General features: G+C 56.7%; 214 protein-coding genes, 5 tRNA genes, 1 other RNA gene and 1 pseudogene (1 of these 221 cut by a window edge). 84 read left to right on the top strand and 137 right to left on the bottom strand.

Features of this window, described 5'->3' with window-relative positions:
• The 5 genes from pncC to mltB all read right to left on the bottom strand — a co-directional run.
• Positions 1-394, bottom strand: partial view of a nicotinamide-nucleotide amidase gene (pncC, locus tag UTM25_RS14240; RefSeq protein ID WP_194401184.1) — the 5' portion only. Its footprint begins 104 nt before the window's first position; only the first 394 of its 498 coding nucleotides appear in the window; it begins with the start codon at positions 392-394; its stop codon lies off the left edge, out of view.
• Between the two features lie 129 nt (positions 395-523).
• The gene (locus UTM25_RS14235) at positions 524-1,402 is read right to left on the bottom strand and encodes a metal ABC transporter substrate-binding protein (RefSeq protein WP_194401185.1); all 879 of its coding nucleotides are present in this window, start codon (positions 1,400-1,402) and stop codon (positions 524-526) included.
• A gap of 14 nt (positions 1,403-1,416) precedes the next feature.
• A complete protein-coding gene (locus UTM25_RS14230; protein WP_194401186.1) occupies positions 1,417-2,265 on the bottom strand; it encodes a metal ABC transporter permease in 849 nt (282 codons plus the stop codon).
• Positions 2,262-2,915, bottom strand: a complete 654-nt coding sequence (locus UTM25_RS14225; protein WP_194401187.1) for a metal ABC transporter ATP-binding protein — start codon at positions 2,913-2,915, stop codon at positions 2,262-2,264. Before UTM25_RS14225 ends, UTM25_RS14230 begins: the two co-directional genes overlap by 4 nt.
• Before the next feature lie 313 nt (positions 2,916-3,228).
• Entirely contained in the window at positions 3,229-4,329 is a 1,101-nt protein-coding gene (gene mltB, locus UTM25_RS14220) for a lytic murein transglycosylase B (protein WP_194401188.1), read from the bottom strand.
• A 253-nt stretch (positions 4,330-4,582) separates the two neighbouring features.
• Here mltB and srlA point away from each other — a divergent pair, with 253 nt between their 5' ends.
• The 7 genes from srlA to gutQ all read left to right on the top strand — a co-directional run bounded on the left by srlA (position 4,583) and on the right by gutQ (position 9,495).
• On the top strand, positions 4,583-5,146 hold the full coding sequence (gene srlA / locus UTM25_RS14215) for a PTS glucitol/sorbitol transporter subunit IIC (protein ID WP_025757117.1): 564 nt from the start codon (positions 4,583-4,585) through the stop codon (positions 5,144-5,146).
• Complete coding sequence (locus tag UTM25_RS14210; protein ID WP_194401189.1) at positions 5,143-6,102, top strand: PTS glucitol/sorbitol transporter subunit IIB; 960 nt, start codon at positions 5,143-5,145, stop codon at positions 6,100-6,102. The genes srlA and UTM25_RS14210 overlap by 4 nt, the downstream gene beginning before the upstream one ends.
• Before the next feature lie 12 nt (positions 6,103-6,114).
• Positions 6,115-6,477, top strand: coding sequence for a PTS glucitol/sorbitol transporter subunit IIA (srlB, locus tag UTM25_RS14205; protein ID WP_023308951.1), 363 nt, complete (start codon positions 6,115-6,117; stop codon positions 6,475-6,477).
• Between the two features lie 15 nt (positions 6,478-6,492).
• Positions 6,493-7,272 (top strand): sorbitol-6-phosphate dehydrogenase, encoded by a 780-nt coding sequence (srlD, locus tag UTM25_RS14200; protein WP_023294411.1) that lies wholly within the window; start codon positions 6,493-6,495, stop codon positions 7,270-7,272.
• A 68-nt stretch (positions 7,273-7,340) separates the two neighbouring features.
• The gene (gene gutM / locus UTM25_RS14195) at positions 7,341-7,700 is read left to right on the top strand and encodes a transcriptional regulator GutM (protein WP_194401190.1); all 360 of its coding nucleotides are present in this window, start codon (positions 7,341-7,343) and stop codon (positions 7,698-7,700) included.
• 63 nt (positions 7,701-7,763) lie between these two features.
• A complete protein-coding gene (gene srlR / locus UTM25_RS14190; protein WP_194401191.1) occupies positions 7,764-8,537 on the top strand; it encodes a glucitol operon DNA-binding transcriptional repressor SrlR in 774 nt (257 codons plus the stop codon).
• Entirely contained in the window at positions 8,530-9,495 is a 966-nt protein-coding gene (gene gutQ / locus UTM25_RS14185; RefSeq protein WP_047743952.1) for an arabinose-5-phosphate isomerase GutQ, read from the top strand. Before srlR ends, gutQ begins: the two co-directional genes overlap by 8 nt.
• Here gutQ and norR read toward each other — a convergent pair.
• On the bottom strand, positions 9,492-11,006 hold the full coding sequence (gene norR, locus UTM25_RS14180; RefSeq protein ID WP_194401192.1) for a nitric oxide reductase transcriptional regulator NorR: 1,515 nt from the start codon (positions 11,004-11,006) through the stop codon (positions 9,492-9,494). The two genes, gutQ and norR, sit on opposite strands and share 4 nt — an antisense overlap.
• A gap of 186 nt (positions 11,007-11,192) precedes the next feature.
• Between norR and norV the strand changes: the two genes are divergently transcribed.
• Together norV and norW are read left to right on the top strand one after the other, a co-directional pair.
• Entirely contained in the window at positions 11,193-12,638 is a 1,446-nt protein-coding gene (norV, locus tag UTM25_RS14175; protein WP_194401193.1) for an anaerobic nitric oxide reductase flavorubredoxin, read from the top strand.
• Positions 12,635-13,768, top strand: coding sequence for an NADH:flavorubredoxin reductase NorW (gene norW / locus UTM25_RS14170; protein ID WP_194401194.1), 1,134 nt, complete (start codon positions 12,635-12,637; stop codon positions 13,766-13,768). The genes norV and norW overlap by 4 nt, the downstream gene beginning before the upstream one ends.
• A 451-nt stretch (positions 13,769-14,219) precedes the next feature.
• Here norW and UTM25_RS14165 read toward each other — a convergent pair whose 3' ends face one another.
• The 4 genes from UTM25_RS14165 to UTM25_RS14150 form a co-directional block, all read right to left on the bottom strand.
• Positions 14,220-15,242 carry a HoxN/HupN/NixA family nickel/cobalt transporter gene (locus UTM25_RS14165; RefSeq protein ID WP_194401195.1) on the bottom strand — a complete coding sequence of 341 codons (1,023 nt, stop codon included), beginning with the start codon at positions 15,240-15,242 and terminating at the stop codon, positions 14,220-14,222.
• Position 15,243: 1 nt separating this feature from the next.
• A complete protein-coding gene (gene hypF, locus UTM25_RS14160) occupies positions 15,244-17,460 on the bottom strand; it encodes a carbamoyltransferase HypF (RefSeq protein ID WP_194401196.1) in 2,217 nt (738 codons plus the stop codon).
• 5 nt (positions 17,461-17,465) lie between these two features.
• Entirely contained in the window at positions 17,466-18,011 is a 546-nt protein-coding gene (gene hydN / locus UTM25_RS14155; protein ID WP_023308960.1) for an electron transport protein HydN, read from the bottom strand.
• Between the two features lie 134 nt (positions 18,012-18,145).
• Entirely contained in the window at positions 18,146-19,159 is a 1,014-nt protein-coding gene (locus tag UTM25_RS14150) for a LacI family DNA-binding transcriptional regulator (protein ID WP_045888102.1), read from the bottom strand.
• A gap of 214 nt (positions 19,160-19,373) precedes the next feature.
• Between UTM25_RS14150 and ascF the strand changes: the two genes are divergently transcribed.
• Both ascF and UTM25_RS14140 read left to right on the top strand, forming a co-directional pair.
• Entirely contained in the window at positions 19,374-20,825 is a 1,452-nt protein-coding gene (gene ascF, locus UTM25_RS14145) for a PTS cellobiose/arbutin/salicin transporter subunit IIBC (RefSeq protein ID WP_194401197.1), read from the top strand.
• Positions 20,826-20,843: 18 nt separating this feature from the next.
• Positions 20,844-22,268 carry a 6-phospho-beta-glucosidase gene (locus UTM25_RS14140; RefSeq protein WP_054830370.1) on the top strand — a complete coding sequence of 475 codons (1,425 nt, stop codon included), beginning with the start codon at positions 20,844-20,846 and terminating at the stop codon, positions 22,266-22,268.
• 58 nt (positions 22,269-22,326) lie between these two features.
• Here the strand turns inward: UTM25_RS14140 and hycI are convergent, their stop codons facing one another.
• The 9 genes from hycI to hycA form a co-directional block, all read right to left on the bottom strand.
• Complete coding sequence (gene hycI, locus UTM25_RS14135) at positions 22,327-22,782, bottom strand: hydrogenase maturation peptidase HycI (RefSeq protein ID WP_045404203.1); 456 nt, start codon at positions 22,780-22,782, stop codon at positions 22,327-22,329.
• Complete coding sequence (locus UTM25_RS14130) at positions 22,775-23,185, bottom strand: formate hydrogenlyase maturation HycH family protein (RefSeq protein WP_109844679.1); 411 nt, start codon at positions 23,183-23,185, stop codon at positions 22,775-22,777. The genes hycI and UTM25_RS14130 overlap by 8 nt, the downstream gene beginning before the upstream one ends.
• Positions 23,182-23,949, bottom strand: coding sequence for an NADH-quinone oxidoreductase subunit B family protein (locus UTM25_RS14125; RefSeq protein WP_033146382.1), 768 nt, complete (start codon positions 23,947-23,949; stop codon positions 23,182-23,184). The genes UTM25_RS14130 and UTM25_RS14125 overlap by 4 nt, the downstream gene beginning before the upstream one ends.
• Positions 23,949-24,491, bottom strand: coding sequence for a formate hydrogenlyase complex iron-sulfur subunit (locus UTM25_RS14120; protein WP_194401198.1), 543 nt, complete (start codon positions 24,489-24,491; stop codon positions 23,949-23,951). The genes UTM25_RS14125 and UTM25_RS14120 overlap by 1 nt, the downstream gene beginning before the upstream one ends.
• A 9-nt stretch (positions 24,492-24,500) precedes the next feature.
• The gene (locus UTM25_RS14115) at positions 24,501-26,210 is read right to left on the bottom strand and encodes an NADH-quinone oxidoreductase subunit C (protein ID WP_194401199.1); all 1,710 of its coding nucleotides are present in this window, start codon (positions 26,208-26,210) and stop codon (positions 24,501-24,503) included.
• A gap of 15 nt (positions 26,211-26,225) precedes the next feature.
• On the bottom strand, positions 26,226-27,149 hold the full coding sequence (locus UTM25_RS14110) for a respiratory chain complex I subunit 1 family protein (RefSeq protein ID WP_194401200.1): 924 nt from the start codon (positions 27,147-27,149) through the stop codon (positions 26,226-26,228).
• Position 27,150: 1 nt separating this feature from the next.
• Complete coding sequence (gene hycC / locus UTM25_RS14105) at positions 27,151-28,965, bottom strand: formate hydrogenlyase subunit 3 (RefSeq protein ID WP_194401201.1); 1,815 nt, start codon at positions 28,963-28,965, stop codon at positions 27,151-27,153.
• Positions 28,962-29,570, bottom strand: a complete 609-nt coding sequence (locus tag UTM25_RS14100) for a 4Fe-4S binding protein (protein ID WP_194401202.1) — start codon at positions 29,568-29,570, stop codon at positions 28,962-28,964. Before UTM25_RS14100 ends, hycC begins: the two co-directional genes overlap by 4 nt.
• Before the next feature lie 70 nt (positions 29,571-29,640).
• Positions 29,641-30,105, bottom strand: coding sequence for a formate hydrogenlyase regulator HycA (gene hycA / locus UTM25_RS14095; RefSeq protein WP_023333209.1), 465 nt, complete (start codon positions 30,103-30,105; stop codon positions 29,641-29,643).
• A 211-nt stretch (positions 30,106-30,316) separates the two neighbouring features.
• Here hycA and hypA point away from each other — a divergent pair, with 211 nt between their 5' ends.
• The 6 genes from hypA (at position 30,317) to flhA (ending at position 36,064) form a co-directional block, all read left to right on the top strand.
• Positions 30,317-30,667 (top strand): hydrogenase maturation nickel metallochaperone HypA, encoded by a 351-nt coding sequence (gene hypA, locus UTM25_RS14090; RefSeq protein ID WP_029739533.1) that lies wholly within the window; start codon positions 30,317-30,319, stop codon positions 30,665-30,667.
• A 3-nt stretch (positions 30,668-30,670) separates the two neighbouring features.
• Positions 30,671-31,534, top strand: coding sequence for a hydrogenase nickel incorporation protein HypB (hypB, locus tag UTM25_RS14085; RefSeq protein ID WP_194401203.1), 864 nt, complete (start codon positions 30,671-30,673; stop codon positions 31,532-31,534).
• Entirely contained in the window at positions 31,525-31,797 is a 273-nt protein-coding gene (locus tag UTM25_RS14080; protein ID WP_194401204.1) for a HypC/HybG/HupF family hydrogenase formation chaperone, read from the top strand. Before hypB ends, UTM25_RS14080 begins: the two co-directional genes overlap by 10 nt.
• Positions 31,798-31,799: 2 nt before the next feature.
• On the top strand, positions 31,800-32,921 hold the full coding sequence (gene hypD / locus UTM25_RS14075; protein WP_194401205.1) for a hydrogenase formation protein HypD: 1,122 nt from the start codon (positions 31,800-31,802) through the stop codon (positions 32,919-32,921).
• Positions 32,918-33,928, top strand: coding sequence for a hydrogenase expression/formation protein HypE (hypE, locus tag UTM25_RS14070; RefSeq protein ID WP_194401206.1), 1,011 nt, complete (start codon positions 32,918-32,920; stop codon positions 33,926-33,928). Before hypD ends, hypE begins: the two co-directional genes overlap by 4 nt.
• Positions 33,929-33,991: 63 nt before the next feature.
• Positions 33,992-36,064: a formate hydrogenlyase transcriptional activator FlhA gene (flhA, locus tag UTM25_RS14065; RefSeq protein ID WP_194401207.1), complete on the top strand. Its 2,073-nt coding sequence runs from the start codon at positions 33,992-33,994 to the stop codon at positions 36,062-36,064.
• On the opposite strand, the gene UTM25_RS14060 is transcribed toward flhA, so the two are convergent.
• Positions 36,061-36,456, bottom strand: coding sequence for a nitrous oxide-stimulated promoter family protein (locus tag UTM25_RS14060; RefSeq protein ID WP_194401208.1), 396 nt, complete (start codon positions 36,454-36,456; stop codon positions 36,061-36,063). The two genes, flhA and UTM25_RS14060, sit on opposite strands and share 4 nt — an antisense overlap.
• Before the next feature lie 175 nt (positions 36,457-36,631).
• Here UTM25_RS14060 and UTM25_RS14055 point away from each other — a divergent pair, with 175 nt between their 5' ends.
• Positions 36,632-36,862, top strand: a complete 231-nt coding sequence (locus UTM25_RS14055; protein ID WP_023308980.1) for a SymE family type I addiction module toxin — start codon at positions 36,632-36,634, stop codon at positions 36,860-36,862.
• A 113-nt stretch (positions 36,863-36,975) separates the two neighbouring features.
• The gene (gene mutS / locus UTM25_RS14050) at positions 36,976-39,537 is read left to right on the top strand and encodes a DNA mismatch repair protein MutS (protein ID WP_194401209.1); all 2,562 of its coding nucleotides are present in this window, start codon (positions 36,976-36,978) and stop codon (positions 39,535-39,537) included.
• Between the two features lie 139 nt (positions 39,538-39,676).
• On the opposite strand, the gene UTM25_RS14045 is transcribed toward mutS, so the two are convergent.
• Genes UTM25_RS14045 through UTM25_RS14035 form a run of 3 tightly spaced genes read right to left on the bottom strand, consistent with a single transcriptional unit; the run spans position 39,677 to position 41,928 of the window.
• Positions 39,677-39,898 carry a non-oxidative hydroxyarylic acid decarboxylases subunit D gene (locus UTM25_RS14045; RefSeq protein WP_194401210.1) on the bottom strand — a complete coding sequence of 74 codons (222 nt, stop codon included), beginning with the start codon at positions 39,896-39,898 and terminating at the stop codon, positions 39,677-39,679.
• A gap of 10 nt (positions 39,899-39,908) precedes the next feature.
• Positions 39,909-41,336: a non-oxidative hydroxyarylic acid decarboxylases subunit C gene (locus UTM25_RS14040; RefSeq protein WP_023308982.1), complete on the bottom strand. Its 1,428-nt coding sequence runs from the start codon at positions 41,334-41,336 to the stop codon at positions 39,909-39,911.
• Entirely contained in the window at positions 41,326-41,928 is a 603-nt protein-coding gene (locus UTM25_RS14035) for a non-oxidative hydroxyarylic acid decarboxylases subunit B (protein ID WP_023308983.1), read from the bottom strand. Before UTM25_RS14035 ends, UTM25_RS14040 begins: the two co-directional genes overlap by 11 nt.
• A 172-nt stretch (positions 41,929-42,100) precedes the next feature.
• Here UTM25_RS14035 and UTM25_RS14030 point away from each other — a divergent pair, with 172 nt between their 5' ends.
• The gene (locus tag UTM25_RS14030; RefSeq protein ID WP_023308984.1) at positions 42,101-42,508 is read left to right on the top strand and encodes a MarR family winged helix-turn-helix transcriptional regulator; all 408 of its coding nucleotides are present in this window, start codon (positions 42,101-42,103) and stop codon (positions 42,506-42,508) included.
• Here the strand turns inward: UTM25_RS14030 and UTM25_RS14025 are convergent.
• Positions 42,505-43,392, bottom strand: coding sequence for a LysR family transcriptional regulator (locus UTM25_RS14025; RefSeq protein ID WP_194401255.1), 888 nt, complete (start codon positions 43,390-43,392; stop codon positions 42,505-42,507). The genes UTM25_RS14030 and UTM25_RS14025 overlap by 4 nt on opposite strands.
• Positions 43,393-43,500: 108 nt before the next feature.
• On the opposite strand from UTM25_RS14025, the gene UTM25_RS14020 reads away from it, so the two are divergent.
• Both UTM25_RS14020 and UTM25_RS14015 read left to right on the top strand, forming a co-directional pair.
• Positions 43,501-44,703 carry an MFS transporter gene (locus UTM25_RS14020; RefSeq protein WP_194401211.1) on the top strand — a complete coding sequence of 401 codons (1,203 nt, stop codon included), beginning with the start codon at positions 43,501-43,503 and terminating at the stop codon, positions 44,701-44,703.
• Positions 44,700-45,077 carry a DUF4440 domain-containing protein gene (locus UTM25_RS14015; RefSeq protein WP_194401212.1) on the top strand — a complete coding sequence of 126 codons (378 nt, stop codon included), beginning with the start codon at positions 44,700-44,702 and terminating at the stop codon, positions 45,075-45,077. Before UTM25_RS14020 ends, UTM25_RS14015 begins: the two co-directional genes overlap by 4 nt.
• A gap of 52 nt (positions 45,078-45,129) precedes the next feature.
• On the opposite strand, the gene rpoS is transcribed toward UTM25_RS14015, so the two are convergent.
• The 13 genes from rpoS to cysG form a co-directional block, all read right to left on the bottom strand.
• The gene (rpoS, locus tag UTM25_RS14010; RefSeq protein ID WP_008499600.1) at positions 45,130-46,122 is read right to left on the bottom strand and encodes an RNA polymerase sigma factor RpoS; all 993 of its coding nucleotides are present in this window, start codon (positions 46,120-46,122) and stop codon (positions 45,130-45,132) included.
• A gap of 59 nt (positions 46,123-46,181) precedes the next feature.
• Positions 46,182-47,306, bottom strand: coding sequence for a murein hydrolase activator NlpD (gene nlpD / locus UTM25_RS14005; RefSeq protein ID WP_194401213.1), 1,125 nt, complete (start codon positions 47,304-47,306; stop codon positions 46,182-46,184).
• Between the two features lie 116 nt (positions 47,307-47,422).
• Entirely contained in the window at positions 47,423-48,049 is a 627-nt protein-coding gene (locus UTM25_RS14000; RefSeq protein ID WP_023308989.1) for a protein-L-isoaspartate(D-aspartate) O-methyltransferase, read from the bottom strand.
• A complete protein-coding gene (gene surE, locus UTM25_RS13995) occupies positions 48,043-48,804 on the bottom strand; it encodes a 5'/3'-nucleotidase SurE (RefSeq protein ID WP_023308990.1) in 762 nt (253 codons plus the stop codon). Before surE ends, UTM25_RS14000 begins: the two co-directional genes overlap by 7 nt.
• Positions 48,785-49,834: a tRNA pseudouridine(13) synthase TruD gene (truD, locus tag UTM25_RS13990; protein WP_047059981.1), complete on the bottom strand. Its 1,050-nt coding sequence runs from the start codon at positions 49,832-49,834 to the stop codon at positions 48,785-48,787. Before truD ends, surE begins: the two co-directional genes overlap by 20 nt.
• A complete protein-coding gene (gene ispF, locus UTM25_RS13985) occupies positions 49,831-50,310 on the bottom strand; it encodes a 2-C-methyl-D-erythritol 2,4-cyclodiphosphate synthase (RefSeq protein ID WP_008499607.1) in 480 nt (159 codons plus the stop codon). The genes truD and ispF overlap by 4 nt, the downstream gene beginning before the upstream one ends.
• On the bottom strand, positions 50,310-51,020 hold the full coding sequence (ispD, locus tag UTM25_RS13980) for a 2-C-methyl-D-erythritol 4-phosphate cytidylyltransferase (protein ID WP_047059983.1): 711 nt from the start codon (positions 51,018-51,020) through the stop codon (positions 50,310-50,312). The genes ispF and ispD overlap by 1 nt, the downstream gene beginning before the upstream one ends.
• A 19-nt stretch (positions 51,021-51,039) precedes the next feature.
• Positions 51,040-51,351: a cell division protein FtsB gene (gene ftsB / locus UTM25_RS13975; RefSeq protein WP_008499609.1), complete on the bottom strand. Its 312-nt coding sequence runs from the start codon at positions 51,349-51,351 to the stop codon at positions 51,040-51,042.
• A gap of 166 nt (positions 51,352-51,517) precedes the next feature.
• A complete protein-coding gene (locus UTM25_RS13970; protein ID WP_008499610.1) occupies positions 51,518-51,844 on the bottom strand; it encodes a DUF3561 family protein in 327 nt (108 codons plus the stop codon).
• A gap of 58 nt (positions 51,845-51,902) precedes the next feature.
• Positions 51,903-52,508 (bottom strand): adenylyl-sulfate kinase, encoded by a 606-nt coding sequence (gene cysC / locus UTM25_RS13965; RefSeq protein ID WP_010434543.1) that lies wholly within the window; start codon positions 52,506-52,508, stop codon positions 51,903-51,905.
• The gene (gene cysN, locus UTM25_RS13960) at positions 52,508-53,932 is read right to left on the bottom strand and encodes a sulfate adenylyltransferase subunit CysN (RefSeq protein ID WP_194401214.1); all 1,425 of its coding nucleotides are present in this window, start codon (positions 53,930-53,932) and stop codon (positions 52,508-52,510) included. The genes cysC and cysN overlap by 1 nt, the downstream gene beginning before the upstream one ends.
• Positions 53,933-53,941: 9 nt before the next feature.
• Positions 53,942-54,850: a sulfate adenylyltransferase subunit CysD gene (gene cysD, locus UTM25_RS13955; RefSeq protein WP_010434549.1), complete on the bottom strand. Its 909-nt coding sequence runs from the start codon at positions 54,848-54,850 to the stop codon at positions 53,942-53,944.
• 9 nt (positions 54,851-54,859) lie between these two features.
• Entirely contained in the window at positions 54,860-56,218 is a 1,359-nt protein-coding gene (gene cysG, locus UTM25_RS13950) for a siroheme synthase CysG (protein ID WP_023308997.1), read from the bottom strand.
• Positions 56,219-56,455: 237 nt separating this feature from the next.
• Here cysG and UTM25_RS13945 point away from each other — a divergent pair, with 237 nt between their 5' ends.
• Positions 56,456-57,499, top strand: a complete 1,044-nt coding sequence (locus tag UTM25_RS13945; protein ID WP_194401215.1) for an aminopeptidase — start codon at positions 56,456-56,458, stop codon at positions 57,497-57,499.
• A gap of 104 nt (positions 57,500-57,603) precedes the next feature.
• On the opposite strand, the gene cysH is transcribed toward UTM25_RS13945, so the two are convergent.
• From cysH to cysJ, 3 genes are read right to left on the bottom strand one after another with little or no spacing between them, the layout of a single operon-like run.
• Positions 57,604-58,338, bottom strand: a complete 735-nt coding sequence (gene cysH / locus UTM25_RS13940) for a phosphoadenosine phosphosulfate reductase (RefSeq protein WP_194401216.1) — start codon at positions 58,336-58,338, stop codon at positions 57,604-57,606.
• 15 nt (positions 58,339-58,353) lie between these two features.
• Positions 58,354-60,066, bottom strand: a complete 1,713-nt coding sequence (gene cysI / locus UTM25_RS13935) for an assimilatory sulfite reductase (NADPH) hemoprotein subunit (RefSeq protein ID WP_320714897.1) — start codon at positions 60,064-60,066, stop codon at positions 58,354-58,356.
• Complete coding sequence (gene cysJ, locus UTM25_RS13930) at positions 60,066-61,871, bottom strand: NADPH-dependent assimilatory sulfite reductase flavoprotein subunit (protein ID WP_194401218.1); 1,806 nt, start codon at positions 61,869-61,871, stop codon at positions 60,066-60,068. The genes cysI and cysJ overlap by 1 nt, the downstream gene beginning before the upstream one ends.
• 306 nt (positions 61,872-62,177) lie before the next feature.
• Here cysJ and queD point away from each other — a divergent pair, with 306 nt between their 5' ends.
• Positions 62,178-62,540 carry a 6-carboxytetrahydropterin synthase QueD gene (queD, locus tag UTM25_RS13925; protein ID WP_023309002.1) on the top strand — a complete coding sequence of 121 codons (363 nt, stop codon included), beginning with the start codon at positions 62,178-62,180 and terminating at the stop codon, positions 62,538-62,540.
• A gap of 28 nt (positions 62,541-62,568) precedes the next feature.
• On the opposite strand, the gene queE is transcribed toward queD, so the two are convergent.
• The 3 genes and pseudogenes from queE to UTM25_RS13910 form a co-directional block, all read right to left on the bottom strand.
• Positions 62,569-63,240: a 7-carboxy-7-deazaguanine synthase QueE gene (gene queE, locus UTM25_RS13920; protein ID WP_023333236.1), complete on the bottom strand. Its 672-nt coding sequence runs from the start codon at positions 63,238-63,240 to the stop codon at positions 62,569-62,571.
• Between the two features lie 54 nt (positions 63,241-63,294).
• Complete coding sequence (locus UTM25_RS13915; protein ID WP_320714896.1) at positions 63,295-64,002, bottom strand: N-acetylmannosamine-6-phosphate 2-epimerase; 708 nt, start codon at positions 64,000-64,002, stop codon at positions 63,295-63,297.
• Positions 64,002-65,560: pseudogene (locus UTM25_RS13910) on the bottom strand (PTS transporter subunit EIIC). The gene UTM25_RS13915 and the pseudogene UTM25_RS13910 overlap by 1 nt, the downstream one beginning before the upstream one ends.
• 165 nt (positions 65,561-65,725) lie before the next feature.
• On the opposite strand from UTM25_RS13910, the gene UTM25_RS13905 reads away from it, so the two are divergent.
• Together UTM25_RS13905 and UTM25_RS13900 are read left to right on the top strand one after the other, a co-directional pair.
• Entirely contained in the window at positions 65,726-66,550 is an 825-nt protein-coding gene (locus tag UTM25_RS13905; protein ID WP_194401219.1) for a MurR/RpiR family transcriptional regulator, read from the top strand.
• A 358-nt stretch (positions 66,551-66,908) separates the two neighbouring features.
• Positions 66,909-68,018 (top strand): SDR family oxidoreductase, encoded by a 1,110-nt coding sequence (locus UTM25_RS13900; protein ID WP_126796356.1) that lies wholly within the window; start codon positions 66,909-66,911, stop codon positions 68,016-68,018.
• A 53-nt stretch (positions 68,019-68,071) separates the two neighbouring features.
• Here UTM25_RS13900 and eno read toward each other — a convergent pair whose 3' ends face one another.
• The 5 genes from eno to rlmD form a co-directional block, all read right to left on the bottom strand.
• Positions 68,072-69,370 carry a phosphopyruvate hydratase gene (gene eno, locus UTM25_RS13895; protein WP_023309012.1) on the bottom strand — a complete coding sequence of 433 codons (1,299 nt, stop codon included), beginning with the start codon at positions 69,368-69,370 and terminating at the stop codon, positions 68,072-68,074.
• Positions 69,371-69,452: 82 nt separating this feature from the next.
• Positions 69,453-71,090 (bottom strand): glutamine hydrolyzing CTP synthase, encoded by a 1,638-nt coding sequence (pyrG, locus tag UTM25_RS13890; protein WP_023309013.1) that lies wholly within the window; start codon positions 71,088-71,090, stop codon positions 69,453-69,455.
• Between the two features lie 223 nt (positions 71,091-71,313).
• Entirely contained in the window at positions 71,314-72,105 is a 792-nt protein-coding gene (mazG, locus tag UTM25_RS13885) for a nucleoside triphosphate pyrophosphohydrolase (RefSeq protein ID WP_109844650.1), read from the bottom strand.
• Between the two features lie 67 nt (positions 72,106-72,172).
• A complete protein-coding gene (gene relA / locus UTM25_RS13880) occupies positions 72,173-74,404 on the bottom strand; it encodes a GTP diphosphokinase (RefSeq protein ID WP_023309015.1) in 2,232 nt (743 codons plus the stop codon).
• A gap of 51 nt (positions 74,405-74,455) precedes the next feature.
• Complete coding sequence (gene rlmD, locus UTM25_RS13875) at positions 74,456-75,754, bottom strand: 23S rRNA (uracil(1939)-C(5))-methyltransferase RlmD (protein WP_194401220.1); 1,299 nt, start codon at positions 75,752-75,754, stop codon at positions 74,456-74,458.
• 57 nt (positions 75,755-75,811) lie between these two features.
• Here rlmD and barA point away from each other — a divergent pair, with 57 nt between their 5' ends.
• The gene (barA, locus tag UTM25_RS13870) at positions 75,812-78,571 is read left to right on the top strand and encodes a two-component sensor histidine kinase BarA (RefSeq protein WP_047059997.1); all 2,760 of its coding nucleotides are present in this window, start codon (positions 75,812-75,814) and stop codon (positions 78,569-78,571) included.
• A gap of 95 nt (positions 78,572-78,666) precedes the next feature.
• On the opposite strand, the gene UTM25_RS13865 is transcribed toward barA, so the two are convergent.
• From UTM25_RS13865 to syd, 8 genes are all read right to left on the bottom strand, one after another.
• Positions 78,667-79,806, bottom strand: a complete 1,140-nt coding sequence (locus UTM25_RS13865; RefSeq protein WP_194401221.1) for a glycerate kinase — start codon at positions 79,804-79,806, stop codon at positions 78,667-78,669.
• 77 nt (positions 79,807-79,883) lie between these two features.
• A complete protein-coding gene (gene gudD / locus UTM25_RS13860; protein ID WP_194401222.1) occupies positions 79,884-81,221 on the bottom strand; it encodes a glucarate dehydratase in 1,338 nt (445 codons plus the stop codon).
• Positions 81,222-81,236: 15 nt separating this feature from the next.
• On the bottom strand, positions 81,237-82,577 hold the full coding sequence (locus UTM25_RS13855; protein ID WP_194401256.1) for an enolase C-terminal domain-like protein: 1,341 nt from the start codon (positions 82,575-82,577) through the stop codon (positions 81,237-81,239).
• Positions 82,577-83,932, bottom strand: coding sequence for a galactarate/glucarate/glycerate transporter GudP (gudP, locus tag UTM25_RS13850; RefSeq protein WP_194401223.1), 1,356 nt, complete (start codon positions 83,930-83,932; stop codon positions 82,577-82,579). The genes UTM25_RS13855 and gudP overlap by 1 nt, the downstream gene beginning before the upstream one ends.
• Before the next feature lie 295 nt (positions 83,933-84,227).
• The gene (locus tag UTM25_RS13845) at positions 84,228-84,677 is read right to left on the bottom strand and encodes a flavodoxin (protein WP_029741558.1); all 450 of its coding nucleotides are present in this window, start codon (positions 84,675-84,677) and stop codon (positions 84,228-84,230) included.
• A 24-nt stretch (positions 84,678-84,701) separates the two neighbouring features.
• Entirely contained in the window at positions 84,702-85,478 is a 777-nt protein-coding gene (truC, locus tag UTM25_RS13840; protein ID WP_023309023.1) for a tRNA pseudouridine(65) synthase TruC, read from the bottom strand.
• Entirely contained in the window at positions 85,475-85,804 is a 330-nt protein-coding gene (locus tag UTM25_RS13835; protein ID WP_194401224.1) for a YqcC family protein, read from the bottom strand. Before UTM25_RS13835 ends, truC begins: the two co-directional genes overlap by 4 nt.
• 631 nt (positions 85,805-86,435) lie before the next feature.
• The gene (gene syd / locus UTM25_RS13830; RefSeq protein WP_194401225.1) at positions 86,436-86,981 is read right to left on the bottom strand and encodes a SecY-interacting protein; all 546 of its coding nucleotides are present in this window, start codon (positions 86,979-86,981) and stop codon (positions 86,436-86,438) included.
• A 69-nt stretch (positions 86,982-87,050) separates the two neighbouring features.
• Here syd and queF point away from each other — a divergent pair, with 69 nt between their 5' ends.
• From queF to xni, 5 genes are all read left to right on the top strand, one after another.
• Complete coding sequence (gene queF, locus UTM25_RS13825) at positions 87,051-87,893, top strand: NADPH-dependent 7-cyano-7-deazaguanine reductase QueF (protein ID WP_320714892.1); 843 nt, start codon at positions 87,051-87,053, stop codon at positions 87,891-87,893.
• 116 nt (positions 87,894-88,009) lie between these two features.
• Positions 88,010-89,374 carry a nucleotide 5'-monophosphate nucleosidase PpnN gene (gene ppnN, locus UTM25_RS13820; protein WP_023309027.1) on the top strand — a complete coding sequence of 455 codons (1,365 nt, stop codon included), beginning with the start codon at positions 88,010-88,012 and terminating at the stop codon, positions 89,372-89,374.
• A gap of 515 nt (positions 89,375-89,889) precedes the next feature.
• Positions 89,890-91,185 (top strand): HAAAP family serine/threonine permease, encoded by a 1,296-nt coding sequence (locus tag UTM25_RS13815; RefSeq protein WP_024909280.1) that lies wholly within the window; start codon positions 89,890-89,892, stop codon positions 91,183-91,185.
• A 65-nt stretch (positions 91,186-91,250) separates the two neighbouring features.
• On the top strand, positions 91,251-92,618 hold the full coding sequence (gene sdaB / locus UTM25_RS13810; RefSeq protein ID WP_045404159.1) for an L-serine ammonia-lyase II: 1,368 nt from the start codon (positions 91,251-91,253) through the stop codon (positions 92,616-92,618).
• 112 nt (positions 92,619-92,730) lie between these two features.
• Complete coding sequence (gene xni / locus UTM25_RS13805) at positions 92,731-93,486, top strand: flap endonuclease Xni (protein ID WP_021241892.1); 756 nt, start codon at positions 92,731-92,733, stop codon at positions 93,484-93,486.
• A gap of 62 nt (positions 93,487-93,548) precedes the next feature.
• Here xni and rlmM read toward each other — a convergent pair whose 3' ends face one another.
• The 4 genes from rlmM to UTM25_RS13785 all read right to left on the bottom strand — a co-directional run bounded on the left by rlmM (position 93,549) and on the right by UTM25_RS13785 (position 96,571).
• Positions 93,549-94,649: a 23S rRNA (cytidine(2498)-2'-O)-methyltransferase RlmM gene (rlmM, locus tag UTM25_RS13800; protein WP_194401227.1), complete on the bottom strand. Its 1,101-nt coding sequence runs from the start codon at positions 94,647-94,649 to the stop codon at positions 93,549-93,551.
• Positions 94,642-95,037, bottom strand: coding sequence for a DUF423 domain-containing protein (locus UTM25_RS13795; RefSeq protein ID WP_023309031.1), 396 nt, complete (start codon positions 95,035-95,037; stop codon positions 94,642-94,644). Before UTM25_RS13795 ends, rlmM begins: the two co-directional genes overlap by 8 nt.
• Positions 95,038-95,076: 39 nt before the next feature.
• Positions 95,077-95,994, bottom strand: a complete 918-nt coding sequence (gene gcvA / locus UTM25_RS13790; protein WP_023309032.1) for a glycine cleavage system transcriptional regulator GcvA — start codon at positions 95,992-95,994, stop codon at positions 95,077-95,079.
• A gap of 349 nt (positions 95,995-96,343) precedes the next feature.
• Entirely contained in the window at positions 96,344-96,571 is a 228-nt protein-coding gene (locus tag UTM25_RS13785; protein ID WP_008499648.1) for a YgdI/YgdR family lipoprotein, read from the bottom strand.
• Between the two features lie 192 nt (positions 96,572-96,763).
• Between UTM25_RS13785 and csdA the strand changes: the two genes are divergently transcribed.
• A complete protein-coding gene (csdA, locus tag UTM25_RS13780) occupies positions 96,764-97,969 on the top strand; it encodes a cysteine desulfurase CsdA (protein ID WP_194401228.1) in 1,206 nt (401 codons plus the stop codon).
• On the top strand, positions 97,969-98,415 hold the full coding sequence (gene csdE, locus UTM25_RS13775) for a cysteine desulfurase sulfur acceptor subunit CsdE (protein WP_194401229.1): 447 nt from the start codon (positions 97,969-97,971) through the stop codon (positions 98,413-98,415). The genes csdA and csdE overlap by 1 nt, the downstream gene beginning before the upstream one ends.
• Here the strand turns inward: csdE and tcdA are convergent.
• Entirely contained in the window at positions 98,406-99,212 is an 807-nt protein-coding gene (tcdA, locus tag UTM25_RS13770; protein WP_194401230.1) for a tRNA cyclic N6-threonylcarbamoyladenosine(37) synthase TcdA, read from the bottom strand. The genes csdE and tcdA overlap by 10 nt on opposite strands.
• A 75-nt stretch (positions 99,213-99,287) precedes the next feature.
• Entirely contained in the window at positions 99,288-100,385 is a 1,098-nt protein-coding gene (mltA, locus tag UTM25_RS13765) for a murein transglycosylase A (RefSeq protein ID WP_033146436.1), read from the bottom strand.
• A 208-nt stretch (positions 100,386-100,593) separates the two neighbouring features.
• Between mltA and UTM25_RS13760 the strand changes: the two genes are divergently transcribed.
• From UTM25_RS13760 to UTM25_RS13750, 3 genes are all read left to right on the top strand, one after another.
• Positions 100,594-100,670 (top strand) — tRNA-Met (locus UTM25_RS13760).
• 44 nt (positions 100,671-100,714) lie between these two features.
• Positions 100,715-100,791, top strand: a tRNA-Met gene (locus tag UTM25_RS13755).
• Positions 100,792-100,835: 44 nt separating this feature from the next.
• A tRNA-Met gene (locus tag UTM25_RS13750) sits at positions 100,836-100,912 on the top strand.
• An 88-nt stretch (positions 100,913-101,000) separates the two neighbouring features.
• Here UTM25_RS13750 and amiC read toward each other — a convergent pair.
• Entirely contained in the window at positions 101,001-102,254 is a 1,254-nt protein-coding gene (amiC, locus tag UTM25_RS13745) for an N-acetylmuramoyl-L-alanine amidase AmiC (protein WP_029740496.1), read from the bottom strand.
• 227 nt (positions 102,255-102,481) lie between these two features.
• On the opposite strand from amiC, the gene argA reads away from it, so the two are divergent.
• Positions 102,482-103,813, top strand: coding sequence for an amino-acid N-acetyltransferase (argA, locus tag UTM25_RS13740; RefSeq protein ID WP_023309037.1), 1,332 nt, complete (start codon positions 102,482-102,484; stop codon positions 103,811-103,813).
• Between the two features lie 54 nt (positions 103,814-103,867).
• On the opposite strand, the gene recD is transcribed toward argA, so the two are convergent.
• The 12 genes from recD to rppH all read right to left on the bottom strand — a co-directional run bounded on the left by recD (position 103,868) and on the right by rppH (position 122,184).
• The gene (gene recD / locus UTM25_RS13735) at positions 103,868-105,688 is read right to left on the bottom strand and encodes an exodeoxyribonuclease V subunit alpha (protein ID WP_194401231.1); all 1,821 of its coding nucleotides are present in this window, start codon (positions 105,686-105,688) and stop codon (positions 103,868-103,870) included.
• Entirely contained in the window at positions 105,685-109,227 is a 3,543-nt protein-coding gene (recB, locus tag UTM25_RS13730) for an exodeoxyribonuclease V subunit beta (protein ID WP_194401232.1), read from the bottom strand. Before recB ends, recD begins: the two co-directional genes overlap by 4 nt.
• On the bottom strand, positions 109,224-112,091 hold the full coding sequence (gene ptrA / locus UTM25_RS13725) for a pitrilysin (RefSeq protein WP_194401233.1): 2,868 nt from the start codon (positions 112,089-112,091) through the stop codon (positions 109,224-109,226). The genes recB and ptrA overlap by 4 nt, the downstream gene beginning before the upstream one ends.
• 140 nt (positions 112,092-112,231) lie before the next feature.
• Positions 112,232-115,606, bottom strand: a complete 3,375-nt coding sequence (gene recC, locus UTM25_RS13720) for an exodeoxyribonuclease V subunit gamma (RefSeq protein WP_194401234.1) — start codon at positions 115,604-115,606, stop codon at positions 112,232-112,234.
• 12 nt (positions 115,607-115,618) lie between these two features.
• The gene (locus tag UTM25_RS13715; RefSeq protein ID WP_023309042.1) at positions 115,619-115,942 is read right to left on the bottom strand and encodes a prepilin-type N-terminal cleavage/methylation domain-containing protein; all 324 of its coding nucleotides are present in this window, start codon (positions 115,940-115,942) and stop codon (positions 115,619-115,621) included.
• Positions 115,927-116,328, bottom strand: coding sequence for a DUF2509 family protein (locus UTM25_RS13710; RefSeq protein ID WP_194401235.1), 402 nt, complete (start codon positions 116,326-116,328; stop codon positions 115,927-115,929). The genes UTM25_RS13715 and UTM25_RS13710 overlap by 16 nt, the downstream gene beginning before the upstream one ends.
• Positions 116,325-116,885, bottom strand: coding sequence for a prepilin peptidase-dependent protein (locus tag UTM25_RS13705; RefSeq protein ID WP_194401236.1), 561 nt, complete (start codon positions 116,883-116,885; stop codon positions 116,325-116,327). Before UTM25_RS13705 ends, UTM25_RS13710 begins: the two co-directional genes overlap by 4 nt.
• The gene (locus UTM25_RS13700) at positions 116,876-117,340 is read right to left on the bottom strand and encodes a prepilin peptidase-dependent protein (protein WP_194401257.1); all 465 of its coding nucleotides are present in this window, start codon (positions 117,338-117,340) and stop codon (positions 116,876-116,878) included. Before UTM25_RS13700 ends, UTM25_RS13705 begins: the two co-directional genes overlap by 10 nt.
• A gap of 184 nt (positions 117,341-117,524) precedes the next feature.
• Positions 117,525-118,319, bottom strand: a complete 795-nt coding sequence (gene thyA / locus UTM25_RS13695) for a thymidylate synthase (protein WP_014885081.1) — start codon at positions 118,317-118,319, stop codon at positions 117,525-117,527.
• Positions 118,320-118,325: 6 nt separating this feature from the next.
• Positions 118,326-119,201, bottom strand: a complete 876-nt coding sequence (gene lgt / locus UTM25_RS13690; RefSeq protein ID WP_023309046.1) for a prolipoprotein diacylglyceryl transferase — start codon at positions 119,199-119,201, stop codon at positions 118,326-118,328.
• A gap of 193 nt (positions 119,202-119,394) precedes the next feature.
• Positions 119,395-121,641, bottom strand: coding sequence for a phosphoenolpyruvate--protein phosphotransferase (gene ptsP, locus UTM25_RS13685; RefSeq protein WP_023309047.1), 2,247 nt, complete (start codon positions 121,639-121,641; stop codon positions 119,395-119,397).
• A gap of 12 nt (positions 121,642-121,653) precedes the next feature.
• Positions 121,654-122,184 carry an RNA pyrophosphohydrolase gene (rppH, locus tag UTM25_RS13680; protein ID WP_013098553.1) on the bottom strand — a complete coding sequence of 177 codons (531 nt, stop codon included), beginning with the start codon at positions 122,182-122,184 and terminating at the stop codon, positions 121,654-121,656.
• A gap of 683 nt (positions 122,185-122,867) precedes the next feature.
• Between rppH and mutH the strand changes: the two genes are divergently transcribed.
• The 3 genes from mutH (at position 122,868) to UTM25_RS13665 (ending at position 125,079) form a co-directional block, all read left to right on the top strand.
• Positions 122,868-123,560, top strand: coding sequence for a DNA mismatch repair endonuclease MutH (mutH, locus tag UTM25_RS13675; RefSeq protein WP_194401237.1), 693 nt, complete (start codon positions 122,868-122,870; stop codon positions 123,558-123,560).
• Between the two features lie 128 nt (positions 123,561-123,688).
• A complete protein-coding gene (locus tag UTM25_RS13670) occupies positions 123,689-123,907 on the top strand; it encodes a YgdI/YgdR family lipoprotein (protein WP_008499668.1) in 219 nt (72 codons plus the stop codon).
• 131 nt (positions 123,908-124,038) lie between these two features.
• Positions 124,039-125,079 (top strand): NADP(H)-dependent aldo-keto reductase, encoded by a 1,041-nt coding sequence (locus UTM25_RS13665; protein ID WP_023309049.1) that lies wholly within the window; start codon positions 124,039-124,041, stop codon positions 125,077-125,079.
• A gap of 93 nt (positions 125,080-125,172) precedes the next feature.
• Here the strand turns inward: UTM25_RS13665 and lplT are convergent, their stop codons facing one another.
• Together lplT and aas are read right to left on the bottom strand one after the other, a co-directional pair.
• The gene (lplT, locus tag UTM25_RS13660; RefSeq protein ID WP_047060028.1) at positions 125,173-126,366 is read right to left on the bottom strand and encodes a lysophospholipid transporter LplT; all 1,194 of its coding nucleotides are present in this window, start codon (positions 126,364-126,366) and stop codon (positions 125,173-125,175) included.
• Positions 126,359-128,518, bottom strand: a complete 2,160-nt coding sequence (gene aas, locus UTM25_RS13655; protein WP_194401238.1) for a bifunctional acyl-ACP--phospholipid O-acyltransferase/long-chain-fatty-acid--ACP ligase — start codon at positions 128,516-128,518, stop codon at positions 126,359-126,361. Before aas ends, lplT begins: the two co-directional genes overlap by 8 nt.
• Before the next feature lie 425 nt (positions 128,519-128,943).
• On the opposite strand from aas, the gene galR reads away from it, so the two are divergent.
• Entirely contained in the window at positions 128,944-129,960 is a 1,017-nt protein-coding gene (gene galR, locus UTM25_RS13650; RefSeq protein WP_023309052.1) for an HTH-type transcriptional regulator GalR, read from the top strand.
• Here the strand turns inward: galR and UTM25_RS13645 are convergent.
• Positions 129,921-130,406: a GNAT family N-acetyltransferase gene (locus UTM25_RS13645; RefSeq protein ID WP_194401239.1), complete on the bottom strand. Its 486-nt coding sequence runs from the start codon at positions 130,404-130,406 to the stop codon at positions 129,921-129,923. The two genes, galR and UTM25_RS13645, sit on opposite strands and share 40 nt — an antisense overlap.
• Positions 130,407-130,625: 219 nt before the next feature.
• Between UTM25_RS13645 and UTM25_RS13640 the strand changes: the two genes are divergently transcribed.
• The gene (locus tag UTM25_RS13640; RefSeq protein WP_194401240.1) at positions 130,626-131,663 is read left to right on the top strand and encodes a LacI family DNA-binding transcriptional regulator; all 1,038 of its coding nucleotides are present in this window, start codon (positions 130,626-130,628) and stop codon (positions 131,661-131,663) included.
• Here UTM25_RS13640 and lysA read toward each other — a convergent pair.
• Positions 131,633-132,895, bottom strand: a complete 1,263-nt coding sequence (gene lysA, locus UTM25_RS13635; RefSeq protein ID WP_194401241.1) for a diaminopimelate decarboxylase — start codon at positions 132,893-132,895, stop codon at positions 131,633-131,635. The two genes, UTM25_RS13640 and lysA, sit on opposite strands and share 31 nt — an antisense overlap.
• A 121-nt stretch (positions 132,896-133,016) precedes the next feature.
• On the opposite strand from lysA, the gene UTM25_RS13630 reads away from it, so the two are divergent.
• Positions 133,017-133,943: a LysR family transcriptional regulator gene (locus UTM25_RS13630; protein WP_194401242.1), complete on the top strand. Its 927-nt coding sequence runs from the start codon at positions 133,017-133,019 to the stop codon at positions 133,941-133,943.
• Here UTM25_RS13630 and UTM25_RS13625 read toward each other — a convergent pair.
• The 7 genes from UTM25_RS13625 to UTM25_RS13595 form a co-directional block, all read right to left on the bottom strand.
• A complete protein-coding gene (locus tag UTM25_RS13625) occupies positions 133,938-134,630 on the bottom strand; it encodes an aspartate/glutamate racemase (RefSeq protein WP_063439911.1) in 693 nt (230 codons plus the stop codon). The genes UTM25_RS13630 and UTM25_RS13625 overlap by 6 nt on opposite strands.
• Before the next feature lie 88 nt (positions 134,631-134,718).
• Complete coding sequence (gene wzz(fepE), locus UTM25_RS13620) at positions 134,719-135,843, bottom strand: LPS O-antigen length regulator Wzz(fepE) (protein ID WP_194401243.1); 1,125 nt, start codon at positions 135,841-135,843, stop codon at positions 134,719-134,721.
• 203 nt (positions 135,844-136,046) lie between these two features.
• Positions 136,047-137,468: a sugar porter family MFS transporter gene (locus tag UTM25_RS13615; protein ID WP_194401244.1), complete on the bottom strand. Its 1,422-nt coding sequence runs from the start codon at positions 137,466-137,468 to the stop codon at positions 136,047-136,049.
• Between the two features lie 312 nt (positions 137,469-137,780).
• Complete coding sequence (gene kduD / locus UTM25_RS13610) at positions 137,781-138,542, bottom strand: 2-dehydro-3-deoxy-D-gluconate 5-dehydrogenase KduD (RefSeq protein WP_194401245.1); 762 nt, start codon at positions 138,540-138,542, stop codon at positions 137,781-137,783.
• Positions 138,543-138,605: 63 nt separating this feature from the next.
• Entirely contained in the window at positions 138,606-139,442 is an 837-nt protein-coding gene (gene kduI / locus UTM25_RS13605; protein WP_194401246.1) for a 5-dehydro-4-deoxy-D-glucuronate isomerase, read from the bottom strand.
• Positions 139,443-139,677: 235 nt separating this feature from the next.
• Positions 139,678-140,856 (bottom strand): acetyl-CoA C-acetyltransferase, encoded by a 1,179-nt coding sequence (locus tag UTM25_RS13600; RefSeq protein ID WP_126785823.1) that lies wholly within the window; start codon positions 140,854-140,856, stop codon positions 139,678-139,680.
• 93 nt (positions 140,857-140,949) lie between these two features.
• On the bottom strand, positions 140,950-141,816 hold the full coding sequence (locus UTM25_RS13595) for a LysR family transcriptional regulator (protein ID WP_194401247.1): 867 nt from the start codon (positions 141,814-141,816) through the stop codon (positions 140,950-140,952).
• Positions 141,817-141,921: 105 nt separating this feature from the next.
• Here UTM25_RS13595 and UTM25_RS13590 point away from each other — a divergent pair, with 105 nt between their 5' ends.
• Together UTM25_RS13590 and UTM25_RS13585 are read left to right on the top strand one after the other, a co-directional pair.
• On the top strand, positions 141,922-142,383 hold the full coding sequence (locus UTM25_RS13590; RefSeq protein ID WP_194401258.1) for a multidrug/biocide efflux PACE transporter: 462 nt from the start codon (positions 141,922-141,924) through the stop codon (positions 142,381-142,383).
• Positions 142,384-142,502: 119 nt separating this feature from the next.
• On the top strand, positions 142,503-143,732 hold the full coding sequence (locus tag UTM25_RS13585) for an amino acid permease (protein WP_194401248.1): 1,230 nt from the start codon (positions 142,503-142,505) through the stop codon (positions 143,730-143,732).
• A 36-nt stretch (positions 143,733-143,768) separates the two neighbouring features.
• Here UTM25_RS13585 and UTM25_RS13580 read toward each other — a convergent pair whose 3' ends face one another.
• Complete coding sequence (locus UTM25_RS13580; RefSeq protein ID WP_008499687.1) at positions 143,769-144,041, bottom strand: GNAT family N-acetyltransferase; 273 nt, start codon at positions 144,039-144,041, stop codon at positions 143,769-143,771.
• A 10-nt stretch (positions 144,042-144,051) separates the two neighbouring features.
• The gene (gene yjdI, locus UTM25_RS13575) at positions 144,052-144,282 is read right to left on the bottom strand and encodes a 4Fe-4S mono-cluster protein YjdI (RefSeq protein ID WP_008499689.1); all 231 of its coding nucleotides are present in this window, start codon (positions 144,280-144,282) and stop codon (positions 144,052-144,054) included.
• A gap of 176 nt (positions 144,283-144,458) precedes the next feature.
• Between yjdI and UTM25_RS13570 the strand changes: the two genes are divergently transcribed.
• From UTM25_RS13570 to UTM25_RS13550, 5 genes are all read left to right on the top strand, one after another.
• Positions 144,459-146,099, top strand: coding sequence for a sensor histidine kinase (locus tag UTM25_RS13570; RefSeq protein ID WP_194401249.1), 1,641 nt, complete (start codon positions 144,459-144,461; stop codon positions 146,097-146,099).
• Positions 146,083-146,778, top strand: a complete 696-nt coding sequence (locus tag UTM25_RS13565; protein ID WP_194401250.1) for a response regulator — start codon at positions 146,083-146,085, stop codon at positions 146,776-146,778. The genes UTM25_RS13570 and UTM25_RS13565 overlap by 17 nt, the downstream gene beginning before the upstream one ends.
• Positions 146,779-146,946: 168 nt before the next feature.
• Positions 146,947-148,035, top strand: a complete 1,089-nt coding sequence (locus UTM25_RS13560; RefSeq protein ID WP_194401251.1) for an ABC transporter substrate-binding protein — start codon at positions 146,947-146,949, stop codon at positions 148,033-148,035.
• A gap of 80 nt (positions 148,036-148,115) precedes the next feature.
• Positions 148,116-149,885, top strand: coding sequence for an ABC transporter permease (locus UTM25_RS13555; RefSeq protein ID WP_023309073.1), 1,770 nt, complete (start codon positions 148,116-148,118; stop codon positions 149,883-149,885).
• Entirely contained in the window at positions 149,878-150,948 is a 1,071-nt protein-coding gene (locus UTM25_RS13550; protein WP_194401252.1) for an ABC transporter ATP-binding protein, read from the top strand. The genes UTM25_RS13555 and UTM25_RS13550 overlap by 8 nt, the downstream gene beginning before the upstream one ends.
• 99 nt (positions 150,949-151,047) lie before the next feature.
• On the opposite strand, the gene UTM25_RS13545 is transcribed toward UTM25_RS13550, so the two are convergent.
• The 8 genes from UTM25_RS13545 to actS all read right to left on the bottom strand — a co-directional run bounded on the left by UTM25_RS13545 (position 151,048) and on the right by actS (position 156,713).
• Positions 151,048-151,404: a putative T6SS immunity periplasmic lipoprotein gene (locus tag UTM25_RS13545; RefSeq protein WP_194401253.1), complete on the bottom strand. Its 357-nt coding sequence runs from the start codon at positions 151,402-151,404 to the stop codon at positions 151,048-151,050.
• A gap of 2 nt (positions 151,405-151,406) precedes the next feature.
• Positions 151,407-151,949 (bottom strand): hypothetical protein, encoded by a 543-nt coding sequence (locus UTM25_RS13540; protein WP_023294875.1) that lies wholly within the window; start codon positions 151,947-151,949, stop codon positions 151,407-151,409.
• A 103-nt stretch (positions 151,950-152,052) separates the two neighbouring features.
• The gene (locus tag UTM25_RS13535) at positions 152,053-152,199 is read right to left on the bottom strand and encodes a hypothetical protein (RefSeq protein ID WP_023294874.1); all 147 of its coding nucleotides are present in this window, start codon (positions 152,197-152,199) and stop codon (positions 152,053-152,055) included.
• A gap of 138 nt (positions 152,200-152,337) precedes the next feature.
• Positions 152,338-152,718 (bottom strand): hypothetical protein, encoded by a 381-nt coding sequence (locus UTM25_RS13530; RefSeq protein ID WP_194401254.1) that lies wholly within the window; start codon positions 152,716-152,718, stop codon positions 152,338-152,340.
• A gap of 944 nt (positions 152,719-153,662) precedes the next feature.
• Positions 153,663-154,439: a hypothetical protein gene (locus tag UTM25_RS13525; protein ID WP_023294871.1), complete on the bottom strand. Its 777-nt coding sequence runs from the start codon at positions 154,437-154,439 to the stop codon at positions 153,663-153,665.
• A 120-nt stretch (positions 154,440-154,559) separates the two neighbouring features.
• Positions 154,560-155,285 carry an HNH endonuclease gene (locus tag UTM25_RS13520; RefSeq protein ID WP_194401862.1) on the bottom strand — a complete coding sequence of 242 codons (726 nt, stop codon included), beginning with the start codon at positions 155,283-155,285 and terminating at the stop codon, positions 154,560-154,562.
• A 530-nt stretch (positions 155,286-155,815) separates the two neighbouring features.
• Positions 155,816-155,889 (bottom strand) — tRNA-Gly (locus UTM25_RS13515).
• Positions 155,890-155,969: 80 nt separating this feature from the next.
• On the bottom strand, positions 155,970-156,713 hold the full coding sequence (gene actS / locus UTM25_RS13510) for an amidase activator ActS (RefSeq protein ID WP_058840909.1): 744 nt from the start codon (positions 156,711-156,713) through the stop codon (positions 155,970-155,972).
• A gap of 163 nt (positions 156,714-156,876) precedes the next feature.
• Between actS and idi the strand changes: the two genes are divergently transcribed.
• Complete coding sequence (gene idi, locus UTM25_RS13505) at positions 156,877-157,419, top strand: isopentenyl-diphosphate Delta-isomerase (RefSeq protein ID WP_023309093.1); 543 nt, start codon at positions 156,877-156,879, stop codon at positions 157,417-157,419.
• Between the two features lie 38 nt (positions 157,420-157,457).
• Here idi and lysS read toward each other — a convergent pair whose 3' ends face one another.
• From lysS to xerD, 5 genes are all read right to left on the bottom strand, one after another.
• A complete protein-coding gene (gene lysS / locus UTM25_RS13500) occupies positions 157,458-158,975 on the bottom strand; it encodes a lysine--tRNA ligase (RefSeq protein ID WP_194401863.1) in 1,518 nt (505 codons plus the stop codon).
• 9 nt (positions 158,976-158,984) lie between these two features.
• Positions 158,985-160,083, bottom strand: a protein-coding gene (prfB, locus tag UTM25_RS13495; protein ID WP_096151315.1) for a peptide chain release factor 2 whose coding sequence is annotated in 2 segments (ribosomal slippage) — positions 158,985-160,007 and positions 160,009-160,083 — 1,098 coding nt in all. Because the reading frame shifts where the segments join, the coding sequence is not laid out codon by codon here.
• 90 nt (positions 160,084-160,173) lie between these two features.
• On the bottom strand, positions 160,174-161,907 hold the full coding sequence (recJ, locus tag UTM25_RS13490; protein ID WP_194401864.1) for a single-stranded-DNA-specific exonuclease RecJ: 1,734 nt from the start codon (positions 161,905-161,907) through the stop codon (positions 160,174-160,176).
• A gap of 5 nt (positions 161,908-161,912) precedes the next feature.
• Complete coding sequence (gene dsbC, locus UTM25_RS13485; RefSeq protein ID WP_194401865.1) at positions 161,913-162,626, bottom strand: bifunctional protein-disulfide isomerase/oxidoreductase DsbC; 714 nt, start codon at positions 162,624-162,626, stop codon at positions 161,913-161,915.
• A gap of 28 nt (positions 162,627-162,654) precedes the next feature.
• Positions 162,655-163,551 (bottom strand): site-specific tyrosine recombinase XerD, encoded by an 897-nt coding sequence (gene xerD, locus UTM25_RS13480; RefSeq protein WP_023309098.1) that lies wholly within the window; start codon positions 163,549-163,551, stop codon positions 162,655-162,657.
• Between the two features lie 101 nt (positions 163,552-163,652).
• Between xerD and fldB the strand changes: the two genes are divergently transcribed.
• Complete coding sequence (gene fldB, locus UTM25_RS13475) at positions 163,653-164,174, top strand: flavodoxin FldB (protein ID WP_023333304.1); 522 nt, start codon at positions 163,653-163,655, stop codon at positions 164,172-164,174.
• Between the two features lie 6 nt (positions 164,175-164,180).
• On the opposite strand, the gene UTM25_RS13470 is transcribed toward fldB, so the two are convergent.
• Positions 164,181-164,591 (bottom strand): protein YgfX, encoded by a 411-nt coding sequence (locus tag UTM25_RS13470; protein ID WP_023333305.1) that lies wholly within the window; start codon positions 164,589-164,591, stop codon positions 164,181-164,183.
• Positions 164,572-164,838: an FAD assembly factor SdhE gene (gene sdhE / locus UTM25_RS13465; RefSeq protein ID WP_010435322.1), complete on the bottom strand. Its 267-nt coding sequence runs from the start codon at positions 164,836-164,838 to the stop codon at positions 164,572-164,574. The genes UTM25_RS13470 and sdhE overlap by 20 nt, the downstream gene beginning before the upstream one ends.
• A 294-nt stretch (positions 164,839-165,132) precedes the next feature.
• On the opposite strand from sdhE, the gene ygfZ reads away from it, so the two are divergent.
• Positions 165,133-166,113 carry a tRNA-modifying protein YgfZ gene (gene ygfZ / locus UTM25_RS13460; protein WP_194401866.1) on the top strand — a complete coding sequence of 327 codons (981 nt, stop codon included), beginning with the start codon at positions 165,133-165,135 and terminating at the stop codon, positions 166,111-166,113.
• Between the two features lie 84 nt (positions 166,114-166,197).
• On the opposite strand, the gene trhA is transcribed toward ygfZ, so the two are convergent.
• Positions 166,198-166,857, bottom strand: coding sequence for a PAQR family membrane homeostasis protein TrhA (gene trhA, locus UTM25_RS13455; protein WP_023333307.1), 660 nt, complete (start codon positions 166,855-166,857; stop codon positions 166,198-166,200).
• 265 nt (positions 166,858-167,122) lie between these two features.
• On the opposite strand from trhA, the gene UTM25_RS13450 reads away from it, so the two are divergent.
• Together UTM25_RS13450 and bglA are read left to right on the top strand one after the other, a co-directional pair.
• Positions 167,123-167,854 (top strand): MurR/RpiR family transcriptional regulator, encoded by a 732-nt coding sequence (locus UTM25_RS13450; protein WP_194401894.1) that lies wholly within the window; start codon positions 167,123-167,125, stop codon positions 167,852-167,854.
• 116 nt (positions 167,855-167,970) lie between these two features.
• Positions 167,971-169,404 carry a 6-phospho-beta-glucosidase BglA gene (gene bglA / locus UTM25_RS13445; protein WP_045355607.1) on the top strand — a complete coding sequence of 478 codons (1,434 nt, stop codon included), beginning with the start codon at positions 167,971-167,973 and terminating at the stop codon, positions 169,402-169,404.
• Positions 169,405-169,463: 59 nt separating this feature from the next.
• Here the strand turns inward: bglA and UTM25_RS13440 are convergent, their stop codons facing one another.
• The 8 genes from UTM25_RS13440 to UTM25_RS13405 form a co-directional block, all read right to left on the bottom strand.
• Positions 169,464-170,207 carry an SDR family oxidoreductase gene (locus UTM25_RS13440; RefSeq protein WP_194401868.1) on the bottom strand — a complete coding sequence of 248 codons (744 nt, stop codon included), beginning with the start codon at positions 170,205-170,207 and terminating at the stop codon, positions 169,464-169,466.
• A 70-nt stretch (positions 170,208-170,277) separates the two neighbouring features.
• Entirely contained in the window at positions 170,278-173,151 is a 2,874-nt protein-coding gene (gene gcvP, locus UTM25_RS13435) for an aminomethyl-transferring glycine dehydrogenase (protein ID WP_194401869.1), read from the bottom strand.
• 124 nt (positions 173,152-173,275) lie between these two features.
• The gene (gene gcvH / locus UTM25_RS13430; RefSeq protein ID WP_008499718.1) at positions 173,276-173,665 is read right to left on the bottom strand and encodes a glycine cleavage system protein GcvH; all 390 of its coding nucleotides are present in this window, start codon (positions 173,663-173,665) and stop codon (positions 173,276-173,278) included.
• A gap of 23 nt (positions 173,666-173,688) precedes the next feature.
• A complete protein-coding gene (gene gcvT, locus UTM25_RS13425) occupies positions 173,689-174,783 on the bottom strand; it encodes a glycine cleavage system aminomethyltransferase GcvT (RefSeq protein WP_029739208.1) in 1,095 nt (364 codons plus the stop codon).
• Positions 174,784-175,180: 397 nt separating this feature from the next.
• Entirely contained in the window at positions 175,181-176,383 is a 1,203-nt protein-coding gene (gene ubiI, locus UTM25_RS13420) for an FAD-dependent 2-octaprenylphenol hydroxylase (protein ID WP_194401870.1), read from the bottom strand.
• 12 nt (positions 176,384-176,395) lie between these two features.
• Positions 176,396-177,574 (bottom strand): 2-octaprenyl-6-methoxyphenyl hydroxylase, encoded by a 1,179-nt coding sequence (ubiH, locus tag UTM25_RS13415; protein WP_194401871.1) that lies wholly within the window; start codon positions 177,572-177,574, stop codon positions 176,396-176,398.
• Complete coding sequence (gene pepP / locus UTM25_RS13410; protein WP_194401895.1) at positions 177,571-178,884, bottom strand: Xaa-Pro aminopeptidase; 1,314 nt, start codon at positions 178,882-178,884, stop codon at positions 177,571-177,573. Before pepP ends, ubiH begins: the two co-directional genes overlap by 4 nt.
• A 31-nt stretch (positions 178,885-178,915) precedes the next feature.
• Positions 178,916-179,494 (bottom strand): YecA family protein, encoded by a 579-nt coding sequence (locus UTM25_RS13405; protein WP_023333316.1) that lies wholly within the window; start codon positions 179,492-179,494, stop codon positions 178,916-178,918.
• Between the two features lie 168 nt (positions 179,495-179,662).
• On the opposite strand from UTM25_RS13405, the gene zapA reads away from it, so the two are divergent.
• From zapA to UTM25_RS13390, 3 genes are all read left to right on the top strand, one after another.
• On the top strand, positions 179,663-179,992 hold the full coding sequence (gene zapA / locus UTM25_RS13400; RefSeq protein ID WP_006811891.1) for a cell division protein ZapA: 330 nt from the start codon (positions 179,663-179,665) through the stop codon (positions 179,990-179,992).
• Positions 179,993-180,033: 41 nt separating this feature from the next.
• A non-coding RNA gene (ssrS, locus tag UTM25_RS13395) (6S RNA) lies at positions 180,034-180,217 on the top strand.
• Between the two features lie 24 nt (positions 180,218-180,241).
• Positions 180,242-180,838: a 5-formyltetrahydrofolate cyclo-ligase gene (locus tag UTM25_RS13390; RefSeq protein ID WP_194401872.1), complete on the top strand. Its 597-nt coding sequence runs from the start codon at positions 180,242-180,244 to the stop codon at positions 180,836-180,838.
• 96 nt (positions 180,839-180,934) lie between these two features.
• Here the strand turns inward: UTM25_RS13390 and serA are convergent, their stop codons facing one another.
• Together serA and rpiA are read right to left on the bottom strand one after the other, a co-directional pair.
• Positions 180,935-182,167, bottom strand: a complete 1,233-nt coding sequence (serA, locus tag UTM25_RS13385; protein ID WP_023333318.1) for a phosphoglycerate dehydrogenase — start codon at positions 182,165-182,167, stop codon at positions 180,935-180,937.
• Between the two features lie 266 nt (positions 182,168-182,433).
• Positions 182,434-183,093 carry a ribose-5-phosphate isomerase RpiA gene (gene rpiA, locus UTM25_RS13380; RefSeq protein ID WP_194401873.1) on the bottom strand — a complete coding sequence of 220 codons (660 nt, stop codon included), beginning with the start codon at positions 183,091-183,093 and terminating at the stop codon, positions 182,434-182,436.
• A gap of 127 nt (positions 183,094-183,220) precedes the next feature.
• On the opposite strand from rpiA, the gene argP reads away from it, so the two are divergent.
• Positions 183,221-184,114, top strand: coding sequence for a DNA-binding transcriptional regulator ArgP (gene argP, locus UTM25_RS13375; RefSeq protein WP_008499727.1), 894 nt, complete (start codon positions 183,221-183,223; stop codon positions 184,112-184,114).
• Positions 184,115-184,162: 48 nt separating this feature from the next.
• Here the strand turns inward: argP and UTM25_RS13370 are convergent, their stop codons facing one another.
• The 7 genes from UTM25_RS13370 to tkt form a co-directional block, all read right to left on the bottom strand.
• Positions 184,163-184,903 (bottom strand): oxidative stress defense protein, encoded by a 741-nt coding sequence (locus tag UTM25_RS13370; RefSeq protein WP_194401874.1) that lies wholly within the window; start codon positions 184,901-184,903, stop codon positions 184,163-184,165.
• Positions 184,904-184,994: 91 nt separating this feature from the next.
• Positions 184,995-185,630: an arginine exporter ArgO gene (gene argO / locus UTM25_RS13365; RefSeq protein ID WP_029739215.1), complete on the bottom strand. Its 636-nt coding sequence runs from the start codon at positions 185,628-185,630 to the stop codon at positions 184,995-184,997.
• A gap of 145 nt (positions 185,631-185,775) precedes the next feature.
• Positions 185,776-186,630, bottom strand: coding sequence for a small-conductance mechanosensitive channel MscS (gene mscS, locus UTM25_RS13360; RefSeq protein WP_024906566.1), 855 nt, complete (start codon positions 186,628-186,630; stop codon positions 185,776-185,778).
• Positions 186,631-186,815: 185 nt separating this feature from the next.
• Positions 186,816-187,895 (bottom strand): class II fructose-bisphosphate aldolase, encoded by a 1,080-nt coding sequence (gene fbaA / locus UTM25_RS13355; protein WP_320714866.1) that lies wholly within the window; start codon positions 187,893-187,895, stop codon positions 186,816-186,818.
• A 92-nt stretch (positions 187,896-187,987) separates the two neighbouring features.
• A complete protein-coding gene (gene pgk, locus UTM25_RS13350; RefSeq protein ID WP_023333323.1) occupies positions 187,988-189,151 on the bottom strand; it encodes a phosphoglycerate kinase in 1,164 nt (387 codons plus the stop codon).
• A 49-nt stretch (positions 189,152-189,200) separates the two neighbouring features.
• Positions 189,201-190,220: an erythrose-4-phosphate dehydrogenase gene (gene epd, locus UTM25_RS13345; protein WP_032660071.1), complete on the bottom strand. Its 1,020-nt coding sequence runs from the start codon at positions 190,218-190,220 to the stop codon at positions 189,201-189,203.
• 341 nt (positions 190,221-190,561) lie between these two features.
• Positions 190,562-192,553 (bottom strand): transketolase, encoded by a 1,992-nt coding sequence (gene tkt / locus UTM25_RS13340; protein ID WP_194401875.1) that lies wholly within the window; start codon positions 192,551-192,553, stop codon positions 190,562-190,564.
• A gap of 272 nt (positions 192,554-192,825) precedes the next feature.
• Here tkt and UTM25_RS13335 point away from each other — a divergent pair, with 272 nt between their 5' ends.
• Together UTM25_RS13335 and UTM25_RS13330 are read left to right on the top strand one after the other, a co-directional pair.
• Positions 192,826-193,584 (top strand): M48 family metallopeptidase, encoded by a 759-nt coding sequence (locus UTM25_RS13335; RefSeq protein WP_021242066.1) that lies wholly within the window; start codon positions 192,826-192,828, stop codon positions 193,582-193,584.
• Between the two features lie 210 nt (positions 193,585-193,794).
• Positions 193,795-195,063 carry an OprD family outer membrane porin gene (locus tag UTM25_RS13330; protein WP_194401876.1) on the top strand — a complete coding sequence of 423 codons (1,269 nt, stop codon included), beginning with the start codon at positions 193,795-193,797 and terminating at the stop codon, positions 195,061-195,063.
• 52 nt (positions 195,064-195,115) lie between these two features.
• On the opposite strand, the gene speB is transcribed toward UTM25_RS13330, so the two are convergent.
• The 3 genes from speB to yqgB form a co-directional block, all read right to left on the bottom strand.
• A complete protein-coding gene (speB, locus tag UTM25_RS13325) occupies positions 195,116-196,036 on the bottom strand; it encodes an agmatinase (RefSeq protein WP_194401877.1) in 921 nt (306 codons plus the stop codon).
• A gap of 286 nt (positions 196,037-196,322) precedes the next feature.
• The gene (gene speA / locus UTM25_RS13320) at positions 196,323-198,299 is read right to left on the bottom strand and encodes a biosynthetic arginine decarboxylase (RefSeq protein ID WP_023309121.1); all 1,977 of its coding nucleotides are present in this window, start codon (positions 198,297-198,299) and stop codon (positions 196,323-196,325) included.
• Positions 198,300-198,307: 8 nt separating this feature from the next.
• Positions 198,308-198,439 (bottom strand): acid stress response protein YqgB, encoded by a 132-nt coding sequence (gene yqgB / locus UTM25_RS13315; RefSeq protein WP_127341063.1) that lies wholly within the window; start codon positions 198,437-198,439, stop codon positions 198,308-198,310.
• A 663-nt stretch (positions 198,440-199,102) separates the two neighbouring features.
• Here yqgB and metK point away from each other — a divergent pair.
• From metK to ruvX, 8 genes are all read left to right on the top strand, one after another.
• On the top strand, positions 199,103-200,257 hold the full coding sequence (metK, locus tag UTM25_RS13305; RefSeq protein ID WP_008499745.1) for a methionine adenosyltransferase: 1,155 nt from the start codon (positions 199,103-199,105) through the stop codon (positions 200,255-200,257).
• Between the two features lie 350 nt (positions 200,258-200,607).
• A complete protein-coding gene (galP, locus tag UTM25_RS13300; RefSeq protein ID WP_023309123.1) occupies positions 200,608-202,005 on the top strand; it encodes a galactose/proton symporter in 1,398 nt (465 codons plus the stop codon).
• A 58-nt stretch (positions 202,006-202,063) separates the two neighbouring features.
• Entirely contained in the window at positions 202,064-202,561 is a 498-nt protein-coding gene (locus UTM25_RS13295) for a SprT family zinc-dependent metalloprotease (RefSeq protein ID WP_194401878.1), read from the top strand.
• Positions 202,562-202,655: 94 nt separating this feature from the next.
• The gene (gene endA, locus UTM25_RS13290; RefSeq protein ID WP_023333343.1) at positions 202,656-203,363 is read left to right on the top strand and encodes a deoxyribonuclease I; all 708 of its coding nucleotides are present in this window, start codon (positions 202,656-202,658) and stop codon (positions 203,361-203,363) included.
• 51 nt (positions 203,364-203,414) lie between these two features.
• Positions 203,415-204,146, top strand: a complete 732-nt coding sequence (gene rsmE, locus UTM25_RS13285; protein WP_194401879.1) for a 16S rRNA (uracil(1498)-N(3))-methyltransferase — start codon at positions 203,415-203,417, stop codon at positions 204,144-204,146.
• A gap of 19 nt (positions 204,147-204,165) precedes the next feature.
• Positions 204,166-205,113 carry a glutathione synthase gene (gene gshB / locus UTM25_RS13280; RefSeq protein ID WP_029739222.1) on the top strand — a complete coding sequence of 316 codons (948 nt, stop codon included), beginning with the start codon at positions 204,166-204,168 and terminating at the stop codon, positions 205,111-205,113.
• An 87-nt stretch (positions 205,114-205,200) separates the two neighbouring features.
• Complete coding sequence (locus UTM25_RS13275; RefSeq protein WP_008499752.1) at positions 205,201-205,761, top strand: YqgE/AlgH family protein; 561 nt, start codon at positions 205,201-205,203, stop codon at positions 205,759-205,761.
• The gene (gene ruvX, locus UTM25_RS13270) at positions 205,761-206,177 is read left to right on the top strand and encodes a Holliday junction resolvase RuvX (RefSeq protein WP_021242076.1); all 417 of its coding nucleotides are present in this window, start codon (positions 205,761-205,763) and stop codon (positions 206,175-206,177) included. Before UTM25_RS13275 ends, ruvX begins: the two co-directional genes overlap by 1 nt.
• 10 nt (positions 206,178-206,187) lie before the next feature.
• Here ruvX and UTM25_RS13265 read toward each other — a convergent pair whose 3' ends face one another.
• A complete protein-coding gene (locus tag UTM25_RS13265; RefSeq protein ID WP_194401880.1) occupies positions 206,188-207,168 on the bottom strand; it encodes a type IV pilus twitching motility protein PilT in 981 nt (326 codons plus the stop codon).
• 17 nt (positions 207,169-207,185) lie between these two features.
• Here UTM25_RS13265 and UTM25_RS13260 point away from each other — a divergent pair, with 17 nt between their 5' ends.
• From UTM25_RS13260 to UTM25_RS13235, 6 genes are all read left to right on the top strand, one after another.
• Positions 207,186-207,887 (top strand): YggS family pyridoxal phosphate-dependent enzyme, encoded by a 702-nt coding sequence (locus UTM25_RS13260; protein ID WP_194401881.1) that lies wholly within the window; start codon positions 207,186-207,188, stop codon positions 207,885-207,887.
• 21 nt (positions 207,888-207,908) lie between these two features.
• Positions 207,909-208,475, top strand: a complete 567-nt coding sequence (locus UTM25_RS13255; protein WP_023309130.1) for a YggT family protein — start codon at positions 207,909-207,911, stop codon at positions 208,473-208,475.
• On the top strand, positions 208,472-208,768 hold the full coding sequence (gene yggU, locus UTM25_RS13250) for a DUF167 family protein YggU (RefSeq protein ID WP_194401882.1): 297 nt from the start codon (positions 208,472-208,474) through the stop codon (positions 208,766-208,768). The genes UTM25_RS13255 and yggU overlap by 4 nt, the downstream gene beginning before the upstream one ends.
• A gap of 3 nt (positions 208,769-208,771) precedes the next feature.
• The gene (locus tag UTM25_RS13245) at positions 208,772-209,365 is read left to right on the top strand and encodes an XTP/dITP diphosphatase (protein ID WP_048979374.1); all 594 of its coding nucleotides are present in this window, start codon (positions 208,772-208,774) and stop codon (positions 209,363-209,365) included.
• Entirely contained in the window at positions 209,358-210,500 is a 1,143-nt protein-coding gene (gene hemW, locus UTM25_RS13240; protein ID WP_194401883.1) for a radical SAM family heme chaperone HemW, read from the top strand. Before UTM25_RS13245 ends, hemW begins: the two co-directional genes overlap by 8 nt.
• Positions 210,501-210,563: 63 nt before the next feature.
• Positions 210,564-210,902 carry an endonuclease domain-containing protein gene (locus tag UTM25_RS13235; protein WP_320714860.1) on the top strand — a complete coding sequence of 113 codons (339 nt, stop codon included), beginning with the start codon at positions 210,564-210,566 and terminating at the stop codon, positions 210,900-210,902.
• A gap of 82 nt (positions 210,903-210,984) precedes the next feature.
• On the opposite strand, the gene UTM25_RS13230 is transcribed toward UTM25_RS13235, so the two are convergent.
• From UTM25_RS13230 to trmB, 3 genes are read right to left on the bottom strand one after another with little or no spacing between them, the layout of a single operon-like run.
• Entirely contained in the window at positions 210,985-211,701 is a 717-nt protein-coding gene (locus tag UTM25_RS13230) for a DUF2884 domain-containing protein (protein ID WP_058841913.1), read from the bottom strand.
• Between the two features lie 56 nt (positions 211,702-211,757).
• Positions 211,758-212,084: a YggL family protein gene (locus UTM25_RS13225; RefSeq protein ID WP_014885198.1), complete on the bottom strand. Its 327-nt coding sequence runs from the start codon at positions 212,082-212,084 to the stop codon at positions 211,758-211,760.
• Positions 212,084-212,803, bottom strand: a complete 720-nt coding sequence (gene trmB / locus UTM25_RS13220; protein ID WP_194401885.1) for a tRNA (guanosine(46)-N7)-methyltransferase TrmB — start codon at positions 212,801-212,803, stop codon at positions 212,084-212,086. The genes UTM25_RS13225 and trmB overlap by 1 nt, the downstream gene beginning before the upstream one ends.
• A gap of 144 nt (positions 212,804-212,947) precedes the next feature.
• Between trmB and mutY the strand changes: the two genes are divergently transcribed.
• The 4 genes from mutY (at position 212,948) to UTM25_RS13200 (ending at position 216,961) form a co-directional block, all read left to right on the top strand.
• Positions 212,948-214,000, top strand: coding sequence for an A/G-specific adenine glycosylase (gene mutY / locus UTM25_RS13215; protein WP_194401886.1), 1,053 nt, complete (start codon positions 212,948-212,950; stop codon positions 213,998-214,000).
• Between the two features lie 26 nt (positions 214,001-214,026).
• Entirely contained in the window at positions 214,027-214,299 is a 273-nt protein-coding gene (locus tag UTM25_RS13210) for an oxidative damage protection protein (RefSeq protein WP_023309138.1), read from the top strand.
• Positions 214,300-214,355: 56 nt separating this feature from the next.
• The gene (gene mltC, locus UTM25_RS13205; RefSeq protein WP_024906549.1) at positions 214,356-215,432 is read left to right on the top strand and encodes a membrane-bound lytic murein transglycosylase MltC; all 1,077 of its coding nucleotides are present in this window, start codon (positions 214,356-214,358) and stop codon (positions 215,430-215,432) included.
• Positions 215,433-215,704: 272 nt separating this feature from the next.
• Positions 215,705-216,961: a nucleoside permease gene (locus UTM25_RS13200; RefSeq protein WP_029740744.1), complete on the top strand. Its 1,257-nt coding sequence runs from the start codon at positions 215,705-215,707 to the stop codon at positions 216,959-216,961.
• A gap of 79 nt (positions 216,962-217,040) precedes the next feature.
• Here the strand turns inward: UTM25_RS13200 and citG are convergent, their stop codons facing one another.
• The 8 genes from citG to UTM25_RS13160 are packed head-to-tail and all read right to left on the bottom strand — an operon-like array spanning position 217,041 to position 224,349.
• The gene (gene citG / locus UTM25_RS13195) at positions 217,041-217,844 is read right to left on the bottom strand and encodes a triphosphoribosyl-dephospho-CoA synthase CitG (protein WP_194401887.1); all 804 of its coding nucleotides are present in this window, start codon (positions 217,842-217,844) and stop codon (positions 217,041-217,043) included.
• Positions 217,822-218,361, bottom strand: coding sequence for a citrate lyase holo-[acyl-carrier protein] synthase (gene citX, locus UTM25_RS13190; protein WP_194401888.1), 540 nt, complete (start codon positions 218,359-218,361; stop codon positions 217,822-217,824). The genes citG and citX overlap by 23 nt, the downstream gene beginning before the upstream one ends.
• Entirely contained in the window at positions 218,358-219,881 is a 1,524-nt protein-coding gene (gene citF / locus UTM25_RS13185; protein WP_194401889.1) for a citrate lyase subunit alpha, read from the bottom strand. Before citF ends, citX begins: the two co-directional genes overlap by 4 nt.
• 10 nt (positions 219,882-219,891) lie before the next feature.
• The gene (gene citE / locus UTM25_RS13180) at positions 219,892-220,767 is read right to left on the bottom strand and encodes a citrate (pro-3S)-lyase subunit beta (RefSeq protein WP_194401890.1); all 876 of its coding nucleotides are present in this window, start codon (positions 220,765-220,767) and stop codon (positions 219,892-219,894) included.
• Positions 220,764-221,057, bottom strand: coding sequence for a citrate lyase acyl carrier protein (gene citD / locus UTM25_RS13175; RefSeq protein WP_008499773.1), 294 nt, complete (start codon positions 221,055-221,057; stop codon positions 220,764-220,766). The genes citE and citD overlap by 4 nt, the downstream gene beginning before the upstream one ends.
• Before the next feature lie 16 nt (positions 221,058-221,073).
• Positions 221,074-222,096, bottom strand: coding sequence for a [citrate (pro-3S)-lyase] ligase (gene citC / locus UTM25_RS13170; protein ID WP_194401891.1), 1,023 nt, complete (start codon positions 222,094-222,096; stop codon positions 221,074-221,076).
• 10 nt (positions 222,097-222,106) lie between these two features.
• Entirely contained in the window at positions 222,107-222,970 is an 864-nt protein-coding gene (locus UTM25_RS13165; RefSeq protein ID WP_032660021.1) for a fumarylacetoacetate hydrolase family protein, read from the bottom strand.
• A 17-nt stretch (positions 222,971-222,987) separates the two neighbouring features.
• Positions 222,988-224,349, bottom strand: coding sequence for a 2-hydroxycarboxylate transporter family protein (locus tag UTM25_RS13160; protein WP_033146621.1), 1,362 nt, complete (start codon positions 224,347-224,349; stop codon positions 222,988-222,990).
• A gap of 345 nt (positions 224,350-224,694) precedes the next feature.
• Between UTM25_RS13160 and UTM25_RS13155 the strand changes: the two genes are divergently transcribed.
• Together UTM25_RS13155 and UTM25_RS13150 are read left to right on the top strand one after the other, a co-directional pair.
• Positions 224,695-226,320, top strand: a complete 1,626-nt coding sequence (locus tag UTM25_RS13155) for a sensor histidine kinase (protein ID WP_181593834.1) — start codon at positions 224,695-224,697, stop codon at positions 226,318-226,320.
• The gene (locus tag UTM25_RS13150) at positions 226,310-227,002 is read left to right on the top strand and encodes a response regulator (RefSeq protein ID WP_194401892.1); all 693 of its coding nucleotides are present in this window, start codon (positions 226,310-226,312) and stop codon (positions 227,000-227,002) included. Before UTM25_RS13155 ends, UTM25_RS13150 begins: the two co-directional genes overlap by 11 nt.
• A 46-nt stretch (positions 227,003-227,048) precedes the next feature.
• Here UTM25_RS13150 and UTM25_RS13145 read toward each other — a convergent pair whose 3' ends face one another.
• Complete coding sequence (locus UTM25_RS13145; RefSeq protein ID WP_194401893.1) at positions 227,049-229,184, bottom strand: ornithine decarboxylase; 2,136 nt, start codon at positions 229,182-229,184, stop codon at positions 227,049-227,051.
• Between the two features lie 181 nt (positions 229,185-229,365).
• On the opposite strand from UTM25_RS13145, the gene UTM25_RS13140 reads away from it, so the two are divergent.
• Together UTM25_RS13140 and UTM25_RS13135 are read left to right on the top strand one after the other, a co-directional pair.
• Complete coding sequence (locus UTM25_RS13140; RefSeq protein WP_032653359.1) at positions 229,366-230,079, top strand: DUF554 domain-containing protein; 714 nt, start codon at positions 229,366-229,368, stop codon at positions 230,077-230,079.
• Between the two features lie 95 nt (positions 230,080-230,174).
• Positions 230,175-230,250, top strand: a tRNA-Phe gene (locus tag UTM25_RS13135).
• Positions 230,251-230,686: the final 436 nt, after the last annotated feature.

Here is a 230,686-nt window from a genome sequence, read left to right as displayed (position 1 = left end):
TACCTTCCCCTTTGGAGGTGGCGAACCCAAACAAGACGGTGCCGACAGGCTTTACGTCGCTGCCGCCGTCCGGGCCCGCAATACCGCTAATGGAAATCGCGTAATCTGCCCGCGCCTCTTTGAGCGCGCCAATAGCCATCTCGATTACCACCGGTTCGCTGACCGCGCCATGCTGTTCAAGCGTGGATTCACGCACGCCAATCATCTGTGCTTTAGCTTCGTTACTGTAGGTCACAAAACCGCGTTCAAACCAGGCGGAACTGCCGGCAATATCGGTAATCGCTTTCGCCACCCAGCCGCCGGTGCAGGATTCCGCAGTGGTGATTGTCGCGCCACGCTGCTTCAGCGCAAGGCCAACGATCTCGCTAAGCTGCATCAATTCATGGTCAGTCATTCTCGCTCCAGGCATCAGAAAAACGTGCTGCACAAGATAGCACTTTCTCGTCAGATGTGGGGATGCACTTCAGGTTTTACGAGGGGGCTTCAGAAAAAAGCCGGTACGGACGCACCGGCGGTGGAAAGGTTATTTCATGCTCTCAGCGAGGGTGTTCACATTGTGGCGAAACGCCTTAACGTAGGTGTCAGCCACCCCACCTTTTGCCGACAGCGCTTCGGGGTAAAGCTCGCCCCCGGGCTGTGCGCCCGTCGCCGATGCAATCTGTTTCACCAGACGCGGATCGAGCTGATTTTCCATAAACCAGGTTTTCACGCCGTCGGCTTTAATCTGATTGATAATCTCGGCGACCTGCGCCGCGCTGGCTTCGCTCTCAGACGACAGCCCCTGCGGCGCCATAAACGTCACGCCGTAGGCGCGGCTGAAATAGCCGAACGCGTCATGGCTGGTCAGCACTTTACGCTTCGCCGGCGGGATCTGGCTAAAGCGCGTTTTGGCCCAGTTATCCAGCTGGCTGAGCTGCGCGATATACGTTTTGCCAGAGGCTTCCAGCGCGGCTTTGTCCTCAGGATCGGCTTTCACCAGCCCGTTCAGGATATTTTGTGCATAGAGCGCCCCGTTCGCCGCGCTGTTCCACGCGTGCGGATCGGTAACGGTCTTTCCATCTTCCTCAAGCGTGTGGGTTTTCACCCCGGTTGAGGCGACGACCAACTGCCCTTTGAACCCGGAGGCTTTTACCAGACGATCAAGCCAGCCTTCCAGCCCCAGGCCGTTAACCACCACCACATCAGCCCTGCTCAGCGCCGCGCTGTCTTTCGGCGACGGCTCGAAGGTATGCGGATCGCCGTCCGGCCCCACCAGCGTTGTCACCTTCACATGGTCACCGCCTACCTCCTGGGTGATGTCCCCCAGTATCGAAAAGCTCGTCACCACATTCAGCGTTTTCGCCATCACGCCGTGCGACATCATCCCCAGCGCGAGCGCCACTACAAATCCTGTACGTTTCATCGTTTCCCCTTGCGTTAAAAAAGCACGCGCAGCCTGCTGCGTGTGCCGAATAAAACAGAGATAAAGAACAGCGTGCTGGCGGTGAGCACGATGGACGGCCCGGCCGGTAAACTCATCGCCCAGGAGAGGCTCAATCCCAGCCATGCGCAGAAGATACCGCTGATACCCGCCATCAGGAGTAAGGCAGGTAACGTGCGCACCCAGCAGCGTGCCGCCACGGCCGGAAGCATCATCAGCCCGACGGCCATCAGCGTGCCGAGCACCTGAAAACCGGCTACCAGGTTAAGGACCAGCAGCGCCAGAAACAGTCCGTGCAGCAGCCCAGGCAGCCAGCGGGCGTTCACCTGTAGCCAGGCGGTATCAAAGGCTTCTGTGACCAGCCCGCGATAAAACAGCGCCAGCGTGATAAGGGTGAACATACACACGCCCGTGACAAACAGCGCGGCGTCGTTGTCCACGGCGAGGATGGAGCCAAACAGCAGATGCAGCAGATCGACATTCGACCCGCGCAGCGACACCAGCGTGACCCCCAGCGCCAGCGAGCCAAGATAAAACCCGGCAAAGCTGGCATCTTCTTTCAGCGGCGTGCGTCGACTGACCAGACCGGCCAGCAGCGCCACGGTAATTCCCGCTATAAAACCGCCAATACTCATCGCCAGCAGCGACATACCGCTGAGCAAATACCCCACGGCGACACCCGGCAAAATGGCGTGAGAAAGGGCATCGCCCATCAGGCTCATCCGACGCAGCTGAAGAAATACGCCGAGCGCGGTGGTGCTGACGGAGAGCGCCAGGCAAACCACCAGCGCGCGACGCATAAAGCCGTACTCAATAAACGGCTGAAAAAAGAGATGCCAGATCATGCCACCCTCACCCGCTCGGTTTTCCACTGGGGAATGTCAGCATCCAGCCGCAGCGTCTGCGGAAAATGGCGCGACACGCGCTCGCTGTCGTGCAGTACCGCGAGCAGCGTTTGCCCCTGCATATACATCTCCAGCATCAAATCCATCAGCACGCTGCAGGTGGCTTCATCGACCCCGGTAAAGGGTTCATCCAGCATCACCAGCGGCGCCTGCTGCACCAGGACGCGGGCAAACAGCATGCGCTGAAACTGACCGCCGGAGAGTTCATCAATGGTGGATAACGCCATGGACTCAAGCCCAACACGCTCAAGCGCGCTGGCAATGCGCCGCCGCGTTTCGCGACGAAACCCGGAAAAAAGCGAAATACCCGGCCAGAAGCCCATGCTTACCACGTCCTGTACGGTCAGCGGAAACTGCGCCTCCAGCGCGTGACGCTGTGCCAGCCAGCCGATGACCGGGCGCTTACTCTGCCATCGGAAGCCGCCGCTGACGGGAGGAATAAACCCCGCCAGCGTTTTCAGCAGCGTGGATTTCCCGCAGCCGTTAGCGCCGATAATGGCGGTCATGCTGCCGCGTTCAATGGTGCCCGAGAGGGGCCGCGTAACGGGCTGGCGTTCATAACCCGCGACCAGTTCGTTCATCACGATCATGGCAATGCCACCGCCCAGCGCACGGCCAGCCCGATAAAGACAACAAGCACCAGCGCCAGCAAAAGCCGAACCAGAGCAGACAGAGAAAAAAGGGACGTTGACATGTCGACACCGCATTAAATGTTATAACATAACAATAATGAAAGGCGGTTAAGATGTAAATGGCGGGTTTGAAAAGGGAGTGTGGCGAAATGTTTCTGAAGAATTTCCCTCTCCCGTGGGAGAGGGTCAGGGTGAGGGCATCAGGCCGCACCGTGCGTGCAGCCATGCCGGGTGGCGGCGTTGCCTTACCCGGCCTACCCGTCTGAGCAACTTACTGACTAAACGGTGACGCCGCCGGCACGCGGGCCTGAGACACCGCCAGCCCCAGCTGCCATACGGCCATCGCATAGTGAGTGCTGTGGTTATAGCGGGTGATGGCGTAGAAGTTCGGCAGACCGTACCAGTACTGATAGCCCGTACCGACATCCAGACGCAGCAGGCTTGCCTGTTGCGCGTTGCCCAGCGGCTGCGTTGGCGTTAGGCCTGCAGCTGCCAGCTGCGAAATGCTGTAGTTGGTTTTGAAGCCGTTTTCCAGCCCCGGCGCCTGACCGTTCGCCTGCACCGCCACCTGGCCGCCCGGCACCCAGCCGTGTGCTTTGAAGTAGTTCGCCACGCTGCCGATGGCATCCACCGGATCCCACAGGTTGATATGACCGTCCCCGTTAAAGTCGACGGCATATTGTTTATAGGAGGACGGCATAAACTGGCCGTAGCCCATCGCGCCGGCAAACGACCCTTTCAGATCGAGCGGATCGTCCTGCTCGCTGCGCGCCATCAGCAGGAAGGTTTCCAGCTCGGAAGAGAAATACTCCGCGCGGCGCGGGTAATTAAAGGAGAGCGTCGCCAGCGCGTCGAGGATGCGGGTTTTCCCCATCACGCGGCCCCAGCGGGTTTCCACGCCGATAATCCCGACGATGATTTCCGGCGGTACGCCGTACACCTGCCACGCGCGGTTGAGCGCATCTTCATACTGATTCCAGAACACTACGCCGTTTTGCACGTTGTCCGGGGTAATAAACTGTTTGCGATAGCGCAGCCACGCGCCGTTCGGCCCGCTCGGCACCTGGGCGGTTGGTGCCTGCCTGTCCATCAGGCGCAGCACGTAGTCCAGACGCTTGGCCTGAGACAAAATTTCGTGCAGCTGCTGTCTGTCAAAGCCGTGCTTGCTCACCATTTTATCGATGAACTGCTCGGCCGCCGGGTTATTCGCGAAGTCGCCGCCCATCTGCATCATATTGTGCTGCGGCTCCAGCAGGAATCCTCCGGAAGGCGCGCCCGCCGTTTGCTGAACGGCTTCAGTCTTAGGTTTGCTACTACAGGCAGACAGCAGAATAAGCGCAGGCAACAGCGCTGCATAACGACGCTTGAACATGAGACATCCATTTAACGGGTTCGATAAGAACCCAGTATGGTAAAGCATCCGCAACACCTCAAGGAAGCGGTACGCGCCTCCCCCACGCAAATCCGCGCTTTTTTCCACCGAAAATCATTCGCCCCACCAATAAACTTTCAAAATAATACATTTTTCTTTCATTGTGAGATCTAATTAACACTTTAAAACCTTTCAAAGTGATTATTATTAACCGCAGTCAGACAAAAACAAAAAAGCCCCACAGGAGAGAAGAATGATAGAAACCATCACCCACGGCGCCGAGTGGTTCATCGGGCTGTTTCAGAAAGGCGGAGAAGTGTTCACCGGCATGGTGACCGGGATCCTGCCCCTGCTGATCAGTCTGCTGGTGATCATGAACGCGCTCATTAACTTTATCGGCCAGCAGCGCATTGAACGCTTCGCCCAGCGCTGTGCCGGGAATCCGCTGTCCCGCTACCTGGTACTGCCGTTCATCGGCACCTTCGTGTTCTGCAACCCGATGACCTTAAGCCTCGGTCGCTTCATGCCGGAAAAGTACAAGCCGAGCTACTACGCCGCCGCCTCCTACAGCTGCCATTCCATGAACGGCCTGTTCCCGCACATCAACCCCGGCGAACTGTTTGTTTATCTCGGGATCGCCAGCGGCCTCACCACCCTTGGCCTGCCGCTCGGCCCGCTCGCGGTGAGCTACCTGCTGGTCGGTCTGGTCACCAACTTCTTCCGCGGCTGGGTGACCGATCTCACCACCGCCATTTTTGAGAAAAAAATGGGTATCCAGCTTGAACAGAAAGTCCAACTTTCAGGAGCCACAGCATGAACCGGATCCGCATTGAGAAAGGCACGGGCGGCTGGGGCGGCCCGCTGGAGTTCGACGCCACCGAAGGCAAAAAGATCGTCTACATCACCGCAGGGACGCGCCCGGCGATCGTCGACAGGCTGCGCGAGCTGACCGGCTGGAAAGCGGTCGACGGCTTCAAAGAAGGCGAACCGCCGGAAGCGGAAATCGGCGTGGCGGTGATCGACTGCGGCGGCACGCTGCGCTGCGGTATCTATCCGAAGCGCCGCATTCCGACGGTGAATATTCACGCCACCGGAAAATCCGGCCCGCTGGCGCAGTACATCCTTGAGGACATTTATGTCTCAGGCGTGAAGGAGGACAACATCACGCTGGTGAATGGCACTGCCCCGCCGCAAAAAGCGGCCCCGCGCGAGTACGACACCAGCAAGAAAATCACCGAGCAGAGCGACGGCCTGCTGGCGAAGGTCGGGATGGGCATGGGTTCCGCCGTGGCGGTGCTGTTCCAGTCCGGGCGCGACACCATCGACACGGTGCTGAAAACCATCCTGCCGTTTATGGCGTTCGTCTCGGCGCTGATCGGCATCATCATGGCGTCCGGCCTGGGGGACTGGATTGCCCACGGCCTCGCCCCGCTCGCCAGCCACCCGCTCGGGCTGGTGACGCTGGCACTGATCTGCTCCTTCCCGCTGCTGTCGCCGTTCCTTGGCCCGGGTGCGGTGATTGCCCAGGTCATCGGCGTGCTGATTGGCGTGCAGATCGGTCTGGGCAACATTCCCCCGCACCTCGCCCTGCCCGCCCTGTTTGCCATTAACGCTCAGGCAGCGTGCGACTTCATCCCCGTTGGGCTGTCGCTGGCGGAAGCGCGCCAGGACACCGTGCGCGTGGGCGTGCCGTCCGTGCTGGTCAGCCGTTTCCTGACGGGCGCACCAACGGTGCTGATTGCCTGGTTTGTCTCCGGCTTTATTTATCAATAAGAGGTTCCTGCGATGACCGTGATTTACCAGACCACCATTACCCGCATCGGCCAGAGCGCGGCTGACGCGCTGAGCGACCAGATGCTGATCACCTTCCGCGAAGGCGCCCCGGCGGATATCGAAGAGTTTTGTTTTATCCACTGCCACGGCGAGCTGAAGGGCGAGCTGAAGGCCGGGAGCCAGCTTGAGCTGGGCGAGGCGCGCTATGCCGTCACCGCCGTCGGCGACGTCGCCGAGCAAAACCTGCGCGAGCTGGGGCACATCACCCTGCGTTTCGACGGCCAGCCGCAGGCCGAATATCCCGGCACTGTTCACGTGGCGGGCCCGGTTCCGCAGGCTGTCACCCCAGGCTGCACGTTAAAATTTGTTGCGTAATTTAAGGAGAAACACATGAGTCAGGTTGCCGTTGTCATTGGTGGAGGACAAACCTTAGGCGAGTTCCTCTGCCGTGGGCTTGCCGCAGAGGGCTACCGCGTGGCGGTAGTGGACATTCAGAGTGAAAAAGCCGCCCGCGTGGCGGACACCATTAACACCGAGTTTGGCGAAGGGATGGCGTACGGGTTTGGTGCCGACGCCACCAGCGAGCAGAGCGTGATGGCGCTGGCCCGCGGCGTGGACGAGATTTTTGGGCGTACCGACCTGCTGGTCTACAGCGCGGGGATTGCGAAAGCGGCCTTTATCAGCGATTTCGAGCTGGGAGACTTTGACCGCTCGCTACAGGTGAATCTGGTGGGCTATTTCCTCTGCGCCCGCGAGTTTTCCCGTCTGATGATCCGCGACGGCATTCAGGGGCGCATCATTCAGATCAACTCCAAATCAGGGAAAGTGGGCAGTAAGCACAACTCCGGCTACAGCGCGGCGAAGTTTGGCGGCGTGGGGCTGACGCAGTCTCTGGCGCTGGATCTGGCCGAGTACGGCATTACCGTGCACTCCCTGATGCTGGGCAACCTGCTGAAATCGCCGATGTTCCAGTCCCTGCTGCCGCAGTATGCCACCAAGCTCGGCATCAAGGCTGAGGAAGTGGAGCAGTACTACATCGATAAAGTGCCGCTGAAGCGCGGGTGCGATTATCAGGACGTGCTGAACATGCTGCTGTTTTACGCCAGCCCGAAAGCCTCGTACTGCACCGGGCAGTCGATTAACGTCACCGGCGGGCAGGTGATGTTCTGATCGAGCGGTTTGTTCCCCCTCACCCTAACCCTCTCCCACCGGGAGAGGGAACAAAACAAGGAGTCAATATGGTAACCGCACTCATCACCGTCGCCGCCCTCGCCTGGATTTGCCAGATGGCGTTTGGCGGCTGGCAGATCCACCAGTTTAACCGCGCGTTTGACGCGCTGTGTCAGAAAGGTCGCGTCGGGGTCGGGCGTTCCGGCGGGCGCTTCAAACCGCGCGTGGTCGTCGCCGTTGCGCTGGATAAAAACAATCACGTCTGCGATTCCCTCATCATGCGCGGCATGACCGTCTTCGCCCGTCCGGCGAAAATCCAGGCAATCAACGGCATTTCGCTGCAGGAATTACGGCCTGATGTGATCTTTCCCCATGATCCACTCTGTCAGAATGCACTATCATTAGCGCTTAATCTGAAACATGGATAATTTCGTTGTGAAAGCTATAGGCTTGCGAAATTATCATTTCGCAACCTAAGGAACGAAGCGCCTATGAAACCTCGTCAGCGGCAGGCGGCCATTCTCGAACATCTGCAAAAGCAGGGAAAATGCTCGGTAGAGGATCTGGCCCACTACTTTGACACTACCGGCACGACAATACGCAAGGACCTGGTATTGCTCGAAAACTCTGGCGCCGTTATTCGAACCTACGGCGGCGTGGTGCTCAATAAGGACGAAACGGACCCGCCTATCGACCACAAAACGCTGATCAATACCCACCAGAAAGCGCTGATTGCCGAAGCCGCCGTCAAATTTATCCACGATGGCGATTCCATCATTCTGGATGCAGGCAGCACCGTCCTGCAGATGATCCCGCTGCTCAGCCGCTTTAACAACATCACGGTGATGACCAACAGCCTGCACATCGTCAACGCCCTGTCGGAGTTCGACAGCGAGCAGACCATCCTGATGCCCGGCGGCACCTTCCGCAAAAAATCGGCGTCGTTTCACGGCCAGCTGGCGGAGAATGCCTTCGACCACTTCAGCTTTGATAAACTGTTTATGGGCACCGACGGCATCGACCTGAACGCGGGCGTTACGACGTTCAACGAGGTTTTCAGCGTCAGTAAAGCCATGTGCAACGCCGCGCGGGAAGTGATTTTGATGGCAGACTCGTCGAAGTTTGGCCGCAAAAGCCCCAACATTGTCTGTAGCCTTGAAAGCGTTGATAAGCTGATTACCGACGCGGGTATCGACCCGGCGTTCCAAAAAGCGCTGGAAGAGAAAGGAATCGACGTGATCGTAACCGGAGAGAGAGATGAGTGATTTTCTGTTAGAAACGGGCCGCCAGACGCTGATGCTGGAACTGCAGGAAGCCAGCCGCCTGCCGGAACGTCTGGGCGAGGATTTTGTCCGCGCCGCCAACACCATTATCCACTGCGAAGGCAAAGTGATCGTGGCGGGCATCGGTAAATCCGGCCATATAGGCAAAAAGATTGCCGCGACCCTCGCGAGCACCGGCACCCCGGCGTTTTTTGTGCATCCGGCAGAGGCGCTGCACGGCGATCTGGGGATGATTGAAAGCCGCGACGTGATGCTGTTTATCTCCTACTCCGGTTCGGCCAAAGAGCTGGACCTGATTATTCCGCGCCTGCAGGAAAAATCGGTCGCCCTGCTGGCGATGACCGGCAAATCCCGCTCGCCGCTGGCGCTGGCCGCCAAGGCGACGCTGGATATTTCCGTTGAGCGTGAAGCCTGTCCGATGCACCTCGCCCCAACCTCCAGCACCGTTAACACCCTGATGATGGGCGACGCCCTGGCAATGGCGGTGATGCAGGCGCGCGGCTTTAACGAAGAAGATTTCGCCCGTTCACATCCGGCGGGCGCGCTCGGCGCACGCCTGCTCAACAAGGTTCACCACCTGATGCGCACCGACGATGCCATTCCGCAGGTCAAACTCGATACCAGCGTCATGGACGCGATGCTGGAACTCAGCCGCACCGGTCTGGGGCTGGTAGCGGTCTGCGATGACAGCGGGAGCGTTAAGGGCGTGTTCACCGACGGCGACCTGCGCCGCTGGCTGGTGGGCGGCGGCAGGCTGGAAACCAAAGTGTCGGACGCCATGACCAAAGGCGGGCTGACGCTGAACGCCGAGAGCCGCGCCATTGAAGCCAAAGAAGTGCTGATGAAGCGCAAAATCACCGCCGCACCGGTGGTGGATGATTCCGGCAGGCTGTGCGGCGCCATCAACCTGCAGGATTTCTATCAGGCCGGCATTATCTAACCCTTCAGTCCCAGACGCTTCGCCAGCCTGTGCAGGTTGGCGACGTCCATCTCCAGCGCCCGCGCGCACGCCGCCCAGCTGCGGTTATTCTGCTCCAGCGCGCGGGTAATCATCTGACGCTGAAACGCCTCAGTGGCTTCGCGCAGATTTTCATTCACCGTTTCTGGTAGAGCCTGGGCGATTGCCGGTGCGGTTTCATCCTGCAGCGCAAAATGCCGCGCGTGGATCACAACTTCGTCACCCGAAGGCGTCGCCCGCGCCAGCACCACCGCGCGGTGAATCGCGTGCTCCAGCTCGCGCACGTTCCCCGGCCAGCCGTAGCTGAGCAGATGCGACCTCGCACCCGGGCTCAGCACCACGCGGGCAAGCCCCATCCTGAGACGGCACAGCTCGCAGAAAAAGCCCGCCAGCAGCACCACGTCGTCCCCGCGCTCGCGCAGCGGTGGCACGGTAAGCGGGAACACGCTCAGGCGATGGAACAGGTCGGCGCGGAACTGCCCTGCCACCACCGCTTCACGCAGGTCGCGGTTCGTTGCCGCCAGCACGCGAACGTCCACTCTGTGGCTTCGGTCATCCCCCACGCGCTGGATGTCGCCGTACTGCAAAACGCGCAGCAGCTTGGCCTGCAGCGACAGGGAGAGCTCGCCGATTTCATCCAGAAACAGCGTGCCGTTATCGGCCATTTCGAACTTGCCGCTGCGGTTGCTGATGGCCCCGGTAAACGCCCCTTTAACGTGACCAAACAGCTCGCTTTCCGCCACGCTTTCCGGAAGCGCGGCGCAGTTGAGGTACACCAGCGGGTTCACCGCGCGCGGCGAGGCTTCGTGAATGGACTTCGCGACCAGCTCCTTGCCGGTGCCGGTTTCCCCGAAGATCAGCACGTTTAAATCTGAGGCGGCAACGATCTCAATCTCTTTTTTGAGCTGCGCCATGCCCGGAGAAAGGCCGATCATCTCCGTTTGCGTCACCTGCTCAAACGCCGCCGGGCTGCCGGGAAGAATGTTCTGGCTCTCCAGCTGTTCAATCAGCAGGGCATTGTTCAGCGCCCCGGCGGCCAGGGCGGCAATCAGGCGCAGCTCTTCGTCGCTAAAGGTGTCGAACTGGTCCGGCGACAGGCCGTCGAGGGTCAGTGCGCCAATCAGGTTTTGTCCGGCAAACAGCGGCAGGCCGATACAGGCATGCACCTTCAGGCTCTCCTGTCCGGGAATAAGCCCGTCGTACGGGTCGGGCAAGTCGCTGTCCGCCGGGAAGCGCACCACGTCACCCGCGCGGGCGATGGTTTCCAGACGCGGATGGCCCTCAAGGGTAAAACGCCGCCCGAGCACGTCCTTCGCCAGCCCGTCGATAGCCAGCGGAATAAACTGCCGCCCCTCGTAGCGCAGCAGCGCCGAGGCGTCGCACGCCAGCACGTGGCGCAGCGTGGAGATCAGCCGCTGAAAGCGGTCCTGATGGCCGATACCGGTCTGCAGCTCAATGGCGATCTTCGCCAGCACGTCTACGGAAAAGCTCATAGAGACCTCGCTGTCATTTTGACAATGCATGTTGTCATATTGACACTACTCTGGATAGTCATAATGACTACCCATTACGGATCATAAAAATATTAATTAAGTAAAATCAATAAATTAAAAACTGGCACGCAAATTGATATAGGCAAATCATCTTATTTGAAAATGCTGTATTACGTAGAGGTTGCTATGTCTATTCTGGTTAAAAATAACATTCATTGGGTCGGTCAACGTGACTGGGAAGTGCGCGATTTCCACGGGACGGAATACAAAACGCTGCGCGGCAGCAGCTACAACAGCTATCTCATCCGCGAAGGAAAAAACGTGCTGATCGATACGGTCGATCACAAGTTCAGCCGCGAGTTCGTGCAGAACCTGCGCAGTGAAATCGACCTGGACGCCATCGACTACATCATCATCAACCACGCGGAAGAAGATCACGCCGGTGCGCTGACCGAGCTGATGTCTTACATTCCGAACACGCCGATCTACTGCACCACCAACGCCATCGACTCGATCAACGGCCACCACCACCATCCGGAGTGGAATTTCCACACCGTTAAAACCGGCGACGCGCTGGATATCGGCAACGGCAAGCAGCTGATCTTCGTGGAAACGCCGATGCTGCACTGGCCGGACAGCATGATGACCTACATGACCGGCGACGCGGTGCTGTTCAGCAATGACGCCTTCGGCCAGCACTACTGCGACGAGCGCCTGTTCAACGACGAAGTGGACCAGACCGAACTCTTCGAGCAGTGCCAGCGCTACTACGCCAACATTCTGACCCCGTTCAGCCGCCTGGTGACGCCAAAAATCACCGAGATCCTCGGCTTCAACCTGCCGGTGGACATGATTGCCACCTCCCACGGCGTGGTATGGCGTGAAAATCCCATCCAGATTGTGGAGCTCTACCTGAAATGGGCGGCGGACTATCAGGAAGACCGCATCACTATTTTCTACGACACCATGTCCAACAACACCCGCATGATGGCGGACGCCATTGCCCAGGGCATCAACGAAGTGGACCCCAACGTGGCGGTGAAAATCTTCAACGTGGCGCGCAGCGATAAGAACGAGGTATTGACCAACGTCTTCCGCTCTAAGGGCGTGCTGGTGGGCACCTCCACCATGAACAACGTGATGATGCCGAAAATTGCCGGTCTGGTGGAAGAGATGACCGGCCTGCGTTTTCGCAACAAGCGCGCCAGCGCCTTTGGCTCCCACGGGTGGAGCGGCGGCGCGGTAGACCGTCTGTCTACGCGCCTGCAGGATGCGGGCTTTGAGATGTCCCTCAGCCTGAAGGCGAAATGGCGCCCGGATATCGACGCCCTGGAGGTCTGCCGCCAGCACGGCCGCGACATTGCCCGTCAGTGGGCGCTCGCACCGCTTCCGCAAGCTGCCGAACCAACCGCACAGCAGGAAACCTGCGCCTGCGCCGCCGCGGCAGCCGCCGATCCCGGACCGCGCATGCAGTGCAGCGTCTGCCAGTGGATTTACGATCCTGAAATGGGCGAACCGCTGCAGGACGTTGCGCCGGGCACGCCGTGGAGTGACGTGCCGGACAACTTCCTCTGCCCGGAGTGTTCACTCGGTAAAGACGTCTTTGACGAACTGGGTACGGAGGCAAAATGAACAACGGTATCGTCATCATCGGCTCGGGCTTTGCCGCCCGCCAGCTGGTGAAAAACATCCGCAAGCAGGACGCCAGCGTGCCGCTGACGGTGATAGCCGCCGACAGCATGGACGAGTACAACAAGCCCGATCTCAGCCACGTGATTAGTCAGCATCAGCGCGCCGAAGACCTCACCCGTCAGACGGCGGGGGAGTTCGCGGAACAGTTTAACCTGCGTCTGTTCCCTTACACCTGGGTCACCGATATCGACGCTGCCGCCCACGAGGTGAAAGCAAAAGAGAAAACCTGGCAGTACGACAAACTGGTGCTGACCACGGGTGCCTCTGCGTTTGTGCCGCCGGTTGAAGGCCGCGAGCTGACGATCACCCTCAACAGCCAGCAGGAGTATCAGGCCAGCGAAACGGCGCTTCGCGACGCGCAGCGCGTGATGATTGTCGGCGGCGGGCTGATAGGCACCGAGCTGGCGATGGATTTCTGCCGGGCGGGTAAATCCGTGACTCTGGTCGACAACGCGGCAAGCATTCTGTCGTCGCTGATGCCCGCAGAAGTAAGCAGTCGCTTACAGCATCGCCTGACCGACATGGGGGTGCATCTGCTTTTGAAATCGCAGCTGCAAAGCCTGAGCAAAACCGAAGGCGGCATTCGTGCCACGCTCGACCGCAGCCGCAGCGTTGAGGTGGATGTGGTAATCGCTGCAACGGGCCTGCGCCCGGAAACCGCGCTGGCGCATCGCGCAGGCGCAGAAATACAGCGTGGCGTGAAGGTAAATAGCTACCTGCAAACCACGCAACCTGATATTTACGCGTTAGGTGACTGCGCTGAAATTAACGGTCAGGTACTGCCCTTTTTACAGCCAATTCAATTAAGCGCGATGTATCTGGCGAAAAACCTGCTCGGCGATAGCGCGCCGCTGAAATTACCCGCCATGCTGATTAAAGTCAAAACGCCAGAATTACCGCTGCATCTTGCCGGTGAAACGCAGCGTCACGATCTGAACTGGCAAATTACCCTCGAACCGCAGGGAATGGTCGCGCGTGGCACGGATAACGAGGGTCAGATTCGCGCTTTTGTGGTTAGTGAAGACCGGATGAAGGAGGCTTTCGCACTGCTGAAACTGTTACCTGCTTAACCCTCTCGTTGCCTGGCGGCGCTTCGTTTACCCGTCCAACAACGAGTCTACGCAGAGTTAACCTTTGAATTTTATTATTCACCGCCCCGATATTCCGGGGCTTTTTCTTACGCATTCTATTCATCAAATAAATGCAAAGTAGATATATCATCGCCATCAATCCCTTATTTATTATTTTCGTAAATGCTTTAATCTGAAACAGATTAAAAACATCATCCTGTTTTATTATTGGCAGCCAACTCAGTCTGAATAGACATCATCAGCAGGAGGCAAATCATGGCAAATTTTTATAAATAACTCAATTATCTTTATCGCTATTTCACACAAGCGAAGAATGCGGAATATATTTTATTCCGCAAAAGACCTATATTTTCAGCATCTTTTTTATCGGTATGCCGCTATGCGCCAGTCATTGAGGAAGTCGCGGAGGTTGCGCCGTGCAGGAGCCGGTTCAGGAACGTACCACCAGCGCGTCGTATCCGCGCCAGCGGTAGTTGACCATGGAGATCAGCCAGCAGGCGACAAACAGCCCGACCACCGCAAACCCGGCGTTGCCAAGATTGTCGTTTACCGCGCCAATCAGATCCCACACGCCGCCGCTGAGGGCAAATTTGTCCATCAGCAGACCCAGCGCTTCCAGCCCGCCGATAAACAGCGCCACCACCACGGAGGTGCCGGTAATGGTCATGTTGTAGTAGAGCTTGCGCTGCGGCTTGTTGAACGCCCAGCCGTAGGCACCGACCATCAGCAGGTTATCGAGGGTATCCACCAGCGCCATGCCGCTGGCGAAGAGCGCCGGGAAGACCATGATTGACCACACCGACATCCCGCTTGACGCGCTGGCGGCAGAGATCCCCAGCACGCCAATCTCGGTAGCCGTGTCAAAGCCGAGGCCAAACAGGAAACCCACCAGATACATTTGCCAGCTTTTATTCACCAGGCGGAAGGTTTTGCCAAACAGCCAGTTCATGACGCCGCCCTGGGCAGGGAGCGTGATGTCTCCCTGCACGGGCCTGCCCTGTTTCAGCGCCTGAAAACTCCGCCAGACGCCGCGCAGGATCACCATGTTCACCAGCGCCATCGCCAGCAGGAAGGTGGCAGACACGGCGGTGCCAATCAGGCTGCCGGTTTCGTGGAACCATTCCATGTTTTTCTGAAACGCCGTCGCGGTAGCGGCGATAGCAATGGAAGCCAGCACCACGATGGTGGAGTGCCCCAGCGAGAACCACGCTCCCACGCCGGACGGACGTTTGCCCTGCTGCATCATCTTACGCGTCACGGTATCAATGGCCGCGATGTGGTCAGCGTCCACCGCGTGACGCAGCCCGTAGCACCACGCCAGCAGGCTGGCGGCCATCAGCGCCGTGCTGCCGCTAAAAGCGTGCCATGCCCATCCCCAGGCCAGCAGGTTTGCCATTACCAGAGCCAGCAGCAGAAGCGCGGCGCGAGGTTCATTGCGTAAGAGTCGTAACATTTTAAGTCCTTTGTGAACATGACCGGGCAGCGGCGATCGCCGCCTGCCCGAAGGAGATCGCTCCGTCACCTGCGGGCAGGCGCGAAGGAAAAAGAAGCGTAAAGTCAGAAAGATAATGACGCAGGCGCGCGCGCAGCAGACGGTTGTGCAGCACGCCGCCGCTGAGACAGATTGTCGACAGCGACTGGCGTCGGGCATGGCGCGCGGCGAGTTCCGCCAGCCCTTTTGCCAGCGCGTCGTGAAACGCCCACGCGCGCTGGCAGGGTTCCGCCTGCCAGCTCAGCCACTGCTGCCAGAAATGCGCGAGGTTATCCACGTCCAGCGTCACCGGATGGTCCACACCCGCGCACTGCGCCGCCAGCGCTTCCAGCCGGCAGGCTGCTTCACCTTCCCAGGATTGGGTTTCAATACCCAGCGCGCAGGCGACCGCATCAAACAGGCGACCACAGGACGAGGCCTGCGGCGCGTTGATGCCGCGCCGGATCGCCGTTGCCAGCAGCGGCCAGTTGTGGCGCTGAACCGCGCGCGTTTCCGGGTACTGCTGCCAGTCAGGGACAAACGCCAGGCAGTGGGCGAGAAGATTGCGCCACGGCTGCCGCGCCGCCAGATCGCCGCCCGGCAGCGCAACGGCAGGCAGCCCGCCCAGACGCTCGCACGCGAGATAGTTCACCCGCAGGCACTCCCCGCCCCACAGCGCCCCGTTCTCGCCCATGCCGATCCCGTCCAGCGTCAGGGCGATAACGTCTCCGCCCTCACGCGGCCAGCCGTTTTCGGCCAGGCACGCCGCCGCGTGGGCGTGATGGTGCAGTACGGTTGCGACCGGTAGCCCCTGCGCCTGCGCCCATTGTTGTATGTGATAGCCCGGATGGGCATCGCACACCACGCGCTCCGGCTGGAAGGCGTAGATGTCCTGCATCGTCGAGAGCGCGCCGCGCCACTGCGCTTCGACACCCTCGTCACCGAGATCGCCAAAATGCTGGCTCAGCACCGCCTGGCTGCCACGCACCAGGCAGAAGGTGTTCTTCATCTCCGCGCCGGTGCATAGCATGGCGGGGATATTCTCAAAACCCGCAGGCAGCGTAACGGCATCGGGCACAAAACCGCGCGCGCGGCGAAGCATCGCGCCGTCCCGATCCATCACCGAATCGTCCATTCGTTGCAGGAGATCGCGGTTGTGCAGCAGGAAGCCGTCCGCGATGTCGCCGAGTTCATCCAGCGCCTGCTGGTTGGTCATGGCAGGCGGTCTGCCGCTGAGGTTGCCGGAAGTCATCACCAGCGGGCGCTGGCAGTCCATCATCAGAAGGTGTTGCAGCGGGTTAGCGGGAAGCATGATGCCAATACAATCGAGTCCCGGTGCAATCCCTTCGGGAAATCCGGGAAGCGAGGCTTTTGGGGTCAGCACAATCGGCGCTGCGGAGGAGCGTAACAGCGTCTGGATCGCCTCCGGCACGCCGTCCGCGTTTGGGATCATCACCGCCAGCGGCTTCGCGGGACGCTGCTTGCGTACCCGAAGCGCCGCGACCGCCTGCGGATTACGCGCGTCGCAGACGAGATGAAAACCGCCCAGCCCTTTGACCGCGACTATGCCGCCGCTTTTCAGCATCGCCACCGCCGCGCTCAGCGCAGCCTCACGGGAAGCGGTGATGTCGCCCGCACGCCATTCCAGCGCTGGCCCGCAGTCCGGGCAGGCTACCGGCTGGGCGTGAAAACGTCGATCGGCGGGATTGCGGTATTCCGCTTCGCACGGCACGCAGAGCGGAAATGCGGCCATTGACGTGGCCGGACGGTCATAGGGCATGGCGCGAATAATGGTAAACCGCGGCCCGCAGTGCGTGCAGTTGATGAACGGATAGCGATAGCGGCGCTCGGCAGGGTCGCACATTTCCGCCAGGCACGCCGGACAGGTTGCGGCGTCGGGGACAATCTGGGTGTCCATCGCCCCGCCCGCGCTGTGGCGGATGGTAAAGTCCTCCGGCACCTGCGCCCACGTAAACGGCTGCGTTTCAACATGGTCAATGCGTGCCAGCGGTGGGCAGTCCTGATGCAGCCTCGCGGTAAAGGCCCCCCCATTACCCGCGAGGCGCACCAGCACGCCCTCTCCATCATTGCAGACGTCACCGGTCAACTGAAGCGCCTGCGCCAGCTGCCAGACGAAGGGACGAAACCCCACGCCCTGCACCTTGCCGCGCACGCGCAGCTGTACGCCGTTACTGCACATACGGTTCAGAACAGCAGCGATGACGACGTGTCGAATGCCGCGCGACGGCGCTTTTCGGCGCTCATCTGCTCAAGCTTGTCGCGATCCACGCAGACCAGCGCATGCGTCGGGCAGGCTTCCATGCAGGCCGGACCGGCGTCGCGGTGATAGCAAAGATCGCATTTGTTGGCTTCGGCTTTCTCCGCACGTACGCTCAGCCCCATGCCGCTGTTGCGTACTACCGGACGAACAACCACCTCCATCGCGCCGTACGGGCAGGCGACCACGCAGGTTTTACAGCCAATGCAGCGCTCCTGCATGACGTGCACAAAGCCTTTCTCGCGTTTAATCGCCCCGTTCGGGCAGACGTTCGCGCACGGTGCGTCTTCGCACTGGCGACAGATGGCGGCGGTGGAAATATTCACGCCTTTGATGACGTGGATACGCGGCAGGAAGGTGTCAGGAGTGAGCGACGCACAGTCCTGCTCCGCCTGATGGGAAACCACGCACGCCACTTCACAGGTACGGCAACCAATACACTTACTGGCATCGGCCATAATAAAACGGTTCATCTGCTTCTCCAGCATTACAGTTATGCGCGGAGATATTCATAAACCGTGCCAATAATTAACTTATTGATTTTATATGAATTTAAAAATTATGGCGGCGCTGTCATCGTCACTTATGACGATGACAGCTGTCGACATCAGCGGTGCGGGCCGTCAATAACCGAGTCGCGCAGCACCAGCTCGCCGGAAAAGGTTTGCTGATATTTAAACTCACCGCCGTCGAGCATGAAGATCAGGCGGCTGATGGTCTCTTTGATCATCTCCGTCACCGGAATACGCACGCTGGAAAGCGACGGCACGATGTAGGGCGCGATGGCCACGTCGTCGAAACCGATCACCGACACCGCGTCCGGGGCGGCCACGCCGCTGTCGTGGAGCTGCTTCATGGCGCCGATCGCCATGTCGTCATTACTCGCCACCAGCGCCGTAAACCGTTCACCGCGCGCAAGCAGTTCGGCAACCGCCGCCGCGCCGCTGGCGGGGTTCCACTTCCCCTGCGCAATAAGGCCCTCGCGCAGCGGAATACCGTGCTGCGCAAGCGCGTCCTTGTAGCCGGAGAGACGCTCAACCCCGGTGGGGGAATCCAGCGAGCCTGTGATAAACGCGATCTCCCGGTGCCCTTTCGCAATCAGCTGCGACACCGCCTCCTGGCTGGAGGCTTTATGATCGGACCAGACGCAGTGGCTGCTGTTTTTCCGCAGGCGGCGGTTGAGCACCATTATGGGCTGCTCGCACTTCTCGACGATCTCATCCATCTCTTCCACGCTCAGGAAACGCGGATAGATAATCACCGCGTCGCAGCGCATATCGAGCAGGTACTGGATCGCCTCGCGCTCTTCATCCGCGCTGTGCTTGCCGTCCGCGAGGATCAGCTGCCGCCCCTTTTCTTCCGTCATGCGCGCGGCGTGAAACAGGAGTTCGCTAAAGTAGACGCCGTGGTAGAGGGTGTTAGTCACCACCAGCCCCAGCGTCTGGGTACGTTTGGTCGCCAGGTTTCGCGCCAGTAAATTCGGGCGATAGCCGCTCTCTTCAATGGCCTGAAACACCCGGTCTTTGGTCTCCTGGCTGACGTAGCCATTTCCCGACAGCACCCGGGACACCGTGGCTTTCGAAACGCCTGCCCGCTTCGCCACTTCAAGCATCGTGGTCATATTATTATTCCGTCTGAATCTGATGGAGCGCAGTGTACTGCACTGCAAAAAAATTGTCGCAGCGGTGAAATCACGCTTTCGATACCCCATTGCGATCTGCATCACGAAACTAAAAAATGGTCAAAAAGCGATCTTGTTTCATTCACAGAAACTCATGATGATTATGTGGAACCGGTTTCCTACATGTCTCACAACAATAACAGGATCACATCCGATGGCCAAAAATTACGCTGCGCTGGCGAACGACGTTATCAGCGCGCTGGGCGGTAAAGAGAACATCGTCGCCGTCACCCACTGCATGACGCGTCTGCGTTTCGTACTGAAAGACGAAAGCATGACCGACGCTGCGCGCCTGAAAAGCATCAGCGGCGTGCTCGGCGTAGTGCGCAACGACAACCAGTGCCAGGTCATTATTGGCAACACGGTTTCACAGACGTACCGCGAAGTGGTGAGCCTGCTGCCCACGGACCTGCAGCCTGCAGTGCCGGAAGGTCCGCAGAAGATGACCTTACGCCGCATTGGCGCCGGGATCCTCGACGCGCTGATCGGCACCATGTCCCCGCTGATCCCGGCGATCATCGGTGGCTCGATGGTCAAGCTGCTGGCGATGATCCTCGAGATGACCGGCGTGCTGCCAAAAGGCGCGCCGACGCTCACAATTTTGACCGTCATCGGCGACGGCGCCTTCTTCTTCCTGCCGCTGATGGTGGCGGCCTCGGCGGCGGTGAAATTCAAAACCAACATGTCGCTGGCCATCGCCATCGCGGGCGTGCTGGTGCACCCGAGCTTTATCGAGCTGATGGCGAAAGCCGCGCAGGGCGAGCACGTTGAGTTCGCCTTTATTCCGGTGACGGCGGTGAAATACACCTACACCGTCATCCCGGCGCTGGTGATGACCTGGTGCCTGTCATACATCGAACGCTGGGTGGATCGCATTACCCCGGCGGTGACGAAAAACTTCCTCAAGCCGATGCTGATCGTGCTGATTGCCGCCCCGCTCGCCATCGTGCTGATTGGCCCGCTGGGGATCTGGATCGGTAGCGCCATCTCCGCGCTGGTCTACACCATTCACGGCTACCTGGGCTGGCTCTCCGTCGCCATCATGGGCGCGCTCTGGCCGCTGCTGGTGATGACCGGGATGCACCGCGTGTTTACGCCGACCATCATTCAGACCATTGCCGAAACGGGCAAGGAAGGGATGGTGATGCCGTCGGAAATCGGCGCCAACCTGTCGCTCGGCGGCTCGTCACTGGCGGTGGCGTGGAAAACCAAAAACCCGGAGCTGCGCCAGACGGCGCTGGCGGCGGCAGCCTCCGCCATTATGGCGGGGATCTCTGAACCGGCCCTGTACGGCGTGGCGGTACGCCTGAAACGTCCGCTGATTGCGAGCCTGATCAGCGGCTTTATCTGCGGCGCGGTCGCCGGCATGGCCGGACTTGCCAGCCATTCGATGGCGGCACCGGGGCTGTTCACCAGCGTGCAGTTCTTTGACCCGGCCAATCCGATGACCATCGTCTGGGTGTTCGGCGTGATGGGGCTGGCAGTCGTGCTGTCGTTTGTTCTGACCCTGCTTTTAGGGTTTGAGGATATCCCGGTCGAAGACGAGGCTGAAAAAGCACGCGCCCTGCAGACCGCACCGGTACAGAACAACGCAGCAAAAGCATAAATTGAAAGCGAGGTAAGAATGTCTGTTTTTCCACAAGGATTTTTATGGGGCGGCGCGCTTGCCGCCAACCAGAGTGAAGGTGCTTACCGTGAAGGCGGCAAAGGACTGACGACGGTCGATATGATCCCCCACGGCGCGAATCGCCTGGCGGTGAAGATCGGTAAGGAAAAGCGTTTCTCGCTGCGTGACGACGAGTTCTACCCGAGCCACGAAGCGATTGATTTTTACCATCGCTATAAAGAAGACATCGCCCTGATGGCGGAGATGGGCTTTACGGTGTTCCGCACCTCCATTGCCTGGAGCCGCCTCTACCCGAACGGCGACGAACCGCTGCCGAACAAAGAGGGCATTGCCTTCTATCGCGCGGTGTTCGAGGAGTGCAAAAAGTACAACATCGAGCCGCTGGTGACGCTCTGCCACTTTGACGTGCCTATGCACCTGGTGACGGAATACGGCTCCTGGCGCAACCGTAAGATGGTCGATTTCTTTGCCCGCTACGCCCGCACCTGCTTTGAAGAGTTTAACGGGCTGGTGAAATACTGGCTGACCTTCAACGAAATCAACATCATGCTGCACAGCCCGTTCTCCGGCGCGGGGCTGGTGTTTGAGGAAGGCGAAAACGAAGACCAGGTGAAATACCAGGCCGCGCACCACGAGCTGGTGGCAAGCGCGCTGGCGACCAAAATCGCCCACGAGGTGAACCCGGAAAACCAGGTGGGCTGCATGCTGGCGGGCGGCAATTTCTACCCGTACTCCTGCAAGCCGGAAGACGTGTGGATGGCGCTGGAGAAAGACCGCGAGAACCTGTTCTTTATCGACGTGCAGGCGCGCGGCAGCTACCCGGCCTACTCAGCGCGCGTGTTCCGCGAGAAAGGCGTGGTGATTGTGAAAGATCCCGGCGACGACGAGCTGTTAAAAAACACCGTCGACTTTGTCTCGTTCAGCTATTACGCCTCGCGCTGCGCGTCGGCGGATATGAATGCGGGGAATACCAGCGCGGCGAACATCGTGAAGTCCCTGCGTAATCCACATATTCAGGTGAGCGAATGGGGCTGGGGCATTGACCCGCTCGGCCTGCGCATCACCATGAACATGATGTACGACCGCTACCAGAAGCCGCTGTTCCTGGTGGAAAACGGCCTCGGGGCGAAGGACGTCATTGATGAAAACGGCGAGATCAACGACGACTACCGCATCAGCTACCTGCGCGAGCACATCCGCGCGATGGGTGACGCGATCGAGGACGGCGTGCCGCTGATGGGTTACACCACCTGGGGCTGCATCGACCTTGTGGCCGCCTCAACGGGCGAGATGAGCAAGCGCTACGGGTTTGTGTACGTTGACCGCGACGACGCCGGAAACGGCACGCTGGACAGAAAACGCAAGAAATCGTTCTGGTGGTATAAGAAGGTGATTGCGAGTAACGGGGCGGATCTGGAGTAGCCTGTTGCCCTCACCCCAGCCCTCTCCCACATGGAGAGGGAGAGGGGTTTGGCACTGCTCAGAGCTGAGAAAAACCACCGTCCCCAACCCACTCCGCAAGCCGTGAATAGACCCGTTCCACCGCCTCTTTCACCGGCGGCGTCATCGGATAATAAAACCCAACGATATCCGGCTGAATTCCCAAAAACAGCACCTCGCCCACGTCGTCTTTAATCTGATCGACCAGGTAGTTCAGCGGCATATTGTGGGTGGTCATCATAAACATCTCGGCGATGTCGTCCGGGTCAATCAGGCGGATCTCACCGGGGTTGAGCCCCATATCGGTGGCATCGACGATTAACAGCCTCTCCGGGCGCAGTTCACGGATGGCGACCACGTCGTTTTCCGGCGCGCTGCCGCCGTCAATTACCACCCAACTGCCCTGCGGATTCGCGGCGCACATCTCTGCCAGCAGCGGGCCCGCGCCGTCGTCGCCCATCATGCTGTTGCCGACACACAGTAAAACGTCAGTCACGTAATCTCCTCACCATCAGGTAGATGGCGCTCTCCTGATGAATATCGTGCAGCATGCTAAGCAGCGTTTTGCTCCACGACTGCTGCTCGGGGGTTTGCCTGCCGAGCGCCGCGTCAAAGGCGTTGGCGAGCATTGCAATGTGGTTGGCGTCGATGACGATCTCGCCGTACTTCGGCACGCCCTCCATCTTGCGCCGCGCCGTGCTGCCCTCCTCCAGCGTGGCGATCCACGCCAGGTACTCGGGCCACGGGCAGCTCAGCGCCGCCTCCAGGCAGTCAATCACCCCGAGGTGATGCCCAATCGCCAGGCTGTAATAGACCACCTGCTGCGCCGCATCCGGCGTGGCATCGTTCTCATCAATAAACTTACGGCTCAGTTGGCTGAACACCACCGTTTCACTCATCGGATACGCGCCTCATCCACGATGCTGTTCAGGTTCGCCACGATCTCATTGAGACGCGGATCGTTTTCCGCCTCCAGCCAGCGCGCCACCTGATGGTCGCCCTGGCTCAGCAGGCGCAGATAATCATCGGCAATCTGACGCCCGTAGCGATAGCCCGCCAGCCTGCGCGCCGTGCGGTCAATCTTCACCCGCAGCGGCTGCACCATGTCCGGGTGCAGGATGGCCGCAGGCCGGTTGTCCAGCTCGCCCGGCTCGCGGGCGTGGATTTTCTGCTCCAGCAGCCCGAGCGCCATCGCGAAGCCGTACAGCGTCGCGGCGGGCGTTGGCGGACAGCCCGGAATGTAGACGTCCACCGGCACGATTTTGTCGGTGCCGCCCCAGACGCAGTAGAGGTCGTGGAATATACCGCCGCTGTTGCCGCAGGCGCCGTAGGAGATACAGATTTTCGGGTCCGGCGCGGACTGCCAGGCGCGCAGCGCGGGGGATCGCATGGCGCGGGTGACGGCCCCGGTAAACAGCAGAATGTCCGCATGACGCGGGGACGGCACCACTTTGATGCCGAAGCGCTCGGCGTCAAACAGCGGTGACAGGGTGGCGAAGATCTCAATCTCGCAGCCGTTGCAGCCGCCGCAGTCCACGCGGTAGACGTAGGCCGAGCGTTTGATTTTTTTCAGCAGCGACGCCTTCATGCTGGCGATGGACTCCTCCACCGTCATCGGCACAGGAATGCCGTTAGCGTCGCGCGGGCCGAGTAAATTTTCCATCAGCTGGCCTCTCTCATATGGCGGGTGATATCAATGCGGTCGGACGGCAGCAGGCACTTCTGACGCTTGCACTCCGGGCAGGTTTCAAAGCTTTCGCGGTGGTGCTCCGCGCGGGCGTCGCCGTTGTGCTGCAGCAGCGCGATGGCGTAGTCGATCTCTTTTTGCACGGCGAACGGGCGCCTGCAGACGCGGCAGTTGCAGAGGTCAAAGCGCGACTGCTGCAGAAAATCCTCTTTCTTCCACACCGCCAGCTCGAATTCCTGCGACAGGCGAATGGCGACCGTCGGGCAGACCTCCTCGCAGCGGCCGCAGAAAATGCAGCGCCCGAGGTTAAACTGCCAGGCCAGCTCGCCGGTTTTGAGATCCGTTTCCACCGTTAAGGCGTTCGACGGACAGGCGTTGACGCAGGCCGCGCAGCCGATGCACTGCTGCGGGTTGTGCTCCGGCTTGCCGCGAAAGTTTTTATCCACCGGCATCGGCTCCAGCGGATAGCTGCTGGTCTGCGTGCCGGTTTTGATCGCTTTTTTGATAAAGGTAAACATGACGAGTCCTTATTTCAGCGGCGAGTTTTTACGCTCAATGCTGTAGCGCTCAAGCTCTTTGTACGGCACCACCTGGCTTTTCTTCTTGCGCACGTCCACGACGGTCATGCGGTCGGTGCAGGAGTAGCACGGGTCGAGGCTGCCGATGATCAGCGGCGCGTCGGAAACCGTGTTGCCGCGCAGCATGTAGCGCAGGGTTGGCCAGTTGGCGTAGGTGGCCGCACGGCAGCGCCAGCGGTAGAGCTTCTGGTTGTCGCCGGTCATGCTCCAGTGGATGTCGTCCCCGCGCGGCGCTTCGGCAAAGCCGAGGGCAAAGCGGTTCGGAATGTAGGTGAAGCCTTCCACCATCAGCGGGCCGCCCGGCAGGTTATCGAGGCCGTAGTCGATCATGTTCAGGGCGGTGAACACCTCGTTGATTCGCACCTTGAGGCGCGAGATGACGTCGCAGCCCTGCTCGCTGTGCACGGTCATCGGCAACAGGCCGTAGCCGACGAACGGGTGATCGGCGCGGGTGTCGCGGGCGTGGCCGCTGGCGCGCACCATCGGGCCGACGTTGCTGAAGTCGCGGGCAATTTCCGGGTCAAGGCGGCCGATGCCGACGGTGCGCTGCTCGATGTTTGGCGTGCTGAGCAGCATGTCCACCAGCTCCTGCACGTCGCGGCGCATCTGCTGCGCCAGCTGGCGGGTCTGGATCATGTCGTCCTTCAGCAGGTCGCGGCGGATCCCGCCGATCAGGTTCAGGCCGTAGGTTTTACGCGCCCCGGTGAGGATCTCCGCCATCTTCATTGACGCTTCACGCACGCGGAAGAACTGCATAAACCCGGAGTCAAAGCCGACGAAGTGGCAGGCCAGGCCGAGGTTCAGCAGGTGCGAGTGCAGGCGCTCCACCTCCAGCAGAATGGCGCGGATCATCTGCGCGCGCTCCGGCACCACGATCCCCATGCCGTTCTCCACCGAGGTGGTGTAGGCGGTGCTGTGGGCGAAGCCGCAGATGCCGCACACGCGGTCAGAGAGGAACGTCACTTCGTTGTAGCCCATGCGGGTTTCCGCCAGCTTTTCCATGCCGCGGTGGACGTAGAACAGGCGGTAGTCGGCGTCGATGATGTTTTCGCCGTCGACGAACAGGCGGAAGTGGCCAGGTTCGTCGGAGGTGACGTGCAGTGGGCCGATCGGCACCACGTTGTTCTTCTTGCTGCCCAGCTCGTTGATGAATTCGTAGGTTTCGCTGTCAGTGGTCGGCGCCGGGCGCTGGCGGTAGTCCATGCTGTCTTTGCGTAGCGGATAGAGTTCGTCCGGCCAGTCGTCCGGCAGCACCAGGCGGCGTTCGTCCGGCAGGCCGACCGGCACCAGGCCGTACATGTCGCGCACTTCGCGCTCGCCCCAGACCGCAGCAGGCACGCGCGGCGTGACGGACGGGTATTCCGGCTTAGCCGGGTCGACTTCGAGGCGCACGGTGAGCCAGCACTTTTCGCCCTGCTCCATCGACATCACGTAATACACCGCATAGTTGCCGCACAGCTGGCGCTCGTCGTTGCCGAACAGCACCGACAGCCAGCCGCCCTGCTGGTAATAGAGAAACTCCACCACTTCCGGCAGATAGTTCACCTTAATGGTGATGGTTACCTGGTCTTTGGTTTGCCAGGACTCCTCCAGCACCACGCCGGGGAAAGCCTGATGCAACGCGGCGAGATACTGCTGACCTTTCTTTTCTTCAGACATAAATACTCTCTTTAATCACGCCACCAGCAAGGAGACGAACGCTAAAAATGCAAAACCAAAACCGGCCCAGGTGATGCGCGACGTTTCCACAAAACGCAGGCGCGCCATGCTGTTTTCAAATAGGGCAATCACCAGCACGCCGACCAGCAGCTTGAAGGCGGCAACCACGACGGCCAGCACCAGACCGCCCGCGGAGAAGTGCGTCATCTGCCCCCACGGGAAGAAGACGCCGACAAACATCTGCAGCACCACAAGCTGTTTGAGGCTGATGCCCCACTTCAGCACCGCGAAGCCGTAGCCGCTGTACTCGGTAAGCGGTCCTTCCTGCAGCTCCTGCTCGGCTTCCGCCAGATCGAACGGCAGTTTGCCCATCTCAATAAACGTCGCGAACGCGCAGGCGCACAGCGCCAGCACCAGCGGGATAGAGCGCGCCAGCGGCCAGTGGTAAACGGTGTGGGTGATAAAGCTGATGTGGGTAGAGCCCGCGACCTGCGCGGCAACCCACAGCCCCAGCAGCAGAATCGGCTCGACCAGCACGCCGAGCATCGCCTCGCGGCTGGCACCGATGCCGGTAAACGGACTCCCGGTGTCCAGGCCCGCAATCGCAAAGAAGAAGCGGGCGATGGCAAAGAGGTAGATAAGCGTGATCAGATCGCCAAGCACGGGCAGCGGCGACGCCACCGTCACCACCGGCAGCGCTGTGGCGATGGTCAGCATCACGCCCACCATCACAAACGGCGTCAGGCGGAAGACCCAGCCTGCGGCGTCCGGCGCGACGCTCTGACGGGAGAGCAGTTTAAAGAGATCGCGGTACTCCTGGAGCACACCGGGCCCGCGACGGTTGTGCATTCGGGCGCGCGCCACGCGCGTGATGCCCGACAGCAGCGGCGCAGCGGCGAACAGCACCAGCGCCTGAAGAATTGCCAGTAACAGACTCATGTCAGGCTCCTCGTGAAATCACAATGACCACCAGCACTGCCAGCTCGATGACCGCCAGACGGCGGAACAGCGCGGGCGCGGCGGCGCTCTGCCAGCCGGGTACCCAGCCCACCGGGTTCAGCCAGTGGCGCAGCTTCAGCACGGCGGCGAAGTTCTCCTTCACCGGCATGGCGAAACCGTGGGCGGTGATAACCATCGACTGTTCGTGTTCGTAGCCGCAGGCCCACGCCGCACCGCGCGAGCGGGAGGCGAGCCGGTCGCGCTTGAAGAACAGCATCAGTACGAACGGAAGCAGCGGTGCGCCAATCAGCAGCAGTGCGATCATGGGCTGAGAGACGGTGGTATTCGCCACGGTCAGCGGCAGCGGAATGGCGTTGCCCAGCAGCGGAAGCAGCCACGGCGCGGCGACGCCGCCCGCGATACAGCACAGCGCCAGCGCGACCACGCTCACGCCCATAAACAACGGTGCGCAGCAGGCGTTTTCCGCTTCGCGAGTGCGCGGCGCGCCGAGGAAGGTCACGCCATAGACTTTCGCCATGCACATCACCGCCAGCGCCCCGGTAATCGCCAGACCGACCGCCAGCAGCGGGCCGAGCAGGCGTGCGATAAATGCGTCGCTCTGGCCGAGCGCGAAGAAGGACTGGTAGATCACCCACTCCCCGGCAAAGCCGTTCAGCGGCGGCAGCGCGGCCATTGCCATCAGACCCACCAGCATGGCGAGCGAAATGACGGGCATCTTTTTGCCAATCCCGCCCAGCTTTTCGATATCCCGATGACCGGTGCGGAACCAGACGCTGCCCGCGCCGAGGAACAGGGTGCTTTTAAACAGGCTGTGGTTGACGAGGTGATAAAGACCGCCGATAAACCCGGCGGCAATAAGCGCCGGATGATTGAGCGCCAGCCCGGTCACGCCCGCGCCAATACCGAGCAGGATAATGCCGATATTTTCAAGCGTGTGGTACGCCAGCAGGCGCTGGATGTTGTGCTCCATCAGCGCGTACAGGCCGCCGACGAACGCGGTAATCATTCCGGCGACCAGCAGCACGACGCCCCACCACAGCGGCGGTTGTCCGCCGGTCAGCGTAATCGCCAGAATCCCGAACAGACCCACTTTCATCACCACCGTAGAAAACAGCGCGGCGGCGGGCGCGGAGGCATTCGCATGCGCCTGCGGCACCCAGCCGTGCAGCGGGATGATGCCAGCGAGCAGGCCAAAGCCGAGCACGCCCAACAGCCAGACGTCGTTCCCCAGCGGATGCCCGTTGAGCGCAGCGAAGTCCAGGGTGCGGAAGCGGTGCCACACCAGCCAGCAGGCCAGCGCCAGCAGCAGTGTTCCGAGGCGTCCCAGCGCAAACCACAGCTTGCCGGAGGCGCTGCAGCCCGTCAGGAACACGCCGCACAGCGCCATGATTTCCGCCATCACCACCAGCGCGCCGAGGTTGCTGGCGATAACGGAGCAGACCGCCGCCGCCATCAGCAGGTTAACCAGCTGGCCGTTAGCCCTGGCGTGCGGATGGCGGTGCCAGTCGATATTGAACAGGCTGATAAACAGCCCGCACAGGCCAAACGTCACCAGCCAGATGGCGTTCAGGGGCGTGATCTCAACGGTGTGGCGAATGAGCGGCATCACGGCCTCTGCGGACTGGCCGCCGAGCAGGACAACGCCGCCTGCTGCCAGCGTCATCAGGCTAGCGACCGCCCCGCCGAGCCCGGCGATCGCGCCGCTCAGGGTTTTATGGAATGAGAAGATCAGCGCCAGAACAGCGGCCCCAGCAAAACAGGCTACCGCGCTGGTAATCATCATCGCCGCGTTCATTTCGCCCCCTCGTTAAGCGCCTGTAGCAGAGAAAGGTCGCCAAAATCACTGTTGATGGTCAGCTCGCGTTTACGCTTGCTGGTACGGGCGATGTCGCGAATATTAACCAGAATCAACGCCTTAGTCGGGCAGGTGCGCACGCATGCCGGGCCCTGCTCATCGAAGCTGCACAGGTCGCATTTCACCGCAACGGCACGGATGCCGGGCACCCAGTCCAGCAGCGTACTTACGCGTGCCGGAGCCGGTGGCGCGGGCGGGGCTTTTGGCGAGTTGGCGTTCGCCGGAATATGCAGCGGACGGCTGCCGGAAAATTCAATCGCGCCGAACGGACAGGCAATACCGCACAGCTTGCAGCTTACGCACAGGCTTTCGTTCAGCTGGACAGCGCCATCAACGCGGTTGATGGCATTCACGGGGCAGACGCCCGCGCAGGGGGCGTCTTCACAGTGGTGGCAGAGCTGCGGGGCAGACTCTTTTTCATTACGCATGACGTGCAGGCGCGGCATGGACTGCAGCCCATGCAGGCGATGCGTTTCCGAACACGCCGCCTCACAGGTTCGACAGCCAATACAGACCGTCGAGTCAGCAATTACAAAACGGTTCACCGGGTTATCCTCTGGTGATAGTCATTTTTGACGAAAAACTGTCTTGTCGACACTTCTCGACACGCAGGAGTCAGGCCACGTTCGCTGAGGCATTTCCGTCCATCAGCTGCTTCAGGTTGACCGGGAGATCGTGCTCAACGGCGGCGTACAGGCCGTTATAGACCGGCGCTATTTTTTCCAGATAGTGCTCCAGCACCTGCTGGCGATCGCGGTTGCTGACGTGGCCGTCCACCATGCCGTCGGCCATCAGCTGCGCCTTCGCAATACACTGTTTTTCGCCGTCTTTTGTCTCGAGGTGGTACTCAATGGTGTGGCTGTTGAAGTTGTCCGCCAGGGTAACGTTGATGATGAAATGGCCGAACAGGACGAAGCGCATGTCGCCCTGCGCCGCGCAGCTCATCGCGTGGTGAAGACGCGCTTTCGAGAGGGTTATGCCCTGAACCAGAGAGTTGCAGTAGAGGTGCCACTGGTCCTGCAGCTGCTGATGACGCTGCGCGATGTAATCCGCTTTTTCGCTGATTTCCCAAATAGTCATAGAAGGTATCCGGTTAATGGAGATAGCGGTTGTTAAGCAGATTCCATGCCAGATTTTATGTTACTGATTTTAAATAGATTTAATTACAAAACCGCTGTCAACGCCGCGGTGTCGACGTGTCATTTCGACAGCGTTGACATCGTCACGCCTTAACAAAAATCAAGCTGGCACCGTTATTGCATTCAATGGCGCAATTCATTGAGGAGGCGTCATGCACGAAATCACCCTCTGCCAGCGGGCTCTGGAACTTATCGAACAGCAGGCAGTGCAAAACCACGCGAAGCGCGTCACCGGCGTCTGGCTGAAGGTCGGGGCGTTTTCCTGCGTCGAGACCAGCGCCCTGAATTTCTGTTTTGAGCTGGTGTGTCGCGGCACGCTGGCGGAAGGCTGCGAACTCCATATTGAAGAGCAGCAGGCGGAGTGCTGGTGCGAGCAGTGCCAGCAGTACGTCACCCTGCTGTCATCAAAGGTTCAGCGCTGTCCGCAGTGTCAGAGCACCGGTCTTCGCATCGTGGCGGACGACGGCATGCAGATCCAACGCCTCGAAATCGAGAAGGAGTAAAGTATGTGTAGCACCTGCGGTTGCGCCGAAGGCAACCTGTATATAGAAGGGGATGAACACCATCCCCATTCCGCGTTTCGCTCCGCGCCCTTTTCGCCTGCCCCGCGGCCTGCTGCGGCTTTAACCGGTATCACCTTCGCCCCGCAGCGCTCCGCTGCGGGCGATCTGCACTACGGCCACGGCGAAGCGGGTACCCACGCGCCGGGCATCAGCCAGCGCCGGATGCTGGAAGTGGAAATCAACGTGCTGGACAAAAATAACCAGATCGCCGCCCGCAACCGCGCGCGCTTTGCCGCCCGCAAACACCTGGTGCTGAACCTGGTCTCCAGCCCCGGCTCCGGCAAAACCACGCTGTTAACTGAAACGCTCAAACGCCTGAATGGGCGCGTCTCCTGCGCGGTGATCGAAGGCGACCAGCAAACCGTTAACGACGCGGCGCGCATTCGCGAAACCGGCACCCCGGCGATTCAGGTCAATACCGGCAAAGGTTGCCACCTGGACGCGCAGATGATTGCCGACGCTGCCCCGCGTCTGCCGCTGGCGGATAACGGCATTCTGTTTATTGAAAACGTCGGCAACCTGGTCTGCCCGGCGAGCTTCGATCTGGGCGAACGCCATAAGGTGGCGGTGCTTTCGGTGACCGAAGGCGAAGACAAACCGCTGAAATACCCGCATATGTTTGCCGCCGCGTCTATCATGCTGCTGAACAAAGTTGACCTGCTGCCGTACCTGAATTTCGACGTGGATAAGTGCCTGGCGTATGCCCGCGAGGTGAACCCGGAGATTGAGATCCTGCTGGTCTCCGCCACGCGCGGTGACGGCATGGACGCCTGGCTGAACTGGCTGGAGAGTGAAAGATGTGCATAGGCGTACCGGGACAAATCCACTCCATTGACGGGAACCAGGCCAAAGTGGAGGTATGCGGCATTCTGCGCGACGTGGACCTGACGCTGGTGGGCAGCACCGATGAAAGCGGCGCATCGCGTCTCGGCCAGTGGGTGCTCGTCCACGTAGGGTTTGCCATGAGCGTGATTAACGAAGCGGAAGCCCGCGACACGCTGGATGCTCTGCAAAACATGTTCGACGTGGAGCCGGACGTGGGCGCGCTGCTGTACGGCGAGGAGCATTAGCCATGCGTTACGTTGATGAATACCGCGCGCCGGAGCAGGTGCTGCAGCTTATCGGCCACCTGAAAACGCGCGCGGCGCTGCTGGATTACACGGCGGAAAACCCGTTGCAGATCATGGAGGTGTGCGGCGGACACACGCACGCCATCTTCAAATTTGGCCTCGACCAGCTGCTGCCGGAGAACATCGAGTTTATCCACGGCCCCGGCTGCCCGGTGTGCGTGCTGCCGATGGGGCGCATCGACAGCTGCATTGAAATTGCCAGCCAGCCCGACGTCATTTTCTGCACCTTTGGCGACGCGATGCGCGTGCCGGGGAAAAACGGCTCGCTGCTGCAGGCAAAAGCGCGCGGGGCCGACATCCGGATCGTCTATTCGCCGATGGATGCCCTGACGCTGGCGGAGGACAACCCCGCGCGCAAGGTGGTGTTTTTTGGCCTGGGGTTTGAAACCACCATGCCCGCCACCGCCATCACGCTGCAGCAGGCGAAAGCGCGCGGCGTCGAGAATTTTTTCTTCTTCTGCCAGCACATTACGCTCATTCCCACGCTGCGCAGCCTGCTGGAAGAGCCGGGAAACGGCATTGACGCCTTTCTGGCACCGGGGCATGTCAGCATGGTGATTGGCACAGACGCCTACGGTTTTATCGCTGAAGAGTACAATCGTCCGTTAGTGGTCGCTGGTTTCGAACCACTTGATCTACTGCAAGGTGTGACCATGCTGGTTGAGCAGAAAATAGCGGCCCTGAGTGAAGTGGAAAACCAGTACCGCCGCGTGGTGCCGGATGCGGGAAATGAACGGGCGCAGCAGGCGATAGCCGACGTGTTTTGCGTTGAGGGCGACAGCGAGTGGCGTGGTCTGGGGCTGATTGCCGAATCCGGCGTGCGCCTGACGTCAGCCTATCGCGCGTTCGACGCCGAAGCGCATTTCAGCCCGCAGCCGCAGCAGGTTTGCGACGATCCCCGGGCCCGCTGCGGCGAAGTCCTCACCGGTAAATGCAAACCGCATCAATGCCCGTTATTTGGCAATACCTGTAACCCGCAAACGGCGTTTGGCGCGCTGATGGTCTCCTCCGAAGGGGCGTGTGCCGCGTGGTATCAGTATCGCAACCAGGAGAGTGAAGCATGAATACGGTTGAAATGGCGCACGGCAGCGGCGGACAGGCGATGCAGCAGCTGATTAACCGGCTGTTTATGGAAGCCTTCAACAACCCCTGGCTCGCTGAACAGGAAGACCAGGCGCGCATTGACCTCGCCACCCTCACCGCGCAGGGCGACAGGCTGGCCTTCTCCACCGACAGCTACGTGATTGACCCGCTGTTCTTCCCCGGCGGCGATATCGGCAAGCTCGCCGTCTGCGGCACGGCCAACGACGTGGCGGTCAGCGGTGCCGTTCCGCGCTACCTCTCCTGCGGGTTTATCCTCGAAGAGGGATTACCGATGGAGACGCTCACGACAGTGGTCAACAGCATGGCGCAGACCGCGCGCGAGGCCGGGATAGCTATCGTCACCGGCGATACCAAAGTGGTGCAGCGCGGCGCGGCCGACAAGCTGTTTATCAACACCGCCGGCATGGGCGCGATTCCCGCCGATATTCACTGGGCGGCGCAGCGGCTCAGCGTGGGCGACGTGCTGATCGTGACCGGAACGCTGGGCTGCCACGGGGCGACCATCCTTAACCTGCGCGAAGGTCTGGGGCTGGACGGGGAACTGCGCAGTGACTGCACGTTGCTCACCCCGCTGATCCAGACGCTGCGCGGTATTACCGGCGTGAAAGCCCTGCGGGACGCCACGCGAGGCGGCGTGAATGCCGTAGTCCATGAGTTTGCGGCAAGCTGCGGGTACGGGATTGAACTCACCGAGCGCAGCCTGCCCGTGAAGCCTGCCGTTCGCGGGCTTTGCGAACTGCTGGGCCTTGACCCGCTCAACTTTGCCAACGAAGGCAAACTGGTGATTGGCGTTGAACGCTCGGCCGCGGAAGCCGTTCTTGAACAGCTGCGGGCTCATCCGTCAGGAAAAGAGGCGGCGATGATTGGTGAAGTGGCTGAGCGCAAAGGGGTGCGCCTGGCCGGGCTTTATGGCGTGAAGCGGACGCTGGATCTGCCGCACGCGGAACCCTTACCCCGTATTTGCTAGAACCGCGCCAAAAGCGGTCAGCACTGAATGTCTCTTTTTTGCCAGTTTCTATTGGAAAGCAATATGCCGTATACACCGATGAGCGATCTTGGACAGCAGGGCCTGTTTGACATCACGCGCACACTTTTACAGCAGCCCGACCTCGGCGCGCTGAGCGATGCCCTGACGCGGCTGGTCAGGCAATCGGCGCTGGCGGACAGCGCCGCGATTGTGCTCTGGCATAGCGGAACGCAGCGCGCGAGCTACTACTCGACGCGTGATAATGGCAAAACGTTTGAATACGAAGACGAAACGTATCTGGCGCATGGCCCGGTGCGCCGCATACTCTCCCGGCCTGAAGTGCTGCACTGCAACTTTGCGGAGTTCCGCCAGGCGTGGCCGAAGCTGACGGAGAGCGACCTCTATCAGCCTTTCGGGCATTACTGCATGCTGCCGCTGGCGGCTGAGGGCCAGATTTTTGGCGGCTGCGAGTTTATCCGCACGACCGACCAGCCCTGGAGCGAGGCGGAATACGAGCGCCTGCACACCTTTACCCAGATTGTGGCCGTCGTCGCGGAGCAGATCCAAGGCCGCGTCACCAATAACGTCGATTACGACCTGCTGAGCCGCGAGCGCGACAACTTCCGCATTCTGGTCGCCATCACCAACGCCGTGCTCTCCCGCCTGGACATGGACGAGCTGGTCAGCGAAGTCTCGAAAGAGATCCACCACTATTTCAAAATAGACGCCATCAGCATTGCGCTGCGCGGCCATCGCAAGGGCAAACTGAACATCTACTCCACGCATTATCTCGATGAAGCCAACCCGGCGCACGAGCAGAGCGAAGTGGACGAAGCGGGCACCCTTTCTGAGCGGGTTTTCAAAAGCAAAGAGATCCTCCTGCTCAACCTGAACGAGCAGGACCCGGTCGCGCCGTACGAGCGGATGCTGTTCAACACCTGGGGCAATAAAATTCAGACCCTGTGCCTGCTGCCGCTGATGTCCGGCAACACCATGCTCGGCGTGCTGAAGCTGGCGCAGTGCGAGGAAGGCGTGTTCACCACCGCCAACCTGAAGCTGCTGCGCCAGATTGCCGAACGTATATCTATCGCCCTGGATAACGCCCTCGCCTATCAGGAAATTCATCGCCTGAAAGAGCGGCTGGTGGATGAGAACCTGGCCCTGACCGAACAGCTCAACAACGTGGACAGCGAGTTTGGTGAAATCATCGGGCGCAGCGACGCCATGTACAGCGTGCTTAAGCAGGTTGAGATGGTGGCGCAAAGCGACAGCACGGTGCTGATTCTGGGAGAAACCGGCACGGGCAAAGAGCTGATAGCCCGCGCCATTCACAACCTGAGCAACCGCAACAGCAGACGGATGGTGAAAATGAACTGCGCCGCGATGCCTGCGGGACTGCTGGAAAGCGATCTGTTCGGCCACGAGCGCGGTGCATTCACCGGGGCCAGCAGCCAGCGGCTGGGCCGTTTTGAGCTGGCGGACAAAAGCTCGCTGTTCCTCGACGAAGTGGGCGATATGCCGCTGGAGCTACAGCCGAAACTGCTGCGCGTCCTGCAGGAGCAGGAGTTTGAGCGTCTGGGCAGCAACAAGCTTATCCAGACCGACGTGCGGCTGATTGCCGCCACCAACCGTGACCTGAAAAAAATGGTCGCCGACCGCGAGTTTCGCAGCGATCTTTACTATCGTCTGAACGTCTTTCCGATCTTCCTGCCGCCGCTGCGCGAGCGCCCGGAAGATATCCCCCTGCTGGTCAAAGCCTTTACCGCGAAGATCGCGCGCCGGATGGGGCGAAACATCGACAGTATTCCTGCCGAGACGTTGCGTACCCTTTCATCGATGGAATGGCCCGGCAACGTGCGCGAGCTGGAGAACGTCATTGAGCGCGCGGTGCTGCTGACGCGCGGTAACGTGCTGCAACTCTCCCTGCCTGAGGTTACGCTTCCTGACGTGACCGCGACCGCCGCCGAGACAGCGAAAGAGGGAGAAGATGAATATCAGCTCATTATGCGCGTGCTGAAAGAGACCAACGGCGTGGTCGCCGGGCCAAAAGGTGCGGCCCAGCGACTGGGGTTAAAACGCACCACCCTGCTGTCTCGCATGAAGCGTCTCGGGATTGATAAAGAGAGCCTGGTTTAATCGGTTTCGCCAGGCGGTAGTTCTCTGATACCGCCTTTGGTGAGGGCCTCTTTTTTCGGACGGTACTTTTCCGGCAGTTCCGGCACGGGACGGCGGTCATCCATCAAATGGCGAACGGTCAGTATGGGGTGACGCCATAACATACGCGGGCCTGCCCAGCGCATAACCTGCTTCATCTCTTCACGTCTGGCAGGCTGATAGCAGTGTATGGGGCACTGCTTGCAGGCAGGCTTTTCCTCACCGAAAACGCATTTATCCAGGCGCTTATCGGCATACGCGTTGAGCGCCTGATAGTGCCCTTCCTCCTGAGATGCCTGCGGGCACTGCTTTTCATACAGCGCGATCATTTTCGCGATGGTCTCTTTTTCTCGTGAGATGCGTTTACCGGACATAGCGGATTACCGAATAATAAAGTGCATCAATAATACACCTTTCAACACTGGATTTCAGCGGTTGCATTTCGTTTCCTGAAGCCTGATTCCAGTTTTAGCCCTGCACCGGCTAACAATCACTGGTATTTTATACAGGCATCAGAAATGACCTTTGTCCGTGTTGTCTGGAGACCCTATGCAAGAGCTCGCGATCGGCAAACCCTACCGCCATTTAAAAGTGGGATATTTTAGAAAGCGCCATGAAGACCGCAATACCAAGATACCGAAGCGCTACAGCGTGCATGCGGCGCTTAGCTTAAAAGGTGACTGGCTTGAAAAAGCGGGATTTACGACCCATTCCCGAGTCAGGGTGGGCGTGGAGCATGGAAAAATTGTCATCGAATTAATGTCGGAAGATGCCTCGTAAAGCCACGACATTTTTCTGCGCCGGACCTTTTTTTCATGCGACAATAGAAGGAACAAACGGCCATTGAGCCCATCAAAACGGTTTATTTTCAAAGAAATGGACATCATAACTCCATGAGCACAATCGACAATTTCGACGCACATACGCCGATGATGCAGCAGTATCTGAAGCTGAAAGCACAGCATCCGGAAATCCTGCTGTTTTACCGTATGGGCGATTTTTACGAGCTGTTTTATGACGATGCTAAGCGTGCATCGCAGCTGCTCGACATCTCGCTAACCAAACGTGGCGCATCGGCAGGCGAGCCCATTCCTATGGCAGGTATCCCGCACCACGCGGTAGAAAACTACCTGGCGAAGCTGGTGAATCAGGGCGAGTCCGTTGCCATCTGCGAACAGATCGGCGATCCGGCGACCTCAAAAGGCCCGGTGGAACGCAAAGTCGTGCGCATCGTCACGCCTGGCACCATCAGTGATGAAGCCCTGTTACAGGAGCGCCAGGATAACCTGCTGGCAGCGCTGTGGCAGGACGGTAAAGGGTTTGGCTACGCGACGCTGGATATCAGCTCCGGACGTTTTCGTCTGAGTGAACCGGCTGACCGTGAAACGATGGCTGCCGAACTGCAGCGCACCAACCCTGCAGAATTGCTCTATGCCGAAGATTTCGCTGAAATGGCGCTGATTGAAGGTCGTCGCGGGTTGCGCCGTCGTCCGCTGTGGGAATTCGAAATTGATACCGCGCGCCAGCAGCTGAATCTGCAGTTTGGCACCCGCGATCTGATTGGCTTTGGCGTTGAAAACGCACCGCGCGGGCTGTGTGCGGCAGGTTGCCTCCTGCAGTACGTGAAAGATACCCAGCGCACCGCCCTGCCGCATATCCGCTCTATCACCATGGAGCGCCAGCAGGACAGCATCATCATGGATGCCGCCACGCGCCGTAACCTGGAGATCACGCAGAACCTGGCGGGTGGCGTAGAAAATACGCTCGCGTCGGTCCTCGACAGTACGGTTACGCCAATGGGCAGCCGCATGCTGAAACGCTGGCTGCATATGCCGATCCGCAATACCGAGACGCTGGTTTGCCGACAGCAGACGATTGCCGCGCTGCAGGATCGCTATACCGATCTGCAGCCGGTCCTGCGCCAGGTAGGCGATCTGGAGCGTATCCTTGCGCGTCTGGCACTGCGAACAGCGCGACCACGCGACCTCGCGCGGATGCGTCATGCTTTCCAGCAGTTGCCAGAACTGCGCGCGCAGCTGAGTGACGTTGACAGCGCGCCGGTACAGAAACTCCGCGAAACCATGGGCGAATTTACCGAGCTTCGCGAACTGCTGGAGCGCGCCATTATCGATGCGCCTCCGGTTCTGGTGCGTGATGGCGGCGTGATTGCCCCGGGCTACAACGAGGAGCTGGACGAATGGCGCGCGCTGGCCGACGGTGCGACGGACTACCTCGATAAGCTGGAAATCCGCGAGCGCGAGCGTCTAGGGCTCGACACCCTGAAAGTGGGGTATAACGCGGTACACGGTTACTACATTCAGATTAGCCGCGGGCAGAGCCACCTGGCGCCGATTCACTACGTGCGTCGCCAGACGTTGAAAAACGCCGAACGCTACATCATTCCTGAACTGAAAGAGTACGAAGACAAAGTCCTCACCTCGAAAGGCAAGGCGCTGGCGCTGGAAAAACAGCTTTATGACGAGCTGTTTGACATGCTGATGCCGCACCTGGGCGATCTGCAGCAGAGCGCCAGCGCGCTGGCGGAGCTGGACGTGCTGGTCAATCTGGCAGAACGCGCTGAAACACTGAACTACACCTGCCCGACCTTTACCGATAAGCCTGGCATTCGCATCACTGAAGGCCGTCACCCGGTGGTAGAGCAGGTGCTCAACGAACCGTTCATCGCCAACCCGCTGAGCCTGTCACCGCAGAGAAGAATGTTGATCATTACCGGTCCGAACATGGGCGGTAAGAGTACCTATATGCGTCAGACGGCGCTTATTGCGCTGCTCGCGTATATCGGCAGCTACGTCCCGGCGCAAAACGTGGAGATTGGCCCCATCGACCGCATCTTTACCCGCGTCGGGGCTGCGGACGATCTGGCGAGCGGACGCTCAACCTTCATGGTCGAGATGACCGAAACGGCAAACATTCTGCATAACGCGACGGAGCACAGCCTGGTGCTAATGGACGAAGTCGGACGCGGAACGTCAACCTATGATGGTCTGTCCCTGGCATGGGCCTGTGCGGAAAGCCTTGCGAATAAAATCAAGGCCATGACGCTTTTTGCCACCCATTATTTCGAACTGACGCAGCTGCCGGAGAAAATGGAAGGGGTTGCGAACGTTCATCTGGATGCGCTGGAGCACGGCGATACCATTGCCTTCATGCACACGGTGCAGGATGGTGCGGCGAGCAAGAGCTATGGCCTGGCCGTCGCGGCGCTGGCAGGCGTACCGAAAGAGGTGATCAAGCGCGCGCGTCAGAAACTGCGTGAACTGGAAAGCCTGTCACCGAATGCGGCGGCGACGCAGATTGATGGTACACAGATGTCGCTGCTGGTTCCTGCGGAAGAGACGTCGCCTGCGGTGGAAGCGCTGGAGAACCTCGACCCGGATTCACTGACGCCGCGTCAGGCGCTGGAGTGGATTTACAGGTTGAAGAGTCTGGTTTAGTTTTCTGCGGTCTGTTTTGTCGGGTGGCGGCTTCGCCTTACCCGACCTACAAAACCGTAGGCACGGTAAGCGCAGCGCCACCGGGCAAAAGACCGCACAATATTATCGCCCGGTAAGCGCAGCACCACCGGGCTTTTTTTTACAGCAGCGGCGGGATCGTCGGCACCTGCGGCGCCTCATCAATATCCTTCTGCGTCATGCGGAACGCTTCCGGATAGTGCTCGCGGCTGGTGCGGCGCAGCGGTTCGGTATCGCGCCAGGTATACAAACAATGCTGGCACTGATAAACGGTCCAGACCCCTTTTACCGGCGACATCGCCATCACTTCAATATGCTCATCGGCACAACGTGGACAAATCATCTTTTCCTCCTTATTGACGTGCTGCCAGCATCGCGGTCAGTTTTTCTGCCCAGGCTTTGGTTTCAGGCAGATCCTGTACCGGCTGGCTGTAGTGGCCCCGTGTGTCCGGCGCGACAGGCGTGGTGGCATCAATAATCAGCTTGTCGGTGATGCCCGCCGGGCTGGACCCAGGGTCAAGCTCAAGGACAGACATGTTCGGCAGTTGTACCAGATCGCCTGCCGGGTTCACTTTCGACGACAGCGCCCACATCACCTGCGGAAGATTGAACGGATCGACATCCTCATCCACCATGATTACCATCTTCACGTAGCCCAGACCGTGCGGCGTGGTCATGGCGCGTAAACCGACCGCGCGGGCAAAACCGCCGTAGCGTTTTTTGGTGGAGATAATCGCCAGCAGACCGTGGGTGTACATCGCGTTCACCGCCTGCACTTCCGGGAATTCCGCTTTAAGCTGCTGGTAGAGCGGCACACAGGTAGCCGGTCCCATCAGGTAGTCAATCTCGGTCCAGGGCATGCCTAGATAAAGGGATTCGAAAATCGGTTTGGTGCGGTAAGAGACTTTGTCGATACGGACAACCGTCATGTTACGACCACCGGAATAGTGTCCGGTAAACTCGCCAAACGGCCCCTCGATTTCACGCTTGCGGCCTTCAATCACCCCTTCCAGGATCACTTCAGAACCCCATGGCACATCGAAGCCGGTCAACGGCGCGGTGGCAATCGGGTACGGGCTTTCACGCAGCGCGCCGGCCATTTCATACTCGGACTGATCGTATTTCAGCGGCGTGGCGCCCATCAGGGTGATGATCGGGTCGTTGCCCAGCGTAATCGCAATCGGCAGGTCTTCACCACGCTCTTCCGCTTTGTGCAGATGCAGGGCAATATCGTGCATCGGAACCGGCTGGAGGCCAAGCTTGCGCTTGCCCTTCACTTCCATACGGTAGATCCCGACGTTCTGCTTGCCGAAGTGGTCCGGGTCGAGCGGATCGCGCGAGACAACGCACGCTTTATCGAGATAAAAACCGCCGTCACCGTCGTTCAGGCGAAACAGCGGAAGGATATCGAACAGGTTAATGTCTTCACCGTCCACCGTATTCTGCGCCCAGGCCGGGTTGGCGCGGCGCTCCGGTGTAACGGGAAATTTATCCCAGCGGCGGATAAATTCGTCGATCTGTTTTTTTACCGGGGTGTTCGCAGGCAGCCCCATCGAAATGGCGTGGTTCTGCCAGGAGCCGATGGTGTTCATCACCACGCGGGCATCGGTAAAGCCACGAATGTTGTCGAACCACAGCGCGGGCGCGCCGTCGCCAATGCGGCCGGTCGCGTTGGCTGCCGCCGCCAGATCGGGCTCGGCGTTAACCTCTTCCTCAATTTTCAGCAGTTGCCCTTGCTCATCGAGCGCCTGGAGGAAGCTTCTCAAATCATCAAATGCCATCTTTATTCTCCTGTGCAAAATGTTTCGCCTCCCGCAGTCCGTTCCAGCGGCGCGCCTTTTTATGCTCCAGACCGAACTGGTCGAGCACGCGGGTCACGATGTGCTGGGTAATGTCATCGGCGGTTTGAGGGTGGTTGTAATAGGCAGGCATGGGCGGCACCATCGCCACGCCCATGCGGGAAAGGGCAAGCATGTTCTCAAGATGAATGGTGCTGAGCGGCGTTTCACGAGGAACCAATACCAGCTTGCGCCCCTCTTTCAGCACCACGTCCGCCGCGCGTCCCACCAGCCCTTCGGCGTAGCCCGCGCGGATACCCGCCAGCGTTTTCATACTGCAGGGAATGACGATCATGCCGTCTGTGCGAAACGAGCCGGAGGAGATGGTGGCGGCCTGGTCAGCCGGACTGTGGACAACGTCAGCCAAAGCAGCAACGTCCTGCGCGGTGTAAGGAGTTTCCAGCTCAATGGTGGTTTTTGCCCACTTAGACATCACCAGATGCGTCTCCACCTCCGGCATTTCCCGCAGCGCCTGCAGCAGCGCCACGCCCAGCGGTGCGCCCGTTGCCCCCGTCATTCCTACTATCAATCTCATTCATCACCTCAATATTTTGTTCGTACACGAACATTATAAATAAGCTACTCCAGGATCGTTTTCCTGACAAGATCGTTCGCACACGATCACACGAATGGCTAAAAGATGCCGCGTTAAAATTGAGAGCAATAGCGGCTATCATAGGGGAGAGATTTTTTCCGTCGGAGTGTTCATGGAACTAAGACAAGAGGCGTTCCACCTGTTACGTCAGCTTTTTCAACAGCATACCGCGCAGTGGCAACATGCCTTACCTGAACTGACCAAGCCACAGTATGCGGTGATGCGCTCTATTGCCGAGCATCCGGGTATTGAACAGGTGGCGTTGACCGAAGTGGCGGTCAGCACGAAAGCGACCCTGGCGGAGATGCTCAGCCGCATGGAGGCGCGCGGTCTGGTCAAACGCGAGCACGATCCGGCCGATAAGCGCCGCCGGTTTGTCTTCCTGACGCCAGAAGGTGAAGCCCTGCTTGCTGGCTGTAAACCGGTTGGCAACGAGGTGGATGAGGCGTTTTTAGGACGTCTTAACAAGGCCGAGCGGGAGCAGTTCTCCGCGCTCATCAAAAAGATGATGCACGATTAATTCACGCTGGCGCGCATAAAATCGATAAAGGTGCGCACCTTCGCCGACACGTGCCGGGCATCGGGATAAACCGCATATATGCCCTGCTGCGCAAAGGTATATCCCGGTAAAACCGGGACCAGTTTTCCCGCATCAAGCGCATCGCGCGCCAGCCATTCCGGCAGTAACGCCACACCTCCGCCAGCAAGTGCAAAGGCCATAAGGGCCTGAGCGCTGTCGGCAAACAGGCGCGGCGCTTTTTTTATCTCCAGCGTTTCAGGCGCACCGCTGGCATCCTTCACCTGCCAGCGCAGCGGCGAGGCCAGACGCTCGTGAATAATCCAGTCCGCGTGGGCCAGCTGCGCAAGCGTTTCGATCGGATGGTTAACCAGCCACCCGGGCGTCGCAACGGGGAGAATGGAGAAGTGCGAAATCAGCGCGGCGTGGTTGCGAGAATCGGCAAGCGTTCCCAGACGGATGGCTACGTCAAAGCGCTCCGAGATAAGGTCGGCATGCAGGGACGACGAAACGTGCCGCACGCGAAGATCCGGGTGCTGCTGGCTAAACCTGGCCAGCAGCGGCACCACCACCTGTGAGCCATACTCGGGCGTAGTCGTGATCCGCAGTTCGCCAGTGAGCCCCGCATGATTCGCGCGGACATCATCCTGCAGCCGTTCCGCATCCTTCAGAAGCGCCACGCTGCGCTGATGAAATAGCGCGCCCGCCTCGGTTAACGTCAGACGGCGGGTGGAGCGCAGCAGCAGCGTAACGCCCAGCTCATCTTCTAGCTGGCGAATATTGAAGCTGACCACGGCTTTTGTCAGCCCCATTGCCTCGGCTGCGGCAGTGAAACTGCCCGTGTCGGCCACCGCGACAAACATCTGAGCCCGCTGCAGGTTAATCATCATCACGCCCTTTACTGTCAAAATATTTTTGACAGTATATCGCGCTTTGTCAGGTTTATCCGTGCTTCCCGGATCGATACGATACGCCACCTCACCGGAGGATCCACCATGACGTATCGCAGCAAAGTCGCCGTTGTTTATCTGCTGGGCTTTTTTCTTGATTTAATCAATATGTTTATTGCCAGCGTCGCCTTCCCGGCAATGGCCCAAGCCTTTAACACCACGCCTTCAGCCCTCGCCTGGGTCAGCAACGGGTACATAGCCGGCCTGACGCTGGTGATCCCGTTCAGCAGCGTGCTCACGCGACGAATCGGGCCTAAGCGCGTCATCCTCCTCTCGCTTTTTCTGTTCAGCGCAGCCTCCGCTGCGGCGGGCCTGTCTGCAACGCTTGAAAGCCTGATCGCCTGGCGAGCGATCCAGGGCGTGGGTGGAGGTTTACTGATCCCCGTCGGACAGGCGCTGACCTGGCAACAGTTTAAGCCTCACGAGCGTGCCCGACTCTCCTCGGCGGTGATGCTGGTGGCGTTGCTTGCCCCGGCCTGCTCCCCTGCTATCGGGGGACTGTTGGTGCAGACGCTCAGCTGGCGATGGATATTTTTCGCCACGCTACCGGTCGCTATCGTGGCCTTTGTTTTAGCCTGCCTGTGGCTTAAACACGAAATGCCTGCGATGAACGCGGCCAGACTGCTAAACCTGTCGTTGCTCGCGAACCCGCTTTTGCGTTTTTCGATGCTTGTTTATTTATGCGTTCCCGGCGTATTTATTGGGGTGAACATCACGGGCATGTTTTATCTTCAGCATGTGGCGAACATGAGCCCAGCCGCAACGGGGATGCTCATGATGCCGTGGTCCGTGGCATCGTTTATCGCCATCACGGCAACGGGGCGCTATTTTAACCGTATCGGCCCCCGACCGCTGATCGTCATCGGCTGCCTGCTGCAGGCGACGGGTATTCTGCTTTTGATTAACATCAGTTCGGCTACGCTGCTGCCTGCCGTTGCGTTTACCTTAATGGGCGCGGGGGGAAGCCTGTGCAGCAGTACGGCTCAGAGCAGCGCTTTTCTGACGACGCGCCGGGAAGAGATGCCGGATGCCAGCGCGCTGTGGAATCTTAATCGTCAGCTGAGCTTTTTTGCCGGGGCCCTGCTGCTGGCGCAGGCGCTGAACCTGGCGCAGGCCTGGCTGCCACCGCTCGCCGCCTGGCACGGGATGTTTATTTTTGCCGCAGGCATGACCTTGCTGCCTGTACCGTACGTTTTTCGTCTTAACAATACGCAGGTGCTCACCCAGCTGCGACAGGAGAATTCATGACGCCTTTCGAACACGACATTATCGACCTCCACATTGCGCTTGAAGCCTGGTTAGGCAAAGGTGAAGGTGATCCCGACGCCCTGCTCGCCCGCTTCCGTCCAGATTTTCTGATGATCCCACCTGGCGGTATTCAGGTCGACTATATCGGTCTTGCCAGTTTTCTGGAAAAACAGCGCGGAAGCCGTCCTGGACTGAAGATCGTCATTGACGAATTATCCACGATCGAGAGTTGGGATCGTGGCGCGGTACTCCACTACCGGGAGACGCAAACCCGGCCAGACCTGCCCGTCAACGTGCGCTGGTCAACCGCGGTGCTCAATCAGGAAGGCGATCGGATAGTGTGGCGTCTGCTGCACGAAACGGCTAAGCCGTAGCGCAAAAGAAAAAGGCCCGTCTCACGACGGGCCTTTTTTGACGAAAGGTTGCTTATTCGCGGAACAGCGCTTCGATATTCAAGCCTTGCCCCTGCAGGATTTCACGCAGGCGGCGCAGACCTTCAACCTGAATCTGACGAACACGTTCACGGGTCAGGCCAATTTCACGGCCGACATCTTCCAGTGTCGCAGCTTCATACCCCAGTAAACCGAAACGACGTGCCAGCACTTCACGCTGTTTGGCGTTCAGTTCGAACAGCCATTTGACGATGCTCTGCTTCATGTCATCGTCCTGCGTGGTGTCTTCCGGACCGTTGTCTTTTTCATCGGCCAGGATGTCCAGCAGCGCTTTTTCGGAGTCGCCACCCAGCGGGGTGTCAACGGAGGTAATGCGCTCGTTGAGACGCAGCATACGGCTAACGTCATCAACCGGTTTATCGAGTTGCTCGGCAATCTCTTCTGCGCTTGGCTCGTGGTCCAGTTTATGGGACAACTCGCGTGCGGTACGCAGATAAACGTTCAACTCTTTGACGATGTGAATCGGCAGGCGGATCGTACGGGTCTGGTTCATAATAGCCCGTTCGATGGTCTGACGAATCCACCAGGTCGCGTAGGTTGAGAAACGGAACCCGCGTTCCGGGTCAAACTTCTCAACTGCGCGGATGAGACCTAAGTTGCCCTCTTCAATCAGATCCAGCAGAGCCAGACCACGATTGCCGTAACGGCGGGCAATTTTCACGACCAGTCGCAGGTTACTTTCAATCATGCGACGACGCGAGGCTACATCACCACGCAAAGCACGACGTGCGAAATAGACTTCTTCTTCGGCCGTTAGCAGTGGGGAGTAACCAATCTCCCCAAGGTAAAGCTGAGTCGCGTCCAGTACACGCTGTGTGGCACCCTGCGATAACAGCTCTTCTTCAGCCAAATCGTTATCACTGGGTTCCTCTTCTACTAAGGCTTTTTCGTCAAAAGCCTCTACTCCGTTCTCATCAAATTCCGCGTCTTCATTTAAATCATGAACTTTCAGCGTATTCTGACTCATAAGGTGGCTCCTACCCGTGATCCCTGAACGAGACACCCTGGCTGGCATGCCCCGTCAAATTATCGCTGCGGCAAATACTGCAGCGGGTTTACGGATTTCCCCTTGTAACGAATTTCAAAATGCAAGCGTGTAGAACTGGTTCCGGTGCTACCCATAGTAGCGATTTTTTGCCCCGCCTTAACTTCTTGTTGTTCCCGGACCAGCATTGTGTCGTTATGGGCGTAGGCACTCAGGTAATCATCGTTATGTTTGATGATAATAAGATTACCGTAACCGCGCAGAGCGTTACCGGCATACACAACGCGTCCGTCAGCGGTCGCGATGATAGCCTGTCCTTTACTCCCTGCGATATCGATCCCTTTATTTCCCCCCTCGGAGGAAGAGAAGTTCTCGATAACCTTGCCGTCAGTTGGCCAGCGCCATGCAGAGATTGGCGAACTGGAGGTCATACTACTGGCAGTCGGTTCAGTAGAGCTAACCACAGGTGCCGTTACCGGTGCTGTGACAACAGTCGCAGTCCCTTTATTATTCGGCAACATTTTGTTAGCAGTCTGATCACCTGAATCCTCAGAATACGTAATTACAGGTTGTGAAGCAACCACCGCGGTGGATTTTTGTGCAGGCTTAACGCTGTTATTTTGAGCCGTCACGTCGGCCGCTGAAACGGTGTTGCCAGGCGTAAGCGGCGTGCCCGTCGCGTTGCCAACCTGGAGCGTTTGCCCCACTTCCAGACCATACGGGGCCTGGACGTTATTGCGCTGCGCGAGGTCACGGAAATCGTTCCCGGTGATCCACGCAATGTAGAACAGCGTATCGCCGCGTTTCACTGTATAAGTGCTGCCACCGGTATAGCTGCCTTTCGGAATGTTCCCATACTGACGGTTATAGACTATGCGGCCATTCTGGGTCTGAACAGGCTGTTCCACTGGCTGAATCTGCGTCGGCTGCGTCATTGGACGCTGAACCGGCTGGATTGGCGGATTTTGTTGCGCCGTAGAGGTACCCATTTTAGGCGGAGGAGTGATCAACATTCCGCTGGACGTGTTACCCAAGCCGCTGTTTCCGCCGACAGAACTGACGGGCGCAGGCGCGTTGTTAGAACTTGTACAGCCTGCCAGCCAGAGCGAAACCAGTGATAATGCCGCAACACGGCTGATGGTGAATTTAGGGCTTCCCGCGCTCATTTATCCCCCAGGAATGTGTTAACTACCAGTGACTTAAAATTTACCGTGATGACACGAATCTTTCGCGCCACACCATACGCTGAATTTGCCTCAATAACCCTGGATAATTCCGAGTCTCAGGCCAACTCCCCCTTTACCAGAGGCACAAAGCGCACGGCTTCCACGGTGTCGATAATAAACTCGCCGCCGCGCCGACGAACGCGCTTCAAAAGCTGCTGCTCGTCCCCGACGGGCAGAACAAGAATTCCCCCCTCATCCAGCTGCGACAACAGGGCCGCAGGAATTTCAGGCGGGGCCGCCGTCACGATGATCGCGTCAAACGGCGCGCGCGCCTTCCAACCCTGCCATCCATCACCGTGTCGTGTCGAAACATTATGTAAATCAAGTTGTTTCAGGCGACGACGCGCCTGCCACTGTAAACCTTTAATCCGCTCAACGGAGCATACATGATGAACCAGATGCGCCAGGATCGCGGTTTGATACCCCGACCCGGTACCAATCTCCAGCACGCGTGATTCGGGCGTCAGCTCCAGCAGCTCCGTCATGCGCGCCACCATATAAGGCTGCGAAATCGTCTGGCCCTGTCCGATGGGCAGCGCCACGTTTTCCCACGCTTTGTGTTCAAACGCCTCGTCTACAAATTTCTCACGTGGAACCTGAGCAAGCGCTTCAAGCACGTGCTCGTCGCGGATCCCCTGCGCGCGGAGTTGTTCCAGAAGAGTTTGTACACGTTTGTTTACCATTGCGCGTTCACTCCTGCGCGATCCAGCCAGCCCGACACCACATCATGCGCGCTATACGCGGTTAAATCTACGTGCAGCGGGGTAACCGAAACATAGCCTTCATCCACGGCGGCAAAGTCGGTATCCGGACCCGCATCGCACTTATCGCCGGGAGGGCCAATCCAGTAAAGCGTGTTGCCGCGAGGATCCTGCTGCGGGATGACCTGATCGGCAGGGTGTCGACTCCCGCAACGGGTGACGCGAATGCCTTTAATTTCGTCGAGGGGAAGATCCGGCACGTTGATGTTGAGGATGCGCCCGGTACGCAACGGCTCGCGGCCGAGCGCCCGCAGGATCGAACAGGTCACCGCGGCGGCGGTATCGTAGTGCGTATGGCCGTTCAACGAGACCGCCAGCGCCGGGAACCCCAGATGGCGCCCTTCCATTGCGGCCGCCACGGTGCCGGAGTAAATCACGTCATCGCCGAGGTTAGGACCGGCGTTAATGCCGGAAACAACGATATCCGGACGCGGCCGCATCAGCGCGTTCACGCCCAGAAAAACACAGTCGGTTGGCGTGCCCATCTGCACGGCAATATCGCCATTTTCAAAGGTAAAGGTGCGAAGCGACGACTCCAGCGTCAGAGAGTTAGACGCTCCACTGCGGTTACGATCGGGCGCCACGACCTGCACGTCCGCAAATTCACGGAGGTGTTTCGCCAGGGTCTGAATGCCTGGCGCGTGGATCCCGTCATCGTTACTCAGCAATATTCGCATAATCACCCGAGGTGTTGATAAGTTCCCTGACAACACTGGTGGCAAAGCTACCTGCCGGTAGCCAGAAGCGTAACTCGACGGTTACGTCATCCCACCAGTTCCAGCTTAACTGCTGCGGATAGAGCAGCATCGCGCGGCGTGCCGCTTCAACTTTTTCCCGCACAAGCAAGGATTGTAATTCTGGCGCATCCGCTACGGCTGACTGCTCGGCGGCCAGCGCGTCGCCCTGTGTTCCCCAGTCGCCCGTACCCGGCAACGCGGCGGTAATCATCAGCGCTTTTGCGTCCACGCGCGACTGCACATCGGCCATTTCTTCGGCCGTTGCCACAAACCAGCTTCCGCGTCCCGCTAATTGTAGCGCATCGCCAACAACAACTTGATTCGCGTCCGGTTTTTTCAGCCTTTCGCTCACAATCTGATTAAACAACGCGCTGCGGGCCGCCGACAACCAAAAACTGCGTTTATTCCTGTCGCGCACCGGTGCATCGCTTTGCGCCCAGCGCAGCGCGCCCTGCAGGTTGCTGCCGCCAATGCCAAAGCGCTGCGCGCCAAAGTAGTTCGGTACGCCGCGTTCACTGATAGCGTTCAGACGTTTTTCAACATCTTCGCGGTGGGACACTTCACGCAGCACCAGCGTAAAGTCGTTCCCCTTCAACGCCCCCAGACGCAGTTTGCGCTTGTGGCGGGCGAATTCCAGTACCTTACAGCCTTCAAGCTCAAATTTGCTTAAATCAGGCATCGTATTGCCAGGAACGCGCGCGCAGAGCCACTGTTCCGTGACGGCGTGTTTATCTTTCTGCCCGGCAAAGCTCACTTCGCGGGCATGAATTTTGAGGAATTTTGCCAGCGCGTCGGCCACAAAGCGGGTATTGCAGCCATTTTTCAGAATACGCACCAGGATATGTTCGCCTTCGCCATCCGGCTCAAAGCCCAGATCCTCCACCACGAGGAAATCTTCCGGGCTGGCTTTCAGCACCCCGGTCCCCTGCGGTTTACCGTGCAGGTATGTCAGGTTGTCGAAGTCCGTCATTTGCTCGCCTTCACCAGCAGCGCCACGGCCTCACAGGCAATCCCTTCGCCACGCCCGGTAAAGCCCAGCTTCTCGGTCGTCGTCGCTTTGACGTTCACGTCGTCCATATGGCAGCCCAGATCTTCTGCAATAAACACGCGCATCTGCGGAATGTGCGGCAGCATTTTCGGGGCCTGGGCAATAATCGTCACGTCGACGTTGCCGAGGGTGTAACCTTTCGCCTGAATGCGGCGCCACGCTTCGCGCAGCAGTTCGCGGCTGTCCGCCCCTTTAAATGCCGGGTCGGTGTCCGGGAACAGCTTGCCGATATCACCCAGCGCGGCAGCGCCCAACAGCGCGTCGGTCAGCGCATGCAGTGCCACGTCGCCATCAGAATGCGCCAGCAGTCCTTTTTCATAGGGAATGCGCACGCCGCCAATGATAATTGGGCCTTCTCCGCCAAAGGCGTGTACATCAAAACCGTGTCCAATTCGCATTATGCCTTCTCCTGATGGGTCGAACGGGTAAGATAAAATTCCGCGAGCTGTAAATCTTCCGGACGCGTCACTTTTATATTATCAGCGCGTCCTTCAACAAGCTCAGGGTGGAAACCGCAATACTCCAGCGCAGAGGCTTCGTCCGTGATGGTCGCGCCTTCTTTAAGCGCTCGCGTTAGGCAGTCGTGGAGTAATTCGCGGGGGAAAAATTGTGGCGTCAGCGCGTGCCATAAATCGACGCGATCGACGGTGTGGGCGATAGCCTGTTTTCCCGGCTCGGCGCGCTTCATGGTGTCGCGCACCGGTGCGGCCAGAATCCCGCCAACCTTGCTTGTTTCGCTCAGCGCCAGCAGGCGCGCAAGATCGTCCTGATGCAGGCAAGGACGCGCCGCGTCATGCACCAGCACCCACGACGCGTTTCCGGCGGCCTGAATGCCCGCCAGCACGGAATCGGCGCGCTCGGCGCCACCGTCAACGACGGTAATGTGTGGATGATTTGCCAGCGGCAGCTGCGCGAAGCGCGCATCGCCGGGGCTGATAGCGATGATCACACGCGTCACCCGCGGGTGCGCCAGCAGCGCGGCCACGGCGTGCTCGAGGATCGTTTTATCGCCAATAGAGAGGTACTGCTTGGGACATTCTGTCTGCATGCGCCGGCCAAAACCTGCTGCCGGCACCACGGCGCATACGTCCGAAAAAGTTACTGCCATGTCGTAATCCTGGGCCTGATTATCGATTGTTTTGTGCTGAGCCCTGATTGCGTTTAGACGCATCCGGAACCAGACGATAAAAGGTTTCGCCCGGCTTAGTCATACTGAGTTCATTGCGTGCGCGTTCCTCAATCGCCTCTTGCCCGCCATTGAGGTCATCAATTTCAGCAAAGAGTTGATCGTTTCGCGCCTTAAGTTTGGCGTTTGTTGCCTGCTGAGCCGCGACGTCATCGCTCACCCGGCTATAGTCGTGCAGTCCGTTCTTACCGAACCACAGCGAATATTGCAGCCAGATTAGCAAAGCCAGCAACAGCAGCGTTAGTTTACCCATCCTGCCCCCTGAAAAACGGCATCATCATCCCAAGACTTCCCCAGAGCACTACGCCGGGGTAACAGAGATGCCGCAACATCGCGGGCAAATGTACCACATTTTTTCCGCAGAATCGTCCTGCACAATATCGTTACACAGTTGGTTACGGTTTGAATTATGGCTGAAGTTAGCCCATGAGCCACAAAAATAACAGACCAAACATCAGAACCACCGTCACAATCGTGACCACGGTGCTGTAGAGGAGCTTGCCGTTGAGCAGCGAGTGCAGCGCAATGCCGACAACAACCGCCACGGGCATCAACGCCAGAAAGAAAGGCCAGGTGTAGAGAAAGAAGAACAGCGTGTTGCCGCCGTAGATGAGAAACGGAATGCCAAGCGCCAGCAGCCATGAGACGAAGCCAATGATGGCCCCAGGAAATGACCAGGTCGTTTCGTCGTCGGTCGCTAGCGGCTCCGACCCGGTGGTGGTGATGTAATGTTCACTGTTGCGCATAGCTAATCCTGTGACCGTGACTCATCGTTCGGGAATACAGCTCCCGAACGATACCGCCTCAGGATCTGATAATATCGTCCCGTCTGAGCAGGTCTAATAATTGGCTTACTAAATTTGTTACCAATTGTTGACCTTCCAGGTGAATTTCAGGCGATTCAGGCGCTTCGTATACCGCGTCAATTCCGGTGAAGTTGCGCAGCTCTCCAGCACGCGCTTTCTTGTATAGCCCTTTCGGGTCGCGCGCTTCGCAAATCTCCAGCGGCGTATCGACAAACACCTCGATAAAGCGATCCTGGCCCACGCGTTCGCGCACCATCTGGCGCTCGGCGCGGTGCGGAGAGATAAACGCGGTCAGCACCACCAGCCCGGCGTCAGCCATCAGGCTGGCCACTTCGCCCACCCGGCGGATGTTCTCTTTGCGGTCATCGTCGCTAAACCCTAAATCGCTGCACAGGCCGTGACGCACGTTGTCGCCGTCCAGCAGGTACGTGCTTACGCCCTGCTGATGCAACGCCTCTTCCAGCGCGCCTGCCACCGTCGATTTACCCGAGCCGGACAGCCCGGTAAACCACAGCACAACCCCACGGTGACCGTGGAGCTGTTCGCGCTGAGCGACGGTGACCGGATGAGGATGCCAGACGACGTTCTCATCATGGGCGGCCATTACTTGCCTCCCAGCAGATCGCGTGCGCCCCAGTGCGGGAAGTGTTTACGCACCAGCGCGTTCAGTTCCAGCTCGAAGGCGCTGAATTCAGACGTCGCGGCAGCCTGTTTAATCGGTTCGCGAACCATACCGGCCCCGACGGTAACGTTGGTCAGCCTGTCGATAAAGATCAGCCCTCCCGTGACCGGGTTCTGCTGATACGGATCCAGCACCAGCGGTTCGTCGAAGGTCAGATCGACCAGACCAATGCCGTTCAGCGGCAGCTCGGTGACGTCACGATGGGTCAGGTTGTTGATATCCACCTGGAACTGAATACCGTCCACGCGGGCGCGGGTTTTCTTGCCGGCAATTTTGATGTCATAGCTCTGGCCAGCGGTCAGCGGCTGTTCGGCCATCCAGACCACGTCCACGGAAGCCCCCTGCACTGCCGCCAGCGTTTCCTGCGCGTCGACCAGCAGGTCGCCCCGGCTGATATCAATTTCGTCTTTCAGCACCAGCGTTACGGCTTCACCGGCGCCCGCTTCCTGCAGGTCACCGTCGAAGGTGACGATACGGGCGATAGTCGATTCCACGCCGGATGGCAGCACCTTGACGCGCTGACCTACCTTCACGGAACCTGACGCGAGGGTGCCTGAGAAGCCGCGGAAATCGAGGTTTGGACGGTTCACGTACTGCACCGGGAAGCGCATCGGCTGGGTGTCGACCACGCGCTGAATTTCAACGGTTTCCAGCACTTCCAGCAGCGTCGGACCGCTGTACCACGGCATGTTCGCGCTCTGGGAGGCGACGTTATCCCCTTCCAGCGCCGAGAGCGGTACAAAGCGAATATCCAGGTTGCCCGGCAGCTGTTCGGCAAAGGTCAGGTAGCTCTGGCGGATCTCCTCGAACTTCTCTTCGCTGAAGTTGACCAGATCCATCTTGTTGACCGCCACCACCAGGTGTTTGATCCCCAGCAGCGTCGAGATAAAGCTGTGACGACGGGTCTGATCCAGCACGCCTTTACGCGCGTCCATCAGCAGGATCGCCAGGTCGCAGGTGGACGCGCCGGTCGCCATGTTGCGTGTGTACTGCTCGTGCCCCGGGGTGTCAGCGATAATAAATTTGCGCTTCTCGGTAGAGAAGTAGCGGTAGGCCACGTCGATGGTGATGCCCTGCTCGCGCTCCGCCTGCAGGCCGTCCACCAGCAGGGCCAGGTCGAGTTTTTCACCCTGGGTGCCGTGACGTTTACTGTCGTTATGCAGGGAAGAGAGCTGATCTTCATAAATCTGGCGCGTATCGTGCAGCAGGCGGCCAATCAGGGTACTTTTCCCGTCATCCACGCTGCCGCAGGTCAGAAAACGCAGCAGGCTTTTGTGTTGTTGCGCGTGCAGATACGCTTCCACGCCGCCTTCGTTGGCAATTTGTTGAGCAATAGTGGTATTCATGGCGGCTCCTTAGAAATAACCCTGACGTTTCTTCAGCTCCATGGAGCCTGCCTGGTCGCGGTCAATCACGCGCCCCTGTCGCTCGCTGGTGGTGGACACCAGCATCTCTTCGATGATCTCCGGCAGCGTCTGCGCGCTGGATTCCACCGCCCCGGTCAGCGGCCAGCAGCCGAGGGTACGGAAGCGCACCATCTGTTGTTTGATCACTTCGCCCGGCTGCAGGTCGATGCGATCGTCGTCGATCATCATCAGCATGCCGTCGCGCTCCAGCACCGGGCGCTCGGCGGCCAGATACAGCGGAACGATTTCGATGTTTTCGAGATAGATGTACTGCCAGATGTCCAGCTCGGTCCAGTTGGAGAGCGGGAAGACGCGAATGCTTTCGCCTTTGTTGATCTGACCGTTGTAGTTGTGCCACAGCTCCGGACGCTGGTTTTTCGGATCCCAGCGGTGGAAGCGGTCGCGGAAGGAGTAGATACGCTCTTTGGCGCGAGATTTCTCCTCGTCACGGCGCGCGCCGCCGAAGGCCGCGTCAAAACCGTATTTGTTCAGCGCCTGCTTCAGCCCTTCGGTTTTCATGATATCGGTGTGCTTGGCGCTGCCGTGCACGAACGGGTTAATGCCCATCGCCACCCCTTCCGGGTTTTTATGCACCAGCAGCTCGCAGCCGTAGGCTTTCGCGGTACGGTCGCGGAACTCGTACATTTCGCGGAATTTCCAGCCGGTATCCACGTGCAGCAGCGGGAACGGCAGCGTGCCCGGATAAAACGCTTTACGCGCCAGATGCAGCATGACGCTGGAATCTTTACCGATGGAGTACATCATAACCGGGTTAGAAAACTCGGCGGCCACTTCGCGGATGATATGGATACTTTCCGCTTCGAGCTGCCGCAGGTGTGTAAGACGTTTTTGGTCCATAACCGTTCCTTAAGCCAAATTTACGACAGAAGAACCAAAGCCTTCTGTATCGGTTGTGTGTTGGAACCAGGCAAGCGTGCTGTGCAGCTGCACCACTTCACCCACCACGATCAGGGCGGGCATCGGGGCGTCTTTCGCCAGGGTTGCAAGATGTTCCAGCGTGCCCGTCGCAACATGCTGATCGACGCGCGTGCCGCGAGAAATGACGGCAACGGGCGTCGTCGCCTCGCGACCGTGCTGAATAAGCTGTTCGCTGATGTCCGCGGCCTTCATCGTGCCCATGTAGATCGCCAGCGTCTGGCGGCTCTGGGCGAGATGCGACCAGTCGAACGGCGTGCTGTCGGCCTTGTAGTGGCCGGTCACAAAGGTCACGCTCTGGGCGTAATCGCGGTGGGTCAATGGAATACCGGCGTAGGCAGTTACCGCAGAGGCCGCCGTGATGCCGGGCACCACCTGGAACGGTATGCCCGCTTCGGCTGCCGCCTGCAGCTCTTCGCCGCCGCGGCCGAAGATAAACGGATCGCCCCCTTTCAGGCGCACCACGGTTTTACCCGCTTTAGCGGCGTCAACCAGCATCTGGTTGGTATCGTGCTGCGGCACCGAGTGCTCGCCAGCCCGTTTGCCGACGCAGATTTGCTCCGCGTCGCGACGGATCAGCTCGCGCACGCCGTCGGTGACCAGATGGTCGTAGAACACCACGTCCGCGTCCTGCAGCACCTGCAGGCCGCGCAGCGTCAGGAGCCCGGCATCGCCCGGCCCTGCCCCCACCAGAATGATCTCCCCGCCCGTGCTGCCGGGGTTATCCAGTTCGTCCTCGAGGATTTTCTGCGCCGCCGTCTCATTACCGGCATGCATCAGGCTGGCAAAGCGGCCGCGAAACACGCGCTCCCAGAAGCGACGGCGTTCCGTTACGCTGGTCAGGCGCGTTTTAAGGTGGTTGCGCCAGAAGCTGGCTTTTTCCGCCATGCGCCCGAGGCTGGTCGGCAGCAGCGCTTCGATTTTTTCACGCAGCACGCGCGCCAGCACCGGTGCGGTACCGCCGGAGGAGATCGCCACCAGCAGCGGCGAACGGTCAACGATCGACGGGAAGATAAACGAGCATAACGGCTGGTCGTCCACCACGTTCACCAGGCGGTAACGGGCCTGAGCGGCGTCGGAAATCCGCCGGTTCAGATCGCGATCTTCGGTCGCCGCAATCACCAGCACTACGGTATCGATTTGTGATTCGTCAAAATCCGCTTCTGCCACTACCCGCACCTGCGCCCCTGCGCGCTGCAAAAACGCGATTTTGCGATCGGCAATTTCACCCGTGCCTACAACCAGCACCGGCTTCTCTTTTATCGCGGCAAATAAGGGCAGATAGTCCACAAGCAACAACTCACTAACAACGAGGAATAAAGGGACTATAGGGGGCGGCTTAGACCGAATGAAATTACGAATTGGAATGAGTAGTTACTCAATGGAATAACGCCGTGAAAAAGCTAATGCCAAAAAGTGCTTAACATGCGAAATATCGGGCATTTAAGAGCAATTCAAATTGTGTATGGGCGATCACAGTTTCATACTAGGCGGGTTAATATTTTGCTCTGTTTTTAAGGATTCACTATGTTTTCCGCAACGCGCCACCGTATTGCTGCCCTGGCGCTCGGCGTTTGCTTTATTCTTCCTGCCCAGGCAAAAAACCAACCTTATGGTGAAATCGCCACTATGCAGGCGCGGCATATTGCCACCGTCTTTCCTGGCCGCATGACCGGCTCGCCTGCGGAGATGCTCTCCGCGGACTATCTTCGCCAGCAGTTTGCCGGGATGGGCTATCAGAGCGATATCCGGTCGTTTCACAGCCGCTACGTCTATACCTCACGAAATAAAACGAAAAACTGGCATAACGTGACCGGTAGTACGGTTATCGCGGCGCATGAAGGTAGCGCGGCTGAACAGATTATTATTATGGCGCACCTTGACACCTACGCCCCGATGAGCGATGCCGATACGGATAACAACCTCGGCGGGCTGACGCTGCAGGGCATGGACGACAACGCGGCGGGCCTGGGCGTGATGCTCGAACTGGCCGAGCGGATGAAAGATATTCCAACCCAGTATGGCATTCGTTTCGTGGCTACCAGCGGTGAAGAAGAGGGCAAACTCGGCGCTGAGAATCTCCTTAAACGCATGAGCGCTGAGGAGAAGAAAAATACGCTGCTGGTGATCAACCTCGATAACCTGATCGTCGGCGATAAACTCTATTTCAACAGCGGGCAGAGTACGCCGGGTACCGTGCGGAAACTGACGCGCGACCGGGCGCTGGCGATTGCCCGCAGCCATGGCGTTTATGCCACAACCAATCCGGGCGGGAATCCTGCTTTCCCACGCGGAACAGGCTGCTGCAACGACGGGGAAGTCTTCGATAAGGCGGGCATTCCGGTGCTGTACGTGGAAGCGACAAACTGGGCGTTGGGCAAGAAAGATGGCTATCAGCAACGCGCTAAGTCGAAAGCCTTCCCGGACGGGACAAGCTGGCACAACGTGATGCTGGATAATCAGCAGCACATTGACAGCGCGCTGCCTCAGCGGATTGAGCACCGCAGTCGTGATGTGGTGAAGGTCATGCTGCCGCTGGTGAAGGAGCTGGCGAAAGCGGGGAAAGCCTGAGGTTTTTAAGGCCTGATGCCCTCACCCCAACCCTCTCCCACAGGGAGAGGGAGGATAAGCCTTTTTAGGCCCGGTAAGCGTAGCGCCACCGGGCAAAAAGGTTATCACCCTTCATGCAGCCCGCACTCGCGCTTCAGCCCAAAGAATCGCGTCTCTTCTTCCGCCATTCCTGGTTTCCATTTGCGCGTGGTGTGGGTGTCGCCCACCGACAAATAGCCCTGGTCCCACAGCGGATGGTACTTCAGCCCGTGTTTTTGCAGATACTGATACACCGTCCGGTTATCCCAGTCGATAATCGGCAGCACTTTAAACACCCCGCGCTGGATCGCCAGCACCGGTAAGGTTGCACGACTGCCGGACTGCTCGCGACGCAGGCCCGCAAACCACGTCTGCGCATTGAGCTCTTTCAGCGCCCGGTTCATCGGCTCGACTTTGTTGATCTCATTGTATTTCTCAATGCCCTCAACACCCTGCTCCCACAGCTTACCGTAGCGCGCCTCCTGCCAGGCCGCGCTTTCCGTCGCGCGGTACACTTTGAGGTTCAGCTTGAGCTTGTCCGTCAGCTCGTCAATAAACTGGTAGGTTTCCGGGAACAGGTAGCCGGTATCAGTGAGGATCACCGGAATGTCCGGACGGATCTGATTCACCAGATGCAGGCTGACCGCCGCCTGAATACCAAAGCTCGACGAGAGCACATAGTCTCCCGGCAGGTTTTCCAGCGCCCACGCCACGCGCCCTTCGGCGTCCAGCTTTTCAAGGTGGGCATTGGTTTCTGCCAGCGCCAGAATGCGTTCGACTTTAGGCAGATCGTTAAGGGCGTTTAGATCGAGTACGGACATAATTACCTCTCGTGGTTACTCCCAGAAATCCCTTGCGGGATCGAGCACCGGGCGAATGATGCCCGCACGCACCGTAAAGTCGCCGAAGCCTTCACCCGCTTCGCGCTCTTTCGCCCAGCGCCCGACAAGCTCGTCGATGGAATCAAGGATTTCCGGCTCGGTAATGTTCTCGCGGAACATACGCGGAATGCGCGTGCCGATACGGTTACCGCCCAGGTGCAGGTTATAGCGCCCCGGCGCTTTCCCCACCAGACCCAGCTCGGCCAGCATCGCGCGACCGCAGCCGTTCGGGCAGCCGGTGACGCGCATAACAATATGCTCTTCCGGAATACCGTGTTTTTCCAGAATCGCTTCTACCTTGTCAGTGAATGACGGCAGGAAACGTTCCGCTTCGGCCATCGCCAGCGGGCAGGTCGGGAACGACACACAGGCCATCGAGTTTTCACGCTGCGGCTTAACCGCATCCATTAACCCGTGGTCGCGCGCCAGCTTCTCGATCTTCGCCTTCTGGCTCTCCGGCACGCCGGCAATAATGAGATTCTGATTAGCGGTAATGCGGAATTCGCCTTTATGGATCTTAGCAATTTCCAGCAGACCGGTTTTGAGCGGACGGCCCGGATAATCCAGAATACGGCCGTTTTCAATAAACAGCGTCAGGTGCCATTTATTATCGATACCCTTCACCCAGCCAATGCGATCGCCGCGACCGGTGAATTCGTAAGGGCGGATCGGCTCAAACTTGATGCCTGCACGACGTTCCACTTCCTCTTTGAACGTCTCAACGCCCACGCGCTCCAGGGTGTATTTGGTTTTCGCGTTTTTACGGTCGGTACGGTTGCCCCAGTCGCGCTGGGTGGTCACTACCGCTTCCGCCACGGCCAGCGTGTGCTCCAGCGGCAGGAAGCCGAACTCGCTCGCGGTGCGGGCGTAGGTTTTCTTATTACCGTGTTCAATGGACAGGCCGCCGCCCACCAGCAGGTTAAAGCCAATCAGCTTGCCGTTTTCGGCAATCGCCACGAAGTTCATGTCGTTGGCGTGCAGATCGATATCGTTCTGCGGCGGGATCACGACCGTGGTTTTAAACTTACGCGGCAGGTAGGTCTGGCCAAGGATCGGTTCTTCGTCCGTGGTCGCGACTTTTTCCTGATCGAGCCAAATCTCCGCATAGGCGCGGGTGCGCGGCAGCAGATGCTCAGAGATCTTCTTCGCCCACTCATAGGCTTCGGCGTGCAGCTCGGACTCATACGGGTTCGAGGTGCAAAGCACGTTACGGTTCATGTCGTTGGCGGTCGCCAGCGCGTCCAGCCCGACAGAGTGCAGCATCTGATGCACCGGCTTCACGTTCTTCTTCAGAATGCCGTGGAACTGGAAGGTCTGACGGTTGGTCAGGCGGATGCTGCCATAAATCGTGTTTTCACCGGCAAACTTGTCAATGGCCTGCCACTGCCTGGTGGTGATCACCCCGCCCGGCAGACGGCAGCGCAGCAGCATCGCATGACGCGGCTCCAGCTTCTGTTCGGCACGCTCGGCGCGGATGTCGCGATCGTCCTGCTGGTACATACCGTGGAAGCGGATCAGCAGGAAGTTGTCGCCTTTGAAGCCGCCGGTGAGACCGTCATTCAGATCTTCAGCAATGGTGCCGCGCAGATAGTTGCTTTCCAGCTTCATGCGCTCGGCGTCTGTCAGTTTACCTTCGACCACCAGTGGCCCTGGATGTTTTTCGCTCATTAGTAGACATCTCGCTGATAACGGCGCTCAACGCGCAGCTCACTTAAAAATTCATCCGCCGTTTCGGCATCCATACCGCCGAATTCGGCAATCACTTCCAGCAGTGCCTGCTCAACGTCTTTCGCCATGCGATTGGCGTCGCCGCAGACATAAATGTGGGCACCGTCATTGATCCAGCGCCACAGCTCTGCGCCCTGTTCGCGCAGTTTGTCTTGTACGTATACTTTTTCTTTCTGGTCGCGGGACCAGGCCAGATCGATGCGGGTCAGTACGCCTTCTTTAACATAGCGCTGCCACTCAACCTGGTAGAGGAAATCTTCGGTAAAGTGCGGGTTGCCGAAGAACAGCCAGTTTTTACCCGGCGCTTCATCTGCCGCGCGCTGCTGCATGAAGGCGCGGAACGGCGCAATGCCGGTGCCCGGGCCAATCATGATGACCGGTGTTTCCGGGTTCGCCGGCAGGCGGAAGTTGTCGTTGTGCTCAATGAAGACGCGCACTTCACCCTCTTCTTCCACGCGATCCGCCAGGAAGCTAGATGCCCCACCCGCGCGGGCGCGGCCTTCGATGTCGTAGCGCACCACGCCGACGGTAATATGCACTTCACTCTCCACTTCGGCCTGCGAAGAGGCGATGGAGTACAGGCGCGGGGTCAGCGGACGCAGCAGGCCGATCAGCGCATCGGCATCCAGCTGAGCCGGAGAGAAACGCACCATATCGACAATTGGCGTCGTTGCGGCGTAATGCTGCAGCTTCGCTTTGTCGCCCACCAGCGGCAGCAGGGATTCGCTGCGCGTTAAGGTGGCATAATTTTCGACGATATTCGGGGTGTTCACCGTCAGTTCGAAATGCCACTGCAGCGCCTCTGAAAGCGGCTGGGTTTTGCCGTCAACGGTGACGGGCTCGTCACCCTTCAGCCACAGCAGCTCAACCAGCTCTTTCACCAGCGCCGGATCGTTCTGATACCAGATACCCAGCGCGTCGCCCGGCTGATAGCGCAGGCCAGAGTCGCCGAGATCGATCTCGATATGGCGCACGTCTTTTTCAGAGTCGCGTCCGGTAATTTTCTGGTTCACCGACAGGCTCGCCGTCAGCGGCGCCTCTTTGGTGTACGGGCTGGTGTGGATGTCGTTAACGGCACCCGTTGCGGTGAACGCGGCCTGCGTCGACGTCTCTTTCGGCACGCGCGCTTTCAACACCTCAACGATGCGCGCACGCCATTCGGCGGCGGCGGTCTGGTATTCAACATCCGCGTCAACGCGGTCCAGCAGGCGCTCCGCGCCCAGCTCCGCCAGCCTGCTGTCGAAGTCTTTACCGGACTGGCAGAAGAATTCATACGAGGTATCGCCAAGGCCAAATACGGCAAACGCCGTGCCATCCAGCTTCGGCGCTTTTTTCGAGAACAGGAACTTATGCAGCGCCACCGCTTCTTCAGCAGGCTCACCTTCGCCCTGGGTAGAGGCGACCACCACCAGCAGTTTTTCTGACGCGATTTGCTTAAATTTATAATCCCCGGCGTTGACCAGGTTCACGTTCAGTTTGGCGGCCAGCAGGTCGTCACGCAGCGCTTCGGCCACGCGACGCGCATTGCCCGTCTGCGAGGCGGAAATCAGGGTAATGGCCGGAATTTCAACGGCCGTTGCCGGTGCACCCGCCACAGCGCCAGGCTGCTGATTGAGCATTCCCCAGAAATAACCGGAGACCCAGGCAAGCTGAGTGGGAGAAAAATCAGAGGTGGCAGCCTGAAGGCGCGCCAGTTGCTCCGGGTTCAGGGGAAGCAAATTTGAAGGTGGGGCCTGTGTTGTCATGCGTCGTTATGTTCCAGTAGCCAAGCGGACTTTAAGCGAATAAATCCAAACTGAAGATAAGGTTAACGGCGAGGATAATAACAATTAAAGAAGGGATGGAAATAATAAATAACCAAATGGACTAACCTGTTTTAGTTGTCATACTTAGCGATAAAAACGATTAATTAAACCACTGAAAATTATCGATAAAAACCACAAAAAACGCCTGTTAACGAGACACCTGGCTTCAGAGCCGTTTTAGTTAATGCTAAAAATTGTGCTTTCCGGTACTATGCGGCGGTTTTTTCCGCATTACTGAGAGCGATCATGTCCACCACACTGTTTAAAGATTTCACCTTCGAAGCCGCCCACCACCTTCCGCATGTCCCTGAAGGGCATAAATGCGGCCGTCTGCACGGGCATTCGTTCATGGTGCGTCTTGAGATCACCGGTGAAGTTGATCCGCATACCGGTTGGATCATGGATTTTGCCGAGCTGAAGGCGGCGTTTAAGCCGACCTACGATCGTCTGGATCATTACTACCTGAATGATATCCCGGGCCTTGAAAACCCGACCAGCGAAGTGCTGGCAAAATGGATTTGGGATCAGATGAAGCCGCTGGTGCCGCTGCTGAGCGCGGTGATGATCAAAGAGACCTGTACCGCCGGCTGTATCTATCGCGGGGAGTAAAAAAAGCCCGGCTAAACCGGGCTTTGTTTTAGGCAATATTCAGGTACTTGTGCGTCTGCATCGACAGGCGCCAGTTGCGCGCAATACAGGTTTCAATGCACAGGCGCGTCGCGTCGTCTTTCTGGCTGATCGGCTGTAGCGCAATGACGCGCTGCTTTTCATCCGTCAGCGTGGCCAGCAGTTCATCCAGCGCTTCGATATCACGCACGCGCCCTACCGGGTGCTTAATCTCATCCGCACGTTCCAGCGCCTGAGACAGCACGTCATACCCGCCGCGCATATTCACTTTTGGCGATACCGTCACCCAGGTCGTGTGTGAACAGCGCACTTCATGGGTGCCGCTGGTCTCAATCTGGCAACTGTAGCCGTTCTTTTCGAGCAGCTCGGTCAGCGGCGTCAGATCGTGGATGCAGGGTTCACCGCCGGTGATCACGACGTGGCGCGCCGTCCAGCCCTGACGCCCAATAATGGCCAGCAGATCTTCAGAACTGCCCGCGCCCCACTTATCGCTCTCTTTGGTTTTCGCCAGAATGCTAAACAGCGACACTTCCCGATCTGCGAGCTTATCCCACGTATGTTTGGTATCACACCAGGCACAGCCAACCGGGCATCCCTGTAAACGAATGAAAATAGCGGGAACGCCGGTAAAGTAACCCTCGCCTTGCAGGGTCTGGAACATCTCGTTAATCGGGTACTGCATAGTCATCTCAGTAAAGGGGATAAACGATAAGTATCGCAGATCCCCGCCGGATGGTCATGCTCCATCGGTGCTTTGCGCGCCAATCGCCGCCATAAAACGCTCGGTAATTTGCTGTGGACGGGTGATCGCGCCGCCGACGACGACCGTATGCGCGCCCAGCGCCAGGCATCTGGCCGCGCGTTCAGGCGTATCCACGTTGCCTTCGGCAATCACGGGAACCGTCACGGCGGCCAGCACGGCCTTCAGGAACGCGCAGTCATTTTCCGGAAGCGAATGGCCCGCCGTTTCCGCCGTATAGCCGTAAAGCGTGGTGCCGACGCAGTCAAAGCCAAGCGCCTGCGCCGTCACGGCTTCGCCCACGGTGGAAATATCCGCCATCAGCAGTACCGAGGGGTAGCGCGAGCGAATGCGCGTGACCAGCGTTTCCAGGGATTCTCCACCGGGACGCTCACGCGCCGTCGCATCAAGCGCAATGATTTCCGGAGAGGCGGCCATGAGCTCATCCACTTCTTTCATCGTGGCGGTGATAAACACCTCGCTTTCCGGGTAATCCCGTTTGATGATGCCGATAACAGGCAAAGAGACCTGCTGCTTAATGGCCTCGATATCCACCACGCTGTTGGCACGAATGGCAGCGGCTCCGCCCTGCGCCGCCGCCAGCGCCATCCGCGACATAATAAACAGGCTATGCAGCGGTTCATTTTCCAGCGCCTGACAGGAGACGACCAGTTTTCCCTTCAGGTTATCCAGTACAGTTTTCATTACGATAAGATCTCTTCCACTTCGTTTTTGATAATCGTGACGTGCGGGCCATAAATGACCTGAACACCGTTACCGCGCACGATAACGCCGCGCGCGCCGGTGGCTTTCAGCGCCGCGTCATTCACTTTGCTGCCGTCCTTCACCGTAACGCGAAGACGCGTGGCGCAGCAGTCCACCTCTTCCAGATTCTCTTTTCCGCCTAATCCCGCGATCACCGCAACGGCGCGCTCGCTCTGCGAGAAGGTCGCTTCACTGGCCATCGCCTCCTTTTCCCGACCCGGCGTGGCAAAATCGAAACGGTTAATCAGATAGCGGAAGGTGAAGTAGTAAAGGAAGAACCACGGCACGCCCACCAGCGGAACGAACATCCAGTTGGTTTTGGCCTCCCCCTGCAAAATGCCGAACAGCACAAAGTCGATAAAACCGCCGGAGAAGGTTTGCCCGATGGTGATATGCAGCATGTGTGCGAGCATGAATGCCAGCCCGTCAAACAGCGCATGAATGACGTAAAGCACCGGCGCAATAAACAGGAAGGAAAACTCGATAGGCTCGGTAATCCCGGTCAGGAACGAGGTAGCGCCGCAGAGAGCAGCAGCCCGGCAACGCGCTTTTTGTTCTCCGGTTTTGCCGTGTGGTACATCGCCAGACACGCGCCGAGCAGGCCAAACATCATCGTAATAAAGCGCCCGGACATGAAGCGCGACGTGCCCTCATAGAAATGCTGCGTGTTCGGGTCGGCCAGCTGGGCGAAGAAGATCCGCTGTGTTCCCTCAACGAGGTGACCGTTAACAATCTCACTGCCGCCGAGCGCGGTGGTCCAGAACGGCAGATAGAAGATGTGGTGCAAACCAAACGGGCCCAGCATGCGTAAAATAAAGCCGTACAGCAGCGTGCCCAGATAGCCGGTGGCATCCACCAGCCCGCCGAGACCAAAAATCAGTTTCTGGAAATGCGGCCAGACCACGGTCATGAGCGCGCCGACGAGTATCGCCGCCAGCGAGCTGATGATGGGAACAAAGCGCGAGCCGCCAAAGAACCCGAGGAACTGCGGAAGCGCAATTTTATTAAACCGGTGATGGAGCGTGCAGGTCACCAGCCCAATCACCACGCCGCCAAACACGCCGGTTTCCAGCGTCTGAATACCCAGCGTCATGCCCTGCCCCACGGCCCCCGGGTTCTCATGCGCCAGTTTGCCGGTGAGGATCAGCAGCGCGTTGATGGTGGCATTCATCACCAGAAACGCGAGTAACGCCGCCAGACCCGCCGTGCCCTTATCGCTTTTTGCCAGCCCGACGGCCACCCCAACGGCAAACAACACCGAGAGGTTCGCAAACACGATGGATCCTGCGCTGCTCATGATGGTGAAAATGGCCTGAAGCCAGCTCACGTCTAAAAACGGATAGGCTGCCAGCGTGTTGGGATTCGATAACGCGCCGCCTATCCCCAGCAGCAGACCCGCCGCGGGCAACACGGCAATCGGCAACATAAAGGATTTGCCAAAGCGCTGCGCTTTTTCAAACCATCCTCCTGAAGAAGCCCCACTGAATATTTGCATCATTTTTTCATCCCCTCATTAAACGATGAAAATTTTTACCATAAAAATACTTAATAGTGAAAATTATCATCACAAACCAGGACGACGATCATACTTTTTCAAAATGACTGGCATCTTTCCCCCGCTTTCCGCCACACTAGTCGCAGAGAAACGCATTAAGGATCGAGCATGTCAGACCATGAAAACCTGCTGCTGAAGCTACGCCAGGAGGCTTCCGGGTACAGCCCAACGCAACAAAAACTCGGTGAGTTTGTCCTCAGCGATCCAGCCCGGGTGCTCTACCTGACGATCACCGAACTGGCGCGCGAGAGCCACACCAGCGAGGCCAGCGTCACGCGCCTTTGCCGGACGCTGGGCTGCAAGGGCTATAACGAATTTAAAATGGCGCTTGCGCTGGATATTCAGCAGGGCCAGCCCGCGCGTCAGGCGGGGGATGAGATTGATAACGTGGTGGATGAGTCGGTGCAGGCTTTGCAGGATACCGCCAGACTCCTCGACCGCGCCCTGCTTGAAAAGGCTGCGCTGGCGCTGCACCAGGCGCAATCCGTGCAGATTTATGGCGTCGCGGCCAGCGCGATCCTCGGAGAGTATCTGCATTACAAGCTGTTGCGGCTGGGCAAACCCGCACAGCTGTTTAGCGATATGCACCGCGCAGCCATGAATGCGACAACGCTTTCGAAAGATACGCTGGTTGTGGCCATCTCCAGTTCGGGTTCAACGCGGGATTTACTCCACGTGGTGAAGCTTGCCCGCAAGCGCGGCGTTAAGGTTCTGGCGCTCAGCAATACGCCCCGCAGCCCGCTGGCGTCTCTGAGCGACATGCAGCTGGTTGCCGCCAAACCAGAAGGCCCTCTAAGTGCAGGCGCGCTCAATGCTAAGGTTGGAGTCATGCTGCTGGTCGAGCTGCTGACCACGTCCATGATTGCGCTGGATGGTCATTATGGCGACGTTAGCCAGCAAACAGCCAGCGCCACGCTTCCCCTTTTGCTCTGAAAATCATTCGCAGGCTAAATAAATCGGCCTGCGACTTATTTTGTCTGATTTGAGTTAAGTGGTATTTAAAACATTTATTCGATAAATGTTTGGTGTAACAAATTATTATATTTATTACATTTTGAATTACGTTAACCATTCGACACAGACCTCATGAAAACATTCAAATTCAATAAGTTAAAATTTAAATTTTAATAGAGTGAATTTTTACCCTTGCGATAGTGTCCAATATCTCCACCTGATTCCCTTTCCTTAAAATAAGCTTAAGACGCCATCGATTTCGGCGTTTTATTATTTAAATGCCGTTTACTTTTGCACGCCTACAATCCGCCTCATCAATCATAATGAGACGGTATTAATGAAGATGTTATTGATTACAGGCGTGACCGGATTTCTGGGCGGTGCAGTTCTTGAAAAAATCCTGACCAGCGATCAACCTGCAAAACTCCTTTTGCTTGCGCGCGCCAGCGATCCGCAGAGCGGGCTGGAGCGCGTGCTGGAGAACATGCGCAAGTTCAACGTTCCCGAGGACAAACTGGCCTCCCTGAAGGTGGATAATATCCTGATTGGCGACCTCAGCCAGCCTGAAGCCTTTCTCAACGATCCCCGTCTGGATCGGGTCACGCACGTGGTTAACTGTGCGGCCGTGGCCTCATTTGGTAATAACCCGCTGATCTGGAAGGTAAACGTAGAAGGTACGCTCGCGCTGGCGCGCCGTATGGAGCAGGTTACAGGACTGCAGCGTTTCCTCCACGTCGGCACAGCAATGTCATGCACGCCGGAGCAGGATTCACTGGTCGCCGAAAGTGCGGAATTCAGAGAGAATGCTGAACACCTGGTGGAATACACGTTTTCGAAGTCAACCATCGAACAGCTGATGCGCCAGGAGTGTCCGAACCTGCCGCTGCTCATCGCCCGTCCGTCCATCGTCGTCGGCCATACCCGTCACGGCTGCACGCCGTCGAGCAGCATTTTCTGGGTCTTTAGCATGGGCCTGATGCTGCAGAAGTTTATGTGCTCAATGGAAGACAGGATCGACGTTGTTCCGGTGGATTATTGCGCCGACGCGATGTTAATGCTGCTCAACAGCAACGCTCGTCCGGGAGAAGTGGTACACATTTCTGCGGGAGAAGAGAACAGCGTTCGCTTTGCGGATATCGATCAGGCAATGGCGCAGGCGCTGGAGAAAGCCCCCGTCGGGGATAAATATGCGCAGGTCAGCTACGAAACGCTGGTCAGAATGCGCCGCGAGCTGAAACATATTTTTGGGCCGTGCAACGAACGTCTGATGCTGAAAGCCATGCGTTTATACGGTGCGTTTGCCACGCTTAACGTGCGCTTCAGCAACGATAAGCTGCTGAGCATGGGGATGCCGAAGCCACCCCGGTTTACGGATTACATCGCCCGCTGCGTGCAAACCACTCAGGGGCTGACCATTCCGGAGCAAATGGCGGTCGATTTTAAATAGCCAAAAAAAATGCCAGTCATTCGACTGGCATTTTCATTTTAAGGCTTAAGCAATTATGCCTGGCCTTTGATCTCTTTCAGACCGTTGTATGGTGCTTTTTCGCCCAGCGCTTCTTCGATACGAATCAGCTGGTTGTATTTAGCAACACGGTCAGAACGGCTCATAGAACCGGTTTTGATCTGGCCTGCAGCGGTACCCACAGCCAGGTCGGCAATGGTAGCGTCTTCAGTTTCGCCAGAACGGTGAGAGATAACAGCGGTGTAGCCAGCGTCTTTCGCCATTTTGATCGCAGCCAGAGTTTCGGTCAGAGAACCGATCTGGTTGAATTTGATCAGAATGGAGTTAACGATGCCTTTCTCGATGCCTTCTTTCAGGATCTTGGTGTTGGTTACGAACAGGTCGTCACCAACCAGCTGGATTTTGTCGCCCAGTACTTTAGTCTGGTATGCGAAGCCAGCCCAGTCAGACTCGTCCAGACCGTCTTCGATAGACACGATTGGGTACTGTTTGGTCAGGTCTTCCAGGAAGTGAGTGAACTCTTCGGAGGTGAACGCTTTGTTGCCTTCGCCAGCCAGAACGTATTTACCGTCTTTGTAGAATTCAGATGCTGCACAGTCCATCGCCAGGGTGATGTCTTTGCCCAGCTCGTAGCCAGCAGCTTTTACTGCTTCTGCGATAACAGCCAGCGCTTCTGCGTTAGAACCCAGGTTTGGCGCATAGCCACCTTCGTCACCAACAGCAGTGTTCATACCTTTAGCTTTCAGAACTTTAGCCAGGTTGTGGAACACTTCAGAACCCATACGTACCGCTTCTTTCAGGGATTTCGCGCCAACTGGCTGAATCATGAATTCCTGAATATCAACGTTGTTGTCTGCGTGCTCACCACCGTTGATGATGTTCATCATTGGTACAGGCATGGAGTATTTGCCTGGGGTGCCGTTCAGTTCAGCGATGTGCTCGAACAGTGGCATACCTTTCGCAGCAGCAGCCGCTTTGGCGTTTGCCAGAGAAACTGCCAGGATTGCGTTCGCACCGAAGTTAGATTTGTTTTCAGTACCGTCCAGATCGATCATGATCTTGTCGATGCCAGCCTGGTCTTTGGCGTCTTTGCCAAGGATTGCCTGAGCAATAGGACCGTTTACAGCGCCAACCGCTTTCAGTACGCCTTTGCCCAAGAAGCGGGATTTGTCGCCATCGCGCAGTTCCAGCGCTTCGCGAGAACCAGTAGAAGCACCTGATGGAGCAGCAGCCATACCAACGAAACCACCTTCCAGGTGAACTTCGGCTTCAACGGTCGGGTTACCACGGGAGTCGATGATTTCACGACCGATGACTTTAACGATTTTGGACATTAGATTTTCCTCAGTACAAGTTAAACTAAAACTCCAGACAAACAACGCGTACCAAAGGTACGCGTTGCCGTTCTAACTTTTTTTACTTCGCCTGACGCTTCTGGTAGTCGCTGGCGGCCTTCACGAAGCCTGCAAACAGCGGATGCCCGTCACGTGGCGTTGAAGTAAATTCCGGGTGGAACTGGCAGGCGACAAACCACGGATGGTTTGGCACTTCAATGATCTCGACTAACTGATCATCCCCGGAGCGGCCCGCAACACGCAGGCCCGCGGCTTCAATAGGTTTCAACAACATGTTGTTGACTTCATAGCGGTGACGATGGCGCTCGGTGATGACCGGCTCGCCGTACAGCTTGCGAACCACGCTATCGTCAGACAGCTGGCAGGCCTGTGCGCCAAGACGCATGGTGCCACCCAGATCGCTCTTCTCGGTACGGACTTCGACGTTACCTTCTTCGTCACGCCATTCAGTGATAAGCGCCACAACAGGGTACTTACAGTCTGGCACAAATTCCGTAGAGTTCGCGTTTTCCATTCCCGCTACGTTGCGCGCAAATTCGATCAGCGCAACCTGCATACCCAGACAGATGCCGAGGTATGGAATATTGTTTTCACGCGCATAGCGCGCGGTGGCGATCTTGCCTTCAACACCACGGTAGCCGAAGCCGCCAGGGATAAGGATAGCATCCAGATCTTTCAGGATTTCAACGCCACGCGTTTCAACATCCTGCGAATCAATCAGCTTGATGTTCACGGAAACACGGTTCTTCAGACCACCGTGTTTCAGCGCTTCGATCACTGACTTATAGGCATCCGGCAGTTCAATGTACTTGCCGACCATACCGATAGTGACTTCGCCTGCCGGGTTGGCTTCTTCATAGATAACCTGTTCCCATTCAGACAGGTTCGCTTCCGGACAGTTCAAGCTGAATCGTTTACAAATATAATCGTCCAGGCCCTGAGATTTCAACAGGCCCGGGATTTTATAAATGGAATCGACATCTTTCATTGAAATAACGGCTTTTTCAGGCACGTTACAGAACAATGCAATTTTCGCACGTTCGTTCGCCGGAACCGCGCGATCGGAGCGGCAAACCAGGATATCTGGCTGAATACCAATAGAGAGCAGCTCTTTCACAGAGTGCTGTGTCGGCTTGGTTTTCACTTCACCTGCGGCGGCCATGTACGGCACCAGAGTCAGGTGCATGAACAGCGCGTGCTCACGGCCAATATCTACCGCCAGCTGACGAATCGCTTCCAGGAATGGCAGGGATTCGATATCACCCACGGTACCGCCGATTTCAACCAGCACCACGTCGTGGCCTTCGCCACCTGCAACAATGCGTTCTTTGATTGCGTTAGTGATGTGCGGGATAACCTGAACGGTTGCACCCAGGTAGTCACCACGGCGCTCTTTACGCAGAACGTCGGAGTAGATGCGGCCAGTCGTGAAGTTGTTACGACGGGTCATTTTGGTGCGGATGAAACGCTCGTAGTGGCCAAGATCCAGATCGGTTTCAGCGCCGTCTTCAGTAACGAACACTTCCCCGTGTTGGATTGGGCTCATGGTGCCCGGATCGACGTTGATATACGGATCCAGTTTCATCATGGTCACATTGAGGCCACGGGCTTCAAGAATGGCTGCGAGGGAGGCTGCGGCAATGCCTTTACCCAGAGAGGATACGACCCCGCCGGTCACAAAAATATAGTTCGTTGTCATGCTGAACCTGAGAAGTTAAGGTGAAACGATGGAATAACCAGGACGGGAAAGTAGTATACCCGAACACGGCGAGCGCCACAAACTTTCATTCTCCGTCTCCATTCCAGGTCATGACAAACATAAGGAGTGAGAAAATAGCCCCTTTTGGGTAAATGTTTTTGACGCAAATCAAGCGCTTGTCATTTAAAAAATCACACAAATTGCGCTTGATCGCAAAATCTCGTTAGAGATCAGATTCCTGGCGCTTTACTTCCTGCCAGACTTCTTCCATTGCCTCGAGGTCAATTCCGCTCATTTCCAGGCCTCGCGAGGCGACAATCCGCTCAACTTCGCGAAAGCGTCGTTCGAATTTTAGGTTGGCTTTTTGCAGGGCGGTTTCCGCTTTTACACCCAGATGGCGAGAAAGGTTGACGGTTGCAAACAGCAGGTCACCCATCTCTTCTTCAAGCTTTGCTTCATCCACCACCGCCTGCTGCGCTTCGTGCATGACTTCGTCAATCTCTTCGTGCACTTTATCCAGCACAGGGCCGAGGGAGGTCCAGTCAAAACCGACGGCGGAGCAGCGTTTCTGGATTTTATGCGCGCGCATCAGCGCGGGCAGGCTCAGCGGAATATCATCCAGCGCCGAGTGCTGGGATTTTTCCGCTCGCTCGGCGCTTTTGATCTGCTCCCAGCGGGCCAGCACCTCAGCGCTGTTCTCTGCGGTGGCATCGCCGAAGATATGGGGATGACGGCGCTCAAGCTTGTCGCTGATGGCAGAGCAGATATCGTCAAAGTTAAAGCGCCCCTCTTCCTGCGCCATTTGCGCATAGAACACCACCTGGAACAGCAGATCGCCCAGCTCGCCGCGCAGGTCGTCAAAATCTTCGCGGGAGATAGCGTCCAGCACCTCATAGGTCTCTTCAAGGGTGTACGGGGCGATGGTGGCGAAAGTCTGCTCTTTGTCCCACGGACAGCCGTTTTCCGGGTCGCGCAGGCGTTTCATGATGCCAAGCAGGCGGTCGATTTGAGTCATAGTGTTTTCCATTAAAAAAACAAGCCGGGTGGCGACAAAGCCTTACCCGGCCTACAGAAGAGTGTGTTTAACCGCCGTGCAGACGACGCGCGTCAATCACATCCGGCACCTGGTTCAGTTTGCCAAGCACGCGGCCCAGCACCTGCAGGTTGTAGATTTCGATGGTCATATCGATGGTGGCAAGCTGCTCGCGGGTATCGCTGCGGCTGGCGACGCCCAGCACGTTGACCTTCTCGTTGGCGAGAATGGTCGTGATGTCGCGCAGCAGGCCGCTGCGGTCGTTGGCAGTGACGCGCACCACCAGCGAGTAGCCGGCAGAATAGCTCTCACCCCAGACCGCTTCCACGATGCGCTCCGGCGCATGCGACTGCAGCTCGGCAAGCTGGTCACAGTCGGAACGGTGAATCGAAATCCCACGTCCCTGGGTGATGAAGCCGACGATATCGTCGCCCGGAATAGGCTGACAGCAGCGGGCAATGTGGTGCATCAGGTTACCTACGCCTTCAACCACCACGCGGCCGTTGTCTTTGCTGCGCTGCTGCGGGGCGTAGGTTTTCTGCTGCAGCTGCTTCAGCGCCGCCGCGTCCTGCTCTGCCGCGCTTGGCTTATTGAACTGCGCCTGCAGGAAGTTCACCATCTGATTCAGACGGATATCACCGCCGCCAATCGCCGCTAACAGCTCATCAAGCTCGTTAAAGTTGTAGCGCGGCAGCAGGAATTTCTCCGCCTCTTTCAGGCTTATCCCGATATGCTCCAGCTCGTCGTCGAGGATCTGGCGGCCGGCAAGGATGTTCTTGTCACGATCCTGTTTACGGAACCAGGCGTGAATTTTCGATCGCCCGCGGCTGGTGGTGACGTAGCCCAGGTTCGGGTTAAGCCAGTCACGGCTCGGGTTGGGCTGCTTCTGGGTAATGATTTCAATCTGGTCACCCATCTGCAGTTGATAGGTGAACGGTACGATACGTCCGCCAATTTTCGCCCCAATGCAGCGGTGCCCCACATCGCTGTGGATGTGGTAGGCAAAATCGAGCGGCGTAGAGCCCGCCGGCAGGTCGACAACGTCCCCTTTTGGGGTAAATACGTACACGCGATCGTCAAAGACCTGGCTGCGCACTTCGTCGAGCATCTCGCCGGAGTCGGCCATCTCTTCCTGCCACGCAATCAGCTTGCGCAGCCAGGCAATGCGGTCTTCGTGGCCAGAACGCGCTCCGCCGGACGTGCCTTCTTTGTATTTCCAGTGCGCGGCCACGCCCAGCTCGGCGTCTTCGTGCATCTGTTTGGTGCGAATCTGAATCTCGACCGTTTTGCCGCCAGGGCCAAGCACAACGGTATGGATAGACTGATAGCCGTTCGGTTTGGGGTTGGCGACATAGTCATCGAACTCATCGGGAAGATGACGGAAGTGAGTGTGTACTATCCCCAGCGCGGCGTAGCAGTCCTGTAGACGCTCCGCCACGATACGCACGGCGCGCACGTCAAACAGCTCGTCAAAGGCGAGGTGTTTCTTCTGCATTTTGCGCCAGATGCTGTAGATATGCTTAGGGCGACCGTAGACTTCGGCGCGCACGTTCTCTTCTTTCATCGCCTGGCGCAGCCCGCCGACAAATTCCTCGATATAGTGCTCGCGGTCGATACGGCGCTCGTGCAGGAGTTTGGCAATACGTTTATATTCCGCCGGGTGCAGATAGCGGAAGCAGTAATCTTCCAGCTCCCATTTCAGCTGACCAATCCCTAAGCGGTTCGCCAGCGGCGCGTAGATATTTGTACACTCTTTGGCCGCCAGCACGCGCTCGTCTTCCGGCGCATCCTTCACCTCACGCAGGTGGGCAATCCGCTCGGCAAGCTTGATGACTACGCAGCGGAAATCATCCACCATGGCCAGCAGCATCCGGCGTACGTTATCGACCTGCTCAGAGGAGACGGAATCGGTGTGTGCGGCTTTGAGCTGGCGAATAGCCGCCATATCGCGCACGCCGTGGATCAGCGCGACGACGGATTTCCCGACGCTGTCGCGCAGCACGTCTTCGCTGACCACGTCAGCATCCGCAAGGGGGAAGAGAAGCGCGGCCTGCAGAGTTTCAATATCCATGTTCAGCATGGATAAGATTTCCACCATCTCCACGCCGCGCCACAGGAGAAGATCGGCATCCGGATGCCCCTGCGTGGTGCGCAGACAATAGGCCCAGGTTTCGGTTAAGCGTTCACACGACTGCTGGCTGGAAATTCCCAGACTTGCGATCCATTTTTGTGGGTCAAATTCCCCAGCTTTATTGAGATGTGCACTTCTTACCGCAACCATTGTCCTCTCCTTTAGGGACCTGGGCCTGTCGAAGTCGACAAGCCAAACAAATTAGATGTGCTCGAACAACACCATCGATTCCAGATGTCCAGTGTGCGGGAACATGTCCAGCATTGCCAGACGCTGAATCTGGTAACCCGCGCTGATTAATGCCTCACTGTCCCGAGCAAGCGTTGCCGGGTTACAGGAAACATAGACCACACGCTTTGGCGCGAGTTTAATAATATGTGCCATCACACCCGGGGCACCGGCCCGCGCCGGATCGAGCAAAATTTTATCAAAGCCCTGTTTTGCCCACGGCTGTTGGGTGACATCTTCCTCAAGATTTTGATGAAAGAATGTCACATTTTGCAAGCCGTTCTGCTGCGCGTTCTCCTGCCCTTTAGCTACCAGCGCCTCAACGCCTTCCACGCCGACGACGCTGGCCGCTTCGCGCGCCAGCGGCAGCGTGAAGTTGCCCATTCCGCAGAACAGGTCGAGCACCCGATCGCTTTTCTGAACATCCAGCCACGCCAGCGCTTTCTCAACCATCAGTTGGTTAACGCCATCATTCACCTGAATGAAATCCCGCGGGCTGAACGTTAAGCGTAGCCCGTTTGACGCATACCAGGGCGCCTCACCGGTAACCTGCTCAAGTATCTCGCTTTGTGGTGCAAGGAAAAGCGCCAGGTCGTGGGAATGCGAAAAGCGTTCCAGTTTTTCGCGATCTTTTTTCGACAACGGCGCGGTATGGCGCAGGACCATCAGCGGTCCATTGTTTGCCATAACCAGTTCGACATGCCCGAGATGGCGAACGCCGTCCAGCCCGGAAAGACAGGTGCGCACTTCCGGAAGTAATGCCTCAAGATGGGGCACCAAAATGGGGCACTGCTGCACATCGACAATGTCGCTGGAACCGGCCTTGCGAAACCCCATCTCCAGCCGAGCCGTTTTTGGCTGATAGCTGAGGCTCAGGCGCGCGCGTCGACGATAGCCCCAGGGCACATCGGCGAGAATTTCGTTAACGTCATGTTTAAGCTGACGCGCCAGCGCGCGGCTTTTGCTTTTTTGCTGTAATTCTGTGCTCGCATGCTGTTGCTGGCAGCCCCCGCAAACGCCAAAATGTGGGCAGCGGGGCTTCACGCGCTCCGGGCTATCGTTGAGGCGACGCTTAACCTGTCCGCGCGCGAACTGGCGTTTATCCTCCGTCAGCGTAATTTCTGCTCGTTCTGTTGGCAGTAAACCTGTTATAAACAGAGCCTTACCATTATGACGTGCCACTCCCTGACCAAACGGATCGAGGTCCGTGGCTTCAACAGTAATGATTTGACGCGTCGTCACGCGTCGCTTTGCAGAGTAGAATTGCGCCATCGCCGAGATTTTTCTCACATAAACATAATTATCTTAATTGTCCCATAACGGAACGCCATGACCAACTACAGCCTGCGCGCGCGCATGATGATTTTGATCCTCGCCCCCACCGTTCTCATCGGTTTGCTGCTGAGTATCTTCTTTGTGGTGCACCGCTATAACGATTTGCAGCGGCAGCTGGAGGATGCAGGTGCCAGCATTATCGAACCGCTTGCCGTTTCCAGCGAGTACGGCATGAACCTGCAAAACCGCGAATCCATTGGTCAGTTAATCAGCGTGCTCCACCGCCGCCACTCGGACATCGTACGCGCCATTTCCGTTTACGACGAACATAACCGCCTGTTTGTCACCTCGAATTTTCATCTCGATCCGGCGGCTCTGAAGATCCCGGACGGTACGCCATTCCCGCGCCACCTCACCGTACTGCGGCGCGGCGATATCATGATCCTGCGCACGCCGATCGTATCGGAAAGCTATTCACCCGATGAGTCTGCGCAATCCGATGCCAAATCCAGCAACAATATGCTGGGATATGTGGCGCTGGAGCTGGATCTCAAGTCGGTCCGGCTACAGCAGTACAAAGAAATTTTCATCTCTGGCGTGATGATGCTGTTCTGCATTGGCATTGCGCTGATCTTCGGCTGGCGCCTGATGCGCGACGTGACGGGCCCCATCCGCAACATGGTTAATACGGTTGACCGCATCCGCCGGGGACAGCTCGACAGCCGGGTGGAAGGGTTTATGCTGGGTGAGCTGGACATGCTGAAGAACGGCATCAACTCGATGGCCATGTCGCTGGCGGCGTATCACGAAGAGATGCAGCACAACGTTGACCAGGCCACATCCGACCTGCGCGAAACGCTGGAGCAGATGGAGATCCAGAACGTTGAGCTGGATCTGGCGAAAAAGCGCGCCCAGGAAGCGGCACGTATTAAGTCGGAATTCCTTGCCAATATGTCGCACGAGTTGCGTACGCCGCTCAATGGCGTGATCGGCTTTACCCGCCTGACGCTGAAAAGCGAGCTCAACCCGACTCAGCGCGATCACCTGCACACCATTGAACGTTCGGCCAACAACCTGCTGGCGATCATCAACGACGTGCTCGACTTCTCCAAGCTGGAAGCGGGCAAGCTGATCCTGGAAAGCATTCCGTTCCCGCTGCGCAGTACGCTCGATGAGGTGGTGACGCTGCTCGCGCACTCGTCGCACGACAAAGGTCTTGAGCTGACGCTCAACATTAAAAACGACGTGCCGGATAACGTCATTGGCGATCCCCTGCGCCTGCAGCAGGTCATTACCAACCTTGTCGGGAATGCGATTAAATTCACCGAAAGCGGTAACATCGACATTCTGGTAGAAAAACGCTCCATCAGCAGCAATAAGGTGCAGATTGAAGTCCAGATCCGCGATACCGGCATCGGTATTCCTGAGCGTGATCAGTCGCGTCTGTTCCAGGCGTTCCGTCAGGCGGACGCCAGTATCTCCCGCCGTCATGGCGGTACCGGCCTGGGGCTGGTAATCACGCAGCGCCTTGTGAACGAGATGGGCGGCGATATCTCTTTCCACAGCCAGCCGAACCGCGGCTCAACCTTCTGGTTCCACATTAATCTGGACCTCAACCCGAACGTATTGACCGATGGCCCGGTGACGGACTGCCTGAAAGGCAAGCGTCTGGCCTACGTCGAACCTAATGCGGCGGCAGCGCAGTGCGCGCTCGATATTTTAAGCACCACGCCGCTGGAGGTGGTCTACAGCCCAACCTTCTCAGCGCTTGCCGTTGAGCACTACGATATTCTGCTGATGGGGATCCCGGTTACCTTCACTGGCGAACTGACCATGCAGCAGGAGCGGCTGGCGAAAGCCGCGTCAATGACCGACTATCTGCTGCTGGCGCTACCCTGCCACGCCCAGATTAATGCAGAGGAGTTGAAAAACGACGGAGCCGCCGCGTGTCTGCTGAAACCGCTCACCTCGACCCGCCTCCTGCCCGCGCTCACGGAGTATTGCCGTCTTAGCCAGCATGCTCTCCCGCTGATTAACGATGAGCAAAAATTGCCCATGAGCGTGATGGCGGTGGATGATAATCAAGCCAACCTGAAGCTGATTGGCGCATTGCTTGAAGACCAGGTTCAGCACGTTGAGCTGTGCACCAGCGGCGCGCAGGCGGTTGAACAGGCGAAGCAGATGCAGTTCGATTTAATCCTGATGGATATTCAGATGCCGGGCATGGATGGCATTCGGGCCTGCGAGCTGATCCACCAGCTGCCGCACCAGCAGCAAACCCCGGTTATTGCGGTCACCGCGCACGCGATGGCCGGTCAGAAAGAGAAGCTGCTGAGCGCCGGAATGAATGACTATCTGGCGAAGCCCATCGATGAAGAGAAACTTCACAACCTGCTGTTACGCTATAAGCCGGGTCACATTGGCGGGACGTACACGGTTTCCAGCGAGCCGGTTGAAATCAGCGTTAACCAGAACGCCACCTTTGACTGGCAGCTCGCGCTGCGCCAGGCGGCGGGTAAACCCGATTTAGCCCGCGAAATGCTGCAAATGCTGGTCGCGTTTCTGCCGGAAATTCGTAATAAGGTGGAAGAGCAGCTGGTGGGTGAAAACCCGGAAGCGCTGCTGGAGGCGATCCACAAGCTGCACGGCAGCTGCGGGTACAGCGGCGTGCCGCGGCTGAAAAATCTTTGCCAGCTGCTGGAGCAGCAGCTGCGTGCCGGCACGCCGGAATCGGAGCTTGAACCGGAGTTCCTGGAGCTGCTGGATGAGATGGATAACGTAACGCGCGAAGCGACGAAGTTGCTGGGAAGCTGAGATAAAAGCCCGGTAGCGCTACGTTTACCGGGCCTGCAATTGCGGGTGCGGCCTGATGCCCTCACCCCGCCCCTCTTCCACAGGGAGAGGGAGCACTACATTCCCTGCCCCACTTTCAGCACCGCCGCGATATTCCTGGCGGCCATCCTGACGTTCTCGCTGGCATTTTCCAGCGCATCCTCCAGCGAGCAGATGGTGTAGATCACGCTAAACACCGCATCAATACCGTGATCGTGTACCACGCCAACGTCCGCCGTCAGGCTGCCTGCAATGCCGATGACGGGTTTGTTAAAGCGTTTCGCCACTTTCGCCACGCCCACCGGGACTTTGCCGTGGATCGTCTGGCTGTCGATGCGGCCTTCTCCCGTGATCACCAGATCCGCATCGGCCACCTGGTCGGCCAGGTGTAGTGCATCGGTCACGATCTCAATGCCCTGGCGCAGCTGCGCGCCGCAAAAGGCGTACAGCGCGGCTCCCATGCCACCCGCCGCGCCGCCGCCAGCTAGGTTTAGAACATCGATATCCAGATCCCGGGCAATGACTCTCGCATACTGCGCCAGCGCGTTGTCCAGAGTGACGATCATCTCGGGAGTGGCCCCCTTTTGCGGACCAAATACGGCTGACGCGCCATCCTTACCGGTGAGCGGATTCGTCACATCACAGGCGACCTCTATCCGGCACTCCGCCAGACGTCTGTCCAGCCCGCTCAGGTCGATACGCGCGAGTTTTCCCAACTCGCCCCCGCCCTGCCCAAGTGGCTGCCCGCTGTCGTCCAGCAGCTTTGCCCCCAGCGCCTGCACCATCCCTGCTCCGCCGTCATTGGTGGCGCTGCCGCCAATGCCGATGATGATATGCTTAACGCCCGCATCCAGCGCGTGACGAATAAGTTCGCCCGTGCCCCAGGAGGTGGTTTTCAGGGGATTACGCTGCGAAGGGACGACCAGCTCCAGGCCGCTTGCCGCCGCCATTTCAATAAAGGCACTCTGCTCGTCACCGGATAAGCCATAAAAACCTTCCACGCGCTCACCCAGCGGGCCGGTCACCGGAACATGCACAATGCGTCCCTGCGTTGCCGCGATCATCGCCTCAACCGTCCCTTCGCCACCGTCCGCGACCGGCAGTTTGACGTAAGCTGCCTCGGGAAAGATCTCGCGAAAACCACGTTCTATCGCTGTCGCAACCTCAAGCGCACTCAAACTTTCCTTATACGAGTCCGGTGCGATAACAATTTTCATAAGCCATCCTTACGCATAGTCGTTACGTTAAGCATACACCACGTAAAAGACCGCTCATGGGAGCGGTCCCAATGCGTTTATCGTACCATGCACGGGCGTTTATTGTCGAATGTCCAGTCGGGGATCAGATACTGCATCGCCATCGCGTCGTCGCGCGCGCCCAGACCGTGTTTTTGGTACAGCTCATGGGCTTTCATGACCTGGTCCATATCCAGCTCAACCCCCAGCCCCGGCGTGGAAGGCACCTGCACCATGCCACCTTTGATCTCAAACGGCTGCTTAGTCAGACGCTGATTACCTTCCTGCCAGATCCAGTGCGTGTCGATAGCGGTAATCGTCCCCGGCGCCGCGGCGGCAACGTGTGTGAACATCGCCAGCGACACGTCGAAGTGGTTGTTAGAGTGCGAGCCCCAGGTCAGGCCAAACTCGTGGCACATTTGCGCCACGCGCACCGACCCCTGCATCGTCCAGAAGTGCGGGTCTGCCAGCGGAATATCGACGGACTGCAATGACAGGGTGTGTCCCATCTGACGCCAGTCGGTGGCAATCATATTGGTCGCGGTCGGCAGCCCTGTGGCGCGACGGAATTCCGCCATGACTTCACGACCCGAGAAGCCTTGCTCGGCCCCACACGGATCTTCCGCATACGCCAGCACGCCTTTCAGCTGCTTACCAATTTTGATCGCTTCATCAAGCGACCACGCGCCGTTCGGATCCAGCGTCACGCGTGCCTGCGGGAAACGTTTTGCCAGCGCGGTGACGGCTTCCGCCTCTTCCTCACCGGCCAGAACGCCGCCCTTCAGTTTGAAATCATTAAAGCCATATTTTTCGTACGCGGCTTCCGCCAGGCGCACCACCGCATCCGGGGTCATCGCCACGTCGTGGCGAAGTCGATACCAGTCGCATTGTTCATCCGGCTGGCTCTGATAAGGCAATGGCGTCAGCCTGCGGTCGCCGACAAAGAACAGATAGCCCAGCATTTCCACTTCGCTGCGCTGCTGCCCCTCGCCCAGCAGCGACGCAACGTTGACGCCCAGATGCTGACCCAGCAGATCCAGCATCGCGGATTCAATTCCGGTCACCACGTGAATGGTGGTGCGCAGGTCGAAGGTCTGCAGGCCACGCCCTCCGGCATCGCGATCGGCAAAGGTATTGCGCACGGTGTTGAGGACATTTTTGTACTCACCCAGCGTTTTGCCCACCACCAGCGGAATGGCATCTTCCAGCGTCTGGCGGATCTTCTCCCCGCCCGGAATTTCGCCCACGCCCGTATGGCCGGAATTGTCTTTGATAATGACAATATTGCGGGTGAAGAATGGCGCATGCGCGCCGCTCAGGTTCATCAGCATGCTGTCATGGCCCGCAACCGGAGTGATTTGCATGGAAGTGACGACAGGGGTAGAAAAAGTACTCATCGTGTAATCCTTTTTTCAGTGACGTCCAAAAACAGGGCGCTTACGGTCAAATGTCCAGCCGGGGATAAGGTACTGCATCGGGCCCGCGTCGTTACGCGCGCCGCCCGGTAGCTTTTTATACGCCTCATGGGCTTTATGGATCTGATCCCAGTCAATCTCCACGCCCAGCCCCGGCGCATCCGGTACGGCAATCTTGCCATTGATGATTTCCAGCGGATTTTTCGTCAGGCGGGCTTCCCCTTCCTGCCAAATCCAGTGGGTGTCGATGGCGGTCGGGTTACCCGGCGCCGCCGCGCCAACGTGGGTAAACATCGCCAGCGAAATATCAAAGTGGTTGTTCGAGTGACAGCCCCAGGTCAGCCCCCAGTCATCGCACAGCTGCGCCACGCGCACTGCACCTGAAAGCGTCCAGAAGTGAGGGTCCGCCAGCGGTATGTCGACGGCGTTCAGCATCACCGCATGACCCATTTCACGCCAGTTGGTGGCGATCATATTGGTCGCGACAGGCAGCCCGGTGGCGCGACGAAACTCGGCCATGACTTCACGGCGCGAGAAGCCCTGCTCCGCGCCGCAGGGATCTTCCGCATAGGTCAGGACATCCCCCAGCCCTTTGCACAGGCTAATGGCTTCATCCAGCAGCCATGCGCCGTTGGGATCGACGGTGATCCGCGCATCCGCAAAGCGTTTTTTCAGCGCCCGGACCGTTTCAATCTCCTGCTCGCCGGGCAGCACGCCGCCCTTCAGCTTGAAATCCTTAAAGCCGTAGCGATCCTGTGCCGCCTCGGCCAGACGCACCACCGCGTCGCTGGAGAGCGCTTCCTGGTGGCGCAGGCGATACCAGTCGTGATCGCCCGTGGTTCGAGTCAGATAAGGGAGGTCGGTCTTATTGCGATCGCCCACGTAGAACAGATAGCCCAGCACGGTAACCGCATCGCGCTGTTTGCCGGGCCCCAGCAGCTCGCAAACCGGAACATTGAGCGCCTTACCCAGTAAGTCGAGCAGGGCGGCCTCCAGCGCGGCGACCGCGTTGACGCGCAGTTCAAACGTCCAGGCACCTTTACCGAACGTGTCAAAGTCCGCCGACTGATTGCCCTTATGCACCCGCTGAACCACCTTGTTCAGACGGGCGACCTCCTGGCCCACCACCTGCGGAATGGCATCGACCAGCGTCTGGTAAATCACCTCTCCGCCTGGCGCCTCGCCCACGCCGGTATTCCCTGCGCTGTCTTTCAGCACGACGATATTACGTGTAAACCAGGCGTTATGCGCCCCGCCAATATTGAGCAGCATGCTGTCCTGCCCGGCCACCGGAATAACCTTCATCTCCGTAACGGTTGGGCTCGATTGCGTTGTCATCATCCACGCTCCGCAACAGGTTTAAGTTCGACGCGTTTGATATCCCCTACCAGCACCAGGTAACTCAGCACCGCCACCAGCGCATGCACCCCAACATAGATCAACGCACCGTTGAAAGAGCCGGTGGTGCCAACGATGTAGCCGATAGCGATGGGCGTAATAATCCCGGAGATGTTGCCGAACATGTTGAACAGACCGCCGCTCAGGCCGCTGATCTCTTTCGGCGCCGTATCCGCCATCACCGCCCAGCCCAGCGCGCCAATGCCTTTGCCGAAGAAGGCCATCGCCATAAAGCCGATAATCATCCATTCGGCGTTGACGTAGTTACAGAACACCATGGTCATGGAGAGCAGCATGCCGAGCACAATCGGGGTTTTACGCGCAATGTTCAGCGAGCCGGTCCGGCGCATCAGCCAGTCGGAAATCACTCCGCCGAGCACGCCACCGACGAAGCCGCAGATTGCCGGGACCGACGCGACAAATCCCGCTTTCAGAATCGACATGCCGCGTGCCTGCACCAGGTATACCGGAAACCAGGTGATGAAGAAGTAGGTTAAGGCGTTAATACAGTACTGGCCCAGATAGATACCGATCATCATGCGCGAGCCGACGAGCTGCTTGATCTGCGCCCATTTCTGGCTAAACGGGACTTTTGTTTTTGCGGATTTCTGATCCATGTTGATCAGCGCTCCGCCTTCCGCGATGTACTCCAGCTCTTTTTTGTTCACGCCAGGATGCTGGTTGGGTTCGTGGATCACTTTCAGCCAGACGAAGCTGATGACGATCCCAAGCCCACCCATGAAGAAGAAGACGTGCGACCAGCCCACCTCATGCGTCAGCCAGCCCATGATTGGTGCGAAGATCACCGTTGCGAAGTACTGTGCGGAGTTGAAAATCGCCACCGCCGTTCCCCTCTCCTGCGCCGGGAACCAGGCAGCGACAATGCGGCTGTTCCCCGGGAAGGAAGGTGCTTCCGCTAAGCCTACCAGGAAGCGCAGCGTAAAGAGCGCCACGATAATGCCGAAGCCGCTGAAGATATCGACGAAACCCTGCAACAGGGTAAACATCGACCAGATAAAGATGGACCAGAAATAGACGCGTTTAGATCCAAAACGGTCCAGCAGCCAGCCGCCAGGAATTTGCCCGATGACGTAGGCCCATGAGAATGCGGAGAAAACGTAACCCATGCCCACTGGATCAAGGCCGATATCTTTTGCCATTTCCGAACCGGCAATCGACAGCGTGGCGCGGTCACCATAGTTAAAGGATGTGACGATAAACAGCATCACCACTATCCAGTAGCGGGCGTTGGTGCGCTTTTCAGCGCTGCTCGCTGCGTGGCTTAATGTACTCATTGTTGCACTCCTGAAACATAGCTTTCGCCTGGTTCATTCTGTACAGCACCGGTAGGGTAATCAGAATGAGATTGGTGTTTTGTCGTTTTGGTACGGCCTGACGCCGTTTTATAGTGACCGGAAAAGTATATGAAGGAGTGCCTCATCACCTCACCGTGCAGAAACACAGTATTAAAGGGTGTATGAGAGGTTGTTTATGGCATAAGCCCAGGGGAATGGAAGGTGGTTCACGGAATTGGCGTTTGGTGCGGTGTGTATCGCCGGGTGGCGGCTACGCCTTACCCGGCCTACATAACTATTTAAGGAGAGTTGCCCAGTGCTCGACCCATGGGTTTGATTCGCTTTCTGGCTCCGGATGCTCCCCGGCATCAATCAGCAGCATCTCGCCGACGCGCTGGGCGCTTTGTTCCTGCAGGAGCGCATCGAACTGCTTGCCGCCGCCGCAGAAGTTGGCGTAAGAACTGTCACCCAGGGCAATGATGCCGTAGTGCACGTCCGGCTGATAGCCAAGCTGATCTTTAATGCCCTGAAACAGCGGCACGATGCTGTCCGGCAGATCGCCCTGCCCGGTGGTGGAGGTCACCACCAGAATGTATTTATCTTTATACTTTTCCCAGTCTGCCAGTTCCGGATCTTCATAGACCGTGGCTTTATGGCCCTGGCTGGCGAGTATTGCCTCAGCCTCTTCCGCTACCAGCAGTGAGTTGCCGTACATTGTCCCGACAAAAATGCCTACTTCAGCCATGATACTTTCCCATAATGAATGCGTTTACCGTTCATCCTGAACGTTGCCCGATACAAACTCAACCCTTTCATTTTCGGGGAGTTGTCCCAGCCAGCCAAACTGTGACAGCGCCTGCATCCAGACGTCGTCCAGCCCAGCACGGATAGTCAGCGGCTCGCCGGTAAACGGGTGCGTCAGGCTCAGCTCGCTGGCGTGAAGCATCAGACGATGGCAGCCAAAGTGTTCGGCCGCACTGCGGTTCTGGCGCAAATCACCGTGTTTGCTGTCGCCAATAATCGGATGGCGCAGGTGCGCAAGATGGCGTCGCAGCTGGTGCTTACGCCCGGTTTTAGGCAGAAGCTCAACGAGGCTGTAGCGTGTGGTCGGAAATTTGCTGGTTGCAACCGGCATTTCGGTCGTCGCCATGCCGCGATAATCCGTCACCGCGGGCTGAGGACCTTTGTCATCGCGGGCAAATTTATCGGCGATTTTGTCCAGCTCCTCTACCAGCGGATAATCCAGCGTGGCGGCTTCCGTCAGCCAGCCGCGCACGATCGCGTGATAGCGCTTTTGCATCTGATGCTGTTCAAACTGCTGTGACAGCAGACGCCCCGCCTCGCTGGAAAGCCCCATCAGCAGCACGCCGGAGGTCGGCCTGTCGAGACGATGGGCGGTAAAAACATGCTGACCAATCTGGTCGCGAACGGTCTGCATCACCACCACTTTCTCATCGCGATCGAGCCAGCTGCGGTGTACCAGCCAGCCTGACGGTTTATTTACCGCCACCAGCCACTCGTCCTGATAGAGGATCTCAAGCGTCATGCATCTTCACCGGCAAACAGGGCATCCAGTTTTTCCAGTTCGACCAGCATCACGTCGCGCGCAGGGTGCGTCGTCTCGAGCGCCATTTCATAGTAGGGAGAGACAGCAAACGCCTGCGGAAGCGGGTGACCGCCCTCAAGCAGGGCGTGCATGCGCGGAATTAACACCCACTGCAGCCATTCAAACGGGGCCAGCGTATCCAGGCAGAAGGGCTGAGTGCTCGCGAACGCTTCTGGCTGCGGCGCGGTCTCCTGCCACAGCTGATGTTGGCGCAAAAGGGCTTCGATGGCGTGCAACTGAGCACGAACGCTATCTTGTTGCGTCATAGTAACCTCAACTGAAAAAGTGAACGGCGCGCAGCATAGCATTGCGGAAGGCAGAAATAAAAAAAGGGAGCACTGTAAAAACAGTGCTCCCGGTTCGTTTCGCAGCATTCCAGCTACAATTCGTGCTCCCTGCTCATCCGTGACAACTTTTCCTGAAGCCCGAAGGCCTGGTCATCCGTAAGCCAATGCATCCTGCACACATCTTCCTGACGCGTTTGTTTCATCCCGAAACGTCCTGGCCTTCCTGACCCACCGACCATCCTGACCGGCTCTCATTCTCCTTCCTGGAGGTGTCCCTTACGCATCCTGCGTTATCCACTTCGCTTCATCCTGAAGCCTTCCTGTAGCGCCATCCTGACGAGTCCTGCGTGAGAAACGCCATCATCCTGATGTTCGTTACTCGTGTCGGCGTCCTGTCGACGGAGATAGAATCCGCTATTCCACTTCGTCTTACAACCCACTCAGCCAGAGTTGTAAGACGCACAGGCTCCCTAAAAATAATAGGATGAACAGCTAATCCGTTGAAAAATAGAGTGATATTAATCTGAACTTAATGAGGTAATACTGAATGTTCCAGCGATCTCTCACAAACCTTGTAAGAGATCTCTCACACGCGCTGTAGCAGCATGGATTACAGAAGGGGTTCAAGTCGGGTGAGGAAATCCGCAAGAGAGGGGGCGAGAGTCTCGCGATTGCGGGTGCCGATAGTCTCTTTAACCACTTCACCTGACAGGTTACAGACGGAGATAACGTCCAGTTCGATGTCCAGCGTGGCAATAAAGAGCGTCGGAGAAAGCTTAAGGCGTTTTTGCGTGACCAGATGACCAATCAGGTTTTCCTGAACACGCCGCAGATCGTCTTCGCTCCAGGTCTGCAACAGCGTCAGCGTGATATCAGCAAAGCGCGCGGGCATATCCCCTGCGAACTGCGCGGTATAAAATGCATGAACCGCTGGTTGTACCACAATGTCCATTGCCCGCTCAACCGCATTTACATTTTGCTCGCCGGTATTCGGCTTCGGCTGCCAGATTACGTAATCATCGAGTGAAGAAATAATGCACGGCGAGGGCACGCCATATAAATCAGTACTTTGCGGCCAAGTACCCTGCTTTTCATGCCATGCGTCGCAGTAGCGGGTCGTGAAGGTAGTGAGGGCATTTGCAGTTTCGATGTCCACCGATTTCTCTCTTCTTGTCAGACAGGATAAACTCAGGCCATAAGTGTACCTGTAAAGTGGCTATGAAACATGTCTTACGAAAATCATCAGGCGTTAACCGGCTTAACGCTGGGTAAATCAACCGATTACCGCGATACCTACGATGCAAGCCTGCTGCAGGGCGTGCCGCGCAGCCTGAACCGCGATCCTCTGGGACTGCACGCGGACGCGCTGCCGTTCGTGGGTGGCGATATCTGGACGCTGTACGAACTCTCGTGGCTCAACGCACGCGGCCTGCCGCAGGTGGCGGTGGGCCACGTTGAGCTGGACTACGCCAGCGTGAACCTCGTCGAGTCCAAAAGCTTTAAGCTCTATCTCAACAGCTTTAACCAGACAAAATTCAACAGCTGGGAAGACGTTCAGCGCACGCTGGAACGTGATTTAAGCGCCTGCGCGCAGGGAAAGGTGAGCGTTTCACTGTATCGCCTGCACGAGCTGGAAGGACAGCCAGTAGCCCACTTCAACGGGACCTGTATCGACGATCAGGATATTGAGGTAGAGAATTATAAATTCAGCGCCGATTACCTCGAAAACGCGGCGAGCGGAAAGGTGGTCGAAGAGACGCTGGTCAGCCATCTGCTGAAATCCAACTGCCTGATCACCCACCAGCCGGACTGGGGCTCGGTGCAGATCCAGTACCGCGGCCCGAAAATTGACCGGGAAAAGCTGCTGCGCTACCTGGTGTCGTTCCGCCATCACAATGAATTCCACGAGCAGTGTGTGGAGCGTATCTTTAGCGATATTCAGCGTTTCTGCCAGCCAGAAAAACTGAGCGTTTACGCGCGCTACACCCGCCGTGGCGGTCTGGACATCAACCCGTGGCGCACCAACACCGATTTTGTGCCGGCGACGGGACGGCTGGTGCGTCAATAATATAAATATTTTCACAATATGCGCGGTATCTTCCGCGCTTTAGGTTGTGAAACGTCACGCGCCAGGGCTATTGTAATCAACAGGGAAAGACGATAATCGTCCCGTAAGGAGCTCACTTGATTACACATATTAGCCCACTTGGCTCAATGGATATGTTGTCGCAGCTGGAAGTGGACATGCTTAAGCGCACGGCCAGCAGCGATCTTTATCAACTGTTTCGTAACTGTTCACTTGCCGTACTGAACTCCGGAAGCCTGACAGATAACAGTAAAGAACTGCTGTCCCGCTTCGAAAGCTTTGATATCAACGTTCTGCGCCGCGAGCGTGGCGTGAAGCTTGAAGTCATCAACCCGCCGGAAGAGGCCTTTGTTGACGGGCGCATCATTCGTTCACTTCAGGCTAACCTGTTTGCCGTGCTGCGTGACATCCTCTTTGTTAACGGGCAGATCCACAACGCAGGCCGTTTCCAGCATCTCGACCTGGAAAGCTCGGTCCATATCACCAACCTGGTGTTCTCCATTTTGCGTAACGCCCGTGCCCTGCACGTTGGCGAAGCGCCGAACATGGTCGTCTGCTGGGGCGGCCACTCCATCAACGAAACCGAATACCTTTATGCGCGTCGGGTGGGCACCCAGCTCGGCCTGCGCGAGCTGAATATCTGTACCGGCTGTGGTCCCGGTGCGATGGAGGCGCCAATGAAAGGTGCCGCAGTGGGACACGCGCAACAGCGTTATAAAGAGGGACGGTTTATCGGCATGACCGAGCCGTCAATCATTGCCGCTGAGCCGCCTAACCCGCTGGTTAACGAGCTGATTATCATGCCGGATATCGAGAAGCGTCTTGAAGCGTTTGTCCGTATCGCCCACGGCATCATCATCTTCCCGGGCGGCGTGGGGACAGCGGAAGAGCTGCTCTATCTGCTGGGTATTCTGATGAATCCGGCCAACAAAGATCAGGTTCTGCCGCTGATCCTGACCGGGCCAAAAGAGAGCGCCGACTACTTCCGCGTGCTGGACGAATTTATCGTGCACACGCTGGGCGAAGCCGCGCGTCGTCACTATCGCATCATCATTGACGATGCCGCGGAAGTGGCGCGCCAGATGAAAAAAGCGATGCCGCTGGTAAAAGAAAACCGTCGCGATACCGGCGATGCGTACAGCTTTAACTGGTCAATCCGTATCGCGCCGGACCTGCAGATCCCGTTCGAGCCAACGCATGAAAATATGGCGAACCTGAAACTCTACCCGGACCAGCCGGTGGAAGTTCTGGCTGCCGATCTGCGTCGTGCTTTCTCCGGGATTGTGGCGGGCAACGTGAAAGAGATGGGCATCCGCGCCATTGAACAGTACGGTCCATACAAGATCCACGGCGATCCGGAGATGATGCGCCGCATGGACGACATGCTGCAGGGCTTTGTCGCTCAGCACCGCATGAAGCTGCCGGGCTCAGCCTATATTCCTTGCTACGAAATCTGCACATAACGCTGAGCAGCATCTGATCAAAGCCGGGTCGCCCTGTTGCGCGTCCCGGCTTTTTTATTACCGAGGTAATTCATGCGCATCACTTATGTCTTTTACAAACTATGCGCAAACGCAAACGATTACCTTGTTTTTTCAACCGTAAATTATCAGCCTTAATCCAAATTACCTGCCAGAAAATACTAAAAACCCATTTCTTTACAGCTAAAGACACCTATATCACGGGCCAGTCTTTCAGCTCACATGTCGTTGGTGGTAGCCTTCGCGCCCGTAAATTCTCTTTGACGTTTTTTTAACAGATAAATGGTCTAAAGATGCCCACATCATAAGTGGATTATTGCATTTGGGATCAGGATCACTGATAGATTCATAACTAGAATGTATCTTTCCGCCCGCCAATAGTTACGGGCGAAAATTATTAAAAAACCGTCACTGAACGAATTTCATATTACCGTCAGGCACTTTTTCATCGGATTTGACTAAAAAACCTGACAATTCGCTTCCTCCAGGAGATACAGATGGAAACCACTCAAACCAGCACCGTTGCTTCGATTGAATCCCGAAGTGGTTGGCGCAAAACGGATACCATGTGGATGCTTGGCCTTTACGGCACAGCAATCGGCGCTGGTGTACTGTTCCTTCCTATCAACGCAGGCGTCGGCGGTCTGATCCCGCTGATAATCATGGCTATCATTGCTTTCCCGATGACCTTCTTCGCACACCGCGGTCTGACCCGCTTCGTGCTGTCCGGTAAAAACCCGGGCGAAGACATCACTGAAGTTGTTGAAGAGCATTTCGGCGTTGGCGCAGGTAAACTGATTACCCTGCTCTACTTCTTCGCGATTTACCCTATTCTGCTGGTCTACAGCGTGGCGATCACCAACACCGTTGAAAGCTTCATGATGCACCAGCTGCACATGACGCCGCCTCCGCGTGCGATTCTGTCTCTGATCCTGATCGTGGGCATGATGACTATCGTTCGCTTCGGTGAGCAGATGATTGTGAAAGCAATGAGCGTACTGGTCTTCCCGTTCGTTATTGCTCTGATGGTACTGGCTTGCTACCTGATCCCACAGTGGAACGGCGCAGCGCTGGAAACCCTGTCCCTGAGCAGCGCATCGGCAACCGGTAACGGCCTGCTGATGACCCTCTGGCTGGCGATTCCGGTGATGGTGTTCTCCTTCAACCACTCCCCAATCATCTCCTCTTTCGCCGTGGCGAAACGTGAAGAGTACGGTAATGGCGCAGAGAAGAAGTGCTCCAGCATCCTGGCGCGCGCTCACATCATGATGGTACTGACCGTTATGTTCTTCGTCTTCAGCTGCGTACTGAGCCTCTCCCCGGCGGATCTGGCGGCAGCGAAAGAGCAGAACATCTCTATTCTGTCTTACCTGGCGAACCACTTTAACGCACCGGTCATTGCGTGGATGGCACCTATCATCGCGATTATCGCCATCACCAAATCCTTCCTGGGCCACTACCTCGGCGCGCGTGAAGGCTTCAACGGTATGGTGATTAAATCTCTGCGCGGTAAAGGCAAGAGCATTGAAATCAACAAGCTGAACAAAATCACTGCACTGTTCATGCTGCTCACCACCTGGGCGGTAGCGACCCTGAACCCAAGCATCCTGGGCATGATTGAAACCCTGGGCGGCCCGGTCATCGCGATGATTCTGTTCCTGATGCCGATGTACGCGATTCAGAAAGTCCCTGCTATGCGCAAGTACAGCGGTCATGTGAGCAACGTCTTTGTGGTTATCATGGGTCTTATCGCAATCTCTGCGATCTTCTACTCCCTGTACACCATGTTCTGATTATCACCCGCGCCGTCTTCTGACGGCGCACTCCTCCCTCTCTGACTGAAAGCAATGGACGCATCATGATTAGCGTATTCGATATCTTCAAAATCGGTATTGGTCCTTCCAGCTCTCACACCGTCGGACCAATGAAAGCCGGTAAGCAGTTCACGGATGACTTGATTGCACGCGGTATCTTGCATGACGTTACCCGCGTGGTTGTCGATGTATACGGCTCGCTTTCCCTGACCGGGAAAGGCCACCATACCGATATCGCCATTATCATGGGCCTGGCGGGAAACCTGCCGGATACCGTTGATATTGATGCGATCCCTGGCTTCATCCAGGATGTGAACACCCACGGTCGCCTGCTGCTGGCGAACGGTGAGCATGAGGTTGAATTCCCGGTTGACCACTGCATGAATTTCCATGCGGACAACCTATCGCTGCACGAAAACGGCATGCGCATTACCGCGCTGGCCGGCGACAAAGCGGTATACAGCCAGACGTATTACTCTATCGGCGGCGGTTTTATCGTCGACGAAGACCACTTTGGTCAAACCAATACCTCTTCTGTCGAAGTGCCGTATCCGTACAAAACGGCGGCGGATCTTCAGCGTCACTGTCAGGAGACGGGCCTTTCCCTCTCCGGCCTGATGATGAAAAACGAGCTGGCACTTCACAGTAAAGAAGAGCTCGAACAGCACTTCGCTAACGTCTGGGAAGTGATGCGCGGCGGTATTGAGCGCGGGATCACCACCGAAGGCGTTCTGCCGGGCAAGCTTCGCGTGCCGCGTCGCGCTGCTGCGCTGCGCCGTATGCTGGTGAGCACCGACAAAACGACGACGGACCCGATGGCCGTTGTAGACTGGATCAACATGTTCGCCCTGGCGGTAAACGAAGAGAACGCCGCAGGGGGCCGCGTGGTCACCGCGCCAACTAACGGCGCCTGCGGTATCGTTCCGGCGGTGCTGGCGTACTACGACAAGTTTATCCGTGAAGTGAACGCGAACTCGCTGGCGCGCTACCTGCTGGTCGCCAGTGCGATTGGTTCGCTGTATAAGATGAACGCGTCTATTTCCGGTGCGGAAGTGGGCTGTCAGGGTGAAGTCGGCGTGGCGTGCTCCATGGCGGCGGCGGGTCTGGCCGAACTGCTGGGTGCAAGCCCGACACAGGTGTGCATTGCTGCGGAAATCGGCATGGAACATAACCTGGGACTGACCTGTGACCCGGTTGCTGGACAGGTACAGGTACCGTGCATCGAACGTAACGCGATTGCCTCCGTGAAGGCGGTGAACGCGGCACGTATGGCGCTGCGCCGCACCAGCGAGCCGCGCGTCTGTCTCGATAAGGTTATCGAAACCATGTACGAAACCGGTAAAGATATGAACGCCAAATATCGCGAAACCTCTCGCGGCGGCCTGGCGATGAAGATCGTGACCTGCGATTAAGCCCCTCAGGAAGCCTCGTTTTGCGAGGCTTCTTCCTGTTTTCCCCACCATTCATAGTTTCACGCTGCTGACAGTGTTACCCTTTACGCATGAGATAGAAGGGAGATTATCTGTGGCCGTTCATTTACTTATCGTCGATGCTCTTAACCTGATCCGCCGTATCCATGCGGTACAGGGGACGCCTTGTAAAGACACCTGCCTGCACGCGCTGGAACAGCTTATTCGCCACAGTGAACCCACCCACGCGGTCGCGGTATTTGATGACGAAGCCCGCAACACGGGCTGGCGACACCAGCGTCTGCCCGACTACAAAGCCGGACGCGCACCGATGCCGGACGATCTTCACGCTGAATTGCCCATGCTGCGCGCTGCATTTGAACAGCGTGGCGTTCCCTGCTGGGGCGCACAGGGAAATGAAGCCGACGATCTCGCGGCCACCCTCGCCGTAAAGGTGGCAAGCGCCGGACATCAGGCCACTATCGTTTCAACTGACAAAGGCTACTGCCAGTTGCTCTCCCCGACTATCCGCATTCGCGACTATTTTCAAAAACGCTGGCTGGACGCGCCGTTTATTGCCAGCGAGTTCGGCGTCTCGCCTGAACAACTGCCGGATTACTGGGGGCTGGCAGGCATCAGCAGTTCTAAGGTTCCGGGTGTCGCCGGTATTGGGCCGAAGAGCGCCGCGCAGCTGCTGACCGATTTTCAGAGTCTGGAAGGGATTTACGCCCGTCTGGATGAGGTACCGGAAAAGTGGCGCAAGAAGCTGGAGGCGCATAAAGAGATGGCGTTTATCTGCCGGGAAATCGCAACGCTACAGACGGATTTACAGCTGGACGGGAATTTACAGCAGCTGCGGTTAGAACGTTAAAACGACTACACGGTGTTGTAGGCCCGGTAAGCGCAGCGCCACCGGGCAAAACAAAGCACGCACTATCGCTCGTCGCGACGTCCGCCGACCGCTGCCCACCAGCGACGAATATGCACCGTCACCTCTTCACGGTCGTGATACAGCTGACGCGCCTGGATCTCCACGTTAATCCCGTGTTCGTCCATCTGCTCCTGAATGTAGGCCAGGTTCTGCGACACCTCCTCGTAGCGCTTTTTCATCGGCAGCTTGAGGTTGAAAATGGTCTCGCGACACCAGCCGTTCACCAGCCAGGAGGCCATCAGCGCGGCGACTTTTGCCGGCTTCTCAACCATATCGCACACCATCCACGAGATGTTGTTACGGTTCGGGCGATATCGGAAACCGTCTTCACGCAGCCAGGTGACCTGCCCGGTGTCCATCAGGCTTTGCGCCATTGGACCGTTATCAACGGACGATACCCACATATTGCGTTTCACCAGCTGATAGGTCCAGCCGCCCGGGCACGCGCCAAGGTCGACGGCGTACATGCCGTTCGCCAGACGCTCATCCCACTCATCCGCCGGGATAAAGACGTGGAATGCCTCTTCCAGCTTGAGCGTTGAACGGCTTGGCGCATCGGCCGGGAAGCGCAAACGCGGGATGCCCATATAGAAAGGAGAGTTGTTGGTGGTGTACGAATAGCCCGTATAGCAGCAGCCCGGTGCGATAAAGAAGATATGCACCACCGGACGCTTCGGCGTTTCGTAGTTCGTCAGCACGCCCGCATCGCGCAGCGCCGCGCGCAGCGGCACGGTGAACTTACGGCAGAACTTCATCAGCTCTTTACTTTCGTTGGTATCCGCCACTTCAACGCGCAGATCGCCGCCCTTCTCAACCACGCCCTGTAGCATGCCGACAATAGGCGTGATGCGGTCTTCCGGCGGAAGATCCTTCAGCAGCTCACCCGCGACAAACATCTGGCGAGCAAAGATCAGCGAGCTGAACGGCAGCTCGCTTGCCAGCTTGTCTGCGTCTTCAGGCTGATAGCACTCGAATACTACATAACCCGCGTTTTCTTTTACCCGGGCAAAGCCGAAGACTTCGCGCTTCGCCGCTTTATCGGTAATTTCCGCGGCGCACTCTTTCTCAAACCCCGGGCGACAATATAAAACAACCTTATTCATGAACAACGCCCTTGCGTTTCAGACGGATAGCTCCGATAAACATTAATACCCAACCCGCCAGGAAGCTGAAGCCGCCGACAGGTGTAACGAACGCCCACAGGCGCAAATGTGAGAGCGCAAGGCAGTACAGGCTACCGCTGAACAACACGGTACCCAACGCCATAAACACGCTGCTCCAGTAAAACCAGATACTGATACGACGCTGCATCGCCACCGCCAGACCAAAAATAGCCAGCGTGTGGAACGCCTGATATTCAAGGCCGGTCTGGATCCAGCCCATCTCTACTGCACCCAAAGACTTGCTTAATACATGTGCGCCGAAGGCGCCCAGTGCAACAAAAATAAAGCCACTCACCGCGGCAAAAATCAGCATGAATCGGCTGGTCATGTTTAAGTCCTGAGTTGATGCGTGCCCGGCACACAAACGTTATTGCTCATACCTGAAGCGGAATTTTTCTTGCTCGGTTGCCGCTTTCGCCAGTATCCACTGCCGGAAGGCGGCTATTTTACCCAGTTCTGCCTGACTGTCATGACAAACCAGATAAAACGCATTCTTGCTGACCAGTACATCATTAAAAGGGCAAACCAGGCGGCCTGCCTCAATTTCGGACTGCGCCATGACGTTGTTTGCCAACGCCACGCCCTGCCCGTGAATGGCAGCCTGTAACACCATCGCACTGTGGCTAAAAATGGGTCCCTGCTGCACGTTAATATGTGTAAGACCTAATTGACGGGTATAAGTTTGCCAGTCGCGGCGAGAGGCATCATGCAAAAGCGTATGCTGAGCCAGATCAGCGGGTGACTTCAGCGCCTTCTCACCCGTTAACAGCAGAGGAGAACAGACCGGCAGGAGATATTCTGCGTATAATTTTTCAACGCGCAAGCCCGGCCAGTTACCGCGACCATAAAAAATGGCGACATCTACGTCATCGGCCAGCTTGTCCTCCTGACGATCTACCGCCTGGATTCGAACGTCGATCCCCGGATAAGCTGAGTTAAAGCTTGAGAGTCTTGGCACCAGCCAATGAATGGCAAAACTGGGCAATAAACTGACGGTCAGAGCACCTTTTGCACTGCGAGCCTGCAGCTTTCGCGTGGCTTCCGTAAGCTGCGAAAAAATCTCTTTAATATCCTGAAAATAGCTCTGCCCCTCTTCGGTCAACAGCAACGAACGGTTGCGTCGACGAAACAGCTTAAGGCCCAGAAAATCCTCAAGAGACTTGATTTGGTGACTTACTGCGGCCTGTGTCACAAAAAGCTCATCTGCCGCGCGGGTGAAGCTCAGGTGACGTGCTGCTGCATCAAAAACACGTAATGCATTAAGGGGTGGCAATCGCTTTGACATGGTTATCTGGCTTAGATGTTAACGGATTTTAACAAACAGGAAACAACGTTTAACTTATTAGTTTTTTTTATCTGAGCCATTATAATTTGTCCGTTGAGGAACTACCAGCAAATACCTATAGTGGCGGCACTTCCTGAGCCGGAACGAAGAGCTTTTTTCGGAATGCGTGTTCTGAAGGGCTTTTGGCTTACGGTTGTGATGTTGTGTTGTTGTGTTTGCAATTGGTCTGCGATTCAGACCACGGTAGCAACGCTACCAATTTTTCACTTCCTGTACATTTACCCTGTCTGTCCATAGTGATTAATGTAGCACCGCCTATTTGCGGTGCTTTTTTTTCGCCTGCGATCTGTTAATGCTCGATCTCTTTCATCTCTTTCACGTCCGTGCGGTTGATCTGCTGCTTGTTCCCGTTAGCATCTTTGTACGAAATCATCCCGGTATCATTATCGGTAGTCGGTTTCCCTTCCGAAACGATAGAACGACCATCGTTGGTGTGCATCACGTAGTTGTTACCAGAACACGCGCTCAGGGCAAAAGTAAACGCACAGGCAGAAATGATTGCAGCTGTCTTATTCATGATTATTCTCCTTTAGCAATTAATGCTATTCAAACCTCGATTTATAACAGGCTAAAACATCCGCCTAACACTATTTAGCATAACCTGCTTTTTTGAGGTCGTTAGGATAAGCAGACAATTCTGATAGATATCAACCTCCTTGCCCTGCCGCTGAAATTGCGCGACGATCGCTATATTGAAATGAGGAATCCCATGAACGCTTTCAGTCCTGCGCAGTTCCGCGCACAGTTTCCGGCCCTGGCCGATGCCGGTATTTACCTGGATAGCGCCGCCACCGCCCTTAAGCCACAGGCGGTGATTGAGGCCACGCAGCAGTTCTACAGCCTGAGCGCCGGGAACGTGCATCGCAGCCAGTTTGCCGAAGCCCAGCGATTAACCGCGCGCTACGAAGCCGCACGCGATCAGGTCGCGCGCCTGATCAATGCCGAAAGCGGGAAAAACATCGTCTGGACGCGCGGCACGACCGAAGCCATTAATATGGTGGCCCAGTGCTACGCGCGCCCGCTGCTTCAGCCGGGCGATGAGATCGTCGTCAGCGAGGCGGAACATCACGCCAACCTTGTGCCGTGGCTGATGGTGGCCGAGCAAACGGGTGCACGCGTGGTGAAACTCCCACTGGGTGCAGACCTTCTGCCCGACGTGGCCCGTCTCCCCGAACTGATTACCTCTCGCAGCCGCATTCTGGCGCTCGGACAGATGTCGAACGTCACGGGAGGTTGCCCGGACCTGGCTCAGGCCATTCGCATTGCCCATGCCAGCGGGATGGTGGTGATAGTCGACGGCGCTCAGGGCGTGGTGCATTTCCCCGCTGATGTGCAGGCGCTTGATATCGATTTCTATGCCTTCTCAGGGCATAAGCTCTACGGGCCAACCGGTATTGGGGCGTTGTACGGCAAGCCTGAACTGCTGGCAAAAATGACGCCGTGGCTGGGTGGCGGTAAAATGATCACCGAAGTGTCGTTCGATGGCTTCAAAACTCAGGATGTTCCCTATCGCCTGGAGGCCGGTACGCCGAACGTGGCGGGTGTGATTGGCTTAAGCGCGGCGCTGGAGTGGCTGACAGAAACAGACATCGTTCAGGCTGAAAGCTGGAGCCGGGGGCTGGCGACGCTGGCAGAGGAAGAACTCAAAAAGCGCCCCGGTTTCCGCTCGTTCCGCGTTCAGGATTCAAGCCTGCTCGCCTTTGATTTTGCGGGCGTACATCACAGCGACATGGGGACGCTGCTGGCCGGGTACGGCATTGCCCTGCGTGCCGGACAGCACTGCGCCCAGCCGCTGCTGGCGGCGCTTGGCGTTAACGGTACGCTGCGCGCCTCGTTTGCGCCGTATAATACCCAAAGCGATGTCGACGCGCTGGTTGCCGCCGTTGACCGCGCCCTTGAAATACTGGTGGATTAATGACTAGCGCTGCTTTAGCCGGACATCCGTTTGGCACCGTCATCACAGAAGAGACCTTAAGACAGACCTTCGCCCCGCTCCAGCAGTGGGAAGATAAATATCGACAGCTGATCCTGCTGGGTAAACAGCTCCCTGCCCTTTCAGACGATCTTAAAGTGCAGGCGAAAGAGATCGCAGGCTGTGAAAACCGCGTCTGGCTGGGCGTGAGCGTCTCCGGCGAGAAGCTGCACTTCTTCGGCGACAGCGAAGGCCGCATCGTCCGGGGCCTGCTGGCCGTATTGCTGACCGCTGTGGAAGGGAAAAGCGCGGCGGAATTGCTGGCACATTCGCCGCTGGCGCTATTTGATGAGCTTGGGCTGCGCGCGCAGCTCAGCGCCTCGCGCGGTCAGGGGTTGATCGCGCTCAGCGACGCGGTACTGGATGCCGCACGCCAGGCTCAGGCCTGACGTTCCGCCTTCGCCATCATTTTCTTGAGGGCGTGAGACACCGCCACAAAGCCGAAGGAGGCGGTCACCATGGTGGCCGCACCAAAACCTGAGGCGCAGTCCATTCGTTTTGGCCCTTCCGCCGTGCTTTTCATCGCGCAGACTGAACCATCCGCCTGCGGGTAGACCAGCGCTTCCGTCGAGAACACGCAGTCGACGCCGAGCTTGCCTTTGCTGTTCTTCACCACGTTAAAATCGCTCTTCAGGCGCTCCCGCAGCTTGGCCGCCAGCGGATCCTGAATGGTTTTCGCCAGGTCGGCCACCTGGATCTGCGTCGGATCGATTTGCCCGCCCGCACCGCCCGTCGTGACCAGCGGCACCTTGTAGCGACGGCAGTATGCGATCAACGCCGCTTTTGGCCGCACGCTGTCGATGGCGTCAATCACATAGCTGTAGCCTTTGCTCATGTACTCCGCGACGTTATCTGCCGTCACAAAGTCGTCGATCACCGTCACGCGGCACTCCGGGTTGATGAGACGAATACGCTCCGCCATCACCTCGGATTTTGCCAGGCCGACGCTATCACGCAGCGCATGGATTTGACGGTTAGTGTTGGTGACGCAAACGTCATCCATGTCAATCAGGGTAATTGCGCCAATACCGGTTCTCGCCAGCGCTTCTGCCGCCCACGACCCCACCCCACCAATGCCCACGACGCAGACGTGCGCATTCGCAAAAAGCTGCAGGGCTTTTTCACCATATAAACGTGCCGTCCCGCCAAAACGCTGGCGCCAGGCGTCGCTGATTACCACAGACATAAAACCTCAGATGTAAAAAGGGTGAGGTTTTCCTCACCCTGAACAGTAATCCGTATTGTGCTCAGAATACCACAATCAGCCGCTGAATACGTTTCCAGCACCCGGTGCCGCCTTCAGTACCCACACGCGTCCGTAGTGGTTATACCAGCCCGCGCGATGGCCTGCGTCAGGGCCAATACCCTGATAGATGTCGAAGTGCTGGCCTTTAATTGCCCCACCCACGTCCAGCGCCACCATCAGACGCAGCTCATACTGACCGTTGAACTTGCCGTTATTGTCCAGCAGAGGGACTTCAGCCAGCAGCGTGGTGCCTGCAGGAATAATCGAACGATCCGATGCTACCGACGCACGACCAATCAGCGGAACCGCGCTGGCCCCTTTCACCGGCGCGAAGTTTTGCGGTTTGAAGAAGACGAACGACGGGTTCTGCTCCAGCAGCTCGCGCACCTCGGCTTCGCTGTGTTTCTCGCCCCACTCGCGGATCGCCTGCATCGACATATCTTCTTTCTTCACTTCGCCGCGGTCGATCAGCACCTTACCGATACTGCGATAGGCATGGCCGTTTTTCCCGGAATAGCTGAAGAAGTTAAGCGGCGACCCGTCGCCAAAATCAATGTAGCCGCTGCCCTGAACGTCCATGATGAAGTTATCCATCAGGGAATTGCTGTAGGCCAGAACGTAGTTTTCGCTCAGCGCACCGGCGTAGATCTCAGCGCGAGACGGCAGACGACCGCGTTTTGGCGGCATACGGTAGATAGGATACTGGAACTCGCCCTGACGGGAGTGTCGTGCCTGGATAACCGGGGTGTAGTAGCCGGTAAACTGGACGTTGCCGTAGTTATCGGCCCCTTCCATCTGCCAGGCGTCGATACCAAACTGGCGCATGTTGCGCGTATCGCCGCCTGCTTTCAGCCAGTCCTGGACCGCGTTATACACGCTACTCTGGGCGCCATACAGACGCGGCGACGCGTTGCGGATCTGGTAGACCTGCTCGGAGAAATCACCGGCATTAATCGGTGCGCCGACGGCATCAGGCTGATTAACTAAAGAGAAAGGCTGGGATAACTTCCCGTCTTTATACTGTTGACCGCGATCGGTCGGTTTGGAAGAACAGGCCGCAAGAATCGCTACCATTGCGCCCGCCATCAGATACTTCGCCCAACGTCCTTTCATTATATCTCGTCTTTAAGTTGCCCATTTCCGCGTGATGAAGATAACAAACCGCCAGGGCTAATGAAATGCGATCGCATGCCCTTTGGCAAATTTTGCGCAAAAAATAGTCCAAACAGAGCCATGTCGTTCAATTTGCATACAAAATCATGATTTATGTGAAAAAGGGGTTGCATCACAAACCTATCCGAGTATAGTGCGCATCCACGGACGCGGGGTGGAGCAGCCTGGTAGCTCGTCGGGCTCATAACCCGAAGGTCGTCGGTTCAAATCCGGCCCCCGCAACCAATTAAAATTTGATGAAGTATCTTCTACGACTGTAGAAAGACGGACGCGGGGTGGAGCAGCCTGGTAGCTCGTCGGGCTCATAACCCGAAGGTCGTCGGTTCAAATCCGGCCCCCGCAACCAATCAAATTTGAAGAAGTAAGTTTCTACACGAGTAGAAAGACGGACGCGGGGTGGAGCAGCCTGGTAGCTCGTCGGGCTCATAACCCGAAGGTCGTCGGTTCAAATCCGGCCCCCGCAACCAACACTTCTGAAAACAATAAACACCCTCAAGGGTGTTTTTTTGTATCTGTCGTTTGTGAATTTGCCGGGCGTTTACCCGGCTGAAAGCGTTATCCGCGTCGCGCCAGCGTCGCCCCGTCAGAGAAATACGCCCGTATCCCCGCCAGAATCGACTCCGCAACCTCCTGCTGGAATTTTGCCGTCTTGAGCTTACGCTCCTCTTCGACGTTACTGATAAACGCGGTTTCTACCAGAATGGACGGGATATCCGGTGCTTTGAGTACCGCAAACCCGGCCTGTTCAACGCTGTTTTTATGCAGCTTATTGATATTCCCCAGCTTGCCCAGAACCGCTTTACCAAACTTCAGGCTGTCGTTAATGGTCAGCGACTGCACCATATCGAACATGGTGTGGTCGACGTAGCGGTCGCCGCTTTTGCTCACGCCACCAATCAGGTCAGAGGCGTTCTGGCTGTCAGCCAGGAATCTTGCTGCGGTACTGGTCGCGCCTTTGGTTGAGAGCGCAAACACCGACGAGCCGCTTGGCTGGCGGCTGGTAAAGGCATCCGCATGGATTGACACGAACAAATCGGCGCGCTGCTTCTGCGCTTTCGCCACCCGGACCTTCAGCGGAATAAAGATATCTTCATTGCGCGTCATATAGGCGCGCATGTTGCCTTCTTTATCAATCAACGCCTTCAGGCGGCGTGCAATTTGCAGCACCACGTCTTTTTCACGCGTGCGGTATTTCCCCACCGCGCCGGAGTCTTCGCCGCCGTGGCCGGGATCGAGCATGATCACAATCGGACGATCGCGCCCTGCTTTCCCCGGCTGCGGACCGCTTTGCGCAGGTGGCACCTGACGCTGAAGATCGCCCTTGTTGTAGTCCTCCAGCAGAGCGAGAAGCGGATCCTGGATATCCGTTGCGTTGGCCGGGTAGAGATCCATCACCAGACGCTCTTTAAACGTCGCGACGGGCGCAAGGGCGAACAGCTGCGGCTTAACGTTCTGTTTAAGCTCAAACACCATGCGCACGGTTTGGGGATCAAACTGCCCGACGCGCGCTGATTTAATAAACGGATCGTCGCCGCGGATCTGCGCCGCCATCCCTTTCAGCACGGAGTTGAGGTTAACGCCTTCGAGATCCACCACCACGCGTTCCGGGTTGCTGAGGGCAAATTGCTTATATTTCAGCACGCGATTGGATTCGACCGTCACGCGCGTATAGGTCGACGACGGCCAGACGCGCACCGCCACCACCTGACTCGTGGCGGCAAGACCGACCTGACTGACGCTAAGCAACCACATTGCCCCGGCCCCTTTTAACAAACGGCGGCGGCTTATTGCTGAATTGGATCCCGACATGCTTCTCCCGAGCAAGAACACTGACTGATATACAAAATGTCCAAATTGACCGAAAACTTTAACGAATGACGCATAAACTGTCATCTATAAAAGGGTAAACAATCATACGCTAACGCACGGATTACTTACCAATTTCTGTGGGTCGCGGAAAATTTGCACTTGCACACGTGGCCACAATCGAATAAAAATACAGAAATTACGAATAAACATTCATTAAGGGTTGTGCCATGGTGAAGGAACGTAGAACCGAACTGGTCCAGGGATTCCGCCATTCTGTTCCCTATATCAACGCCCATCGGGGAAAAACGTTTGTCATCATGCTTGGCGGCGAAGCCATTGAGCATGAAAATTTTTCCAGCATCGTCAATGACATTGGCCTGCTGCACAGCCTCGGGATCCGCCTGGTGGTGGTGTATGGCGCGCGTCCGCAGATCGACGCCAACCTTGCCGCTCACCACCACGAGCCGATTTACCACAAACACACCCGCGTCACCGATGCCAAAACCCTGGAGCTGGTGAAACAGGCGGCGGGTCTGCTGCAGCTGGATATTACCGCGCGTCTCTCCATGAGCCTGAACAATACGCCGCTGCAGGGGGCGCATATCAACGTCGTGAGCGGCAACTTTATCATTGCCCAGCCGCTCGGCGTGGACGATGGCGTGGATTACTGCCACAGCGGCCGTATCCGTCGTATTGATGAAGAAGCTATTCACCGCCAGCTGGACAGCGGTGCCATCGTGCTGATGGGCCCGGTCGCTGTTTCCGTGACCGGCGAAAGCTTTAACCTGACGTCCGAAGAGATCGCCACTCAGCTGGCGATCAAGCTGAAGGCGGAAAAAATGATTGGGTTCTGCTCCTCCCAGGGCGTCGTGGACGCTGAAGGAACAATCGTACCGGAACTCTTCCCGAATGAAGCCCAGGCCCGCGTGGAAGCGCTGGAAGCCGAAGGTGATTACCACTCCGGCACAGTCCGCTTCCTGCGTGGCGCCGTGAAGGCCTGCCGCAGCGGCGTGCGCCGCAGCCACCTGATCAGCTATCAGGAAGACGGGGCCCTGCTCCAGGAGCTGTTCTCCCGCGACGGTATTGGTACACAGATTGTGATGGAGAGTGCGGAGCAGATCCGCCGAGCCACCATCAATGACATCGGCGGCATTCTGGAGCTGATCCGCCCGCTGGAACAGCAGGGTATTCTGGTACGCCGCTCACGCGAACAGCTGGAGATGGAGATCGATAAATTCACCATTATTCAGCGCGATAACCTGACCATTGCCTGCGCCGCGCTCTATCCGTTCCCGGAAGAGAAGATCGGTGAAATGGCCTGCGTGGCGGTGCATCCTGATTACCGTAGCTCTTCACGCGGCGAAATGCTGCTTGAACGCGTGGCGGCGCAGGCGCGCCAGATGGGGCTGAGCAAGCTGTTCGTCCTGACGACGCGCAGCATTCACTGGTTCCAGGAGCGCGGATTCACGCCGGTGGATATCGATTCTCTGCCGGAAACGAAGAAAGAGATGTACAACTATCAGCGTCGTTCAAAAGTGCTGATGGCTGACCTGGGATAATACAACGCTTGCCGGGTCGCGCTGCGCGTACCCGGCCTGGATGTCTGGCGTTGTTCAGAGTGACTCAAATATCGCGCCCAGCCCGCTTCGGCGTTCCGTTCGGGTGGCGATCGCCTGCACCAGCACCCGTTCATCGGCATACAGCGACAGACGCTGCCGCGCGCGCGTAATGGCGGTATAGATCAGCTCGCGGGTAATGACGGGTGAAAGCTGCGTGGGCAGGATCAGCGCCACATGGTTAAACTCGGAGCCCTGGGATTTATGCACCGTCATTGCCCATGCGGTTTCATGCTCGGGCAAACGGCTCGGCTGGAAAGACTTCACGCTCCCGTCCGGCATCTGGAACCAGACGCGCAGGCCCTGACCGCAGTCGAGCGCAATCCCGATATCCCCATTAAACAACCCCAGCGCGCTGTCGTTGCGGGAGATCATCACCGGTCGCCCTTCATACCAGCGCGAGTGCGGGGTACGGTTAATTTTGCGTTTTTGCGCCAGCAGCTGTTCCAGCCTGTCGTTCAGACCCCGGACGCCAAAGGGGCCTTCCCTCAGCGCACAGAGCAGCTGGTATTCACCAAACGCGGCAATGACCTGCTCCGGCGTACTTTGCTGTTGTACGCCCGTCAGAAAGTGCTGGTACCCCTGCAGGGCGTCGTCAAGCATCGCCTGATACTCTTCCCCGCTTTGCAGCGATTTTTTCTCAATATCCGTAAAGGTACCGTCAAATACCGCAGTGGTTGTACGCCGGTCGCCCCGGTTCACCGCCGCCGCAAGCTGGCCGATGCCGGAGTCGCTGCCGAAACGGTAGCTTTTTTGCAGCAGACACAGGCTGTCGCGCAGCGCCCCTGCAAGCGAATGGTTTTCAGAGGTGAGCGAACATCCGGTAAGACGGGCTAATTCCTGCGCGCGTTCAGCGGTATATCCCAGGCTGGCATAGGTGCAGATATCCCCCAATACGGCTCCCGCCTCTACGGAGGCAAGCTGGTCGCGATCGCCGAGGAAAATGACGCGCGCGTGCGGCGGTAGCGCATCGATCAAACGCGACATCATCGTCAGATCAATCATCGACGCTTCATCCACGACCAGCACGTCAAGGTGCAGTGGGTTACCGGCATGATAGCGCAGACGCTGGCTACCCGGCTGTGCGCCAAGCAAACGGTGCAACGTGCTGGCTTCATTGGGGAAAAGCGCAAGCTGCTCCCCGGTTAGCGGCAGCTTTTGCAGCGCGCCGCCTAACGATTCCGTCAGACGTGCCGCCGCTTTACCGGTGGGGGCCGCCAGGCGAATACGGCACTTTTGCTCACCCGATAGCTGAATCAGCGCGGCAAGCAGTTTTGCCACAGTGGTCGTTTTCCCGGTGCCCGGGCCGCCAGAAATCACCGAGATCCGTCGCGTTAAGGCCACGGCTGCCGCCACTTTCTGCCAGTCTGTCGCGTCGTCAGCGGTAAACAGCGTATCCAGCGTTTGCCGGAGCTGCGCTTCATCGCAGGGAAGCGGGGCGTTGGTCTCGCTGAAGAAGCGCGCTACAGTCAGTTCGTTACGCCACAGCCGGTTAAGATACAAACGCTCGCCGACAAGGATCATCGGCGTCCCGGTATCGGCTCCGCTCACGGCAGGCGAGCCGAGTAATATCCCCTGCCAGTCCACTGCGTCACCCAGCAGCGCGAAACACGCCTGTAAAGCCGGAGGCATTTTCTCATCCACCGCCAGACGCGACAGCGGCAGACATACGTGCCCTTCCCCCGCGTCTTTGCTCAGAATGGCGGCGGCAAGCATGACGGCAGGCTCCTCACCTGCCACCATCATGGCGAACTGCACATCCAGGTGGCGCAGTAATCGTTGTTCAACCGCGTCCAGCAGTAGCGCCTGCATCGTCATGCCACCTCCTCCGTGCTTGCAGCAAACAGGTTATCCATTTTTTCAATCAGTTCCGCAGCCGGACGCGTGCTAAAGACGCCGGAACGCGGGTCGTTAGCATCCACTCCGCGCAGGAAAAGGTAAATGACGCCGCCAAAATGCGTTTCGTAGCGGTAATCGGCCATGCGATGGCGCAGGTAACGGTGCAGCGCCAGGGTGTAAAGCTGGTACTGCAGATCGTAGCGATGCATTTGCATGGCAGAGGCCATCGCGTCCTGGGTGTAGGCCTCGCTGCTTTCACCCAACCAGTTCGATTTGTAATCCAGCAGGTAGTAGCGCCCTTCGTGGCGGAAAACCAGGTCGATAAAGCCTTTGAGCATCCCCTGCACCTGGCGGAAGTTCAGCGGCGGACATCCGGCGGATAACGGATCGTACTCGCGGATCAGCGCATCAAGCGCCTCGGCCCTGAGCGGGCTGGCGATGGGGAGATAAAACTCCATCTCCACCTGCTTATCTTTGGCGGTCAACTGGTTCAGCGAGATCCCCTGCGTCGTGAGCGGCGTGTGCAGTACCGCGCGGATCCAGTCGGTGAGAACCGGCTGCCACTGTGCGTCGTAGCCGCCACTCTGTAACATCTTCAGCACCCACTCTTCCGATACCGGCTGGGTAAAATCCAGCTCTTCAAACAGGCTGTGCAAAAACGTGCCCGGCGAGGCGCCGCGCGGGAACTGGTGCGGAGTGAGCACCGGCTCAACAGGTACGCTACCGGCTCCTGCGGCATCCACGTCCAGCTTTGGCATCAGATCCTGCGCAATACTCTGCCCGTGCTGCTGCAAACCGGAGTAGCTGGTGACGCGCCAGTCGTCGGCAATGGTACGTACAACCTGGCGGGCATGGAGCTCTGACTCACCCAGCTCCGGCATCTGCCAGCGGCTGTTGTCGGGCTGCGAGGGAATATGCAGGGCAACATGCTCTGTGCAAAGAGATTCGATGCACTGGCGCAGGCCCGCCGCGTCTTTGGGTTCACCGTGCTGAATAAGCCGCCCCAGCGCGCTCAGATGAAAATCGCTCTCCCCGGTCTTTTCGCCACGGCGACGGAACAGAGGTGCAATGCCCAGGCTGCAGTGCCAGACCGAACGGGTCAGCGCCACGTAAAGCAGGCGCAGGTCTTCCGCCAGACGCTCGGCTTCGGCCAGCTCAACGCTGGACTCCGCGTTGCTGAGATCGAGCACCGCCTCAAAAGACTCGCGATCGTGGTAAAAGGCCTGATCCTGCACGCGATAATTGGCGATAAACGGCAGCCAGACCAGCGGATATTCCAGTCCTTTCGACTTGTGGATGGTGACGATCTGCACCAGGTGTTTATCACTCTCAAGGCGCATCTGCTGGCTGGACGAATTACTGTTCGGATCGGCAATCTGCTGCGCCAGCCAGCGCACGAGGGCGTGTTCGCTCTCCAGCTGCGAACCGGCTTCCTGCAACAGTTCACTGATATGTAAAATATCGGTCAAACGGCGCTCGCCGCCTGCTGTCGCCAGCATATTCTCGGCAATGTGGCGCTGTGCCATGAGCTCGCGCACCATCGCCATGACTCCACGCTTCTGCCATTTTTCGCGGTAGCGAACAAACTCTTCTACCACGGCATCCCACGCGGCTTCGTCATTGTTGAGCGCATCGATATCCCGCGCGTTCAGCCCGAGCATCGCGCTCGCCAGTGCGCTACGCAGCGTGCTTTCCCGCTCCGGAGCCAGCACGGCCTGCAGCAGCCATAGCATCTCCTGCGCTTCCAGCGTTTCAAAGACGCTATCGCGGTTCGAGAGATAGACGGAGGGAATATTCAGTAACGTCAGGGCGTCGCGGATGAGCGCGGCTTCCTGACGGCTGCGCACCAGAACCGTGATATCAGATGCCTTTACCGGGGCAGGTTTATCCCCCTTCCACAGCAGCGCTTTACCGTGCGCGCCCGCACTGAGCCAGTCGCGGATTTGAGCGGCACAGTGCTGGGCCATGGCATTTTGATAATCGGCAACGCCGTAGCCTTCCCCGTCCAGCAGCCAGAAGTTCATGGCGGGCTGCGTCTCGCCGTTGAACTCGAAGCGCAACGAGGCATTTTTCTCGGCAAACTTTACCGGCTGAAACGGGATTTCCCGGAACATAAACGCCGTATCCATGCGGCTGAAGAGCGCGTTGACGCTTTCCACCATGCCGGGAGAGGAGCGCCAGTTAGTATCGAGAGTGTAGTGCGCGTCAACTTCGCTACGGGCTTTCATGTAGGTGAAAATATCCGCACCGCGGAAGGCGTAGATGGCCTGTTTCGGATCGCCGATTAACAACAGCGCGGTACCGGGCTGCTGGCGCCAGATACGGCGGAAAATGCGGTATTGTTGAGGGTCGGTATCCTGAAATTCGTCAATCATCGCCACCGGGAAGCGGGTCCGGATCGCGGCGGCAAGCGCTTCGCCATTTTCACTGCACAGCGCCGCATCGAGGCGGCTCAGCATGTCGTCAAACCCCAGCTCACCCCGGCGGCGTTTTTCACGCGCGACGGCTTCGCGAATTTCAGTCATGGCGCGAGTGATCATCAGATCGTTGAGCGTTAAGGGCTCAGCCAACAGGGTTTCAATCGCCACAAACAGAGGATGCTCAGGCACAATGCCGTCGGCTTTGGTCCGCTCAACCAGGAAACGCCGGGAGAATTTCTCCAGCGCGTCCGGGAGCTGGTAGCCTCGCGTCTCCTCCTGCGCCCAGGCGCTGATCTTGTCGATCCATTTCCCCTGATTGCCACGGTTAAACTTGCGTCGGTCAATCCCGGAATTTTCGATGATTGCGTCAATCTCGCCAACGGACTCAATCCATTTTTGCTTGATGTCGGCAATTTGCGCGATGATTTTTTCATGCCGTGAGGCCAGGGTTTCATCCGCTGGCGGCGGGGATTTGATGACCGGCGCTTCACCCTGCAGATAACGATCGATAGCGCGCAGCAGCGCCTCCGGGCCCTTCCACAGCGCATGTACCGCTTCGGCGATATCGCGCTGTAACGGGTAGCAGTGGCGACGCCAGAAATCCGCGCAGGCCTGATAGCGAAGCACGGATTCATCTTCAATGAGCTGCTGTTCAAACAGCATTCCGGATTCAAACGCATTCAGGCTCAGCATACGCTGGCAAAAACCGTGAATGGTGAAGACGGACGCTTCATCCATCTGCCGTTCAGCGAGGAGCAGCCACTGGGCTGCCTGTTGCTTATCGGCAATCTCTTCCAGAAGGCTCGCGTAGAGAGGGTTATCCGTGCTCTGACGCAGACAGGCGATGCGCAGCTCGTGGATATTGCTGCGAATACGGCCCCGCAGCTCAGCGGTGGCAGCCTCGGTGAAGGTGACTACCAGCAGCTCTTCCACGCTCAAAGGGCGTGGAAAAGCGGCGTTGCCGCCAAGCCCCAGCAGCAGACGCAGGTACAGGGCGGCAATGGTGAAGGTTTTTCCCGTTCCCGCTGAGGCTTCAATCAATCGTTCACCCTGCAGAGGTAAACGTAAGGGATCAAGGGACTCAGCGGTATCGGTCATTCTTTCTTACTCCAGGGCATAGATTGCTGCAGCGCGCTGACGCTCTTCCAGACTTTCCAGCCTTTCGGGTTCACGTACTCCGTTTTCCCGTTCTGGCTACCGGAAACCTGGGACAGAATGGTCATACCCTGCGGCTTAATGACCGCCTGATGGAAGAAGTCGGCAACCTTCTGCGGCGTCAGCTGTTTTATCTCGGCGACTACTTTATCACGCGAATCAAATTTCAGATTACCGCGATCGAAATCTTTGCTCAGCTGCGAGGCTTCTTCACCCAGCGTCTGCGGCGGCTGCATCACCTGTGCGATGACGGCCTGCTGGATCTGCGCAAACTCTTCCGGCTTCATGGCGCGGAGTTTTGCTTCCACCTGCGGGAAGAAGGCCTGGTAACGCTTCCAGAGATACGCCGGCTGTTTATCGCTGCTTTGCAGCAGGAAACCCAGTCCCCACTGTCGGCCTACGTTCATGGAGAAGGCAAACACCGCGTAGCCAAGCTGCTCCTCAGTGCGTAACTGGTTGTAGAACCACGGCTGAATAATTTGCCCCAGCACGGCACTCTGCGCCGAGCTGGCGAATTCATCATAGCCCGTTGGCACAAATACCGCGGCCAGCGCGGAATCCGTGCTGTTACCCGCCTTTTCAAAAATCACATTCTGTTTTTTCTCAACCAGCACGTCCTGGTTACGGCACCACTCGTCGCCTTTCGAACCGAGCTGAGTGCGTACATTCTCTGCCAGAGTTTTGGCCTGATCCTCACTCATGTTGCCGACGATCAGGAACTCCGGGCGCGTGTTGGTTTTCAGCGCGTCACGGTAAGCCAGCACGTCTTTTAAGGTGATCGAAGGCAACAGCGCGCGGCGGTCTTCTCGCTGGAAATAAGGAACTTGCGACAGCATTTGCGCCGGCATAAGCGCCAGATCGTAAGCTTTGCCTTTCTCCGCAGAATCCATCATCTGCGCATACCACGATTTGGCCTGCTCAAGCTGCTCTTCCGTTGGCGTATAGCTGAAATAACCCTCCAGCAGTGCCTGGAACAGCTGAGGCAAACGCTGGGTATAGCCGTTTGCATTGAGCATCAAACCGTTGTTGGCGTTGGTGGAGAAGCTGATCCCACCCACGGCCGCCTGGTTGCTGAGCTGATCGAGCGCAATCCCGGCGAGATAGTCATTGAGCGCGAACATCACCTGATTTTTAGCGCTGTTCATCGCTTTCGGGTTACGCAACACCACGCTGACATCGGCCTTTGGCTCGCTTGCGAAATAGCGGCTAGGGGTATACACCACGCGCAGGGTAGGCTCATCAACGATTAGCGCCGGGTGCGGGTAATCTTGAGTCGTTTTGGTCAGCGAGAAGTCATCCGGAATATAGGGGTTCAGCTCCGGCAGCTTCAACGCAATCTCCCCGGCCTTCTTCTGCCAGTCGGCGAAGGTCTGCGCGCTGATTTTGTCCACCTGATAAGGAGCATCGACAAAATACGCCGTCTTGTTATGCGGTTCGTTCGGGCTGATGTACCAGATGCGGGCATTCTCCGGCGTCATCATCGCCAGGCGGGCTTTCACCGCATCGGCATCATACCGGTCGGCAATATTGACCGCATCGAGGGTGTGTTCCACCGGCACGCGGATCATGGTATCCGCCAGCCACTCAACGTAATCCATGTCGCGGGTAATGGACGGGTAACGGAAATCGAGATCCAGCACGTGCGCGAGCTCATCAAAGTAGCGCTTATCGACGCCTTTCTCACGCAGTAAAGAGAGGTAGCTGAAGATCGCCGCTACCACTTCATCACGGTTTGCCAGGCCCTTGTCGGTCAGGGTGGCGGAGATCGCCAGCACGCCGCTATTACCGTTCACAACCGGATCGGAGTCGGCGCGAATACCTTCCACCAGCCCCTGTTTTTGCAGCCAGTCAGAAAGCGTACCCGGACTACGGTTACCTATCAGGTAGGTCACCAGCTCATCGGTTTTACTGCGAAACTGTGCGGTGTTGTTATCGATGCGGAATTCCACGCGCAGCACTTTGCGCGGCAGCGCAGGCACGTAGTGGATCACTATGCCCTTTTGCGCGTCCGTGACCACCGGTACGTCTATCTGCGGCAGGTCGATATTTTTATTCGGCACCCGACCAAACGTTTTAGCCGCCATGCCTGCCAGTTCTGGCAACGGTTTATTGCTGTAGATGACCGCTTTCATCAGGTTGGCGGAGTAGTATTTATCGCGAAACGCGTGCAGGGCATCAAGCACCGGGCTGTTCGGTTTGTCGCTTAACGTCTCCAGGTTACCGCCGGAGAAGCGCGAACCCGGGTGCGCAGGGTTGATGGTTTCGGCACTGACCTGGGCCATGCGCATACCGTCTCGCGTGCGGGCAAGGGTCAACTCAGCATTGACGGCATTGCGTTCACGGTCGGCATATTTTTTATCCAGCAGGGGGGCGGCGATGGAATCAGCAAGGCGATCGACCGCGCCTTCCAGCGCATCATTTTCGACTTCGAGATAAAAGGCCGTGCGGTACGGTGCCGTACTGGCATTGTGGCTGCCGCCATGCATTTTCAAAAATTCGGACAGACTATCTGGCTGCGGGTATTTTTTTGACCCCATCAACGTCATATGTTCCAGATAGTGTGCAAGCCCTGGATGCGCGTCAGGATCTTCCAGCGATCCAACCGGCACCACTAATGCCGAGAGGGACTTCACCGCCTGCGGATCGGAAACCAGCAGCACAGTCATGCCGTTATCAAGACGAATAGCCTGATATTGACGAGTATCTTTTTCGCTTTTACGAATAGTTTCCTGAACGGGTTGCCAACCGGAGTCTGCCTGAGTGACAGGTACCCAGAGGGCGAAAAACAAAACAAACGCTTTAAACAAGGTGCTACCTCTTTATCACGGCTACATCATTAACACATTGCGTGCTGGACACGCCAACATCTCTTTATTGGGTACATCAGTCCGTGATAAGAAGTGAATCATAAATGAACACCCCATACTGCGCAATTTTTATACAGCACTCAGGACTGATTAAATTTAAACAACGGCAGCAGGTAGCGCTGCGCCTCTTCCGTGATGGCCTCAAAGTACTCTGGCTCAAGCGTTCGCCATAAGCGCTGATACCAGACATCTTCACCTTCGCCCCGCACCATCATGTTACCTTCGTAGGCCTGCATAAATTTACTGCGCGCTTTCTGCAGTGACGCCTCATCCGTTAACATCGCATCATTCTGTGCGTCATAACAGGCTTTTATCCAGGCCCCGCCACTTTCCGGCAGTACCAGGAGCGGTTTGTTCATTCCCTGACGGTAGCCCTCAATGTACAAAGACAGATACCGTAACGCCTGCTCAGACTCCATCGGCGGGAAGCGCCATTCGCCCTCTTTGCGCACGAAAATCCGACTTTCACCTTTATGACCATCCGCACTGTAGACAAGATGTTCCAGCCAGAGTTGCAAACCCTGTGAAACGCTAAGCATAGAGGGCCGCCAGCGCAGCAGCCCGTCCGGCTGAACCTGGGTTAACCAGCCCGTGAGCTGAACACCATTGCAGTTGAGATCGATTTCAATGCTTTTCCCTGGCTGTCGGCAAGCTCTTACGCGCTCTGCCAGGGCGGTCATCTCCTGACACTGCGCCTCCCACACAATTTCCCCGAACGCCCCATAGGGCAGCTGTCCAGCAGCACGGTAGCGGCGGTAAAGTTTGTCCGCATCTTCCTCTTCAACCAGCGCATTCAACAGCTGCAGGTTTAACTGGTAGCGCTCCAGCCCTTCCAGCGTAAAGGGTTCTGCATCAGGAATTTCACTCTCTTCAGAACGGAAGTTGACCTGCAATCGCTGCTGGAAGAAGGCGCGCACCGGATGCGCCCAAAACCGCTGAAGCTGTTCGAAGGTCAGGGTATCGATAGGGCGCGGGTCAAGTTCCTGTATGAAATCGGTATGCGCACTCCCCTCCTTTTTCGCCGCCGGTAGCCACTCCTGCGCATAGCTCTGGCGCTCGCTGGGCGTGTAGTTCACCGGGTCAAACGGCATGCGGCTGTGGAAACAGGTGATATGAGATTTCACCCTCTTCTCGCTTTCATCGCAGTTGCGCTCTTCATCCCCCGGCAGATAGTGACTCTGGCCGATATAGTCCACCAGCTCCTGCACCAGAACGGAGGGAAAACGCTCGCTGTTGTCCTGAATGGAACGGCCGATATAGCTGATATAGAGCTTACTCTGGGCGGAAATGAGCGCCTCAAGGAAGAGGTAGCGGTCATCATCGCGGCGGCTACGGTCGCCCCGCTTTGGATCTGCGCTCATCAAATCGAACCCCAGCGGCGCCAGCGCGCGCGGATAAACGCCGTCGTTCATGCCAAGCAGACAGACCACTTTAAACGGGATAGAACGCATTGGCATCAGGGTGCAGATATTGATGGGGCCAGCCAGAAAACGCTGGCTGATTCGCTCCTGATCGAGCCGCTGCGTCAGCTCATCCCTCAACAGCGACAGCGGGATGGCCTCCTGATAGTGGGAGTTCACGCCTTCGTCGATGATCGCCTGCCACTGGGTTTCAATCAGTGCCATTGCCGCTTCGGTATCACTGTCTGGCAGGAAGAAATCATTAAGCAATGCCCTGCAAACCGGAAGCCACGCTTTAAGCGGACGCGGCTGCATCAGCTCGTGTCGCCAGCGGTTAAGCTGCATCAGGAGTGACGCTAAATGCCCCACCAGTTCAGCAATTAACCCGCTGGACTCATCGTAAGGCAGCACCTCATTCCACTCGCCCTGGCTGCTCTCCATGGCGTAGCCCAGCAGCATACGCGTCAGGCCAAAACGCCATGTGTGCTGCCCGGTAGGAGGAAGTTCGAACTCCTGAACGTTATCGTCATCGATCCCCCAGCGTACGCCAGATTCGTTCACCCACTGGCGAAGGTAGCGCAGCCCCTCTTCATTGATGTTGAAGCGTGCAGCCAGCACGGGAACATCCAGTAACGCCAGGACATCTTCGGAGATAAAGCGGCTATCCGGCAGTGAAAGCAGAGTGATAAAGGCCTGCAGTGCCGGATGCGACTGGCGGGCACGACGGTCAGAGATAGCGTAAGGCAGATATCGCTCGCCCGTCGCACTGCCAAAAACGGCCTGAATGAAGGGACTATAGCTGTCGATATCCGCCACCATCACCACGATATCGCGTGGCGTCAGTTCGGGATCGTCCTGCAGCATCGCCAGCAGCTGATCGTGAAGCACTTCGACCTCGCGCTGAGGGCTATGGCAAACATGGATCGTGATGCTGCGATCGTCAGCATCCAGCTTGCGCTTGCTGTCGCTACGTTCGAATTCGTTCGCCGTCACGCCCATCACGGCACGGTTTTCCAGATCGAGGATATCCAGCTGAATATGATGCAGCAGGCTATCCGGGGCAATATCGACAAAGGCATCCACGTCGCCTTCGCCTGATGAAGTGATGTCCGAAAGCATGTGAATGTAGTCACGCCCCAGCTTCCCCCACGAGGCAAGCAGTGGATTGGGCAGGTTCTGGATACCGTCTTCATCAAAAAGCTGACCGGCAGTCGAGCCGTCTTTAAACAGCGGGACGGAACGTTCTTCAAAAAGGCGCTTTCGTTGGCGAGTTACCAGCCGCGCAAGCCAACGTTCGTCGAGGATATCCCCCCAATACTGTCGGCAAGGGTTGGTGAACAAAATATGGATATCAATATGTTTACCCAGCGCATTCAACGCCTTCAGATAAACAGGCGGTAATGCGGATATCCCGCAGATAAAAACGCGTGACGGCAGTCGGGCCGGGCGCTCCGGGGTATTCTCGAGTATTGAGATAAACCGCCCGTACAGATTGGCACGATGCCACTTAGGCTGCCCAAGTTTCTCCGTATGCTCTACCAGTGCTTTCCACAGCGGTGCCTGCCATATTTGCGCCTCCGGTAGCCCTTCAACCAACTCGCCCGCTTCCCAACGAATTAACCAGTCAGAACGGTAAACAAGGTATTGGTCGTAGAGATCGGCGGTGCGCGACGCTAGCTGGAACAGCTTGCGCTTATCGGTATCGTCATTGAGGTAGTGGCGCAGCATGGCGAATTCATCGTGCTGCAGCATTTCCGGCAGCAGCGCCATGAGCTTCCAGCTCATGCCTTGTTTATTGAAGGCGCTCTGCTCCGGGATGTCCGGCAACACGCGCACAAACATCTCCCAGATAAAACTCGCGGGGAGCGGGAAATCAATATTTGCGGCTATGCCAAATTTACGGGAAAGCGACATTTGCAGCCACTGTGCCATACCGGTGCTCTGCACCAGCACCATTTCAGGCTCAAAAGGATCGTCAAGCCGCTCGCGCTCAACGATAAATTCCATCAGCGCTTCCAGCACATCCAGACGATTTGAGTGGTAGACCCTTAACATAGACGCTCCCGACTACTGGCTAACCGGGCAATGCAGACGCGTTATCTCACCGCGCCGCCCCAGAGGAGAAATAAGTGTGACCGTGATGCTGACACATCCTGCGTGCGTTGTCTGCCCCCGACTGGCCTGCCAGCCTGCCGGGAGAACATTTGTTGAGAGCTGAGACTGATTCCAGGCATGGTGCCAGAGCTGGCGATACTGATTAAATAGGGTAAACCGCGCCGCCAGCGCCCGGTGATAACCGGACAAAGCCGTCACGACGATCACCAGCAGCATCATCGCCAGCAGTACCTCAACCATGCTAAACCCTTTTTCTCTGTTCACGGCAGCTGGCATAACGCGCTCTCCTTAAGGGGACAAAAATCACTCCAGCCGTGAGGCGAAAAGCGAACGTTCCCGTCGACAATCTCTCCTGAGCGCCAAAGCAGCAGGTCGCTGTCTCCGGCAATCAGCAGCACACGCGCCCCACTCAGCTGGCGCAAACACACTCGCCACGCCGGTGTCTTCTTGCACTGAACCTGTGTCTCTGACGACCAGCTCTGAACCCGTCCCCATTCAAGCGCGGACTGTACCTTCACCTGCTGCTGAAGCGAGCTTTTCTCCCCGCCAACTAGCGCGCTAAACGTTGTGAGCTGCTGATTGAGACCCGTGAGGATAAGGGTACCGAGCACCAGTAAAAGCAGAACCAGCGCCAGCGAAGACATTCCGCGTTGACGATTCACAGGTTGTACCCCGTGACCGTATACAACGCCTGCCAGGGTTCCCCCTGCTCGCCTTTACGAATCGCCGCCAGTTCGATATTCACCTCTGGCGCAAAACCGGCATGTTCAAGTTTCCTCACCAAAAAATGCGTGATCGCTAGCCTGTCCGGGTCCGTGAGCTTTTCCCATCCTTTTCCTTCACATGAGGTCGCTCCACGCAGGGTTTCAAGCGCACCAGACTCCAGTCGAAAACCGGTGCTGTCATTTTCTGATGCGCTGTTATCCCAGCTGCCGTTACTGTTGGCATCCCACCGCACAATGACGCAACTTCCTTGCCTGGCTGTTACCAGCGCCTGTCCCTGACAGTTTCCCGCGCAGTACCCCGCACGCTGAAGCTGTTTACCCAGGGCGAACAGGTGGTGCCAGACCTCTTCCTCCAGTTGTCTCTGGCCAGATTGCGCTAAGACCGCCCGCTGCAAGCCGGGTAAAAAACGCGATGCGCTTATCAGTAAAAGGCTGCTAATCGCCGTGGCAATCAGAACTTCAGTCAGTGAGAAACCTCGCTGCTTCATCGACATGAACCTCCCGCAGAGACCTTACACATCCTGATGCGTCCTCCATTTGAGACAATAATCAGCCATTCTCCCGCGCGGCTTTGAACGCGTATCCGCCCAGCCCATGCCGTATCCTTTAATCCATAGAACGCGAGCGACGGCGTTACCTCGCCGATCGCGACCTCTGGCCAGAGTGGTATCAGCACAAAGGGACTGCCCTTCTCACAGCCTTGCGCTGCAGAGCTCACCAGACAATCCATGCCTCCCACCCGCACACGGGTAATTTGATGGTCGCGGTTGTAGCGGTTGGCATGATTGCGCAGAAACAGCAGGTAATCTCGCACCTGACTGGCGGTTTGCCACAGCCGCTGCTGCCGCTGCCAGCTGTCCCAGCCGTACAGCCCTGAGGCGCTGAGGATAACGACAAGCGAAATCGCGACCAGCGTTTCGATAAGCGTAAAACCGTTCTCTTTTTTCATACCGGGAGTGTGGCGAAGCACCGTGAACATGACGAGCGACGGTTCTTCGTTTTACGAGGCGTTATCCGGAGAATCAGGAGTGTTGCAGCGCGTTGCACGCTTTCTGGATAGCGCTTCGGGAAACGGGATAAAGGCGAAAAAAAACCGGCGCTAAACAGCACCGGTTGTGTCACGCTTTATCGCATCAGATAGCGACAGGCGCTTTGATGCCCGGATGCGGGTCATAGCCCTCAATCTCGAAATCATCAAAGCGGTAGTCGAAAATTGATGCCGGTTTGCGCTTGATAATCAGCTTCGGCAGCGCACGCGGTTCGCGAGTCAGCTGGAGATGCGTCTGTTCCATATGGTTGCTGTAAAGATGGGTGTCCCCACCGGTCCAGACAAAATCACCCACTTCCAGATCGCACTGCTGCGCCATCATGTGGACCAACAGCGCATAGCTGGCAATGTTAAACGGCAGGCCGAGGAACACGTCACAGGAGCGCTGGTAGAGCTGACAGGAAAGCTTTCCATCCGCCACATAGAACTGGAAGAACGCATGGCACGGTGCCAGCGCCATTTTATCCAACTCGCCGACGTTCCAGGCGGAAACGATGATTCGGCGCGAGTCCGGATCGTTTTTCAGCTGGTTCATCACGGTGGTGATCTGGTCGATATGGCGACCATCAGGCGTTGGCCAGGCGCGCCACTGCTTGCCGTAAACCGGGCCCAGGTTGCCATTTTCATCTGCCCATTCGTCCCAGATTGAGACGTTATTTTCGTGCAGATACGCAACGTTGGTATCGCCTTGCAGGAACCAGAGCAGTTCATGAATGATCGAGCGCAGGTGGCAGCGCTTTGTCGTCACCAGTGGGAAGCCTTCTTGCAGGTTGAAGCGCATCTGGTGGCCAAAAATGGAGAGCGTACCGGTGCCGGTGCGGTCGTTTTTCGGCGTGCCCTCGTCGAGCACTTTTTTCATCAATTCAAGATACTGTTTCATGGTTCCTCAGGAAATTTGTTGCTGTGGACGACGACGATACGCCCAAATCATCATAATGGCACCCGCGACAATCATCGGAATGGAGAGGATCTGCCCCATGCTGATGTACTGTACCCATTCGCCGGTAAACTGTGCGTCTGGCTGACGGAAGAACTCGACGATAATACGGAATGCGCCGTAGCCAATCAGGAACAGGCCGGAGACAGCGCCCATCGGACGCGGTTTGCGGATAAACAGGTTGAGGATGATAAACAGCACCACGCCTTCCAGCGCCAGCTCGTACAGCTGAGACATATGGCGCGGCAGAACGCCGTAGGTATCAAAAATGGACTGCCACTCCGGGTGTGATGGCAGCAGCGCGATATCCTCTGCGCGGGAGCCCGGGAAGAGCATCGTGTACGGCACGCTCGGGTCGACGCGGCCCCACAGCTCACCGTTGATAAAGTTACCCAGACGGCCAGCGCCCAGCCCAAACGGGATCAGCGGTGCGATAAAATCTGAAACCTGGAAGAAGTTGCGTTTGGTGCGTTTGGCAAAAATCACCATCACCAGGATCACCCCAATCAGGCCGCCGTGGAAGGACATGCCGCCGTCCCAGACGCGGAACAGATAGAGAGGGTCATTCAGGAATACCGGGAAGTTATAGAACAGCACGTACCCAATACGGCCACCGAGGAACACGCCGAGGAAGCCCGCATAGAGCAGGTTTTCAACTTCGTTTTTCGTCCAGCCGCTGCCCGGACGACTGGCGCGACGGCCAGCGAGCCACATGGCAAAAATGAAGCCCACCAGGTACATCAGACCGTACCAGTGAAGCGAAACAGGTCCTACTGAGAAAATGACCGGATCAAATTCCGGAAAATGCAGATAACCACTGTTCATCTGTCACCACAAGATGTTGTTATTCCGCTGAAAGTGGACAGCGGTAGAAATGCGATTCTGCCGTAAGCAGAGGCTCCAAAGTTGCGAATCATAGCACAAGGCGGGCGCGGAGGATGCGCCAGAGATGTAAAAGATGTGTATAGGGTTTTATGCGCGCTGGAGCCCTCTCCCGGAGGGAGAGGCAGAAAGATGATTAGCGGCCGCCGCGGATCAGGCCGCCCATACCGCGTCGTTCCATAAACGCTGCGACCTGATGACGAACCTCTGCTGCCAGCTGCGCGTCAAGGCTGCGTTCAGCCAGCTCGCGGGCATCGTTGATGTCGATATGCCGCAGCAGGTACTTCACCCGAGCAACAGCGCGACCGTTCATCGACAGATGGCGGTATCCCAGACCAATCAGGATCGCAACGCACATTGAATCCCCGGCCATTTCACCGCACAGGCGTAAATCAATGCCGTACTGTTCCGCTTCACGGGCAATCATTGCTAACGCGCGAATGATCGCCGGATGCAGGCTGTCGTAGATACTGGCGACACGGGTATTGTTACGGTCGACGGCCAGAATATATTGCGTCAGGTCGTTCGTGCCGACAGAGATAAAATCAACACGGTTTGCCAGCTGCGGCAGCATAAAGACCATAGACGGCACTTCAAGCATCACCCCGATCCGCGGTTTCGGGATCGCATAGCCGATCATCTCTTCCACTTCACGGCCGGCACGTTCGATCAGTCGCCGGGACTCGTCGATCTCATCGATGCTGGTGACCATCGGGAGTAAGATGCTGAGATTGCCCGTCGCCGCGTTGGCGCGCAGCATTGCACGCACCTGGATCAGGAAGATCTCCGGCTGATCGAGCGTAATGCGGATCCCACGCCAGCCCAGGCACGGATTTTCTTCGCTGATCGGCATATAGGGCAGCTGTTTATCCGCACCGACATCCAGGGTTCGCAGGGTGACAGGTTTGTCGTTAAACATCTGCAGCATCCCCTGATACTGCGCCACCTGCTCCTCTTCGGAGGGGAAACCGCTCTGCAGCATGAACGGGATTTCAGTACGGTACAGGCCAATACCGTCGATGCGGCTGCCAAGCTTTTCTTCATGCTCAGGGCTTAAACCGGCGTTGAGCATGACTTTGATCCGCTCTCCGCTCTTAAGCTGTGCGGGCAGGTTAACGTCATCCTCCGCCAGCTTGCTTAATTCATTCTCTTCGCTGATAAGTCGCTGGTATTCCTGGAGCAGAACCGGCTCAGGATCGACCAGCAGCTCACCGCGATAGCCGTCAACCACCAGCGTACGGCGGTGCAGTACCGACGGCTGGATATCGGCCCCCATAACGGTTGGGATACCCAGCGCGCGCACCATAATGGCGGCATGCGAGTTGGCGGCACCATCGCGCACCACCACACCGGCCAGCCTGTCCTGAGGCAGTTCAGCCAGCGTCGTTGCCGAGAGTTCATCGGCGACCAGAACAAACCGTTTTGGCCAGGCATTCGGCCCCTGAATGGTGTCATCGAGATGGAACAGCAGACGCTGTCCCAGGGCGCGGAGATCGCCAGCCCGTTCTTTCAGGTAACCGTCGGTCAGTGCCGCAAACTGATCGGCAAATTTTTCGATGACCTTCTTAACCGCCCACTCTGCGACCGAGCCTTTATCCACTTCCGCAAACAGCTCACGACGCAGACGCGCGTCGGAGAGCAGGTGCGAATAGAGGTCGAAGATGGCCGCAGTCTCTTTCTGTGCGCCTGCGGCAAAGCGCTTGCTGTAACGACGAAATTCATTCGCCGCCTCTTCCAGCGCGGCGGTGAGACGCTCGCGCTCCAGCGCTTCATCAAGCGTTGAGGCTTCGTAAACCTGCTCCATTAACGGCAGCGTGGCGTCCATCCAGCCTTCCGCTATCGCCACGCCTGGCGATGCCGGAAGGGCACGAATGCGCGTATGGCGATACTGACCAAAAAGCGCGGCAAGCTGGGACTGAGAGAGGATCGCCGCCATCTGCGTGGCCAGCGTGACGAGGAAAGACTCCTCGCTTTCGTCGTACTGACGTAGCTCACGCTGCTGGACGACCAGCACGCCGAGCAGCTGGCGACGCTGGATAATCGGCACGCCAAGGAAAGCGCGGAAGCGCTCTTCTTTTACGGAAGGGATGTACTTAAAGCTGGGGTGTTTTTGTGCGTCAGCAAGGTTGATGGGTTCAGCCAGCCGCCCGACCAGACCCACGATACCTTCATCAAATGCGAGCGTTACGGTGCGTCCGCGTGGTTTTTTCAAACCACGGGTTGCCATCAGGTAATAGCAGCGCCGATCGTGGTCGGCCAGATACACCGAACAGACCTCGGTCTCCATCGCAAGACAGATGTCAGTGACCAGAATGTTCAGCGCCTCGTTCAGACGCGGCGCGCTGGCCACCTTCTCGACTATTTCTCGCAAGCGGGTGAGCATGATTTGCGTAGCTTAACCTCTTTTACGTCGCCAGGCAGGTGCGCTCTGCGGCTTAGGCGGGATCTCCTGAAGCTGCATTACCACACTTGCAAATTCTTTCATCACCCTACGGTAAACATCGCGTTTAAATGACACGACCTGACGAACAGGATACCAATAGCTCACCCAGCGCCAGCCATCGAACTCCGGCGTACTGCTGGTTTGCATATTGATGTCTGAATCGTTGCCCACCAACTGCAACAGAAACCACTTCTGTTTCTGGCCGATACAAACCGGCTTTGTGTCCCAACGCACCAAACGTTTCGGTAACTTGTAACGCAACCAGTTGCGGGTCGAAGCCAGGATGCGAACATCTTTTCGGCTTAAACCGACCTCTTCAAAAAGCTCCCGGTACATCGCTTGTTCTGGGGACTCTCCCGGATTGATCCCGCCTTGCGGGAACTGCCAGGAGTGCTGACCATATCGCCGGGCCCACATTACCTGGCCCTGACGATTACAAATTACTATTCCTACGTTCGGGCGGTAGCCATCGTCATCAATCACCGGACTACCCCAAACTAAACCTTATATATGAATGATTGTTTCACACTACAGGGAGGCGGTAAACCACTCTCTTACAGGGCTGTAACCTAATAACATTTGAATAACTCACAAATAAGCACTGAGTTATAAACAGATGAGAGGCAGTGAAGGGAATTTTATTCACCTTTTCTGTGGATATAGTTGTGAAGAAGTGTCTGATTACCGATGAACAACCTCAAACCCTGCCTTGCCAACGCTTTCGCGTAATTTAAATAATTCAATATTTTTCATGAAGTTAAATGTATTTTTATGAACAAAAAACAGAATAGCGTGACGATCGTCACATCAGGGATCGTCGTGCTGATGAAAGATCGAACAGCGTCGGTTTTATCCACAGATTGTGCCAATAAGTTAGTCACAATTTGTTTGAAAATTCGATTTTCATCGCACGTCAAGGCTGTAAATTGAAACAGTAGTCAGGGTTATGCCCAGTTATCCCATTTTTCTGTGGATAACATGGTGTAAGATCCTGTTCATTGTCAGTGACCAGATTTGAACAACCGGTTTTCTGAGTCTGGTGAAACGATTTAAAAGCAATAAAAAAACCTATAAATCATAGACATGGAATATTGGTACAGAAATAGTTAAACTCTATCCACAGGGGACAATTTCTTCGTTTATTTTTTAATCAAAAGGTTACCTTCATGCATCCGCTTACACCCTTGCTCTCACCGCCGTCCAGCGAGGGCCAGTTGCAACAGCAGGCACAGCGTCTGGCAGGCTTTTCGCTTGGCGAGCTGGCGGCAATGGCAGGGCTTCAGATCCCCAAGGATCTGAAACGGGATAAAGGCTGGATCGGCATGCTGCTTGAGCTGTGGCTGGGTGCCAGCGCAGGAAGCAAACCCGAGCAGGATTTTGCAGCGCTTGGCGTGGAGTTAAAAACCATCCCAATAGACAGCCAGGGCAAGCCTCTTGAGACCACCTTCGTCTGCGTTGCACCATTAACCGGCAACACCGGCGTGACGTGGGAAACCAGCCACGTTCGCCACAAGCTGAAGCGCGTGTTGTGGGTACCGGTTGAAGGCGAGCGACAGATCCCCCTGGCCGACCGTCGCGTTGGCGCGCCGCTGCTCTGGAGCCCTAACGAGGATGAAGAGCATCAGCTGCGGCTGGACTGGGAGGAGCTGATGGACATGATTGTGCTTGGGCAGGTAGAGCGCATCACCGCCCGACACGGAGAAGTATTACAGCTGCGCCCGAAAGCGGCCAACAGCAAAGCGCTTACCGAGGCCATCGGCGCGAAGGGCGAGCCGATACTGACGCTGCCGCGCGGTTTTTATCTCAAAAAGAATTTCACCGGCGCACTCCTTGCCCGTCATTTCCTGTTAAAAACATAGTTTTTTACTTATTTTGCGAGCTCTCAAACATAATCGACTACTTTTTAAGATTTTACCGCTTCCTCCTGTTGCAATATCAGGTTAAAACTAAACTATGATTTGATACGCGCCAGATGAGGACGACAACGATGAAAAAATGGGCAGTGTTAGTTTCAGCAGTCGGTTTAGCGTTTGCCGTATCGGGCTGTAGCAGCGATTACGTTATGGCGACAAAAGACGGTCGAATGATCCTGACCGACGGCAAACCCGAAGTCGACGATGATACCGGTCTGGTCAGCTACCGCGACCAGGAAGGCAATAAAATGCAGATCAATCGCGACGAAGTATCGCAAATTATCGAGCGATAAACAGAGAGAGGTCAGTCGCTTGCTGGCCTTTTTGATTTTTTTCTTCCCCTTTTGCTTCCCCTCTGCCATGTTTATATTCCTTTGTCGGGCACGCCCTGACGCGGTCTATAAGTCTACTGAGGAAGCCGGCTATGCATTATCACCGTATCCCCCACAGCGCTCTGGAAATAAGCCAACTGGGGTTGGGCACGATGACATTTGGTGAACAAAACAGCGAAGCCGATGCCCATGCACAACTCGATTACGCCGTCAGCCAGGGGATTAACCTGATTGATGTCGCGGAGATGTACCCTGTTCCTCCACGTCCGGAAACGCAGGGACTTACCGAAACCTACGTCGGTAACTGGCTGGCAAAACGCGGCAACCGTGAAAAGCTGGTGATTGCCTCCAAAGTCAGTGGCCCCGCGCGCAACAACGATACCGGGATCCGCCCGAATCAGATCCTCGATCGCAAGAATATCCGTGCCGCACTGGACGCCAGCCTGAAGCGCCTGCAAACCGACTACCTCGATCTGTATCAGGTGCACTGGCCGCAGCGCCCAACCAACTGCTTTGGCAAGCTCGGCTACAGCTGGAATGAGAGCGCCCCCGCCGTAACGCTGCTGGAAACCCTGGAAGCGCTGACCGAGTGCCAGCGCGCGGGAAAAATCCGCTACATTGGCGTCTCTAACGAAACGGCCTTTGGCGTAATGCGCTATCTTCACCTGGCGGATAAACACGATCTGCCGCGTATCGTCACTATCCAGAACCCATACAGCCTGCTTAACCGTAGCTATGAGGTTGGTCTGGCCGAAGTGACGCAGTATGAAGAAGTGGAACTGCTCGCCTATTCCTGTCTCGGCTTTGGCACGCTGACGGGGAAATACCTGAACGGCGCGAAACCGGCCGGGGCGCGAAATACCCTCTTTAGCCGCTTTACCCGCTACAGCGGCGAGCAGACGCAGAAAGCCGTTGCCGCCTATGTGGATATCGCGAAGCGTCATGGTCTTGACCCTGCACAGATGGCGCTGGCCTTCGTGCGCCGTCAGCCGTTTGTTGCCAGCACCCTGCTGGGCGCGACTACGATGGAACAGCTGAAAACCAATATTGAGAGTTTCCATCTGAACCTGAGTGAAGAGGTGTTAGCGGAGATTGAAGCGGTGCATCAGGTTTATACGTATCCTGCGCCGTAATAAAAGCAAAACGGCAACGCACGTTGCCGTTTTTAGGGTTTGCTCCCTCTCCCTGTAGGAGAGGGCCGGAGTGAGGGCATCAGACCGCACTTATCAGCGACGACGTTGCCAGATCCACAATCCCGCAATCGCCAGCGCAAACAGCCCGCCAAACCCGACGCCAATCCCCACCACCGGCACACCGACTTTTACCGCCAGCGAGTAGAGCCCCAGCATTAGCAGCATCGCCAGGTTTTCACCCAGGTTTTGTACCGCGATGGCATTCCCCGCCCCGACGGTCTGCTTGCCACGTTCCTGCAGCAACGCGTTCAGCGGCACCACGAAGAAACCGCCCAGAATACCAATCAGGATGAGGAGGACATACGCAGGCAATAATGCATGTTGCAGCGAGAAAATAAGCACCACGACGCCAATCAGGATCCCTGCGGGCATGCAGCGTGCTACCGTCTCGAGCGTCACCAGCTTCGCCGCCGCGCCTGCCCCCACCACAATGCCGATGGCCACCATCGCATTAAGATAGGTCGGCGTCGCGTTGTCGGTAATTCCAAGCGCCACCGGCACCCACAGCACCAGCAGGAAGCGCAGCGTGACGCCCGCGCCCCAGAACATACTGGTTCCCATCAGGGAGAAACGCGTTTCTCCGTTACGCCACAGCACGCGACAGGCGGTAAAGAAACTGCCGGTCATCGGTTTAAAGCGCCAGGATTGCCCCGGGCGAGCCACAGGTAGCTTAGGAATAAACAGGTTCGCCACAACTGCCCCGCCATACACCACCGCGCAGATGCCCAGTGCCGCCAGGACATGCCAGTCGGCCAGTACGCCGCCCGCGACGGATCCGAGCAGGATAGCGGCAATGGTTGACGACTCCATCAGACCGTTGGCTTTCACCAGCTTATCCCCGGTGGTCAGCTCGCCGAGAATGCCATACTTCGCCGGGGAGTAGGCGGCGGCGCCAATGCCCACCAGCGTGTAGCCAATAAACGGATTGAAGCCAAAGCAAATGCTGGCGGCACCCAGCAGCTTGAGACCGTTGGCAAACATCATCACCCGGCCTTTCGGGAAACTGTCCGCCACCTGCCCTACAAACGGAGCAAAGATAATGTAAGCGCCCACAAACACCATCTGCAGGATCGGCTGGCTCCAGTCGGGGTAAAATTCGGCCTTCAGCAGCGCCAGAGTGGCAAACAGCAGCGCGTTATCACCGAACGCAGAGAGAAACTGTGCGGCGATAACGGCCATCATGCCTTTCGATCTGAGCGATGTGTTAGTGTGTACTGACTCACGCATTTTGCTGTTCCGCCTCTTCAACCATGCCTTTCAGGGTCACGAAATCGGGCTTCCCGCTACCCAGCACCGGGAGCTGCTTCAGGTAGCGAATATCGCGCGGCACCGCCAGTTCAGGAATACCGTGTTCACGCGCATAGCTCAGTAACCTGTCGCGCTTAAGCTCAGCGTCAGTCGTAAACAGCACCAGCGCCTCGCCTTTGCTGGCATCACTCTTCACCACCGTCGCATGCATTTTATCCGCGGAGACGGCCGTCGCCAGCTGCTCAACCATTTCCAGAGAGACCATTTCACCGGCGATTTTGGCGAAGCGCTTCGCGCGTCCCTGAATCTGTACAAAGCCTTGTTCATCAAAACGGACAATATCACCGGTGTCGTACCAGCCGGTTTCAATCTCGCCGTTAACGTTTTCCGCCGTCGGCACCTCAAGCACGCCTGGGTTTTCCACGCGCAGATAACCGTTCATCACGTTTGGCCCTTTCAACTGCAGACGGCCACCGTCCTCAATGCCCGGCACGGCCAGCAGACGCGCATCCATCCCCGGCAGAATTCGACCCACCGTACCCGGCTTCGCCGCCATCGGTACGTTAATCGAGACCACGGGAGCACACTCGGTAACGCCATAACCTTCGAGAATGCGCAGGCCAAACTTGTCCTGCCAGATCTGACGCGTGCTCTCCTGCAGTTTTTCCGCACCGGCCACCACATACCGCACGCGATAGAAGTCATACGGATTGGCGAAGCGCGCGTAGTTGCCGAGGAACGTTGATGTGCCGAACAGGACGGTGCAGTTACGGTCATACACCAGCTCCGGCACAATCCGATAATGCAGCGGACTTGGGTAGAGGAACACTTCTGCGCCGGTCAGAAGCGGCGTAAACAGCCCCACCGTCAGGCCAAAGGAGTGGAACAGCGGCAGCGCCGACATAAAACGGTCATTCGCGGTAAAGTCGGCAATGCTTTTGATCTGCTCAACGTTCGCCAGAATGCTCTTGTGGCTGTGGACGACGCCTTTCGGGTTGCCCTCCGAGCCCGACGTGAAGAGAATGATCGCGTCATCTTCCGGCTGCTGTTTGACCTGCGCCAGACGCGGCATCAGCAGGTGAGCAAAAATCCACAGCTTGTCGCCGGTGGTCACGTCCGCTTTCAGATCCTCCAGGAAGACCCAGCGCACCTGAGTGAGCTGCTCGGGAAGATGCCAGAGCTTGCCTTTGTCCAGGAACTGACGAGAGGTAAAGACGGTATTAATCTGGGCAGCGGTGATGGCGCTGGTCAGCCCTTTCACGCCCGCCGTGTAGTTCATCATTGCCGGGATGCGCCCCCGGGAAACCGCACCAAAAATCACCGCCGCGCTGATGCCCGCGTTAGGCAGCATCAGGCCAATCTTTTCGCCCTTTTTGCTGTACTTCTCCAGAATGCGGCCCACAAACAGGGTCTTAGTCAGCAGCTTGCGATAGGTATCCGGGGTAAAGTTGATGTCTTCGATGCAGTTTTTCTTCGCGCCATAGCGGTGCTGCGCGGAAAGCAGAGATTCGTACAGCGTTTCGCGCGGGCGCACGGCCATGCGCGCTTCCATCATAATCTGATGCAGCATTTCCCCGGCGATTTTACGGCGATCGCGGGCACGCGGCGCGTCCGGCATTGGTAACGACGTGGGCGGCAGAATATGCAGCGTGATTTTTGGGAACAGACGCTGCTTCACCAGCCCTTTCAGGCGGCTGAAATACGTTAGCTCTGCGCCTTCAATGCGCAGCGGCACCACGGTCGCTTTTGATTTCGCTGCAACAAACCCCGCGCCGTCGTAGATTTTCATCAGCGAACCGGTCACTGAAATACGCCCTTCCGGGAAAATAACCACCGGACGCCCCTGCTCAACCAGACGCACCAGATGCTTAATCATCATCGGCTTTGTCGGGTCAAGCGGCACAAAATCAATCAGCGGCGTGAGCCAGCGCATGTACCACTGCTGGCTGATAGAGGTATAGACCGCAAACACCGGGCGCACGGGTAAAAATAGCGCCAGCAGAATGCCGTCTATAAAGGAAACATGATTTGGCGTGATAAGAACGCGTTCGCCGCGAAGCGCCTGGGCATCGCCAGTGACGCGGATGCGAAAAAGAATGCGGAAGAGTGTACGGAAGAACCCAAATAGCATCTCAACTCCCTTTGCCAGCCAGTGTGGAGGGTTGATAGTAAATGGTGGCAGATTACACGAGAAGTGATACGGGAGCGACAGCAAAAGTGGAGGCGAAAAAAAACCTGCGCATCCGCGCAGGTTGGTGCAAGAGATGAGTACGAAACCGTACTAAGAATTCTCACCAATCAATACCTCTGGGATCTCGACTGTATCAATCCTGTTAACGTGCCCGCTATCAGACAATCGCAACAGCCTGACGCAAAGTGTAACCAAAGGTTCAAATTGACATTCTTCAGACATGACTGCGCGTGTAACGCTTACACTACCAGTGTTGTCCTGCATCACGTTTGTGGAGAGCGAAAATCCGCTCCCCTTGAATGCGCGGCGCTTTTCCGCAACACTATTTGGTGTGTAAACGCTTACCCCCAATAAGAAGGTAATGAATGGCGACAATAAAGGATGTGGCCCGTCTGGCAGGTGTGTCTGTGGCAACCGTCTCTCGAGTGATTAACGACTCCCCGAAAGCCAGTGACGCATCGCGCCAGGCGGTACAAACGGCCATGGAATCCCTGAATTATCATCCCAATGCCAATGCCCGCGCGCTTGCCCAGCAGTCCACCGAAACCATTGGGCTGGTGGTGGGTGATGTTTCTGACCCTTTTTTCGGCGCCATGGTGAAAGCGGTTGAACAGGTCTCTTACCAGACTGGCAATTTTTTGCTGATCGGCAATGGCTATCATAATGAGCAAAAAGAACGCCAGGCCATCGAGCAGCTGATCCGCCACCGCTGCGCCGCGCTGGTGGTTCACGCCAAAATGATCCCAGATGCCGAGCTGATTCACCTGATGAAGCAGATGCCCGGAATGGTGATCATCAACCGCATTATTCCCGGGTTTGAAAAACGCTGTGTGGCCCTCGACGACCGCTACGGCGCCTGGCTTGCGACCCGTCATCTGATTCAACAGGGTCATACCCGGATTGGCTATCTCTGTTCCAATCATCCGATTTCTGATGCGGAAGACCGCCTGCAGGGCTACTACGACGCCCTGCGCGAAAACGGCCTGCCGTGTAATGACCGTCTGGTGGCCTACGGTGAACCGGATGAGAGCGGCGGTGAACAGGCCATGACCGAGCTGCTCGGTCGCGGACGAAATTTCACGGCGGTTGCCAGCTATAACGACTCGATGGCCGCAGGGGCAATGGGGGTGCTGAATGACAACGGGATTGAGGTACCGGCAGAAATTTCGCTGATTGGCTTCGATGACGTGCTGGTCTCTCGCTACGTGCGCCCGCGTCTGACCACCGTGCGCTACCCGATTATCACCATGGCAACGCAGGCCGCCGAGCTGGCGCTAGCGCTGGCTGAACAGCGCCAGCCGCCGGATATTACGCATCTGTTTAGCCCGACGCTGGTTCGCCGTCACTCCGTAGCATCGCCTGCGGAAGCGCAGAGCGAATAACGATAGAGGTGAACCCGGGTGTTGGGGTATTCCAGCCCATCACCGATATACTGCCAGCCGTAACGTTCGTAGAAGTCGCGGCAGGCAGACCAGAGGTGCAGTTCTTCATATCCCGCCTGCGCGGCCCAGGTAATAACGTGCTGCTGTAGCTTTCCTGCCAGCCCCTTGCCTCGCGCCGCGTCGTCAACGTAGAGCGCCGCCAGCCACGGAAAGAGATCCTGACGGGTGATCAAATCGCAGCGCCAAAGCCCTATCGTACCAACAAGCTGTTCGTCTTCTACGGCGATAAAGGTCAGCGGTAATGCTCCCGGCGTCTGGCTGTGCTCAATAATGCTGTGGAAAAATTCCCGAGAAAGCCCTTCGCCAAAGGCCTGCCAGAGCCAGTCGGTGACCTGCTCCGCATAGTGCGGTGCCTGGTAAAGCGGGAGGATGACACTCTTTTTCACGTTTCACCTGCGTTTTCTCATGTTTTGCTGGCCTGTCGCCCCAGCCCGGTTCGGCGATTATTTTACCAGAGTCAGACTATTTAGTTTTACTTCACGCAGGCCAGACGAATCGTGACCAAAAAGCGTGATCGTGGCAGAAGTTTTGCGCTTCCCGCATCGCTTATACGCCGTGAGGTCTGTGTTAAACTGCAAATCATTACGTGGAAGCAGGAATGTAGAATGGCAACAATGCTGGATGTCTCACTGCGTGCGGGCGTGTCGAAGGCTACCGTCTCGCGCGTGCTGAACGGCACAGGTCAGGTTAAAGAGAGTACGCGTCAGCAGGTCTTTGCTGCGATGGAAGAGCTGGGCTATCGCCCGAACTTTCTCGCGCGTTCGCTGGCTAACCAGACCAGCAACAGCATTGGCCTGGTCGTCTCGACCTTCGACGGCTTTTACTTTGGTCGTCTCCTCCAGCAGGCGTCGCGGCAGACGGAAACTCATGGGAAACAGCTGATCGTCACCGACGGTCACGACGCGCCGGAACAGGAAGAACAGGCCGTGCAGATGCTGGCCGATCGCCAGTGCGATGCCATCGTGCTTTACACGCGCTACATGAGCGAAAAAGCGATCGTCAAACTGATGAACACCGTGAAAACGCCGCTGGTGGTCATTAACCGCGAAGTGAGCCAGGCGCCGGATCGCTGCGTGTTTTTCGAACAGCAGGATGCCGCATTTAAGGCCGTGGATTACCTGATCGCCCAGGGCCATCGGGAGATCGCCTGTATCACCGTTCCGATCCACACCCCAACCGGGAAAGCGAGGCTGATGGGCTACCGTAAGTCGCTGGAAAAGCACGGCATTCGCCTGGACGAGCGTCGGATAAAGTACGGCGATGCGGGAATGACGCGGGGATACGAGCTGTGCAAGGAGTTGATTGCCGACGGTGTGCCGTTTAGCGCCCTGTTTGCCTGTAACGACGATATGGCCCTGGGGGCGTCCAAAGCGTTACACCAGGCAGGGATTAAAATTCCGCAAGATATTTCACTGTTCGGCTTTGACGATGCCCCAAGCGCGAAATGGCTGGAGCCTGCGCTCTCATCGGTTTATCTGCCCATCGACAATATGATTGTCACGGCCATCGATCAGGCGATCCGGCTGTCAAAAAACCAGCCGGTCGATGCCATCCCGCCGTTTACCGGCACGCTGGTGTTACGCGATTCGGTTACAACGGGGCCGTACTTTCATCAGATGAGTTCTAAAGCCAGCAGTTCCTGAATGTTCTGACGACGACGGATCAGCCGTGCCTTGCCGTTATCAAACAGCACTTCCGGCAGCAGCGGGCGGCTGTTGTAGTTAGATGACATCGACGCCCCGTAGGCACCGGTATCATGCAGCACAAGATAATCACCCGGTTTGACCTCTGGCAGCGCGCGGGTCTCCACTTTGCCGCCTTCCTGCTGGGTAAACACGTCACCCGATTCGCACAGCGGGCCCGCAACGACCGTCTCAACGCGCGGCGCCTGCGTTAAATCACGGCCGTCGGCGGCCAGGGCGGTAATGTGGTGATAGCTGCCGTACATGGACGGACGCATCAGATCGTTAAAGCCTGCATCAATCAAGACGAAGTGGCGAGACCCCATCTCTTTGACGCTACGCACCTGCGAAACCAGCACGCCGGCTTCCGCCACCAGGAAACGACCCGGCTCAATTTCCAGCTTCACCGCGTGACCCAGATGCGCGGCGATTTGGTCACGCGCAGCGCTCCACAGACCGTAATAGTGATCGGTATCGATCGCCTCTTCGCCTTCGCGATAAGGAATGGAGAGACCGCCACCGGCAGAGATCGCCTCCAGATCCTGACCGAAGTCGACAACCTGGCGCACCATCGCGCCGCACACCTGCTCCAGGTGGCCGTAATCGACGCCAGAGCCAATGTGCATATGAATACCCACCAGCTTCAGGCCGTAGCGCTGTAATACCTCCAGCGCAGCAGGCATATCGGCATACCAGATCCCGTGCTTGCTGTTTTCGCCGCCGGTATTAGTTTTTTGGCTGTGACCATGACCAAAGCCCGGATTCACGCGCAGCCAGACGCGATGGCCGGGAGAAACCTGACCCAGCTGCTCCAGCATATCCACAGAACCGGCGTTCACCGGGATCTGCAGTTCGTGGACGCGCGCAAGCGTCGCATCGTCGATCACATCGGCGGTGAAGACGATCGCGTCGCCGTCGGCTTTCGGATCGAATCCGGCCGCCAGCGCGCGCTCGATTTCGCCAAGCGAGACGGAGTCGACCTTCACGCCCTGCTCACGCATCAGGCGCAGAATATGAATATTTGAGCACGCCTTCTGGGCAAAACGCACCACGTCAAACTGATGCAGGGCGGCGATCCTCTCGCGAACGATCTGCGCGTCGTAGACCCACACCGGGCAGCCAAACTCGGCGGGCAGGCGCAGCAGGTTGTCGGCGTTCAAATCGGTATCAGTCTGGTTCAGCGGGCGTGGCATGGTCTTCTCCGGGTAAATGCGTTTTCATGATTACGCCACAGCGCAAAGAGAATAAAAAATATCGTTTTATCGCGAGTCTATGCAAAAATGATATGGACAGTTATCTGCTTTCAGGTGCCCTATGCCCGCCGTCAATTTACGCCACATTGAGATTTTTCACGCCGTGATGACCACCGGCAATCTCACCGAAGCCGCACAGATGCTGCATACCTCGCAGCCGACGGTGAGCCGCGAGCTGGCCCGCTTCGAGAAAGTGCTGGGGCTGAAGCTGTTCGAGCGTACCCGGGGCAGGCTTCACCCGACGGTGCAGGGGTTACGCCTTTTCGAGGAAGTCCAGCGCTCCTGGTACGGACTGGACAGAATAGTGAGTGCTGCGGAAAGCCTGCGCGAGTTTCGCCAGGGCGAGCTCTCGATCGTCTGCCTGCCCGTCTTTTCGCAATCCTTTTTGCCGACGCTGCTGCAGCCCTTTCTGGCCCGATACCCGGAGGTCAGCCTCACCATTGTGCCTCAGGAATCCCCCCTGCTTGAAGAGTGGCTTTCGGCCCAGCGTCATGATTTAGGCTTAACCGAAACCCTCTCCACGCCGGCGGGAACGGCACGCACGGAGTTGATCTCGTTAGATGAAGTGTGCGTTTTGCCCGCCGGGCATCGGCTTGCCGGTAAGGCGGTGCTCACACCGGAGGATTTCCACGGGGAAAACTACATTAGCCTTTCGCAGACCGACAGCTACAGACAGCTGCTGGATACGCTATTTGCCGAGCATCAGGTCAAACGGCGAATGGTGGTGGAAACGCACAGCGCGGCTTCGATTTGCGCGATGGTGCGTGCAGGCGTCGGCGTCGCGGTGGTGAATCCGCTCACGGCGCTGGACTATGCCGGAAGCGGGATCGTCATCCGCCGCTTTAGCGTCTCCGTCCCGTTCACCGTGAGCCTGATCCGCCCGCTGCACCGTCCGGCTTCCGCGCTGGTGGACGCGTTCACCGAACACTTAAAGGAGCACGCGCGTCAGGTGGCGCTTCGCTTACCTGACCTGCAAAACCCGTTATGACAGCATAAACGCCACGGCATCCGCGGCATGGATGGCGGTGGTATCGAATACCGGGACGGGGCTTCGCTCGGCCGGCACCAGCAGGCCAATCTCGGTGCAGCCAAAGATCACCCCTTCAGCCCCCTGCTGCGCGAGTTTATCGATGACGCTGACGTAATACGCGCGGGAAGATTCGGTGAAGGTACCGAGGCAGAGCTCGTCAAAGATAATCTGATTGATGCGCGCCCGATCTTCTTCATCCGGGATCAGGCTCTCGATCCCAAATTCACTGTGCAAGCGCCCGCGATAAAAATCCTGTTCCATGGTGTAGCGTGTCCCCAAAAGCGCTACGCGGCGCATCCCGGATGCCGCAATCGCACGCCCGGTTGCGTCCGCGATATGCAGAAACGGCAGCGCGCAGCGGTTCTCAATATGCGACGCCACTTTGTGCATGGTATTGGTACAAAGCACGATACCCTCGGCGCCGGCGCGCTCCAGCCCCAGCGCCGCCTGGGCCAGGATCTCCCCGGCTTTATCCCACTCCCCGCTCGACTGGCAGGCTTCGATTTCATGGAAATCAACGCTATGCAGCAGCAGGCTTGCGGAGTGCAGACCGCCCAGACGCTGCTTTACCCCTTCATTAATCAGGCGGTAATAAGGGATTGTCGATTCCCAGCTCATTCCACCTAACAGGCCGATCGTTTTCATCATCCCTCCTTATCTGTGTTTCATTTTTAACACAACCGATGCACATAAAAAAAGGCGCTGTATTCAGCGCCTTTTTAAACTGCAGAGCTTATTCCGCTACCGGCTCCGGCGGCGAAGTACGGGCGAGCATCGCCTCGCGCAGTAAAACGCTACCGCAGGCAAACAGGCCCCCCAGAAGCGCCGCCAGAACGACAATCAGAGCCTTGCCCGGGCCATCCTTTTTCACCGGCATGGAGGGAGAAAGCTGGTATATGAATGGCTCAAGTTTAACATCGGCAAAGGAGAGCTTTTTCAGCTGTGCGAGGTGGTATTCCCGGTTCTGGAAATCCGCATTCAGCTCGGTCACGTCCTTCAGATTTTTTTCGATCTGCAGCTTTTGCGCGATACCGTCAGCGCCGAGTGCAACGGAATAATCCGGGTCATCTTTTACGGCCTGCCCGTTGCTGTAAACCGGTTTCTTAATGCCTGCGGCATTCGCCACTTCCAGCGAATAATTCAGTCGCTGCAGGTTGGTATTGTGAATATTGGTCAGACGGACACGATCCAGTTCCAGCTGCTGCTCAACGACGTTCTTTTTCAGGGCGATCTGGTTGCGGATATTCTGCACCGTCTCTTTTTCAACAATAGCCGCGATATAATCGATGTATCCATTCAGGACGGCTTGCGCATCGTCAGCTGTCGGCGCAGTGAAGCTCAATGTCCAGGAGACAAAAGGCGCTTTATCCGCGTCTTTTCCCTGAGCGTCATTCACCGCTTTCATTCTGTCTGAAATGTTAACTATCGCCCGATGCAGCTCAAGCGGATCCACCTCGGCATTTTTAAGTTGTGACATCACGTAAGGAGAGGATTTCAGGTACTCTTCGAGCAATGACTGCGACTGAAACTTTTTAATAAACATGTCAAAGACTTCCGGACGGGAAATTTTCGCGTCCACGTCAAGTACCTGCAACGCTACCATCATCTGGCGCAGCGGGTTCCACTGCGACGATTCTGCCTGAGTGATCACTGCTTTACTGGTCCACTTCTGCGGCAGTAAAAATGAAATGGCCAGCCCCGCCAGTGCAAAAGCAAGGGTAATGGTGACAATGCGTTTTTTGGCCGCCAAAAGGACCGCTAATAAACCGAAAAGATCAATTTCTTTAGCGTGTATTACCGGGGAGGCATAACGGGGAAAATCAAGATCGGTGCTTTTTTTGATATCCATCTCAGACATAGACATTCTTCTTTTTAGGATGCGTTTCATGTTGCGCAAATAACAGCGGTGTTCCGATGATACATTATCCTAAGAATTATCATAAGTTCAAATCCCTCTATTCATCCTTCCCTGCCAGAGTTGGTAGTGAATTTCATTACGTTATTATTGTAATGACTAACCATTTTACCAACTCTGACTTGTGTTGAACGCTTAAACAGGCATTACGATCGCAAGCCGATATTCCGCAGCTTCTCCCCAGCCATCAGCTTGCGTTCGATATGTTCCAGCGTCACGCCTTTGGTTTCCGGGATCAGCCAGAACGTGACGCCAATAAATGCGACGTTCAGCACCGTATAGAGCCAGAAGGTTCCCGCTGCGCCAATCGCGTCCAGCAGCGTCAGGAACGTCGCGCCGATGATCATGTTCGACACCCAGTTGGTGGTCGTGGAACAGGTGATGCCAAAGTCACGGCATTTGAGCGGCTGAATTTCGGAGCACAGGATCCACACCACGGGCGCGGCGCTCATCGCGTAACCTGCGATACACATCATGGTCATACCGACAGAAAGCCAGGAAAGCCCGCTTGAGGCCGTGCCGTTATCAAACTGCATCAGGCAGTAGCCGAGAATCAGCGTGCCGATCGCCATTACGCTAAAACCGATTTTCAGCGCCGGTTTACGCCCGGCTTTGTCCACGGTGAATACCGCAATAAAGGTGGCGAACATGAAGGTCAGCCCGACCACCAGGGTTGCGATCATCTGCTGTTCCGTAGTGGTGAATCCGGCCATTTTGAAAATGCGCGGCGCGTAGTACATGATGATATTCATGCCGGTGAACTGCTGCATCGCCTGAAGCAACATGCCGAGGAAGACGGCACGGCGCACGTTGCGGTTGATCTTAAACAGCGCCCAGCCGCCCTGCTTCAGCTTCAGGCTTTCGCGGATCTCGTTCAGCTCTTCGCGCGCTTTTTCCGAGGTATCACGCAGCATGCGCAGGACCTCTTCCGCCTCCACGTGACGCCCTTTTTGCGCCAGCCAGCGCGGACTGTTTGGCAGGAAAATCACCAGCACGATCAGCACCAGTGCCGGTAAGGCCAGCACGCCCAGCATCGCGCGCCAGTTGCCGCTGTAGCTGAAGTAGGTATCAGACAGGAACGCAAGCACAATACCCAGCGTGACCATCAGCTGATACATGCTGATCATCTTGCCGCGCACGTTTTCACTCGCCATTTCGGAGAGATAAAGCGGCGCCGTGTAGGACGCAATCCCCACCGCCACGCCCAGCAGCACGCGTGAGAGCAGGAGGATTTCAACGTTAGCGGCAAACGCCGAGCCAATGGAGCCGGCAACGAACAGAATTGCCCCGACCATCAGGCTATATTTGCGCCCCAGGCGGAACGACAGCCAGCCGTTGAACAGCGCCCCGATGGCCGCGCCGAGCATCATGCTGCTCACCACCCACTCCTGCAGGCGACTGCTGAGGGTGAAGTGATCGGTAATAAACGGTAATGCGCCGGCAATGACGCCGATATCCAGTCCAAATAACAGGCCCGCCACGGCGGCGGCAATGGAGACAAACTGGTTCATGCGGCGAGTATCGCGCAGCGCAGCGGGCATTAGGGTAGAGTCATTTATCGATGTCATATTTTTCCTGCCTCAACAGCAAAATTCGTTAACTGAAATTACGAGAAAGCGAGGAAAAGTGTCAGGCCGGAAATCGCGAAGTTATGGATTATTCCGCTACGGCATGCGGTTCTGTGATGGACATTACAATTTCAACTCATGGCGAATAATCACGCTTTTTTACTAATCATTTAATAATTAAGCAATAAAAGTGTGATTGCCGTCATTAGTGATTTTTTAGTATGGATTTTTCATCTTTATCGATATGGACTAAGCCAATTATTGCGCAAAAAAACCTCCGCCCACGGGCAGAGGTTCTCAATACGGGTGGAATTAACGCGCCAGCCAGCCGCCGTCTACAGCCACGGTGTAGCCGTTGATGTAATCCGATGCGGAGGAGGCCAGGAAGACAACCGGCCCCATCAGATCGCTCGGCAGGCCCCAGCGTCCCGCAGGGATACGCTCCAGGATCGCCGCGCTGCGCTCTTCGTCTGCGCGCAGTTGCTGCGTGTTGTTCGTCGCCATGTAGCCCGGCGCAATCGCATTCACATTGATGTTATGTTTCGCCCATTCGTTTGCCAGCAGGCGGGTCACGCCCATTACGGCGCTTTTGGACGCGGTGTAAGACGGCACGCGGATGCCGCCCTGGAACGAGAGCATAGAGGCAATATTGATGATTTTGCCGCCTTTCCCCTGCGCAATAAAATGCTTCGCCACCGCCTGTGACATAAAGAATACGCTCTTGATATTCAAATCCATCACGTCGTCCCAGTCGCGCTCGCTGAAGCCGATCGCGTCTTCGCGGCGAATCAGCCCGGCGTTGTTCACGAGAATGTCGATGTGACCAAATTCCGCCACTGCGCGCTCCAGCAGGCCAGGAATGGCATCGATTTTACGCAGGTCAGCGGTCAGGCTCAGGAAACGGCGGCCCAGGGCCGTCACGCGTTCGATGGTTTCAGTCGGATCAACGATATTAATCCCGACGATATCGCAGCCCGCTTCCGCCAGGCCTAACGCCATCCCCTGACCCAGCCCGGTGTCGCACCCGGAAACCACGGCCACTTTTCCCTGCAGAGAGAATGCATCCAGAATCATGTTTATTCCTTACTCTTTCAGAGCCTGTCACTCACAGGCAGGTTTATGCTTCACCGCCCGCGACTAGCGCAGATCGCCGACCGCAACGTGGTCCATATCATCAAAGACCTGGTTTTCACCCACCATTCCCCAGATAAAGGTGTAGGCTTTCGTCCCTACGCCGGAGTGAATGGACCAGCTCGGTGAAATCACCGCCTGCTCGTTGTGCATCACGATATGGCGCGTTTCCTGCGGCTGTCCCATCATGTGGAACACGCAGGCGTCCTCATCCATGTTGAAGTAGAAGTAGACTTCCATGCGGCGCTCGTGGGTATGGCACGGCATGGTGTTCCACAGGTTGCCCGGTGCCAGCTCGGTCAATCCCATACTGAGCTGGCAGGTCTCCAGCACGTCCGGCACGAAGTATTTGTTGATTGTGCGGCGGTTGCTGGTGAGGTTGTCGCCCAGCGTCACGGGTGCGACGTCGGCCGGGGTCACTTTTTTGGTTGGGTAGGTGGAGTGCGCCGGCGCGCAGTTATAGTAAAACTTCGCTGGCCTGCTGCCGTCCATGCTGGCAAAGACCACGTCTTTCGCCCCTTTACCCACGTACAGCGCCTCGCGGTGGCCAATCTCATAGCATTTTCCGTCTACGGTGATGGTGCCCGGCCCGCCGATGTTAATCACCCCCAGCTCGCGACGCTCGAGGAAATAGCTCACGCCCAGCTGTTTACCGACCTCACCGCCCACGGAGACGCTTTTCGTGACGGGCATAATCCCGCCCACAATAATGCGGTCGATATGGCTGTAAACCATGGTGTACCTGTCGGCCTCGAATACCTGCTCGACTAAAAATGCATTGCGCAGCCCCTGAGTATCGAGCGTTTTGGCGTGCGCACTGTGGATGCTTTCTCTGACGTCCACGGTAACCTCCAGATGTGGTCATGCCCGAAGGCGGAAATAAACGAAACAGCGTTCCGTTTTTCATAATGAGCACATACTATCGGCATAAAGTGGGCTTTTCAATTATATTTAAAACAACGTTTCATTTTTATTTTTGTTTATAGCGGAAATGATGTTCGGATCACAATTCAACCGCCGGGAGAAAAAGGACGCGAAAAAAAACCTCCCGGAGGAGGTCATTTTGTTTGAGAAGAGGTTAGCGTTCGATGGCCAGCGCCACCCCTTGCCCGCCGCCTATACAGAGTGTGGCGATCCCTTTGCGGGCATTGCGCTTCTTCATTTCGTGGACCAGCGAAACCAGGATCCGGCAGCCGGACGCACCGATAGGATGACCCAGCGCGATCGCGCCGCCATTAACGTTGACCCGCAGGGGATCCCACTCCAGCATTTTTCCGACGGAGATCGCCTGTGCGGCATAGGCTTCGTTCACTTCGATCAGATCCACATCCGAAAGCTGCCAGCCCGCGCGCTCCAGGCAGCGGCGGGTAGCGTAGACCGGTGCGATCCCCATTAGCGCAGGATCAACCCCCACGCTGGCGAATGCTTTAATGCGGGCCAGGACCGGAAGATCGAGTTCAAGGGCTTTGCTTTCGCTCATCATCATGACGGCGGCAGCGCCGTCGTTAATGGAAGAGGCATTTCCCGCCGTCACCGAGCCCTGCATTTCAAACGCGGGGTTCAGCCTCGCCAGGCCTTCAGCGCTGGCGTCGGTGCGCGGCTGTTCATCGGTATCCACGAGGATACGCTCGCCGCTCTGACGCTGCGTGCTGACCGGGACAATCTCGTCGCGAAAACGACCGGAATCAATCGCCGCACGCGCTTTTTGCTGCGAGCTTAGCGCATAGGCATCCTGCACCTCACGGCTGATGCCGTACTCGCGCGCCAGGTTTTCCGCCGTCACGCCCATATGATAGTCATTGAACGCATCCCACAGCCCGTCATGCACCAGGCTGTCGAGCAGCTGACTGTTGCCCAGCTGTGCGCCGGTTCGGCTGTCGGTCAACACGTGCGGCGCGCGGCTCATATTCTCCTGCCCGCCCGCGATGATCACGTCAGCTTCACCACACTGAATGGCTTGCGTGGCGAGATGCAGCGCTTTTAATCCTGAGCCACAGACGTCGTTGATGGTGATGGCCGAAACGGTATTGGGCAGCCCGCCCTTCAGCGCCGCCTGACGCGCAGGGTTTTGCCCGGCACCGGCCGTGAGGACCTGTCCCAGGATCACCTCATCAACTTCATGTGCTGCGATCCCGCTGCGTTCCACCAGCGCTCTTACGACCACGCTGCCCAGGTCAACCGCCGAGTGACGCGCGAGCGCTCCCTGAAAACAGCCGATAGCTGTACGCAACGCACCCACTATTACGACATCTTTCATCACGACCTCTGTGTTAAATGACATGACGATAGTAGAGGATTGTTACTGGCAATTATCTTAATTGTTTAAAAATAGTGAGTTTAATCACAAGGATCAGCGCGCATCCTGCAGATACTGCCGTAGCCAGCTTCCGGCAACGCCGGGAGGGGAGCGTTTATTCCACAGCAGATCGATGCCGATCGCCCGCGGCCAGCCGGGAACATTGAGCTGTACCAGGGATTTCGCGGCGGCAAATTCATCCACCAGCGCACACGGCAGCACGCACCAGCCAAATCCCTGTACCGCCATACTCAAGAGTAACAGGTAATTCGGCGCTGACCAGACGGGCCCGCGCGCGATCTCAGCCTCGCGCTCAAGATAGGTGCTGAGCCGCAGCTCGCGCCAGCCGTGCAGCTCGTCATGCTGAACGTCATGTTGTCCGGCCAGCGGATGCGTGGTCGCGACGTAGATCGCCATGCGGGTCTGCATCGGCAACCGGATGGCGCCTATATCCGTAGGATAACCGTCTCGCGCTTCGGTGAGGCCAATCTGCGCTCGCTCCTTTTGCAGAAGATCGATCACGTCCTCCTCCTCGCCAATCAGACATTCGAATTCCGTATGGGGAAAACGCGCGTCAAACTGTTTCATCATATCTTCCAGCACGTCCGGGTTGAGGGTATCGGAAAGGACAAACGTCAGACGCGCCTCCGTTTGCGCCGTGAGCGACACCGCCAGCTCATCCAGCCGCGCGCTGGCGGCCAGGATGGCCTGCACGTAGCCCAGCACCTGTTCTCCCTGGGCCGTTAACACCGGCTGGCGCGCCGAGCGGTCAAACAGCTCAAAGCCCAGATCGGCTTCAAGATTGGCAATGGACGTGCTGATCGTCGACTGGCTTTTACGCAGCCGGCGTGCGGCAGCAGAAAAAGAGCCCGCCGCAACGGTCTCGACAAACGCATTAAGGGCTTCGGGTGAATAGCGCATAACCTATCTACTTTAACGATGGATACTATCTTTAATATATCAGCTTTAGCGATGAAAATAGGCTGCATCAACGCCCATACCGGCGAATTAATGAGGTCTATGACTATGCAACATCAGGATGCACTCCAACGTAAGCTGCCGGAGCGGATCTTTCATGCTGTCTGTTTCGAAGGGATTGCTACTGCGATCCTCGCCCCAACGGCGGCATGGCTAATGCAGCGTTCCGTGGTGGAGATGGGCGGGTTGACCATTGTTCTGGCCACCACCGCCATGCTGTGGAACATTATTTATAACTTCGGCTTCGACCGTTTCTGGCCCGTTCAGCGCGTCAAACGTACCGCAAAAGTGCGTGCGCTGCATGCGCTGGGGTTCGAATGCGGGTTTATTGTGATTGGCGTGTCGATTGTCGCCGCCGTGCTGGGCGTCACCCTGCTTCAGGCATTAACGCTGGAAATAGGTTTCTTCCTGTTCTTCCTGCCCTACACCATGTTCTATAACTGGGCATACGATTGCCTGCGCGAGAAATTTCTTAAGCGTCGCCAGCAACGGCGCGCCCTGGCAGGCTAAACCGCCTCTGGCCGGACACCCGTTCCGGCCAGACTCCGTCGAAGCAACTGCGCTCTTCAGGCATAACTATGGTAAATTGCACGCCATTCCGATGGTTTGATAGTTGATACGTTGCTCTAATGTCGAAAATTTGGTCAAAAGATGAGACTCTCTGGAGTTTCGCTCTCTATGGCACGGCCGTGGGCGCAGGAACGCTGTTCTTGCCCATTCAGCTGGGCTCCGCAGGCGCTATCGTCCTGTTTATTACCGCCCTCGTGGCCTACCCCTTAACCTACTGGCCGCACCGGGCGCTGGCGCAATTTATCCTGTCGTCGAAAACAAAAGGCAACGAAGGGATCACCGGCGCCGTTTCGCACTATTACGGCAGGAAGATCGGCAACCTGATCACCACGCTCTATTTCATCGCCTTCTTTGTGGTGGTGCAGATTTATGCGGTGGCGATCACCAACTCGTTAACCGAACAGCTGGCAAAACACCTGACGGTGGATACCACCGTTCGCGTACTGGTCAGCCTGGGCGTGGTGCTGGTCCTGAATCTGATCTTCCTGATGGGACGCCATATCACGATAAAAGTGATGGGCTTCCTGGTGTTTCCGCTGATTGCCTATTTTCTGTTTGTCTCGCTCTATCTGACCGGGAGCTGGCAACCCTCGCTGCTGACCAGCCAGATGGCGTTCGATCGCCATACGCTGCATCAGGTATGGATTTCGATTCCGGTGATGGTGTTTGCTTTCAGCCATACCCCGATTATCTCCACGTTTGCCGTTGACCGTCGCGAGAAGTTTGCCGACGGCGCCATGGATAAATGCAAGAAAATCATGAAGGTGGCGTACCTGATCATCTGCCTGAGCGTGCTGTTCTTTGTCTTCAGCTGCCTGCTCTCAATTCCGCCGTCGTACATTGTAGCCGCCAAAGAGGAAGGGGTGACGATCCTGTCAGCGCTGTCGATGATGCCCTCTTCACCGGCGTGGCTGGGGATTTCCGGGATTGTCGTGGCGATTATTGCGATGTCGAAATCGTTCCTCGGCACCTATTTCGGGGTGATTGAAGGAGCGACGGAGATCGTGAAGTCGTCGCTGAATCAGGCAGGCGTGAAAAAGAGCCGCGCCTTTAACCGCGCGATTTCCATTATGGGGGTGTCGTTAATCACCTTTGCCGTCTGCTGCATTAACCCGAACGCCATTTCGATGATTTACGCCATCAGCGGCCCGCTTATCGCCATGATCCTGTTTATCATGCCGACGCTGTCGACGTATCTGATCCCCTCACTGAAACAGTACCGCTCCATTGGCAACCTGCTGACGCTGATCGTCGGCGTGCTGTGCGTGTCGGTGATGTTTGTCGGCTAAACGTGCTCGTGCCCGGCGTGTTGCCGGGCGCGTGATTTACGCCCGAATATCGTCATATTCCCGCGTTTTATCAAACTCATGTTTCGCGAACGGGCACAGCGGGATAATTTTACGGTTCTCGCCGCGCATCTTCTCCACCACTTTCGCCACCAGCTGTTTACCGACGCCCTGCCCTTTCAGGCTCTCATCCACATCGGTGTGCTCGATAATGCTCAGATGCTCGCCGGTCGGCACGAAGACAATCTCCGCGACCTGGTTGCCGTTCGCATCATTCACGTAAAACTTGTTATGGCCTTCCAGAATATCCATGGTTCCTCGCTTATTTTTGGCGATACTTCAGCGCACCGCTCGGGCAGGTATCAATCACGCGTACAACCGTTTCAACGTCCACTTCATCGGGAATGATCCACGGCTTACGTTTCAGATTAAACAGCTTGGCGCTCCCACGCACGCAGTTACCTGAGTGTTTGCAGATCCCGGTATTGAAGTAAACGTCAATTTTCTCGCCGGTATAGGCCCGGTAACCCGCATCCAGTAGTTCTTTATCCATGACATTGCCTCTGTAATTATTATCGTGCTGAATGAAGCATAGCCTTACGGGATCCTGATGGCTATAACGCCGAAAACGAAAAGCCAGGTCACAACTCTTTTCTCGCCAGATTGCGTCCGCTATTGGCCCATGTCAGGCTCGGCAAATGTCACTTTTACATAACTTCCGCAGGTTGAATGAAACGCAGACTCTCTTTTCAGGTAAAGCTGTTTTTAGCGCTGGTGTGCTTCTCCTGCCTGCTGTTAGTTCTGCTGGGAACAATCCTGTTCCATTTTATTGACCGACAGCTCCATCACGATCTCGGCCAGCGCGCCCGGGTTCAGGCCAGCCAGATCGCGCTGATGCCGGGTCTGGCGGCAATGGTAGCGGCCAGAGATATTCCGGGAATAGCCCGGTTAATTCAGCCGCTTCGCGCCGAAAGCGATGCTAGCTACATTGTGATTGGCGATACCGAGGAACAGCACCTTTATCATTCGGAATCCCCGGAGCGTATTAATTTACCGATGATCGGCGGCGATAATGCCGAGGTGTTAAAGGGCAAAACCATTATTTCCGTGCGTCAGGGCGGGATTGGCGTGTCGCTACGCAGTAAAGCCCCCATCTTCAACGCGCAGCATCAGGTGATTGGCATTGTCTCGGTCGGCTATCTTACGTCGTATATTGCCAATATTAACGCCCGCATTCTCTGGCAGTCCGGGCTGTACGGCGCTGCGCTTCTGCTGCTGCTGTTTATTTTCTCCTGGCTGTTTACCCGCAATTTAAAAAAACAGATGTTCCGGCTGGAGCCGAAAGATATCGCTCAGCTGGTCTTGCAGCAGCGCGCCCTATTAGAAGCCATGTACGAAGGGGTATTTGCCGTTAATGGCGAGAAGCAGCTGATTTTAATTAACCGCGCGGCACGCGAAATGCTGGATATTCGGCAAAATGAGAAAGAACTTATCGGTAAACCGCTGGAGGACATTCTGCAGACAGCGCCGGGCTTTTTATCCCAGCGCTACGCCTCGGTGAGCAGCGGGAGCCACGACCAGATTGCGGTGCTGAACCAGCGCGAGGTGATCGTCAACCGGGTAGCCATTGAGGTCGAACCGGGCGTTGAAAGCGGCTGGGTGTACAGCTTTCGCGACAAAAATGACATCAACACGCTCAGCAGCCAGCTCAGTCAGATTAAACGCTATGCGGATAACTTGCGCATTATGCGCCACGAACAGCTGAACTGGACCGCCACGCTGGTGGGGTTACTGCAGATGAAACACTACGACGAGGCGATCCGATACATCCAGGTGCAGTCCGAAGGCGCGCAGCGCGTGCTGGACTTTGTCTCCGCTCGTTTTTCATCTCCCGCGCTGTGTGGGCTGCTGCTCGGAAAATACGTCAGCGCGCGCGAAAAAGGCATCGAGCTGCTGTTTGATCCCGCCTGCCATCTCACCCGCATGCCTGCCGCGCTCAACGAAACGGAGCTGATGTCCATTATTGGTAACCTGCTGGATAACGCCGTGGAGGCGACACTCAACGCCCCGGTTCACGCGCCGATAGAACTCTACATTTCTGACCGTAACCAGGAGCTGCTGATCGAGGTGGCCGACCGGGGCTGCGGAGTGGACGATGCGATGAAGCCGCACATTTTCCGTCAGGGGTTCAGCAGCAAGCCGGAAAGCGAAAACGACATTGTGGGTACCGAGCACGGTATTGGCCTGTTTCTGGTGGCAGGATATATCGACAAGGCCGGCGGCAGTATTGAGATTGCCGACAACACGCCGCAGGGTACTATTTTTTCTGTGTTTATTCCGAATGGGCAACAGCATGACCCGACCACTTGACGTTGTGATAGTTGAAGATGAGCCGCACCTGGCGGAGCTGCATCGCGAGTATATCGAGCAGAATTTCCATTTGCGCGTGGTAGGCATCGCCGCGTCGATTGAGCAGGCATGCAGCCTGATTCGTCACCATCAGCCGCGGCTTATCCTGCTGGACAACTATCTCCCGGACGGTAAAGGCGTAGAGCTCATCGATAACCCGCTGCTGAAAAGCTATGAGTGCTCGGTGATCTTCATCACCGCCGCCAGCGATATGCAGACCTGCAGCCACGCCATGCGCAGCGGTGCGTTTGACTACCTGATTAAGCCCGTTTTTTTCCAGCGCCTGCACGCCTCGCTGGAGCGGTTTATGCGCTTCATCCACACCGTGCAGCAGGTGAAGGTAGTCGACCAGCATGCGCTGGATCGCCTGTTTAATCTGCCTGCCGCGGAAGCCTCCATTACGCCGTCGACGAAGGGCATTGAGCCCCAAACGCTGGAACGGATTAAACGCCTGTTCGCCGAGCATCCCGACAGCGCGATGTCGGTTGAAGAGGTGGTTGAGAACGTGGGGATCAGCAAAACCACGGGGCGTCGCTACCTTGAATACTGCGTGGAGAGCGGGTTAATCAGCGTCGAAATGCTGTATGGCAATATTGGTCATCCGCGACGGTTATACCGCAAACTCCCCGATAAACCGTAATCCGAAACCGTTCGCAGGCTAACGTTCGCGGATTTAATGGTGTTAATTGCTGAAACGACGGCGACAATCACACTTCGGAATCATTGCCCGCGCCTCCCTATTGTCGGAGGCGCGCTTTACGCTATGTTGACAATTAGTTCCTCAAATGTAACTAAAAGGTTAACTATAATGTCGAACACGTTCCGAATTTCTCTGCTTACCGCTACTGTACTGTTCTCTGCTTCTGCATTGTCTGCCCTGCCGCAGGGCTATCCTGCTGAGTATCAAAAAGTGGTTGATGCCGCCACGAAAGAGGGCAAGGTTGTCATTTACTCCACCACCGACATCAAGGCCGCCGGGCCGCTGATCCAGGGCTTCGAAAAAACCTATCCCGGCATTAAAGTCGAATACAACGACATGAACAGCACCGAGCTGTACAACCGCTTCATCAGCGAACAGGCCTCCGGCGGCGTGAGCGGCGACGTGGTCTGGAGCTCCTCTATGGACACCGGGCTGAAGCTCGCCACCGACTACGCCATGGAGTATAAATCGCCGGAGCAAAGCCAGCTGCCGAAATGGGCGGTCTGGAAAGATAAGGCTTACGGCACCACCTATGAGCCGGTGGTCTTTATCTACAACAAGCGCCTGATCCCGGCCGGCGACGTGCCGGATTCTCACGCCGTGCTGGCGAAGCTGATTGCCAGCCAGACGGACAAATTCAAGGGCAAAGTCACTACCTACGACATCGAAAAATCGGGTCTGGGCTTTATGCTCTCGGTTCAGGATCACAACGCCGATCCTAATTACTTCAAAACCCTGGCCGACGTCGCCAAAGGCGGCTTATCGGTGCAGTCGTCTACCGGCACCATGATGGAGCGCGTCTCCTCCGGTGAAAACCTGATCGGCTTTAACATCCTCGGTTCCTACGCGGAAGCGCGCGCGAAGAACGATCCGTCGCTCGGCATTTCCTATCCAAAAGATTACACCCTGGTGCTGTCGCGCGTGTCATTCATCAGCCAGCAATCGCAAAACAGCAACGCCGCTAAGCTGTGGCTGGACTATGTGCTGTCTGAACAAGGGCAAAACATTCTGGCCAATCAGGCGGATATTCCCTCCATTCGCAACGATATCGAAGGGAAAAATGATATCGACGGCCTGACCAAAATCCTCGGCAACGCGCTGAAGCCAATTCCGGTTGATGAAACGCTGCTGGAATACCTGCAGCCGAAAAAACGCCTGGAGTACATCAAAGAGTGGCGTACCGCCGCCGGTAAATAAGCGTCTGAGCGCGGCGCAGGCCGCCGCGCTCCCTTATCGACTGAGTTCGTTTTTCTGGGCTGCAACACCAGGGATACCCCATGAATACATTACGCAGAAAGTGGCAAAGCCTGCCGCGAGGCATCGTCGTGCTGATAACCGCCCTGGTTATCTACACCCCGCTGTCGTTTATCGTGATACAGAGCTTCCTGTCCGCCCCGTTCTTTTCGCCGTCAAAAGAGTGGAGCTTTGAATCATTTGAGTTTATTTTCACCGACCCTGATTTTTATAAGGCCCTGAAAAGCGGCTTTATTCTTGCTTTCGGGCTGGTCTTTATCTCCATTCCGCTGGGCGGCGTGCTGGCGTTTCTGATGGTGCGTACCGACCTGCCCGGTCGCCGGTTGATTGAGCCGCTGATCCTGGTCCCGATTTTCGTTTCACCGATGGTGCTGGGCTTCGGCTACGTGGTGGCCGCCGGTCCGGTGGGCTTTCTCTCCCAGTGGGCTCAGGCGCTGATTGGCTTTGTGCCGTGGAATATTTACGACATGTCGAGCATTGTGGTCATTGCCGGCCTGACGCACGTCCCGCACGCCTATCTGTATATCTCGTCAGCGCTGCGCAGCGTGGGCTCCGATGTGGAAGAAGCCGCGCGCACCGCGGGCGCGTCGCCCTGGCAGGTGATGACCTCCGTCAGCCTGCCGATGGTGCGCCCGTCCATTCTGTACGCCACCGTGCTGCTGTTCTTCCTGGGGCTGGAAGTGTTCGGCCTGATGCTGGTCCTCGGCGACCCGGAAGGCAACATGGTGCTGGCGACCTATCTCTATAAGCTGACAAACAAGATGGGCACCCCATCCTATAACCTGATGGCGGCGGTTGCCGTGGTGCTTATCTGTATCACCATCCCGCTGGTGATGCTCCAGCGTCGCCTGATGCGCACCGCCAACCGCTTCGTCACCATGAAGGGTAAGGCTTCGCAGGCCCGCGCGCTGCCGCTGGGTAAATGGCGCTGGGTGGCTGGCGGAGTGATTGCCTTCTGGCTCACCGTCACCATCGGCGTTCCGCTGCTCGGCGTGGTATTGCGCGCGTTTATCTCCAACTGGGGCGTGGGCGTTTCGCTGTGGGACGAGCTTTCTCTGAACACCTTCCGCACCATCTGGGCGCAGCCCAACCTGCTGCGCGCCATCGTCAACTCCATGGCGATTGGCGTGATTGGCGGCGCGCTGGCCGTAGTGTGCTACCTGTTTGTCGGCATTGCCATGCACCGCAAGCCGGACAACACCACGCGGTTCCTGGACTACAGCGTGCTGGTGCCGCGCGCCGTGCCTGGCCTGCTGGCGGGTCTGGCGTTCCTGTGGGTGTTCCTGTTCCTGCCGATGTGGCTGGATAACTCGCTGAAATCCGGCTGGCTTTCCGGGTTCGCCTGGACCGACTGGATGCGTGAAAACGTCATCGTCTGGCTGCGTTCGCTGCGTAGCACCATTTTCAGCGTCTGGCTGGCCTATACCGTGGTGTGGATGGCTTACGGGCTGAGGCTTATCTCTTCCACGCTGCTGCAGGTGGGGCCGGAGCTTGAAGAAGCGGCGCGCAGCACCGGAGCGACGCGCGGGCAGATCACCCGCCACGTCACCATTCCGCTCTCACGCTACGGTCTTATCGGTTCGTGGCTGCTGATGTTCCTGATCTTTGAGCGCGAATATTCAACGGGTGTGTACCTGCTTTCACCCGGCACGGAAACCATCGGCTCGATGCTGGTTTCCCTCTGGGCTGCGGGTGCCATCGATATCGTGGCGGCGCTCTCTTTCATTAACATCCTGCTGGTCGTGGTAGGTCTGGGCATTGCCCTTCGTTTCGGAGTGAAAATACATGATTGAATTAGCGGTTGACGATCTGCACTTAACCTACGGCGACAATCCTGTTTTAAAAGGTGTCTCCATGAACCTGAAGCGCGGCGAAGTGGTCTCCCTGCTGGGCCCCTCCGGCAGCGGTAAAACCACCCTGCTGCGCGCCGTTGCGGGTCTGGAAAAACCGACGCAGGGGTCGATTGTCATTGGCAATAATAAAGTTTACGACGGCACGCCGCGCAGCGAGGTCCCGGCGGAAGAGCGTAACCTTGGGCTGGTATTCCAGTCCTATGCCCTGTGGCCGCACAAGACCGTGTTTGAGAACGTGGCCTATCCGCTCAAGCTGCGCAAAGTCCCAGCCAAAGAGATCCAGCAGCGCGTGCAGGACGTGCTGGACCAGCTTGGTCTGGGCCATCTTGGCAAACGTCACCCGCACCAGCTCTCCGGCGGGCAGCAGCAGCGCGTGGCGATTGGCCGGGCGCTGGTCTACAACCCGCCGGTGATTTTGCTGGACGAACCGCTCTCTAACCTCGACGCCAAGCTGCGCGAAGAGGCCCGCGTGTTCCTGCGCGAGCTGATTATCAAGCTCGGGCTATCGGCGCTGATGGTGACGCACGACCAGAATGAAGCGATGTCGATTTCCGACCGCATCCTGCTGCTCAACAACGGCAAAATTGAGCAACAGGGCACGCCGCAGGAGATGTACGGCTCGCCGAAAACGCTGTTTACCGCCGAGTTTATGGGCAGCAATAACCGCCTGCACGGCAAGGTCACCGAAGTGCGCGACGGCAAAGCGCGTATCGAGGGGAAAGGCTGGGTGCTGTGGGGCCAGGCCGGTGAAGGGGTGCAGAGCGGTGATGAAGCCACGGCGGTGATCCGCGTCGAACGCGTGGCGGTGGTCGAGGGGCCAGGGGGAAATCAGCTTGAGCTGCCGCTGCTCACCAGCATGTACCTCGGCGACCGCTGGGAGTACCTGTTCCGCACGGTGGGAGATGATTTTGTCATTCGCGCGTATGGGCATGAGGTTCGGGATCCGCAGCACTGCCATCTTTCGCTGCCGGAGAAGCATGTTTGGGTGTTCCCGAAAGGGTGAATTTGAGAGGAAAAGGCTGCGGGAGGCGGCCTTTTTTGCTTTGACAGAGTGAGAGCATGCAGGCTTTGAGAGGATGATACGAGGGGGCGCAACGCCCCCTTATTCTTTGGGATAAGAAAGTTCAGCAGTGATTAAATGTGACCCTGATTTATCAGATTGGACGTCATACGCGAAGTTATACCTCTCTCCAGGTGTAAACTTAAATCCAAATACTGGAAGACACGCCCCCTTCGGTACATAAACAGGCTTGTCATCGAAAATCTTGTGAAGAGAGTCGCTATTATCGCTTTTGATTTGAATAGCAGTGATCCGTTCCTGCGGCTCCAGTGGTGACAACACACAAACTTGATTATCTTTGATCAATGCCGTTGTAGATTCACGATCTACCATTCGATCACCTGGCCCAGGGCATCCCGTTAAGAGGAATACAACACCCAGCAACATTTTGTTTTTCATGTTTAACGCCCCTTCCCTGTTACGATTTTCTGATAAAGCGAAGGGACATCCTGCAACAAATCTACGCCCCTGTACATCCCCATGCGCCCTGGTCTCTGATAGTAAGACCACTTACTGATCCCATAAACCAGCAGTAACCAGTAATCAGCTAAAATAGAGGCTTGCTGTTCAAGAGAATAATCAGTGAGCTTTTCTTTATCCAGCCTGTAGGTATATTCAGCAGCCCAGCTAAAAGCTCCCCGCATTCTCACCCATTGCCCGTGTTGGTGTTGCCAGACATGCCCCAACTCATGGATGAAAACATATTTATCTTCGATGAAAACCGAGTTTGCGGAAAAATCTTCCCTGTACATCGACTTTCTGTACCATAACTCCCCGTTTGGAGTCATCGCGTAGTTCTGTTTTTGTAGTCCGAATGGTAAATAGCTGTCGCAATGAATCCAGACACGGCTATACACTATCGAATCACCGAACACCCTACGAGCCATTGCTATCTCGCCTAAAGTCATCCGGCGTAATGTTCCTTCTTCTGCCTGTGCGCTCATAAACCGTCCTCCTTGTATGATTTATCTAAATCGTAAAATCATAAGTCGAAATAGTCTATACACGAACATTAGCCATTCATCAAATACAGTGATGATGCAAGCGTTACTCCCCATTGGTACTATCCCCGTCCTCTTGTAGCATGGACTCAATAAACTCTCGTTGCTCATGCGTCAGTGCAAGTTCTTCCAGCAAGCGCTCTAACTCTTCCTCAGGTGATTCATCTTGAATCTGTCTGTTCCCGATAGCCATGCTCACCCTTGAGTTATTAGGATTTATCGCAGAGTATTCAGGGTGCAGAAAATGCGCAACTAACAGATTTTGGACAATAAAGCCTTATTGCCCATTGATGGTATGACAATGGGTGGTGCAACAGCATCAGCGTTTTGCCTACTGGCAATGTGTGTCAAACCACTCACGTACCTCATCAGTAGTAGCGCTCTCTTTGTGTTTGGCTACTGCCCACACAGAAAAGTTATTCAGGTACTTTTCGTAAAAGCCACCAACTGGATATTCAATCCCCTTTTTAATGAAAGTTTTAACAAATCTTTTTTCTGCAATTTCCTTCTGGGAGTTCGTGAAATCTACCGAGTAGCGGGGCGCGTTAGCAATGAAATGGCAATAAATCCCGCTTAGTACATCTGTATCATTTAACAATGGGGGAGTCTGACAAGCCCAAATATCTTGAATGGAGGATGAAGTACCAGCATTCGTCTTATATAGAGTTGCTTCCTTCCCTTTGCTTTTGCAAAAGTCCCCAATCAGTGACATTACAATATCCGCGTTACTTACGTCTCTGTAACGAGCGGTTACAAGCCATCCTAAGCTCTGATCATAACTCTCCGAATAAGTAGGCACATCTAAGTGCTCTTGCCGCTGAGAACCCCCGCTACAACCGACGCAAATGGCACAGAAAAAAAGTGATAATCCTTTAATACACATGATCTACCGTCAACAGTTTGTTATTAAACATATTTAACCTCAGAGCAACTTGAGTGTTTTGTTTTTTCTCTTAACATTCCAAATCAGGCTAATGAGGGGTAAGCCATTATGGATTAAGGTTCAGATACAACTGAAATAATAGAGAATCCAGCAATCTCCGTCCCCCCTCTGCCAGAGTGAAATCTGGCGGAATCCCTTCTGACTGCGTCCTGGACTTCATCTTGTGTTGGCTCGTGGTCAGAGCGAAGTAACACCGTCTCCGCTCTGGTTTCTTTCCCGTCTCTGTGTTCGTATGTGATTTTATACGTGATGCTCATCATCTTCCTCCGCCTTTTTGGATGTACTTTAGTTTAGACAATACCATCCACAAAGCCCCGTTAATGGTACAAGTAACAAGCTGAGCATAAGCGAGGTACTTGTAGTACCTGCATATTACAAGTACATGGGTACGGATGATCGCAGTGATTGCCACTCTGCACCTGTTTATGTTATGTAGCTCATAACGCTACACACCGGACTTATAGACATATGATCAATAAAATGGATTTATAAGAAGTCACACATAAAAACAGGGTATTACTGATAACACTGGCGCTCATGACCCAACAAACTCACGTAGAACTTATCACGCTAATCTTGATAGACTAACAGGAGACTGAGAATACTAAGGCGTGTATTTACAGCAATACAATCTATGACGATCAGTCCGTTTGAACAATGCAAATGTATTAAGACGTCTGTAGAGTATTCAGAACACTTTGATTATTAAATCATCATTTCTGTTCATTCGCGGCAGTAAGTAAATCAATAAAAATCTCGGAGAAGAGAGCGTCTTTAAAAATATCAATCTTAAAGATCTTCTGATGACTACCAGAAGTTAACTGTGATTTTAATCTCATTCTAATGACATCATGATAATCTTTAGAAGCAGAGAAAACATAGAATATAGCAAATCCCTCCACAACGAAATACCATAGTACACTGTCAGCCTCATCACTTTTTATAAAAGCAAAGTTACTAAGAATAGATTTAATAACGTGATCAGGAATATTATTCGTTGTATCGATCAATCTAAATACACAAATACGGATGAAGTTATCCACCTTCAAATGACTAAGTTTATTTATTCTCACCTGTTTATTTTTAATGCAATGCCTCATCAAGTCATCCAACTCAGGAACTCCATTAACAGTTGAATAATGCACACTTTTAGAGATAGAGGCTCTCCATAGTATACTTAGTAAGAAAAGATAAAATCGCTTATAATCGAAAGAGTTGATGATAATATGGTCAGAGTTTTTACGTATATTATGATGATTTCTCAACAATCTTGTTCCATACGATTCGTACTCATGGCTGATAAACTGCTCACATTCGAAGCATAGAAGTGGCTCTTTAGGATCAACATTTTCTCGTTTTGGTTTACTACCTTTTTGAAATATGATCAACTGAGAATCATTCTTCTTCAATCGTTTGAAATAGCTTCTTGGTATGCTATGAGATTCCAGTAGTTCTTTCTCTTCGAGACATAACTTACAGATACTTTTCATAAGTTTCCCATAATATAAAAATGTCGATATTTACATTCCCTGCTTAGCAAGATATTAAATAAGGTCTCATAGAATCCCCAAGATACTTACCCTATTCATACTATCACAAGCATGTTCAGTTTATTTGTTAACTGGTACTAACTCCAAAACGCCATAATGCGCCTGTCTGTGACAGTTCGGGCACAATGCAATCGCATTTTCAACGGAATCTTCCCCACCATTCGAAAGCCACTCAATGTGATGAACCTCAAGAAATGGTGTGCCGTCTATTTTGAGAAAAGGAGCGTCACTCTTACAGCTTTGACACTTGCTATTAGCCCTTGAAAGAACTTCGGCTACCACATAGGGGCTTCGCTTATAAACTCGTGTTGTAACCTCGATTAGCTCAGGAGTTTTATTCTCAGCGTCTAAAATCTCTTTGCGTTCTGACGGGGGCAGCTCTGACGCATCATCAACAGCCTTTTCAAACTCAGATTTCACCTTACGGTAACACCATTTACCTTGCTGATCCTGATACAACTCCCAAATACCATGAATAGAGGGTTGATAGATTTCAAAGATCTTCCCTCGCTTGAACAATCGGTCATACTCATGATGCCGATGGGTTACATCATCAGTTCGCCTGGCTGTTTTGTTGAAACTCCAGTAGCTACGATTGCAGTTGACTGAGTTAACAATGAGATTCAAGTGGGTGTCGTCTTTATAATGCGGAAATCGCTCTTTCAGATAAGCATCCACTTGCTTCGCCGTTGCCGCCCCTCCGAACTGTTCCTCAATCACTTGAACAGTAGTGATTCTTATCGGTTGGTCGCCATACTTGTATGTTCGATTTGATTTTGAAGACATCAAAAAACCTCTTGCAATCTAAGATTTATCTTAGATTAACTATCGAGCATAACTTGTGCAACTCTCTGATTTTGGACAATAGAAGCCATAAAGCCCCGTTGGTGATACAGCAACAAGCGTAGCGACTTCATCAGACTGTCAGAGGGATCACACCTTATCAGGATAACCGTGTACCCTTGCGGGAGCGTGGCTGAAGCGCTGATAGAGCCTACATGTCGTTTGTAGGTACGTTATCACCATAAACCTGTTTACATGGCTCATAAGGCCGCACGTCGGGCTTTAATGCGTGTGATCAATCTGTCGATGACATAACGGTGTCTGGATGGGCTTTTTCTTCACGTTTTGCTATCGAGGTGTGAGGATGCAGCTGCCGCCAACGCTGAGTTATACGGTCATCTCACCATGTAACTTAGCGTGACAGTTACCAAGGGCGGATCACAATGGTATAACCCATAGGTTACAAAAAAGAGGTAACTATTTAAGTTGCTGACAGAGAAGGCTTTTAAGGCTTCTCCACAAGGGGAGAGATCTGGAGCGGGCGAAGGGAATCGAACCCTCGTATAGAGCTTGGGAAGCTCTCGTTCTACCATTGAACTACGCCCGCTTTGAGGTGCGTAAGGCATTATAGACCTTACGCACCTTCATACAAGCCTCTTCGCAACTAACCGGCGATTAAATAATCACTTAGCACTTCGGTTTGCTGCCGGGCGCAGGAAGATAACGCTGCGGATCGATGGCCGTCGCCTTATAGCGAATCTGGAAATGCAGCTTCACCGCGTCCGTGCCGGTGCTGCCCATGGTGGCAATCTTCTGCCCGGCTTTGACGTTCTGCCCGTTGTTGACCAGCATCGTATCGTTATGCGCATAGGCCGTGATGTAGTCTTCACCATGCTTAATCATGATCAGGTTACCGTAGCCGCGAAGCTGGTTACCCACGTAAACCACCTTCCCTGCCCCGGAGGCATAAACAGGCGTACCGCGCGCAGCCGCGATATCAATACCTTTGTTACCGCCCTCAGACAGGGAGTACGGCAGCACCACTTTACCGCTGGCCGGCCAGACCCAGCAGCGTTGACCGACCGGCGGCCAGGACGACTGCGGCACCGCGTAAGACGGCGTCACTTTGGCGGTTTTGCCTTTCGAAGAGGATTTTTTACCCGAGGACGATCCGCCGCTAACCTTCAGCTGCTGCCCCACCTCGATGGTGTAGGGCGGAGAGAGGTTATTCAGCCGTGCCAGATCCTTCACGCTGGTTCCCGTTGCGCGCGAAATCCGGTACAGCGTATCCCCGCGCTTAACGGTATAGACCGAACCGGAATAGCTGCCCATATCCGAAGATTTGCTCCCTGAACAGCCCGCCAGCAATAGCGTCAGCGTCAGGCAAAAAATGGCGGTGATGGGGTTTCTCGTCAGGCTTCCTGCAAACAAAACAGATCCTCGGTCAGCGTGAATGGCGCACTATGATAACAGCCAAAACGAATATGGGTCATGCCCTTTTCCGCTCTACGCGCCAAACCGTTCGTATAAGAATGCAGTATAATGATCCGGCTGATGGTGCTGAACCACTCGGCATTTTGGCACTGGAGCATGAATGAGTATTCAAGAACACGTTATTTTGGTAAACGACCAGGGAATGGTGATTGGCACTCAGGAAAAATATGCCGCGCACACCTTACATACCCCGCTGCATCTGGCTTTCTCCTCCTGGCTTTTTAACGCAAACGGCGAATGTCTGATCACCCGGCGCGCCTTAAGCAAAAAAGCCTGGCCCGGCGTCTGGACCAACTCCGTCTGCGGCCACCCGCAGTCCGGCGAAGAGACGATTCAGGCGATAATTCGCCGCTGCCGCTTTGAAGTAGGCGCTGAGCTAACCGATATCACCGCCGTCGCCCCTGAATTTCGCTATCGGGAAACCGACCCGTCCGGGATCGTGGAAAACGAAATTTGCCCGGTATTCGCCGCCCGCATCACCAATGACGTGACGATAAACGAAGATGAAGTGATGGACTATCAGTGGGTTGAACTGGACGCGCTATTCCGCGCGCTGGACGCGACGCCCTGGGCGTTTAGCCCGTGGATGGTCATGGAAGCGACGACCGCCCGCGAAAAACTCAAAGCCTTCGCGGCGCAATAAAAAAGCCCCTTTCGGGGCTTTTTTAACATCTTAACGCCTTATTTCACCGGGCGCATCGCCGGGAACAGGATCACATCGCGGATGGTATGGCTGTTGGTGAACAGCATCACCATACGGTCAATACCAATCCCCAGACCCGCCGTTGGTGGCAGACCGTGTTCCAGCGCGGTCACGTAGTCTTCGTCGAAGAACATCGCTTCATCGTCGCCTGCCGCTTTCGCGTCAACCTGGTCCTGGAAGCGCTGAGCCTGGTCTTCCGCATCGTTCAGCTCGCTAAAGCCGTTGCCGATTTCACGGCCGCCGATGAAGAATTCAAAGCGATCGGTGATCTCCGGGTTCTCGTCATTACGACGCGCCAGCGGAGAGACTTCAGCCGGGTATTCAGTGATGAAGGTCGGCTGAATCAGGTGCGCTTCGGCCACTTCTTCAAAGATCTCGGTCACGATACGGCCCAGACCCCAGCTCTTCTCAACCTTGATACCGATGCTTTCAGCGATCGCTTTCGCAGAATCGAAGTTATCCAGGTCCGCCATGTTGGTTTCCGGACGGTATTTATTGATCGCTTCGCGCATGGTCAGTTTTTCGAACGGCTTGCCGAAGTCGAAGACTTCTTCACCGTAAGGAACCTGCGTGGTGCCCAGAATATCCTGCGCCAGCGTACGGAACAGGGATTCGGTCAGCTCGATCAGATCTTTGTAATCCGCATACGCCATATAGAGTTCCATCATGGTGAACTCTGGGTTATGACGAACGGAGATACCTTCGTTACGGAAGTTACGGTTGATCTCGAACACGCGGTCGAAACCACCGACCACCAGACGCTTCAGGTACAGTTCCGGCGCGATACGCAGGTACATGTCCAGGTCCAGGGCGTTGTGATGGGTGATGAACGGACGCGCAGACGCGCCGCCAGGGATCACCTGCATCATTGGGGTTTCCACTTCCATAAAGTCGCGGTTGACCATGAACTGGCGGATACCGGCCATGATCTGAGAGCGAATTTTGAAGGTCTTACGGGATTCATCGTTAGAGATGAGATCCAGGTAGCGCTGACGATAGCGCGCTTCCTGATCCTGCAGGCCGTGGAATTTGTCCGGCAGCGGGCGCAGGGCTTTGGTCAGCAGACGCAGTTCGGTGCAGTGGATAGACAGTTCACCGGTTTTGGTTTTGAACAGTTTACCTTTCGCGCCCAGGATATCGCCCAGGTCCCACTTTTTGAACTGCTCGTTGTAGATGCCTTCCGGCAGGTCGTCACGGGAAACGTACAGCTGAATACGGCCGCCCACGTCCTGCAAGGTCACGAAGGAGGCTTTACCCATGATACGACGGGTCATCATGCGGCCAGCAACGGCCACTTCAACGTTCAGCGCTTCCAGCTCTTCGTTATCTTTAGCGTCGAAGTCAGCGTGCAGTTGGTCTGAGGTATGGTCACGACGAAAATCGTTCGGGAACGGCACGCCCTGCTCGCGCAGCGCTGCCAGCTTCTCGCGGCGGGTTTTCAGTTCGTTGTTAAGATCGACTACCGCGTCAGCGCCCTGTGCTTGTTGTTCAGACATGTTGGTTCCTCATAACCCTGCTTTCAAACTTGCTTCGATAAATTGGTCCAGGCTGCCGTCCAGCACCGCCTGCGTGTTGCGGGTTTCAACCCCGGTACGCAGGTCTTTGATGCGGGAGTCATCAAGGACGTAAGAACGGATCTGGCTGCCCCAACCGATGTCGGACTTGTTGTCTTCCATCGCCTGTTTCTCAGCATTTTTCTTCTGCATTTCCAGCTCATAAAGCTTCGCTTTCATCTGCTTCATGGCCTGGTCTTTGTTCTTATGCTGGGAACGGTCGTTCTGGCACTGTGTTACCAGCCCGGTTGGAATGTGGGTAATACGCACCGCCGATTCCGTACGGTTAACGTGCTGACCACCCGCGCCGGATGCGCGGTAAACGTCGATACGCAGGTCCGCCGGGTTAATTTCAATATCAATATCTTCATCAACTTCCGGGTAAACAAACGCGGAGCTGAAGGAGGTATGACGGCGGCCACCGGAATCGAACGGGCTCTTACGCACCAGGCGGTGCACGCCGGTTTCGGTACGCAGCCAGCCGTAGGCGTAATCGCCAATGATCTTGATGGTGACGGATTTCAGACCCGCAACTTCACCTTCAGACTCTTCGATAATTTCGGTTTTGAAGCCGCGCGCTTCTGCCCAACGCAGGTACATGCGCGTCAGCATGCTGGCCCAGTCCTGCGCTTCGGTGCCGCCAGAACCTGCCTGAATATCGAGATAGCAGTCGGCGCTGTCGTATTCGCCGGAGAACATACGGCGGAATTCCAGCTGCGCCAGCTTCTCTTCCAGCACGTCGAGTTCTGCTACGGCTTCGTTAAAGGTTTCTTCGTCGTCGGCTTCGACGGCCAGCTCCAGCAAACCGGAAACATCTTCCAGCCCCTGGGCCATTTGATCCAGCGTATCTACGATAGCTTCGAGAGAGGAACGCTCTTTACCCAGCGCCTGCGCGCGTTCAGGTTCGTTCCAGACGTCCGGCTGTTCCAGCTCGGCGTTTACTTCTTCAAGACGCTCTTTCTTGGCATCGTAGTCAAAGATACCCCCTAAGAACGTCAGAGCGCTCCGTGAGGTCCTGAATACGGTTTTTTACCGGATTAATTTCAAACATGGTCTGTTTTCTTTTATGGACTTGTCAAAATGCGGTGATAAGAGCGGGATTGTACCGAATCCACGCCCTTTTTTATAGAGATTACTGCCGCTAAATTGGCCAGATATTGTCGATGATGATCTGCAGGGTGCGGTTACCGCGAAACTCGTTGATGTCCAGTTTGTACGCCAGTTCGACCTCGCGCACGCCGTTGTCCGGCCAGATGGAGGTATCGACGTTGAAGGCAATGCCGTCCAGCAGCGGTCCACCGCCCACGGGCTCGACCATCACCTTCAGATGACGTTCGCCGACGATGCGCTGCTGCAGCAGGCGGAAACGCCCGTCGAACAGCGGTTCCGGGAACATCTGTCCCCACGGACCGGCATCGCGGAGCATTTGCGCCACGTCCATCGTCATCTCAAGCGGTGAGAGCTCACCATCGGACACCACTTCCCCCTGCAGCAGGGCCGGATCAATCCAGTCGGTGACCAGTTCACCAAACAGACGCTGAAACTCGTCGAATTTCGCCTCTTCCAGAGACAGGCCTGCCGCCATCGCATGGCCGCCGAACTTGATCATCAGACCCGGATACAGCGTATCGAGACGCTCCAGCGCATCGCGCATGTGCAGCCCCTGGATTGAGCGGCCAGAACCTTTCAGCGTGCCGTCACCCGCGGGGGCGAACGCGATCACCGGCCGGTGGAAACGTTCTTTAATACGCGACGCCAGAATGCCCACCACGCCCTGATGCCACTCGGGATGGTACATCGCCAGGCCGCCCGGCAGCGTATCGCCGCTGCGTTCAAGCTTTTCGCACAGGGTCAGCGCTTCGGCCTGCATCCCCTGCTCAATCTCTTTACGGGTCTGGTTCAGCGCGTCCAGCTCGTTGGCCAGCACGCGCGCTTCACCGATGTTGTCGCACAGCAGCAGCGCCACGCCGACGGACATATCGTCCAGCCTTCCGGCTGCGTTAAGACGCGGGCCGAGGGCAAAGCCCAGGTCGCTTGCCGCCAGCTTGAGCGGATCGCGGTTGGCAATCTCCAGCAGCGCCTTGATCCCCGGACGGCACTTGCCCGCCCGAATGCGGCTTAGGCCCTGCCAGGTCAAAATACGGTTATTAGTATCGAGCGGTACCACGTCCGCGACGGTGCCCAGCGCCACCAGATCGAGATATTCGGCAAGGTTCGGTACGGCAATGCCGCGAGAGTCGAACCAGCCCTTATCGCGCAGCAGGGTACGTAATGCCAGCATCAGATAAAACGCTACGCCCACGCCTGCGAGGGATTTCGATGGGAAATCGCAGTCGCGCAGGTTGGGGTTAATAATCGCTTCCGCATCCGGCAGCGTTTCGCCCGGCAGATGGTGATCGGTGACCAGCACCGGGATCCCCAAAGCGTGAGCATGATCGACGCCCGCATGGGAAGAGATCCCGTTATCGACGGTCATGATCATCTGCGCACCACGGGCGTGGGCCTGATCGACCACTTCCGGACTGAGGCCATAGCCGTCTTCAAAACGGTTCGGCACCAGATACGTGACGTTATCGCAGCCCAGCGCGCGCAGGCTGAGCACGCTCAGCGCGGTGCTGGTTGCGCCGTCGGCGTCGAAATCACCCACCACCACAATCCGCGTTCCCTCACGAAGCGCGTTGTAGAGCATTTCAGCGGCTTTTTCGATACCGCTCAGCTGCTGCCAGGGGAGCATCCCTTTCACGCTGCGTTCAAGATCCTCAGCGCTACGCACGCCGCGGCTGGCGTAGAGGCGCTTAAGCAGCGCCGGGAGATCGTCTGGTAAATCAACCGGTTCAACCGCCTCGCGGCGGCGCAATTTTATCGGGGCTTTCACGCGGATTATTTACCACCAAACTGTTTCTGGTGCGCGTCGAGGAACTCTTTCATCTCTTTCGGTCCCTGATAGCCCGGAACGACATAGCCGTTGCTCAGGACAATCGCAGGCGTACCGCTCACGCCAAACTGCACGCCGAGCGCGTAGTGGTTAGCAATATCAATGTCGCAGGAGGCCGGCTTAACGCCTTTGCCGTTCATCGCATCGTCAAACGCTTTGTTACGGTCTTTCGCACACCAGATCGCCTTCATGTCCTGCTCCGGCTGGCTCTGCACGCCCGCGCGCGGGAAGGCCAGGTAACGCACGGTGATGCCCAGCGCGTTGTAGTCTGTCATCTCTTCATGCAGCTTGTGACAGTAGCCGCAGGTGATGTCGGTGAAGACGGTAATGACGTGTTTTTCCTGCGCCGCTTTATAGACGATCATCTCTTTTTCGAGCGCGTTCAGGTTTTTCATCAGCAGCTGGTTGGTGACGTTCACCGGCTGCGCGCCGCTCACGTCGTACATTGGCCCCTGAATAATGTGCTTGCCGTCTTCGGTGACGTACAGCACGCCGCTGTTGGTCAGCACCGTTTTCATGCCGGCAACCGGTGCAGGCTGAATATCGCTACCGGTGACGCCAAGCTTAGCCAGCGACTGTTTGATGGCGGCGTCGTCCGCATGGGCGAAACCGGTAAATGAGGCTGCCAGCAGGGTGAACAGCGCGAAAGACTTTTTCATATGTGATCCTGTTACAATTCGTCGGCACTCACGCACGAGGGTGGTGCTGTTGGTGTAGCTGCCGCAGGCGTTCCGTCGCGACATGGGTGTAAATCTGCGTTGTGGAAAGATCGCTGTGCCCCAGCAGCATCTGCACCACGCGTAAATCAGCGCCGTGGTTTAACAGATGCGTCGCGAAGGCGTGACGCAATACGTGCGGCGAAAGCTTTTCACTGTCGATACCCGCCAGTGTGGCGTAATGCTTGATGCGATGCCAGAACGTTTGCCGCGTCATCTGCTGGGCGCGCTGGCTCGGAAACAGGACGTCGATAGACGTACCATTGAGCAGCCACGGACGACCGTGCTCCAGATACGTTTCCAGCCAGTAAACCGCCTCTTCACCCAGCGGAACCAGCCTTTCCTTGTTTCCTTTACCGATGACGCGCACCACGCCCTGACGCAGGCTGATGTCGCTCATCGTCAGGCCAACCAGTTCCGAAACGCGCAAGCCGGTAGCATACAATAGCTCAAGCATGGCTTTATCGCGTAACTCCAGCGGCAGGTCAACAGCCGGTGACTGTAATAATCTCTCAACTTGTGCTTCGCTGAGATCTTTCGGTAGCCGCTGCGGAAGCTTAGGGGATGCCAGCAGCGCGCTGGGATCGTCTTCACGAATCTTCTCACGGTAGAGATGCTGGAACAGCCGACGCATGGCGCTGAGCAAACGCGCGGAACTGGTGGCTTTATAGCCCCCTGCGATACGTTCCCCAAGCAGCGCCTGCAGGTCGTCACGTTGCGCACTCGCGAGGGATAACCCCCGGTGTGCAAGCCACTCCACCAGCATGGTAAGATCGCGACGGTAGGCGCTGAGGGTATTCTCGGCCAGATTTTTCTCCAGCCACAGCGCGTCGAGAAACTGTTCGATCAGTGCGAGATCCTTTTCCACATCAGCCCCTTTGATTCTGCAGTCAGGCCATTATGCCTGATTGCGACCGGTTTCTGGTACACTACGCGCAAAGTCAAAGCAAGAATTGAGATAGTTACGCGATGAATATTGGTCTGTTCTATGGTTCCAGCACCTGCTACACCGAAATGGCGGCAGAGAAAATTCGCGACATCATTGGCCCGGAACTGGTGACGTTGCATAACCTGAAAGATGACGCGCTTACGCTGATGGAGCAGTATGACGTGCTGATCCTCGGCATCCCGACATGGGATTTCGGCGAGATACAGGAAGACTGGGAAGCTATCTGGGACCAGCTCGATACGCTCAACCTCGACGGCAAAATCATTGCCATGTACGGCATGGGGGATCAGCTGGGTTACGGGGAATGGTTCCTGGACGCGCTAGGCATGCTGCATGACAAGCTGGCGCCGAAAGGCGTGTCGTTTATCGGCTACTGGCCAACCGAAGGTTACGAGTTCACCAGTAAAAAACCGATTATCGCCGACGGCGAGCTGTTTGTTGGACTCGCGCTGGATGAAACCAACCAGTACGATCTCAGCGATGAGCGCCTGCAAAGCTGGTGCGAGCAGATTCTGGGCGAAATGGCAGAAAAGTTTAGCTAACGCGCGTTACTCCTGCGTCGTCTGTTGCAACAGCATCCGGCGCAGGTCCCGCCACTCGGCAGCATCCATACTGTCAGCCGCCAGCCACAGATGCTGGCAACGCCCACCGTCCACCTTGCGTAACCGCAACATCATGCCGGAGTTAAGCATCCAGGGCATACCGAGAATCTCCCACTCTTTTCCCTGCCAGCGCAGGCGGGAATCCATCAGTAATTTAATCTCTCCCTGACGGGCATTAATGCGACGCTGGCTGCGTACGCTGTCAAAAACGACAAACGACAGTAACAGCAGCCACAGCGGCGTATAGCTCAGCGGCCACGGCATCAGTAACACAAAGGCCGCAACCAGGCCGTGGAGCAATAAAGACATCCACTGCGAGCGCCACGAGACGCGAAGATCAGATTGCCACAGGACCACGTTCCCGATTCCGTGTTTGAATTAATTGCACCATCCGTTGCAACTCGGTGTCGGCGGGTTTGCCGTGGTTCATCAGCCAGTTGAATAAATCCGGATCGTCAGACTCAAGCAGGCGAACAAACAGACGCTTATCATCATCGCTTAAGCTGTCATACTCATATTCGAAGAAAGGCATGATGGAAATATCAAGTTCACGCATGCCGCGACGGCACGCCCAGTGAATACGGGCCTTGTTGTTAATATCCATGTTCAGTTTCCTGCATTACGTTTGGCACAGTCGGTACCCCGTTCAATGTTCTTTATTTCTCTACGGGGACACCAGCTAGTGTAACGTGTTTTTGACCGTTTCATTACTGGAATATTGCGATCGCCGAGCAGGCTTCCAGAATAATCCATACAAAGACAGCGGATTACATTATTTTGCGTAGCGCTACGCATAACCGGTTTATGGCACAAATGGTCTGTTGAAAGCGCTTGCATTGCCTGCAGGCTCTTTTACCATTAGGCATTATCAAAGCGTTAAGCAATTCAGGATATCGTTATGGCCTTTACACCATTTTCTCCTCGCCAGCCCGCCGCCTCTGCGCGTCTGCCGCTGACGCTTATTTCTCTTGATGACTGGGCGCTGGCAACGCTCACCGGTGCCGACGCCGAAAAATATCTGCAGGGCCAGGTGACCGCCGACGTCAGCCAGATGACCGAACATCAGCACCTGCTGGCCGCGCATTGCGACCCAAAAGGCAAAATGTGGAGCAACCTGCGTATCTTCCGCCGTCAGGACGGCTTTGCCTTTATTGAGCGCCGCAGCCTGCAAGAGGCCCAGCTCAAAGAGCTGAAGAAGTACGCGGTCTTTTCCAAAGTCACTATCACCCCGGATGACGAACATGTCCTGCTGGGTGTGGCCGGTTTCCAGGCGCGTGCGGCGCTGAAAAATCTCTTCAACGAACTGCCGGATGCAGAAAAGCAGGTGGTCAGTGAAGGCGCGACCTCAATCCTGTGGTTTGAACACCCGGCGGAGCGTTTCCTGTTAGTCACGGATGCGGCAACGGCCGAACGCGTAACCGAAGCGCTGCGCGGCGAAGCGCAGCTCAACAACAGTCAGCAGTGGCTGGCGCTGAACATCGAAGCGGGTCTGCCGGTGATTGACGCCGCAAACAGCGCGCAGTTTATTCCTCAGGCAACCAACCTGCAGGCGCTGGGGGGGATCAGCTTTAAAAAGGGCTGTTACACCGGCCAGGAGATGGTGGCGCGTGCAAAATTCCGCGGCGCAAACAAACGTGCGCTGTGGACGCTGGTGGGCCATGCCAGCCGTGTACCTGAAGCGGGTGAGGACTTAGAGCTGAAGATGGGTGATAACTGGCGCCGCACCGGCACCGTGTTAGCCGCCGTACAGCTGGATGATGGACGTCTTTTGGTTCAGGCCGTCATGAACAACGACATGGAAGCCGACAGCGTGTTCCGCGTGCGTGACGATGCGAATACGTTGAGTATTGAGCCGCTGCCGTACTCTCTGGAAGAGTGATGCCGTATCGCCCGGTGGCGCTGCGCTTACCGGGCCTACTTATCCCGTAGGTCGGGTAAGGCGAAGCCGCCACCCGACAAAAAACTACACCTGCCCCACATACAAATAAATCGCCAAAAAGTGGCAAACGCTGCCGCCCAGCACAAAGCCGTGCCAGATGGCATGGTTGTACGGGATGCGCTTGCAGACGTAGAAAATCACGCCGAGCGAATACACCACGCCGCCTAAGGCCAGAAGCGTTACCCCTCCTACCGACAGTTTGACTGCGAGTTGATACACCACAATCAGCGACAGCCAGCCCATGGTCAGATAGGTGACCAGTGACAGCACCTTAAACCGGTGCGCTATGGTCAGCTTAAACAGGATCCCCAGCAGTGCCAGGCTCCAGATAACAATCATCAGGCCACGCGACAGCGGTGAGTTGAGCCCCACCAGCAGAAACGGCGTATAGGTACCTGCAATTAGAAGATAGATAGCGCAGTGGTCAAATTTCTTAAGCCACGTCTTGGCCCGCTGATGCGGGATGGCGTGATACAGCGTCGACGCCAGGAACAGCAGGATCATGCTCCCGCCATACAGGCTGTAGCTGGTAATGGCCATCGCGCTGGCATTGGCGTCCACCGCCTGCACCAGCAATAACACTAAACCGACAATCCCAAACACCAGGCCAATGCCGTGGCTGATGCTGTTGGCTACTTCCTCAGCCAGCGAATATCCCTGCGCGATTAATGGTCTGCTCACCATACAAAACTCCGGGAAAACAAAAGATGATTATTCATCGCATTACTATGCTAACTGAGAATGATTCCAGTGAACACATGTTAGCTAAAAAAAATTCATTTCAAAATTTATACCTAAAAATCATAGATATAAATAAATCTTTCACCTAACAATTGTTCACATAAAAATTTAATCATTATGAATCAAGAGCATAAAAATGGATCCTGGCGTCTGGGTGCATGTTATGATGTGACGATGAGGTCAGAATGAGAGTTATGCCATTGTGAGTATGTTCACCCACTCCGCCATTGCCAGTCTCAATAATCTGGAGATGATGGTCTACAACTATGTCATAAAAAATCGTGACAAAGTCATGTATATGACCATCCGCGAGCTGGCGGATGCGGCGGGCGTCTCAACCACCACTATCCTGCGCTTTTGCCGCAAGCTTAACTGCGATGGATACTCGGAGTTTCGCGTGCGCTTTAAGCTTTATCTTGAACAGAACGAGCCCCAGCAGGCGAACTTCGGTGCCAGCGAAATTATCAGCTTTTTTAAAAGCGTGAATAATGAAGAGTTCGACGCGTTATTAGATAATGCGGTAGATATTATTTTATCGTCCGAGCGAATTATATTTGTCGGTGCCGGAACATCGGGTTCGCTGGCAAAATATGGCGCACGCTTCTTTTCTAATATCGGGAAATTCAGTAATCATATTGATGATCCTTATTTCCCGGTTACCAATGATATGGCGAAAAATGCGCTGGCGATTGTGCTTTCCGTCTCGGGCGAGACCGAGGAGATCCTGCGCTTCGCCAGCCAGTTCAGCCTGCATCACTGCAAGGTGCTCTCAATAACCAGCCACGAGCACTCGCGTCTCGCAAAACTGGCGGACTTTAATCTCTCCTGGCATATTCCTCAGACGCGTATTGCAGGCGTCTACGACATCACCACGCAAATTCCCGTCATTTATATTCTGGAGTCTCTCGGACGTAAACTGGCGAAGAAACTCACAGAATAAAACACCCTGTTTTTTTGATGTGACAAATCACATTTACTGTGAATTGTTATATCGTGACATTCAATTTCGCTTTGCTAGACTCGATGCCAATAAGCCATTTATTGAGAAGAGCAGCGATGAAAAAATTAACCTTACCAAAAGATTTTTTATGGGGCGGCGCGGTTGCCGCTCACCAGGTTGAAGGCGGCTGGAACAAAGGCGGCAAAGGGCCAAGCATTTGTGACGTATTGACCGGCGGCGCGCACGGCGTCCCGCGCGAAATCACCCAGGAAGTAGTGCCGGGTAAATACTATCCAAACCACGAGGCCATCGACTTCCACGGCCACTATAAAGAAGACATCAAGCTGTTTGCCGAGATGGGTTTCAAGTGCTTCCGCACCTCTATCGCCTGGACGCGCATCTTCCCGAAAGGTGACGAAACGCAGCCAAACGAAGAGGGGCTGAAGTTCTACGACGACATGTTCGACGAGCTGCTGAAATATAACATCGAACCGGTAATCACCCTCTCCCACTTCGAAATGCCGCTGCACCTGGTGCAGGAGTACGGTAGCTGGACCAACCGTAAAGTGGTCGATTTCTTCGTGCGCTTCGCGGAAGTGGTTTTTGAGCGCTACAAAAACAAGGTCAAATACTGGATGACCTTCAACGAAATCAATAACCAGCGTAACTGGCGCGCGCCGCTGTTCGGTTACTGCTGCTCGGGCGTGGTCTATACCGAACACGACAATCCGGAAGAGACCATGTACCAGGTCCTGCACCACCAGTTTGTGGCCAGCGCCCTGGCGGTGAAAGCCGCGCGCCGCATCAACCCTGAGATGAAAGTTGGCTGCATGCTGGCCATGGTGGCGCTCTATCCGTTCTCCTGCAAACCGGAAGACGTGATGTTCGCCCAGGAATCCATGCGCGAGCGTTATGTCTTTACCGACGTCCAGCTGCGCGGATACTACCCGTCCTACGTGCTGAACGAGTGGGAGCGCCGCGGCTTCTCCATAAAAATGGAGGCAGGCGACGAGCAGATCCTGCGTGAAGGTACCTGCGACTACTTAGGTTTCAGCTACTACATGACCAACGCGGTGAAAGCGGAAGGCGGGACCGGCGATGCGATTTCCGGTTTCGAAGGCAGCGTGCCGAATCCGCACGTGAAAGCATCCGACTGGGGCTGGCAGATCGATCCGGTAGGCCTGCGTTATTCCCTGTGCGAACTGTACGAGCGTTATCAGAAGCCGCTGTTTATCGTGGAAAACGGGTTCGGCGCCTACGATAAGGTGGAAGAAGACGGCAGCATCAACGACGACTATCGCATCGACTACCTGCGTGCCCACGTGGAAGAGATGATCAAAGCCGTGACGCACGACGGCGTGGATCTGATGGGCTATACGCCATGGGGCTGCATCGACTGCGTGTCGTTCACCACCGGCCAGTACAGCAAGCGCTACGGATTTATCTACGTGAATAAACACGACGACGGTACGGGCGACATGTCGCGTTCGCGCAAGAAAAGCTTCGAGTGGTATAAGGGCGTAATTGCCAGCAACGGCGAGAAACTGTAGCGCCGGGCGGCGCTACGCTTGATCCCCTCTCCCTTTGGGAGAGGGTTAGGGTGAGGGGTCTACTTCCCGCCCGCTAGCTCAATAAAACTGCCCGTTACGTACGACGCCTTCTCGCTCAGCAGCCAGACAATCGCCTGCGCCACCTCTTCCGGCTGGCCGCCGCGCTGCATCGGCAGCAACGATTTCACGCGATCCACTCGCCCCGGCTCTCCGCCGGACGCATGAATATCGGTATAAATCAGACCCGGACGTACGCAGTTGACGCGAATGCCCTGCGCCGCAACCTCCAGAGCTAAACCGGTTGTCAGAGAATCCACTGCGCCCTTCGACGCGGCATAATCCACATATTCACCCGGCGCGCCCAGGCGCGACGCGGCGGAAGAGACGTTCACTATCGCCCCGCCCTTGCCGCCATGCCTGAAGGACATGCGTTTTACCGCTTCCCGGCAGCAGAGAAAGTAGCCCGTGACGTTGGTCGCGAGGACGCGGTTAATGCGCTCAGCGGAGAGGTTCTCGATAGTGGATTGCTCAAACAGAATCCCCGCATTATTGACCAGCGCACGAAGCGGCTCGCCTTCACGATCGAGGCTGTCAAACATCGCCAGCACCTGGGCTTCATCACTGATATCTGCGCGGACGGCAAAGGCTTTACCGCCCGCTTCAACGATCTGGTTGATCACGTCCGTCGCGGCTTTAATGTTGTGATGATAGTTCACCGCCACGGTGTAGCCTTCGCGCGCCAGCTGCAGCGCGGTGGCTTTCCCAATGCCCCGGCTGGCGCCGGTGACCAGTGCTATTGCCATTTTCTTCTCCCAATAAAAAAGCCGGGTGGCGGCTTCGCCTTACCCGGCCTACGTTACTACATCAGCAATATTACTGGTATTCGCTCATCGGCACGCAGGAGCAGAACAGGTTACGGTCGCCGTAGACGTCATCAAGACGCTTCACGGTCGGCCAGTATTTGTTTGCCACGCCTGCCGGGAAGACGGCCAGCTCGCGGGAATAACCGTGGTTCCACTCGGAGACCATCTCATGCTGGGTATGCGGAGCGTTGACCAGCGGGTTATCTTCCAGCGTCCACTCGCCGTCCTGCACGCGGTCGATCTCCATGCGGATCGCCAGCATTGCGTCGATAAAGCGGTCCAGCTCGGCCTTGCTTTCAGACTCGGTCGGCTCAACCATCAGCGTACCCGCAACCGGGAACGACATGGTTGGCGCGTGGAAGCCGTAGTCGATCAGACGCTTGGCAATATCCAGCTCGCTGATGCCCGTTGCTTCTTTCAGAGGACGAATATCGAGGATACACTCGTGCGCCACGCGACCGTCGCGGCCGGTATAGAGCACCGGGAAGGCGGACTTCAGGCGCGTCGCAATATAGTTGGCGTTCAGAATCGCTACCTGGCTCGCCTGCTTCAGCCCTTCCGCGCCCATCATGCGAATATACATCCAGCTGATTGGCAGGATAGAGGCGCTGCCGAACGGTGCCGCAGAGACCGCGCCCTGACGGGTCAGCATGCCTTCAATCTGCACAACGCTGTGGCCTGGGACAAACGGTGCCAGGTGCGCTTTCACGCCGATTGGGCCCATGCCCGGGCCGCCACCGCCGTGCGGGATGCAGAAGGTTTTGTGCAGGTTCAGGTGCGACACGTCCGCGCCGATAAAGCCCGGAGAGGTAATGCCCACCTGGGCGTTCATGTTCGCGCCGTCGAGGTAAACCTGACCGCCGAACTGGTGCACCACTTCGCACACTTCACGGATAGTCTCTTCGTACACGCCGTGGGTAGACGGGTAGGTCACCATGATGCAGGAGAGCTTGTCGCCCGCCTGCTCGGCTTTCGCGCGCAGGTCGGCCAGATCGATGTTGCCATTTTTATCGCACGCAACTACCACCACTTCCATGCCCGCCATCTGGGCAGAGGCCGGGTTGGTACCGTGGGCAGAGCTTGGGATCAGGCAGATATCGCGGTGACCTTCGTTGCGGCTTTCGTGATAGTGACGGATCGCCAGCAGGCCCGCGTATTCGCCCTGCGCGCCAGAGTTCGGCTGCATGCAGAGCGCGTCATAACCGGTCAGCTTCACCAGCCAGTCGGAAAGCTGGTTGATCATCATATGATAACCTTCCGCCTGCTCTGGCGGGCAGAACGGGTGCAGCTCGGAGAATTCAGGCCAGGTGATCGGGATCATCTCTGCCGCGGCGTTCAGCTTCATGGTGCAGGAGCCCAGCGGGATCATCGCCTGGTTCAGCGCCAGATCCTTGCGCTCCAGAGAGTGCATATAGCGCATCATCTCGGTTTCACTGTGATAGCGATTAAAGACCGGATGCGTCAGGATCGCATCGTTACGCAGCATGCTTTCCTGAATAGAGCGGCTGTCGAGCGCGACCTCTTTGTCGAGCGCATCAATGTCCAGACCGTGCGCGTCACCCAGCAACACGCTGAACAGGTTCAGGATATCGTCGCGGGTGGTGCTTTCATCCAGCGTAATACCGACGGCGTTGTGGATGTCGCTGCGCAGGTTGATCTCTGCCGCATTCGCGCGCGCCAGCACGGCCGCTTTGTCCGCCACTTCCACACACAGGGTGTCGAAGTAGTGAGCGTGGCGCAGCTTAAGGCCTTTCTGCTGCAGACCGCAGGCCAGAATATCGGCCAGACGGTGAATGCGGCTTGCAATGCGCTTCAGGCCAGCCGGGCCGTGGAACACGGCGTAGAGGCTGGCGATGTTTGCCAGCAGCACCTGCGAGGTACAGATGTTGGAGTTCGCTTTCTCGCGGCGGATGTGCTGCTCGCGGGTCTGCATCGCCATGCGCAGCGCGGTGTTACCGGCAGCATCTTTTGAGACGCCGATAATACGGCCTGGCATAGAGCGTTTGAATTCATCTTTCGCGCCGAAGAACGCCGCGTGCGGGCCGCCGTAGCCCATCGGCACGCCGAAGCGTTGCGCAGAACCGAATACGATATCTGCGCCCTGTTTACCCGGCGCCGTCAGCAGCACCAGCGCCATAAAGTCGGCGGCAACGCTGACAACCACTTTGCGGGATTTCAACTCGGCAATCAGCGCGCCGTAGTCGTGTACTTCGCCCGTTGTCCCTACCTGCTGCAGCAGCACGCCAAAGACGTCCTGGTGATCCAGCACTTTGTCGGCGTCGTCGACGATCACGTCAAAACCGAAGGTTTCCGCGCGGGTGCGCACCACGTCCAGCGTCTGAGGATGCACGTCCGCCGCCACGAAGAAGCGGTTGGCATTTTTCAGCTTACTCACGCGCTTGGCCATCGCCATCGCTTCGGCGGCGGCGGTCGCTTCATCCAGCAGCGAGGCGGAGGCGATATCCATACCGGTCAGATCCAGCGTCACCTGCTGGAAGTTCAGCAGCGCTTCCAGACGGCCCTGAGAGACTTCCGGCTGATACGGAGTGTAAGCGGTGTACCAGCCCGGGTTTTCCAGCATGTTGCGCAGGATAACCGGCGGCAACTGCACGTTGGTGTAGCCCATGCCAATGTAAGACTTATAGCGCTTGTTCAGGCCTGCGATAGCCTTCAGCTCCGCCAGCGCGGCGAATTCCGTGGTTGCTTCCCCCACCTGAGGCGGCGTGGCAAGCTGGATGTCTTTTGGCACAATCTGGCCGATCAGTGCGTTTAATGAATCCGCGCCAACTGTCTTCAGCATCTCCTGCTGTTGCTGAGCATCCGGCCCAATGTGACGTTCAATGAAGGCGCCACGGTTTTCAAGCTGGCTTAAAGTCTGTGTCATGAGCGATGGTTCCTGAAACGTGCAGTGAATTTAAGTTCCCTCTCCCTCTGGGAGAGGGTTAGGGTGAGGGGAAGATGGGCACCCTCGCCCCTGCCCTCTCCCGAAAGGAGAGGGGGATAAACGATTACTCGTCTTCTAACAGTGCTTCGTACGCGGTCGCATCCAGCAGCGCGGCAACCTGAGATTCGTCGCTGGCTTTGATCTTGAAGATCCAGCCGCCTTCATAAGGCTCGCTGTTCACCAGCTCTGGCGAATCGCTCAGCGCGTCGTTGACGGCAACGATTTCGCCGCTTACTGGAGCGTAGATATCAGAAGCCGCTTTTACGGACTCCGCCACGGCGCAGTCGTCGCCCGCGCTAACGGTCGTGCCCACGTCAGGCAGATCAACAAACACCATGTCGCCCAGCAGCTCTTGCGCGTGCTCGGTGATCCCTACGGTGTAAGTGCCGTCCGCCTCTTTGCGCAGCCACTCGTGTTCTTTGCTGTATTTCAGTTCTGCTGGCACATTGCTCATTGAAGTTCTCCTGATAAAAATGATTAGGCGACCGGCTTACCGGCGCGAACAAAAATCGGTTTGGTCACGTTGACCGGCATTTCGCGGTTGCGGATTTGTACCACCGCCGTTTCGCCAATGCCCGCCGGCACGCGTGCCAGTGCAATACTGTAGCCCAACGTCGGGGAGAAGGTACCGCTGGTGATCACGCCTTCGCGAGGATTGCCGTCGGCATCGGTGAAGCGCACCGGCAGTTCACCGCGCAGCACGCCCTTCTCGGTCATCACCAGACCCACCAGCTGTTCAGTGCCCTTCTCGCGCTGCATCTCCAGCGCTTCACGGCCAATAAAGTCACGGTCAGCCGGTTCCCATGCAATGGTCCAGCCCATATTGGCGGCCAGCGGAGAGACGCCTTCATCCATCTCCTGACCGTAGAGGTTCATCCCCGCTTCCAGACGCAGCGTATCGCGCGCGCCCAGACCCGCAGGCTTCACGCCCGCTTCCACCAGCGCGCGCCAGAAATCAGCGGCCTTCTCGTTCGGCATGGCAATTTCGTAGCCCGCTTCACCGGTGTAGCCGGTGGTGGCGATAAACAGATCGCCCGCCTGCACGCCGAAGAACGGCTTCATGCCTTCGGTTGCTTTACGCTGCTCGTCGTTAAACAGAGACGCGGCTTTTGCCTGCGCGTTCGGCCCCTGTACGGCGATCAGCGACAGATCGTCACGGACGGTGATGTCGATGGCATAAGGTTCGGCGTGTTGGGTGATCCAGGAGAGGTCTTTTTCGCGGGTGGCGGAGTTGACAACGAGGCGGAAGAAATCTTCAGTGAAGTAGTAGACGATAAGGTCATCAATCACGCCGCCCGAGGCATTCAGCATGCCGGTGTAGAGCGCTTTACCCGGCGTTTTCAGTTTGGCGACGTCGTTTGCCAGCAGATAACGCAAAAACTCCCGGGTGCGGCTACCGCGCAGATCGACAATCGTCATGTGAGACACGTCGAACATACCGGCATCGGTGCGCACCGCGTGGTGCTCATCAATCTGCGAGCCGTAGTGCAGCGGCATCATCCAGCCATGGAAGTCCACCATGCGGGCGCCGCATAACACGTGTTGTTCGTACAAAGGAGTCTGTTGAGCCATCTTGTCCTCGTTGAAAAATTCACCGTGAAACCCGGTGTCGGCCCCGTTACCTGGCGCCGACGCAAACGTTCTCTTTTACCCGAACTTACCACCGAAACCGGCGGTTAACCATAAGGCAAAATGGGTCATCACATTAGCTTATGACCAAAAAACGCTAAAAAGCCTACAGAGTTATTCACTGTAAAAATGCGATTAACCCCGCACAAAATTAACAATGATCTAACAGGATTTAGCACATGGTGATATTTCGTGCGGAAAAACGGGCCGAATTTCCGTAACGACAAAAACACGACATTAGATTATCTAATGCGAAAAATGAGGTGAAATTAGAATATTTCAAACGAGGGAATTTCCCCGGCGCAGAGGCCGGGAAAATAAAGTGTGACGGGGGTCTAAATTAACGTAGCCAGTCCGGCAGGTCGTTAAGACCCATCGCCTGACGGAGGAGTTGAGGTTTAACACCCGGAAGGGTGTCAGCAAGCTTGAGGCCAATGTCGCGCAGCAGTTTTTTTGCCGGATTCGCCCCGGCAAACAGCTCGCGGAAGCCCTGCATGCCCGCCAGCATCATCGCCGCACTGTGCTTGCGGCTGCGCTCGTAGCGACGCAGGTAGAGATGCTGGCCGATATCTTTGCCTTCGCGATGCAGGCGACGCAGTTCCTCAACCAGCTCAGCCGCGTCCATAAAGCCAAGGTTAACGCCCTGCCCGGCCAGCGGATGAATGGTATGCGCCGCATCACCGACCAGCGCCAGACGGTGTGCCGCAAACTGACGCGCGTAGCGGCCGGTTAACGGGAACACCTGCCGCTCGCTTTCAAGGGCGCATAAGCCAAGGCGGTTATCAAACGCCATGCACAGCGCCTGGTTAAAGGCGTCCGGCGTCGCCTCCTGCATCAGCTGGGCTTTTTGAGGCACCAGGGACCAGACAATCGAGCACAGGTGCGGATCGGCAAGCGGCAGGAACGCCAGAATGCCGTCGTTGTGGAAAATCTGCCGCGCCACGCCGCCGTGCGGTTCCTCTGTTCGGATCGTTGCCACCAGAGCATGATGACGATAGTCCCAGAAGGTCAGCGGGATATCGGCCTTGTTGCGCAGCCAGGAGTTAGCACCGTCGGCACCGACCACCAGACGCGCGGTCAGCATGTCGCCGCTTTGTAAGGTGATAAACGCCTCGTTTTCACCCCACGCCACCTGCTGGACCTGCGCAGGCGCAACCAGGGTCACGTCACTGCACTGCTGTGCTTTCTGCCACAGCGCGTGGTGGATCACCGCGTTTTCGATGATATGACCCAGATGGCTATAGCCCATGCTTTCATCATCAAAAGCAATATGACCAAAGCTGTCTTTATCCCACACTTCCATGCCGTGATAGCAGCTGGCGCGCTGCGCCACAATATCTGCCCAGACGCCAAGGTGCGTCAGCAATTTCTCGCTGGCGGCATTGATCGCCGAGACGCGGAGTTCCGGCGGGGCATCTGGCGCAACGGGCTGAGGCTGCTTTTGCTCCAGCACCGCCACGCGCAGGCCGCTACCCTGTAAACCGCAGGCCAGCGCCAGTCCGACCATACCGCCGCCAACGATGGCGACATCAACATTTTGCACGGTGATAACTCCTTAACGCGCGACCCAACCAAGAGTCCGCTGCGCCAGCACGTCACGTGCCGGAATGAATAATTCCATCGCCATCAGCCCGAGGTTGCGACCTGCAACCAGCGGCGCCCAGCGATTGGCAAAGAGATGGACCAGGCCGTCGGTAACGCCAATCGTCGCCTCTTTATCGGCCTGACGTCGCTTCTGGTAATGGCTTAGCACCGAATAAGCGCCGCAATCTTTTTGCTCACTCCATGCCAGTGCCAGCGATTCCGCCAGGCTCATGACATCACGCAGGCCAAGGTTGAACCCCTGCCCAGCGATGGGGTGCAGCGTCTGCGCGGCATTACCGACAAGCGCCAGACGATGGGAGATAGACTGAGAGGCAGCGGTCAGCGAAAGCGGGTAGACCGCACGTTTCCCCGCATGGGTAATACGCCCCAGCCGCCAGCCAAAGGCTTTCTGCAGCTCGGTACAAAAACGTTCGTCTGACCAGGCTTTAACCTCTTCGGCCTTATCCTGAGGGTGACACCAGACCAGGGAACAGCGCCCGTCCGACATCGGCAGCATCGCCAGCGGGCCATGCTGCGTAAAGCGTTCAAACGCCCTGCCGCGGTGTTCAGCTGCGGTAGAGACGTTGGCAATGACCGCAACCTGCCCGTAAGGCTGCTGACGCCACTCCACGCCACACTGGGCGCCGAGCGATGAGCGCGAGCCGTCCGCGGCGACCAGAAGCTGGCCTTCAAGCACGATGCCGTTTTCCAGCGTTACGCTGACCGACGCCTCACTGCGGCTCACGCCGGCCACGCGCGCCGGACAATGCAGCGTGACGCCCGGCGCATCCTGGAGCAGGCGGAACAGACGCAATCCGACGTCGTGCAGCTCAACAACCTGACCCAGCGCGTCAATGCGGTAATCCTGCGCGTCCAGCGTGACAAAGCCAGCATGGCCGCGATCGCTTACGTGAACGGTTTTAATTGCCGTCGCGCAATCGGCGATGGCCTGCCAGATGCCAATGCGGGACAGCTGCTGACAGGTACCCTGCGCCAGGGCAATGGCGCGGGAATCAAAACCGGGATGATTCTTTGCCTGCGGCGCGACGGCTTCCACCAGGTGCACCGCAAGCTGCCCCTTCGTCAAATGCGAAATGGCCAGCGCCAGCGTGGCCCCGGTCATGCCGCCGCCAACGATAATCACGCTCATGCGCGTGCCGCTGCCATCAGCGCCTCGATATCGTCAGCGTTTTTCACGACGCTCGCGGTCAGGTTTTCGTTACCGGTTTCGGTAATGACGATGTCATCTTCAATACGAATGCCAATCCCGCGGTACTCTTCAGGCACGTCGGCATCCGGCGCGATATACAGGCCTGGCTCCACGGTTAACACCATGCCCGGCTCCAGCACGCGCGAACGGTCCGTGCCGTACGCGCCAACGTCATGTACATCCAGCCCCAGCCAGTGGCTCAGGCCGTGCATGAAATACGGTCGATGCGCATTTTCAGCGATCAGGATGTCGACCTCTCCTTTCAGGATCCCGAGCCTGACCAGGCCGGTAATCATGATGCGCACCACTGCGCCGGTCACTTCCTGCATGGAGGTACCGGGACGATACAGCCTGAGCGCCGTCTCAAGCGACTCGAGAACGATGTCGTAAATGGCGCGCTGTGCCGGTGAGAATTTACCGTTCACCGGGAAAGTACGAGTGATGTCCCCCGCGTAGCCTTGGTATTCGCAACCGGCGTCAATCAGCACCAGATCGCCGTCGCGCAGCGCGCTTTCGTTTTCGGTGTAGTGCAGAATGCAGCCGTTTTCTCCGCCGCCAACAATAGTGTTGTAGGAGGGATAACGCGCGCCGTGGCGGTTAAATTCGTGATGAATTTCGCCTTCCAGCTGGTATTCGAACATCCCGGGACGGCACTTTTCCATGGCGCGGGTGTGCGCCAGGGCGCTGATTTCGCCCGCACGACGCATCAAATTTAGTTCTTCTTCTGACTTGAACAGGCGCATCTCATGCACCACCGGACGCCAGTCCGTCAGCGTGGCCGGCGCGGACAGATTCTGGCGCGAGCCTTTGCGCAGCTTATCCAGCGCGGTGAAAACAATCTCATCGGCGTAGGCATATTCGCCCTGCGCGTGATAGAGCACGTCGAGGCCGTTAAGCAGCTGATAGAGCTGCTGGTTGATTTCGCTAAACGCCAGCGCGCGGTCAACGCCCAGCTTCGCCGGTGCGGCCTCCTGGCCTAAGCGGCGGCCAAACCAGATTTCGGCTGTCAGATCGCGCACGCGGTTGAAAATCACGCTGTGGTTGTGGGTGTCATTGCTCTTAATCAGCACCAGCACCGCTTCCGGCTCGTTAAAGCCGGTGAAGTACCAGAAATCGCTGCTCTGGCGATAGGGATATTCGCTGTCGGCGCTGCGCGTGACTTCGGGCGCAGCAAAAATCAGCGCGGCGCTGCCCGGCTGCATTGTTGCCAGCAGCGCCTGACGGCGGCGCGAATACTCTTGACTCGAGATAACCATGACACCCTCCTGTGCGTTATTTTTCTTAATGTAAGGTTGGCTTGCGGACTTCCGGCGCGGTCGGCTGTGAGCGCGTGAAGTTGTCGTGGCACAGCAGAGCCGCCACGCGCACGTACTCGATAATCTCTTCAAGAGACATTTCCAGCTCTTCCTGGTCTTCGTCTTCATCGTAGCCGAGCTGGGCAATGTTACGCAGGTCGTCGATCGCCTCACCCGCTTCGCCGGTCACTTTATCCAGTTTAGGCTGCGTCACGCCCAGCCCCAGCAGATAGTGGTTTACCCAGCCGGCCAGCGCATCGGCGCGATCGAACACGCTGACGTCGTCGCCTTCAGGCAGATAAAGCTGAAAAAGGAAGCCATCGTCTTCCAGCGAATCGCTGGTTGCGGCGTGCATTTTACGCAGCGCTTCCGCCAGCTCGTGACCAAACGCCAGCCCTTCATTCGTGAGGTCGTGGATCAGCGGCTGCCATGAGCTGTCGCTGTTTCCGCCGCACAGCATGCCACTGATCAGACCGTGCATTTCGGCAGGGGTTAAACCGATTCCCTGCTGGTTCAGTAACTGGTTTAAATCCTTGTAACCAGGCATTTCGTTCTGTATAGACATGAGCATTCGTCATCAAAGGGGGGAAGTTTCATGATATGCTACCACTTTGGACCCTGGTGATACCAGAAAAGGGCTTGTATCTTCACATCAGGGTAGCTATAGTGTCGCCCCTTCGCAGCCCCCGGGGCAGTAAGCGAAGGCAGCGCAGTCAATCAGCAGGAAGGTGGCATGTCTGCACAACCCGTCGATCTCCAGATTTTTGGCCGTTCACTGCGAGTGAATTGTCCGCCTGAACAAAGGGATGCTTTGAATCAGGCAGCGGACGATTTGAATCAGCGGTTGCAAGATCTAAAAGAACGCACTAGAGTCACAAATACTGAGCAGCTGGTTTTCATCGCCGCGTTGAACATCAGCTATGAACTGACTCAGGAAAAAGCGAAGACCCGCGACTACGCGGCAAGCATGGAGCAGCGCATTAAAATGCTCCAGCAGACCATAGAACAGGCATTGCTTGATCAAGGTCGCAATCCCGAAAGACCGGGACCAAAGTTTGAATAACACTTCTCAGTTGACTATGGTAGAGTAACTGAGAAGACAAAATTTCTCTGAGATGTTCGCAAGCGGGCCAGTCCCCTGAGCCGATATTTCATACCACAAGAATGTGGCGCTCCATGGTTGGTGAGCATGCTCGGTCCGTCCGAGAAGCCTTAAAACTATGACGACACATTCACCTTGAACCAAGGGTTCAAGGGTTACAGCCTGCGGCGGCATCTCGGAGATTCCCTCTCTTTTCTTCTACCGACTACCATGACCCAACTCCCTGAAGTTTCTGCTTCACGCCAGGACATCCGTCAGTTAATTCGTCAGCGCCGCCGTGCGTTAACAGCCGATCAGCAAGCGCATTTTGCCCAGCAGGCTGCCGCCCGTATGATGGCGTATCCCCCTGTCGTGATGGCGCACACCGTTGCGCTGTTTCTGTCATTTGATGGAGAGCTGGATACCCAACCGCTGATAGAACAGCTCTGGCGCGCCGGGAAGAAGGTCTATCTGCCGGTGCTGCACCCGTTCAGCGAAGGTAATTTGCTGTTTCTGCACTACCACCCGCACAGCGAACTGGTGGTGAATCGCCTTAAAATCACCGAACCGAAACTCGATGTGCGCGACGTGCTCCCGCTGTCACAGCTGGATGTATTGATTACACCGCTGGTGGCGTTTGATGAACAGGGCCAGCGTTTAGGGATGGGCGGCGGTTTTTATGACCGGACGCTGCAAAACTGGCAGCAGTACGGGTTGCAGCCGGTGGGCTATGCGCATGATTGTCAGGGCGTGGAGGCGTTGCCGGTGGAGAAATGGGATGTGCCGTTGCCGGCAGTGGTGACGCCCAGCAAAATCTGGGTCTGGTAGAATAAAGCCGGGTGGCGCTTACGCTTACCCGGCCTACAAATGCTCAGCGTAGGTCGGGTAAGGCGCAGCCGCCACCCGACACCACAAACCGCACTATCAGTACAGCAGACGCGCGCGAATTGTCCCCTGAATCGCCTTCATGCTCTGCAGCGCTTTCTCGGCCACATCGTCATCCGCTTCGATATCAATAACCACGTAGCCCATCTGCGAGTTCGTCTGCAGATACTGCGCGGCAATGTTGACGCCCTGCTCGGCAAAGATCTGGTTGATCGCGGTCAGCACGCCTGGACGGTTTTCGTGGATGTGCAGCAGACGACGACCACCGTGCAGCGGCAGAGACACTTCCGGGAAGTTCACGGCAGAGAGCGTTGAACCGTTGTCGGAATATTTGCTCAGCTTACCCGCCACTTCCAGACCGATATTCTCCTGCGCTTCCTGGGTAGAGCCGCCGATGTGCGGCGTCAGGATCACGTTGTCGAACTCGCACAGCGGAGAGGTAAACGGATCGCTGTTGGTCGCAGGCTCCGTCGGGAAGACGTCGATGGCCGCGCCCGCCAGGTGCTTACGCTTCAGCGCATCCGCCAGGGCCGGGATATCGACAACCGTGCCGCGCGCGGCGTTAATCAGCAGTGAGCCCGGCTTCATCAGCGCCAGCTCTTCCGCGCCCATCATGTTTTTGGTGGACGCATTTTCCGGCACGTGCAAGCTCACCACGTCGCTCATGTTCAGCAGGTCAGACAGGTGTTGAACCTGGGTCGCATTGCCCAGCGGCAGCTTGCTTTCGATATCGTAGAAAAACACGTGCATGCCCAGGGATTCCGCCAGAATACCGAGCTGCGTACCGATGTGGCCGTAGCCGATAATCCCCAGCTTTTTACCACGCGCTTCGAAAGAGCCGGACGCCAGCTTGTTCCACACGCCGCGGTGCGCCTTGGCGTTCGCTTCTGGAATGCCGCGCAGCAGCAGCAGCAGTTCGCCGATCACCAGCTCCGCTACGGAACGGGTGTTGGAGAACGGGGCGTTGAAAACGGGAATACCGCGTTTGGCGGCAGCATTCAGGTCAACCTGGTTGGTACCGATGCAGAAGCAGCCGATAGCCACCAGCTTTTCCGCCGCGGCAATAACCTCTTCAGTCAGGTGAGTACGGGATCGCAGGCCAATGAAGTGGGCATCACGGATGGACGCTTTCAGCTCTTCGGTATCGAGCGCGCCTTTGTGAAATTCGATGTTGGTGTAACCTGCCGCACGAAGGCTATCGATTGCTTTTTGATGCACGCCCTCGACCAGCAGGAATTTAATCTTGTCTTTCTCCAGTGATACCTTTGCCATTTACCCGACCCTGTTTTTGTCTGAACTGATGTTGTGCTGGATATGAATCCGCTGTAGCCAACATATCAAAAAAAACTATTGCAGCAATATGAACGTTTGCGTCGGCACTCTGAAGAAAAGTCATACAGAGCAAAATGTCAGAGGAAAATGCTATGGAAATTTACAAACGCGGCAGGATCGGCAAAAGAGGCGGGAAAATGTGACACAAGTCACCGAATTTAGCTTTTCAAAAATTTTTTAGCGGGGGGAGGACTCCCCCCGTCAGATCATTTTACGATGGTTTTCACGCCGTCAGCGGTGCCAATCAGCGCCACATCCGCGCCACGGTTGGCGAATAGCCCTACGGTCACTACGCCTGGGATAGCGTTGATGGCATTTTCCAGCGCAATCGCGTCGAGGATTTCCAGACCGTGAACGTCGAGGATCACGTTACCGTTATCGGTGACTACGCCCTGACGATATTCCGGACGACCGCCCAGCTTCACCAGCTGACGGGCAACCGCGCTACGGGCCATTGGGATCACTTCGACCGGCAGCGGGAAATTACCCAGAATGTCGACCTGCTTGGAGGCGTCCGCGATGCAGATAAAGTTGTCCGCAACGGAGGCGATGATCTTCTCGCGCGTCAGCGCCGCGCCGCCGCCTTTGATCATCTGCATGTGGCCGTTGATCTCATCCGCGCCATCAACGTAAATCCCCAGACGATCCACTTCGTTGAGATCGAAAACGGTAATGCCGAGGCTTTTCAGCTTTTCCGTGGAAGCATCAGAGCTGGAAACCGCGCCCTCGATTTGCCCCTTCATCGTGCCCAGTGCATCGATAAAGTGTGCCGCGGTTGATCCCGTACCGACACCGACAATGGTACCCGGCTGCACGTACTGGAGAGCGGCCCATCCTACTGCTTTTTTCAGTTCATCCTGCGTCATGATCGTTTTGCCTGTGGTGTGAAAACTCAGGGCGCATTATAGAACACGTCGAATGGAATTCGTCTGCCACGAAGGGAAAATTGTGTCATAGTGCAGAATAAGCAAAATTAAGGAGCCAGCCAGAGCAATGAAACGTCCGGACTACAGAACACTACAGGCACTTGATGCAGTTATTCGTGAACGCGGTTTTGAGCGCGCGGCGCAAAAGCTTTGCATCACCCAGTCCGCCGTATCACAGCGTATCAAACAGCTTGAAAACATGTTCGGCCAGCCGCTGCTGGTGCGCACCGTGCCGCCACGTCCAACCGAGCAAGGGCAAAAGCTTCTCGCCCTGCTGCGCCAGGTTGAACTGCTGGAAGATGAGTGGCTGGGTGACGAACAAACGGGCTCTACGCCGCTGCTGCTCTCTCTGGCGGTCAACGCCGACAGTCTCGCAACCTGGCTGCTGCCGGCCCTTGCTCCGGTATTAGCGGATTCCCCTATCCGCCTGAATTTACAGGTTGAGGATGAAACCCGTACCCAGGAACGCCTGCGTCGCGGTGAAGTGGTTGGGGCAGTCAGTATCCAGCCTCAGGCCTTGCCAAGCTGTCTTGTCGATCAACTGGGCGCGCTGGACTACCTGTTTGTGGGTTCAAAAGCCTTTGCCGAGCGCTACTTCCCGAACGGCGTCACCCGCGCCGCGCTGCTGAAAGCCCCTGCCGTGGCGTTCGACCATCTGGACGATATGCATCAGGCGTTCCTGCAGCAAAACTTCGATCTGCCGCCGGGCAGCGTACCGTGCCATATCGTCAACTCGTCTGAAGCCTTTGTGCAGCTTGCGCGTCAGGGCACCACCTGCTGCATGATCCCGCATCTGCAGATTGAGAAAGAGTTGAAAAGCGGTGAGCTGATTGACCTGACGCCGGGGCTGTATCAGCGCCGGATGCTCTACTGGCACCGTTTTGCGCCGGAAAGCCGCATGATGCGCAACGTCACCGACGCGCTGTTGGCGTACGGGCACAAGGTATTGAGACAGGATTAATCGCTTAAACTCCCTCTCCCTGCGGGAGAGGGTTAGGGTGAGGGCAAATTACTGTGCCTTAGCCGCCTCAGTTTTCTGAGTTTGAGTTGGCTCCAGCTGGAACACCACATCCACCTGATCGTCAAACTGAATGGTTGGCTGCTCGTATGTTTCCTGAGCAGACACCGGGGCTGCATCAGCCTTCATCATCCGTACCATTGGGCTTGGCTGGTAGTTAGAGACGTGGTAACGCACGCTGTAAACCGGGCCGAGCTTGCTCTTAAAGCCAGAAGCCAGCTGTTCCGCCTGGTGAATGGCATCATCAATCGCCGCTTTACGCGCTTCGTCTTTGTATTTTTCCGGTTGCGCAACGCCCAGCGACACGGACCGAATTTCATTCAGTCCCGCCTTCAGCGCGCCATCCAGCAGCGAGTTAAGCTTATCCAGCTGACGCACGGTCACTTCGACGGTACGCACGGCACGGTAGCCTTTCAGGATGCTTTTACCATTCTGGTAGTCATAATCGGGTTGAGTACGCAGGTTCGCGGAGTTGATATCTTTTTTACCGACACCGTTCTGCTCAAGGAAAGAGAGGTATTGCGCAACACGATCGTCAGCCTGCTTCTTGGCAGATGCCGCATCTTTCGCAGACACATTGACTTCAATTGCCAGCGTTGCGACATCGGGTACCGCGTCCACGCTTGCGGTGCCTGAAGTGACGATGTGCGGGCCATCCGGCAGTTCACTTGCCTGCACCGACACCGCACCTAAACTTACTAATGCCGCCAGGGCCATCACCTTAAACTTCACTGTTATTCCTCCATGTTGCGAAGAGTGCCCATTAACAGGGCGCATGCCAGCAAGCTTAGCGGGTCTTGTTCAGTTGTCCATAAGACAAGGATTAGTTGAACAATTCCTGAACGTGGTGAATTCCCTCTTTTGCCAGCTGAAAGGCAATAAACCACATCACCAGCCCTACCAGAGTGTTGATGATGCGCTGGGCTTTGGCCGTACGCAGACGAGGCGCCAGCCATGCAGCCAGAATGGCGAGACCGAAGAACCAGAGGAAAGAGGCGCTAACCGTACCCAGCGCAAACCAGCGTTTCGGCTCAACGTCCAGCTGCCCGCCCAGGCTGCCCAGCACCACGAAGGTGTCGAGATAAACATGCGGGTTAAGCCAGGTGACCGCCAGCATGGTGACGATAATCTTCCAGCGGCCCTGCTTCATGACTTCCGCGCTCGCCAGTTCGAGGTTGGTGCTCATCGCGGTTTTCAGGGCACCAAAACCGTACCAGAGCAGAAACGCCACGCCGCCCCAGGTGACCAGCGCCAGCAGCCACGGTGACTGCATGAGCAATGCGCTGCCGCCAAAAATTCCGGCACAGATCAGCAGTAAATCGCTTACCGCGCACAGCAGGGCAATCATCAGATGATACTGGCGCCGGATGCCCTGGTTCATTACGAATGCATTTTGCGGGCCAAGGGGAAGGATCATGGCCGCACCTAAGGCAAGCCCTTGAAAATAATAAGATAACATAACGAAATTCTCACAGTGTTGTTCTGGAAGGAGACTATACTGCGCGAATTACATTAGAGGAAATTGATAATATTAATTGGGGATTAGCAGCGCTTATAAAAATAAAGCCCGGTGGCGCTAGCGCTTACCGGGCCTGCGGGAGAAGTTATTCGGCTTCTTTGACTTTTTTGACGTTTACGTCCATCTGAGGGTACGGGAAGCTGATGCCGTTGGCATCGAAGTCGCGCTTAATGCGTTCCAGCACGTCCCAGTACACGTTTTGCAGATCGCTGCTTTTGCTCCAGATACGCACCACGAAGTTAATCGAGGACGCGCCCAGCTCGTTCAGGCGAACCGTCTGCTCTTTGTCTTTCAGAATGCGATCGTCTGAAGCAATGATGTTACTAATCAGCGACTTCACCTGATCGATATCGGAGTCGTACGCCACGCTGATAATCAGTTCGTTACGACGCACTGGTTCACGGGAGAAGTTAATGATGTTGCCCGCGATGATTTTCCCGTTCGGCACGACCACGATGCGGCCATCGACAGTACGCATGGTCGTTGAGAAAATCTGCACCTGCAGCACGGTTCCGGCAATGCCGCCAAGGTCAACGTATTCGCCGGAGCGGAACGGACGGAAGGTGACCAGCAGAACGCCTGCCGCCAGGTTTGACAGCGAGCCCTGCAGCGCCAGACCAATAGCCAGACCGGCGGCACCGAGAACGGCAATGACGGAGGCAGTCTGCACGCCCACACGGCCCAGCGCCGCAATCAGCGTAAAGGCGATAATGCCGTAGCGCACCAGTGCGGAGAGGAAGTCAGCCACCGTGGCGTCAATGTGACGGGCCAGCATTACGCGGTTAACCGCGTTCGATACGATACGCGCCACGATCATCCCGACGATGATGATGGCAATCGCCGCGACGATGTTCACGGCATAGCTCAGCAGCAGCGCCTGGTTGCGCACCAGCCAGTTACCGGCGTTGTTGATGCTGTCTACAACATCGAGTTGTTCCATTTATTCTTCCTTTTGTTAAACCAAAACACAAAATCCATCCCCCATGGAGACAGGCAGGTCCGTAAAGGGTAAACAAAAAGCGCAAGTATTGCCAAACAGATCACAAAAACCGGCCTGACAGGGTATTGAAAAAGCATAAAAAAGGCCCGCATTTGCGGGCCTTCTGATGCTGTTAGCAGCTCAAATTACAGAACGTCTACAGCGTTCAGTTCTTTGAATGCCTGCTCCAGACGAGTAATCATAGAAGTCTGGGCAGCGCGCAGCCATACGCGTGGATCGTAGTATTTCTTGTTCGGCTGGTCTTCGCCTTTCGGGTTGCCCAGCTGACCCTGCAGGTAAGCTTTGTTGGTTTTGTAGTACTGCAGAATACCGTCCCATGTTGCCCACTGGGTGTCGGTATCGATGTTCATTTTCACTACGCCGTAGCTTACGGAGTCTTTGATTTCCTGAGCAGAAGAACCGGAACCGCCGTGGAAGACGAAGTTCAGGCTGTTGTGCGGCAGGTTGTGTTTCTTAGAAACGTATTCCTGAGAATCACGCAGGATAGTCGGGGTCAGAACCACGTTACCTGGTTTGTAAACGCCGTGTACGTTACCGAAGGACGCTGCGATGGTGAAGCGTGGGCTGATTTTGCTCAGCTCGGTGTAAGCGTAATCAACGTCTTCTGGCTGGGTGTACAGTGCAGAAGCGTCCATGTGGCTGTTGTCCACGCCGTCTTCTTCACCACCGGTGCAACCCAGTTCGATTTCCAGAGTCATGTCCATTTTGGCCATGCGCGCCAGGTATTTGGAGCAGATTTCGATGTTTTCGTGCAGTGACTCTTCAGACAGGTCGATCATGTGAGAAGAGAACAGTGGCTTACCGGTAGCCGCGAAGTGTTTTTCACCCGCGTCCAGCAGACCGTCGATCCACGGCAGCAGTTTCTTCGCGCAGTGGTCAGTGTGCAGGATAACTGGAACACCGTAGTGTTCAGCCATCTGGTGTACGTGGTGCGCACCGGAGATAGCGCCCAGGATTGCAGCACCCTGAGGAATGTCAGTTTTCACGCCTTTACCTGCGATGAACGCAGCGCCGCCGTTAGAGAACTGAACGATAACTGGCGCTTTAACTTTAGCGGCAGTTTCCAGTACGGCGTTGATGGAGTCGGTACCCACGCAGTTAACTGCTGGCAGAGCGAAGTTGTTTTCTTTAGCTACCTGGAACACTTTCTGTACGTCATCACCAGTGATAACGCCAGGTTTTACGAAATCAAAAATTTTAGACATGTTGCTTAGTCCTGTATCTTCGGCCGTTAGAAAAGGTGCGAGCTCTTAAAAGCGCGCTGAAAATTGGGCAGGTTTCCCTGCCCTTGAATGGCTTACTTCTTAGCGCGCTCTTCGAGCATTGCTACTGCTGGCAGTACTTTGCCTTCCACGAATTCGAGGAATGCGCCGCCACCAGTGGAGATGTAGGAGATCTTGTCAGCGATACCGAACAGGTCGATTGCTGCCAGGGTGTCACCACCGCCTGCGATAGAGAACGCTTCGCTGTCTGCGATAGCGTTAGCAACGATTTCAGTACCTTTGCGGAAGTTCGGGAATTCGAACACGCCAACAGGACCGTTCCACAGGATAGTTTTCGCGTTTTTGAGGATTTCAGCGAGTTTCTGTGCAGAAACGTCGCCCAGGTCCAGAATCTGCTCTTCATCTTTGATGTCGTTTACAGATTTCAGGGTCGCGGTTGCGGTTTCGGAGAACTCGGTCGCGACGCGAACGTCAGTTGGAACCGGGATATCGCAGGTGCTCAGCAGGCGTTTGGCTTCGTCAACCAAGTCTGCTTCGTACAGGGATTTACCCACGTTGTGGCCCTGAGCGGCAACGAAGGTGTTCGCGATACCACCGCCAACGATCAGCTGGTCAGCGATTTTAGACAGGGAATCCAGAACGGTCAGTTTGGTAGAAACTTTAGAACCACCAACGATAGCCACCATTGGACGAGCAGGTTCTTTCAGTGCTTTACCCAGCGCTTCCAGTTCGTCAGCCAGCAGAGGACCGGCACACGCTACGTCTGCGAATTTACCGATACCGTGGGTTGACGCCTGAGCACGGTGAGCCGTACCGAATGCATCCATCACGAACACGTCGCACAGTGCAGCGTATTTTTTGGACAGGGTTTCGTCGTCTTTCTTTTCGCCTTTGTTGAAGCGAACGTTTTCCAGAACAACCAGTTCACCGGCTGCAACTTCAACGCCGTCCAGGTAATCTTTCACCAGGCGAACTGGGTTGGACAGTTTGTCTTTCAGGTAATTAACCACTGGCAGCAGAGAGAACTCTTCGTTGTACTCGCCTTCAGTTGGACGACCCAGGTGGGAGGTGACCATCACTTTCGCGCCCTGCTTCAGAGCCAGTTCGATGGTTGGCAGAGATGCACGGATGCGCGCGTCGCTGGTCACTTTGCCATCTTTAACCGGTACGTTCAGATCGGCACGGATGAAAACGCGTTTACCAGCCAGATCCAGATCGGTCATCTTAATTACAGACATGGTGAATCCTCTCGTTGATTCTTAAAGTTTTGCAGACGCACAATGCGTCTTACCTGAAACCTTGAGCGGCCATTGCTAACGTGGTGTCGAGCATTCGGTTAGCAAAGCCCCATTCGTTATCACACCAGACCAGCGTCTTGATAAGGTGTGCGCCACTGACTCTCGTTTGCGTGCCATCGACGATGGCGCTGTGCGGGTCGTGGTTAAAATCTACTGAGACCAACGGTAATTCCGTATAGTCAACTATACCATGAAATGCCCCCTGTGCCGCTTTTTGCAGCAACAGGTTGACTTCACAGGCTTTTACCGGTTTTTTCACCGTCACGCTAAGATCGATTGCGGTGACGTTAATCGTCGGGACACGCACGGCAATAGCTTCAAATCGGTCATTAAACTGCGGAAAAATTCGGGTGATCCCTGCCGCCAGTTTCGTGTCCACCGGAATGATTGACTGGCTCGCTGCGCGAGTGCGTCGTAAATCCGGATGGTAGGCGTCGATAACCTGCTGATCGTGCATGGCGGAGTGAATCGTGGTCACGGTGCCGGATTCAATGCCATACGCATCGTCTAACAGTTTGATGACCGGAATAATGCAGTTAGTGGTACAGGAGGCGTTGGAAACAATGCGGTGTTCGGCCTGCAGCTCATGCTGGTTGACGCCAAACACGACGGTCGCGTCGAGGTCGTTACTGCCGGGATGAGAAAACAGGACTTTTTTCGCGCCTGCAGCAAGATGCGCTTCGCCATGTTCGCGGTTACCGTACACGCCGGTACAGTCAAGCACCACATCCACACCCAGTTCACGCCAGGGTAGCCCTGAGATGCTGTTCTCATGCAGCACGCGAATAGCGTCGTCACCAACAAAAAGTCGATCTCTTTCCTGGCGTACGTCCCAGGCAAAGCGTCCGTGGCTGGTGTCATATTTCAACAAATGCGCCATGCCCGTAGCATCCGCCAGTTCATTGATTGCCACCACGGTTATTTCCGCCCGACGTCCGGATTCATATAAAGCACGAACCACATTACGTCCGATGCGACCGAAGCCATTAATCGCTACGCGTACGGTCATAGATCTCCTGCAAAGCAATCCCTGAGTTTGAGGTGGCTGAAAGAGTAATCCAGCTACGCCCGAAGGGGAATCCTTGCTGTCACAAACTGCGATTGATTGGTCAATTGTCGAACATTTAATCGACTGAAACGCTTCAGCAAGAATAAGCGAATCGGGGAATAAAAGGAATGTCTGTCCAGATGAATAAGCGAGCTATATGACTTGCGTCACATTTTAAGTGGAATAATGGCGGCAAGGTAAAAGCAAAACGGTAACCGAGAGGTTACCGTTTTTTAGTGTATGCACCCTCTCCCCGTGGGAGAGGGCTCGGGTGAGGGCATCAGCCCGCACCGTACAAACGATTACAGCAGTTCTTTCGCTTTCGCGACTACGTTCTCAACGGTGAAGCCGAACTCTTCGAACAGCTGTTCTGCAGGAGCAGATTCACCGAAGGTGGTCATACCGACGATAGCGCCGTTCAGGCCCACGTATTTGAACCAGTAGTCAGCGATACCCGCTTCCACTGCCACGCGAGCGGAAACCGCTTTAGGCAGCACGGATTCACGGTAAGCGGCATCCTGCTTGTCGAACGCGTCGGTAGACGGCATGGAGACCACGCGCGCTTTCACGCCTTCGGCAGTCAGTTTTTCCCACGCTGCAACCGCCAGTTCAACTTCAGAACCGGTGGCGATGAAGATCAGCTCCGGCTGGCCCGCACAATCTTTCAGCACGTAACCACCGCGAGCGATGTTCGCCAGCTGGTCTGGAGTACGTTCCTGCTGTGCCAGGTTCTGTCGGGAGAGGATCAGCGCGGTTGGACCGTCCTGACGCTCAACGCCGTATTTCCACGCCACCGCGGATTCAACCTGGTCACATGGACGCCATGTGCTCATGTTCGGGGTCACGCGCAGGGAAGCCACCTGCTCTACCGGCTGGTGAGTTGGACCATCTTCGCCCAGACCGATGGAGTCGTGGGTGTAGACCATCACCTGACGCTGTTTCATCAGCGCGGCCATACGCACGGCGTTACGTGCGTATTCAACGAACATCAGGAAGGTAGAGGTGTACGGCAGGAAACCGCCGTGCAGGGAGATACCGTTGGCAATCGCGGTCATACCGAATTCACGTACACCGTAATGGATGTAGTTACCGGCAGTATCTTCGTTGATTGGCTTGGAACCAGACCACAGGGTCAGGTTAGATGGCGCCAGGTCAGCGGAGCCGCCCAGGAATTCTGGAAGCCATGGGCCGAACGCTTCAATCGCATTCTGAGACGCTTTACGGCTCGCGATTTTAGACGGGTTCGCCTGCAGCTTAGCGATGAATTCGTTCGCTTTCGCGTCGAAGTCAGACGGCATTTCACCTTTCATACGACGGGTGAATTCAGCCGCTTCCTGCGGGAACGCTTTCGCATAGGCAGCGAATTTCTCGTTCCAGGCCGCTTCTTTCGCCTGGCCTACTTCTTTTGCATCCCACTGAGCGTAGATCTCAGATGGGATTTCGAATGCAGGGTGTTTCCAGCCCAGCGCTTCGCGGGTCAGTGCGATTTCCGCATCACCCAATGGCGCACCGTGGGAGTCGTGAGTACCCGCTTTGTTCGGGGAGCCGAAGCCGATGATGGTTTTGCACATCAGCAGGGACGGTTTGTCCGTCACCGCGCGCGCTTCTTCCACTGCACGTTTAATCGAGTCAGCATCGTGACCATCAACGCCACGCACTACGTGCCAGCCGTAGGCTTCGAAACGTGCTGCGGTGTCGTCGGTGAACCAGCCTTCAACGTGACCGTCGATGGAGATACCGTTGTCGTCATAGAACGCAACCAGTTTGCCCAGCTTCAGGGTACCTGCCAGGGAGCACACTTCGTGAGAAATGCCTTCCATCATGCAGCCGTCGCCCATGAACGCGTAGGTGAAGTGGTCTACGATGTCGTGACCAGGACGGTTGAACTGCGCCGCCAGCGTCTTCTCGGCAATCGCCATACCCACAGCGTTAGCAATACCCTGACCCAGCGGGCCGGTGGTGGTTTCTACGCCAGCGGTGTAACCCACTTCCGGGTGACCTGGAGTTTTAGAGTGCAGCTGACGGAAGTTTTTCAGCTCTTCGATAGGCAGATCGTAGCCGGTGAGGTGCAGCAGGCTATAGATCAGCATTGAGCCGTGGCCGTTGGACAGCACGAAGCGGTCGCGGTCAGCCCATGACGGGTTCTGCGGGTTGTGGTTCAGGAAATCACGCCACAGGACTTCGGCGATATCAGCCATACCCATAGGAGCCCCTGGGTGGCCGGATTTGGCTTTCTGTACTGCGTCCATGCTCAGCGCACGAATAGCATTAGCAAGCTCTTTACGTGAGGACATTTTAACTCCAGATCGGACTGTTAAAGGCCATGCCCTTGACGACAGCGCGTTTTGGGCTACGCCGGAAAAAAGTGCCAACAATGTAACCCAAGCCGCAAGTCATGTACATGGAGCATTCTTTTGCTTGTTAAGAAATCTCTGGATCATGCTCGCATGTTGCGCAATCTGCTCGCCCGGCCCTGCAGATATTCCTTATACTTAGCCCGACACCGGCTTCGCTGACGGTGCCCTTTTCGGATTTTATTCAGTTTAACGAGTACGGAAGCAACCTCATGAAAATGCGTGCAATAGTGCTGGCCCTGGGTACAACGCTCCTGCTGAGCGGCTGTCAGAATATGGATTCTAACGGTCTGATGACGTCAGGCGCAGAGGCCTTTCAGGCCTATTCCCTGAGCGATGCGCAGGTGAAAGCGCTGAGCGACCAGGCCTGTAAAGATATGGACGGAAAAGCCACGCTTGCGCCGGCTAACAGTACCTACACGCAGCGTCTGAATAAGATTGCGTCCGCGCTGGGCGACAACATCAACGGCCAACCGGTGAACTACAAGGTGTACATGGCGAAAGACGTGAACGCCTTCGCGATGGCGAACGGCTGTATCCGCGTCTATAGCGGGCTGATGGACATGATGACCGACAACGAAGTGGAAGCGGTGATCGGCCACGAAATGGGCCACGTTGCCCTGGGCCACGTGAAGAAAGGGATGCAGGTTGCCCTGGGCACCAATGCCATCCGCGCAGCGGCGGCCTCTGCGGGCGGTATCGTTGGCAGCCTGTCGCAGTCACAGCTTGGCGACGTGGGAGAAAAGCTGGTTAACTCTCAGTTCTCACAGCGTCAGGAGTCCGAGGCGGATGACTACTCCTACGATCTGTTGCGCAAACGCGGCATTAATCCATCAGGTTTAGCCACCAGCTTCGAAAAGCTGGCCAAGCTGGAAGCGGGACGCCAAAGCTCCATGTTTGACGATCACCCTGCCTCAGAAGAGCGCGCACAGCATATTCGCGACCGTATGGCCGCAGACGGAATTAAATAATTTCAGAAGGAGGCAGTTTTGCCTCCTTTTTATTTCGCATGAATTGTTAACTTAACAGCACGTATCGATAACACCCCTGAAAGCCCCGCCAAATCTGCCCTATCGCATTGAAATGTCTGGTCACATAATTATTGCAAAGGTCACTTTTTCCGGTAATTATCAACCCCGCAGTTATTCAAATTAATATATCCAGACAGAGACGTTCCCTCCGTGAAAAAAGAATTATCATTAATTGCTTTAAGCTTATTTGCCGCATTACCTGCCGCTGCAAGCCAGCAATCCGACAGCCAGGGTTTTATTGACGACAGCCATCTGGATCTGTTTTTACGCAATGCGTATATCAGCCGCGACTACCATCAGGGCCAGCAGGACAAAGCCGAGTGGGGTCAGGGGATCATCGCCACCTTTGCATCCGGCTATACCGAAGGGCTGGTGGGCTTTGGTGTAGACGGTATTGCTCAATACGGCGTGCGCCTGGACGGCGGCCGTGGCAAAAGCGGCGCAGGTGGCATCGACTTCTTTAAACAGGAAGAGGATGGCCGGGCAAAATCCGATCTGGCAAAGTTTGGCGCCACCGCCAAAATGCGCATATCAAACACCGTGCTGAGCTACGGGAATCAGCGTCCTGAGCTGCCTGTCATCAATGCCGACAGCTCTCGCCTGCTGTTTGAAAGCTACACCGGCACCATGCTGACCTCGAAAGAGATCGACGGTCTGGAAGTCAACGCTGGTTACTTCACCGACGAACAGCGTAAAAGCGATGACCGCCACGACAGCGGGCTGAAGAGCCTCTCCTTCGGCGGTGCGAGCTATCAGTTTAACGACCAGTTCAGCGGCGCGCTGTACGCCTCTCATAATGAAGAGGTAATGAACAAGCAGTACCTGGGCATGAACTTCAAACAGCCGTTCAGCACCGGTCAGCAGCTGGTACTCGACTTCAACGGCTATAACTCCCGTCTGGATCAGGGTTACGCGGATAGCCTCGACACGGGCCGCAGCAACACCATCTGGAGCCTGGCGGCGAGCTACATCTGGGACATTCACACGTTCAAAGTGGCTTACCAGCAGAGCAGCGGCAGCACCGGCTACAACTACGGCGGCTATCGCGACAAGGGTGGCGTGGGTGACGGCGGTAACACCATCTGGCTGGCGAACTCCTACTGGTCTGATTTTAATGGCGAAGATGAACGTTCCTGGCAGGCATCCTACGGTCTGGACTTTGCCGGCCTTGGCTTACCGGGCCTGAGCTGGACCACCGCCTACGTGCGCGGCGATAACATCAAAACCTCTGAAACCAGCAACGGCAAAGAGCACGAGTGGTTTAACCAGATCCAGTACCAGGTGCAGGATGGTCCTGCGAAGGATCTGAAGCTGAAACTGCGCTACTCCGTCCTGCGCGTATCGAGCAACGCCAGCGAGTACAACGTGGGCGGGGACGAGATCCGCGCTTACGTGGAATACCCGTTTAACGTGTTCTAAAGGCAATAAAAAACCTCTCAAGAGAGAGGTTTTTTTTCACGCCAGGCGAGGCTTATTCGCCTTTTTTGGCTGCCTGAATGTAGAGCATTTCCAGCGCCAGAGTCGCTGCGGCCAGCGCGGTGATCTCGGACTGGTCATACGCAGGCGCCACTTCCACCACGTCCATCCCGACAATGTTAAGATCCTTCAGGCCGCGCACCAGCTTGATGGCGCGATCTGAGGTCAAACCGCCGATGACCGGCGTACCGGTGCCCGGTGCAAATGCCGGATCCAGGCAGTCGATGTCGAAGGTCAGATACACGGGCATATCACCCACGATCTGCTTCACCTGAGCGATGATGTCGTCCACGCCGCGATCGTTAACCTGGCCCGCATCCAGCACGGTGAAACCGTTGTCTTTGTCGAACTCGGTGCGAATGCCGATCTGCACGGAGTGGTTCGGGTCGATCAGACCTTCGTTCGGCGCGGTGAAGAACATGGTGCCGTGGTCAAACTCACAGCCGTTCGCGTAGGTGTCGGTATGTGCATCGAAGTGCACCAGCGCCATTTTACCGAAGTGCTTCGCATGGGCGCGCAGCAGCGGCAGGGTCACGAAGTGGTCGCCGCCGAAGGAGAGCATGCGCTTACCGGCAGCCAGCAGCTTCTCGGCGTGCGCCTGCAGCTTCTCGCTCATCTCACGCGCGTCGCCGAAGGCGTACACCAGGTCACCGCAGTCCACCACGTTCAGGCGCTCGCGCATGTCGAAGTTCCACGGGAAGCGGTTATGCTCCCAGGCCAGGTTAGTGGAAACCTGACGGATCGCTGCCGGGCCGTGACGGCCACCCGCGCGGCCAGATGTTGCCATATCGAACGGCACACCGGTGATCACCCAGTCAGCGTCGCTGTCGTACGGCAGGAAGTTCATCGGAAGGCGTAAAAAACCAAACGCGTTAGATACCAGAGAGTTATCGTACTGATGACCTAAAGTGCTCATGTCCTGACCTCTTTTAAAGTCGATACATTAAAAACAGATGAAAAAAAATCCCCTCCGCGTCGTTAAACCCGACGAGGAAGGGATTGATTCGTAAATCGCTTATTAGGGTGAATTATCGCCGGTAATGCATACGGGTTCAAGTGAGTATAGCATTCTGCCGGATGACGGCTTCGCCTTATCCGACCTACGTTCGTAGGCTAGGTAAGCGCAGCGCCACCGGGCATCAGTGACTTAGCGGTCTGATGCCCTCACCCCGCCCCTCTCCCACAGGGAGAGGGAGGTTTTCCTACTCGTCTTCCAGGTAGGTATACCCGTACAGACCCGCTTCAAACTCTTCCAGGAACTGCTGCTGGAGCGCATCGTCCAGCCCGGTATTTTTGACCTGGTCGCGGAACTGAGTGAGCAGTTTTTTCGGATCCAGCTGAACGTATTCCAGCATGTCCGCCACGGTGTCCCCTTCATCGGACAGCTCGATTTCCACGTTGCCGTCAGGGAACACGAACACGTCCACCGCTTCGGTATCACCGAACAGGTTGTGCATGTTGCCGAGGATCTCCTGATACGCGCCGACCATAAAGAAGCCCAGCATCGGCGGGTTCTCCGGGTCGTATTCCGGCATTGGCATCGTCGTTGCGATACCGTCGCCGTCGACGTAGTGGTCAATGGCACCGTCGGAGTCACAGGTGATGTCCAGCAGCACCGCACGGCGTTCCGGTGCGTGGTTCAGCCCTTCCAGCGGCAGAACCGGGAACAGCTGGTCGATACCCCAGGCATCCGGCATCGACTGGAACAGCGAGAAGTTGACGTAAATCTTATCCGCCATACGCTCCTGCAGCTCGTCGATAATCGGACGGTGCGCGCGGTTGCTCGGGTCGAGCTGTTTCTGCACTTCATGGCACATGTTCAGGTAAAGCTGCTCCGCCCACGCGCGCTCCTGCAGGCTGAAGGTGCCTGAAGAATAACCCACGTGAATATCGTGCAGGTCCATCTGGCTGTCGTGCAGCCATTCGCGCAGGGAACGACGCGTGCCCGGCTCGTGCATCTCCTGCCAGGTTTCCCACATGCTTTGCAGGGAACGCGGGGCATCGTCTGCCGGAGGCGTTGCCTCGGAGATTTCGCTACGCTCAACGCCGATGATGTTAGAGACCAGCACCGTATGGTGCGCGGTGACCGCGCGACCGGATTCGGTGATCACAGTCGGGTGCGGCAGGCCGTTCTCTTCACAGGCATCGCCGATCGCCCAGATGATGTTGTTCGCGTATTCGTTCAGGCCGTAGTTCACCGAGCAGTCAGACTGCGAGCGGGTCCCTTCGTAGTCCACGCCGAGGCCGCCGCCCACGTCGAAGCACTGAATATTCACGCCGAGCTTGTGCAGCTCAACGTAGAAACGCGCGGATTCACGCACGCCGGTGGCGATGTCGCGAATATTGGCCATCTGCGAACCGAGGTGGAAGTGCAGCAGCTGAATGCTGTCCAGACGACCGCGTTCGCGCAGGATTTCCACCAGCTGCAGCACCTGGTTCGCCGCCAGGCCGAACTTGGATTTCTCGCCGCCGGAGGACTGCCATTTACCGGAACCTTGTGACGCCAGACGCGCACGTACGCCAAGGCGCGGCACCACGTTCAGACGTTCTGCCTCCTCCAGCACGATGGCGATTTCGGTCATCTTTTCGATAACCAGATAGACCTTGTGGCCCATCTTCTCACCAATCAGCGCCAGGCGAATGTATTCACGGTCTTTATAGCCGTTACAGACGATCACCGAACGGGTCATGCCCGCATGCGCCAGAACCGCCATCAGCTCCGCTTTGGAGCCTGCTTCCAGGCCCAGCGGTTCGCCGGAGTGGATCAGGGATTCAATCACGCGGCGGTGCTGGTTCACCTTGATCGGGTAAACCAGGAAATAGTCGCCTTTATAGCCGTAGGACTCACGCGCGCGCTTGAACGCGGCGTTAATAGAACGCAGGCGATGTTGCAGGATCTGCGGGAAGCAGAACAGTGCAGGTAAACGCTGGCCCTGAGCTTCACGGGCTTTCACCAGTTTCGCGAGATCCACGCGCGCTTCAGGGACGTCCGGATCCGGGCAGACGCTGATGTGGCCCAGTTCGTTGACGTCGTAGTAGTTATTGCCCCACCAGGCAATATTGTAAGTGCGCAGCATCTTGCTGGCTTCCTCGGAGCTCATCGCAACCTCCTGCATAGAACGTAGTACACCCTGTTCGCCCGCTGACGAAGGCGAAAAAGAAGACATGTCGTCAGACATAGCGAACCTCAACTCTTTGTAATAAGTGTAAAACAGTTGACTACTATCGCAGCGTTATACGGCGATAACAACCCATAAACGGCTCCGTTTCCCAGCAGAGTATGCTGAAAACCAGACCGTGCGACCGGTTTCTTATTCATATCATTGTAAAACACGTATCCGAACTCTGTATGACAAGGTTCGGCGAAACCACGAGAAAACTCTTGTATTAACAAGAGCGCCCTTGTTCAGTTTTCACAAAGCGTGACCGGCCCTGGAATCCTGAGAAGCGCCGAGATGGGTATAACATCGGCAGGTTTGCAGACTAGAAATGCGGGTTGCGGGAATCAAATACGCGCCAGAACGGCTGCGCTGAATGTGCGGAAAACGATGGTTCATTATCTCGTATCACCTCCACGGCCGCCTCTGCTGAAACGGACCACAAGCCAAAGCTAAAAGTTCACTGCTTAACCCGGCTGGAAGTGGCGACACGATGAGTTCATCGAGCGCTTATTTTATATGAGCCGCGCGCCGCGTTTTATACCGAGAACAGGGGTAAAAAGCAAAAGATAAATGTGCGTGTTGCCGGGGCCGTCAGGAATTATTGCCAGCCGCAATTTCAACTGAGTGAGAGGTTAGTCAAAAAAAACTGGAAATCGGGCGAAGAAGTGACCTAAAATAGCCATCCAGATGTTAATCCATCTATACTGATTAACACTCATACTGCCAGTGTCAAAAACCTGCAGGCCTTGGTAGAATTATCTCCTTTGGCTATTCCACACAGCAGCTTGAGCTAACCAAATTCCTCTTAGGTGAAATAAAACATGGCAAAACACCTGTTTACGTCCGAGTCCGTATCAGAAGGACATCCTGATAAAATTGCTGACCAAATCTCCGATGCGGTGCTGGATGCGATCCTGGCGCAGGATCCAAAAGCGCGCGTAGCGTGCGAAACCTATGTCAAAACCGGCATGGTTCTGGTTGGCGGTGAGATCACCACCAGCGCATGGGTTGATATCGAAGAGATCACCCGTAATACGGTGCGTGAGATCGGCTATGTGCATTCTGATATGGGCTTTGATGCCAACTCCTGCGCGGTTCTGAGCGCGATTGGCAAACAGTCTCCAGACATCAACCAGGGCGTTGACCGTGCCGATCCGCTGGAACAGGGCGCGGGCGACCAGGGTCTGATGTTCGGCTATGCAACCAACGAAACCGACGTGCTGATGCCAGCACCGGTCACCTACGCACACCGTCTGGTGCAGCGTCAGGCTGAAGTGCGTAAAAACGGCACCCTGCCGTGGCTGCGCCCGGATGCGAAAAGCCAGGTCACCTTCCAGTACGACGACGGTAAAATCGTCGGTATTGACGCGGTGGTTCTGTCTACCCAGCACGCCGAAGATATCGATCAGAAATCCCTGCAGGAAGCAGTGATGGAAGAGATCATCAAGCCGGTTCTGCCGACCGAATGGCTGAGCTCTGCGACCAAATTCTTCATCAACCCAACCGGACGCTTCGTTATCGGCGGCCCAATGGGTGACTGCGGCCTGACCGGTCGTAAAATCATCGTTGATACCTACGGCGGCATGGCGCGTCACGGTGGCGGTGCGTTCTCCGGTAAAGATCCGTCTAAAGTTGACCGTTCTGCGGCGTACGCTGCACGTTATGTGGCGAAAAACATCGTAGCTGCCGGCCTGGCTGACCGCTGTGAGATCCAGGTTTCCTACGCAATCGGCGTAGCTGAGCCAACCTCCATCATGGTTGAAACCTTTGGTACCGAGAAAGTGCCTTCAGAACAGCTGACTCTGCTGGTGCGCGAGTTCTTCGATCTGCGTCCATACGGCCTGATTCAGATGCTGGATCTGTTGCACCCAATCTACAAAGAAACCGCTGCATACGGTCACTTTGGTCGTGAACATTTCCCATGGGAAAAAACCGACAAAGCCGCCCTGCTGCGTGAAGCTGCCGGTCTGAAGTAATCGCGACTGACAGCGCAAAACAGGCCAGCCTTTGTGCTGGCCTTTTTTGTGTCGGCTGGCGGCAATGTTTGAAACCGCTTACACCATACCGAATATATCCCGCTTTCAGAATAATCTCTTTGCTTGATCGCCTTTCTTCTGCTGTTACATCTCCTTTCAGTTAAGTCTGAAATGTGTTCTTTCGCGATGCATATCACCTCGTTTACCTCTATATTTTCAAAGCTTTAATTATTTTTACGGTTACACCTTAGTGTAACCGATTACACCTATGTGATTAATCTCACATATTTTTACGGGTCACTCACCTACCCTTTACATCAATAAAACTGATAACCCAACTGGAGGGCATAATGCCTGACAATAAAAAACAGGGGCGTACGTCCAACAAGGCGATGACATTCTTCGTCTGTTTCCTCGCCGCCCTGGCAGGATTACTTTTTGGCCTGGATATCGGTGTGATTGCCGGTGCATTACCTTTCATTACTGACGAGTTCCAGATCAGCGCTCACACCCAGGAGTGGGTGGTCAGCTCCATGATGTTTGGCGCGGCCGTCGGGGCCGTCGGTAGCGGCTGGCTCTCCTTCAAGCTCGGGCGTAAAAAGAGCCTGATGATCGGCGCGATCCTGTTCGTTGCCGGTTCACTCTTCTCTGCCGCTGCGCCTAACGTTGAGGTCCTGCTGGTTTCCCGCGTGCTGCTCGGTCTGGCCGTGGGCGTGGCGTCCTATACCGCCCCGCTTTACCTGTCTGAAATCGCGCCGGAGAAAATCCGCGGCAGTATGATTTCGATGTACCAGCTCATGATCACCATCGGTATTTTGGGCGCGTACCTTTCCGATACCGCGTTTAGCTACAGCGGCGCATGGCGCTGGATGCTTGGCGTGATCATCATTCCGGCCATTCTGCTGCTGATTGGCGTCTTCTTCCTGCCGGACAGCCCGCGCTGGTTCGCCGCCAAGCGTCGATTCCACGATGCCGAACGCGTACTGATGCGCCTGCGCGATACCAGCGCCGAAGCGAAAAACGAGCTGGAAGAGATCCGCGAAAGCCTGAAGGTCAAACAGTCCGGCTGGGCGCTGTTTAAAGAGAACAGCAACTTCCGCCGCGCGGTGTTCCTTGGCGTATTGCTTCAGGTGATGCAGCAGTTCACCGGGATGAACGTCATCATGTATTACGCGCCAAAAATCTTTGAGCTGGCGGGCTATACCAACACCACCGAACAAATGTGGGGGACCGTCATCGTGGGTCTGACCAACGTGCTGGCGACCTTTATCGCCATCGGTCTGGTGGACCGCTGGGGACGTAAGCCAACGCTGACGCTGGGCTTCCTGGTGATGGCGGCCGGTATGGGTGTCCTCGGTACCATGATGCATGTGGGCATTCACTCACCAACCGCCCAGTACTTTGCCGTCGGCATGCTGCTGATGTTCATCGTCGGGTTTGCGATGAGCGCCGGCCCGCTGATTTGGGTACTGTGCTCTGAGATCCAGCCGCTGAAAGGGCGTGATTTTGGTATCACCTGCTCTACCGCAACCAACTGGATTGCCAACATGATCGTCGGCGCAACGTTCCTGACCATGCTCAATACCCTGGGCAACGCGAACACCTTCTGGGTCTACGCCGGTCTGAATATCTTCTTTATTGTGCTGACAATCTGGTTGGTTCCTGAAACCAAACACGTTTCTCTGGAACATATTGAACGTAACCTGATGAAAGGTCGTCCGCTGCGCGAAATCGGCGCCCACGACTAATCCTCATGCGGGAGGCGCCTCTTGCGCCTCCCCGCTTCGCGCTTTATGCTCTGCCCCTATGAAAGCACCCCGTCTCCCCATCGCCCTTCAGCAAGCCGTTATGCGCAGCCTGCGGGAAAAACTCGCCCAGGCGAACCTGAAGCTCGGTCGCAATTACCCTGAACCTAAGATCGTTTATCAGCAGCGCGGAACCGCGGCGGGTACCGCCTGGCTCGAGCCGTATGAGATCCGCCTTAACCCGGTGCTGATGATTGAAAACCAGCAGGCGTTTATCGAGGAAGTGGTACCGCACGAGCTGGCGCATCTGCTGGTGTGGAAACACTTCGGACGCGTCGCGCCCCACGGCAAGGAGTGGAAGTGGATGATGGAAGCGGTGCTCGGCGTTCCGGCACGCCGTACCCATCAGTTCGAGCTGGAATCGGTGCGCCGCAATACCTTCCCCTACCGCTGCCAGTGCCAGCAGCACCAGCTCACCGTCCGCCGCCATAATCGCGTGGTGCGCGGCGAGGCGACCTACCGCTGCGTCAAATGCGGCGAGCCGCTGGTTGCGGAATAATCATCTGAACTTTCAGGAACTTTCCTGATCTGACTGATTGCATACGGGAACAACATTCGTTACGTTGCGGGCTCGTTTTGACACGGAGTGTAAGATGTCCCGTAATTTTTCTCTCGCGGTCGCCTTTCTGACGACGGCGCTCTCAGGCCATGCTCTGGCCGACGGTATCAACAGTTTTTCCCAGGCCAAGGCAGCAGGCGTGAAGGTAAACGCCGATGTGCCGGGGGATTTCTACTGCGGCTGTAAAATTAACTGGCAGGGTAAAAAAGGGGTCGTTGACCTTGAGTCCTGCGGCTATAAGGTGCGTAAAAACGAAAACCGCGCCAGCCGCATTGAATGGGAACATGTCGTTCCGGCCTGGCAGTTTGGCCACCAGCGCCAGTGCTGGCAGGATGGCGGACGTAAAAACTGCGCCAAAGATCCGGTTTATCGCCAGATGGAAAGCGATATGCATAACCTGCAGCCTGCCGTAGGTGAAGTGAACGGAGACCGGGGTAATTTCATGTACAGCCAGTGGAACGGTGGCGAAGGCCAGTACGGCCAGTGCGGTATGAAGGTTGATTTTAAAGAGAAAGTCGCCGAGCCCCCTGCCCGCGCGCGCGGCAGTATTGCCCGCACCTACTTCTATATGCGTGACCGTTACGACCTCAACCTCTCCCGCCAGCAGACGCAGCTGTTCAACGCCTGGGACAAGCAGTACCCGGTGACGGAGTGGGAATGCCAGCGCGACGAACGTATCGCCAGAGTCCAGGGGAATCACAACCCTTACGTCCAGCGGGCTTGCCAGGCGCAAAAGAGCTAACCTACACTACGGCAATTCGCTTATATCGCATGACACATGGAATTTCTGACTATGCGCATTCCCCGCATTTACCATCCTGAACTGATTACCGCAGGCCGCGAAATCGCCTTGTCTGATGACGCCGCCAACCACGTTGGCCGCGTGCTGCGCATGGGTGCAGGCCAGGCAATACATCTGTTCGACGGCTCGAACCAGGTTTTCGACGCGGAAATCACGCGGTCTGATAAAAAAAGCGTACTCGTTAACGTCCTGCGTGGCGAAGTGGATGACCGGGAATCACCGCTGCACATCCATCTGGGCCAGGTGATGTCGCGCGGCGAGAAAATGGAATTCACCATTCAGAAATCCATTGAACTGGGTGTAAGCCTCATTACGCCACTTTTTTCTGAACGCTGCGGCGTTAAACTGGATGCGGAACGTCTGAACAAAAAGATCCAGCAGTGGCAGAAAATTGCCATTGCGGCTTGCGAACAGAGTGGACGCAACCGTATTCCGGAGATCCGCCCGGCAATGGATCTGGAGGACTGGTGTGCAGAAGAGGAGAACGGGCTGAAGCTCAATCTTCATCCGCGCGCCAGCGCCAGCATCAATACGCTGCCTCTGCCCGTTGAGCGCGTACGCCTGCTGATTGGCCCCGAAGGCGGCCTGTCGGCGGATGAAATTGCGATGACGGCACGTTACCAGTTTACTGATATTCTGTTGGGACCTCGCGTTCTGCGCACTGAGACAACGGCACTCACGGCCATTACCGCGCTACAGGTACGGTTTGGCGATCTGGGTTGAAGCATTAACGGAGAAGAACATGATCAAGCTCGGCATCGTGATGGACCCCATCGCAAACATTAACATCAAGAAAGATTCCAGCTTCGCCATGCTGCTGGAAGCCCAGCGTCGCGGCTATGAACTCCACTATATGGAGATGAACGATCTTTACCTGATCAACGGTGAAGCTCGCGCCCGCACCCGCATCGTTAACGTCGAGCAGAACTACGACAAATGGTACGAGTTCGGCACCGAGCAGGATATTGCCCTGGCCGATCTCAACGTCATCCTGATGCGTAAAGATCCGCCGTTCGACACCGAATACATCTACAGCACCTACATCCTTGAGCGTGCAGAAGAGAAAGGCACGCTGATCGTCAACAAGCCACAGAGCCTGCGCGACTGCAACGAGAAGCTCTACACCGCCTGGTTCTCTGACCTGACGCCGGAAACACTGGTGACCCGCAGCAAAGCGCAGCTGAAGGAATTCTGGCAGAAGCACGGCGATATCATCATGAAGCCGCTGGACGGCATGGGCGGCGCGTCGATTTTCCGCGTTAAGGAGAGCGACCCGAATATTGGCGTGATTGCCGAAACGCTGACCGAACTGGGCACGCGCTACTGCATGGCGCAGAACTATATTCCGGCGATTAAAGACGGCGATAAGCGCGTTCTGGTGGTAGATGGCGAACCGGTTCCTTACTGCCTGGCGCGTATCCCGCAGGGTGGCGAAACTCGTGGGAACCTGGCGGCCGGTGGCCGCGGTGAGCCGCGCCCGCTGACCGAAAGCGACTGGGAAATTGCCCGCCGCGTTGGCCCGACGCTGAAAGCCAAAGGCCTGATCTTCGTTGGCCTGGATATCATCGGCGATCGTCTGACCGAAGTGAACGTCACCAGCCCGACCTGCATTCGTGAAATTGAAGCGGAATTCCCGATTTCGATCACCGGAATGCTGATGGACGCTATCGAAAAACGTTTACAGAAATAACCTAACAATACTATTAGTGACAGCGCCTGTGTTTGTCCCCATACTGGGCGCTGTCGCTTTTTAAACCAGGAAACAGTACCTCTGACAATGAATTTACAGCATCACTTTCTTATTGCCATGCCTGCTCTCCAGGACCCGATTTTTCGCCGCGCCGTGGTTTATATTTGTGAATACAATGAAGACGGCGCGATGGGTATTATCATCAATAAACCACTGGAAAATCTTCAGGTTGAAGGAATTCTGGACAAGCTGAAAATACCGGCTGAAGCGCGACTGCCGGAAATCCGGCTTGATAAACCGGTGATGCTGGGTGGACCTCTTGCAGAAGATCGCGGCTTTATCCTGCATACGCCGCCGGTATTTTCTTCCAGTATTCGAATTTCGGATAACACCGTTATCACGACCTCGCGCGACGTGCTTGAAACGCTGGGCACCGCAGAGCAGCCTTCTGAAGTGCTGGTGGCGCTGGGCTATTCGTCGTGGGAGAAAGGCCAGCTTGAGCAAGAGATCCTCGATAACGCCTGGCTTACGGCGCCTGCGGACATGAATATCCTGTTTAAAACCCCTATCGCCGATCGCTGGCGTGACGCGGCGAAACTGATTGGCATTGATATCCTGACCATGCCTGGCGTAGCGGGGCACGCCTGATGAGCGGAACGCTTCTGGCCTTCGATTTTGGTACCAAAAGCATTGGCGTCGCCGTGGGTCAGCGCATCACCGGTACCGCGCGTCCGCTTACGGCCCTGAAGGCTAATGACGGCACGCCAGACTGGAATCTTATCGAACGTCTGCTTAAAGAGTGGCAGCCGGATGACGTGATTGTTGGGCTCCCGCTGAACATGGACGGCACAGAACAGCCGCTTACCGCCCGGGCGCGTAAGTTCGCCAATAAAATCCATGGCCGCTTTGGCGTCTCCGTGAAGCTACACGACGAGCGTCTCAGCACCGTCGAAGCGCGTGCCGGCCTGTTTGAGCACGGCGGCTTCCGTGCGCTCAACAAAGGCAGCGTGGACTCCGCTTCAGCAGTAATCATCCTCGAAAGCTATTTCGAACAGGGTTTTTAAACACAGGGGTCTACAGCCGCCCCTGCGCCCGTCTCTCCGCCAGGCTCTGCTCAAAGTTCTGCATTCCCGCCTGCTGACCGGTCTGGATGATGCCGGGCAGTTGCCACGTTTTCCCTTCACGAATCAGATTCGCCGCCGCCGCTGTGTTCACCAGCAGTTCATACAACGCGACGCGCCCGCCCTGCAGATCGGGAAGCAGCCTCTGCGCCAGCACCGCCCGCAGGCTGCCGGCCAGCTGGTTACGCACCGGATCTTTCTCCTGCGCCGGGAACGTATCGACCAGCCGTTCAATCGCCTGCGATGCCCCGCGCGTATGCAGCGTCGCCAGTACCAGGTGTCCGGTTTCCGCCGCCGTCAGCGCCAGGCGGATCGTTTCACTGTCGCGCAGCTCCCCCAGCAAAATAACGTCCGGATCCTGGCGTAAGGCACTGCGCAGCGCTTCGGCAAATGACGGGCTGTGCTGACCTATCTCCCGCTGCTGGATCAGACAACGTTCGCTCTGGTAGATAAACTCCACCGGATCTTCAAGCGTGAGGATATGGCCGTCAGCATGGTGGTTGAGAAAATCGACCATCGCCGCCAGCGTAGTGGATTTGCCGCTGCCGGTCGCCCCCGTGACCAGAATCAGCCCGGCGTCATTGGACAACAGTTCCGGGATCGCCCGCGGCGCGCCCAGCGAAGAGAGCAGTGGGCAGCTACGCGGCAACAGCCGCAGCGTCAAAGAGACACCTCTCATCTGCTTAAAGGCACTGCCGCGCAGCCGCTGGCCTCCCGTCACCGTCGCGGCAAAATCCACCTGCCCCTTTGCCCACCATATCCCCTGCTGCTCATCGTTGAGCCATGCTTTTAATAACGCTCCGACATCGGGAGGCGGAAAGGAAGCGGGTTCAAGCCGGCCTAATCTGCGCCAGCGCGGTGGCGAATCACTGCACAGGTGTAGATCGGAGACGTTATGCTTTACACTAAGGGCCACAATTTCTTCCACATCCATAGACTACTCCTCGGAAAATGAACGACATTGCGCATAACCTGGCACAGGTCCGGGACAAAATCTCAGCCGCCGCAGCGCGCTGCGGCCGTGCTTCAGAAGAAATTACGCTGCTTGCAGTCAGCAAAACCAAGCCTGCGAGCGCCATCGCAGAAGCTATTGATGCAGGCCAGCGGGCGTTTGGTGAAAACTACGTGCAGGAAGGCGTGGATAAAATTCGCTACTTTCAGGAACAGGGGAATACGGATCTGCAGTGGCACTTTATTGGCCCTCTGCAGTCGAACAAAAGCCGTCTGGTGGCAGAGCACTTCGACTGGTGCCACACCATCGATCGCCTGCGTATTGCTACCCGCCTGAATGACCAGCGTCCGGCAGAAATGCCGGCGCTTAATGTGCTTATTCAGGTCAACATCAGCGACGAAAACAGCAAGTCCGGCATTGCGCTGAGCGAGCTGGACGCACTGGCCGCAGAGGTGGCCGAACTGCCGCGCTTGACCCTGCGCGGGCTGATGGCAATTCCTGCGCCTGAGTCAAGTTATGAAAGGCAGTTTGCCGTGGCACAGCAAATGGCTGTAGCATTTGAGGCGCTTAAAGCGCGCTATAACACGGTAGACACGCTTTCACTGGGCATGTCGGATGATATGGAAGCCGCCATCGCGGCAGGCAGCACTATGATGCGCATCGGCACGGCAATTTTCGGTGCGCGCGACTACTCAAAATAATAAGGAAACCTGAGGAACGCCATGAAGACGTTGACTTTCCTGCTCTCAACAGTGCTTGAGCTGTATACGATGGCGCTTTTGCTGCGCGTCTGGATGCAGTGGGCACGCTGTGATTTTTACAATCCGTTCTCGCAGTTTGTCGTGAAAATCACGCAACCTGTTGTCGGACCGCTGCGCCGTATTATCCCGGCGATGGGTCCCATCGACAGTTCGTCTTTGCTGGTGGCGTTTATTCTGAGCGTTATCAAAGCGATTGTGCTGTTTATGGTCATTACCTTCCAGCCGATTATCTGGATTGCTGCGGTCCTGATTTTAATCAAAACCATCGGCCTGCTGATTTTCTGGGTGCTGCTGGTCATGGCCATCATGAGCTGGGTGAGCCAGGGGCGTAGTCCGGTAGAATATGCGCTGATCCAACTGGCCGAGCCGCTGCTGCGCCCGATTCGCAACCTGCTGCCTTCGATGGGCGGTATTGATTTCTCGCCGATGATCCTGGTTCTGCTGCTGTACGTGGTTAACATGGGGATCGCTGAGTTGTTACAGTCCACGGGCGATATGCTGCTGCCGGGGCTGTGGATGGCGCTATGAGTGCCGTAAGCACCTGCGCTAACGGGCTGGTTTTGCGGCTGTATATTCAGCCAAAAGCCAGCCGTGACAGTATTGTCGGGCTGCATGGCGACGAGTTAAAAGTCGCCATCACCGCCCCGCCGGTTGACGGCCAGGCGAACGCGCATCTGACTAAATATCTGGCAAAACAGTTTCGCGTCGCCAAAAGCCAGGTCATCATTGAAAAAGGTGAACTTGGGCGACATAAACAGGTAAAAATCCTTAATCCGCAATCTATCCCGACGGAAGTCGCGGTTCTGAAAGAACAGGACTAAACCATGCAGAAAGTTGTTCTCGCGACCGGCAACGCCGGTAAAGTGCGCGAGCTGGCCTCGCTATTAAATGATTTTGGGCTGGACGTGGTCGCCCAGACCGATCTTGGCGTGGAGTCCGCCGAAGAGACGGGGCTGACGTTTATCGAAAACGCGATCCTGAAAGCACGTCACGCCGCGCAGATTACCGGCCTGCCCGCGATTGCCGACGACTCCGGCCTGGCCGTGGACTTCCTGGGCGGTGCACCGGGGATTTACTCTGCGCGCTATTCCGGCGTGGACGCCACCGATCAGCAGAATCTGGAAAAGCTGCTTGTCGCCCTGAAAGACGTACCGGACGAACAGCGCACCGCGCAGTTCCACTGCGTACTGGTCTATATGCGCCACGCGGAAGACCCGACGCCGATCGTCTGCCACGGCAGCTGGCCTGGCGTGATTACCCGTGAAGCGGCTGGCAACGGCGGCTTTGGCTACGATCCGATTTTCTTTGTCCCGACCGAGGGCAAAACCGCTGCGGAACTGACCCGCGAAGAAAAAAGCGCGATTTCCCACCGTGGACGCGCGCTGAAACTGTTACTGGAAGCACTGCGTAATGGCTAATTTGCCGCCTCTGAGTCTGTATATTCACATCCCGTGGTGCGTGCAGAAATGCCCATACTGCGATTTCAACTCGCACGCGCTGAAGGGCGAAGTGCCACACGATGACTATGTTGCGCATCTGCTGGCCGACCTGGACGCCGATGTCGCTTACGCACAGGGACGTGAAGTTAAGACCATTTTCATTGGTGGCGGTACGCCGAGCCTGCTGTCCGGCCCGGCGATGCAGACGCTGCTGGACGGCGTGCGTGCGCGCCTGAACCTGGCGGCGGATGCGGAAATTACGATGGAAGCCAACCCCGGCACCGTTGAGGCCGACCGTTTTGTCGACTATCAGCGCGCGGGCGTAAACCGCATCTCCATCGGCGTGCAGAGCTTTAGCGAGCCGAAGCTAAAACGTCTGGGGCGCATTCACGGCCCGGAAGAGGCGAAGCGCGCGGCCAACCTGGCGAGCGGGCTGGGCCTTCGCAGCTTTAACCTGGATTTGATGCACGGCCTGCCGGATCAGTCGCTGGAAGAGGCGCTGGACGACCTGCGCCAGGCGATCGAACTGAACCCGCCGCACCTTTCGTGGTATCAGCTCACCATTGAGCCAAACACGCTGTTCGGTTCCCGCCCGCCGGTGCTGCCGGACGACGACGCGCTGTGGGATATCTTCGAGCAGGGTCACAGGCTTCTAACCGCTGCGGGCTATCAGCAGTATGAAACGTCCGCGTATGCGAAGCCGGGCTATCAGTGCCAGCACAACCTGAACTACTGGCGCTTTGGCGACTATCTGGGAATTGGCTGCGGCGCGCACGGCAAGGCGACCTTCCCGGACGGGCGCATTCTGCGCACCGCCAAAACCCGCCACCCGCGCGGATACATGGAAGGCCGCTACCTGGAGCGTCAGCACGACGTTGAGGCGGAGGATAAGCCGTTTGAGTTCTTTATGAACCGTTTCCGCCTGCTGGAAGCGGCACCACGCAAGGAATTTTCGCTGTACACCGGCCTGGCGGAATCGGTGATTCGTCCGCAGATTGACGAAGCGCTGGCAAAGGGGTATCTCACCGAGAGTGAGGAATGCTGGCAGATCACCGAGCACGGCAAGCTGTTCTTAAACTCCCTTCTTGAGCTGTTTCTCGCCGAAGATTCCTGAAGGCTGATTCAGGATTTCGCATCCCGTTCTGCCGGCTGAGGAAAAGGCTGGCAGAGTGTGAGGATGGAAAAATCAAAACAACTCCGCAAAGAAATGACGCCCGAAGAATTACGCCTCTGGTATTTGCTCAGAGGTCGCCGTTTCTTTGGGTATAAGTTTCGCCGTCAGATGCCGATTGGGACCTATATCGTCGATTTTGCCTGCTTTAAGGCGAAACTGATCGTTGAGCTGGATGGGGGACAACATCAGGGTGAAGAGGACTATGATTCACGTCGTACCGCGTTTTTGAATACGAACGGATGGGAAGTCGTACGGTTCTGGAATAATGAATTCAGGGCTAATGAGGAGGAGGTGTTGATAGCTATTCTGCAACGACTGCAATGCCTGATGCCCTCACCCTAACCCTCTCCCCATGGGAGAGGGAACGATTACACCCTCTCCCATGGGGAGAGGGCTGGGGTGAGGGGCCCAGCGCGCAGAGATATTACTTAAGCGTCCCCACCAGCGCCTTCCGGCTATCTTCCAGCGACACCACGCGTTTACACACGTCTTTGCCGAACTGCTGGAAATCATCTTCCTGGTTCTTCCACTCGTTCTGAATGGAGGTCTGCAAGCCGCCCAGGCTGCCCAGCACGCCCTGCAGCGGGTTACCGCCGCCTTTCAGCACGGCTTTCGCCCCCATTTCGTTGATGCTGTCCTGCAGGATGCCGCCCATCGCCTGATTCACCAGCTGCTGCCCGTCAGCGCGGACCTGATCGATCGCCTTGTAGTGGAACGTCAGGCCGTCGGAGCGCGTCTCGATAATGCGGTTCATCTGCTCTTTAAGCTGCTTGTCCAGCTTCGTCAGGCGGGTGCGCATGTTGCTGCTCTCACCCACTTCTTTAGTAATGATCTTATCCAGCGCGACGCGGCTTTTCTCAACGCGGGTCAGCGCGCCGTCGTTAATCCACGGCAGTGCGGTACGCAGCTCAGCCTGGTAATCCTTCGCCTGTTCGCGCTGCGCGGCAGTCAGGTTTTGCGGCTTGCCGTTAAACGTCACGTTACCATCCGGCGTAATCACCAGATTGCCGTTCTCGCCTTTGACCTGCACGGTTTGCGGGCTTAACACCACGTCATCACGCGGGGTGACGCTACATTGATAATCCGCATGGGCGGTGAATCCGGTTGCCATCAAAGCAACAGCCAGCAACGTTTTGCGCATCTTAAACACTCCCTCAGACAAAATGGGCCAGCTAATGCTGGCCCCTTATTGCTTTATTAGTCCCACCAAACGTCGAAAAGTTCGCTGACGCGGACATCTTCGAGCTTGTGATCTTCAAGCCATTTACGTACCAGCGCCTGATGTTCTTCGGTGCATTTACCCACTTCCTGGGTGCAGATCAGACCTTCCCAGGCCAGGTAGCCGCTACCGTCGAAGGCCAGCTTGTTTGGCTCAATCACATCATTGATGAACGCATCTACGTCCTGATCGATCTGTTCTACACTGGTGCCTTCCGGGAAACGCCACGCAACGGAGAAGCCCACTTCCTGGAATTCTTCGATGTGCATCTTTTTACGCAGACGACGGCTACGATTCTTTGCCATTATTTCACCCTCTCGAACATTAAGTCCCATACACCGTGACCAAGACGATGGCCACGCTGTTCAAATTTCGTTACCGGACGCGATTCCGGACGCGGTACATAGTCGTTGCTCGCAGACTGGTTTTTATACCCGTCCAGCGACGACATCACTTCCAGCATATGTTCCGCATACGGTTCCCAGTCGGTCGCCATATGGAAGACACCGCCCGGCTTCAGCTTACTTTTCACCAGCTCGGCAAACGGTGCCTGAACGATACGGCGTTTATTATGACGTGCTTTGTGCCACGGGTCAGGGAAAAAGAGCTGAACCATGGTTAAAGAATTGTCAGGAATCATTTTATGCAGCACTTCCACCGCGTCGTGACACATCACGCGCAGGTTCTCAACGCCCTCTTCATGGGCCGTTGCCAGGCATGCACCCACGCCCGGGGAGTGGACTTCGATACCGAGGAAGTTCTGCTCCGGTCGCGCTTTCGCCATGGCCACCAGCGAGGTGCCCATACCAAACCCGATCTCCAGCGTGACGGGTGCTTCGCGGCCGAACAGTTCGGTAAAGTCCAGAGGCTGCTCGCTGAATTCAACGCCCATCACCGGCCAGTAGTTGTCCAGCGCATGTTGCTGCCCTTTTGTCAGGCGGCCCTGACGGCGGACAAAGCTGCGAATACGGCGCAGCGGGCGACCGTTTTCATCAAATTCCGGTGAAATGACGTCGTTTTTCATAAAAGAGTTGTCTGCTTGTGAGAATGTTCGGGAAACGGGCATTATCCAAAGTTAAGGCTTCTATGCAAGCATGGGAAAGATCCGGTTTACAGCAGATTGACGCTGTGCTGCAATCTGCGTCCCTGATTATGCGAATCGATGACCATGCAAGCCTCTCAATTTTCAGCCCAGTTGCTGGACTGGTACGACAAATACGGGCGTAAAACCCTGCCCTGGCAAATTGAAAAAACGCCTTATAAAGTATGGCTATCCGAGGTGATGTTGCAACAAACGCAGGTCGCCACGGTGATCCCTTACTTCGAGCGTTTTATGGCGCGCTTCCCGACGGTGACCGATCTGGCCAACGCGCCGCTGGACGAGGTCCTGCACCTGTGGACCGGTCTTGGCTATTATGCCCGGGCACGTAACCTTCACAAGGCCGCACAGCAGGTCGCGACGCGCCACAACGGGAAATTCCCGGAAACCTTCGATGAGGTGGCCGCTCTCCCCGGCGTAGGACGTTCAACCGCAGGCGCCATTCTCTCCCTGTCTTTAGGCAAGCATTACCCGATCCTCGACGGCAACGTGAAGCGCGTGCTGGCACGCTGCTATGCCGTCGACGGCTGGCCGGGGAAGAAGGACGTTGAGAAACGCCTTTGGGAAATAAGTGAAGCGGTCACCCCGGCCAACGGCGTCGAGCGTTTCAACCAGGCGATGATGGATCTCGGCGCGATGGTCTGTACGCGCTCAAAACCAAAATGCGAACTCTGCCCGGTGAATAATCTCTGTGTGGCGTATGCCAACCATTCATGGGCGCAATATCCGGGTAAGAAACCCAAACAGACGCTGCCGGAGCGCACCGGCTATATGCTGCTGATGCAGCACGGCGACGAGGTCTTCCTCGCCCAGCGTCCACCGAGCGGTCTGTGGGGTGGTCTATACTGCTTCCCACAGTTTGAAGATGAAGATTTGCTGCGTGAATGGCTTAAACAGCGCGGGATTGCTGCCGATAACCTGACGCAGCTGACCGCGTTTCGCCATACGTTCAGCCATTTCCACCTGGATATTGTACCCATGTGGCTTCCCGTGTCGTCATTTGCCTCGTGCATGGATGAAGGCACCGCTCTCTGGTATAACTTAGCGCAACCGCCATCAGTCGGACTGGCGGCTCCCGTGGAGCGCCTGTTACAGCAATTACGTGCCGGTGCAATGGTTTAGCATCGACAAGAAAAAGAGGAATGAGTATGGCCAGAACGATTTTTTGTACTTTCCTGCAGCGTGACGCTGAAGGCCAGGATTTCCAGCTTTATCCGGGCGACCTGGGTAAACGCATCTACAATGAAATATCCAAAGAAGCCTGGGGACAGTGGCAGAAAAAGCAGACCATGCTGATCAACGAGAAAAAACTCAGCATGATGAACCCGGAACACCGCAAGCTGCTGGAGCAGGAGATGGTGAGCTTCCTGTTCGAAGGTAAAGACGTGCACATCGAAGGCTATACGCCACCGGAAAAATAACAGCGTGCGGGGGAAACCCCGCCGTTAAAGCAAACACAACACGCACTCCCGGAATGATGAAAAAACTTTTAGCGCTAGCCCTTGTTGCGCCGTTGCTTGTCTCGTGTTCGTCAAAAAAAGGCGAAGATTACAACGAAGCCTGGATCAAGGACACCAACGGTTTTGACATTTTGATGGGGCAGTTTGCCCACAACATCGAGAACATATGGGGATTTAACGAAGTTCTTATTGCAGGACCTAAGGACTACGTTAAGTACACCGACGCCTATCTGACCCGTAGCCACATCAACTTTGATGAGGGGACGATCACGATCGAGACCATCGCAGGCACTGACCCTGCTGCGCGCCTGCGTCAGGCGATTATCAAGACCCTGCTGATGGGTGACGATCCTGGATCTATCGATCTCTACTCCGATGCCGACGATATCACGATCTCGAAAGAGCCGTTCCTGTACGGCCAGGTTGTCGATCAGACCGGCCAGCCGATCCGCTGGGAAGGTCGCGCCACGAAATTTGCCGACTACCTGCTGCAGACGCGCCTGAAAAGCCGCTCTAACGGTCTGAAGATTATCTACAGCGTGACCATCAACCTCGTCCCGAACCACCTCGACAAGCGTGCGCATAAGTACATTGGGATGGTGCGTCAGGCCTCGCGTAAGTACGGCGTGGATGAGTCGCTGATCCTGGCGATTATGCAGACCGAATCCTCGTTCAACCCGTACGCGGTAAGCCGTTCCGACGCCCTGGGGCTGATGCAGGTTGTGCAGCACAGCGCCGGTAAAGACGTCTTCCGCGCGCAGGGAAAATCCGGCACGCCGAGCCGCAGCTATCTGTTCGATCCGCAGAGCAACATTGATACCGGCACGGCCTATCTGGCGATGCTGAACAATGTTTACCTGGGCGGCATTGATAACCCAACGTCGCGCCGCTATGCGGTGATCACCGCCTATAACGGCGGCGCGGGCAGCGTGCTGCGAGTCTTCTCAAATGACAAGGTGCAGGCCGCAAACATCATCAACAGCATGGCGCCGGGGGATGTCTACTCTACCCTCACCACCCGCCACCCGTCTGCGGAATCCCGTCGCTATCTGTATAAGGTGAATACGGCGCAGAAGAACTATCGTCGCCGGTGATCGGCACACCTTCTCCCCTCTGGGAGAAGGTGTTCTGTTTCCCCTCTCCCTGTGGGAGAGGGTCAGGGTGAGGGCATCAGGCCGCACCTATCCAACCCCACCCATACGAAAATGTTATTTGCATCACAATCCAAACTGCAAATTAATGTGGATTGCATTTTTTTGCGGGAGGTAACAAAACATATTGTTGCCAACTGATAGAATTGCATCAAATAACAACCCTGAATGTTCCTATAACAACATATCTCCCGCTCACTTGTGAGGAAAGTAACATGAACCTTAAGCTGCAGCTTAAAATATTGTCGTTTCTGCAGTTCTGCCTGTGGGGTAGCTGGCTGACTACACTCGGCTCCTATATGTTTGTGACGCTCAAGTTCGACGGTGCGTCAATCGGTGCCGTTTACAGTTCGCTCGGTATTGCGGCTGTCTTCATGCCAACGCTGCTGGGTATCGTGGCGGATAAATGGTTGAGTGCGAAATGGCTGTACATGCTTTGCCATCTGGTGGGCGCGGGGACGCTGTTTATGGCTGCCCAGGTGACCACGCCGGGGGCGATGTTCATGGTGATCCTGCTTAACTCGCTGGCCTATATGCCAACGCTTGGCCTGATCAACACCATCTCCTACTACCGCCTGAAATCCGCGGATTTGGATATCGTGACCGATTTCCCGCCAATCCGTATCTGGGGTACCATCGGCTTTATCATGGCGATGTGGGGCGTGAGCTTCGCAGGCTTCGAACTGAGCCATATGCAGCTCTATATCGGTGCGGCGCTCTCCGTAGTGCTGGCGATCTTCACCCTGACGCTGCCAACCATTCCGGTTTCTAACCAGCAGAAAAACCAGAGCTGGAGCACCATGCTCGGCCTGGACGCGTTCGCGCTGTTTAAAAACAAACGCATGGCGATCTTCTTTATCTTCTCCATGCTGCTGGGCGCAGAGCTGCAGATCACCAACATGTTCGGCAACACCTTCCTGCACAGCTTCGATAACAACCCGCTGTTCTCCGGCAGCTTTATCGTTGAACATGCGTCGGTGATGATGTCCATCTCTCAGATCTCTGAGACGCTGTTCATTCTGACCATCCCGTTCTTCCTGAGCCGCTACGGCATCAAAAACGTCATGCTGATCAGTATCGCGGCATGGATGCTGCGCTTCGGCCTGTTCGCCTACGGTGACCCGAGCGCGTTTGGTACCGTGCTGCTGGTGCTGTCGATGATCGTTTACGGCTGCGCCTTCGACTTCTTCAACATCTCTGGTTCGGTGTTTGTGGAAAAAGAGGTGAAGCCTGAAATCCGCGCCAGCGCGCAGGGTATGTTCCTGATGATGACCAACGGCTTCGGCTGTATTCTGGGCGGAGTGGTAAGCGGTAAAGTCGTTGAGATGTACACCACCAACGGCATCACCAACTGGCAGCCTGTGTGGCTGATCTTCGCAGCATACTCGCTGGTGCTGTTCTTCGCGTTCATCGCACTGTTCAAGTACAAGCACGTGCGTGAACCGCACGGTGCACAGCCGATCGCGCATTGATTGTTGTGCCCGGTGGCGCTGCGCTTACCGGGCCTTCAAAACCAGACCGTAGGCCGGGTAAGGCGAAGCCGCCACCCGGCTATTTTATTGCAGAGAGCACCCACCCCACCGACAGCAAATCCGCGCTGCCGCCCGGGCTCAGGTTCCGTTCAATCAATGCCTTATCCATCTTAAGCAGCGCCTCGCGATCCCAGCCACTCGCCAGTAATTCCCGCGCGTAGCCCTGAACGTAGCGTAGCCCTTCAATGCCGCCGCGCGACACGAGATTACTGTCCTGATTGACCGCCATCAGGCGCAACAGCAGGCCGTGAAGCGACAGTCCGTTCCACTGCGCCAGCGCCTTACGCGCCGTCGCAAAGCCGCTTTCCGCCTCTCCGCGCGCGCCGGTTAAGCCGTACAGCTGAAACTGCCGCTCGCCCGCCGTCGCCTGTCCGCCGCGCGCGGCCAGCTCACGCGACACCAGCCCGCTGCAGATGTTACTCACCTCACAGCAGAGGCTGTCTGCGGAGATATTTTTCACACGCCCGGCGGTGAAGCACAGTAAACCCAGGGCAAAAATCCCGCCCTTGTGGGTGTTCACTCCGTTCGTCGCGGCGTACATCGCCTGCTCGCAGGCCATCCCCATCGGGCGGATAATCCGAAGCTGTGCATCAGCGGGTTTATCCGCATGCGCGTTACCGAGCTCGGCAAAGCGCGAAAACCACGGCGTAATCGCCGCAATGCTGCGGACGAACAGCGCGTGGTCCATATCGCGATGGGAACCGTTATTAAGCTTGTCGACCAGCCCTGGCTTGGGCGTCAGCTCCAGCTCCTGCCATAGCGCCGCTTCGGCAAGCGCGGGCACGTGCGTAATGCGGGGTTTAGTCGCGGGCGAACCAGTCATCGATCGTCTTCTCCACGCGGGAAACCACCTGCTCAACGGGATGGTTCCGCGAGCGGGAGCAGGCGTGAGCGGGCTCGTCGCAGACCAGACAGCGTCTGAGGTTTGCCCCCAGCGACTGACGCCCGACGTGGCCGTGCTGAGGGCAGATCACGTCCAGATCCCACAGCCTGCCGAGCGGGTGCGTCTGCTCCAGATCCGCACAGTGCGCTTTGATTTCCACCGCGGGATGGGCCACGCACCACAGGGCTTCTGGCCCGGTCGGGAGCCACAGCACCTGGCGGTCCAGCACCGGCCAGCGGTTTTCCCACAGCAGCTGGTCGCACATTTGCAGCGCCACGCCCATGGTATTACGATACCGCAGGCTGTCTTTGATTTCCCCTGGGGTGACCAGCGTGAGGGAAATCACCGGTTGTTGATAGTGCTCAAGCATGTCAGCCTGGCGCGCTGCGCGGCGCTCTTTCGCCGCCAGCAGTTCGTCAAGGCTGACACCCGCCCGCACGGGTGTCGCTAAAATCACACTTCCTCCTTCACCTGTCGCACGGTGTCGATCACGCTGCCGTCGCGGTAGCGGATCACTCCGACGATTTTGTCGGTAAATTCAATCGGTTTCGGTACGCCCGTCAGGGAAATCGCCCGCTCGTAAAGCGCGCTGATATCCACAACGTTGAGCCCGGCTTCCAGCAGCCGCTCACGGATCTCCGGGCGCGCCGGGTTGACCGCAATGCCGTGGTCGGTGACCAGCACGTCGATGCTTTCGCCCGGCGTGAGGCGCGTGGTGACGCGCTTCACGACCGTCGGAATGCGGCTGCGCAGCAGAGGGGCAACGACGATGGTCAGGTTCGCCGCGGCGGCCACGTCGCAGTGCCCGCCGGACGCGCCGCGCATCACGCCGTCGGAGCCGGTGATAACGTTGACGTTGAAATCGACGTCAATTTCCAGCGCGCTGAGGATCACCACGTCGAGCTGGTCGCAGCTTGCCGCCTTGCTGCCGGGGTTGGCGTAGACGTTGGTGGAGATCTCTACGTGATTCGGGTTGCGCGCCAGCGAGGCCGCCGCCTGGCCGTCAAAGCACTGGGTGTCGAGCAGCTTTTCGATGAGCCCCTTCTCGTGCAGATCCACCAGGCTGCCGGTGATGCCGCCGAGCGCAAAGCGCGCCTTCACGCCGCTGCGCTCCATCTTCTCTTCCATAAAGCGCGTGCAGGCGGTCGCCGCCGCGCCGGAGCCGGTCTGCATCGAGAAGCCCGGTTTGAAGTAGCCGGAGTGTTCAATCACGTCCGCCGCATAGCGGGCGATCATCAGCTCGCGCGGGTTGCTGGTGACGCGCGCCGCGCCGACGCTGATTTTCGCCGGGTCGCCCACGCTTTCAACCTGCACGATGTAGTCCACCTGGTCCTGCACCAGGCTGGCGGGCATATTGGGGAACGGCACCAGTTCTTCAGTCAGCAGCACCACCTTACGGGCAAAGTGCGCGTCCACCATGGCGTAGCCGAGGGAGCCGCAGCACGATTTACCGTGCGTCCCGTTGGCATTGCCAAACTCATCGCTGCACGGCACGCCGAGAAACGCCACGTCAATATTCAGCTCGCCGTCCTGGAGCAGCTTCACGCGCCCGCCGTGGGAGTGGATTTGCACCGGCTCGTCCATCAGCCCGTGGGAGATGGCATCCGCAAGCCTGCCGCGCATGCCCGAGGTATAAATCCGGGTGATGACGCCGCTTTCAATATGCTCGATCAGCGCGTCGTTGCAGGTCATCAGCGAACTGGAGGCCAGCGTCAGGTTTTTGAAGCCCATTCGCGCCAGCAGCGCCACGACGGTGTTGATCACCCGGTCGCCTTCGCGAAACGCGTGGTGGAAGGAGATGGTCATCCCGTCCTGCAGGCCGCTTCGCATCACCGCCTCCTCAAGAGAGGCGCAGAGCTTGCGGCTGTGCTTTGCGTCGCTGTCCGCCAGCCAAGGCGTGGCGCTGTGGGCGGTATCAAAGGGTTTTAAATCCCGCAGATGGGGAAAATTCATGTGAAGAAGTTCTGTCTGATTCATTATTTTATCCTTATCGACGCACGCCGGAGGCCGCCGCGCGCTCCAGCACCACCTGCGCGTGGTTAATAATCGGTGCATCCACCATTTTGCCGTTGAGCGACACCACGCCCAGGCCGTTACGCTCGCCCTCTTCTGCCGCCTCAATCACCCTTTTGGCGTGATCCACCTCTTCCTGAGTCGGGGCGTAGGCGTTGTGCAGCAGGTCAATCTGGCGCGGGTTAATCAGCGATTTGCCGTTAAAGCCCATCTTGCGGATCAGATCGACCTCGCGCAGGAACCCGGCCTCGTCGTTAACGTCTGACCACACCACGTCGAAGGCGTCGATGCCCGCCGCGCGGGCGGCGTGCAGCACGGCGCAGCGGGCGTAGAACAGCTCGGTGCCGTCGCCGCGCTCGGTCTGCATGTCCATCACGTAGTCAAAGGCGGCCAGCGCAATTCCGATGAGGCGCACAGAGCTGCGGGCAATCGCCACGGCGTTGATGACGCCAATGGCCGATTCAATCGCCGCCATCACGCGGGTGGAGCCAACCTCGCGGCCGCACGCCTGCTCGATACGCTCGAGGTGGCCTTCCAGCTCGTAGATATCGTCCGGCGTGTCGGTTTTCGGCAGGCGGATCACGTCCACGCCGGCCCGCACGGCGGCTTCCAGATCCAGCAGGCCAAACGGCGTGCTGAGCGGGTTAATGCGCACCACGGTTTCGATATCCTGATACATCGGGTGCTGAAGCGCGTGGAACACCAGCATGCGCGCGGTATCCTTCTCGCGCAGGGCAACAGCGTCCTCAAGGTCAAACATGATGGAGTCGGGACGGTAGATAAAGGCGGTTGAGAGCATGGCGGCGTTGGCGCCCGGCAGGAACAACATACTGCGGCGGAGTTTGCTCATTTCAGCGCCCCCCAGTTGATGGCCTGTTCATCGGCGGCACGCATCAGCGCGCTTTGCAGGCGGGCGCGGATAACACAGTCCAGCGCCCCTTTGTCTTCAATAATAATTAATCCCTGGTGCACGTTCATGGCGCGCAACGTGTCGTTGACCACCTGGCGAATCTGCTCGCCAAACTGCTTAATCACTTCACTGTGGATGACTATCTCCAGCTCGCCGTGAGCGGGAGCGATTTTCACCATCAGGTCGCTGGACTCCTGCGTTCCGGCCAGCGCCTCCCTTACAATTTTCATGATAAATTCCTGGTAGTTAAGCGACTTCCGCACTCGCACGGTAATGCGTTTCGAGATGCGCGAAGGTGGAGTCCGGGACAATCTCCCGGATCCGGGAAAACTGCTGTGTCTTCAGTAAGCGGCGCACTTCGGACGCTGATATGGCGTTGCCGGTGGCCTTGATGCGCGGCATTTCCACCACCTCGATATGCGAGGCCAGCAGGTCGTGCAGCGTCTGGTTGTACTGGCGGGTGATATCGCAGAACGGCTCCGAGCCGATGAAGCGGTGCGTGATGCCGAGCGCCGGGGCGATGAAGTCCCGGAAGATCAGCACGTCGATCTCGCTCCACGCCTGCTGCACTTTGCCGGTCTCCTTCAGGAAGTAGGCCGGGAAGGTGGCGCGGGAGATGATGTACTGCGAGCCTTCATGCACTACCACGTTCGGCAGATGCGCCACGCCCGCGCGCACCATCTCGAGGCGCGCGCTGAACGGGAAGAACGAGGCGTCTTCACGCACCACGAACAGATGCAGGGCGTCGCACCGCGTCGCCGCCTGCTCCACCAGATGGCGATGGCCGAGGGTGAACGGATTGGCGTTCATCACTATCGCGCCAATGTTCTCCCCGCACTTGCGCTTCGCGCGCAGGGAACGGCAGTAGCGTTCGATCCCCTGCGGGGTGTTCTCCATCAGCACCGCGTTGTTCCCGCTCTGGGCGATCGGCCAGAAGCCGCTGCGGGCAAAGCGCTCCCGGTTGCACGGACGGGTACAGAGGAAGAGATGAAAATGGCCGCACTCCAGCGCCGCATTTTCCACCTCTGCCAGCAGCCGCGCGCTGAGGTTCTCGCCGCGAAGCTGCTCGTCAACCGCCACGCATTTGATGACGTTGGCAGCAAGCCCTGCGCAACCCACTAGCTGCGGGCCGGACCAGGCTTCGACAAACAGCGTGATGTCGTTGTCCAGTCCAAGGCCGCTGTCTGCCAGCAGGTAGCGGATCTGGCTTAAGCGTTCCGGGTGTTTCGCCACCAGCGTGTGGCGAAAATCGATGGGTTGACTGTTCATGCCGCCTTACTCAGTGTGCTGCCGCAAGCCCGACGGCTGGCGCTTCCACGATCACGTTGCTCAGATGACCGATATGTTCGATCTCCACCTCAATGCGATCCCCTTCCTTCATAAACAGCGGCGGGTTGCGCTTTTTACCCACCCCGCCCGGAGATCCGGTGATGATCACGTCGCCCGGACTGAGGCGGGTGAAGGTGCTGATGTACTCGATCAGCTCCGCAACCTTGTGGATCATGCTGCTGGTGTTGTCTTCCTGTACCATGCGGCCGTTCAGCCAGGTGCGGATCGCAAGCTGGTGCGGATCCGGAATCTCATCTGCCGTCGCCATCCACGGCCCAAACGCGCCGGTTTTGCGCCAGTTTTTACCGGCGGTGAACCAGGTGTGCTGCCAGTCGCGGGCGGAGCCGTCCATGTAGCAGCTGTAGCCCGCCACGTGGCGCAGGGCGTCGTCGCGGCTGATGTTCTCCCCGCCTTTGCCGATGATCACCGCCAGCTCGCCTTCGTAGTCGAATTCGCTGGAGTGGCGCGGCTTCAGCACCGGCTCGTTGTGGCCGGTCTGTGAATCCGGGAAGCGGACAAACAGCGTCGGGGCCGGGTTATGCTGGTCAAACTCCTTGCGCTTGTCGGCGTAGTTCATGCCCACGCAGAGGATCTTTTCCGGCTGCTCAATCACCGGTAAGAAGGTGATGGCGCTCAGCGGCACGTCCACGGCATCGTTCAGGTAGCGGGTGGCCTGCGCCAGCCCGTTGCCCTGCAGCAGCGCCTTAAGGTCGCTGTAGCGGTCGCCGAGACGGCGGCCTAAATCAATCACGCCGTCGGCCTGGACGATGCCGTAGCTGCGTTTTCCCTGGTATAAAAAGCTTGCGAGTTTCATTGTTCTTTCCTGAAAACTTAAACGAGGAAGTTGCCCAGAATCAGCAGTGAGACAGAGACGTTAATCGCCCCGCCGATACGGGTAGCAATCTGGGCGAACGGCATCAGGCTCATGCGGTTGCCTGCGGTCAGGATCGCCACGTCGCCGGTACCGCCCTGGCCGCTCTGGCAGCAGGAGACGATGGCGACATCAATCGGGTGCATACCAATCTTTTTGCCGACGAAGAAGCCGGTTGCCACCAGTGCGGAAACGGTGCTGACAATCACCAGCAGGTTGCTGACGGTGAACGCCGCCACCAGTTCATGCCACGGGGTGATAGCCACACCGACGGCGAAGAGGATTGGGTAGGTCACGGAGGTCTGGAAGAATTTGTACACCACCTGAGAGCCTTCCAGCAGACGTGGAGAGGCGCCGTTGCAGAGCTTCACCAGTACCGCCATAAACAGCATGCCAACTGGTGCAGGCAGGCCAATCAGCTTGTGGCCGAGCATGCCCAGCATGTAGAGCAGCACCGCCAGCAGCGCGCCGGAGGCGATAGTGGTAACGTCCGCTTTGCCGGAAAACGCAGGCTGAGAGACGGTGGCATCGGCATTCGCGCGGTTAGGCATCAGCTGGCCTTCACCGGTCAGGTGCGGGAAGCGTTTACCGAGCTGGTTCAGGCAGCCGGAGATGATGATTGCCGTCAGACCGCCGAGCATGACCATCGGCAGCACGCGGCCGAGCGCCACGCCCTGGTCCATGTGCAGCAGGGTGGCATAGCCGATGGAAAGCGGGATTGCCCCTTCCCCGACGCCGCCCGCCATAATCGGCAGAATGATAAAGAAGAAGATCTGGAACGGCTCAAGACCCAGCGCCAGGCCAACGCCCATCCCTACCAGCATGCCGACAACTTCACCGCACAGCATCGGGAAGAAGATGCGCAGGAAGCCCTGAATCAGCACCGTGCGGTTCATACTCATGATGCTGCCGACGATAATGCAGCAGATGTAGAGATAGAGAATGTTGGTGGATTTGTAGAACTTGGTGGTGGACTCGACCACCACGTCCGGCAGCAGGCCATAGTAGACCAGCGCGGAAGGGATAAAGGTGGCGCAAATCGCCGCCGCGCCGAGCTTGCCGACAATCGGCAGGCGTTTGCCAAACTCGCCGCAGGCAAAGCCGAAGAAGGCCAGCGTTGCCACCATGACCACGATATCGCTCGGCAGTTTTCCGCCCAGGCAATCAATCGCAATCAGCGCGCCCGCCAGAACGAACAGCGGCAGAGGAATAATCCCAACTTTCCAGGTATCCATAATATGCCACCAGCGCTCTTTGAGCGAAGGCCGCTGAATTTCAATCGGGTCGTGGGTAACAGAGAAAGAATCGTCAGTTGTGCTCATAATAAGCCCCTTGGTTATTTTGTGCGTTCAGCTTAGAGTCACAAAGGCTTACTTTATGTGAGGGATGGCATATTAAAAGCGAAGTTTTAATGGCAGCTATGGTTTTAATGGTTTCTTTTATTTAATGTGATTTATACCTTATTTATTGCCGTGGTTTTTATGGTTTCTTTTCCGAATTGAACAAACAAATAACATTTGTTCGGGAAGCCAGAAGCACGTTAGCCTTTAGGATAACTCTTTTACAGCGCCCGCTGTGCAAGGGATCACAAGTTTTCGGCAAAGCGGGCGTCAGCGCGAAAAAAGATGATATATTGGCGATCTTTGCTGCTACCTCGCGTGATAGTTATGAAAGTCTCTTTCCAGATTAAGCTGTTTATTTCGCTGGTTGCCTTTTTCTCGGTGCTTTTCGCGCTGCTGGGCGGATATTATTATGCCGACGTCGGGAAACAGCTTTATCAGGAAATGAGTACGCGTGCCAAAATACAGGCTGAAGAGATTGCGCTTATTCCGACATTGCGTAATGAAGTTGAACAAAAGAATATCAACGCCATCCATGATTTTATGCAGAAGATTTCTGCGCACAGTGACGCCAGCTTTATTGTGATTGGTGATAATAAAGGGCAGCATCTTTTTCACTCCGTCTTTGCCGACAGAGTGGGCACAACCCTGGTTGGCGGAGACAATGAAGCCGTATTGCAGGGTAAAAGCACCACCACAATCCGCAAAGGCGGGCTGGGCATTTCGCTGCGCAGTAAAGCTCCTATCTTCAACGCTGCCGGACAGGTGGTCGGCATTGTTTCGGTAGGCTATCTGACCAGCTACCTTGACACCATTACCGTCAGTAAAGTGGTCAATATCCTGATTGCCGCCGTGCTGCTGCTGATCGCTCTCTTTATCTTCTCCTGGTTCTTTACCCGCAGCATCAAGAAGCAGATCTTCTCCCTTGAGCCACGCGAGATCGGCCTGCTGGTGCGCCAGCAGAAGGCGATGATGGAGTCTATTTATGAAGGGGTGATTGCCATTGACGATCGGCGGCGGATTGAAGTCATCAACCAGGCGGCGCGCAAGCTGCTGGGTCTGAGCCAGCCGGCCCGCGAGCTGCGCGGACAGCTGATAAGCCAGGTGATCGATCCGGTCCCGTTCTTCGACACGCAGACGATGCTGGCGAAAGATACCCATGACGAGATTTGCCGTTTTAACGATCTCACGGTGATTGCCAGCCGGGTGCACATCATGCTTGAGGGGGCGCTGCAGGGCTGGGTGATCACCTTCCGCGATCGCAACGAGATCGACTCGCTGAGCGCCCAGCTCAGCCAGGTTAAACGCTATGTCGATAACCTGCGCATTATGCGCCACGAGCAGTTAAACAGGATGACCACCCTCTCCGGCCTGCTGCACATGGGCCGCTACGAGGAAGCCATTGGCTACATTCAGGCACAGTCGGAACATGCCCAGGAGCTGCTGGACTTTATCTCTTCGCGCTTCAGTTCCCCGACCCTGTGCGGCCTGCTGCTGGGGAAAGCCGCCCGCGCGCGGGAGAAAGGCGTCGAGCTGTGTTTCGACCCGGGCTGTCGGCTGGACAGACCGTTCCTGCCCCTTGGGGAGCAAGAGCTGATTTCAATTATTGGCAACCTGCTGGATAACGCCATCGAAGCAACGCAGCGATCGCCGCTTCCCCACGCGCCGGTAGAAGTGCTGATCAAACTCAGTGAACAGGAGCTGATTATTGAAGTCGCCGACCAGGGCGTAGGCATTACACCGGCGATCCGTGACCGGATCTTTGAACGCGGCATCACCACCAAAACGCGCGGCGATCATGGGATTGGCCTGTATCTGATCGAAAGCTACGTCACACAGGCTGGCGGCGCGATAGAAGTTGCCGATAATACCCCGCGCGGCGCCATTTTCTCCTTGTTTATCCCGGCCACGGGAACCGCCCGGCAACTGGAAGACACCGACTATGCAACATGAACTTATCGACGTACTGATTGTTGAAGACGAGAACGAACTGGCGCAACTGCACGCGGAGCTGATAGGCAAACATCCGCGTCTGAGGCTGGTAGGCATTGCCTCGTCTCTGGCTGCGGCCCAGGCAGAGCTTGAAAGCAAACAGCCGCAGCTGATGCTGCTGGATAACTACCTGCCGGACGGCAAAGGTATCTCGCTTATCAATAACCCCATGCTGGCCCGCGCCAACTGCTCGGTGATTTTTATTACCGCCGCCAGCGATATGGACACCTGCAGCCAGGCGATTCGCAACGGCGCGTTCGACTACATCCTCAAACCCGTCTCCTGGAAGCGGCTCAGCCAGTCGCTGGAGCGGTTCGTGCAGTTTGCGGAACAGCAGCGCGTCTGGAAGATTGTCGACCAGCAGAACGTGGATTCGCTGTATCAGCTCCAGGCGAAAAACTACCGCCTGGACAACGGCAGTAAAGGCATTGAGGAAAATACGCTGGCGCGGGTGCAGACGCTGTTCAAAGACAAGGCAACGCACTGCTTTACCGTGGATGAGGTGGTGAGCGAAACGGGGTTAAGCAAAACCACCACCCGGCGCTATCTGGAGCACTGCGTGGAGGCGGGTTTTCTGACGGTGGAGATGCTGTACGGCAAGATTGGGCATCCGAGGAGGATGTACAAGCGTAGTGCGGTTTGATGAAACGTTCCCTCTCCCCTTTGGGGAGAGGGTTAGGGTGAGGGGGCTACCTTAATACATACCCATACAGCCGCTTAATCCCGTCGGCATCCTTCTCGCTGTAAACCCCCTGCAGCTCCGGCGAGAAGCCCGGCAGCAGGTTGACGCCCTCCTCCAGCGCCAGGAAGTAACGCTGTACCGCCCCGCCCCAGACCTCACCCGGCACCACGCAAAGCACGCCCGGCGGATAGGGCAGCGCTCCTTCGGCAGCAATGCGCCCTGCGGCATCCCGTATGCGAACCAGCTCCACCTCTCCGCGAATATAGGCCCGGTTTGCATCCTGCGGGTTCATTACCACCTCAGGCAGGCTCTCCTTGCGGAACATCGCCTTCTGCAGATCCTTCACGTCAAAGCTGACGTAGAGATCGTGCATCTCCTGGCACAGCTGGCGAAGGGTGTAATCCCGGTAGCGCACCGGGTATTTCTGGAAGATCGTCGGCAGCACGTCCGCCAGCGGCGTGTCGTCTTCAATATGCTGTTCGAACTGGCCCAGCATCGCCACCAGCTGCGCCAGCTTCTCGCTGCTTTCGGCAGGCGTCAGCAGGAACAGGATCGAGTTGAGGTCGCATTTCTCCGGCACGATGCCGTTTTCGCGTAGGTAGTGCGCCAGAATCGTCGCCGGGATCCCGAAATCCGTGTACTCCCCGGTTTCAGCATCGATACCCGGCGTGGTCAGCAGGAGCTTGCACGGGTCGACAAAGTACTGCTCGCGAGCATAGCCCTCAAAGCCGTGCCATTTGGCCCCCGGCTCAAAGCTGAAGAAGCGCAGCTCGCCGGCAATGGCGTGCGTCGGATGATCCTGCCACGGCCGCCCCGCCACCACCGGCGGGATAAACGGTTTGATCATATGACAGTTGGCAATGATTGCCTTGCGCGCCTCAATCCCCAGCTCGACGCACTCCGCCCACAGCCTGCGTCCGCTTTCCCCTTCGTGGATCTTGGCATTCACATCCAGCGCGGCGAACAGCGGATAAAACGGGCTGGTGGAGGCATGCAGCATAAACGCGTTGTTCAGCCGCTTGTGCGGGCAGAAACGCGCCTGACCGCGAATGTGGTTATCCTTTTTATGGATCTGCGACGTTTGCGAGAACCCGGCCTGCTGTTTGTGCACCGACTGGGTCACGAAAATCCCCGGATCGTTCTCGTTCAATTCCAGCAAGAGCGGGGACGTTTCCGCCATCATCGGAATAAACTGCTCGTAGCCCACCCATGCGGAGTCAAAGAGAATGTAGTCGCACAGATGACCGATCTTGTCGATCACCTGGCGCGCGTTGTAGATCGTCCCATCGTAGGTGCCAAGCTGAATGATTGCCAGGCGGAACGGACGCGCCTCGTCGGCCTTTTCCGGCGCCGCTTCGCGGATAAGATCCCGCAGATACGCATCGTCAAAGCAATGGTCGTCAATCCCGCCAATAAAGCCAAACGGGTTACGCGCCGCCTCAAGATAAACCGGCGTGGCGCCCGCCTGGATCAGCGCCCCGTGGTGGTTAGACTTATGGTTATTGCGGTCGAACAGCACCAGGTCGCCGCGGGTCAGCAGCGCGTTGGTCACCACCTTGTTGGCCGCTGACGTGCCGTTCAGCACGAAGTAGGTTTTGTCCGCGTTGAACACTTTCGCCGCGAACTTTTGCGCGTGTTTGGCGGACCCTTCGTGGATCAGCAGATCGCCCAGCTTCACGTCGGCATTGCACATGTCGGCGCGAAACACGTTCTCACCGAAGAAATCATAGAACTGTCGCCCTGCCGGGTGTTTTTTGAAAAAGGCCCCATGCTGGTGGCCCGGACAGGCGAAAGTGCTGTTGCCCATCTCCACATACTGGCTCAGGGTGTCAAAAAAGGGCGGCAGCAGGTTCTCTTCGTAGCGGCTGGCAGCGCTCTCCAGTTCCAGAAACTCCTGAGCTTTACCCGAGATAACCGCGGTGGCGCCATCGGGTACGTCCGTAGGCTCCTGCGAGAAAATAAACACCGGTAGCTGAAAGCCCGTGCGTTTCAGCAGTGCAAGAATGCCGCTGCGACTTTCAGCTGTTGTGATGACGACGGCCGCCACATCGGTAAAATCAGTGCTGTCCAGCGTCACCTTTTCGCGGTGAGTAGACACAGTGGAAAGCAGCTCGCGGCTGACGGCAATTTTCATGGTTTTCATAGGCGCAGTTACCCTCACCGGGCGGTGAGACAGGGAGGAGAAAATTCGCGCAATAATGTCACCTTTTATTTTGAGGTGCAAGAAGGAATCAGTATGCACGAAATCAACCAAAGCTAAGGCCCGCGTAGCCCTGCCATGCCATAATAATGCAATATCAATGATTAAATAACAGGAGTTAACTTTGGTTATCGGGCCATTTATTAACGCAGGCGCCGTATTGCTGGGCGGCGTACTCGGCGCCGTGCTGAGCCAGCGACTGCCGGAGCGTATTCGCACCTCCATGCCCTCGATATTCGGCCTGGCATCGTTAGGGATCGGTATTCTGTTGGTGGTCAAATGCGCCAACCTGCCGGTGATGGTGTTGGCCACCCTGCTCGGCGCGCTGATTGGCGAATTTTGCTATCTGGAAAAAGGCATTAACAGCGCGGTGAGCAAAGCCAAAAACCTGATAGCCCGACCGGGCAAGGCGAAACACGGCACGCACGAGACGTTTATTCAGAACTATGTCGCCATCATTATTCTGTTTTGCGCCAGCGGCACCGGGATTTTCGGTTCGATGCAGGAAGGGATGACGGGCGACCCGAGCATTTTGATTGCAAAAGCGTTTCTTGATTTCTTCACCGCCACTATTTTTGCCACCACGCTCGGCATTGCCGTGGCGGCGATTTGCGTCCCGATGCTGCTGATCCAGCTGGCACTGGCTACCTGCGCCACGTTAATTCTCCCGCTCACTACGCCGGCGATGATGGCAGACTTTACCGCCGTCGGCGGCCTGCTGCTGCTGGCTACCGGGCTGCGCATCTGTGGGATCAAGATGTTTGCCGTGGTGAACATGCTGCCCGCGCTGCTGCTCGCCATGCCGCTCTCCGCGCTCTGGACGCACTTTTTCGCTTAAGGATGCGGCGAAATGGTGAGAGATTGCGCAGTCCGTAACGAAAACAACATTTTTCGTTGACGCCACCGGGCAGATCGGGTTTAATGCGCCCCGTTGCCCGGATAGCTCAGTCGGTAGAGCAGGGGATTGAAAATCCCCGTGTCCTTGGTTCGATTCCGAGTCCGGGCACCACTCTTTAAAGAACCCAGCCTATGGCTGGGTTTTTGCTTTCTGGGGTTCCGGTAGATTTCTGGTCATCTTAGCCACAGTTACCATCACTCGGCCTCTTCCATCCAGCCTGAGCATTTCCTTTTAGCTACTCCCTGCCCTTGCGGTCACAGTGCCGTCTTCTTTTGGGTTTCAAACGGGCAATAAACACAACTCCAACTTCTATGCCTGTCTGGTGGATTCATCACAGCAAGGCAAAATCCGGTCTTTGTCCGGTCTGGAGAAGGAAAACCTAATTGCTTCGCTCCAGATCATTTGCGTAACTGCGCCTGGTATGACTTCATTTTACTAGAGCGCTGTTCGCAAATAATGGACTGACCCCGCCCCGGTAGACGATCCTGCCCTATAGTTTGAGCATAGGAGAAGCGTATGGGCACACCACGATTTACACCTGAATTTA

This window comes from Enterobacter sp. 61D5, assembly GCF_034107965.1.
GTDB lineage: Bacteria > Pseudomonadota > Gammaproteobacteria > Enterobacterales > Enterobacteriaceae > Enterobacter > Enterobacter cloacae_M.
Note: the sequence above shows the minus strand (reverse complement) of the source record. Positions and strands in the feature narration are given on the sequence as shown.

Excerpts from the sequence above, each read along its gene's own strand:
- norR (WP_194401192.1), bottom strand. The coding sequence starts at position 11,006 with ATGAGCTTTTCCGTAGACGTGCTGGCGAAGATCGCCATTGAGCTGCAG.
- UTM25_RS13540 (WP_023294875.1), bottom strand. The coding sequence starts at position 151,949 with ATGAGCGCACAGGCAGAAGAAGGAACATTACGCCGGATGACTTTAGGC.
- pyrG (WP_023309013.1), bottom strand. The coding sequence starts at position 71,090 with ATGACAACGAACTATATTTTTGTGACCGGCGGGGTCGTATCCTCTCTG.
- recC (WP_194401234.1), bottom strand. The coding sequence starts at position 115,606 with ATGTTAAGGGTCTACCACTCAAATCGTCTGGATGTGCTGGAAGCGCTG.
- hypD (WP_194401205.1), top strand. The coding sequence starts at position 31,800 with ATGCGTTACGTTGATGAATACCGCGCGCCGGAGCAGGTGCTGCAGCTT.
- truC (WP_023309023.1), bottom strand. The coding sequence starts at position 85,478 with ATGACGCTTGAGATCCTCTATCAGGACGAGTGGCTGGTGGCGGTAAAT.
- UTM25_RS13295 (WP_194401878.1), top strand. The coding sequence starts at position 202,064 with ATGAAAGCACCCCGTCTCCCCATCGCCCTTCAGCAAGCCGTTATGCGC.
- UTM25_RS13255 (WP_023309130.1), top strand. The coding sequence starts at position 207,909 with ATGAAGACGTTGACTTTCCTGCTCTCAACAGTGCTTGAGCTGTATACG.
- hypF (WP_194401196.1), bottom strand. The coding sequence starts at position 17,460 with ATGTGCAGTAACGGCGTACAGCTGCGCGTGCGCGGCAAGGTGCAGGGC.
- srlD (WP_023294411.1), top strand. The coding sequence starts at position 6,493 with ATGAGTCAGGTTGCCGTTGTCATTGGTGGAGGACAAACCTTAGGCGAG.
- relA (WP_023309015.1), bottom strand. The coding sequence starts at position 74,404 with ATGGTTGCGGTAAGAAGTGCACATCTCAATAAAGCTGGGGAATTTGAC.
- mltC (WP_024906549.1), top strand. The coding sequence starts at position 214,356 with ATGAAAAAACTTTTAGCGCTAGCCCTTGTTGCGCCGTTGCTTGTCTCG.
- UTM25_RS14210 (WP_194401189.1), top strand. The coding sequence starts at position 5,143 with ATGAACCGGATCCGCATTGAGAAAGGCACGGGCGGCTGGGGCGGCCCG.
- gcvP (WP_194401869.1), bottom strand. The coding sequence starts at position 173,151 with ATGACACAGACTTTAAGCCAGCTTGAAAACCGTGGCGCCTTCATTGAA.
- UTM25_RS14020 (WP_194401211.1), top strand. The coding sequence starts at position 43,501 with ATGACGTATCGCAGCAAAGTCGCCGTTGTTTATCTGCTGGGCTTTTTT.
- speA (WP_023309121.1), bottom strand. The coding sequence starts at position 198,299 with ATGTCTGACGACATGTCTTCTTTTTCGCCTTCGTCAGCGGGCGAACAG.
- epd (WP_032660071.1), bottom strand. The coding sequence starts at position 190,220 with ATGACCGTACGCGTAGCGATTAATGGCTTCGGTCGCATCGGACGTAAT.
- UTM25_RS13945 (WP_194401215.1), top strand. The coding sequence starts at position 56,456 with ATGTTTTCCGCAACGCGCCACCGTATTGCTGCCCTGGCGCTCGGCGTT.
- UTM25_RS13815 (WP_024909280.1), top strand. The coding sequence starts at position 89,890 with ATGGAAACCACTCAAACCAGCACCGTTGCTTCGATTGAATCCCGAAGT.
- UTM25_RS13150 (WP_194401892.1), top strand. The coding sequence starts at position 226,310 with ATGCAACATGAACTTATCGACGTACTGATTGTTGAAGACGAGAACGAA.
- zapA (WP_006811891.1), top strand. The coding sequence starts at position 179,663 with ATGTCTGCACAACCCGTCGATCTCCAGATTTTTGGCCGTTCACTGCGA.
- queF (WP_320714892.1), top strand. The coding sequence starts at position 87,051 with ATGTCTTACGAAAATCATCAGGCGTTAACCGGCTTAACGCTGGGTAAA.
- gutQ (WP_047743952.1), top strand. The coding sequence starts at position 8,530 with ATGAGTGATTTTCTGTTAGAAACGGGCCGCCAGACGCTGATGCTGGAA.
- UTM25_RS14000 (WP_023308989.1), bottom strand. The coding sequence starts at position 48,049 with ATGGTAAACAAACGTGTACAAACTCTTCTGGAACAACTCCGCGCGCAG.
- yqgB (WP_127341063.1), bottom strand. The coding sequence starts at position 198,439 with ATGAATAAGAAACCGGTCGCACGGTCTGGTTTTCAGCATACTCTGCTG.
- UTM25_RS13390 (WP_194401872.1), top strand. The coding sequence starts at position 180,242 with ATGACCCAACTCCCTGAAGTTTCTGCTTCACGCCAGGACATCCGTCAG.
- barA (WP_047059997.1), top strand. The coding sequence starts at position 75,812 with ATGACCAACTACAGCCTGCGCGCGCGCATGATGATTTTGATCCTCGCC.
- gcvA (WP_023309032.1), bottom strand. The coding sequence starts at position 95,994 with ATGTCAAAGCGATTGCCACCCCTTAATGCATTACGTGTTTTTGATGCA.
- yjdI (WP_008499689.1), bottom strand. The coding sequence starts at position 144,282 with ATGGATAAAGAACTACTGGATGCGGGTTACCGGGCCTATACCGGCGAG.
- UTM25_RS13560 (WP_194401251.1), top strand. The coding sequence starts at position 146,947 with ATGTCGAACACGTTCCGAATTTCTCTGCTTACCGCTACTGTACTGTTC.
- eno (WP_023309012.1), bottom strand. The coding sequence starts at position 69,370 with ATGTCCAAAATCGTTAAAGTCATCGGTCGTGAAATCATCGACTCCCGT.
- UTM25_RS14230 (WP_194401186.1), bottom strand. The coding sequence starts at position 2,265 with ATGATCTGGCATCTCTTTTTTCAGCCGTTTATTGAGTACGGCTTTATG.
- srlR (WP_194401191.1), top strand. The coding sequence starts at position 7,764 with ATGAAACCTCGTCAGCGGCAGGCGGCCATTCTCGAACATCTGCAAAAG.
- sdhE (WP_010435322.1), bottom strand. The coding sequence starts at position 164,838 with ATGGATATTAACAACAAGGCCCGTATTCACTGGGCGTGCCGTCGCGGC.
- gudD (WP_194401222.1), bottom strand. The coding sequence starts at position 81,221 with ATGAGTACTTTTTCTACCCCTGTCGTCACTTCCATGCAAATCACTCCG.
- hydN (WP_023308960.1), bottom strand. The coding sequence starts at position 18,011 with ATGAACCGTTTTATTATGGCCGATGCCAGTAAGTGTATTGGTTGCCGT.
- hemW (WP_194401883.1), top strand. The coding sequence starts at position 209,358 with ATGGCTAATTTGCCGCCTCTGAGTCTGTATATTCACATCCCGTGGTGC.
- mltB (WP_194401188.1), bottom strand. The coding sequence starts at position 4,329 with ATGTTCAAGCGTCGTTATGCAGCGCTGTTGCCTGCGCTTATTCTGCTG.
- UTM25_RS14130 (WP_109844679.1), bottom strand. The coding sequence starts at position 23,185 with ATGAGTGAAACGGTGGTGTTCAGCCAACTGAGCCGTAAGTTTATTGAT.
- UTM25_RS13260 (WP_194401881.1), top strand. The coding sequence starts at position 207,186 with ATGAACGACATTGCGCATAACCTGGCACAGGTCCGGGACAAAATCTCA.
- UTM25_RS14165 (WP_194401195.1), bottom strand. The coding sequence starts at position 15,242 with ATGTTACGACTCTTACGCAATGAACCTCGCGCCGCGCTTCTGCTGCTG.
- UTM25_RS13670 (WP_008499668.1), top strand. The coding sequence starts at position 123,689 with ATGAAAAAATGGGCAGTGTTAGTTTCAGCAGTCGGTTTAGCGTTTGCC.
- UTM25_RS13235 (WP_320714860.1), top strand. The coding sequence starts at position 210,564 with ATGGAAAAATCAAAACAACTCCGCAAAGAAATGACGCCCGAAGAATTA.
- rpoS (WP_008499600.1), bottom strand. The coding sequence starts at position 46,122 with ATGAGTCAGAATACGCTGAAAGTTCATGATTTAAATGAAGACGCGGAA.
- citE (WP_194401890.1), bottom strand. The coding sequence starts at position 220,767 with ATGAGCAAACTCCGCCGCAGTATGTTGTTCCTGCCGGGCGCCAACGCC.
- rpiA (WP_194401873.1), bottom strand. The coding sequence starts at position 183,093 with ATGACGCAGGATGAACTGAAAAAAGCAGTAGGATGGGCCGCTCTCCAG.
- UTM25_RS13915 (WP_320714896.1), bottom strand. The coding sequence starts at position 64,002 with ATGAAAACTGTACTGGATAACCTGAAGGGAAAACTGGTCGTCTCCTGT.
- UTM25_RS13565 (WP_194401250.1), top strand. The coding sequence starts at position 146,083 with ATGACCCGACCACTTGACGTTGTGATAGTTGAAGATGAGCCGCACCTG.
- UTM25_RS13640 (WP_194401240.1), top strand. The coding sequence starts at position 130,626 with ATGGCAACAATGCTGGATGTCTCACTGCGTGCGGGCGTGTCGAAGGCT.
- trmB (WP_194401885.1), bottom strand. The coding sequence starts at position 212,803 with ATGAAAAACGACGTCATTTCACCGGAATTTGATGAAAACGGTCGCCCG.
- mutH (WP_194401237.1), top strand. The coding sequence starts at position 122,868 with ATGCATCCGCTTACACCCTTGCTCTCACCGCCGTCCAGCGAGGGCCAG.
- cysC (WP_010434543.1), bottom strand. The coding sequence starts at position 52,508 with ATGGCCGCCCATGATGAGAACGTCGTCTGGCATCCTCATCCGGTCACC.
- gcvT (WP_029739208.1), bottom strand. The coding sequence starts at position 174,783 with ATGGCTCAACAGACTCCTTTGTACGAACAACACGTGTTATGCGGCGCC.
- endA (WP_023333343.1), top strand. The coding sequence starts at position 202,656 with ATGTCCCGTAATTTTTCTCTCGCGGTCGCCTTTCTGACGACGGCGCTC.
- UTM25_RS14115 (WP_194401199.1), bottom strand. The coding sequence starts at position 26,210 with ATGTCTGAAGAAAAGAAAGGTCAGCAGTATCTCGCCGCGTTGCATCAG.
- norV (WP_194401193.1), top strand. The coding sequence starts at position 11,193 with ATGTCTATTCTGGTTAAAAATAACATTCATTGGGTCGGTCAACGTGAC.
- UTM25_RS13570 (WP_194401249.1), top strand. The coding sequence starts at position 144,459 with ATGAAACGCAGACTCTCTTTTCAGGTAAAGCTGTTTTTAGCGCTGGTG.
- truD (WP_047059981.1), bottom strand. The coding sequence starts at position 49,834 with ATGACGGACTTCGACAACCTGACATACCTGCACGGTAAACCGCAGGGG.
- UTM25_RS13145 (WP_194401893.1), bottom strand. The coding sequence starts at position 229,184 with ATGAAAACCATGAAAATTGCCGTCAGCCGCGAGCTGCTTTCCACTGTG.
- UTM25_RS14150 (WP_045888102.1), bottom strand. The coding sequence starts at position 19,159 with ATGACCACGATGCTTGAAGTGGCGAAGCGGGCAGGCGTTTCGAAAGCC.
- cysJ (WP_194401218.1), bottom strand. The coding sequence starts at position 61,871 with ATGACAACACAGGCCCCACCTTCAAATTTGCTTCCCCTGAACCCGGAG.
- UTM25_RS14235 (WP_194401185.1), bottom strand. The coding sequence starts at position 1,402 with ATGAAACGTACAGGATTTGTAGTGGCGCTCGCGCTGGGGATGATGTCG.
- cysN (WP_194401214.1), bottom strand. The coding sequence starts at position 53,932 with ATGAATACCACTATTGCTCAACAAATTGCCAACGAAGGCGGCGTGGAA.
- UTM25_RS13630 (WP_194401242.1), top strand. The coding sequence starts at position 133,017 with ATGCCCGCCGTCAATTTACGCCACATTGAGATTTTTCACGCCGTGATG.
- UTM25_RS13155 (WP_181593834.1), top strand. The coding sequence starts at position 224,695 with ATGAAAGTCTCTTTCCAGATTAAGCTGTTTATTTCGCTGGTTGCCTTT.
- UTM25_RS14125 (WP_033146382.1), bottom strand. The coding sequence starts at position 23,949 with ATGGAAAATTTACTCGGCCCGCGCGACGCTAACGGCATTCCTGTGCCG.
- UTM25_RS14225 (WP_194401187.1), bottom strand. The coding sequence starts at position 2,915 with ATGATCGTGATGAACGAACTGGTCGCGGGTTATGAACGCCAGCCCGTT.
- UTM25_RS13545 (WP_194401253.1), bottom strand. The coding sequence starts at position 151,404 with ATGAAAAACAAAATGTTGCTGGGTGTTGTATTCCTCTTAACGGGATGC.
- hypB (WP_194401203.1), top strand. The coding sequence starts at position 30,671 with ATGTGTAGCACCTGCGGTTGCGCCGAAGGCAACCTGTATATAGAAGGG.
- bglA (WP_045355607.1), top strand. The coding sequence starts at position 167,971 with ATGAAAAAATTAACCTTACCAAAAGATTTTTTATGGGGCGGCGCGGTT.
- nlpD (WP_194401213.1), bottom strand. The coding sequence starts at position 47,306 with ATGAGCGCGGGAAGCCCTAAATTCACCATCAGCCGTGTTGCGGCATTA.
- gshB (WP_029739222.1), top strand. The coding sequence starts at position 204,166 with ATGATCAAGCTCGGCATCGTGATGGACCCCATCGCAAACATTAACATC.
- sdaB (WP_045404159.1), top strand. The coding sequence starts at position 91,251 with ATGATTAGCGTATTCGATATCTTCAAAATCGGTATTGGTCCTTCCAGC.
- UTM25_RS13905 (WP_194401219.1), top strand. The coding sequence starts at position 65,726 with ATGTCAGACCATGAAAACCTGCTGCTGAAGCTACGCCAGGAGGCTTCC.
- norW (WP_194401194.1), top strand. The coding sequence starts at position 12,635 with ATGAACAACGGTATCGTCATCATCGGCTCGGGCTTTGCCGCCCGCCAG.
- ptsP (WP_023309047.1), bottom strand. The coding sequence starts at position 121,641 with ATGCTCACCCGCTTGCGAGAAATAGTCGAGAAGGTGGCCAGCGCGCCG.
- queD (WP_023309002.1), top strand. The coding sequence starts at position 62,178 with ATGTCCACCACACTGTTTAAAGATTTCACCTTCGAAGCCGCCCACCAC.
- UTM25_RS13900 (WP_126796356.1), top strand. The coding sequence starts at position 66,909 with ATGAAGATGTTATTGATTACAGGCGTGACCGGATTTCTGGGCGGTGCA.
- UTM25_RS13165 (WP_032660021.1), bottom strand. The coding sequence starts at position 222,970 with ATGAAACTCGCAAGCTTTTTATACCAGGGAAAACGCAGCTACGGCATC.
- mutS (WP_194401209.1), top strand. The coding sequence starts at position 36,976 with ATGAGCACAATCGACAATTTCGACGCACATACGCCGATGATGCAGCAG.
- surE (WP_023308990.1), bottom strand. The coding sequence starts at position 48,804 with ATGCGAATATTGCTGAGTAACGATGACGGGATCCACGCGCCAGGCATT.
- csdE (WP_194401229.1), top strand. The coding sequence starts at position 97,969 with ATGACTAGCGCTGCTTTAGCCGGACATCCGTTTGGCACCGTCATCACA.
- UTM25_RS14140 (WP_054830370.1), top strand. The coding sequence starts at position 20,844 with ATGTCTGTTTTTCCACAAGGATTTTTATGGGGCGGCGCGCTTGCCGCC.
- UTM25_RS14110 (WP_194401200.1), bottom strand. The coding sequence starts at position 27,149 with ATGAGTCTGTTACTGGCAATTCTTCAGGCGCTGGTGCTGTTCGCCGCT.
- argO (WP_029739215.1), bottom strand. The coding sequence starts at position 185,630 with ATGTTATCTTATTATTTTCAAGGGCTTGCCTTAGGTGCGGCCATGATC.
- UTM25_RS13200 (WP_029740744.1), top strand. The coding sequence starts at position 215,705 with ATGAACCTTAAGCTGCAGCTTAAAATATTGTCGTTTCTGCAGTTCTGC.
- speB (WP_194401877.1), bottom strand. The coding sequence starts at position 196,036 with ATGAGCACTTTAGGTCATCAGTACGATAACTCTCTGGTATCTAACGCG.
- UTM25_RS13580 (WP_008499687.1), bottom strand. The coding sequence starts at position 144,041 with ATGGATATTCTGGAAGGCCATAACAAGTTTTACGTGAATGATGCGAAC.
- kduD (WP_194401245.1), bottom strand. The coding sequence starts at position 138,542 with ATGATTCTGGATGCATTCTCTCTGCAGGGAAAAGTGGCCGTGGTTTCC.
- yggU (WP_194401882.1), top strand. The coding sequence starts at position 208,472 with ATGAGTGCCGTAAGCACCTGCGCTAACGGGCTGGTTTTGCGGCTGTAT.
- lgt (WP_023309046.1), bottom strand. The coding sequence starts at position 119,201 with ATGAACAGTGGTTATCTGCATTTTCCGGAATTTGATCCGGTCATTTTC.
- citG (WP_194401887.1), bottom strand. The coding sequence starts at position 217,844 with ATGACTGGTTCGCCCGCGACTAAACCCCGCATTACGCACGTGCCCGCG.
- recB (WP_194401232.1), bottom strand. The coding sequence starts at position 109,227 with ATGACCGATACCGCTGAGTCCCTTGATCCCTTACGTTTACCTCTGCAG.
- UTM25_RS14030 (WP_023308984.1), top strand. The coding sequence starts at position 42,101 with ATGGAACTAAGACAAGAGGCGTTCCACCTGTTACGTCAGCTTTTTCAA.
- UTM25_RS13275 (WP_008499752.1), top strand. The coding sequence starts at position 205,201 with ATGAATTTACAGCATCACTTTCTTATTGCCATGCCTGCTCTCCAGGAC.
- argP (WP_008499727.1), top strand. The coding sequence starts at position 183,221 with ATGAAACGTCCGGACTACAGAACACTACAGGCACTTGATGCAGTTATT.
- UTM25_RS13585 (WP_194401248.1), top strand. The coding sequence starts at position 142,503 with ATGTCGAAAATTTGGTCAAAAGATGAGACTCTCTGGAGTTTCGCTCTC.
- UTM25_RS13405 (WP_023333316.1), bottom strand. The coding sequence starts at position 179,494 with ATGTCTATACAGAACGAAATGCCTGGTTACAAGGATTTAAACCAGTTA.
- UTM25_RS13550 (WP_194401252.1), top strand. The coding sequence starts at position 149,878 with ATGATTGAATTAGCGGTTGACGATCTGCACTTAACCTACGGCGACAAT.
- UTM25_RS13855 (WP_194401256.1), bottom strand. The coding sequence starts at position 82,577 with ATGACAACGCAATCGAGCCCAACCGTTACGGAGATGAAGGTTATTCCG.
- ftsB (WP_008499609.1), bottom strand. The coding sequence starts at position 51,351 with ATGGGTAAACTAACGCTGCTGTTGCTGGCTTTGCTAATCTGGCTGCAA.
- hycC (WP_194401201.1), bottom strand. The coding sequence starts at position 28,965 with ATGAACGCGGCGATGATGATTACCAGCGCGGTAGCCTGTTTTGCTGGG.
- UTM25_RS13625 (WP_063439911.1), bottom strand. The coding sequence starts at position 134,630 with ATGAAAACGATCGGCCTGTTAGGTGGAATGAGCTGGGAATCGACAATC.
- UTM25_RS13705 (WP_194401236.1), bottom strand. The coding sequence starts at position 116,885 with ATGTCGATGAAGCAGCGAGGTTTCTCACTGACTGAAGTTCTGATTGCC.
- gcvH (WP_008499718.1), bottom strand. The coding sequence starts at position 173,665 with ATGAGCAATGTGCCAGCAGAACTGAAATACAGCAAAGAACACGAGTGG.
- trhA (WP_023333307.1), bottom strand. The coding sequence starts at position 166,857 with ATGGTGAGCAGACCATTAATCGCGCAGGGATATTCGCTGGCTGAGGAA.
- UTM25_RS13835 (WP_194401224.1), bottom strand. The coding sequence starts at position 85,804 with ATGACGCAACAAGATAGCGTTCGTGCTCAGTTGCACGCCATCGAAGCC.
- UTM25_RS14015 (WP_194401212.1), top strand. The coding sequence starts at position 44,700 with ATGACGCCTTTCGAACACGACATTATCGACCTCCACATTGCGCTTGAA.
- UTM25_RS13160 (WP_033146621.1), bottom strand. The coding sequence starts at position 224,349 with ATGAGCACAACTGACGATTCTTTCTCTGTTACCCACGACCCGATTGAA.
- ascF (WP_194401197.1), top strand. The coding sequence starts at position 19,374 with ATGGCCAAAAATTACGCTGCGCTGGCGAACGACGTTATCAGCGCGCTG.
- rlmM (WP_194401227.1), bottom strand. The coding sequence starts at position 94,649 with ATGAATAAGGTTGTTTTATATTGTCGCCCGGGGTTTGAGAAAGAGTGC.
- UTM25_RS13230 (WP_058841913.1), bottom strand. The coding sequence starts at position 211,701 with ATGCGCAAAACGTTGCTGGCTGTTGCTTTGATGGCAACCGGATTCACC.
- fldB (WP_023333304.1), top strand. The coding sequence starts at position 163,653 with ATGAATATTGGTCTGTTCTATGGTTCCAGCACCTGCTACACCGAAATG.
- UTM25_RS13210 (WP_023309138.1), top strand. The coding sequence starts at position 214,027 with ATGGCCAGAACGATTTTTTGTACTTTCCTGCAGCGTGACGCTGAAGGC.
- UTM25_RS13335 (WP_021242066.1), top strand. The coding sequence starts at position 192,826 with ATGAAAATGCGTGCAATAGTGCTGGCCCTGGGTACAACGCTCCTGCTG.
- lysS (WP_194401863.1), bottom strand. The coding sequence starts at position 158,975 with ATGTCTGAACAACAAGCACAGGGCGCTGACGCGGTAGTCGATCTTAAC.
- UTM25_RS13555 (WP_023309073.1), top strand. The coding sequence starts at position 148,116 with ATGAATACATTACGCAGAAAGTGGCAAAGCCTGCCGCGAGGCATCGTC.
- UTM25_RS13845 (WP_029741558.1), bottom strand. The coding sequence starts at position 84,677 with ATGGCTGAAGTAGGCATTTTTGTCGGGACAATGTACGGCAACTCACTG.
- cysH (WP_194401216.1), bottom strand. The coding sequence starts at position 58,338 with ATGTCCGTACTCGATCTAAACGCCCTTAACGATCTGCCTAAAGTCGAA.
- UTM25_RS13520 (WP_194401862.1), bottom strand. The coding sequence starts at position 155,285 with ATGTCTTCAAAATCAAATCGAACATACAAGTATGGCGACCAACCGATA.
- hypA (WP_029739533.1), top strand. The coding sequence starts at position 30,317 with ATGCACGAAATCACCCTCTGCCAGCGGGCTCTGGAACTTATCGAACAG.
- csdA (WP_194401228.1), top strand. The coding sequence starts at position 96,764 with ATGAACGCTTTCAGTCCTGCGCAGTTCCGCGCACAGTTTCCGGCCCTG.
- UTM25_RS13970 (WP_008499610.1), bottom strand. The coding sequence starts at position 51,844 with ATGCGCAACAGTGAACATTACATCACCACCACCGGGTCGGAGCCGCTA.
- hypE (WP_194401206.1), top strand. The coding sequence starts at position 32,918 with ATGAATACGGTTGAAATGGCGCACGGCAGCGGCGGACAGGCGATGCAG.
- pgk (WP_023333323.1), bottom strand. The coding sequence starts at position 189,151 with ATGTCTGTAATTAAGATGACCGATCTGGATCTGGCTGGTAAACGCGTT.
- lysA (WP_194401241.1), bottom strand. The coding sequence starts at position 132,895 with ATGCCACGCCCGCTGAACCAGACTGATACCGATTTGAACGCCGACAAC.
- UTM25_RS13865 (WP_194401221.1), bottom strand. The coding sequence starts at position 79,806 with ATGAAAATTGTTATCGCACCGGACTCGTATAAGGAAAGTTTGAGTGCG.
- metK (WP_008499745.1), top strand. The coding sequence starts at position 199,103 with ATGGCAAAACACCTGTTTACGTCCGAGTCCGTATCAGAAGGACATCCT.
- UTM25_RS14025 (WP_194401255.1), bottom strand. The coding sequence starts at position 43,392 with ATGATTAACCTGCAGCGGGCTCAGATGTTTGTCGCGGTGGCCGACACG.
- fbaA (WP_320714866.1), bottom strand. The coding sequence starts at position 187,895 with ATGTCTAAAATTTTTGATTTCGTAAAACCTGGCGTTATCACTGGTGAT.
- UTM25_RS14035 (WP_023308983.1), bottom strand. The coding sequence starts at position 41,928 with ATGAGATTGATAGTAGGAATGACGGGGGCAACGGGCGCACCGCTGGGC.
- citF (WP_194401889.1), bottom strand. The coding sequence starts at position 219,881 with ATGAATCAGACAGAACTTCTTCACATGAATTTTCCCCATCTGCGGGAT.
- UTM25_RS13225 (WP_014885198.1), bottom strand. The coding sequence starts at position 212,084 with ATGGCAAAGAATCGTAGCCGTCGTCTGCGTAAAAAGATGCACATCGAA.
- mltA (WP_033146436.1), bottom strand. The coding sequence starts at position 100,385 with ATGAAAGGACGTTGGGCGAAGTATCTGATGGCGGGCGCAATGGTAGCG.
- galR (WP_023309052.1), top strand. The coding sequence starts at position 128,944 with ATGGCGACAATAAAGGATGTGGCCCGTCTGGCAGGTGTGTCTGTGGCA.
- ispD (WP_047059983.1), bottom strand. The coding sequence starts at position 51,020 with ATGGCAGTAACTTTTTCGGACGTATGCGCCGTGGTGCCGGCAGCAGGT.
- mscS (WP_024906566.1), bottom strand. The coding sequence starts at position 186,630 with ATGGAACAACTCGATGTTGTAGACAGCATCAACAACGCCGGTAACTGG.
- UTM25_RS13525 (WP_023294871.1), bottom strand. The coding sequence starts at position 154,439 with ATGAAAAGTATCTGTAAGTTATGTCTCGAAGAGAAAGAACTACTGGAA.
- UTM25_RS13785 (WP_008499648.1), bottom strand. The coding sequence starts at position 96,571 with ATGAATAAGACAGCTGCAATCATTTCTGCCTGTGCGTTTACTTTTGCC.
- dsbC (WP_194401865.1), bottom strand. The coding sequence starts at position 162,626 with ATGAAAAAGTCTTTCGCGCTGTTCACCCTGCTGGCAGCCTCATTTACC.
- gudP (WP_194401223.1), bottom strand. The coding sequence starts at position 83,932 with ATGAGTACATTAAGCCACGCAGCGAGCAGCGCTGAAAAGCGCACCAAC.
- srlB (WP_023308951.1), top strand. The coding sequence starts at position 6,115 with ATGACCGTGATTTACCAGACCACCATTACCCGCATCGGCCAGAGCGCG.
- hycA (WP_023333209.1), bottom strand. The coding sequence starts at position 30,105 with ATGACTATTTGGGAAATCAGCGAAAAAGCGGATTACATCGCGCAGCGT.
- UTM25_RS13535 (WP_023294874.1), bottom strand. The coding sequence starts at position 152,199 with ATGGCTATCGGGAACAGACAGATTCAAGATGAATCACCTGAGGAAGAG.
- mutY (WP_194401886.1), top strand. The coding sequence starts at position 212,948 with ATGCAAGCCTCTCAATTTTCAGCCCAGTTGCTGGACTGGTACGACAAA.
- UTM25_RS13450 (WP_194401894.1), top strand. The coding sequence starts at position 167,123 with ATGTTCACCCACTCCGCCATTGCCAGTCTCAATAATCTGGAGATGATG.
- rlmD (WP_194401220.1), bottom strand. The coding sequence starts at position 75,754 with ATGGCGCAATTCTACTCTGCAAAGCGACGCGTGACGACGCGTCAAATC.
- UTM25_RS13245 (WP_048979374.1), top strand. The coding sequence starts at position 208,772 with ATGCAGAAAGTTGTTCTCGCGACCGGCAACGCCGGTAAAGTGCGCGAG.
- flhA (WP_194401207.1), top strand. The coding sequence starts at position 33,992 with ATGCCGTATACACCGATGAGCGATCTTGGACAGCAGGGCCTGTTTGAC.
- UTM25_RS14080 (WP_194401204.1), top strand. The coding sequence starts at position 31,525 with ATGTGCATAGGCGTACCGGGACAAATCCACTCCATTGACGGGAACCAG.
- srlA (WP_025757117.1), top strand. The coding sequence starts at position 4,583 with ATGATAGAAACCATCACCCACGGCGCCGAGTGGTTCATCGGGCTGTTT.
- aas (WP_194401238.1), bottom strand. The coding sequence starts at position 128,518 with ATGCTATTTGGGTTCTTCCGTACACTCTTCCGCATTCTTTTTCGCATC.
- tkt (WP_194401875.1), bottom strand. The coding sequence starts at position 192,553 with ATGTCCTCACGTAAAGAGCTTGCTAATGCTATTCGTGCGCTGAGCATG.
- cysI (WP_320714897.1), bottom strand. The coding sequence starts at position 60,066 with ATGAGCGAAAAACATCCAGGGCCACTGGTGGTCGAAGGTAAACTGACA.
- thyA (WP_014885081.1), bottom strand. The coding sequence starts at position 118,319 with ATGAAACAGTATCTTGAATTGATGAAAAAAGTGCTCGACGAGGGCACG.
- ispF (WP_008499607.1), bottom strand. The coding sequence starts at position 50,310 with ATGCGAATTGGACACGGTTTTGATGTACACGCCTTTGGCGGAGAAGGC.
- argA (WP_023309037.1), top strand. The coding sequence starts at position 102,482 with ATGGTGAAGGAACGTAGAACCGAACTGGTCCAGGGATTCCGCCATTCT.
- tcdA (WP_194401230.1), bottom strand. The coding sequence starts at position 99,212 with ATGTCTGTGGTAATCAGCGACGCCTGGCGCCAGCGTTTTGGCGGGACG.
- UTM25_RS14055 (WP_023308980.1), top strand. The coding sequence starts at position 36,632 with ATGCAAGAGCTCGCGATCGGCAAACCCTACCGCCATTTAAAAGTGGGA.
- UTM25_RS13665 (WP_023309049.1), top strand. The coding sequence starts at position 124,039 with ATGCATTATCACCGTATCCCCCACAGCGCTCTGGAAATAAGCCAACTG.
- UTM25_RS13265 (WP_194401880.1), bottom strand. The coding sequence starts at position 207,168 with ATGGATGTGGAAGAAATTGTGGCCCTTAGTGTAAAGCATAACGTCTCC.
- recD (WP_194401231.1), bottom strand. The coding sequence starts at position 105,688 with ATGACGATGCAGGCGCTACTGCTGGACGCGGTTGAACAACGATTACTG.
- UTM25_RS13440 (WP_194401868.1), bottom strand. The coding sequence starts at position 170,207 with ATGGCAATAGCACTGGTCACCGGCGCCAGCCGGGGCATTGGGAAAGCC.
- gutM (WP_194401190.1), top strand. The coding sequence starts at position 7,341 with ATGGTAACCGCACTCATCACCGTCGCCGCCCTCGCCTGGATTTGCCAG.
- UTM25_RS14040 (WP_023308982.1), bottom strand. The coding sequence starts at position 41,336 with ATGGCATTTGATGATTTGAGAAGCTTCCTCCAGGCGCTCGATGAGCAA.
- UTM25_RS14045 (WP_194401210.1), bottom strand. The coding sequence starts at position 39,898 with ATGATTTGTCCACGTTGTGCCGATGAGCATATTGAAGTGATGGCGATG.
- galP (WP_023309123.1), top strand. The coding sequence starts at position 200,608 with ATGCCTGACAATAAAAAACAGGGGCGTACGTCCAACAAGGCGATGACA.
- citC (WP_194401891.1), bottom strand. The coding sequence starts at position 222,096 with ATGAACAGTCAACCCATCGATTTTCGCCACACGCTGGTGGCGAAACAC.
- ruvX (WP_021242076.1), top strand. The coding sequence starts at position 205,761 with ATGAGCGGAACGCTTCTGGCCTTCGATTTTGGTACCAAAAGCATTGGC.
- UTM25_RS13795 (WP_023309031.1), bottom strand. The coding sequence starts at position 95,037 with ATGACCAGCCGATTCATGCTGATTTTTGCCGCGGTGAGTGGCTTTATT.
- cysD (WP_010434549.1), bottom strand. The coding sequence starts at position 54,850 with ATGGACCAAAAACGTCTTACACACCTGCGGCAGCTCGAAGCGGAAAGT.
- UTM25_RS14060 (WP_194401208.1), bottom strand. The coding sequence starts at position 36,456 with ATGTCCGGTAAACGCATCTCACGAGAAAAAGAGACCATCGCGAAAATG.
- UTM25_RS13700 (WP_194401257.1), bottom strand. The coding sequence starts at position 117,340 with ATGAAAAAAGAGAACGGTTTTACGCTTATCGAAACGCTGGTCGCGATT.
- mazG (WP_109844650.1), bottom strand. The coding sequence starts at position 72,105 with ATGACTCAAATCGACCGCCTGCTTGGCATCATGAAACGCCTGCGCGAC.
- UTM25_RS13715 (WP_023309042.1), bottom strand. The coding sequence starts at position 115,942 with ATGCCAGCTGCCGTGAACAGAGAAAAAGGGTTTAGCATGGTTGAGGTA.
- UTM25_RS13530 (WP_194401254.1), bottom strand. The coding sequence starts at position 152,718 with ATGTCACTGATTGGGGACTTTTGCAAAAGCAAAGGGAAGGAAGCAACT.
- lplT (WP_047060028.1), bottom strand. The coding sequence starts at position 126,366 with ATGCGTGAGTCAGTACACACTAACACATCGCTCAGATCGAAAGGCATG.
- serA (WP_023333318.1), bottom strand. The coding sequence starts at position 182,167 with ATGGCAAAGGTATCACTGGAGAAAGACAAGATTAAATTCCTGCTGGTC.
- UTM25_RS13595 (WP_194401247.1), bottom strand. The coding sequence starts at position 141,816 with ATGCGCTATTCACCCGAAGCCCTTAATGCGTTTGTCGAGACCGTTGCG.
- rsmE (WP_194401879.1), top strand. The coding sequence starts at position 203,415 with ATGCGCATTCCCCGCATTTACCATCCTGAACTGATTACCGCAGGCCGC.
- idi (WP_023309093.1), top strand. The coding sequence starts at position 156,877 with ATGAGTATTCAAGAACACGTTATTTTGGTAAACGACCAGGGAATGGTG.
- amiC (WP_029740496.1), bottom strand. The coding sequence starts at position 102,254 with ATGTCGGGATCCAATTCAGCAATAAGCCGCCGCCGTTTGTTAAAAGGG.
- UTM25_RS14120 (WP_194401198.1), bottom strand. The coding sequence starts at position 24,491 with ATGTTTACCTTTATCAAAAAAGCGATCAAAACCGGCACGCAGACCAGC.
- citD (WP_008499773.1), bottom strand. The coding sequence starts at position 221,057 with ATGAAAATTGTAAGGGAGGCGCTGGCCGGAACGCAGGAGTCCAGCGAC.
- UTM25_RS13615 (WP_194401244.1), bottom strand. The coding sequence starts at position 137,468 with ATGACATCGATAAATGACTCTACCCTAATGCCCGCTGCGCTGCGCGAT.
- UTM25_RS13600 (WP_126785823.1), bottom strand. The coding sequence starts at position 140,856 with ATGAAAGATGTCGTAATAGTGGGTGCGTTGCGTACAGCTATCGGCTGT.
- ygfZ (WP_194401866.1), top strand. The coding sequence starts at position 165,133 with ATGGCCTTTACACCATTTTCTCCTCGCCAGCCCGCCGCCTCTGCGCGT.
- ubiH (WP_194401871.1), bottom strand. The coding sequence starts at position 177,574 with ATGAGCGTGATTATCGTTGGCGGCGGCATGACCGGGGCCACGCTGGCG.
- queE (WP_023333236.1), bottom strand. The coding sequence starts at position 63,240 with ATGCAGTACCCGATTAACGAGATGTTCCAGACCCTGCAAGGCGAGGGT.
- UTM25_RS13590 (WP_194401258.1), top strand. The coding sequence starts at position 141,922 with ATGCAACATCAGGATGCACTCCAACGTAAGCTGCCGGAGCGGATCTTT.